This window comes from uncultured Psychromonas sp. (assembly GCF_947489755.1).
Classification (GTDB): Bacteria; Pseudomonadota; Gammaproteobacteria; order Enterobacterales; family Psychromonadaceae; genus Psychromonas.
The window spans coordinates 1-184817 of sequence record NZ_CANLFB010000004.1 but is presented as its reverse complement, the minus strand read 5'-3'; the positions used below and the strand labels follow the sequence as shown (position 1 = coordinate 184817).

Here is a 184817-nt window from a genome sequence, read left to right as displayed (position 1 = left end):
TTTCAAATCGTTCTTGGTCGAAAGATCTGATCGCTAGGTGGGCATTTAGTTCAATTCCTTAAGCAGAATTGAGGTTATTTACTAATAAATGAGAAGCATTTGCTTAGTTTTTATACCTATTATTGGCTATAGTGTTAATTAGTTATTTGTTGTTTTTGTTTCTTATTACTATTAAACATAAATTCCAATCTACTCTTCGACACTTTTAATGGCTGGTAAGTCATTATAATAGCTATGTTTAGTTGTTCTATAAAAGTGAAACGTTTGAATCTAAGTATTAACAAGGTGCACAATGAACAGCTCAAATTACAATGCTTCTCGTACTTTTAAGCTTTACATTCTCGCTGCTATTTTATTTGGTATTTATGGTGGAAGGGTTTGTCCCTTTTTAGCGACCTTGACCGTCAGTGAAGTTTTTGTTCATGTATCCATTACCTTTTCTATTTTATTGTTAGTCCGCCATTTTCTGTTACCTCACCACACATTGAATAAACAGATAAAACAAATCAAGCTGGATACACTTTGCTTCTTCATTGTCAGCCTTCCATTAGCCGTTTATTACAATGTTGTTTATGACTTTGGGTTAGATAGTAATGTGAAAATTGTTTTCGGGATGGCGTTATTTGGATTCTTCACAGGCTGCCTTTTACAGCTTTCAGCTAAACTCGCACAAATGGATGAAATGGAAAAAACGGATCAATTTGAGTTTGAGTTTTCAGGTCAACGCCACTCTTTAATTAATCAAATGATTTGGTTAGTGGTTCTTTTATTGGTGATTCTTACTGCTGCATTGTCTATGGTCGCAGTAAAAGATATTTTTTGGTTAAAGCATAACCCTGAACTGGTCATGGATGGCAGTGGTCAAATCAGCGTTATCAAAGAACTTATTTATATCGCGGCTTTGGTGACGGGGTATGCGATGGCCGTTATGTTCTTATGGAGTAAGGTTATCAAGCGTATTTTATTGAGCCAAGAATGTGCTTTAAAAAGAGTTAGTGAAGGTAGTATTGGTGCTCGTTTGCCTATTTTTAGTTACGATGAATTCGGTTCAACAGCATCGCTAACCAACAAAATGTTAGATAGCCTTGAGTTTGCTCAACATGAAGTTAAAACGACAAGGGATGTGGCGATTGTTAGTCTATCTGCGTTAGCTGAATCTCGTGATAATGAAACCGGTGCGCATATTTTACGCACACAAGAATATGTTAAAGCCTTGGCTGAAAACTTGAGTGAATCCTCTGCGTATGCTGCGTTATTAACCCCTAGCTATATCGAACTGTTATATAAGTCTGCGCCGTTGCATGATGTTGGTAAAGTAGGCATACCCGATAATATATTACTTAAACCTGGCAAGTTAACCGATGACGAGTTTGAAATAATGAAAGGCCATGCGCAAATTGGTGCTGATGCTTTATCGACAGCAGAAAAACAGTTAGGTAGTAGCTCTTTCTTAGAAATTGCAAAAGAAATTGCTTTATCACACCATGAGAAATGGAATGGCTCTGGCTATCCAAATCAACTCTCTGGCGAAAGCATTCCTTTGTCTGGACGTTTAATGGCTTTAGCTGATGTCTATGATGCGTTGATTTCTAAACGAGTTTATAAACCTGCTTTTTCACATCAAGAAGCGAAAGATATTATTATGAAAGGTGAGGGATCGCATTTTGACCCGGCAGTAGTGAAAGCATTTATTGCTATCGAAAATAAGTTTGTTGCTATTGCGGCTGATTTTCAAGATAAAGCTGAAGCCTAAAGTAGAGCAATAAAAAGGCCTATCAATATAAATATAAATTGATAGGCCTTTTTTGTTTGTCTTTGTACTAAGTGTGACCGTTATTTTACATTAGGTTACTTAATATATTGCTTATATACACGACGAGATAAACCACAAAGTAACGTGTAACCAATCGTATCTGCACATTTTGCAATGTCATTCACTGCGATATTATCACCCCAGAATTCAACGTCATATCCAACACAGTCTTGATCTTCAAACATTGATAAATCAACCATGATCATATCCATTGAAACACGACCTAATAATTGACTTTTTTGTCCATTAATGAAGACAGGTGTGCCTGACCCTGCGTGTCTTGGGTAACCATCAGCATAACCAATACAAACTGTACCTATCTTCGTGGTTTTGTCAGCTTTCCAAAGTGCGTTGTAACCAACACCTTCATCTTTATCAATGGTACGTTGAGAGATAACTTTTGCTTTAAATGTCATGGCAGGTATTAATTTTTTTGCAATGTCATTGCTATCAATTGGTGACGCACCGTAAAGCATAATGCCCGGGCGTACCCATTGCACTCTATCTGGCATTGAATTAGTTAATACGGCTGATGAGTTAGCAATACTCACATCACCAGGTAATTCACCAATAGTTTCTAGAAAAAGTGTTGATTGCTGTGCTGTTAATGGTGATTTAAGGTCATCAGCGGATGAAAAATGCGTAATATGCGCAAGCTCATTTACTTGCGGCATTTTATTGAGCTGCTGCCAAGCATTAGCATATTCGTTTGGTAAAAAACCTAAACGATGCATACCAGAGTCCATTTTTAACCAAACATTAATTGGCTTATCAAACGTCGCTTTTTGAATCGCGTCTATCTGATATTGGCTATGTACGACGCACCATAGATTATATTCGCTAATGTACGTTAATTCATCGTCGCTAAAAAAACCTTCCAATAACAAAATTGGCTGTTGAATGCCTGCATCACGTAATTCTTTCGCTTCTTCAATACAAGCGACGGCAAATGCATCTGCTACATCACTTAATTCATTAGCCACTTCAACTGCACCATGACCGTAAGCATTCGCTTTAATCGTCGCAATCGCATTAGCTGGTTTACCGAGAGATTTTGCATATAAATAATTTTGTTTTATTGCACTTAGTTTAATAACCGCTGTTGCTGGTCTAGACATTTTTCCTCCTAGCGCCCGTAGCGCGCTACAGATAAACCTGAGTCATCGATATCGGTTGCTTTGTCGTTGATAACGTCACTAACAAATTTTGCCGATCCTAAAGACATCGTCCAGCCTAGTGTACCGTGACCTGTATTTAAGAATAAGTTATCAATATTGGTTTTACCTAAAATAGGCGTGCCATCAGGGGTCATTGCTCTTAAACCGGTCCAGAATTCAGCTTTTGTTAAATCAGTTGCATGTGGGAATAAATCAGCAATTGAGAACTCTATATTTTTACGACGTTTTTCTAATAGTTCTAGGTTATATGAACTAATTTCTGCGGTGCCACCGACTCGAATTCGATCGCCTAAACGTGTGATTGCCACTTTGTACGTTTCGTCCATAATCGTAGATTCTGGTGCTGAAGCGTAGTCTTGAATTGGGATAGTCAGCGAGTAACCTTTAATAGGGTAAACAGGGACTCTTATACCGATATTAGCAAGCATGTGTGTAGAGAAAGAGCCTAGAGCCATTAAGTAAGTGTCAGCGGTCATTTCACCTTTATCAGTAGAAACGCTCACTATTTCATTACCTTGTTTGTTTATTTTTTCAATGTTGGTATCCATTACAAATTTAACACCGATGCCTTCACATGCTTTAGCTAATTCAGTAACGAACATGTGACAATCACCGGTTTCATCATTAGGTAAGTGAATACCGCCCACGATTTTATTAATCGTATGATGAAGCGCTGGCTCATACCCTAAACAATCTTCTGCAGTTAGAATTTTATGTTCAACACCACATTCTTTTAATACTTCAATATCTTTTTTAGAGCTTTTTACTTGGGTTTCAGTACGGAATACTTGTAACGTACCTTGTGTTCTATGATTATATTCAATATTGATTTCTTTTCTCAGCTCTTTTAAACAGTCACGGCTATATTCTGCAACTCTCATCATTCTAGCTTTATTGATGTGGTAGTCTTTGGTATTGCAATTTGCGACCATTTTGGTCATCCAAACTAGTGTTTCTGTGTCTAGATCCTTAATGCTAATCTTTAAAGGAGCAAGTTCTTGCATCAACCATTTCATTGCTTTAACGGGAATACCTGGCGCAGCCCAAGGAGCAGAGTACCCTGGTGATATTTGTCCTGCATTAGCAAAGCTCGTCTCATTAGCTACGCTCGATTGTCTGTCAACTACCGTGACATCATGTCCAGACTTAGCTAAATACCAAGCACTCGTTACGCCTATTACACCAGAACCTAATATTAAAACTTTCATTTTCATCCCAAAATAATCATCAATTCGAAAACACATCATAGATGATATTCAGAATTATTAATGATTGTATTTACAATTGTTTCAGCATAAAAAACTGTAATAAAAGAAAAATCAGTATTTTAATCTATAAAAGGCAGTAGAACTAGAATCTTAGACAATATTTAACCAATTTAAAGGGAAGTTTAAAGTGTTCAGTAACATTAAATAAACATATGTAATACGTTTGTGTAATTTGTGTTCTTTTAATACTTAAAGTGTTCTTTCTTAGTTGTAGTTTGCCATAAGCATTAAGTTTTATGTTTAGTGGATAAGGTTGAGAAAATAAAGTATCGGAGTGCTCATTTTATATGCGATTATTTAGTGCCCAATATAACGGATGTAAGAGGAAACTTTGTGATCACGTCTGACTTTAAAAACGAGCAAATTATTATTTCACTCAACTTTATAGTGACTGTTAAGCTGACCGGATACATTACCTTAACATAGTATCTATTGGCTGAAGGGTGTAGATTTTTAAGTAAATTTTTATAATTGATAGCGTTAAGCTTCATTTACCCACAACTAAAGTGATCTAAAAATAACAATAATTTAAGGAGAACGTTAAATGGCTTTTCAAGTGCTCAATAATTCTATTGTTTTAATCACCGGTAGCTCTCGAGGTATTGGTGCGGCTACTGCAAAGCACCTTGCTAAGTTAGGTTATGCTGTTTGTGTTAATTTTATGTCAAACAAAATTGAAGCAACCAATGTAGTTACTCAAATAGAAAGAGAAGGGGGGAAAGCCATTGCAGTGCAAGCAGATGTTTCAAATGAGAATGATGTTATTCGCCTTTTTAATACGATTGATAGTGCTTTGGGACCAATAACTCACTTAGTTAACCTCAGTTCCGGATAAGAAAAGCGATACAACACCACTATTTGAGCGAATTTCGTCGTTAAATTATTTCCCAATAACCAGTTATTGCTTCAACAATTTGCCTTGAACTACGCACAACTAGCAGTATTGTATAATAAATTATTATAACTATATGATTTCAAATAACCTTTCGCTTTCGTTAACCAGAATTGAGGTTAGTTAATAATGCAGGTATTCTTTTACCACAGATGCGTGTTTCTGATATGTCAGCTGAACGAATTAACAAAGTGCTAATGACAAATGTAACCAGTTATTTTTTATGTTGCAGAGAAGCGATTAAACGAATGAAAAATGGTGGGGTAATTGTTAATGTTTCTTCCGCAGCATCAAGGTTAGGTTCTCCTTTTGAATATGTGGATTATGCTGCATCTAAAGGGGCAATCGACACCTTAACAACAGGGTTGTCGCTTGAAGTGGCAAAAGATAATATTCGCGTTAATGGTGTACGTCCAGGATTTATTGATACGACAATGCACGCTGATGGTGGAGAAGTCGATCGTATCGAACGTGTTAAACATTTAATACCACTTCAACGAGGTGGTCGGCCTGAAGAGGTTGCTGCATCGATTGCATTTCTGTTATCAAATGACGCGTCTTATATTACTGGAACTTTTATTGATTTAGCCGGTGGTAAGTAGTCAATTAATATTTAAGAGGAAATAGAGTTAACATCGGGGTTTTTAAATAAAAAATCCGATGTGTTAACGACATCGGATTTATATTTTAAACATTAAATAAGATATTTAATGAATGATTACTCAGACTCTTTTTTACTTTCAACTTCCGTTTTTTCTTTATCTTTTGGTAGATATTTATAGATGTAAATACCACTCAATAACGTGAACACTAACGTTGCGCCCATTAATCCAAAGACTTTAAAGTTTACCCAAACTTCTTGAGGCAAACTAAATGCAACATAAATGTTAAGTAAGCTAAGTGCAATAAAGAAGAGGGCCCAAGCAATATTTAGATTGCTCCATACTTTATCTGGCAAGGTGATTTCTTTACCTAGCATCTGTTTAATAATCGACTTTTTAAAGATGAACTGGCTTGCTAAAAGTACAATCGCAAACAGCGCATAGATGAAGGTGACTTTCCATTTAATAAAGACATCATCGTGCAATATCAATGTTAATGTGCCGAATACAAAGACCATGATAAAAGTAATCACTTGCATTTTTTCAACTTTACGATGCTTATAGTAGTTATAAGCAAGTAATAAACCTGTGGTTACAATTAATGACCCCGTTGCCGCATAAATGTCGACCATTTTATAAACGGCAAAAAAGATAATTAATGGTATAAATTCAAGCAATTGTTTCATGAAACTCTCTTCTTTAAAGTGAATAGATTATTTAATTGTTGCTGCTTTCATTGCACTGATAAATTCAGCCATTTCTGTTTTCATTTTCTCAGGGTTACCAAGGTTACGTTCAATTACTTTAACCACAGCTGATCCTGAAATTGCTCCGGCAGCACCAGATTTAATGGCATTGGCAACTTGTTCTGGTTGTGAAATACCAAAGCCTAACAATGACGGTGGTGCATTATACTCACCTAATGTTTCAAGCATATGTTCAACCGGCATACCAGCTTTAGCATCTGCACCAGTTACACCAGCACGGCTTAATAGATAGGTATAACCTTGTCCGTATTCTGCAACTTGTTGCAATGTCGCTTTATCGCCGTTAGGCGGTGCAATAAAAATTTGCTGTAAGCCAAACTTTTCAGCGGCTGCGCGATATGGAGCACTTTCGTGTAAAGGCACATCTGCGATTAAAATAGAATCAACACCGGCTTCTTGACAACGTTGGTAAAAGTTTTCAATACCGTTACGAAATACGAGGTTTACATATAATAATAAACCAATCGGTACTTCAGGATACGCAGCACGTACTTCTTTAATTATTTCAAAACAAACTTGTGGTGTTGTACCGGCTTCTAGGGCACGAATTGAAGCATCTTGAATAACTGTACCATCTGCTACTGGATCAGAAAATGGAATACCTAATTCTAAAGCATCTGCACCTGCATCAACCAAGGTATTAATAATGTTTAGAGATTGTTCACGGTTTGGGTCACCTATCGTCACGAAAGGAACAAAAGCACCTTCATTTTTAGCTGCTAAACGTTCGAATAGTTGTGCATAACGCTGTGTCTGATGTGTCATTAGATTAGACCTCTTTCTTCGAAAATATCGGCAACAGTAAAGATATCTTTATCACCACGTCCAGATAAGTTAACAATAATCACTTGTTCTTTATCATCTTCTTCTATGATTTTTAATGCGTGTGCTAAGGCATGTGCAGATTCTAGTGCGGGGATGATCCCTTCTTGTTCTGCTAGTGCTTTAAATGCCATTAATGCTTCGTCATCAGTCGCGTTGACATACTGTGCTCGACCCGTTTTGGCTAAGTGAGCATGCTGTGGACCAACAGATGGGAAGTCAAGGCCTGCTGAAATAGAGTATGACTCTTGGATTTGCCCTTGTTGATCTTGCATCATTAATGACTTCATTCCAAAGAAAATACCATCAGTACCACACGCGATAGGGCAGCCATGCTCACCGGTTTCAATACCGTGACCACCTGGCTCAACACCAATAAGCTCTACGTTCTCATCATCAATAAAATCAGAGAATATACCGATTGCATTTGAACCACCACCAACACAGGCAATTACTTTATTAGGTAAAATACCTTCTTTACGTAAACATTGTACTTTTGCTTCTTCGCCAATCACTTTTTGATATTCACGAACAATGGTAGGGAATGGATGTGGACCTGCCGCAGTACCTAGTAAATAATGTGATGTATCGTAGCTACCAGCCCAGTCACGCAATGCTTCATTACAAGCGTCTTTTAAGGTGGCAGACCCTGATGTTACAGGAATCACTTCTGCGCCCATTAAACGCATTCTAAACATGTTAGGTTTTTGGCGTTCGCAATCAACTGCACCCATGTATACACGACATTTAAGCCCTAATAACGCACAAGCCAAGGCAGTAGCGACACCATGTTGGCCTGCCCCTGTTTCAGCAATAATTTCAGTTTTGCCCATACGTTTTGCTAATAGGGCTTGTCCTAGTACTTGGTTAGTTTTGTGTGCACCACCGTGTAATAAGTCCTCACGTTTAAGATATAACTTAGTCTTTTTACCTTTGGTTAAATTACGACACAATGTTAACGGAGTAGGGCGTCCAGCATACTCTGTTAATAGGTCTTGTAATTCAGCGTTAAAAGACTCATCCGTTTGTGCTTTTAAGAATTCTGCTTCAAGCTGCTTTAATGCTGGGACTAATATTTGTGGTACATACATACCACCAAAGTCACCAAAATATGCGTCTAACGTTTTCATGTTTTTTTACCTTATAATGCGTTTATTACTGTCTGTTTCTTGTCATGAGCCATGTTTATTACTACATGACTATCGCTTCATGGTTATCGTTGCATGTCTATCTTTTCATGTACTGACGTATTGCTGAGAAACTACGGTTTAATTTGTCTGCGTCTTTTTTACCTGGGGCAGATTCAACACCTGAATTGAAGTCTAACCCAGCACAGCCAACTAATGCGGCTTGTTGTGCATTTTCTGGAGTAAGACCACCCGCTAATAAAATAGTGCTTTTATCAATATTTTTATTTTGTGAATTCAATAGTGACCAATCAAAGACTTGTCCTGTACCGCCACTTTGCGTACCAACACGTGTATCTAATATATGTTTACTGACATTGTATTTTTCAAATGCAGGTAAGCTATCACTGATGCCATGGGCTTTCCAAATTTCACAGCTTTTAGGTAAGACTGTTAATAACTCTTTAATGTATTTTGGTGTCTCATCACCATGTAACTGTACCGCACTGAGCCCCAAGCTTTTGACTGTGTAGGCAATTAGCTCAATATCTTCATTTTGGAAAACACCTACGTACAAAAGAGGTGCACCTAGCATCACTAAACGAGCTTGTTCTAGTGCAACCAAACGAGGTGATTGTTCAACAAAAATTAAGCCACCATAGACGGCACCCGCTTTATGAACATCTGCAGCATCACGTGCATGAGTTAATCCACACACTTTGTTTTCGCCTAAAATAAGTTGTCTACAAGCTCGGTCAATATTGGGTTGAGACATAATAGAACTGCCGACTAAAAATCCGTTCGCATATTGACTTAATTCTTTTACTTGTTGATGGTTGTAAATACCAGATTCTGAAATAACGATGCGGTCTGCTGGTATTTTTACGGCCAGCTCTTTAGTACGGTTTAAATCGATACTAAGATCACGTAAGTCTCTATTGTTAATACCAATAACTTTAGCATTGAGTGCAATAGCACGGACTAATTCATGCTCGTTACTGACTTCGGTTAATACACCCATATTCAAGCTATGCGCAGTATCTCGGTAAGCTTGGTAAGCATCATCATCTAACACTGACAACATCAGCAAAATAGCATCGGCTTTGTAATAGCGCGCTAAGTAAATTTGGTAAGGATCAACAATAAAGTCTTTACAAATAACCGGCTGTGTTACTTGTTCTCGCACTTTATTAATGTATTCCATATCACCTTGAAAATACTTTTCTTCAGTCAGTACTGAAATCGCAGAGGCATAGTTTTTATAAACGCTAGCGATTAAGTCTAAATCGAAGTCTTCACGTATCAAGCCTTTTGACGGGGAGGCTTTTTTGCATTCAAGAATGAACACACTATCTTGTTGATCTAGTGCTTCATAAAAGTGACGGTCGCTTTCTACTAATTCGTCTTTGAATTTAATTAAAGGTTGTTGTTGTTTTCTTTCTTCAACCCATAGCAACTTGTCATCAACAATTTTGCCTAAAATAGTTTCTTGTAAACTTTGATCATTAAGCATTGCTTTGCTCCGCAAGTTGTTTTAATAGTGATAGTGGTTGACCTGATTGCATGCTTGTTATAGCCATTTCTGTGCCTTGTTTAAAGTTATCTGCCTTACCGTTTAACACTAATAGAGCTGATACATTAATCGCGACAGCGGCTTGTTGAGCAGCCGTGCCTTTACCTTGTAGAATGTCTTCGATGATGTCTTTATTTTCTTCTGGTGTACCACCAAAAATGCTTTCAACAGGGTAGTAATCAACACCGAAATCTTCCGGTGTTAATGTGTATTCTGTTATTTCACCGTTATGTAATTCAGCGACCTGAGTACTACCATGTAAAGCGACTTCATCTAAACCACTGCCATACACAACCATGACACGTTTCATGCCTAATTGCTGATGTACTTTTGCAATGGGTAATAATAACTCTGGTGCATAAACACCCATTAATTCAAAGTCTGGGCGGGCTGGATTGACTAATGGGCCGAGTACATTGAATATTGAACGTGTTTTTAATGCTGCACGAACGGGCGCTGCAAAACGCATGCCTGCGTGATAGCTTGGTGCAAAAATGAAACACACATTTAAATTATCTAAGCATTGGCGTGCTATTTCTGGTGACATATCTAAGTTAATACCAAACGCAGCTAGTAAGTCCGATGAACCTGATTTGCTAGAAACACTACGACTGCCATGTTTACACACTTTGACACCACAGGCCGCAGCAACAAATGCGCTTGCTGTTGATATATTAATAGTACCAAGACCATCGCCACCGGTGCCAACGATATCTGTAAAAGGGTAATCAGGGCGAGGAAACTTTTTAGCTTGTGCTAAGAGTGCTTTCGCTGCTCCAGTAATTTCAGTGGGTGTTTCACCTTTTATTTTTAATGCGGTTAATACTGACGATAAGACGATTGGGTCCATATCACCAGAGACAACTTGTTCAAAAAATGCCTGACTTTGTTGCTCACTGAGCCCTTCACCTTGATAAAGCTTTTCTAAGGTCGGTTGCACATCATATTGGCTCATTATTTATTCTCCTTTGCAGTCAGTAAGTTGAGACTGTTTTCTAAAAGCTGGGCACCTTCGCAAGTTAAAATAGACTCAGGATGAAATTGAAAACCGATCACCTTATCATGCTCATGATAAATCGACATGCACATGCCGTTATATTGTGCCACGATTTCTAGCGAAGCGGGAACCGATGTACCCACTAAAGAGTGATAACGTGCCACAGAAAGTGGTTGTGATAATCCAGTGAACATTTTGTCAGCACAATGTGCAATTAAAGATGATTTACCGTGCTGTATTTCATCTGCTTGACCAACAACTCCACCATATTGTTCGATTAATGCTTGATGGCCTAAGCATATTCCTAAAATAGGCACTTGGCCTTTACATAAAGTGATTAAATCGATCATACAACCTGCTGCACTTGGTGTGCCTGGACCTGGTGATAACACTAAAACAACTTCACCTTCACAAGCATCAATGTGTGCTTTAATTTGTTCTGCGCTCTGATTATTACGATAAATTTTAACGGGATAACCGGCTGTTTTAAATTGGTCCACTAAGTTGTAAGTAAATGAATCAAAGTTATCAAGAAAAAATAAGGTCGCTTTATTTGCTTGGTTGATATTAGGCGCTTGGTTAATATTAGGTGCTTGATTGATATTATTAGTTTGCATTGTCATGACCTTATTCTCCTTGCTTAGCGGCAGTGTCGTTAACTGCTGACGTTACGTTAGCCAATGTAGTTCCGTGAGCTAATGCGATAGCGTTTAATACAGCAGCGGCTTTACTACGTGTTTCGTCGGCCTCAAGCTGAGGAACTGAATCATAAACAACCCCTGCACCAGCTTGTGCTTGTGCAATACCATCTTTAACAAATGCAGAACGAATAACAATACAACTATCCATATCACCATTGCCGTTAATGTAACCAACAGCGCCGCCGTAACTACCACGGCGTTTCTTTTCTACTTTACGCACTAGGTTAGAAGCACTTATTTTCGGTGCGCCGACAAGGGTACCCATGTTCATACAAGCTTGATAAGCGTGTAACGCATCTAAATCACTGCGTAATTTACCTACAACACGCGACACTAAGTGCATAACATGACTGTAACGATCAACTTGTAAGAGTTCAGCCACATGGCGTGTACCAGGCTCACTAATGCGCGCAACATCATTACGTGCTAAATCAACTAGCATAAGATGCTCAGAGGTTTCTTTTTTATCTAGACGTAGCTCTAGTTCTAAGCGGCCATCCAAATCTTTATTGATAGTGCCATCTTTATTAAAACCACGACGACGTGTGCCTGCGATAGGATAAATTTCAACGTCTTGTGTTTCTTGTGTGAATTTAATCGCACTCTCTGGTGATGCACCAAACAAAATAAAGTCGCTGTCTTTTAAATAAAACATATAAGGACTTGGGTTGGTTTCTTTCAGTTTTTGATAAGCTGAAATTGGGTCTGGGCAAGGTAAAGAGAAACTACGAGAAGGCACTACTTGGAAAATATCACCTTTTACGATATTCGTTTTGAGTTGTTCTACAATGGCGCAATATTCTGCATCGGAGACATCGACTGAGACTTTTGCGTCAATGGTCATTTGCTGATTAATAGGGGCGATGAAGTTATCACATAGGCCTTGTAGCTCAGTAATACGCTGGGTAATTCTTAGTTCGCTTTCATCTGAATATAAGCCACCAAAAATACTGCCTAATATTTCACTTTGTTGAGTTTGGTGGTCGTGAATCATTAATGTTTCTGCCACATAGAAAACATAATCAGGAGTGGTGTTTTCGCCGTCAGGCACTTCTATTAATTGTTCAAAAGTTGCAATGAAATCATAAGCAAATACACCGCCTAGAAATAAAGCTTCTGAATGTGTTGAACGTTTTTTTATACGGTCAACTAAACAACGAATGGCATCCATCGGAGACGCTGATTTTAAACGCTGGTCTTCATCACCACTGGTATCAGATTGTGGGAAAGTGAGTTGTAGTCGACTAGGTGTTTGGCCGGTAATTAATTGTGTTGAGAATTTGGGCGCAATGAAGGTAAGAAGATCTTTACCATTATCGGTCAATGCTTCTAGTGTGACGACTAAGCCTTGGCAAGTCAGCTTCAAACAAGCATCAACAAGTAGTAAACTTTTTAAGTGTTCTTTACTTTCAATTTCTGCTGAATCAAACAGTAAGTGATGGTCGCTTTTAGCACTTATTTGTTGAAATAACCCTAGGGAATCTAGGATGTAACTGCAGGGTGCTTCAATGGTTTTTAATACGCCAATAGGGTGTAGAGTATTCATGTTTAAGTCCTTAATAATATTATGAGCAAATGGTTTTTATTGTTGTTTTATTTGCCATCGCCAATTAAAGACTGTGTATAAAATGGTCATTGTCGCCTACCTGTTTATTTTTTGTTTGTTCCAAATATGAAAAAAGCCCGCAATATGCGAGCTTTAAAATTGGTTTTCTGGGAAAATTAAATATACAAAAACCTCATTGCTCGCTTATGAGAATGAGTGCCACCAAGAATCTTTAAGAGTAATTGTATTAAAAATCATATATTATACGTCCCGTATTAATTAGGACTTATTTTTTTGCATTCTGCTCCTAATGTCAAGGTTATTTTTAGGATATTCATGTTAATCGATCTTCATTCTCATACTAAAGCCTCAGATGGACAACTCACACCCAGCGAATTAGTACAACGTGCTGAAAATAGACAAGTTCATTTTTTAGCGATTACTGATCACGACACTGTCGATGGATTAGTTGAAGCCACACAGTATATTCAGGATAACGAGTTAAAACTGCAACTCATCAATGGCATTGAAGTCACTACCAATTGGTTGAATCACGAAATTCATGTGGTTGGGTTAAATATCGACCCTACACATCCTGCATTAGTTGAGTTAATTGAAATCCAGAAAGAGAAACGTGAGCAACGTGCCATTGAAATGGGCAGACGTTTAGCCAAAGCCAATATAGAGAATGTCTATGAAGGCGCAAAAGCCTTAGCAGGCGATGGTGCTATTACCCGCGCTCATTTTGCTCGTTATCTTGTTGAAATTGGTGTTGCGCCTACTTTCCCTAAAGTGTTTGATAAATACTTAAGTCGTGGAAATACTGGCTATGTACCACATGATTGGGTTGATTTAGCTAATGCGATTGAGGTTATTCAAGCGGCTGGTGGTCAAGCAGTATTGGCACACCCTGATGCGTATAGCTTATCGAATAAATGGTTAAGAAAATTATTGATTACATTCAAAGCCGCTGGTGGCGATGCAATGGAAGTTGCGATCGGACAGCAATCTCCACAAATGCGTTTGCAACTCGGCATGTGGAGTAAAGAATATGACTTAATGGCTTCACAGGGCAGCGACTTCCACTTTGTTGGGCGCTGGCGTGATTTAGGAAAAAGTTTATTTTTACCTGATATTTGCCTGCCAATTTGGCATAATTGGCCTGCTTGCAAACGGCTTGATTAAGTCACCTTTTTTATAAAATATTAAGCACAACCAACATTAACAGTAGAAGAGAATTATGAGTCAGTTTTTTTATGTTCACCCTGAAAACCCACAAAAGCGTTTGATGAAACAGGCTGCTGAAATAATCGAGAAAGGGGGAGTTATTATTTACCCTACTGATTCCGGTTATGCATTAGGTTGTGCAATCGATGATAAACACGCATTAGAACGCATGTGTCACATTAGAAAAATAGATAAAAAGCATAATTTCACACTTGTATGTAAAGACCTTGCTGAAATAGCAGTCTACGCTCGTGTTGATAATAGCGCTTATCGTATGTTGAAAAATAATACACCCGGCGCATATACATTTATTTTCAAATCGACTAAAGATTTACCTAAACGTTTAATGAACCCAAGCAAACGTACGATTGGTATTCGTATTCCAGATAATGCAATTGCATTAGCGTTATTAGAAGAATTAACAACACCATTAATGACAACTAGTCTTATTTTACCGGGTAAAACCAGTACTGAGTTTGATCCAGAAGAGATTAGAGACCTATTAGAAAATCAAGTAGATTTGATTCTTAATGGTGGATATCTCGGAGAGTCACCAACAACCGTGATTGATTTGTCGGATGATGAAGTTGTTATTGTAAGAGAAGGGGCGGGTGATTTAAGCCCATTCCAATAAAAATTGAAAAAGACGGTTTAGTTTAAATCTGAATAGTTTTTTGTATAAACAGTTAAAAAATAATTCGTAAAATAGTTAAAAAATGAAATGTATGCACAGTCGCTTTTATGTTTAGCGCAATAAAAAGTGCAGTTGGCATAATGTGAATTACCCAAAGGAAAAGAAAATGAGTGAAAAATTACAAAAAGTATTAGCCCGTGCTGGATTAGGTTCTCGTCGTAAAATGGAAACAGTGATTGCAGAAGGGCGTGTTAGCCTTGATGGTAAAATTGTTGAATTAGGCGAACGAGTTACACAAGAGCAAGTGATTAGACTTGATGGCCATGTTGTTAAATACCAAGCTGCAGAGAGTGTTGTCTGTCGTATTTTGGCTTACAACAAACCTGAAGGTGAAGTTTGTACCCGTAGTGACGAGGAAGGCCGTAAAACAGTATTTGACCGCTTACCTGTATTAAAAGGTTCGCGTTGGATTTCTATTGGTCGATTAGATATTAATACATCAGGTTTATTGTTGTTTACAACAGATGGTGAATTCGCTAATAAAATGATGCACCCAAGTCAACAAATAGAACGTGAATACGCTGTACGTGTTTTTGGTGATGTTACTGAAGCTATTTTAAACCGTTTACGCATGGGGGTTCAGCTTGAAGATGGTGAAGCTAAATTCTTAGATATTAAAGAACATGGTGGTGAAGGTATTAACCGTTGGTTCCATGTTGTATTAACGGAAGGCCGTACTCGTGAAGTTCGTCGTTTATGGGAAAGCCAAGGTCTACAAGTTAGCCGTTTAATGCGTGTTCGTTACGGTAATATTATTCTAAATAATCAATTACCGCAGGGCGGTTGGCAAGAACTAACACTGAAAGAAGTAAATTATTTACGAAAATTAGTGAACATGCCGCGTGAAACGGAGACTAAAGTCCGTGTTGAAACGAATAAAGTAACTAATCCGCAAGCGAGAATTCGCCGAGCGGTTAAAAAGCATAATCAACATCGTAAAGCCGGCGAACGTCGTCGTGTTACTCGTACAAGAAGCTAGATTTTTAAATTATCACTCTATTATGTTAGGTGTTTTATGCATAAAAGAGTGATAAAGTAGATTTAAATCAAGTAAATGTATTAATTAAGTGAGGGATTATGATTAAAAAATGTTTATTTCCAGCCGCAGGTTATGGCACACGTTTTCTACCTGCAACTAAGTCAATGCCGAAAGAAATGATGCCATTGGTTAACAAACCTTTGATTGAATTTGGGGTTGATGAAGCCATCGAAGCTGGCATGACTGGTATGGGAATTGTGGTAGGCCGAGGCAAGCATTCTATCTCAGATCATTTTGATCATAATTATGAATTAGAAAAAGAAATCAGTGGCACACCAAAAGAAGAAAAATTAAAAGATATCCGTAAAATTATGGATACCGCGACTTTTTCTTTCATTCGTCAACGTCAAATGAAAGGTCTTGGCCATGCTATATTGGTAGGACAAGAGTTGATCGGTGATCAACCTTTTGCCGTGGTATTAGCTGATGACTTATGTATTAATCAAGAAGGTGATGGCGTATTAAAGCAGATGGTTGCTTTATATGAACAGTTCCGTTGTTCAATTGTTGCAGTTGAAGAAGTACCTGAAGACGAAATACATAAATATGGTGTCATTAAAGGTTCAGTTATCAGAGATGATATTTACCGCGTTGATGATATGGTTGAAAAACCAGCTCCTGGTACAGCGCCAAGTAACCTTGCTATTATCGGTCGCTACATTTTAACGCCTGATATTTTTGAAATATTGAAGAACACTAAACCAGGTAAAGCAGGTGAAATTCAAATCACTGATGCATTATTAGCGCAAGCTAAATCAGGTTGTGTTTTAGCTTATAAATTCAAAGGTAAGCGTTTTGATTGCGGTAGTGTACCTGGTTACATTGAAGCGACAAATTTTGTTTATGAAAATTTATATGAAGAATAAGCATTAACTAAATCGCTTATTTATTGAAAAACCGTTCACTAATCTGAGCGGTTTTTTTTGCCTTTTATATATTAACGGGGGGTAGTAGTTACTTACTATTTTGAAAACCCCTTTACAATAACAAACCGGATCAATCACGAAACTTCGAAGGGTAAAGAAGGTTAGATAAAAAGCATTTATTGTTTAATAGTCTTGTTGTTTTACTTGTCTTCCTTCGTGTTCTTCGTGCAGCGTAGCGGCTTCGTGGTCATTTATTATTTTTAAAATTTTCTAAAATATAAAACCACATTAATCACGAAGGACAAAGAGGGGTAGATAAAACGTGTTTATTGTTTAATAGCCTTGTTTTTTACTTGTATTCCTTCGTGTTCTTTGTGCAGCATAGCCGCTTCCTGTCTTTATTATTAAGTGAAGACTAAGGGGCGACAACTAGTCTGACACAGGGGGATTTTTAAACTTTTTAAAATACAAAATCATACTACCCACGAAGACAGAGAGGGAGAATAAGATTAGGTAAAGGATTATTATTACTAAATGTCACTAAATCGAGTGGCAAATAATATTGTTGTTAAATGCATTGTCTTATAAAGCCTTGATGTTGTTTTAAACTGTTTTTAGCTTGGTTAACATCTAAGCCCGTTAGCACCATTACGATTGCTGTTTTACAATGATTACTTGACTCTTTTAATGCCACTTCTGCAATTTCTCGTGAACAGTCTGTTGCTTCCATTATTATTTTCTTTTGGCGCTCTATTAGCTTGGCATTCGTTGCCTGCACATCAACCATTAGGTTACCAAATACTTTACCATTTTTTATCATAGAGCCAGTAGTAAGCATGTTCAGTACCATTTTTTGCGCAGTGCCTGCTTTCATTCTTGAGGATCCCGTGACGACTTCAGGACCAACAATCACGTCTAATTTTATATCTGCAATATGAGCCATTTCACTCTCGTTGTTACAACAAAGGCTGATAACTGTACAGCCTTGAGCTTTTGCATATTGCATCGCACCTATGACATAAGGCGTTCGTCCGCTCGCTGCAATGCCGACAATAATGTCCTTATTAGTTAATTGTATATTCTGCAAATCTTGCTGGCCTGCTTGAATATTATCTTCGGCGTTTTCAACGGCTTTTAAAATAGCAGGTTTACCACCTGCAATTAAACCAATCACTTGCTCGGCTGAGCTGCCAAAAGTAGGAGGGCACTCACTGGCATCTAATATACCTAATCGACCAGAAGTCCCCGCTCCACAATAGAGCAAACGACCACCTTTAGTGAACGCTTGTTGAATTGCATCAACGGCTTGAGCAATATTGGGGAGGATCTTTTGCACGGCTAACGCTACTTTTTTATCTTCATTATTAATAATAGTCAGCATGTCTAATGTTGAGACAGTATCAATATTTGCACTGGTTTGATTGCGACTTTCGGTCGTAAATTGTTGTAAAGATAAACTCATAATAGTCACTTAGTTATAATAGCTTTTAACACTGAGGGCGTAACTTGCTATAATAACAGCTCACTTAATCGAGTTGAATTGATATCATGAAACAGCCTTCGAAAATACCTAAGAAACAAGAGCAAAAAACAGCTAATCATAAAAGTGTCAACATAAAAAATGATGAGGGTAAGCCAGAAGTTAAAAATGAAGATTATGCGAGCAATACAGAGAATGAAAGTAATACAGATAGCATCGCGTTTACCAAAAGGCAGCAACTAGCGACATTAGTAAAAAACACTTTACAACTCGTATTAGGTTTACTCATTATTATGATGTTCTTATCTATCGCTAAAATGATTGTTAGCTATTTTGAAGTTACTTTTCCGGCTTCTATACTGGGGATGTTGATGCTATTTGTAGCGCTTTCTCTTGGTATTATTAAATTAAGCTGGATTGAATTTACTGGTAATTTATTCTTAAAATATTTAGCGTTATTATTTATACCTATTGGTGTTGGCTTAGTTAACTATTTTGAATTAATTGCGACACATTGGCTAGTGATTATATTCTCTTTGTTCTTTACTACATTATTTACGTTATTCATGGTCGGCCATTGTTATCAATGGTTAAGCAGAGAGGAAAGGTAATGTTTGTTTATATTGCAGCGCCATTTACTTTATTGTTATTTTATTTGGCAAAAAAGTTATATCGCTTAAAACCAAGTGGGTTATTAAACCCTGTTTTGTTAACCATCTTTGTTTTAATCTTAACGTTACTCATCTTTGATATTCCTTTTGTTGATTATCAGCAAGGGACTTCCATCATAACCGCCTTTTTAGAACCCGCTATTGTTGCGTTAGCCGTGCCACTTTATTTACAACTAAAAGTTATTAGATCACGTTTGAAATTCATTCTTATCAGTTGTTTATTAGCTGTTTTTGTTGCTTTCTTCTGTGCCTTTTACATTATGCCCTTGTTAGGTGCAGATTTAATTACGGCTGCTTCTTTTGCTGGACAATCGGTGACTACGCCTATTGCGATGGAAATTAGTTCGAAGTTAAACGGTATTGTGTCTTTGACTGCTGCTATGGTTATCTTCGCTGGAATTATCGGGGCGAGTATTGGTTTGCCTTTTTTAACCTTGTGTAAAGTAAAGGATCAACAAGCGATTGGCGTTGCAATTGGTTGTGCGTCACATGCTTTAGGTACGGCTAAAATTTTAGAAGATAATGAAGAGGCTGGGGCTTTTTCTTCTATTGCTTTGATTGTATGCGCAATATTATCAGCGTTGATTATGCCTATACTGTATCAGTGGCTCATTGCTTAAGATTACTTAAAGCCAGATTTATAGTTAACAATAGACAATAAAAAACCGAAGCAAGCTTCGGTTTTTTTGAAATTACACTCATTACAGTTTAATAAACCTGATAAGTACTTGCTAATTAATCAGCTGCGTAACCAAACTCATCTAATTGCTTATCATCTAAATAGGCATACTGACCTTGCATATTCAAACGACCACCCACAAACCAAGAGGCAGCGAGGGCATATATTTGATGCTCTTGCGTTAATACTCGTTCTGCTAAGTCTTGCGCACTATCTTCAGAGAAAATAGGCACTTTAGCTTGTAATACTGTTGGACCACTATCAAGCTCTGGTGTAACAAAATGGACGGTTGCACCATGCTCTTTATCACCAGCATCAATAGCACGTTGATGTGTATTAACGCCTGGATATTTTGGTAGCAAAGATGGGTGAATATTAAGCATTTTACCTTGATATTGATTAACAAAATCAGAAGTTAAAATACGCATAAACCCTGCTAATAAAATAAGATCCGGTTGTAACTTATCTAATTCAGCTGCTAATAAAACATCGTATTGCTCACGCGATCCGACACCTTTACTTTCAACTAAGATAGCAGGGATATTTGCTTCACTAGCACGTTGTAATCCAAACGCGTCTGCTTTATTGCTGATCACAGCAACAATTTCGACTTGTTGATCATTTATTTGCTGTTTATGTAACTTATCCATTAATGCTTGCAGGTTACTGCCGCTTCCTGAAATAAGTACAACTACCTTTTTAGTCGCCATTGTATTATTTGATCTCTACTTGAGATTCACCTTCAGCTGCGTCTTCGATATGACCTAATACCCAAGCGTTTTCGCCTTGTGCATTTAAGATCTCAACTGCTTTTTCTTTTTCAGCAGCAGGAACAACAATCATCAGGCCAACACCACAGTTAAATGTACGGTACATTTCTTCTGTTTCAACGTTACCATTTTCTTGTAACCAGTTGAAAATAGCAGGCCATTCCCAGCTCTTACCATCAACAACTGCTTTACTGCCAGCGGGTAATACACGAGGAATATTTTCCCAGAAACCGCCGCCAGTAATATGTGAAATAGCATGTACTGGACAGTTTTTGATTAACTCTAAAGTAGACTTAACGTAGATTTTAGTTGGCGTTAATAAAGTATCGCCTAATGTTGAGTCACCGAATGGTGCACTAGTATCTGCTTTTGATACTTCTAAAATTTTACGTACTAGTGAGTAACCGTTTGAGTGAGGACCACTTGAGCCAACTGCAATTAGTGCATCGCCTGCCGCTACTTTAGTACCGTCAATAACACCTTCTTTTTCTACAACACCAACACAGAAACCAGCGATATCGTAATCTTCACCTTCATACATGCCTGGCATTTCAGCAGTTTCGCCACCGATTAATGAACAGTTTGATTGTAAACAACCTTCACCAATGCCCGTTACAACGTCTGCTGCTACATCAACATCTAATTTACCTGTTGCGTAATAGTCTAAGAAAAATAGTGGCTCTGCACCTTGAACGATTAAGTCGTTCACACACATAGCAACAAGATCAATACCAACCGTGTCATGCTTTTTAAGGTCAATTGCTAAACGTAATTTTGTGCCTACACCATCAGTACCTGCAACTAATAATGGCTCTTTATAACCTGTTGGTAGTTGACATAAAGCGCCAAAACCACCAAGTCCGCCCATTACTTCAGGACGTTTAGTGCGTTTTGCTACACCTTTAATACGTTCAACTAATGCTGTACCTGCGTCAATATCAACACCAGCGTCTTTATAGCTTAAAGAGGTTTTTTGGTTGCTCACTTGCATTCCCCACAAATAGAAGTTAAAAGCGAATATCGCTTTAAAAAGTTTAGAAGATTAAAATTGCCCGCATTTTAGCATTTATAGGACTAGGGTCGAATTATTTCTGAAAAGAATTGTCTATTTTGCTGAATATTTTCGTAATACTCGTGCTAAGTGATTAAAATACATATAATAGTCAGGCCTTTTAAGATATTTATTACCTGAAACTTGCATTAGTATAGGATCTGCTTATGATCTCCCTCATATTGATTAATTTAATGGTTGTGTAAATAAATGAAAAGTCATCATTTAGTTCGTTTTTTTGCTGTAATAAGTCTGTTTTTCTCGCTACACAGCATTGCTTTGCCGCAGATCAGTCCTTATCAAGGGTTAGTACCTGCAGAAGACAGCAATGAAACTAAATTAAGAGAAGCAGCGCTTGAACAAGTTTTAATTAAAGTCTCGGGTAATGTAGATATTGTTAATTTAGATGGCAGTAAAACGTTGGCTAAAAGCATACCGGATATGCTGGCTCAATTTGGTTACCAAGATATTGACGATAAACGTTTTTATTCTGCACTTTTTGAGAAAGGTGCAATCAATAATGCACTTATTGCTATGCAACAGCCTATTTGGGGCGAAACACGACCTAGTCCATTAATTTGGTTAGTGAATGAAGACAGACAATTAGCATCTGAAAACATGATTGATAGTAGCCAAGATGGTGCAATATCATGGGGCTTGAATAAGTCGCAAATAGAACGTGGGATCACAGGGAAATTTCCGCTTGTTGATTTGGATGATCTCTTAACGGTATCAGTTGCTGATGTCAGTGGACGTTTTTATCAAACTGTTGCTGAAGCCTCTAAACGTTATGATGCAGAATATTTTGTGTTAGCCAATTTAACGAGTATCAACGCGCAGCAATGGCAGTTAAAATGGGAACTAGTAAAGTATAATGCGCAAAGTAAAAAAAATCAGGTGTTGATTAAACAAATAAGTAATGGCGATAAAGCAGGTGTGATGTCTACCATGCTAGGTGAAATCGCTGATTACTATGCTAAGCAATTTGCCATTTTAGAAAATAATGGTAAGAGAAGTGCTCAGTTATTACATATTAATAATATTAACTCTCTTGAAAAGTTAATGAGTATTAACGATATTCTTAATAACTTAAATTCTGTAGAGAGTTTTGAAGTTGTTAGTTTAGATGATAAAAGATTAGAAGTATTAGTGACATTAAAAGGTAGCTTAGCAAGTTTGGAAAATGCATTGAACGCACAACCAAAATTGCAAAAAGATTTAATATCGACCGCTCCTTTTTACTATAATTGGCAACCATAGAGTATTTAATGCCTCAAGATGAATTAAGATTTCAATACCCTTTACTTGCTTTAAAGTTTCCAGACGATGAAACGTTTGCTAGCTTTTATCCAGGTCAAAATGCAGAACTATTAACGTTACTTAAAAATAACGTAGTAGGTATCGGCGAACCCATATTATATATGTGGGGAGAGTCCGGCAGTGGTCGCTCTCATCTACTACATGCATTATGTTCCGAAGTCGATGAAATAGGCGAAACGGTTGCTTATATTCCTTTGCATCATTACCGCAGCATGACCTTAGATATTTTCGAGAACATGGAAAATATTACGCTTGTTTGTATTGATAATGTCGATGCTATTGCGGGTGATAAAAAATGGGAAAAAGCCCTGTTTGATTTTTATAATCGCTGGTTAGATAATAAAGATAACCGAGTGCCTGGTGCCAATTTAGTTATTTCTGCTAGTGACTTACCTAAAAAAATAGGAATTGAGTTAGTTGATTTAGTTTCGCGTTTAGAGTGGGGGGCTTGCCATCATTTACAACCGCTTAATGATGAAGAAAAATTAGGTGCTTTACAATTACGTGCTCAATTAAAGGGCATGCGTTTACCGATTGATGTTGGACGTTTTCTGTTAAATCGTCTTTCTCGTGAAATGTGCATGCTGCTTAATACATTAGATCAACTTGATAATGCATCATTAGAGGCGAAGCGAAAACTCACAATTCCCTTCGTTAAGGAAGTCTTACGTTTATAACTCAAAACAGTTAGCCTAAGGCCTCAAATAAAATCCAATAAAAAGCCACTTACTCTGAAATGGCTTTTTTGTTTTTAGAGGCGCTTTAATTGATTATTTCTTTTTTTTACGAATACTTAACCCAAGCTCTATCCCTCGGTATTTCGCAAAGTAAATGTTACCCGCTAAAAATAAACTCGCTAATATAAATTCAATAATCGCTAACCAAAGTTCCTGATCGTTGCCCATGATAATGACACTGCCGTGCATGATGTAAATAAGTGATATAAAACCACTCCATGCATAGGTATAAGGATTACCTTGAACAATCCCTTTTAATGGGCATAGCAATGGTATTAACCAGATTAGCGTTATTAATACAGGACTAATACCCAAAGGAGGCGGTGATAAATAAAGGTGCCATAAAGGAACCAATATTAATAAGCCAAAATATCCACATTGTGCAATACGTTGAAAATGTAAGGTGTTCATTTAATCCCTTTATCGTTAATGCTATTAATAAAAAACGAAGTTTACACTAAAGTATCGCGAGTACTGATTCAGGCGGGCGGCCAATAGCCGCTTTTCCATTTGCCACTACAATCGGACGTTCAATGAGTTTCGGGTTTGCTTGTAAAATGGTTACTAAAGCCGACTCATCATGCTCTGAAGCAAGACTTAGTTCTTTATATAACGTTTCTTTTGTGCGCATTAGTTGTCGTGCAGAGTCAAAACCTAATTGTGAAATAAGTGTTTTAATTGTGTCCACTGACGGTGGGGTTTCTAAGTACTTTATTATATCAACGGTATTTTTATCATTATCGACTAGCGCTAATGTCTCACGGCTTTTAGAGCAACGTGGATTGTGGTAAAAAGTAATATCTGTCATAACAACCTCGTATTATATTAAGTCTTTATTCAGCAGGCCAAATAGCAATGTAATCTTCTAAATTATCTGGGTCAACTTGCGTTTCTGAAACAATCTTACCTCTAATTGAATGACCTCCTTTATGCATAGCTGACTGGCTGCCTGTTATTAAAGGGTGCCATTCAGGTAATGGTTTTTCTTCAATTAATCGTTTATAAGCACAACTTGCTGGCAACCAATGAAATTGTTCAACATCATCCAATGATATTTTGACGCAGTCAGGCACTATTTTTAATCGATTTTCATACTTTTTACATCGACAAGTTTTTGTATGCAAAAGATGACAAGCTACATTGGTAAAATGTAATTCTTCTGTTTCATCATCAATTATTTTATTAAGACAGCATTTACCACAACCATCACAAAGTGATTCCCATTCATTTTGAGACATTTGTGATAGTGTTTTAGTTTCCCAGAAATTATTCATTTATTACTCTTTTCTCTTACTTAACTACGATTACTTTATAACTATTACTTAACTACAATTGTCGGTGATGCAATGCGTTCAGATAAGTAAGTTACTGCTGTCGCAAAATAATAAGAACGGTTCCAATGCATCAATACTTTATAATTATTATAGACAAGATAAACCCGCCCATTTCTGTCATCGGGAATAACAATAGAAGCTTGTAATTCTACGTTAGGTAAGTCTTGCCCTTCATATCGACGAACGCCTAAAGCTTGCCACTCTACTAATGATTTTTGCTGTTTAATACCTGCTAGTTCAATATCGAAATTATCAGGTAATCTAACCTGACGTCCCCATATATGGCTATCGTCCCAACCTTCGGTTTTAAGGTAGTTGGCCGCTGATGCAAAAACGTCACCAGGCGTATTCCAGATATCTTTTTTACCATCACCATCGTAGTCAACGGCATAATTTAAGTATGACGTTGGCATAAATTGTACTTGTCCCATTGCACCAGCCCATGAACCAATAAATTTATCTTGGGTAATATGGCCTTGTTCTAGGATAGTCAGTGCTGCAAATAATTGTTTTTTGAATAACGTTTCACGACGACCTTCATAAGCCATCGTTGTTAAAGATGAAATAACATAGTGACGTCCTGTTAAACGACCAAAGTTAGTTTCGATACCCCATAAAGCAACAATAAAGCGCGGTTGTACTCCGTATTCTTTACCGATTTTTTGTAGCAAGTGATAATGCTTTTTGTAAGCGGCTCTTGCTTGTTTAATTTTCCAATCAGGTACAGCTCTAGGAATATAAGTATCTAATGTCATTTTAAATTCAGGTTGTTGCTTATCTGAAGAAACACTACGTTGTAAAAACTTAACTTCTTTAAAAGCATTATTGACTGTATTTTCATCAATACCTGACTCGATTGCTTCTTTTTTAAGATCGTCTACATATTTAGTAAATGAAATGTCACGCTCGGTGTTTGCAAAACTACTTGTAGAAAAACTACATAAAGTGATAATAGATAAACTTTTTAGAATAAAGTTGATGTTTTTGGAAAATAAATTAATTGTTTTCATGACTCTGATTCCAATTGCTGTAATTTGCGATTTTTATGGTCTTTTAAATAATCAATAGGTGGTGGTGGTAACTGTAAATAAAACCCTGAGTCAGTGACTTCTTTTATCACTCTAGAGGCCTCTGCTATCGCCATTTTTGTGGTTTCTTTGATATTTAATATAGAAACTAATTGTGGTGGCCCAAATTGTTCTAGCAAAGGAGTAGGGACTTGAGAAAAGTCATCTCGTTTTGCAACAAAAATATAGGTTTGTGGTTTACGGATACTTTTATATACAGCACATAACATAATACTTATCTAGCCCTTTGCTTGCCTAATGTTGATGCAAACTATAACATGCATAAGCATTTATTTTTTATAGAAATTGACTGAATTTTATGTCAAATAATAAAGATTTAATTAGAAAGGACAATTATGACGTTAAAATCGTTAAATTTTACCTTGTTAGTAGTAAACCTGGAGAGTGAATCACTTTCAGAGTTAGCCGATGAATTAAATAAAAGACGGTTAATGGCCCCTGAATTTTTTGCTCAAACACCGATGGTTGTTAATATTGTAGAATCTTCATTAAATATTGATTTTTCACAACTACAACAAACCGTTGAAGAGCATGGTTTTATTTTGACAGGTATTACAGGCAAAGTGTCAGAACAGCAAAAACAACAAGCAAGTCAATATTCGATTGCTGTATTGCATGGTTCGAAAAGACAAATCGTTAAAACTGCACCTACTGAGCAAAAATCAGAACAGGATGCAGATTCAACAAAAGACATTAAAGAAAGCACTGAAGCGACGCCAGAAGAATCTTTTGTTCCAGGTGAAGTGAAAACGAAAGTGCATAGTGGCCGAGTTCGCTCAGGCCAGCAGATTTATGCTAAAGAATGTGATTTGGTTATTAGTGGTGATGTAGGCGCAGGTGCCGAAGTGATTGCAGATGGCAATATTCACATTTACGGAACGCTGAGAGGTAAAGCATTAGCGGGTGCCATGGGTAACACTGGTGCGGCTATTTTCTGTACTGTATTAGAGCCTGAATTAGTATCAATCGCGGGTGTTTATAAATTAAGTGAAACATTACCAGAGGATATGTGGTCAACCTCTTGCTCTGTTTCTTTAGAAGATCAGAATATGGTCTTTTCAAGTTTAAATAAAATTTAAAATACAAAGGAAAGTTATATGGCAAAGGTAATTGTTGTCACGTCTGGTAAAGGTGGTGTTGGTAAAACAACAAGTAGTGCAGCTATTGGTACTGGTTTAGCTAAAACAGGTGCTAAAACCGTGATCATCGATTTTGATATCGGTTTAAGAAATTTAGATTTGATCATGGGCTGTGAACGCCGTGTTGTTTACGATTTGATTAACGTTATTAACGGTGAAGCAAATTTACAACAAGCATTAGTAAAAGATAAACGTGTCGACACACTTTATATTTTACCTGCATCGCAAACACGAAATAAAGATGCTTTATCGCAAGAAGGTGTTGCTGAAGTTATTGAAGCGTTAAAAGCGGATGGGTTTGAATACATTATTTGTGATTCACCAGCAGGTATTGAGCAAGGTGCAATGATGGCATTGTATTTTGCAGATGAAGCGATTGTAACCACTAATCCTGAAGTATCATCTGTTCGAGATTCAGATCGTATTACAGGTATGTTATCAAGCAAGTCGTACCGTTCAGAAAAACAAATGGACCCAGTTAAAGTACATTTGTTAATCACACGTTATAGCCCTGAACGTGTTGAACGTGAAGAAATGTTGAGCATTGAAGATATTGATGAGTTATTAGGTATTGATTTGTTAGGTGTTATTCCTGAATCTAAAGATGTATTAAGCGCATCTAACTTAGGTGAACCAGTAATATTGAATCAAGAAAGTGATGCCGGTAAAGCTTATCAAGATGCAGTAGATAGACTGTTAGGTCACCAACGTGATTTACGTTTTGTTACTGTTGAAAAGAAAGGCTTTTTAAGCCGTATATTTGGAGGGTAAGATGGGATTATTACAATATTTTAGAAAGGACAAACCTAAAAAAGGTACAGCGAAGTTAGCAAAAGATCGTTTACAAATTATTGTTGCTCATGAGCACTCTAGTTTTGATGTCCCTTCATACATGCCTGAGCTACAAAAAGAGTTAGTCGCTGTTATTCGTAAATATATGGATATTTCGTCTGAAGATGTTAAATGTGAATTTAATGATAAAGCAGATGATGACATGTCAGTATTAGAAGTTAATGTAACATTGCCTAAACTAAAGTAAGTTATCAATCATGCTTATTGATGCTTGATAGCTCTTATTGATAGTGCTATCGATAGCTTAATTACTTTATTCAGCGTTAAGTGATTAATCTAAAGACCTTACAGCTTTTAATTTTACTATAAAAAATGCGACTATTTGTCGCATTTTTTATATTTGTAATGTTATTTATTAACGCGTTATTTATCGGTGTTTTTCACTAATGTAATGCTGTTAATAATAACCGGTTGGACGGGTTTATCTTGTGCTGCCGTTTTAACTTTAGCGATTTTATCAACCACCTCTAAGCCCATTGTTACTTTACCGAATACTGCATAACCCCACTTATTAGCGCCCGCATCCAAAAATGAATTATCTTTTTGATTAATAAAAAACTGACGTGAAGCTGAATGAGGGTTGCCAGTACGTGCCATTGAAATAGTACCTCGTTCATTGCTTAATCCATTTTTAGACTCGTTCTGAATAGGCGCTAACGTTTCTAAACGTTGACCTGATGCTAAGAAGCCACCCCCTTGGATCATAAAGCCTTCAATAACACGGTGAAAGGTTGTTTCCTTGAACTCATCTCTTTTAATGTAAGCTAAAAAGTTAGCCACCGTTTTAGGCGCTTTTTCAGGATATAACTCGACCGTTATCTGTCCTTGGTTAGTGTCAATCACCATACTTGGATTGGCTGCTAGTGCTAACTGACTTGTTAATAATAAAATGAATGCCGTAATGTATTTCATGGTGATTCCTTGTTTTTTGTCTTTATATTTAAGTATTTTTTTAAATGGTTTTTTTAAAATCCTAGTGATACTAATTTGTTGTTAGGAAAGTTTCTAACATAATCGCTAATTAAAACGCTTGCATTTGTTCATTGAGCTCTTGATCTTCAACTATTTGAGTCAATAAAAGTGATAATTGCTTGTTCATGCGCTTAGTAATATTGGCAACATTCGCTGAGAAAGCGGCATCCCATTGTTTATTTGAACGAAATAATTTGATGAAGGACTTACCTTGGTGCGTTAATGCTACTTTAATCATCATTTGTGATGATACATCGTAGCTAGCTGTATTTTCTGTCACGGTAGCAAGTGCTTTAACTAATTTAATGTCAACCTTGTAATCACTGATATGATCGATCTTTAATTGATTATCTGACCAAGCTTTAGTTAAACTTTTTTCAATTAATAAACGTAATGATTGTTGTTCATTAATGAGTTGTGCAACATTATCGCCATCAACTATTTCGATCAAATGTCGTGCTACTCGTTCATCTTGGCTATTAATCACCCAAGGCTGTGGATTTGTATAGGTATAAGCTCCTTTTTCAATATTAAGTTCAGGCATTATATTGGTATAAGAAGGGGTCGAAGTACAACTGATTAATGTTAATAAACTGGTGATGACTAATAATGATTTGAAAAAAGCGTTAAACATTTTAAGATCCTAATAAGAGAATTAAAAACACATCATAACAAACCTATTATTGAAGCGAATTAATAAATCTATCTGTTGTGATTAATTGCTTTAATTTTCATCCCCAATAATTTTAAAAGTGACATTTAGCATAAAATAAGCTGTTTTTTCTCATTAATACCTATTATTTTCCACTTTCAATAAATAAATGTGTCTATGAGTTTATAAAAACATTTTATGTAAAATATGATCAATATTACTGGTTTTTTATAAGATGAGATCTCCGTCATATTAACTTAATCTTTCTGTAACACTGATGAAATCTAGGCTAGCGATGGTTATCCACTTTTTCAATGGTGTTAGTGCAGGCTTTCCTGTGAATTAAGAAACCTATAAAAGTTATCTGAAAAATAGTATATAGCAGTATGTGGTTTTATAAATCGTAATACGTATCATTTGTTAATTTGAATTTTTCTGTCTAAATAGTGAACTCTAGTTGTTCAATAAAAGAATGTTAATACTAAAAGCTTATTATATATTTGAAGGTAAGATAGGTTTAACTTTAGACGATCTACTATGCAATTCTTTTTAATCTCACTGCACCACTACACAGCATGTACGAGCGCCTAAACCACCCCCTGACAGTAACCTAATGGTTAGCAATGGATGAGGATGCCTAATGAATGATTTCATTCCTTAACACATAAAAACGGTATTCATGTAGAAGTTGCTTATAATTTCCTTATAAATAGCGGATATGGTAGCGAAGATTTAGAAACTATTGGTATGTATTCGCCTCTGATATCGTTAAGTAGTCCAATTACTATTGATACATTACTAACGTTTATAAGTGACCAATAGTCCCCCGTATCAGTGTTTTTCAATGAATATGGTAAGGATGGATTGTTGTTAGTGTTACAGGAATTTGTTGAATATATTGCTAAAGAGTTTGAGCACAACACTTTATATGATGATGACATTACTCAAAAACAATTAATAGCAGGGTGGAAATATGTTAAAGCTCGAACTATTCCTCAGTTAGTGCAACATCCTATGACAACGTTTTATTACCAAAATATAGTTTAATTAAAGCCCTGTACTCTGACGCTTCAGTGTATGATGATCTTTCTTATCAGAAGTAACTTTTAATCTTTTCCCATATCTTTCAATTACTATATCTAAATTTTCTACTCTACTTTTAACCATATTTAGTACTAATGCCGTTATAAAACTGAATTTGTTACTTTCAGTAGATGAATAAATTGAAAAGATATTCAGTGTATTAGTAATTATTTTATCGACAGTATTAAATTTGCGCATAACTGGTATATAACCTTTTGCAGTACCACCACGCACACCATCACAATTATGTTGAGTTTTAAAGTGATAAAGAATACCCGAGAATAATTTCTCGGGTATTCAATAGTTACATAACTAACAATGCAATAATCATATAAGTAATCTGCATTACTTTGATGAGAACTAATCGGTCGATCTCTAAATTAATTGAAAGTTTCATTCATTATTTTCCTTTAAAATATTAAGAAGGAAGCTTGGCGAGGTATTGAATGAAAATTACAAAAGTGTATTATATGCATCAGTTATTGATATAATTAATCTGTAATTGGCTCTGGCCTTCTACTCAGATTCCTTTAATTTTCGTCCTACCGAAAATTAATATCATTCAAAAATAAAGCTCACTATGTGGGCTTTTTTTTTGCTTAAGAAAACTATACATTTGTTTAAATAGTACAAGATGTAGTGTTACTCTTTAACAATGGACACAAGATAACGTTTATTAGAATAATTTCAAGGGATAACTTTTACTAGGTTAGTGGATAAAATTGTGGACAAATTGGCATGCTTTATTACGGTTAGTGGTTACTAACAAAATGCTGTAAGTGAGGTCTGTTTTATGCAAATTGCAATAACTATTTTTCTTTTTCTTCCTACCTCTAAATTGCATTTATTGTCTTAATAATAATTGTAATTTATTTTTTGTTTTTTTACTAAATAGCCGCCAGCATCTGTAAATGCTGACTTTTAATCTTAAATTATGATTTATTTGGGATGAGTTGAATCACTTTATCCAACTCTCTTAAATCAATATTCATTACATCAATATACTGATCTTTCGTGGAAGTTTGCTTGTGGCCAACAACACTGTTAATAATCGTATCAGCCGCACATTACTAACTAAGCTCGTCATAAATACATGCATTAGGCTATAAAAGCTTAATAGGTGTCTTTTCTCGGTTTTATAAAGATAGCTGTCGTTATGGACTTATATTTATCCAAAGCTTGTCTATAGGTTAAACCTTTGCTTTTAAGCTCGGTAGTAGGCGTTTCCTTAATAGAAGACACATACTTATTTAATAAAGTAATCAAGGTTGATTGTTCTACTAAATCTTTTTCATATACCCCTCATCAATTAACCACTGCTTAATATCATGTCTTAACCCTATTGGTTTAATATCGTCTTTAATCCAGTCATCAAAATCTAAAACAGGTTGCTCTTTAATACCGCAGTCGATAGGTGATTGTTGTAAATTATGGTTATGAAAACTGTTAGGTGAGAAGTGCTGACTAAAATACTTATCAAAGCTGTGGTTCTATCAATTACACGGTTAATTTCTTCTTCAATGATCAACTTTAAAACTTTAATACACACACGCGATCCCTCAATTTTATCAATTACAATATTGAATAATATTATTAGCAACTAGACGTCTCTTTGTGCGTAGTGCCATCCTGAACAATTTACCTTCAATTCTTTTACTAAAGTAAAAACAATCATTTCTTTTTATGATGTATATCATTGTGTATACCTTAAAATATACCACTTAGTGATTGGAAAGACTGAAAGTACCTCATTGCACATTTTGTGAAAAAATATTTAACCAACTGCGAACTGAGATCTCCGTCATATTAACTTAATCTTTCTGTAACACTGATGAAATCTAGGCTAGCGATGGTTATCCACTTTTTCTGTGGATAACTCTGTGGGAAGTTAATGAAGATCGTTCTGAAACCCTTGATATGACTTGGCTCTGGTTAAATAGAGTTATTTTTAACCGTAAAAAATAACCTTTGTTTTTCAAGTGGTTATAATCGTCAAGTAGTTTTTTTTAGCCTTTTAACTATACCTTCAATATCCCTTTTGTTTTTTAGCTTGTCAATAGATTTCTGTGAATATATCAGGAATAAATCTATTTATTTATATTGACAAAGCTTTCCTTTAAGGAATCTTGATTGCTTATTTATTGAACGGTATATTTGATGAATATATTCAATTTATACACTATGCCTGTTAGGCGACTGAACATTTTTTATTAACATTAAAGGCATTTTATGACTATTTTGTAGCATTTTTGTTAATAGAAAGGGTAGGTTCGGCATTGGATACTGCTATAAGCTCTATTTTCCTTAGTTTCCTAAATGAGCTTTCTCAATGAGTTTAATTTTTATGAATATATTATTTTAAAAAATCAGCCTACTGTTGCTCATTAGTAATGGTAAGATTAAGGACTAAACTAAGAGATATAATGAGGATCTATGAGTAAACCGTTTGAGTTAGTTTGTCCTTTCTCTCCCGCTGGAGATCAACCACAAGCGATTGAAAAACTAGTTGAAGGCATAGAGTCAGGTCTTGCGTTTCAAACGTTGCTAGGGGTAACAGGGTCCGGTAAAACATTTACCTTGGCGAATACGATTGCTAAATTAAATAAACCGACTTTAATTCTTGCACCCAATAAAACACTGGCTGCGCAATTGTATGGTGAGATGAAAGCTTTTTTTCCTCACAATGCAGTGGAATATTTTGTTTCTTATTATGACTATTACCAACCAGAAGCCTATGTTCCTAGTTCAGATTCCTTTATAGAAAAAGATGCTGCTGTAAATGCTCATATAGAACAGATGCGCTTATCGGCAACCAAAGCATTATTAGAGCGCGATGATGTGGTGTTAGTCGCCTCTGTGTCTGCTATTTATGGTTTAGGTGACCCACAGTCTTATTTAAAGATGATGTTGCATATTAGCGTGGGTGAAATCATTTCTAGTAGAGAAATTTTACAACGTTTAGTCGATATTCAATACACTCGTAATGAAACAGAGTTAAGCCGTGGTACCTTCCGTGTGCGTGGCGAAGTGGTTGATATTTTCCCTGCAGATTCAGAAAAACAAGCGATTCGAATTGAGTTATTTGATGACGAAGTTGAAAATATTAGTGTGTTTGATCCATTAACAGGTCAACAAATCGAGCAACTGTCCCGCACTACCATTTTTCCTAAAACGCACTATGTAACGCCTAAAGAGCAAATTCTTAAAGCGATAGAGGGTATTAAAGAAGAGTTACAAGATCGTAAGAAAACTTTCTTAGCTGAAAATAAGCTGATAGAAGAACAACGTATTTCACAACGTACTTTGTATGATTTAGAGATGATGAATGAATTAGGTTACTGCTCGGGTATTGAAAATTACTCTCGCTATTTATCTAGTCGTGGAATAGGGGAAGCGCCCCCGACTTTATTTGATTACTTGCCTAGCAATGGATTATTGGTCATTGATGAAAGTCATGTCACTGTGCCACAAATTGGCGCGATGTATAAAGGTGACCGATCTCGTAAAGAAAACTTAGTAAATTATGGTTTTCGCTTACCTTCTGCGTTGGATAATCGTCCATTAAAATTTGAAGAGTTTGAAAAATTAGCGCCGCAAACGATTTACGTCTCTGCCACCCCGAGTGATTATGAAATCAATAAATCACAGGGGGATATTATTAGACAGGTCATTCGTCCAACCGGTTTATTAGACCCGATTATCGAAGTGCGTCCAGTGGCCACCCAGGTCGATGATTTACTCTCTGAAATTAATATTCGTGTTCCAAAAAATGAACGTGTTTTAGTGACAACATTGACTAAGCGTATGGCAGAAGATTTAACAGAATACTTAAGTGAACATGGTATTAAAGTACGTTATTTACATTCTGATGTTGATACGGTCGAGCGAGTTGAGATTATCCGAGACTTACGCTTAGGGATATTTGATGTACTGATCGGTATTAACTTATTAAGAGAAGGGTTAGATATTCCTGAAGTCTCTTTAGTGACTATTTTGGATGCAGATAAAGAAGGATTTTTACGTTCAGAACGTTCTCTTATTCAAACCATGGGGAGAGCGGCACGTAATTTAGAAGGTAAAGCGATTCTTTATGCCGATAGAATTACTGATTCCATGCGTAAAGCCATTAAAGTCACGGAAGATAGGCGAATACTGCAAGATGACTTTAATAAAGCCAATGGTATTGAGCCTAAGGGGTTATCGAAAGAAGTCACTGATGTCATGCAGTTAGGGCAAAAACCTCAACCGAAAAGTAATATTACCCCTATTAATGTAGCTGAAAACGGTGGTTCATATAATGCTAAGAAACCATTACGTACAGAGCAAGATATCTTAAAAGAGATCGCAAAAATTGAAAAACAGATGTTTGCTTTTGCTAAAGATTTGGAGTTTGAAAAAGCGGCACAATTACGTGACCAAGTGACAAAGTTACATGAGCGGCTTTTATCGGTAGGATAATTCGAGAGACCTTGGTATAGAAAACACTATTATAAAAAATGTTGTTATAAAAAATGTTGTTATAGAAAGCATTCCTTACCACAAAGCTATTTACTAGAGCATTATTCATTGCACTGGTGTTCATTATAGTAAGGACTAAAACAGTGTCTTTATTGTAACGATTTATTAGTGAGGAATTGTTAATAGTATTGTGGAGACTTTTACTCGATAGTGTCATTTAAATCTTATGTTTGTTTTGATGAGCAAAATAAACATAAGATTAATTCTTATCGAATGATACTTTAAATTTTCAGCGTTAACTCGTTATGCACTTTAAGGTTGAATCTGCCTTAATTAAAGATTTAAGCTGAAATATTTATTAATAACATTTATTGCGATATAAAGTTAACAATATCACTCGATTCGTATAACCATTGCGTTTCACCATTGCTATGTTCAATACGTAAACAAGGCACTTGTTTTTTACCACCGCCTTGAATCAAATCGCTTCGATGTTGATTATTTTGTTGAATATTTCTTGGCTCAATACTAACCCCTAACTTTTGGATTGCTTTACGGGTCATTGCACAAAAAGGGCAAGCGTCATAATAGTAAAGTGACATCGATTTTGGTTGTGTTTGTGATAACGTCATGTTGTTCCTTAATGTTTATTAGTCTATTTTTTATTTTAAAGCTAAGTAATTGATAGATATGGGTGAAATACTCTGTTCCATTTAATTTAATCATTTCATAACGAAGTTAAAACCAAGTTAATGTCTACAATCAGTCGATAGCTATAAAGCTGAATTTATTAAATGTGCAGTATTTATGGCATTAATATAAGGTATCGATCAGTGATAAAGGCAACCAAATGTCTAAATGTTGCCCCCATATGTCCAAATGATTGTTTTAAGCAATAAATGTTAGTGATTATTTATTATGGTATTCATTCTCTATGACAATATAATCGTCAGTTGGCGGATTATATTAAGGCAAGTGAAAAAGAGAGGATATTGAATGAGTCTGTTTACTTTGGTTATTATTCGGATTTTGCCTACCTATTAGCAAATAGAGTAGAGGTAGCAACTAAAAGGCTAACCTAATGGCCTTAAAGCATGTTTTTTAGCAATGCTATTAGTGACTTGAATTAAACGTTTTTTAATTTCAGATTCGATATTGGTTTTTGTTTTGATTAAATCAGTAACGGCAATATATGCTGTGGTGGTTAAGTTTTTTTGTTGATAACAATAGGCTACATTGTTATCAATAATGCAATCCTCTTTATTGGCTTCTAGACTCACTTCATTATTTATAAATGGTAGGTCCTCTGTAAGTGATCTCACTAATGTAAAATGAAAAGATAAAATACACGCGTTATCGCCATACCAATTTGCTTTTAATGCTTGAAAGTTAATCCACATTTCTAATTTATTTAATAAAGGTGTCAGTGCGCTGGAAAAGCTTTGATCGGCAACGATTTTAATGGGAAGTGTTTCTTGTGTCATAGTAGTTAACCTCAGTTCTGGATAAGAAAAGCGATACAACACCACTATTTGAGCGAGTTTCTTCGTTAAATTATTTCCCAATAACCAGTTATTGCTTCAATAATTTGCCTTGAACTACGCACAACTAGCAGTATTGTATAATAAATTTTTATAACGATATGATTTAAAATAACCTTTCGCTTCCGTTAACCAGAATTGAGGTTAGTTAACTTAATTTGATGAGTAGAAAGAGGCGAATCTATACTTTATATAATTCATACCTAATGCTACTCATTGTCTATTGGTTACTCTCATTTAATCTAATGAGCCATATTATCTAGCGTAATTAAAGTACAGCTAAACCTTCTTTTTCTAGCAATTCAATTAAAGAGATAAGGGGAAGACCAATTAAGCTATTAGGATCTTTTCCTTCGAAGCGACTAAATAAACTAATACCAAACCCTTCGCTTTTAAAACTGCCTGCACAATTATAAGGTTGTTCTTTATTAAGGTAGTTAGTGATCATTTGATCTGATAATTCACGGAAATACACATCAAAGGGTTCAACTAAAGAGTGCACTTGACCTGTTTGACTATTAACAACAGCAAGTCCCGTATAAAAAGTAACATGTTGGCCACTGGCTGCTTTTAATTGCTTAAAGGCATTTTCAAAATTACCGGGTTTCCCTAATATTTTACCGTTATTTAAACAAACTTGGTCTGATCCTATGATTAAGGCATCCGGAAAGTCTTTAACGACTGCTTGTGCTTTTGCAATGGCTAGCCTTTCTACTAATTGAACGGCCGTTTCCCCAGGCAATTCATCTTCGTTAACCTGTGGGTTAGCTGTGGAAAAGTCTAAATGGAGTTTTTCTAACAGCTGTTTTCTAAACGGTGAAGTCGATGCTAACACTAGCTTTTGTGGCATAATGAACCTTACTTAAGTATAAAAATAAGTTTATTTTAAGGACAACCAAAGAATAAAGCGATAGCTGAATAAAAACTTAATAAAAATAACGCTTTTTCTTTGACTATATTGAACTCTATCTATATTATTCGCCACCATGCAAAAGGTTAAACTACCGATTAGCGTTGATTCTGTTCGCGCTGCTAATAACAGATTAGAGATACTAGCTAGCCTAGACAAATCTTTATTAAGCAGATTAATAGAGTCAACAATCAGTATTCAATCTGATATCGATACTTATTTTGCCTTTGATGTTGATCAGCAAAAACTGAAAATATTCAATGGTAAAGCAAGCGTCGCAGTAGAACTCACTTGTCAACGGTGCAATGAGCCTATGATTTATCAGTGTGAAGCTGAATTTACGTATTGTCCCGTTCTTAATAAAGAACAGGAAAATAATTTACCAGACGTTTATGAACCCATTTATTACGATGAAAATGGGGAGGTAAATCTTCACCAAATAGTTGAAGACGAACTGTTATTAACTCTTCCACAGATTGCGATGCATGCAATTGAGGATTGTAAATACAGTGACTACGAAAGTAGCTTTGGCGAAATTGAAGAAGAACAAGAACGTCCTAACCCATTTGATGCGCTAGCTCAGCTAAAGCTCAAGTAACAAGCAGGAATTTTTAAAATGGCAGTACAAAAAAGTCGTAAGACTCCTTCAAAACGCGGTATGCGTCGTTCACATGATGCACTAAGTGCACCAACTTTAACTGTTGACAGTACTTCTGGTGAAACTCACCGTCGTCATCACGTTACTGCTGACGGCTTCTACAAAGGCAAAAAAGTCATCGAAAAGTAAGTTATTACTTTGCGTAACTTTACCATTGCGCTTGATGCCATGGGGGGAGATTTTGGCCCCCATATTTCTTTACCTGCCAGTTTTAAATCCTTACAATTACACCCCAACTTATACATCACTATCGTCGGTGATAACCAAATAATATCCCCTTTATTAAAGCAATATCAGTTACTTGAACACCCTCGAGTTAAATTTATGCACGCGCCAGAAAACATATCAATGGAAGATGATCCAGTTTCTGTGTTACGTCATCGCATTCAGTCTTCAATGCTCGTTGCGTTACAATTAGTGGCTAATGGTGACGCCGATGCTTGTGTTAGTGCCGGCAATACAGGCGCGCTTATGCTATTAGCTAAGCACACTTTAAAAACACTAGACGGTATTTCGCGTCCTGCATTAGTCTCTGCGCTACCTAATAACCGAGGTGGACATAGTTACTTAATGGATTTGGGGGCTAACCTTCAATGTGGGTGTGATACATTGTTTAACTTTGCATTAATGGGCAGTGTATTGTGTGAAAAAGTTGAGCAATTAAGTTCTCCAAGCGTGTCATTGCTAAATGTGGGTCGTGAGATCAATAAAGGTAATGAGACGATAAAACATTGTGCAAATTTGTTGTCTAATACTGAATATATAAACTATATCGGTTATATAGAGGCTAACGAGTTGTTCGATGGTCGTGCGGATGTCGTCGTCACCGATGGCTTTAGTGGTAATATCGCACTGAAAAGTTATGAAGGAATGGGGCGGGTATTCTTGGATCAATTACAAAAAGCGATGAATGCAACTTGGTATAGTCGTTTTCTTAGTAAGTTATTGAATCCAATAATAAAAAACCAATTAAAACATTTGCATCCAGATCTGTATAATGGTGCCAGTTTGATTGGGTTGCGCGGCATTGTTGTAAAAAGTCATGGTAGTGCAAATGTAGAAGCATTTACTTATGCAATAGAACAAGCGATTAAAGAAATTCAATGGCAGATACCTGCTTGCATTAGCGCAAGGTTGGAATCTGTCTTAGCAGAGCGAGATTGTTTATCACATGAATAGCAAAATTATAGGTACGGGTAGTTATTTACCAACAGCAGTACGCACCAACCAAGACTTGGAAAAGATGGTTGATACAAGTGACGAATGGATCACTGTACGTACTGGTATAAAAGAGCGTCGTATTGCTAATGAACAAGAAACGATCGCGTTCATGGGCAAACAAGCTGGAGAGCAAGCTTTACAAGCGGCGAACTTGGAAGCAAGTGACTTAGATTTAATTATTGTGGCAACCACAAGTAACCATAATGCTTTTCCTTCAGCTGCTTGTGAAGTACAAGATTTGTTAGGTATATATGATATTCCTGCTTTTGATGTGTCAGCTGCTTGTGCGGGTTTCACTTATGCACTAAGTATCGCAGATAATTTCATTAAAGCAGGCGGTGCAAAAAATATATTAGTGATTGGTGCTGATGCATTAGCGAATACTTGTGATCCTACAGATAGAAGTACTATTATTTTATTTGGTGATGGTGCAGGGGCCGTTGTCTTAACTGCAACAGAAGAACCAGGTATCTTATCTACTCATATCAACTCTGATGGTCGATTTGGAGAGTTACTCAAATTACCTAATGTTGAGAGAGGTAAACCAGATACGTTGACTAATTCATATTTATCAATGGCGGGTAATGAAGTCTTTAAAGTCGCTGTTAAAAAATTAAGCCAAGTTGTCGTTGATACATTAGCAGCTAACAATATTGAAAAAGATCAATTGGATTGGTTAGTGCCACATCAAGCTAACCAACGTATTATTGCTGCAACGGCTAAAAAGCTAGGTATGTCTATGGATCAGGTTATTTTAACACTTGATAAACATGGGAATACTTCTGCTGCATCAGTCCCACTTGCTCTTGATGAGGGAGTAAGAAGTGGACAAATTAAACCGGGCCAATTAGTGCTATTAGAAGCATTTGGTGGTGGTTTTACTTGGGGCAGCGCGCTGGTCGTAATGTAGCTGATAAATTTGGCTTATAGAACTTAGTATTTATATAAGTTTATTTTAAAAATATTACAGAGCCATTACAAAAATATTAATAGAAAATTTAGGAATTAAAAATGACAAACTTTACATTTGCCTTTCCTGGCCAAGGTTCACAAAGCTTAGGTATGTTAGCTGATCTAGCATCTACTTATCCTGTTGTTATTGATACATTTAAAGAAGCAAGTGATGCGCTAGGTTATGATCTTTGGGCATTATGCCAAGATGGTCCTGTAGAAGCTTTAAACCAAACAGATAAAACTCAACCTGCATTATTAGCGGCATCTGTCGCTGTTTGGCGTGTTTGGGCTGAAGTCGGTGGTGAACAACCAACGACGATTGCCGGGCATAGCCTAGGTGAATACTCTGCGTTAGTTTGTGCTGGTGTTATCGACTTTAAAGACGCATTAAAATTAGTAGAGCTTCGTGGTCAATTAATGCAACAAGCAGTGCCTGCTGGTGTTGGTGCAATGTACGCTATCATTGGTTTAGGTGATGCTGAAATCAAAGCTGCCTGTGAACAAGCTGCACAAGGTGAAGTTGTTTCTCCTGTTAACTTTAACTCGCCTGGCCAAGTGGTTATTGCAGGTAATAAAGATGCAGTAGAACGTGCTGGTGTTTTATGTAAAGAAGCGGGTGCAAAACGTGCTTTACCTTTACCTGTTTCAGTGCCTTCTCATTGTGCATTAATGAAACCAGCTGCAGATGAATTAGCCATTGCATTGCAAACAGTAAAATTTAATACACCAACAATATCTGTTATTAATAATGTTGATGTAGCCATTGAAACAGATGCTGACAAAATTAAAGATGCCTTAGTGCGTCAATTATACTGCCCAGTTCGCTGGACAGATATTATCGTTAAAATCGCAGAGCAAGGTATCAACTTACAAGTTGAAGCTGGCCCAGGTAAAGTATTAAGTGGCTTAGTTCGCCGCATTGATAAAAGTTTTACGGCACAAGCAATTAATGACACAGCAAGTTTAGCGGCTGCATTAGCTGCTGTTAAAGGAGAATAATAATGAGTATGCAAGATCAAGTAGTATTAATAACAGGTGCAAGTCGTGGTATTGGACGTGCAATTGCAGAAAATTTTGTTGCATTAGGTGCAACGGTACTAGGTACAGCAACTAGCGAAAGTGGCGCTGCTGCTATTAGTGAATATTTAGGTGATGCAGGTAAAGGTTTTGTATTAAACGTAACTGAAACAGAATCAATAGATGGACTATTTGCTGAGATTAAGAAAGAATTCGGTAGTGTTGACGTATTAGTTAACAATGCTGGTATCACACGTGACAACCTATTAATGCGCATGAAAGATGCAGAATGGGATGACATTATCGGTACTAACTTAACGCCTATTTTTAAATTGAGTAAAGCGGCACTTCGTCCTATGATGAAGAAGCGTGCTGGTCGAATTATTAATATTGGTTCAGTAGTGGGTACAATGGGTAATGCTGGTCAAGCTAACTATGCTGCAGCAAAAGCAGGTGTAATTGGTTTTACTAAATCATTAGCGCGTGAAGTTGCAAGTCGTGGTATTACTGTGAATACAGTTGCGCCAGGTTTCATTGAAACTGATATGACAAAAGCATTGAATGAAGAACAACGTGCTGCAACATTAACAAATGTACCTGCTGGTCGTTTAGGCGACCCGAAAGAAATCGCTGCTACAGTTGTGTTTTTAGCTTCTGAAAGTGCTGCTTATATCACCGGTGAAACAATTCACGTTAACGGTGGTATGTACATGGTCTAGTTGTTGACAAACTCTGTTAAGCAACTAAGCTAAAAAAAGATAGATATTCTACTAATTTATTGATTAAAATCTTAAAATACTGGTCTAACCAGTGATAGAATACTTGAATATTAAACGCGATAGAATAAACTACCGCAACTTAACGCAAAAGCGTAATTACAAAGGAAGATAAAAAATGAGCAATATCGAAGAACGCGTAAAAAACATCATCGTTGAACAGTTAGGTGTTCAACTTGACGAAGTTAAAAACGAAGCTTCTTTCGTTGACGATCTTGGTGCTGATTCACTAGACACAGTTGAGCTTGTAATGGCTCTTGAAGAAGAATTCGATACAGAGATCCCAGATGACGAAGCAGAGAAAATCACTACTGTTCAGTCTGCTATTGATTACGTTGTTAACAACGGTTAATTCTTCACTTTAATGTGTAGAAAATTTCTAAAAGGCGGTCTTCTGACCGCCTTTTGTTTTTTAATAATAAAGTTTTTTAACAATAAAATTTTTTAATAAAAATTTCTAACGATAAAAGTTTTCTAGTCATCATTTTTTAACGCAATATAATTAAGTGAAATAATATCTAAGTATTTTATAGAAAGTGTTTAGTTATTGTTTTTAAAGCTTCATTTAGGAGAGTCTAGTGTCAAAGCGTCGAGTTGTAGTAACCGGTTTAGGTATGATATCGCCAGTTGGCAATACGGTAGAGCAATCATGGCAGGCAGTACAAGCAGGTAAAAGTGGGATTTCAAATATCGAACATTTTGATACTGAAAAATTCTCTACTAAGTTTGCTGGCCTAATCAAAGACTTTAATGTCGAAGAATATATGCCAAAGAAAGAAGCGCGTAAAATGGATTTATTTATCCAATACGGCGTTGCAGCCGCTGAACAAGCATTTCAAGATTCAGGTTTAGAAGTGACTGATGAAAATGCTGAGCGCATCGGTGTTGCGATTGGTTCTGGTATTGGTGGTTTAGGTATTATCGAAGCGAACAAAGATAACTTTGCAAAAAGTGGTCCTCGCAAAATCAGCCCATTCTTTGTACCAGCAACGATTATTAATATGATTTCTGGTCATGTTTCTATCAACAAAGGCCTAAAAGGTCCTAATATCGCAGTAACAACAGCCTGCACAACGGGTACGCATAGTATCGGTTTAGGCGCTCGTATGATCCAACACGGTGATGCTGATGTGATGTTTGTTGGTGGTGCTGAAAAAGCATCAACAGAAATGGGCATGGGTGGTTTTGGTGCTGCACGTGCTTTATCTACACGTAATGATTCTCCAGAAACAGCGAGTCGTCCATGGGACGAATCACGTGATGGTTTTGTATTAGGTGATGGTGCAGGCGTATTAGTGATTGAAGAATACGAACATGCAAAAGCACGTGGCGCAAAAATCTATGCTGAGTTTGTTGGTTTTGGTATGAGTGGTGATGCTTACCACATGACGTCACCACCAGAAAGTGGTGCTGGTGCAGCATTATCAATGAAAAACGCAATTAGAGATGCAGGTATCGAAGCAACTGATATTCAATATATCAATGCACACGGTACTTCTACTCCAGCTGGTGATATTGCTGAAACACAAGCTGTTAAAGGTATTTGGGGTGATGCAGCAAATTCTGTGATGATGAGCTCAACTAAGTCAATGACTGGTCACTTATTGGGTGCAGCTGGTGCAATTGAAGCAATCTTCAGTGTATTAGCGATTAAAGATCAAGTGGCTCCGCCAACGATCAACCTTAAAAACCCAAGTGAAGGCTGTGATTTAGATTATGTTACTGATGGTAAGGCTCGTCCTTCACACATTGAATATGCATTATCAAACTCATTTGGTTTTGGTGGAACAAACGGTACGTTAATCTTTAAACGTATCTAGTTTTTCTAATACTGTAGAAAATTAAAAACCTGATTTAATCCATCGGGTTTTTTTATATCTAAATTTTATAAACGTTAGCGATGTTATAAATAAAGTAGGATCGGTATACTCAACTTCATCAATGAAATTATAAAGATTAGTGATAAGTAGATGTTAATTAACGGACTAGAAAATAATAAAATTAATGCCACAGATCGAGGGCTCGCTTACGGTGATGGTTTATTCTCTACTATCAAAGTCGAGTTTGGCGACGTCATTGATTGGCCACTTCATTTAAAGCGTTTACAACATGGTGTCACACGCCTGTTTTTTCCTGAAATTGATTGGCAACAACTTGAACAAGAAGTCTTTACTGCTGCTAAGACAGTGTCCAGCGAACCTCATTATGTATTAAAGTTAATACTCACCAGAGGGAGTGGTGGACGAGGTTATAGTGCAGACGGTTGCAAAGATATTCAACGGATTATTAGCCTTTCTAAGTTTCCTGATGCTTATTTACAATGGCAACAACAAGGCATTAATATCGCTCAATGCTCAAGCCAACTGGGCCGTAATAAGCAACTTGCAGGTTTAAAATCATTAGCAAGATTAGAACAAGTTTTCATTAAACAAGAATTAGCGACGTTAAATGCGGTTGAAGGATTGGTTTGTGATGAGTTTGGAAACGTGATTGAAGCCTGTAGCGCTAATGTATTTATTTACCTTAATGGTCAATGGATAACACCAAAATTAGACTTTTGCGGTGTGGCGGGGGTGATGCGTGAACGTATCTTGCAACATAGTGCCATTAACGTTGTCGTAAAAGAAATCTCTTTAGAAGAGGTAAACCAAGCCTCTTGTCTTTTTCTCTCTAATGCTTTGATGGGCATTGTGCCTGTGAAACAATACCAAGAAAAAAGTTATAGTGAGCAACAGTTACAACGAATAACTGAATTACAAGCAATACTTAAGCAAGGAAGTTCGCAACAATGATGAAGAAAATAGGGTTCGTTTTATTATTAATCTGTGTAGTAATCGCCGCAGCACTACTGTGGTCAAAGCAACAAATAGACGCTTACTTAGGTTCCCCGAGAGTACAAGAAGCACAATTATTTACCTTAGCTGACGGTAGTTATTTCTCCCATTTAGCACCACAGTTAATTGATCAAGGTTTATTGGATAATCAACGTTGGTGGAAGGTCGTCTCAAAATTGAGACCTGAGTTAACAAAAATAAAATCAGGTACTTATGAATTACCAAAAGGGGCTTCTTTAGAACAAATTTTGGTTATATTAACCAGTGGACATGAGCACCAGTTTAAATTGACCTTTGTCGAAGGCAGCACTTATAAAGACTGGCAAGCAATCTTTACTAATGCAGAGCATATTCAGCCGTTACAAAAAACAGAACAAGAATTGCTGACTGCCTTGGAAAGCTCTTCAACTAAATTAGAGGGTTTATTGTTTCCTGAAACTTATCATTACACTGCTGATATGAGCGCCTTTAGCATTGTCAAAAAAGCCTATCTTCATCAACAACGTGTATTAGAAAAATTATGGGCGGAAAGAGACAAAAACTTACCTTATAAAAATCCTTATGAGGCGTTAATCATGGCGTCAATTATTGAAAAAGAAAGTGGTTTAGCCAATGACCGAGATAAGATTTCATCGGTATTTGTAAACCGTTTAAAAATCGGAATGCGTTTACAGACAGATCCAACTGTTATTTATGGAATGGGCGATCGTTATAATGGGCGTATTCGCAGTAAAGATTTAAGAGAAAAAACAGCTTATAACACTTACACTATGGCAGGTTTGCCACCAACACCAATTGCAATGCCAAGTGAAGAAGCCTTGTTTGCTGCTTTGCATCCTGCTGATACTAAATATTTGTACTTTGTGAGCAAAGGAGATGGCACTTCTTACTTCTCTAAAAACTTAAGAGAACATAACAATGCCGTTAATAAATATATCCGAGGAATGTAATATGTCAGTACAACAAAAACTAGCGGGTAAATTTATTGTTATTGAAGGGTTAGAAGGCGCAGGGAAAAGTACTGCGATTCAATATATTCAAGATTGGTTAATCAGCAAAGGACTCTCTGAACAGAAAATTGAACTGACGCGTGAACCTGGCGGCACCGTATTAGCTGAAAAAATGCGTGATATCGTTAAAATGGATGTCGATGACGAGCAACTAGATGATAAAGCTGAGTTGTTAATTATGTATGCGGCACGCGTTCAGTTAGTAGAGCATAAAATAAAACCTGCTTTGGCTGACAATAAGGTGGTTATTGGTGACCGTCATAACTGGTCTTCTTTAGCCTATCAAGGAGGCGGTCGCGGGATTGATTTAAATCTCATTCGCGATATTAAACAGGTCGCATTAGGTGATTTCAAAGCGGACTTTACGTTGTTTTTAGACATCGAACCTGAACTAGGGTTAAGTAGAGCACGTGGTCGTGGAGAGTTAGACCGCATTGAACGGTTAGCCATCGATTTCTTTAATCGCTCTCGCGCCGTATTTCAGCAATTAGTTGCAGATGAACCGAGCGCGGTGTGTATTGATGCAAGTCAGTCATTTTCCGAGGTTGAAACCGCCATTAAGCAACAACTTGATACTTGGTTAGCGAGTTTATAAATGCCGAACAATGAAATGCCAGATACAGATAATGCTGAGGTGATTTTTGATAATGTCACCACACCTTGGTTAACGCCTTTTTATCAGAAGTTACAAAATACTTACCATGAAGGGCGTTTTGCGCATGGTTTATTATTCACTGGCAGTGCAGGGATTGGTAAATATAAGTTAGCAAAACAATTAGCTCAGTTTTTATTATGTACAAATAAACAAGAAAATGATGCATGTTTTGAATGCCATTCTTGCCGTTTAATCAGTGCGAATAATCATCTTGACTTGAATTTATTAGAAGCAGAGATGAATAAATCAATTGGTATTGACCAAGTACGTCTCTTAACTGAGAAGCTCAATGAACGTCCACAGTTAGGTAATAATAAAGTGGTCATCATCAAAGGGGTTGAACAGTTAACAGAAGCTGCTGCGAATGCATTGTTAAAAACACTTGAAGAACCGCAGGGTGATAGCTACCTTATTTTATTGGCGCGTACACACCATCAATTAATGCCAACGTTATTAAGTCGTTTACAACAAACGCATATACACAGTCCCGATGATCAAACGCTAATCGATTGGTTGTATGCGCTTGGGTATCAAGTGAGCGATTATGGCGTGTTACGATGGTTTCAAAATAGTCCATTAGCATTACTTAACCATTTAAAAGCCTTGCAGGAAGATGCTTCAATTGACACGCGTCGTCAGTGCGTTGAAGGTTTGTTTAATTTGTTGTATCAACCTATTCATCTTTTTTCATTTTCGCAGTTATTGACGAAAGATGTAGAACAAAACCTATTATTGGTCTTTCATTTATTACACGATATTCATAAATTAAAATTAAATAATAATCAGCTTAATGAAGATGCTATTTATTATTTTGCATTGCCACAATTACAACTTTGGCAAGCGCAGCTCTCTTACAAAAGTTTACGTGTATTAAGTACTGAAATATTAAAGACACGCAGTTTGTTAACCAGTCATTCATCGCTAAAAAAAGAACTGTTGATTAACGCATTATTGATAAAAATTAAAAACGAATTTAAGGAAAATACAGCATGTTAGTAGATTCTCATTGCCATCTTGACCGCTTAGATTATAAAGAAAAACATAAGAACATTGCAGACGTTATCGACAAAGCTCGAGTACAGGGTATTACACATTTATTAAGTGTTTGCGTGACGTTAGATGATTATCCGGCCATGGCTGAAATGATTGCCCCTTATAAACAAGTATCTAGTACGTGTGGTATCCATCCATTGTACAAAGAGGCTGTGATGGATGAGGCCTTATTACTTGAATATGCTAGTTCAGACAAAGTGGTCGCAATAGGTGAAACAGGGTTAGATTTCTTTTATTCACCAGAGACAAAAGAATGGCAAATGGATGCATTTCGTAGACAAATTAGAGTTGCTAAACAGCTTAATAAGCCTTTAATTATCCATACTCGCGGCGCACGTCAAGAAACGTTAGATATTCTTCATGAAGAAGGTGCAGAGCAAGTTGGCGGCGTATTACATTGTTTTACTGAGTCTATTGAAATGGCGGAAGAAGCGATGAAAATGGGCTTTTATATCTCAGTGTCAGGTATTGTCACTTTTAAAAATGCCAAAGAGCTGCAAGAAGTGATCAAAGCCGTGCCATTAGATCGTTTATTAGTTGAAACCGATTCACCTTACCTCGCACCTGTCCCACATCGCGGCCAAGAAAATGAGCCAGCCTATACGCATGATGTTGCTAAATTTGTGGCAGATTTAAAAGGGGTGTCTTTTGAAGAATTAGCTGAAGTGACCACTAATAACTACTTCACTTTATTTAAAGGCGCCGTTACGGTCAACTAGCTACATTGTTATTACTGGTGTAATGAGCCTTCTGATTTTTTTAGGTACAATATTGTTAATTTCGGCTTGTTAATGTCAATCTGCAGTTAATCAATAGAAAGATGCAAATGCAGATGGAAAGACCAGAAGAAAAATATGCGAAAAGGAAACTAATATGCAAACCGTTTTATTAAATGGACAACAAATCACACCTTCAAAAGTCGTGTGTATTGGCCGTAACTATGTTGAACATATCGCGGAGTTAAATAATGAAACGCCGACGGAACCTGTTATTTTTGTAAAGCCAAACTCTGCTATTTCAACTGAAATTAAAACCCATCCTGTTGATGCGATTCATTATGAAGCAGAGCTATCTTTGATTATAGAAAACAACCAATTTATTGGTGCAGGCATCGGCTTAGATTTAACAAAACGTGAAGTACAAAGTGTATTAAAAAGCAAAAGCTTACCTTGGGAAAGGGCGAAAGCGTTTGACGCATCAGCGGTATTTTCTGAGTTTGTCGCTATTGACAATAAAGTGGAATCATTAAGTTTAGTTTTATTAATTAATGGTGACGTTATTCAACAAGCTAATTATGAGCTAATGATTTATAAACCTGCACAAATTGTCGCTGCTGTTAATGAGTTTATGTCTTTTGAAAAACACGATATATTAATGACGGGGACACCCAAAGGCGTTGGTAAAGTGAATAAAGGCGATCAGTTTACCGGTCAACTTTATGATCAAGAGACGTTATTAGTGACTCAAACGTGGACCGTATTATAACGCTATATTTCACCTGTCTTTTACGAGCGCTGGCTTGAACAAGAAATAATTGTTCAATTCCAGCATTTTATCGCCTGCAAACCGTCCTCAGCACTAGCCATATCACTTTGATCTGCGTAAAATTACACCCATATTTTTTATCACTTGTCTAAAGTAGAGTAATCAAATGCAGCATCTAGATGAAATCGTTGCTAATGCGCAACAACAGATCGAAAACGCCGCGGATACCAATGAATTAGAAGAAATTCGTTTACAGTATCTTGGCAAAAAAGGTTTAATGACTGAACAAATGAAAGGCTTAGGCAAATTACCGCCTGCTGAAAAACCAGCTGCTGGACAAATGATCAATCAAGCTAAACAAGCCATTCAAGCTGTTTTAGTTGAACGTAAAAAAGGCATGGAAGAGGCTATTTTAAATGAAAAATTAGCGTCAGAAACTATCGATGTTACTTTACCTGGTCGCGGTTCAAAGCAAGGTAATATTCATCCAGTAACACGTACAACAGATCGTATTGTTGAGTTCTTTAGTGAATTAGGTTTTGAAGTTAAAGACGGTCCTGAAGTTGAAGATGGTTACCATAACTTTGATGCGTTAAATATTCCCCCTGAGCATCCAGCACGTGCTGATCACGATACGTTCTATTTCAATCCTGATTTAGTACTACGTACACAAACATCTGGTGTACAGATTCGTACTATGGAAAATCAAGAGCCGCCTGTGCGTATTATTTCTCCAGGGCGTGTTTACCGTAACGATTACGATCAAACACACACACCAATGTTCCATCAGGTTGAAGGGTTGATGATTGCTGAAAACGTCAGCTTTGCACAGCTTAAAGGTATTTTGAACGATTTCTTACATAACTTCTTCGAAGAAGATTTAGAAATCCGTTTCCGTCCATCTTATTTCCCATTTACAGAACCTTCTGCTGAAGTAGATGTAAAAGGTAAGAACGGTTGGTTAGAAGTATTAGGTTGTGGAATGGTACACCCAAGCGTTTTAAAATCGATGGGTGTTGATCCAGAGAAATACTCAGGTTTTGCTTTTGGTATGGGTATCGAGCGTTTAACAATGCTGCGTTATGGCGTAAATGATTTACGTTCTTTCTTTGAGAACGATCTTCGTTTCCTCAAGCAATTCAAATAAGGGTTATTAATAATGAAATTCAGTGAAGCTTGGTTACGCGAATGGGTTAACCCAGAAATCAGTTCTGAAGCACTACAACATCAAATTACAATGGCCGGTCTTGAAGTTGATGACGTAGAGCCTGTTGCTGGCGAGTTCAGTAAAGTACTTGTTGGTGAAGTAGTTGAATGTGGCCCACATCCTGATGCAGATAAATTACAAGTTACTAAAATCAATATCGGTGAAGATGAATTAATCGATATCGTTTGTGGCGCTAAAAACTGTCGTTTAGGATTAAAAGTAGCTGTTGCCGTTGTCGGTGCAGTCTTACCGGGCGACTTTAAAATTAAAAAAGCAAAACTACGCGGTCAACCATCATTTGGTATGTTGTGTAGTGAGTCTGAGTTAGGCATGGCAGACAGTGCAGAAGGTATTATCGAATTACCTTTAGATGCGCCAATCGGTCAATGTGTCCGTGAATATCTACAACTTAATGACGTGATCATTGATGTTGATTTAACAGCAAACCGTGCTGATTGTTTAGGGGTTGCCGGTCTTGCTCGTGAAGTCGCCGTATTAAATGGCATTGAAGCAACGCCAGTCACTTGGAACAATGTTGATGTTACTATTGATGACCAAGTTGCTATTAACTTACAAGCACCTGAAGCATGTCCTCGTTATCTTGGCCGTGTGATTAAAGGGATTAATCAAAATGCAACAACACCACTTTGGATGGTTGAAAAACTACGCCGTTGTGGTGTACGTAGTGTTGATGCCGTTGTCGATATCACGCAATACGTATTGCTTGAGTTGGGTCATCCAATGCATGCATTTGATTTAACTAAACTAGAAGGTGGTATTGAAGTTCGTCTTGCTGAGCAAGATGAAAAACTAACGCTACTAGACGGTAAAGAAGTTAAATTAAACGCTGATACATTAGTGATTGCAGACCAATCTAAAGCGCTTGCAATGGCAGGTATCTTCGGTGGTCAAGATTCTGGTGTACAAGAAGGTTCAACAGATATCTTCTTAGAAAGTGCATTCTTTGCACCTTTAGCGATTGCTGGTCGTGCACGTAGTTACGGTTTACATACTGACGCTTCACATCGTTACGAACGTGGTGTGGATCCTGTATTACAAGCAACTGCAATGGAACGTGCTACACAGCTGTTAGTTGACATCTGTGGTGGTCAAGTTGGTCCAATTACTGAAGCAGTCAACGAAGCGACTTTACCAAAACAAGCAACCATTGAGTTACGCCGTAGTAAACTAGATCGTTTAATCGGTATTTCAATTGATTCAGACCGTGTTCAAAAAATATTAACGCAACTAGGTTGTGTTGTTTCTGAAACAGCTGAAGGTTGGTCTGCTATTGCACCGACTTACCGTTTTGACATGGAAATTGAAGAAGACTTAGTTGAAGAAGTGGCACGTGTATTTGGTTATAACAACATTCCAAATATTGCCCCTCACGCAGCTTTAACCATGCCAGCACACAATGAGTCGCGTTTAAAACTGTCTAAAATTCGTGATGTATTAGTGAATCGTGAATATCAAGAAGCGATTACTTATAGTTTTGTTGACCCTGACAAGCAACTTAAATTACACCCTGAATCTGACGCGTTAATCTTGCCTAATCCTATCTCTAAAGATATGTCAGCAATGCGTGTTAGTTTGTGGTCTGGTTTATTAGAAAGTGTCTCTAAAAACCAAAAACGTCAACAAAATCGTGTTCGTTTATTTGAAACAGGCCTACGTTTCATTAAAGATGAGCAAGCTGAAAATGGTATTCGTCAACAAGCAATGTTATCAGGCGTTATTATTGGTAATGTGAATGATGAACATTGGTCTATCGAAACGCGAGCTGCTGATTTCTTTGACTTAAAAGCAGATTTAGAAGCGGTATTAGACTTAACCGTTGATGATGCAAGCTTTGAGTTCAGAGCAGAGAAGCACAGTGCGCTTCATCCTGGCCAATCTGCTGGTATTTATCGTAACGGCGTTAATGTTGGTTTTATTGGTAGTTTGCACCCAAGCTTGAAAAAACCATTTTCATTAAATGGCCAAGCTATTGTTTTTGAAATAGAAATTGATGCTGTGCTCACTCGTCAATTACCACAAGCGGGTGACATCTCTAAGTTCCCTGCGAACAGCCGAGATCTTGCATTTGTGGTCGATGATCAAGTAAATGCAGGTAACGTCTTAAAATTTATAGAAAAAATTGGCGGTTCTCAACTAGTTAGCATAAACTTGTTTGACGTATACAAAGGACAAGGTGTTGAAGAAGGTAAGAAAAGTTTAGCAATAGGCTTGATCTTACAAGATGCAACACGTACTTTGGAAGAACAGGAGATTGCTGATAGCGTTAGTTTAATAGTTGAAGCGGTTTCTACGGAATTTCATGCATCGTTGAGAGATTAATTTATGGCACTGACAAAAGCTGAGATAGCAGCACATTTATCGGAAGAAATCGGATTAAGCAAGCGAGAAGCAAAAGAGTTTGTAGAATCTTTTTTCGAAGAAATTAAATCTACACTTGAAGCTGGTTCTCCAGTTAAAATTTCAGGTTTTGGTGGATTTGAACTTAAAGATAAAGGAGAACGGCCTGGTCGTAATCCGAAAACTGGCGAAGATATTCCTATTGAAGCCCGACGAGTTGTTACTTTTAAAGCTGGTCAGAAACTGAAAGAGTTAGTGGAAACTAGCCTATCAGATAAGCCTAATAAATAATTAATACTAAGTTTGATAATTAGGTCATTATTCAATTTGGCATTACATCTCCTTAAAAAAGTCGCTTAGCGGCTTTTTTTTTGCCTGAAATTTATAGTCCATCTTTGTTAATGTATAAGACAGTGATTAAACAACTGACTAGTTGAATCAATATATTATGAACTTAGACACAAACTTTTTTTTATATAACACTACAATTAATAGTGCTATTTTCTGATGGTTTAATAAGTCAACGGAATAGAGCGCTAGAATAATGAGAAGACAAGAGAATAGAGAAGTACGCTTTCAAATAAACAAATAAAAAGTCGATGAGGTTTATTGCCGTGAATAAGTATAAGAAAATTGTGATCTTAACAGGCGCTGGTATTTCAGCTGAGTCAGGCATTAGTACTTTTCGCGCAAAAGATGGTCTATGGGAAAAGTATAAACTTGAAGACGTCGCGACCTTAGATGGGTATAAACGCGATCCGGAATTAGTGTTAGATTTTTATAATAAACGTCGTCAGAGTTTTTGTTTAGGCACCAGTAAGCCTAATGCTGCACATTATGCATTAGCAGAACTCGAAGAAAAATTCGAAGGTGAATTCTTACTCGTCACACAAAACATAGATAATTTGCATGAACAAGCCGGCTCTAAAAATGTGATTCATATGCATGGCGAGTTATTAAAAGTACGTTGTGCCAAAACAAACCAAGTTATTCCATGGACAACTGATCTTACCAGCGATGATTTTTGTACCTGTTGCCAATACCCATTGCCACTTCGCCCGCATATTGTTTGGTTTGGAGAAATGCCACTAGGGTTAGATATTATTTATCATCATCTTGCACAAGCTGATTTGTTCATCGCTATTGGTACTTCTGGAACGGTTTACCCTGCTGCAGGTTTTGTTGAAGAGGCCAAAAGCGTTGGCGCAGAATCAATGGAAGTCAATCTCGAACCCAATGAGGTCGATAATCATTTTGATATTATTTTAAAAGGAAAAGCGTCGAAATTAGTGCCAGAGTTAGTTAAAACACTATTAGCTTAAAGAGATTAAAAAATAACGTGAAGTATCCTATACAGTTGATTTTTAAATAATACGCATAAGCGCCTAATCTACTTGAAAAGCTAACAGAACCCCCTACAATGATTCGCTGCTGAACCGCTGTTATTTAGCCGTTATTTAGCTTTTATTTAGCTCTTATTTATTTTAGTAGGGAAGTTAGCTTGTTATGAACTCAAAATATTTTGTATTAGGTGGTGATATTAAAAAATCACTGGCTGAAGGATACCGATTCGATTTAAAGAAATTGTTATTAGATTCCCTTAAAGTGACCCGTAAACACTTTTTACCGCTCCTCACTTCCTGTATTTTTATTATGCTTATTTCCTTTGCTTTATTAAGTCTCTTCATTGATGGTAGTGCCTCTTTGAGCGACCCTAAAGTCATTGGTGCTTTTTTTGTTTTTGCCTTATTAATTGCTCCGCCCTTAATGACGGGGTTAGTGATGATGGGCGTACATCACTCGGTTGGTTTAAAAACTAACTCCTTGCATTTATTTAATTATTTCAAAATGTTATTGAAACTATCATTAGCCGCAATGATGGTTAATTTGATGACAAATGCGGCAAGTATTGCGCTTGGACAAGTCTTTGGCAGTGCTGGCTTTGTATTGTCTATTATCGTTTTATTATATTTAAAAATGTCTTTCTGTTTGGTTTATCCTTTAATTGCCGAAAAGAAAGTCTCTCCTGTTGTCGCTTTAAAACTGTCTTTTAAATTAGTACATAAAAATATCGGGCAATTCACTCAATTGCTTATTATTTTTTGTGCATTATTCCTTGTTGGTATTTTAACGTCTGGTATTGGTTTGTTATTTGTCATCCCATTTTGCATTAATGTCATTGGCCTTGTTTATCGAGACATTTGTGGCGTGAGCATCGCTGTGACAGAAGCACCTGAATCAAATGATAATGATACTAATGGATCAGATGATCACCATTCAGGCCCTAAAAGCGGCGGCTTTGAAGCTTAATATCATTCATAAGTAATAAAGTAAGGAATAAAGCATGCGCCTATTATTTGTAGTTACGCTAATGTTGTTTGCTTCATTTAGCCAAGCATCAACCATCAAGCTTAATTATTCGGTTTTCTTTAGTTACATGAAAACCATGTATAAATTAGATTACCCTTATGTAACCACTGCTTTTTATTTAGTAGACAGTGATAACCAACGTTTATGCCATATTAATAATGCAGAGATCGTTGTTGAAGAGGTTAATGAGCCGATTCTTTTCCAACCGGAAGGGCGCTTATTACCCTTTTATTCAGATCAGCACCGTCAAGATGGCGCGGTATTAGTCGTCGATCTCGACGATGGAAAAACACTCTCTAGCTGTAACTTACAAATCACCGTCATGGCAAAAGAACGCGAGCTTGCGAATTTGAATGAACAAAAGCTAGACGCCATTGCAGAGCAACTCGAAGGTGTCTTAAAGAAAAATGCAGGCATGATTGGTAAATACTTTTTGCCTGAGTTTGCAGGCGTTCGGTTAACACCCACTTCTACATTAACTGAATCACAGTTAAAGGCCTTAGGCGACCAAGTTAGTATGGCAAGTAATGGCGATCTTTTACTGAAAAAAGATGCTTTCAACATAATAAATAAAATAAATGAACTTAACCTTTTACTTAAACGTATAACTCCATGGATGGTAAATAATAACCCTAATTAAATTAAAGGTTTAATAGAGGTTATTAACGTCATACATTTTGATAGTATGATCATATTGCAAGTAAAAAGTTATAAGCACAAAATGATAAGTACAAGCACTTAGGAGTTATTCTTGAAATTTACAGATAAAAAAGCAGTTTTATTTGATTTAGACGGTACCTTAATTGATAGCGCACCCGATTTAGCATTAGCTATTAACCACATGTTAACGAGCATTGGTCGTGAAGAAATCTCTCCGGCTATTATTCGTTCTTGGGTAGGTAATGGTGCAAGTATTTTAGTACAAAGAGGCCTATCTGGTCAGACCGACATTGATGAGAACTTAGACCCTGAACTACTAGAAAAATCACTGGCTATCTTCCTTGATTTTTATGCTAACAATTTATGTGTTGATACGGTTACTTACCCTCACGTACGCTCATCACTTAAAATATTGAAAGCCAAAGGTTACCAATTAGCGATTGTGACCAATAAACCGTATGACTTTATTCAGCCTATTCTGGATGGATTAGAGTTGAATGGATTGTTTGAGCTGTTAGTGGGTGGCGATACATTAGAAAAACGCAAACCAGATCCTCTCCCATTACATTACGCGTGTGAAAAGTTAGGTGTCACGGTAGAACAATGTGTGATGGTCGGTGACTCTAAAAATGATGTACTGGCTGCGAATGCTGCAAATATGCAGAGCATTGGTTTAACTTACGGTTATAACTACGGCGAAGACATTAACGAACATAATCCAGATATTAGTTTTGATGATTTTGCTGACATTATTGCGACGCTTTCTGATATTAATGAATATGAATTAAGCGAGTAATTACAGTCTTTTAACATAGATATAAATGGTTTCATAATGACTAACAGTAACATGTCAGATAAAAAAATTGCAGTTATAGGTGGCGGTATAGCAGGGGCGTCAATTGCCCTGTACTTAAGCGAAATAGGGCTAAAAGTTGACTTGTTTGAAAAAGGCACCAGTTTAGTAAATGGACCTCCTATCTGTCATCTACATGCTGGTGGTAACTTATATAGAGAAATACCAGACGAACAATGCGTCACTCTATTACATGAGTCTATCGAAGCATTAAGACTTTATCCTGATTCAGTTGATTACCGCCCAACTGTAATAGCAATACCCGCTCAAGATGCTGGACAGCCTTTAGATTTGTTACCGCGTCTGTCTTTATTACAAGACGAGTATCAAAAGCTAATCGATAAAGATACTAATAATAAAGTGCTTGGTGAAGTGACCGATTATTATCGTTTATTTGAGCAAAAAGAACTACAAGCATTGGCTTTATTAGATGAACACAAAATACCTAAAACGGCCGAGCAATGGATGATCCCATTTGCCAAACATACCGACCTTTCGTTAGTTAAATTTCCTGTTGTACTCGTACAGGAGTTTGGTTGGAATGTGTTTCGTTTAGGGGCAACGGCTGCACTTTCTCTAGAGAAAAATGCACTGTGCAATATACATCTAAACAGCAAGGTTACTAAGCTACAACAAAATCAACAAGCGCAATGGCAACTTCATTGTATCGAAGAGGATGTCGAAAGTGACTATCACTTTGATTACATCATCAATGCGGCCGGTTTTAAAACCGGTGATATAGATGATTTAGCGGGGTTCCATCGTGATCGCTTAGTTGAATTTAAAGCTGCTTATGTGACGCAATGGCAAGGCACAGAAGGCTTGTGGCCAGAAGTCATCTTCCATGGGACGCGAGGCACACCACAAGGGATGGCACAATTTACCCCTTATGCAGATAACCTTGTGCAGTTACATGGCATGACCGATAAAATTACTTTATTTGAAGACGGTTTAGTAGAGAGCTCAAAATTCAGTTCTCAACCCAAGCTTGATGCTAGTTTTCTGCGTAAAATAGATAAAGGCTGGTTAGAGAAAGAGATAACGATACGTGGGCAACGTGCCATTGATCATTTGTCTCAATATATTCCAGCGTTTAAAAATGCCCATGTCGCGGGAAAACCTTTGTTTGGCGCGCAACAAATACCGGGTGATGATGCTAGTTTACGCACGGCAGGGATCTCTTTTGAAGGGAATAACTATGCGCGTTGTGAAATAGTGAAAGCCTCTTCGGTATTAACCTGTGCTGATGCATTAACTGAAAAGTTAGCTGAGCTTGGTTTTGTTGATCAACATAAAGTAGGGGCGCGTTTATTCCCGATCACCGATTCAATTGAGGATGAGGCGATTACTGAACGCTCTGAGCTTTACACACAACAACGTGGCTACCCGATAGCATTAGCGTATCGTAATATTAAGCAATCATAAGTAATTAAATATTTATAATTAATTAAACCTTAAATGATGTAATCAAAAGCAAATCCCATGACTCAACAGGTTATGGGATTTTTTGTTTCTGCATTCATATCCTTGAATTAATGTTCTCTTGGCACCATTATTAACGTTCAACGCCTAATTCTTAGTTAATGATATAAATAACACTCCCTAACATATTGAGTATATTGTGAATAATACTTCAACCGACGATGCCACTTTAAAAAACAAGTCTACTCCAAAAGACAAACTCAAAGCCTTCAATCGCTTATTACCTATATTTTCCTTTATAAAACCTTACAAATTAATGCTGTCATTGGCACTGCTTGCTTTATTAGTGACGGCTGCTATTAACTTGTCCTTAGGGCAAGCGGTGAAATCGGTTATCGACAATGGGTTTATTGCAGGCTCAGCGGAGCAATTACAAGCCACTATTTTAGGACTCGTTTTTCTGGTGGGGTTATTGGCGGTAGGCACGTTTAGTCGCTTTTACTTAATGTCGTGGTTAGGCGAACGGGTGAGTGCCGATATAAGAAAGGCGGTGTTTAATCGTATCGTCACGTTGCATCCCAGTTACTTTGAAGAAAATAGAAGTGGCGAATTAATGTCGCGGTTAACCACTGACACTGCGTTATTGCAATCCATTATCGGATCTTCCTTTTCCATGTCGTTACGTAGTTTGTTTATGTTGATTGGTGGATTGGTTATGTTATTTGTCACCAACTTGAAACTGTCTTTAGTCGTGATTGTCGCTGTGCCTTTTATTTTAATACCGATGTTGGTTTACGGTCGAAAAGTGAGAGCCTTAGCTGAAACGTCACAGGGTGCGATTGCGGATATTGGCACTTATGCTGGTGAAATCATTCAAAACATTAAAGTCGTGCAAAGTTATACGCATGAAGCCAGAGAGCAAATCGCTTTTGGTCATGAAGTTGAGAAAGCCTTTGTGGTCGCTAAAAGCCGAGTGAAACAACGTTCGTTTTTAATTGCCATTGTCATCTTCCTAACCTTCGCGGCAATTAGCAGCATGTTATGGATTGGTGGAATGGATGTGCTCTCAGGTAACATGACCGGTGGTGAATTAGGCGCGTTTGTTTTTTACGCCATTATCGTCGCGACGTCGGTGGCGACCATCGCAGAAGTGTATGGAGAACTCCAACGTGCAGCAGGGTCAGCCACGCGCTTGCTCGACTTATTAAAAGTAGAAAGCGATATAAAACAACCTAATCAACCAAGCATCATGAAAGCACAATCATCATCAGCGATTACCTTTGAACACATTAATTTCTCTTATCCTTCTCGTCCAGATATCCCCGCATTACATGATATTAATTTAGTGATCCCAACAGGAAAAACCGTCGCGTTAGTAGGACCGTCGGGCGCAGGGAAAACAACACTATTTGAATTGCTACAACGATTTTATGACCCGCAACAAGGTCACATCAAGTTTAACGACACTGATATTACCCAACTTTCATTAACTGACTTACGTAATGCAATGGGAATGGTGCCGCAACAGCCGATCTTATTTAGTTCTGATGTTTGGCACAATATTCGTTACGGCAATCCACAAGCGACCGATGCACAAGTCATTGAAGCCGCAAAGCGTGCTCATGCCGATGAATTTATTAATGAGCTACCACAAGGTTACGCGAGTTTCTTAGGTGAGCAGGGCGTGCGGCTATCAGGCGGACAAAAACAACGTATTGCATTAGCAAGAGCGATTTTAAAAGACCCTCATGTTTTATTATTAGATGAAGCCACCAGCGCCTTAGATGCGCAGAGTGAAAGCCACGTTCAAGCTGCACTGAATGAGCTAATGGCCAATAGAACCACGCTAATTATCGCCCATCGCTTATCGACAGTGATAGATGCAGACTTAATTGTAGTCATGGACAAAGGCAGAATCGTTGATACAGGTAATCATCACTCGTTATTAACCAGTTCAGCTTTATATAAAAAGTTATGCGACCTACAGTTTGATAAAAGCAATTTGAATAAATAATAGGGTTGTCGGAAGCTTTAACGAAAGCGTTAAATAATAAAGTGAGACAAGCTTATTTATAAGGACTATTTGTAAAAACTATTTTAAGGGCTATTTATAAGCACTATTTACAAAGTCTATTTACAGGTGCTACTCGCAATCATCAATAAGGTTATCTGCTTTTGCTCTCTATTTTTTATTATCAGTAGAAGTACCTGATGCTTGCTCACCGCGAAGTGCTTTTTGTGCGCGTTCATCAAGTGGGATACAGCAACGTTTATTTTCAGGCGTTAAGCCCATTTCATCTAACCAATCGCAATAGGTTTTCCACACTTTTTTTATTATGTTCATAAAACCTTCATTTCTATTAATAATTTAGTTATTAGCAGTGCATATAATACAGCGTTATTACATTCAAAAAATGAATAAATAGTGATTTTATGCTTTGTTGTGTGCTGGGTCCGTTTGTTGTGGCGGAATTATACTGGTGGCTCATTTGTCGCTTCTAAGACTTAATTTTATATATTTTAGCCAAATAGGACATCTAATTATTAAAATAGTATACAGAACTATTAAGAAGCACTGCCTATTTATTAGGGGTGCTTTACTGTGGGTAAATGACTTCCAAAATAGCCGATTGCAACTTTTTTAGAGGTGAAATCAACAAATATATGCATTCTTTTTCCAGATTCAAAATTTTTTACATGTTGCTCAAACATTATATTTCCTAAATCAGGGTGCTCAAACTCTCGTTGCCTAGCATATTTCGGTCTTTCCATTGTAGTCTTACTTTCACCTGAAATACTTAAATCTAAGCCTAACTTAAGCTCCTCTAAATTATTAGAAAGTAGTATCGCTTGATTAAGTTTCTTTAATACGTAGTTTATTTTAAAGAAGTCATTGGCACTTATTGCAGATGAAGAAAAATTTTTTAATACATTTTTACAAAAAATAAGATTTGGAAAATCTTGATTTTCTTTGATCTCTAAAGAGGTCAGATAGTCTTTATTAGACTGTCTTACATTTTTTATTTTAATAATATAATTTTCTAAATGCTCAAGAGAACAAATATTTGGGACATCGATTAAATCTTCTTTCCATATGTTGTTATCATCCCAGTTTTTAATGATTTTTATTGGGTTTTGTAACCAGTATTCTTGTGATGGAAAGCTTAATGCGCAAGATCCTATAGTTGCAGCTAGACCTAAACTAGATACTTCGATGTCTCGGCTACAAGACAACGAAAACATCAATTCATCAAGAGAATCACGTAATTTATCTTCTAAAATAACTATAGGGCAACTGACTTTACTCAATACATTTTTAACAAGCTTTGAGCTATCATTGTCAAGTTTGTTAATCCATTCCGAAAAAACAAAATCATCTGCGTAATGCAAGCTATTCCAATTCCCCAAGGGGTCATCGTTATGGTTAAAACCAATACCTTCATAATCTGCCAAATGAATGAGTTTGAAGAGTGTTTTTAATTCACTAATACATTTTTCTTTTGTTGAAAATGGAAGTGAAGCTTCGTTAATAATTAAGTTCATACTAATTACTTTCGATTAGAAAATTTAGAGTTTTTTCCCATTCATCAAAAAAGCCTTTAGGCCAAAAATTAATGCGCCCTGAAGATTCAATCCTTACTTTTTCTATTAAAGCTGAATGTTCAGAACTTTCGATATTTCTTGATAAAAAATATGCACACACATTTTCAAAATCAATTAAGTTTGATTTCACAGCCATTCGAATACCATTTAAAAAGTGGTCACTATGAGTTTCAATAATGATTTGAACTTCGTTCTGTGCAGCAATAGCAATAAGCTTTGCAACTAGCGATTGCCCAGCGGGGTGTAAATGAGATTCTGGGTTCTCAATAAGTAAAAGATCGCCTGGACGAGCGCTAAGAATAGCGGTTACAACAGGCAGAACATAAGTTAAACCAAAGCCTGTATTTTCAGGGCGGAAAGTTCCGGTCAACTCATTGCCGCTGGAAAATTTATAATGCAGACTAGCTTTATTAATTTCTGGAATTAATTTGGCTATAACTTTTGTTCCTGGAGTTATTTCAGACATCCATGCATTAAGATGATCAATTAAATATTCTGTTTTAGCTGAGGGGTGTTTATATCCCTTAATAGTAATAGGATCATTTCCGTGTTCAGCTAGAAAGTGAGCTGTATATTCTCCTTTCGACCCGACAGATCTATGTTGATTTACCGCATAATCTGATACGTCATAAATTGTTTTCGGGCTTATTCGCTCAGCTGACAAATATTGAAATGAAGAAGAGAATAATGATTCTTCAAAAGGAGTCCCTGTAAGGTTGTCATCATGCATCCGGATAGGCTGCATATCGGATGTTTTACGATATTCAAAATGTAAATCAAGACTAGAATTAGGCCAGAATAGACTTATATCAATACACTCCTCTTCAGCATCATTAAAAAGAAGATCGCTACCAATTCCTATATTTATGTATTCGCCAGTTAAAGATAGCCCAGTATTTGGTAACATGTGCTTTTCAAATGATTGTCTTAATAATAACATTGATTGAAGGACTGTCGATTTACCCATGCCATTTAAGCCAGAAAATAATGTTAGTGGTTCTAAATCAAATACTTCATCCTTTATAGACTTGAAGTTTTTTAACGTTAATCGTTCTATCATGTTATTTCTCAATTAATATATTGTTAATTAGGCTTTGTACCATTTCAAATCTTATTAAAACGTTTTCAGTATTCGCCGTAGATAAAGTAATAGAGTCTATGAATTCAGAATCTTGTAACAATGCTCTTAGGCCACTTCTAAACTCTATTTTATTATTCACCAGAGTCTCTCTTTCTGCTAAATTTAATCGAGCAAGTGAGACTGAAACAGCCTCAAACAGTGGCTTATTTACAACTTTGTTCGTATGCTGATCTGCTAATGAACGTTTAAATGCATCTTCATCAAAAATCTTATAGGCCATTTTTATGGTATCGATAAAATTTTTACCTAATTCATTTAGTTTATCAATGCTTAGCTCACCAAGTTCGATCATTGCTAAATCTAAAAATTTAGGTAGAGAAGACTTATACCCTTGTGTGCCAAATAGAGTAAATGCCATATGTCTAAGGACTAATTCCTGATGTGCTTGCCTATTACTTTTGTTTCTCACTACTAGCTTAAATGAATCTTTATGAACAATCTTTGTGAGGAATTTAGATGCTACACCATCTCTAACAGATTGACTCATTGCATGCCTGATTTCTTGAGGTGTTAATTTCAATCCTCCAGTATTAATTCGATTAAATAGAGCATATTTAATTAACGTTGGTGTTCCTGGCTTTATTAGGTATACAGATGTTTGGAATTCATCAATTCTTCGTGTTAATGAACGAGGAAGCTCATCAAATTTTTTACCTTCATAATCGGTAAGGAATTCGAGGTTTGTCAGAACTAATGTTTTCTTAATTACAAAGTTGTTTATTGCGGATAATCTTTGTAATCCATCAACGACTTGCCATTTTTCATCTTCATATGCGTCAAAATAGAATGCGGGAATTGGTAGCCTGATGAGAATTGATTCAATTAATCTGCTTTGGGCTTGCTTACTCCATAAATCAGGAGATCTTTGAAATTCAGGCATTAAATCAATTTCATCATTCTTAAGTCTAGAAATCAGAGCTCCTAAATTTGGAGTTGAGATGTTGACATCTACCTTATTTGGGTCAAAAGGCTTCGCAATACCATCTTGGTCACCAAGATCTTCATACTCAAATTCTTCTCCATTAAATTGTTCATATTTATCTATTTCAATTGGATTTGACATTAATTTAACCTTTTTAACATTTTACTATTAGTTTGATTACTCTAGATATTAATAACGTAAATCGTTACATCAGGATTTTGTAAATATTTTACTTTTCTTTGAATTCATACCCAGTTCGCGTTATGCAGAAGTAAGACGCGCGTTTCTGAGTAATCATATTATTTATAAAAGCGACCGTCATAGAAGCTGCTTCAGATACTTTCTTTCTATCGGTACCATAGTAATCATTTATCATATTTTCTATAGATATTTTTATTTAATGTAACCTTAAATATTTATTTATAACATAATCATTATATATCAAGCTGTTCAATTAATTGACAATAATCCAATATAACACTGCTTGTTAAGGTATATTTTTTTGTCTGAGGCTACAACAAAAAAAGAGTCTGGTATTTGATTGTTCATTTATAAAAAAGATCTGGACAGCCATCTATTTGAATAATTGCCATCGTTAAATTATCTTTTATAAATGCGTATTTTTGCATTTAGGAGGTAGTTTATTATGACTCAATCTCGCCAATCACAAGTATCATTATCCTACACCTTATTACCACTGTATTTCGCGTTGTGTTCGCAGAACTTACTTGTGTGGTGCAGTTAAATATAGTGACAAGTCATTTGAGCATCGATGCCAGTGGATGATTGAACGAATGCGTTATTTTCCTCTATCAATAATCCAACCTAATTAACCTCATAAACACTCTTACAACTCAATTTAATCAATCATTTATTGAAAAGTGAATAATCTATTTGAATCTCAAGTAAATATAAAATACTGTGTTTTTATAATTAAAATTCGGACTGAGAATGATAAATTCTACAGCTTCGTTATAAGTACAAGGAGTTCACGTGACCGTTAATCTATATGCAGTTCTCTTATTCATTCCTTTTTGTTTAGCTGCGAATGAAACTACAGCTCATCTCCCTGAAGACGTTTCTAATTTCGTGGAGCAGAGAGATGGTTGTGATCATTTTCGAGGTGAATCTCCATATGACGAAGAAAGACGAAAGTTCCTTAATCAAATGGTAACGGAATTATGTGTTGGAACGGACGAGCAACTTAATGCATTAAAAATTAAATATGAAAAAAATAGTGAAGTTATTAACTCTCTAGCAAAATATGATGTTGATATTGAGCTGTAAAGTGCATACAACAGGGACTTAAAATCAGAATAAAACTATATATGACCAGTCATTTCACTTCAGTAATTTATCCAGTTTTTTCTCATCGTCACTTATGAAACGAACCCCCAGTGTCGTAAAAAACACAATAATACCTACTGTAATTAGATCAAAAAGAACCGTGGTCAACTTGGCGATACGTTTCTTTAAACTATTATTGAATGGGCAGGGGGAACGACCTTAGAGGTTGTGACTGATAAACTTGCTAGTTACTCTGCGGCAAAAAAGAATTAATGCCAAGTGTGAAGCACTCAACTATTTAGTATGAAAATAACTTAGTATGAAAATAACGGATGTGAATTATCGTATCAACCTACTTGGTAGCAATAAAGGCTGATGCGACGATTCAAATTAAAGGGGAAAGCCTAGCGTTTTTAAGATGCTAGGGTGGTAAATAACCTGTTTCGTTTTGGCCGTCATTTAATGCAGTAAAACCTTATTGATCATGTCGTTATCGCTACCTTTCGAAATGGAAGCGGGTTAGTTGCGTCATAAACTTAAACTAGGGCTGCTTGGATCACCTTTAGCCGATCCAAGCAGATAAGTGACGGTATCGACCGGAAATCCGACTCGAAACCTGATTCGAAACCCGACACAAAATAAATAAGTTAAAGGATGACGGACTTTATCAACATAGCCACAATACCTAGCGCTAGAACACTAGCAATCCAAATGCCAACGAACCAAGCTAGTTTCTTATATTTTTTCCAAGCCATTAGTGGTACCCATCTTCAGGTCTTACTTTACCCCTGAATACCCAATATGCATAAGCGGTATAGATTAAAATAAGCGGTACTAAAACTATCGTCCCCATTAGTGCGAATTTTAAACTTGAATCAGGCGCGGCTGCTTCAGCGATGGTTAAACTTGGCGGTACAATATTAGGGTAAAAACTAATAAGAATACCGATGAAGCTGAGTACAAATAAGCCAAGTGAGGCAAGAAATGGCTGCGCTTCTTTATCATGCTTTAATCCCTTAAATAGTAACCATGTGCACAGTGCTAACAAAGCTGGCACTAACACACTAAACACACTACCAGGCAACGCGAACCAACGATGGAAATAAGCGGGATCTTGGAAAGGGGTGGCAATACTAACAACGCCTATAAAGCCTAGGGTCGCAATGCCTAACCATTTTGCATAACCGCGCATTCTAGTTTGTAGTTCACCTTCTGTTTTCATGATTAACCAGGTAGAGCCCAATAAGCCATAGCCAATGACCACTGCACATCCAGTGAATAATGAAAATGGGGTCAGCCAATCCCACCAACCGCCAGCGTAGGCACGGTTTGACACTTCAATGCCTTGTACTAATGCACCAAGCGAAATACCTTGAGTAAAGGCGGCTATCACTGAGCCCGCGAAGAAAGAAAAGTCCCAAACAGGCTTCCAACGCACGGTTCTCCAGCGATATTCAAAGGCAACGCCTCGGAAAATTAGCGCTAGCAACATGAGTATAATAGGCATGTACAAGGCTGGCATAATAACGGCATAAGCTAGCGGGAAAACAGCAAATAAACCGCCGCCTGCCATTACTAGCCACGTTTCATTACCGTCCCAAACGGGAGCAATAGTATTCATCATCACGGACTTGTCTTGTTCTGATTTAGCCGACGGAAACAAAATACCGATGCCTAGATCAAAGCCATCTAAAATGACATAACATAGTACGGCGAATGTGATAATGATGGCCCAGATAAATGATAATTAAAATTCCACGATCTTCTCCTTGGTCATCTGATTTATGTTCTACATGAATTGTTTCAATAATTTGTTTTTCTGCAGTTCTGATAGGACCGTCATTCATATCAACGCCTGATGTAGTTGGTAATTTATTCATCAATCTTAAGATATAGTAAGTACCTGCTCCAAAGACAAAGAAATAAACGATGATAAATGCGATTAGGGATACCGCAACTGCAGGTGCAGCAATCGGAGCAAGACTATCGGAGGTTCGCAATAACCCGTAGACGGTGAAAGGTTGACGACCGACTTCAGTAGTAACCCAACCTGCGAGTACGGCAACAAACCCCATTGGCCCCATCACAATCGCTGCTCGTTTTAACCAATCATCATCATAAAGCTTGCCACGCATGCGTCTCCAAAAACTCCATATCGCCAAGCCTAGCATCGCAAAGCCCAGGGAAATCATAATTCGGAAACTCCAGAACACAATGGCAACAGGTGGCTCATCTTCATCTGCAATCGTATCTAGACCAGCAAGCGGCGCATTTAAGTCATGCTTTAAAATTAAGCTAGACATTTTAGGTATCTGAATAGCGTAATCAATTCGCTTTTCTTCTGGATTAGGGATACCAAATAAAATCAGTGGTGCACCTTCTGGGTGACTATCATAGTGTCCTTCCATCGCCATCACTTTGGCTGGTTGGTGCTCTAAAGTGTTTAAGCCGTGAAAGTCTCCCACAAGAATTTGCAAAGGCGCTGCAATTATTAACATTCCCATCGCCATTGAAAACATGCGACGAGCAGCAACATCTGCCTTTCTTCTTAGTAGGTGTAAAGCGCCGACAGCACCAACAACGAGCGCCGTTGTCAGGAATGCCGCTACTACCATGTGTACTAAACGATAAGGGAATGATGGGTTAAACACTATCTGCCACCAATCTTCTGGAACAAATTGTCCTACCTCATTAATACTATAGCCAGCGGGTGTTTGCATCCACGAATTAACGGATAAAATCCAAGTGGCTGACATTAAAGTACCAAAGGCAACCATAGAAACTGCGAACATGTGTAGTTTATTACCCACTCGCTCACGTCCAAATAAAGCGATGCCTAAAAAGCCCGCCTCGAGGAAGAACGCAGAGAGTACTTCATAGGCCATAAGTGGCCCGAGTACTGGCCCTGTTTTGTCTGAAAATACCGACCAGTTAGTGCCAAATTGATAGGACATAACAATACCGGAAACGACCCCCATACCAAAGGCAACTGCGAAAATTTTCTTCCAGTAGTTAAACAAAAATAGATAGGTTTCATCATGAGTTTTTAGCCACATACCATTCAATACGGCTAGAAAACTGGCGAGTCCAATCGAAAAAACTGGAAATATAATATGAAAGGAGATAGTGAATGCAAACTGAATTCTGGCAAGTGTCTCCGCGGTGAAGTTTTCAAACATAACCATAGACCTCATATAAGTTAGATTTTAAATTCTGTTAAACTCATGTAGCAATCAAATTAGTATTGAAACAAAAGCAACATTAGATATTACTTTTAAATGAAAAATGACCTTGGTTAAACTTATTGTCATCACTTTAGTCATTGATGGTTTTGATACACTGTATGCGTCGCAAACATTATCAACTTCTAATTTTTTACATTTATGAATACTAATACGTAAAAGGGCTGTTCAAGGTTCAATTAAGAGGGCTATTTTTGTCTGATGACTTCCTCATCGGAATAGACCCAGTAAAAGGTAATTAAGTGATCAGAGCCTTAAATTACTTTCATTATTTTATACAAAGATTCAGATTATCTACATTGAGAAGGGGACTCCTTAATAATCTAAACCCACGATGTATAGACGCTCGTTAACGTTATCTTCTGATTGGTTCTTCTGATTGGTAAATGGGATCAATCTCTTCAAATCTGAAACAAACAGCGTAATGCTGGTATTTCTTTAAAACTTCATTATTACAATCAAAAACTATCCGCAACGTTACTTTTAAAAATATCTATAACACCTATGCAGGATAATAATCTGCAAAAACCTTGAACTGTAGTTAGGATGCTTAACGAAGAGCTGATTAATCAATGTTGAAGAAAAAGAAGGGGATCGTTTTGTATTTGTTGATTATTTAAGTTAGGTTTATATTGTTTACTCTTAATTTATAAGAGCATTGATGAATTGTCGGTTACGTTGAGAGTTAATTCATACATTCCAGTTTGGTCCTATATTTTTACAAAACTTAAATTTGATTCTGATATTTTTTTAAACGAAAAGGTAAGAAGAACTCCTGAAAATATGCGTCAATTAAATAATAAAGGTATACATAATTATGGTTGATTTTAGTCGACTGGCCTATGTCGATCTTGAAACTACAGGCGGTAAGCCAACCCGCGACAGTATTACAGAGATTGCCATCGTACAAACCCTAGATGGGGTGATAACAGAAAAGTGGCAATCGCTGGTGTGCCCTGATACTTCTATTCCGTTGATGATTCAAAAACTGACCGGTATTACGCCGGAAATGGTTGCTGATGCTCTGACTATAGATGAGCTGATTCCGACGATTCTTGACTTGTTTGAAGGGCATGTTGTTGTCGCGCATAATGCCCGATTTGACGTAAGCTTTTTACGTAATGCCTTCAAACAAAATGGGGTTGAGTTTAAGTACCCAGTAGTCTGCACTGTTAAGCTTTCACGGAAAATGTACCCTCAATTTAAAGTGCATAACCTTGATAGTATCATTAAGCGATTTGATTTAACTTGTGAGGCTCGCCATAGGGCAATGGGTGATGCAGCTGCCTTACCTCAATTAGTGTCACGTATGGTCGATGACTTTAATGAGGAAAATGTATTCGCTGCGATGCAATTACAGCAAAAACTTTCTAGTATCCCACCTCATTTAAATCCTGAACTATTCGATAAGATGCCAAACGAACCTGGGGTTTATTTATTCTATGGTGAAAGTGGTGACTTATTATACGTAGGTAAAAGTGTACAAATTAGAGCCCGTGTTATTTCTCACTTTTCTAGTGATCATCGTCATGATCGAGAAATGCGTATGGCGCAACAAGTGCATAATATTGAATGGATTGTCACTGCAGGTGAGTTTAGTGCTTTGATTTTAGAGTCAGAATTAGTGAAGTCGCGTTCTCCATTATTTAACAGACAGCTACGTAAACAAAAAACGCTGTTTACTCTGTATTGGGAAAATGATTTAAAAGAGAATGTTTTAGCGCCCCAAATTATTGATATAAACAGCTTAAGCACCGAGTCAAAAAAAGCGTCATTGAAAAATACCTATGGGCTTTATAAAGGGCGAAGAGGGGCAAATGAATCACTGCGTAAATTGAAAGACGAACATAATTTATGTGCGATTCAACTGGGTTTAGAGAAAGGCAAAGGACCTTGTTTTGCCTACCAACTTAAAAAATGTAAAGGGATATGTTGTGGTAAAGAAAACCCACTTATCTATCAAATGCGGATGCAGCAGGCCTTAGCACCAATCAAACTTAAAGGTTGGCCATACCAAGGTGCAATTGGCATTAAAGAATACAATCAAGAAAGCGATATCAGTTGTATTCATATTATTTCGCATTGGTTGTATTTGGGCAATGTTAGTAATGAAAGTGAGTTGGAAAGTTTTGACTTTGATACGACGGTTAAACTCGATACTGATTTTTATAAAATATGTATCTCTCAACTACAAAAAAATCATACGCTCATCACCTTAGAAAATGTTGATAGTACTATTGATACGACTACAGATAACACTCTCAATAGCGCTATTGAGAACTAAGTGCTGATTAATTCATGTTGATAAAAAAGCACAAATTTACATTAACAATATTTGCTATGTAACTTTGTGCTTCAAAGGTCTTTGTTGTTTGTGGCGAGTATTTTAGATTATACAATCTAGACATAAAATAAAGCATTTGGCTGTCTAGCTTTTTTGCTCACTAAGTCGCAATGGGACACTTAGCGAGATAATAATTATTATTTTTTATATGCATTAAAGTACAAAAAATACTGCTCTACAATCTCATGAGTATAACGGTGAAATAAGTTCTAATAAGACAGAAATTTTGTATTGGTATGACTATAAATCTGTGACCAGCTTTAATTGACCACGACAGTCTTAGCTATTAGTAAGTACCCTGTATACCTACAATTATGAACGCAGTGCGTTAAAAATCACCCCTAGCCTTAAAGTTATTTATTCGTATCACTCTATTGCCTCCACGTAAAAATACCAATGATGAATGCACTCATTAACTCATTTAAAGTATATCTATTATCCCCTTTATTAAACTTAACACTTGTCTAATTTACTTGATCTATATTAAACACTTGTTTAGCATAGTGATTCGAGACTTGAGGTATAGAGAAAATAAACATGGAAAAAAATACTAAAAAACGCTCTGAGCAAGAACGCTCACATGAGACAAAATTAAAAATTCTTAATATTGCCCTTAATGAGTTCGCTTCTTCAGGTTTTGAGGGTGTTTCTATCCGAGTTATTGCAACGCGAGCTGGCGTAAATCACACACTTATCTCTCATCACTTTGGTAACAAAGAGGCACTCTGGAAAGCAACAGCTGAATGGGCTTTTGGGATTTACGATAAAAAATTTATGGAACGTCGAGAAGCGCTTAAGAAAGTAGAAACATATGAAATGATCCGTGTACTTATAAAAGATTTCGTAGAGTTTTGTGCAAAATATCCTGATTTTCATAGATTTATGCTACAGGCGAACCAAAGTGATACTAAGCGACTTAATTGGCTTACCGATCGTTTCCTACGTTCAGGAGCTGACGCCGAGTTAGGGGTTTTGCAACAAGCCCAGGAATTAGGGCTAATGCCTCAAGGAGATAGCTTACACATACGGTATCTCTTCATTGGTGCCGCAACATCAATCTTTATTTTTGCCCCTGAATTTTCACGACTTTCAGGCACAGACCCTTTTTCGGAAGATATCATGGAACAACATGTTAAATACCTTTTAAGCCTATTTAGTGACAAAACAACTTTAAACACTAAATAGAAAACATAGTGCATCTTCAATTAACACGAAGGACTACCAAACTTATGTGCTTTAGCCACTTACTAAAAGAGATATAAATGATGAATAACACGACTAATTATATTAAAGCAGATGCAACGCATATAGATTTCCCTGTTACCAATAGAGAGGAGCATTTTGAATGGTGGTATTTTGATGCTCATCTTGATAATGGCGACTACCTTGTTGTTATGTATTCATTAAACGACACTAGGTTAAAACCAAGACAGCCCTCTGTTCGATTTAATATATACGAAAAGGGACAACCTGAAATATCAAGAATTAAAATATATACTGAAGACGAAGTATCAACAAACTATGATAAATGTGATGTTAAATTAGGCGAAGAATATTGCCGAGATTGTGGAGATCATTACGAACTATATACATTAATAGAAGGTTATGGGGCTAAATTAAAATTAAACAAAAAGAACCATCCTTATACCTCTGAAGGCACACCATCTCCTATGCCGTGGACTGTAGCTGTTCCTTCTGGTGATATCGAAGGTGAGGTTTATAAAAAGGGTGTAACAACCCAAGTAAAAGGCACGGGCTACCATGACCATAATTGGGGTGATAAGACATTAGCAGGCATGGCTAAAAACTGGTACTGGGGAAAAGTACACTCTGCTGATATTTCGGTTGATTATGCAGTAGTAATTGATTTTGATGACAATATAATGATGGCGACCGCATTGGTTACCGATAGTGAAAACCTAATAATGTCACCAACAGATTCTCTTACATCCCCAGATACTGTTTCATTAACGGCTGTTATTAATGAGAAAATGACTGAAGCGTCTATGGGCTATACATTTTCAAAAGACTTAACGATAAAAGGCGTAAAAGATGATTTGAGCTTTATTGCAAATATCAAGCTTGATGAGGTTGTAATGATTGATAAAAGCCCACAAGTACCAGGAGAAGATGCTTACCGATACACAGCAAAAGAAGAATTAATTGTAACTCACGGTGGAATAACAAAAACTTATCATTCAAACGGATTACATGAAATAGTCTATCCAAAAACATAATCGGTCAATTTAAAGCTTAATTTATCTCTTTATGCTGTGGTATATGCCGCCGTTAGTAAGAGATAGCAACAGATAGGAAATTAAAATATGCAAAAGAAACTTCTGATAGTGGGCGGTGGTTACTTAGGTGCTGAACTTGCGAAGGCTTTAGAAAATGATTTAGAGGTGACGCTTGTCGAGCAACGACGCACATTTGTTCATGCTCCGGCGATGATCCGTGCAGTTGTAAAGCCTGCATTGTTAGATAGCGCATTATTACCATATGACAAGCTTCTTTCAAAGGGGAGTGTTGTGTTAGGAAAGGCAGATAGCGTGGATGAATATGGTGCAACTCTTGTAGATGGTAGACGGGTTAATGCTGACTATATCGTGATTGCAACAGGCTCTTCTAACGGTGTAGCTTTCAAGCCAGAAAGCGATAATATTGATGATTTTCGCACCGTCATCACTGGGCTACATGCCCAATTGAAAGCAGCCAAATCGATTGCTATTGTTGGCGCGGGCACGGTAGGAACTGAGATGGCGGGTGAAATAAACGATGCGATGTCAGAAAAAAAGATAACATTAATATCGAGCGAATCAAGCCTATTTCCGACAATGCCCACTAAGTTTGGTGCTTCACTTACATCAAAGCTCAAGAAATCGGGTGTTGAAATTAGGTTTGGCGTAAAAGTAGATAACCTTAAGAGCTTAACAAAACCATATTCAGGATCTCTGCATTTATCCGATGGTACATTGATAGAAGCAGACCTTATTATTCCTGCTATTGGTTCGCGTGCGGAATCAAGTTTATTAGAGAGTTTACCGAATATAAATAAAGAAAAGAACGGCCGCGTTAAAGTTGATAGCTATTTACGCCCATCAACATACCCTAACGTTTTTGCTGCAGGCGATGTGGCAAGTAATGGTGACGCGATGACTATTGTAGCCATTGGTCGCCAAATACCTTGGCTCACTAAAATGCTAAAAGCGTCAGCTTCAGGAAAAAAACTGGATCAACTAAAACCATATGTCCCTTGGAAAAAAGCACCTCTATTTTTACCTTTAGGACCGAATAAAGGAAACTCATACTTGATCATTGCTACCTTTGGCAATTGGGTGACGAGCAAAATTAAAGGCAAAGATCTCTTTATCACTAAGTATCGTAAACTGTTTGGTTTAAAAGTCTGAGTTTTATAAAGTGTGCTTAACAAGATTAAAACGATAATTATTTCATTAATAATTACCGTTTTAATTTAAGGATTATCGGTTTTATTGGGCTTAAATATCTAGCCTATTACGTGTTTTCTTCTGTATGAATACAATAATAAAAGTTCCTAAATAAACGGAAAAACTAATGTATATCACCATTGTAATGGTTGAGTTATTTGGTGACTTAAGGCGAAAAGGGACATATAGCGAATTAGTTTACTAGAATATTTTAATGCTAGTAGGATATCGTTCTGGCTCAGTAATACATGAACACTTTCTTCTTTTAAAGCACTATTGGTGCGATTGGTTTATGAGCGGGGGTTATACAAGCTTAAAACAGTACTACCTTTAATACTAAGTACTTAACATCACTCAATGTAACTAGCTCACTAAAAAATACATTAGCTCTGTAAAAGTATAAAGGGTAACCATATCAAGGTACTGCATTATATAAAGCAAGGGTCGGCGCTACAATATAGTTAAAATATAATGGGTAATTAGTTAAATCAGCGGTTTGGTTTTCTTCTAAATAACGTCGAGTTAAGCTTGCTGCGTGAGTCTATTTTTTTGCTGCTACTTTATTTTCAGGTTTTGATTGGTGTATGAAATTTGATGGTAAGGTTAAAACAGCTCAGCTCAGCTTAGTTCAGCTCAATGTAGTGGTATAATTATTATCATTATTGACAACTTCATCTGATAAATTAATGGTCTACAGACTATATGGCTTATAGCCTGTAGAGCACATTATTCTTTTATCTTATACGTTGAGCTGAATATATCGCTCTTAATATTTGTTCTTTTTAGGTAGGCTCCAAGGGAATAACCAGGCTTGAATCCAGTGAATAGACTTAAATAATAATAAGCTAATACCTGCTAAGAAAAATAACCCTGCGAAAGCTTGCGGTATTTTAAAGAAAGACGTTGAGAATTGAATAAAGTAACCAAGTCCTTCTTCAGCTGCAACAAACTCTGCGACAACCGCCCCCTATAATTGCCAACGTAATCGATACTCGAAGACCAGTAAAAATATGTGGAATCGCATAGGGAATGCGTATTTGCCAAGTTTCTCGATATTGTGGAGCACGTAATGACTTGCTTAATTCTATCATTTCTTCCGGTGTTTCCGACATGCTTGTTGTTGCAGAGACGACAATAGGAAAGAAGGTAATTAAACACGTGATGAGAATTCGAGAAGGGTCATCTGTTCCCAATATAACAATGATCAACGGCGCCCACTGGCGTTGATTGAATCACAACCAATACTGGGTATAACGTTCTACTCAATAGCTCAGAGCGCACCATACAAATAGCTAAAGGAATTGCGATCAAAATAGACAGTGCAAACCCTATTAGTGCCACTCTTAATGTTGCACCAAGGTGCGTCATCCAACGAGAAAACTCGACGTTAAAAAATGCTGAAACAATCGAAGAAGGAGAAGGTAAAATATAGTTTGGTACTTCAGCTAATTGACAAATTAACTCCCAAATTGCGATAAAACAGATAAAGAAAATAACCGATGCAAAGCGATAGCATTGTTGTTTTAGCCACGATTTAGGCTTGTGCTTGGGGTTCATAAATATGGCCTCTAATTAGGTTCGTTAATTGTGTAAAGCGAGGTTCGTTAATTGTGTCACTGGTTCTTGGCCTAGGAATATCTACTTCGATTAAGTCCAACACAGTCCCTGGACGTTCACTCATCACCAAAATACGGTCGGATAACAAGACTGCTTCACTAATTGAATGCGTAATAAACAGAACTGTTTTTGGTGCAGCTTCCCATATTTTCAAAAGCTCAAAGCCCATTTGCTCTCGTGTTAATGCATCTAATGCTGAAAAAGGCTCATCCATTAATAAGATATCTGGGTTTAGCAATAGTGCACGCGCTATCCCTAAGCGTTGCTGCATTCCTCCAGATAGTTGATCAGGCATTTTATCCGCAAATTGCTCAAGACCAACCATCTGAAGTAATTCGTCAGCTCGCTGTTCATCTTTCTTCGAGTAACTTCCATATTTATGTTTTAAAGGAAACAAAATATTTTGCTTTACTGTTAGCCAAGGTAGCAGGTTGGCTTTTTGAAAAACGATGCCAACATCATCACGTGGCTCCGTCACAGGAAGGTTAAAAACTGAAACCACCCCGTGAGATGGAATCAGTAGGCCTGAAACCATACGAAGTAATGTAGATTTACCACAACCCGATGGCCCTACAACTGCAACAAATTCATGACGATGTATATCTAAATCAATGTTTTGCACAGCCATCGGAGCATCTGGTGATGGGTCATAACGATGCCCTACAGATTTCATGCTCACATAAGCTTTCGAGTTGTTTGATTTCATTATTTTACTCCGGTAAATATTCGAAACTAACTGTTGTTATTGGGTCTAGCGTTTCGTTATCTAGTCCATTTGCTAAAGCAACGTATTTCCAAGTTTGCGCAATTCTTTCTGCTGTAAAGACACCAAAACCATCGTGCTCAGTGATGTCGTTGTATACTAAGTTAGTCACACTTTTTACTTGAGCGCTAACAGATTCAGCACTCACTTCAGGCACAATAGCGTTTATGTCTGCTCCTGCTTTTTCTGGATTCGCATAAGTGAATTCGATAGATTTTTTGAATGCTTTCACAAAACGTTTTGCAACGTCAGGGCGCTCTTTTAGGAAGTCTTCAGATGCGAGTAGTGAATAACTGTAAAGTGATAAACCTTCGTTTGACCAAGGCATACTCACAATTTCTTTACCGGCACTGGCAGCTTGCTCTTTAAATAGTTCTGAATTCGTCGTCCAACCAATCACTGTATCTGTTCTACCAGTAATCATCATTGGACCTAATGTGCCCGGATCAGTTTTGACTAATTTGATATCGTCTTCTGTTAAATCATGTCCTTTTAGGACTAAAGGTAAGAATCCATTAGACGAAGAAAAAGGTGAAGTCGCGACTTTTTTGCCCTTTAAGTCTTTGATGCTAGTGATACATGAACCTTTTAAAGTAAAGAAGGTATGAGGGGCTTGAGTAAAATAGGGAAGTACTGCAACAACTGGCACATTCTCTTGCGCTCTTGCAGCCATCAGTGCGCCAATATCTGCATTACCAACATCAGAGATTCCAGTCGCAAGTTTAGTGATTGCATCTGTTGAACCTCGACCACTTGAAATGGAAACTTCTAGGTCTTCTGCTTCAAAAAAGCCTTCTTTAATGCCAACATAAACAGGAGAGCTATCTGCGCCTGGCAACCAGTCTAGCTGAAAAGTCACTTTATCAGATGCCATTGCTAGAGAGCTTGTCATCATACTTGCGATAACTGTGTATTTAAATCATTTGTTCATAAATCATATCCTTATTAATATTAACAAAATTAGAAATATTCATTGCTACCGTTATGACGGTAGCGTATCCCTTGGACTTACTCGGTGTTGATTACCAAAAACCGATATGGTCAGCTGCGATTTCATCTTCTAGTTCAGCGTATGGGCCGCGTACTTTCACTTTTCGTTGCCCAGCTTCGAATACATCGCGACAAGCAAGATCAAGTGTTAGATTTTCTGGGTTATCTCCCGTCATTACGGCTAATCTTTTTTCAGTTAAACCAAAAACTACATGGCCGATACCCGCCCAATAAATAGTACCTGCGCACATGCAGCAAGGCTCTACAGAAGTGACTAAAGTACATTCTTCAAGAAATTCTGGAGTATATTGACGTGAAGCAGCACGTGCTACATTTGCTTCTGCATGGCCAACACCTTTATCTTCTTGGAAGGTATTGCCTGACGTTAGGAGAGTTTCTCCTTTTGGACCAATTAAAACTGCACCAAAAGGGTGGTTGCCGCTGTCTACGCTTTCTTTAGCTAGCTTGATAGAAAGCTTCAAATTAATAATATCATTGTTCATAAATATTCTCTTTTGTGGATTTAGTTAATTAATTTATTTTTCATCTGGTTCTACTATAAGAGAGTAATTTTGCTTTAGAAACTAGAACGTTTAGCACCCCGCGTGCTAAAATTTAGAACAGTGTTTTTTATTAGCGAGAATCTATGTCAGCTTTAACGAAAGAAATTAGATCATTTGTTGTTATTGCACATGAAAAGTCGGTGCGTAAAGCGGCGGAAAAGTTGCATATTGCGGCATCTGCTCTAAGCCGACAAGTGAAAATTCTTGAGGAAGATTTCGGCAGGAAATTACTACTTCGGCTTCCTAAAGGTATCGAACTGACGGAACAAGGACAAGCACTCTATAAACAAGCCCAGAAATGGATTGCAGAAGAGAACCGTTTTCGTAGGAGTATAGAGGAAGGTCAGAAACCCAAAATATTGCAGCTGCGTATTGGTGCGGTCGGATGTTTAAGCCATAGTTTTTTGCCTCGGTTTTATAAGAAAGTATTGTCTGATTTAGGCCAAGTCCGTATCCACTTTAAAATTGGCGATACTCAAACGCTGACCGACTTGCTGTTAAAAAACGAGTTAGATTTCATTATTGCATTTAACGTCGCGAGAAATGAAAAGATTCATTTTGCGGGGCAATATATGAGTAAAATTGGTTTGGTTCACCTTCCTGGATTATTAGAGGAAGGTAAACAGTCGATAGATCTCTATGACTGCTTAAAGTGGCCGCTTTGCTTTCCGGACGTAAACCTATCGGTGCATACGCGTTTATATTCAGAAATTGTAAGACAAAAAAGCAGCTTCGATATTGCAGCGACCAGTAACTCCTTTAACTTACTTGCAAATTTAGTGCTAAATGGTGTTGGCGTGAGTTTTATGACGTGGTACGACATTGAAAAACAAGTGCAAGATGGAGACTTAGTCTTCACGCCTTTGACGGACAAGCAACTAGAGGAAGAGTTGTGTGTTTGCTTGCCATCCACAGTGACAATCGATGAGCAAACTCAGATAGTGCTGGACAGTATTCACGAAGTCATCCAGTTATATCATATCCCAGTAGCACCATAGTGATTATTATGAGTAAAATTTTTTGATACCTTTTCATTTTTTCTGTAACAAATCACTCATATTTCACTATCAAATATCCTTTTAATTGACCTGCTCAAGTAGAGAAAGAAGTAACTATCGCGCTCTATAGCTTTCAATACTTGAGCATGAAAAAATAACATTTAGACTCCGATAACATTATTCAATTTGCTATTAGCAATATTTACTACGTTGGGTAAGGAAAGAAACAGGTTCTTCTATTTATAAATATATAAATTATTTTTCATGCTAAAATTAACTCATAGGTGTTAGTTTTTTTGTCGACTTGTGAGTATTATATGAAAAATTTATTAAAAACCCTGCTTGTATTAACCTTCTCGACACCACTTCATGCAGAAGAAGTTAAAATTTTTGTGTGGGAACATTTTATTTCAGACAGTATTATCGATCAATTTACTAAAAAAACAGGGCATACTGTAAAACAGTATTTTTTTGATAATGAAGTTGAACGAAACTCTTTACTCGTGAATGGACAGGGAGCCAGATACGATCTTGTTCTTGTCGATAATGCGACGACAGTTACATACGGTAAAGAAGGGGTATTAGCTTCGTTATCTTCTTTAAAGATAGATAATATCGAGAATAACAGCATACAATCGATTGAAGCATGTAACCAATATGGGGTTCCTTATTCTACAGGTACAATGGGCATCGCACATCGATCTTCTATTTCTAAGGAAGAAATTAATTCATGGAAACAAATTCTAACGCCATCTAAAGAGCATATTGGTACGACCATGATGCTCAAAGATGATGTCGATACTATTGCGATTGCATTACTTTCTCAAGGTGCTGATCCTTTTTCAAATAATAAATCTGAATTAGTATCCGCTTATTCTTTACTAAAAAATCAATCGCAATACCTTCTTAGATACGGCTATCCACTCGTTTATGTTGATGAATATGAAAGTGCATCTAAGTTAACACTTGCAGTCATTTACTCGGGCGATATATTTAACCTTAAAGAAGCTACTGGTCAAAATGATTGGGAATATGTTGTCCCTAAAGAAGGCTCATTACTTTTTGTTGATTGTTTTACAACGCCTTCTGGCAACGTCGTAAAAGAGGCAACTAAAGCATTTCTTTCATTTATAAATGAACCTAATATTGCTTATGCGAATGCCTCTGAAATGTGGTTTTCAACGACCAATGAAGCAGCACAATTACTTGCAGATGATGATTATAAAAAGGATAGCGAAATATCACCTGGTGTAGATATTCTAAATAGAAGTTATCGCTATCAACCTATGTCAAATGAAAATCGAGTCATTCGTAATCGAATGGTATCGATACTAAGGGTTGAGGAGTAGTGGTGCTGTGAAGCTTGGTAAAAAAATAAGATACATTATTTTACCTATTATAATGCTAGTTTCTGTCATCGTTACTAGTATTTATTATGGTATTTATAAAACACAAATTATAGAAAATAAAGTACATTCGCTTAATGAGTATCTTAAAAATGCAGTAACAAAAACAGAATACAATCTCATATATACGCAAAGTTATCTTCAACACAAGATTGATAGTAAAGAAGCGTCGCTCATATTTACGCAGAATGAGCGAGGAGTACAGTTAACTGCACCTTATATTAGCCAGTTTTTAAAACAGTTCGTTAATAATCGTCATCACTCGAATAAAATGTTAAATGTTGTTAATGACTTTAATATTTATGATGCTAATGAACAGCTTATCGTCCATATTAATACTCAAGATCCTTTCGCTGAACCCATTTTAAGAACACAAACAAAAATATTATTGGATGATATTAAAAATAAATCTAATAATAAAATATCGCAATACTATTATTTTATCGATAATACAGAGCATAAACTATTTAATATAATCCAAGTTTTCTCTCCTTATCATCTAACATCTCAACAGTTTTATGACCCCGATGATGACTTATATATAGTGCAAGCTCAACTTGGCTTAGGGTTAATGCGAGGCGCTGTTGACGATCTTATAAAGGAACATAACAGTAGTATTAAATCAGATATTATTATTTATCAAAATACGATAGTTGATAAATTATCAATTAAGTTTTCCTCGTTCAATCTAATTAATAGTGGTAACTATCAAGCAACGATTGAAACTGAATTATTTAAAATGACGATTACATTAGGGCAAGAATACTTTACAGATAATTTAAATCTTGTGCTTATTAAGCTGTTGTTTTTAAGTTTTATACTGATGGGAATAAGTTATCTTATTGTGGTTAAGCTGATTGATAACCAAATTATATTTCCCGTCACCAAACTCGCTCAAAGTATAAAAGAGGTTGAAGCTTCCTCAACTATTGAGTTAAAACCGTTAAATACTGATGATGAAGTTTCTGAACTGAATGAAAGTTATATATCACTCATTAAGAAAATAAATAACCTTGCTAATAATGATCCACTTACAGGCCTTTCAAATAGAAGAAGTTTTAATGAGTCTTTATCTGATGCATTTTATTTTAACAATAAAAATAATAATAAAAACTATATCGCCTTATTTTTTATAGATTTAGATAATTTTAAATATGTTAATGATACCTATGGGCATGAGATAGGTGACCTTTTACTCGCAACTTTTAGTCAGCGGTTAAAAACGATGTTAACTGATGACAATGACTGCGCGATTAAGAGTCAAAATATCAAAAGTATTGCAAGATTGGGAGGTGATGAGTTTGTCATTTTAATTAATGAGTTACCTTCCATAATGGCGATAGAAAATCTGGGTAAAAGAGTGTGTGCTCTTTTCCATGATAGCTTCGATATAGGCGTTAATAAGTTTAATATTCACGCAAGTGTTGGGGTTGCTTATACTATAGACAAAATAAAAAATGGAGAAATATTATTAAATCAAGCTGATAGCGCAATGTATTTAGCCAAAAAATTAGGGAAAAATAATTACAAATTATTTACTTCTGACATAGAAGACAAAATAAACAATGAGTTGAAAATTGAGAATCAATTAATTGATTCACTCAATAACAACCAATTTGTATTGGTGTTTATGCCTGCTTATATAGCTGATAGCATGAAATTAAAGGGCTATGAAGTTTTATTAAGATGTACGGCCTTAACAGACATCGATATTGGACCAGACACATTTATCCCTATTGCTGAAAAAACAGATTTGATTCTAATGATCGACTTATGGGTGGCTGAAAATGCATTCATTAAACTAAATGAGCTTATTAATAAAACCGGATTTAAAGGTTTTTTTGCAATCAATGTTTCATCTAAATCGTTAAGAAATGATGATTTTTATATTCGCTTAAAAGCCCTTATTAAACACTACGAGATAAATGTTAAACAGATAGAACTCGAAATAACCGAAACCTGTTTAATGCCTGACGATCATCAAGCTATTTCATGCCTTAAACAACTAAAATCGTTAGGGGTTCGTATTGCGATAGATGATTTTGGCACTGGTTATACCTCATTTAATCAGTTAGTTAATTATCCTTTAGATACACTCAAAATAGATCGTTCTTTTGTACAAAGTCTGAGTGATACTGCTACTGGTAAAAAACCAACGTTAGATATTATTTATGAACTTGCAAAAATTTATGAGCTTGAAGTCATTATCGAAGGTATTGAAACTGAATCTGATCTTAAACATGTCCAAAAACTACCAGATGCAATTGTACAAGGGTTTTACTTTACTAAACCATGTCAATGGGAAGAGGTGATTACAGAGTGCAACGGCAACTAGCTCATTAAATGAATAAAAATATGAAGGTGCGAAAGTATAAAAGCATTAAGTTATAAAAGTATTACTTATTTTATTGTTCGACAGTAAAGTAACTTAACGCCTGCGCTTCAATTTTTATAAATTATTTTTAATGAGCGATTTATCGTAATATGCTTTTATTTATTGGTGCTGGTTTATATCGTTTTTTACTCGCTTTAGGTTCGAGTTAAACTCATTATATTAAATAAGTGAGCTAAATTTGCACAGAGTAATGATTTAGTTTAATGCGTAAGTTGAGCCCTTTCGTAGATTAACTTCACTCATCGTCTGTCGGAGAATTAACCAAAAGATATTAATTCTTTAATGGTTTTTTTAGGAGCTGATAACGAAAAAATAAGTTATTTTAACAAGTAAAATAGACCTGCTGATTAGTGTGATTGCGCTTATCGTTATTAAAGCAGTTATATTTACTTATATTAAGCAATTTACTTTGCTAGTTTGACTCGCACAAGGATTAAATGATGAATATAGACAAAGCAAAGAAACGTATCGCAAAGCAAGTTAAGAAAGGGTTTAATGGTTATCCTCTGATTTCACTAGAGTATTTTGGTAAAATATCGGATTGTGCAACTCAAGTCATCATTTCGTTTACTTCGGATGAGAAGGCCAAACCACAAGAGCAAACATTTTCGAGTGAAAGTGATGTCCGAGAAGATGAAGCTATTCAATCGGCGTTAGTGAAAATAATTGAACGCACTAATGCTAATACTGTAAATGAAATTGATTGTATTTCGATCCTTAAGTGAAAATAGTGCAAACAGGATTTACCTTTTGCAGATCCTGTAAATAATTAAGTATTACTTCCTACTTTCCATTTCCTAATGAAGAAGAAAGTAGGTTAGCGCCTTAACGCCTCAAAAACGGTCAAGAAAGCATACATAGATGGTTTTGTTTTTTTACTCAGTTTTATTGTTTAACTGGGCGCTAAGTTGAACCTGCACTGCTGAGCTAGCTTTCATTCGTCCAGTGGTAATATCGTTGGGATCAATTGGCTCAATTTATTGGCTAGTTTTATATGCTCTTCAGGAAGCCAATGTATTCCTTCTTTTTTGCAAGGTTTGATGAACTTCGCGGCATCTAAAAAGTGACAACCCAATTCCGTTGCGCGTAATTTATAATAGTGAGCAAACTGTTCGGATTTAGCTTGCGCACCATCCCAGCCTTCTTTGCCATTATCTAGTTCCAATACCTGTGCAGGGGAAATCAATAACACGTCAGGCGATTTGTTCATAAAGCCAGGATTGAAATTTTTAGCAACCTCAACTAATCGTGCTGCTCCTTTAGAGATATCACTTGCGGTGACATTAAATCTGGATTTTAAATCGTTTGTCCCCAGCATAATGATTATCAAGTCTGGATGGTGGCTTCCTAAACAAGGAAGTAGATAATCTAATCCTTTTTTACCAGCTTCAAATGGGTCTTCAAATACAGTAGTACGGCTATTTAACCCTTCTTCAATGATTCTATATTCATTCGGTAATTGGGATTGCAGTAACAAGGTCCATCGTTCAGATTCATTATAGCGTCGCGCTAGGGAAGGAGAATATCCCCACGTGTTGGAGTCGCCAAAGCACAGAATGGTTTTCATTGTTCAATATCCTTTCATAAAAGGGATTAAGTTATTGTAGGGTATCCAATAACTTACAATAAAACAATGACGATAAAACGACTTATTAAAAGTAAACGAATTAAGCAAAAAACGACGCTATTAAGCGCCGTTTTTTATAGCTAAACCACTCTATTAAAAAGCATGTTCACCAATCATAGGTGATGTTTGGTTACTGCTAAATAGGCTAGCGTGTAATCGTAACGCATGATTATCGGTTAGGCTTGAAATATAATCTGCAATCACACGTTGTTGACGAGAAACATCGCCGCTATGTGCTGTCCATAAGGCTTTTGCTCGCTCTGGCAGAAAGCGTAACGGGCCAGACTCAAAGGCTTCAAATAACTCCATCACAATTTGTTGTCCGCGATACTCTAAAATCTGTAAGTCAGGGCTTTGAATGACGTACTTCAATACAAAACTTTTTAGAATTTCTAATGCTTGATACATAGACGGCTCTAAATAAGCGTTATAAGCTAATAATGGCTCTTTAAATTGTTTATTAACACGTTGAATGGTAATAGAAGTAATCAATGCATTAACTAAAGAGCCAATCGCATCCTTTCGCTTAAAGTGTTGTGAAGAAAAAAGGTTATCTGTTAATTCTGATAATTGTTCTTTTAGGCAAAAACCTTCAATATCGGCTAATTGAGGGACTACTTTTTCTTCCCATAATGCTTTGTTGATAATGCCCATGGCAATCGCATCTTCCAGGTCATGCACTCCGTAAGCAATATCATCAGCAATTTCCATGATTGAGCAATCAAAAGACTTATATTTTGATTTTAAATGTTGTTTGATATTTGCATCAGGTGTTCTGGTGCTGGCAAATAACTTACGATCACTTTCACATAACGGTGATAGCACTGACTCAAGTAATGCTTTGTCATGATCATAAATACCTTTTGCAGGCATCCATTCATCGGTTTTTAATTGGCGAAAATTCCGTACTGTTTGATCAGGGTAATCTGTGCTTAATTCGCTTAAACATAAAGGGTACTTCAATATCCCTAATAGGCTACGGCGTGTTAAGTTCATGCCATTATGCTCCGTGTATTGTTCAAGCTGCGTTAATATTCTAAATGTTTGCCCATTACCTTCGAAACCGCCATGTTTAATCATCATGTAATTAAGCGCTGTTTCACCACCATGCCCAAAAGGTGGGTGGCCAATATCATGACTTAAGCAAATAGTTTCAATCAAATTATAACCCGGTAATAAAGGTTTAAATTCAGGTTGTATCTGTTTTAAATTCGCAATAATACCCGACCCAATTTGAGCGACTTCTAAAGAATGCGTTAACCGAGTACGATAAAAATCACTTAAGCCATTATTATGAATTTGTGTTTTTGACTGTAATCGTCTGAAGGCGGCTGAATGTAACACACGCGCTTTATCTCGTTGAAAGACACTACGCTGGTCAAGTCGTCTATTTTTATTAGGCTCAGCGGTTAAACGCTCCAGCCATTTGTCTGAAACAAATAGAGGTGATGTATTGTGATTGTTATGCTCTGTTGCATCATTGATGCCATCGATAGTATTAACGGTATCTGTGCTTTTCTCTAAATTCATATAGTCACCCTAGTTTGCTAATCACATAAAAAGTGTAACGTGTTTTTAGGTTGAAAAATACAGCTAAGTTGTTGTCGTTACTGTAATAGGAAATCTAAAAGGGCTGGAAAGGCTATTTTTTCATTCAGCTTTGATAACTAAACTGAAAACTAAATTGGATAGTTAATAAGGCGGATTTGGTCACGAGTGCCAACTGTCTTGAAAAACACCGGTGTAGCGAATTTGGGATAAATTAAATAAGTATTTTTGTTGTAATAATGTACCTATAAAAAAGCAACAACAGAACACTTTCAGTTGCTGCTTTCATTATGTCATTGAATCTATTTTAGATTACTGACGAATACCTTCTAATACGATGTCTAAATCAGCGTAAGTTGATGCGCCTTTAACATTCATACCGAAATCAGCTAATTCTAGGCGCATTGTACCTTCTAAGCCTGTACGGTAATTACCCCATGGATCATCACCTTGGCCAATCACTTTAGCATCAACCACTACTGGTTTAGTCATACCATGGAATGTCATATTACCAGTAATTGTTAAACCACCATCTGCTTTCTCTGCAACACCGGTACTAACAAATTTAGCGGTAGAGAATTTACCTGCATCAATGTAATTATCACCTTTAAGGTGTTTGTCACGTTCAGCATGGTTTGAATCTAAACTGGTTGTATCAACGTTTATTGTTACTGAAGATGCCGCTACATTTTTTTCATCGTAACTGAATTTGCCATCGAATGTATTAAAACGGCCTTGGATAAAGCTATAGCCTAAGTGACTAACTTTGAAGTTAACAAAAGCATGTGTTGTATCAACTTTATAGTCTGCTGCAGTTGCGGTCATTGGTAATGCTATTGCTGCGCTTAAAGCTGACGCGAAGAGTACTTTTTTCATGGTATTTTCCTTGTTGAGTAAAGTTAACGTAGAGCATGGTTTGAAATAATTTAAAGCATTTTTTTAAGCGTATTATCTTTATTGATAAAATGATGTTTCAACGCTGCAAGCGCATGTAAGCTTGATAATCCGATTAATACATAAGCGGCATACTCGTGAACTTGTCCTGCAAGATCTTCTTGGTTTTCAATAAAAGAACCTAACCCAGGTACTTCAAACCAATTAAAGACTTCAATGCCGCGGCCATCCGCCGTTGATATTAAATAACCAGATAAAAACATAGTAAATAGCAAAATATAGATAAAATAATGTGCATAACTAGCTGCTTTCTTTTCAAAAGCAGCGCCTTCTATCGGTGGTGCCGTTGATAGAAGTTTCCATATCAACCTTGCTAGTGTGATCGCTACAAAGCATAACCCCACTGACTTATGCCAGTACGGTGCAGTTTGATACCATTCACTATAATAACTAAGATCGACCATCCAATATCCGGCTGCAAATAACCCAATAACTAAAATGGCTGATAACCAATGAAATGATTTTGCTGTTGAATTATATTTAGTCATTATTTCTTCCATGATTAAAACTTATTAATGATTACTTTTTAGCGTTCGATTTAATAACATAATGAAATTAAAGTTAACATTTGGTTAAGGGAATAAAATGTCTTCGCCTGACTCAAGCCAGGTTGGATATTTCTTCATACAGTTTATAAACAGGTCACCATTGACTAATTCCGTTAACCATTCTTGGACTCGTAAATAGGGACTTTGTTCAAACCACTTTTTATCTACACTAGCAAATTGTCGAATAAAAGGGAAAATAGCCGTATCCGCTAAAGTGATATGATTTGCAAATAAATAAGTTTGTTTTTGTAAACGAGATTCCAATATCATTAAGAAATCTTCTGCTTGATCTCGATAATAGGCTTGATCATATTCTGGAAATCTATCAGCGTACTTATATTTATCCAACCAAGATTTAAATTCATAATCATTATTGTCGATAAGAGACAACATCTCTGGTAACGAATCGTTAAGCCAATATTGTGGATCATTCTTGCTTAAAGCCCATACCATTATTTCTAAACTTTCATCTAATACATCTTGATTATTTATTTGTAGTACTGGAATGGTTTTATTTGGTGAAATGGCTAATAGTTCAGCCGGCTTGTGCTTTAATACTATTTCTCTTAATCGCACTTCTTGTTCACTAATGGCAATCGCGAGTCTTGCACGCATTGCATAAGGACAACGTCGAAATGAATATAAAATAGGTAACATAAATAAGCCTTTCAAAAAAAGATAATTGATTGTGGCAAATTAAGATAATAAGTGCATGTTAATTTTTTGTAAACTTATGTTTTAATTAGCTGTTTGAATTCAGTGATCTGGTTATAAATTCATGCATAAATGAGGATCCCTATTCAATGAATGCACTCTGAATAGGGAGTAAATAGTGAGTGGTTAATAATTGAAGTAGGGTGGATAGACCTGCATCAACTTAATATTATTGATGATCGTGCTCTTTCGATTTTACAGCACAGCTATCATTGTGTGGTTCATGTTCATGTTCATGTTCATGTGATGCTTGTAATTTCTTTTCTTGATTCGCTTGCTGAATAATCTGTTTTGCAGAGCTTAAGAAAAGTGTGGCTAAAAATGCCGCTACAATTAAGTCAGGTAACGCACTGTCGGTAACCCATACCCCGGAAGCCGCAATCAACACCACTAAGTTACCAATGGCATCATTACGACTGCATAGCCACACTGAACGTACATTGGCATCTCCATCTTTATATTTCATTAACAGTAGTACACTCACTACATTGGCAGCAAAAGCTAATATTGCAATGCTACCCATGATCCCAGCATCAGGCGTTGCTATAAACCAGAACTTATATAAGGTCGAGGATAAAACATATATTGCCATTAGCAGTAAGCTATAGCCTTTAAATAAAGCGACGTTACTACGTAATGTTAATGATTTGCCAATTGCCCAAAAGCTAATACCGTAGGTGAGTGTATCGCCTAGGAAATCTAATGCATCAGCTTGCAAAGCTTGTGAGTTTGACTTCACACCTGCAATCATTTCAACAAAAAACATAATGGCATTAATCAGTAAAACGATAATTAAAATACGTTTATACATTGGGTCCATACCGGTGAAATCTGCTTCGTGGTTACAACAACCTGCCATAAAATACCTCTTTTCTATTGAATAATTACTTTATAGTGACAATATACAAGCTCTAGTAACTAGAGGTTCAAGCATTTTTTGAAAATAATCGAGGATAAGTAGTCAATGGTGTATTCAATTGGTCAATTAAGTAAAGAAACGCAATGTAAAGTACCGACTATTCGCTATTATGAAGAGATTGGTTTATTAGATAAAGCACAACGCAGTGCAGGTAATCAGCGTCGTTATACCAGCCAACAATGCCAACGCTTACATTTTATAAGACATAGTCGTGCATTAGGTTTTAGCCTTGATGAAATCAAACAATTGATTCATTTACAAGATTGCCAGCATCACGATGCGCATCAGGCACACGACGTCGCTCAGCATCATTTAGCTGATGTCAGAAATAAGATAGAGCAATTAAAAACGCTAGAACAACAACTACTAACAATGATAGATAGTTGTGATGTTGATGAAACTGAGGATTGCCTCGTTTTAAAAAGTTTGAACGAAGTTAGTTAAATATTTTGAATGAAGACAATTAAAAATATAATTAACGTAGAGATAGCTAAAGCCTTTTTTACTCTTTCAAAATGTTTATTAATCGAAAAATTACCTCACTAAATTTAACCTAACATTCTTCTCTCTGCCTATAACGAAGCTACTCCCTATTAAATAATCCATCTTTCATTAAAGAATAGATATTATTGCTTGATCAGACATTAACCTTTAAAGTACCACTTTATGGTTAATTTTGGGTTTGTGTCTCAACGCTACAGTTCACAACAGTGCAGAATAGATTTTGTTTAAAGGATAAATCTTAATCTATTAAATAAGCATTTAGTAAATCGATAACTAGATTGACAGTATCGATTTTACTTATCTCTATACCGCTCTATATTTAAAGTCTTATATTGAGAAATATTCATCAAAAGGAAGTGTATGAATTACATCAAATGTTTAGCTCTCTCGTTAACGTTGCTCCCATTTTATAGCTATGCTGATAATAGTGAACAAGATTTTACGGATATTGATTTTGATGAGTTAATGAAAATCGAAGTCACTTCAGTTAGTAAGAAAAATGAAAAACTGTCAGAAGCAGCAGCGGCGATTTATGTTGTTACAGAAGAAGAGATTCGTCGAACTGGTGCGACTAGTATTCCTGAAGCATTATTTTTAGTACCTGGCGTTGATGTTGCAAAAATCGATTCGAATAAATGGGCAGTCAGCATTAGAGGGTTCAACGGACGATTTGCCAATAAACTCTTAGTTATGATTGATGGTCGCAGTATTTATACGCCTACCTCATCAGGTGTTTACTGGGAAAGTTTGAACTACTTAATGTCTGATATTAAGCGTATTGAAGTGATTCGAGGACCTGGTGCAACATTATGGGGGACTAATGCTGTTAATGGAGTCATTAATATCATTACTAAAGAAGCCACCGGTAAAAAAGCAGGAGAACTTTCTGTCACTTTGGGTAATGAGTCTCAGGGAATAGGCGCTAGTCAAGGAGGAGAGTTGAGTGAAAAGACTAAGTTCCGTGCTTATGTTAATGCGAGGAAGTTAGAAGAATCAAAAGACCTGTCAGGCCATGATCAAGATAATGAAGGAAAGTATCTACAAACGGGATTACGGTTTGATCTCGCACTAGATCATGACCAATGGTTAACGCTACAAGGTGATATTTACAAACACGATCTTCGACAACAATTCTCTGTATCGGATTTTGAAGACCCTTATATAGCAGAAATTCAGAGTCGTGACGTTGATCTCATAGGCGGTAATATTGGCGCTCGTTGGGGAATGAAAACCAGTATTGACTCAGAGTTAAATATTCGTACCAGTTATGATTTCTATGAGCACAACGATCTCCAGCTTAAAGAAACGCGTAATACTTTAAATATCGAAATAGAACACCAATTTACTCCCTTTAAAAACCATCAGTTAATTTGGGGCGGTGGGTATCGTTGGAGTCAGAGTGATATAGAAAGTTCTGCTGACTTCTCAACCTCATCTTCAATTGAGAACCTTGATATATGGAATTTATTTATTCAGGATACTTGGGAGCTGCCAGAACAAAATATGTCATTAACATTTGGTACTAAAATTGAAGGCAATACAAATAGTAGTACAGAAATTCAACCTAATATAAGACTAAGCTGGGTACCATCGAATAGAGTCACATTATGGGGGGCTATCTCACGTGCCGTTAGAATTCCTTCTCAAGTAGAAAGTGATTCAACAATTAATATACAAGTTATTCCGCCTAGTGCATTTGATCCCACAGCGACACCTGGTTTACTACAAATTGTGGGTAATAATGATTTCCAATCTGAAGAACTAAATGCCTATGAACTTGGTTTTCGTTGGCTTCCTACCTCTACTTTATCCTTTGATATAACTACCTTTTACAACGTTTATAATAATTTACTAAGTTATGACATTGGCGATGTAGAAATAAAAAATGTGAATGGATCTACTTTTTATGTTATCCCCATTAACCTTGATAATAACTTAGAAGGATACAGTTACGGTACTGAATGGTTAGCGACTTGGCAAATGACTCGTCATGCTCGTTTACGTTTTTCATATAGTTTTATAGACATTAAATTAAAAGATAACGCTGAAAATTCATTTAGTAATGAGGTTATTTCTTTAGTGGCAGATCGTTCACTTGAACACCAAGCTTCTATTTGGGGGAGTGTTGATTTAAGTGATTCCGTAGAGTTAGATTTACGCCTTTATTACACATCAGAACGTAAATGGGATAGCACCAGTGGCAACTATTCAATCTCTGATGGTGTTGACAGTGATCTGCGCATTGGTTGGCAGGCAACTAAAGCGTTAGGTTTCTCTGTTATTGGTCGTCATTTATTACATGATGAAAAACAACAGTTTATTACAGAATCATCAAGTACTGACTCTATTATTGAACGAAGTATTGCGATTAATGCTCGCTATCATTGGTAATGGTCAGTAGAGATAGCTGAATATGATAAGTCGATTCTCTATTAAATATTACGCCATCCTGCTTCTTGTGCTGAGCGCCGTAACACCCGCTTGGTCTGAAGATAATAACCCTAGTGCTGTAAAGGTCGCTTATATTTACAATATCGCTAAATTTACACGTTGGCCAGAGTCAACTTGGAAAGGGGACAAGGACCCCTTTATATTATGTTCTTATGGTGAAGACAGCGTGAGTAAAGAGTTAAAAAGATTAGAAAACAAAAAGATAATTGATCATCCAATTACTGTTATTGAAGTCAAAAAGGATCAAGATTTTCAATATTGTCATGCGTTGTATATTAGTACTGAAGATAGTCGGGTTTATCGTTATCTACTCTCCCAGATAGATCAACAAACAGTACTGACTATTACTGATGAAAGTCCTTTTTTCGATTCAGGTGGATTTGTTAATTTAGTGCGGGAAAATAAACGCTTACGCTTCCAAATTTCTAATCAACAGCTTTCTAACACTAAACTGATATTAAGCTCCAAATTACTCAAGCTTTCAATGTTAGTAGACTAACTTAAGGTAACTTTGTGAATAAAATTAAACACTTTTCTTTACGGACTCAATTGATTGCCATTGGTTTTTTACCTGGAGTATTAGCCACTGTTGTCATTATTGTTTTTATGAATTTTGCTCAACATCATTATAGTCACCTTGATTCTGAAAATGAGCTGAAAACTTTAGCTACATTGATGGCATCACTCAATACAGCAACAGCTTTATTTAAAGATCAAGAGGCGGCTACAGAGAGTCTAGAAAGTCTTAATGCAAAAAAACAAATTGTGTTAGCTAGAATTTATGACGAAGATAAACAAATAATATCAGAATATATTCAGCCTTCTTTTCAAAAATCAGCATCAACGGCATCCTTACAAATGTCTTTAGCTGAGTTACAGAAAGAGGGGATGAATGGCATGCTTATTCAGCTTGAACCTATAAACTATGAAGGTAAAACATTAGGTTACATATTCTTAGTTGATGATTATAGTTTGTTAAATGAACGTCTATTGCATCAATTTGTTATTGCTCCTTTTATTTTTGTGTTGGGAACACTATTGGCTTTGTTGATTGCCATTCGTATGCAACGAATTATTTCTCGTCCGTTATTAGAAATAACAAAAGTGATTGATTCAGTCTCTGAGCATAAAAACTATCAATTACGTATACCTGGGGAGCGCGCCGATGAAATAGGGGCATTAATGAATGGTTTTAATTTAATGCTTGAGCAAGTTGAGAAAAGAGATAAATCACTTCAAGAGCATCAGGATTCGTTAGAAGATAAAATTACGTTTCGAACCGCAGAATTAGTGGCCGCTAAGGAAAGTGCGGAAGCCGCGAGTAAAGCAAAAAGTGAGTTTTTAGCAACAATGAGCCATGAAATTCGTACTCCGATGAATGGTATTTTGGGTATGACTGAGTTATTACAGACAACCCAGCTTGATGATCGTCAAAAACGTTTCACCGAGACAGCCCATCAATCTGGTATTAATTTATTGGGTATTATTAATGACATTTTAGACTTTTCTAAAATTGAATCTGGGAAAATGCAGCTTGAACTCATAGAGTTCAATTTACGTTCGCTGATAGAAGAGTTTGGCAATTTGTATGGAGAAACGGCATACAAAAAAAATATCGAATTAATATTGTCTATTCCGCCAAACTTTAATGATTTTTATATTGGAGACCCGCTTAAAATTAGACAAATATTAGCTAACTTATTGAGTAATGCCCTAAAATTCACCGAGCACGGGCAAGTTATCTTGCGGGTCACTGAAATAGATAATGGTCAATTAAACTTTACGGTGACCGATACAGGTATCGGTATTGAGCATAGTAAAATGAATTATATTTTTGAATCATTTGCACAGGAAGATAGCTCAACAACCAGAAAATATGGTGGTTCAGGTTTAGGTTTACCTATCGCTAAACAGTTAGTAAATTTAATGGGAGGGAAGTTATCGGTTAAATCTGAAAAGTCACACGGTAGTATTTTCTCTTTTGATATTTCATTGAAACCTGCGATTAATGAAAATGTTTTATTAAATGGAAACGCTGAAACACTTCATCCAGAATTTTCAGTGCTACAAAATAAACGATTAATGGTGGTTGACGATAATGCAACTAACCGAATCATTATTAAAGAGCAGTTAAATGAAGTTAAGGCTAACTGTGATTTAGCGAATAGTGGCCATATCGCATTAAACTTATTACAAGATGCTCACGATAATAACTATCCGTATGATTTACTTATTTTAGATATGCATATGCCTGAAATGGATGGGATTGAATTAGCAAGAAAAATCCGTCAAAACCCACATTGGCAACAGCCCGTTATTATTATGCTTAGTTCAGTAACTGCTGATAGTGAGTTATTGAAAGAAAATCAAATTAGTTGTTTTCTGAATAAACCTGTTTTACAAAAAGAGCTGTATCAATCGCTGACAAAATCGATAACAGGGTTAACAGTGAATACATCGCGTTCAGAGGAACACTCAAAAAATAACACACAACATCACCATTTTAATTATCCATATCGCATTCTTGTTGCAGAAGATAACCCTGTCAATCAAGAGGTGGCAGTTATTATTCTTGAGTCGTTTGGGTTACACGTTGACATTGCTGACAATGGTTTAATCGCAGTCGAATTAGTGAAAAAAAATAACTATGATGTGGTTTTAATGGACATGCAAATGCCTGAAATGGATGGGTTAGAAGCAACGCGTACTATTCGACGCTTGGAATTGCAAAATATCATCCCTAAAGGTAATACCATCATTGCTTTAACTGCCAATGCCATTGATGGTGATATGCAACGTTGTTTGCAATCAGGAATGGACGGTTACTTAAGCAAACCTTTTTCAGTTGTTCAACTTTATGACCAGTTAACACCTTGGTTAAGTATTCCTCGTCAACACGATACAAATAGCAAAAATGAAGTTATTAACCCGGTGGAGGAGCAGGTGAGTGAAAAACCAGCCTCCGTTGACCCTGATGCATTGAATAAAATCGCCTCATTACAACCTGGCCATTCAGATGCGTTAGTGAATAAAGTAATTACACTTTATTTGAATACGTTAAAGGACAGTTTATCTGTTTTTAAGGGCATAGCATCAGACCATGAAAGCATTAGAAAAGCAGCACATACTTTAAAATCTAGCAGTGCAAATGTGGGCGCTTTTCAACTAGCCAAATTATCTAATAATTTAGAGCAAGCGATCATTTCTCAAGCTGATTCATTAATATCCGCGTTGATTGATGAGATTGAAACTGAATCTCAACGTGTCATCTCATATTTTAAAGATAAAAATAATGAACAATAATAATGAACAACAATTCAATGACTTATAAGCACATATTAGTCTTAGTATTGAGGACTCTATGAATAAGAAATTAATATTAGTGATCGATGATGATGAAATGACTCGATTATTAATTAACCAAGTCTTATCTCCAGACACCTATGATGTTGTTGAAGCTAAAGATGGCGCTGAAGGTGTTGTCTTATTTAATCAGCATACACCAGACTTGATTTTATTAGATGTTGATCTGCCCAAATTAAATGGTTTTGAAGTATGTCAATTAATTCGTGAATCAGAGGAAGGGCAAAGAGTACCAATTATCATGATTACCGGTATGGATGATACAAAATCAATAGAGTATGCATACCGTCTAGGTGCTACTGATTTTATGATAAAACCTATTAATTGGTCTTTATTTGGTCATCACTTACGTTATATTTTACGCAATAGTCATTATTTCAAATCATTAAAGAAGAGTGAATCTCGACTTGAACATGCCCAAACAATTGCACGGTTAGGGTATTGGGAGTTAGAAGATAATAAAGGGTACCTGTTGTTGTCTAAGCAACTCTCTAAAATGCTTTCTTTATCGTCTTATAAATTTGAAAATGGTAAAGCATTTTTACTTGATTTGATTCATCCTTCTGAAAAATTTCATATCAAAAATGTTTTATTACAAGCATTTAATGATGGTTTAGCATTTAATTTAGATGTAAGAATTAAGCTACCGACAAATGAATTTTTACATCTAAAACTGCAAGGTAAGTTGCTAGAAGATAATAAAACCGGCACACCCATTATTTCCGGGATCATGCAGGATATTAGTGAACTTAAAGAGTCACAGAAAAAACTGGTGCATATTGCTCATCACGATGCATTAACCAATCTTCCGAATAGAGTGTTATTTAATAAAAGATTAGAAGGGGCAATACAACGAGCTGATCGACTCAAGTGTAAAGTTGCACTTTTATTTATTGATTTAAACCGTTTTAAACAAGTTAACGATTCTCTCGGGCATGAAGTCGGCGACCTACTATTACAAGAAGTTGCATTACGTTTCAGTACGGTTATACGTAAATTTGATATCGTGGCTCGGTTTGGTGGCGATGAATTTGCGATACTGCTTGATTCAATCGATGACTTAGAGCAAATACCCTTATTTATTAAACGTTTTCAAAAGCTTTTTGAAGACCCATTTTTTATTAATGATGAATGCCTTTATATTGGAGCCAGTGTTGGAATTAGCATTTACCCTGATAACGGCAGAGAGGTAAGTGAATTATTAAGAAATGCTGACGCGGCAATGTATCAAGCTAAAAAATTAGAACAAGATAATGTCTACTTTTATTCTAATGACCTAACAGAAAGCACCGTTAAGCGCTGGTCTATAGAGAATCAATTACGGGAAGCTATTGAAGAAGATAACTTCATTCTTTTATATCAACCTAAGGTATGCAGTAAGACTGAATTAATAACAGGCGTAGAAGCCTTGATTCGGTTACCTATGAAAAATGAGACACCTGTTTGTCCTTCTGAATTTATTCCAATTGCAGAGGAAACAGGTCTTATTATCGCATTAGGAAAGTGGGTTATTGGAGAGGCTATTCGCCAATTAAAGGCATGGCAGAATACCGCTTGTGGGCATTTATCGATTGCAGTAAATGTCTCTATCCGACAGTTATACAGTAAAGAGTTTACTGAATTCGTTGTTGACACTTTAAACAGTGCTGCCGTAGATGCTAGCCAATTAGAAATGGAAATCACCGAAGAGCATTTAATACCCACGAACCAAGAAAATACAATTAAAGAAACATTAGCGGATTTAACCAATATTGGTATTAAATTATCAATTGATGATTTTGGAACCGGTTATTCTTCATTGTCACAACTAAAGAGTATGCCTATTTCCACTTTAAAGATTGATAAGTCATTCATTGATCATATCCCAAATAATAAACAAGATACTGCGATGATTAAATCTATTATCAGCTTAGCTAAAAACCTAGAATTACAGGTAGTCGCAGAAGGGGTTGAAACCATAGAGCAATTGATTTATTTACGTGATAACCATTGTGAAGTTATACAGGGCTATTATTACTCCAAACCTGTTTCCTACGTTGAAATACAAAGCTTAATAGAAAAGAAAACATGGGAATAAATCTAAAAAGGTTTAGAATCTTTACTTAATTTTCGAGTGTACGGCAAACTCTTAATGGATAACGGTTTTTGTATTTGTTGTTCATTAATACTAACGGTCATATCGAGTGTTAACTACTTAGAGTGCTCTATCTATAAAGTCGCACTATAACTTGTCATATATGACTGATTACCCTTTAACAAAAAATTAATTATTTGCTAACTTATTGTTAAACAGATAAATTTACTAACCATACTGAATTTAGAGAAATAATATGAAAAAACCGCAACGTGACATAACCCTTAGATTTTTAGCTGAAACTCAAGACGTAAATTTTGGCGGTAAGGTTCACGGCGGCGCTGTGATGAAATGGATAGATCTTGCTGCCTATGCTTGTGCAGCTGGTTGGAGTGGTCGTTATTGTGTTACTGCTTATGCTGGTGGCATACGTTTTGTAGCACCTATTCATGTGGGTAGTTTGGTAGAAGTACTAGCAAAAGTCATTTATACCGGTAAATCGTCAATGCATATTGCATTAGAAGTGAATGCTTGTGATCCTAAATCGCTGAACAAACGCACCACAACACATTGTATTGTTATCATGGTAGCAGTTGACCAAAATGGTCAGTCAGAGTTGGTTCCACAATGGATACCTGAAACAGAAGCAGATATTAAACAACATGATACTGCAATGAAGCTGATGGAAATGCGTAAGAAAATTGGCGAAGAAATGGAAATATTTGTAGATTAATTTCTTTAAAATCATTGTTAGTTAACTCACTATTTTGAAGGCTAACAATGATTAATAATTTGATTTTTTATACGCCATCAAATCAAATAACGTTTAGTATTCAAGCTTGACCTCATAACATTACTTTTAGCAATACCATATTAACTCCCTTAATATCTGTGTTAAAACATAAATAGTTGTGTAAGTATAAAATGTTGAATTGTTAATGAATAATCTGTTAATGAATAAACTGTTAATCAATAACCTATTAATGAACAAAGAATCGGAAGGTCATGATGAAATTAGTTTATACACATGAAAATCACTTTATTGTCGGTAACATAAAGAACCTCATCGAAGCACAAGATATTAGTGTGTTTATTAAAAATGAGTTTTCACAAGGTGCGATGGGAGAAACGTCGGCGTTTGATTGTTGGCCTGAAATCTGGGTTTTTGATGACAACGATTTAGATGCCGCTACTGCGATAGTAAAGCAATCTCAACAATCAACAAATGCAGCTGATTGGGTTTGTACTCATTGTAATGAGAAAAATGATCCCGCTTTTGAAGTTTGCTGGCATTGTAATAATGAAGCTCCGTAGCATGCAATTTGCATCCTTAATGAATGCCTAATATTTCTTAATCATCAGATTAAAATAAGTGCACAAGTCTTGAATTCAAATAATAAGTCGATAGGTTTCTTTTGAATGTAGTAGAAATAAAATGGCAAGATACCATTCCAGTTCGTCATCAAGTTTTATGGCCACATAAAGCGCCTGAGTTCTGTCTAGTGGAAGGTGATGAGCAAGCTTTACATTTTGCTGTACTGAATAACCAAAACATAGTGTGCGTTGCCTCCCTTTATATCGATAATCATACCGCTCGATTAAGAAAATTCGCTACGCTAGATGCTTTTCAAGGCAAAGGCATTGGTTCTACTATGATCAACCATCTCATTAATAACTTAAAGCAACAGGGGATTAATTACTTATGGTTTGATGCAAGAGAGTCTGCGTTAGGTTTCTATCAACGTTTTGGTTTTGAAACGACAGGGCAGTTATTTTATAAGAGTGATGTTGCCTATTATAAAATGTGTAAAAGCTTATAAATTTATAAGCTTTTATTAAACTCGTTTAATGGCTTAATCACTAAATCCTTGGTGGATAAATTGATGTCTTAGCTGCACAAAATCTCCTTCTTTACATGCTAGAAACTTCATTGCAAATTCATAACCTTCTTCTTTAAACTTATCCAGTTTAGCTAATTCATACTCATTCATAATAATGTGCATGGCTTCTTGGACCAGTTCTTCTTCATCTTCGCCAATCAATGTTTCAGGTGGATCAAAATGAGTGACCATCCAATCTTGTAATTGTGCGTTATCAATTTTCTTTTGATTCCACTGAGTCAGGGTATCAACAAGTTGCTTTTTAGTGATAATAGGTTGAGTCATTGTTTTTCTCATTTAGTTACTTTAATTGCGATCATAACTGATAGTGTTGTCTATAACTACCCGGAGATCTTACTAATTCGATTGAGAGCATACTGACGTTATGTGTTACTTATTCTTAGTGGCATTTTGATCATCAAATGATTGAAACTCTAAATGGGTTATTGTAAGTTTGAAAGTACAATTTTCATTGCAGCCTCGAGGTTATTGAAAAGTGTTCTCTTTAATGGTCATCACATCAACACTATTAAAAGATTCATCACGTGATCCTTTTAAATAGCGGTATTTTATTCTGCACTTATGATCTGAATCGAAGACATCTTTATTTAATGAAATAATCATAAATACAATCTTCACTTTTTATACTATATTAAGTGCTTGTTATGTGAATTTAAGAATGATGAATACCGTATGGGGTCATGGGTTATCTATTCAGTAGGTTATTTAGTTTCAAATACGCATATGTATTTATATCGGTCAAATTATTAAAACTTATCCTATTTAAGCCATACCACCTTATTAATAAGCGATCACATATCACTGGCGTATAAATAAAAGTTGGAGAGTTCGAGAGATGGAAGTGTCAAAGATAGACAATCGAGAACTTACTCGTTTAAATCAAGTCAATTGCGGTGAAATCATACATCTACAAATCATTACCGCTACTAAGCCAATTCGCTTGAAAACACGTTTAATTGGTGTCGATCCAAATATGTCAGTGATTTTAGCGTTTGGCAATGATCCAAGCTGGATAAAAGCGTTACCGCACATTAAAGAAACTAATGATGTCATTGTACGTTTTATGAATAATGACCAACAACAAGCTAGCGTTGTTGCTTTTCGATCTTCAATACAAAAAATTATGACGATCATGGGGCGTTGGTTAGTATTAGACTATCCGAAAACGATTGAGTCAGCGACATTACGACAACATCGACGAGTTGATGTGAGTGTTGAAGCTTCAATGGTTGATTCAGAAACGAAGGCGGTTATAGCGAATGGTGTGTTGATTGATTTATCTATTCAAGGATGTGCTTTTGTCAGTAAAAAAGAAAAGAGTTTAACCGTAGGCACTGTCTATGAACTGTGTATTGATCTTGAAGAAGGGAGCAAAAAGATTTGTCTTTCAGTGGCATTGAAAAATATAAATAACTTAAACGTTAATGATGAAGTGCAATGCGGTCTTGTTTTTATGACCCCAGAAACAGAAGCTAAAGCAAGTATTCAAGAATTGTTATTACATCATTTACAAAAATAAGGTTTACCTGTCGGCAAATAAAATACCCATCAACAGATAACCTTATCTCATTTCGCTAATACACTAATTTAAAAGCAGTTTAATGCCCCTTTGTTAATGTTCCTCAATAGTATTTCTAATAACCTACACTTAATGCAGAGGGCCTACGTGGATCAGATGCACCGTATAAACCCGTCTCAGATTTCATGATGCTTTGTGTGCTTCCCATAGCAGACTGTACTTTTAACTCATGGCCTTTTTCTTCTAATATTTTAATTGTATCGGCACTTAAACCTGATTCAATACGAATATAATCCGGCAACCACTGATGATGGATACGTGTTGCAGAGCTTGCTTCTGCAATGTTCATATCATAATCAATTACATTAGAAATAACTTGTAATGTGGTGGTGATAATACGAGAACCACCTGGTGTACCCGTTACCATAAACAACGCATTATCTTTTAAAATAACAGTAGGGCTCATTGAACTAAGAGGGCGTTTACCAGGGGCGATAGCATTAGCTTCTCCGCCAATTAATCCATAACCATTAGCGTGACCAGGTTTAGATGAAAAGTCATCCATTTCATTGTTTAATAGTACGCCAGTCCCTTTAGCAACAATCCCTGATCCATAGCTATAATTTAGTGTATACGTATTGCTTGCTGCATTACCCCATTTATCCACGACACTAAAATGTGTTGTTTGGTCACTTTCATAAGGCAAGTTAGCATCAGGTTGAATATCTTTGCTTGATGTCGCTTTGTTTGGGTCAATGGTTTCCACTAATTGTTTTGCATATTTTTTACTGGTCAGTGTTTTCACCGGGACTTTTACAAAATCACTATCACCTAAATGTAAGCTACGGTCTGCATAAGCACGGCGCATACTTTCAACCATGGTATGGATATGTTGTGCACTGTTATGCCCCATGGCAGCTAAGTCATAGTTTTCGAGCATATTTAATATTTGCACTATATGTACGCCACCTGAAGACGGTGGCGGCATAGAAAACACTTCATAACCTCGGTAGGTTCCTTTAATCGCTTCACGATCGACAACGTTGTAGTTTTTCAAATCTTTTTCTGTTACCACACCATTGGCTTCTTGAATACTACTCGCGATTGCTTTTGCAATATCACCTTCATAAAAGCCTTTTTCGCCCTCTTTACTGATGATCGACAGTGTCTTCGCTAAGTCTTCTTGTTTAAGAATATCGCCAGGTTGATAGTTTGAACCATCTTCTTTAAAGAATATTTCACGAGTCGTTGGCCATTTGCTTAATCGTTCTTTTAAGGCATTAAGTGAGGTTGCTAAATCAGCGGTGACGACAATCCCTTCTTTCGCTAACTTAATAGAAGGGGCAATTAACTGTTCTCTAGACATCGTACCGAAGGTTTTTCGTGCATGTTCTAAGCCCATTACGGTACCCGGAGTACCGATAGCTAAACCGTGAAAAGTCGACAAATTAGGAATAACATCACCATTTTCGTCAAGATACATATCTCGAGAAGCATCCGCTGGTGCTTTTTCTCTGTAATCGATAGCAACAACTTGTTCTTTGTCAGCTAGATACACCAACATAAAGCCACCACCACCTAGATTACCCGCTCTTGGCAGCGTAACGGCTAATGCATACCCAACCGCAACGGCTGCATCAATGGCATTACCACCTTGCTTTAAAATATCTAACCCGATATTAGTCGCAATCGCTTCCTGTGAAGCCACCATACCACTTTTCGCCCATACAGGATGATGGATGGCCATTTGACTGTAGATTGCTGTCTGTGGCGCAGCGGTTGTAGTGGTTGCTGCAAATGCAGATGGGGTAATCGCAAGTAGCGAAAAGGATAAAACAGCGAAGTTGAGAGGGTGAGATATTTTATTTTTAATCAGAGCTAACATAGTGATGTTCCTTATTTAAAAGTAAAGTTTCCGTTTCTTCTTATTGTTATATTGCTATGGTTATGCGTTTAAAGCTAGGTGTAACAGTGTTGTTCTTTTATGTAAGTGCAAACAGATTGTGGGGTTAAAAAGTTAATGCTTCGCTTTGCGGCTAGTAGATTACGAATTTGAGAAGACGAAATAGCTAATTGGCTGGTGCTTTGAAAGTAGATAAATCCAGCTAAAGCGTCATGTAATAATGCAGGATTTTGTATTTGATGTTTGCTTAAAAGCTCACTGACAACATCATTGAATGTAGGATCCCAACCAGGTCTATGGCTAACCACTATATGGCAATAATTTAATATTTCTTGATATTGATACCAGCTATTAAAGTGAATTAATGAATCCATCCCCATAATAAAGCAGATCGGGGTATCTGGATATTGCTGTCGTATTAACTTCAACGTATCAATCGTATAGCTGGGAGTTGAGCGAAGAAGCTCTTGCGTATTGAGTTGTAACTCTGGTGTTTCTTTAATCGCAAGCTTAACCATTTCAATGCGTTGTTCTGTACTGGCTAAGGTTTTTTCTTTATGTGGGGCGATATAATTTGGCAGTAAATATAATGACTGTAAATTCAGTGCTTGTTGAATTTCTAATGCTGGGCGTAAATGGCCAAAATGGATGGGGTCAAATGTCCCCCCTAAAAAACCTATTGCTGTACAGCCATTAATTTTCATTTACTTCCTTTATTTTAAAAATTGATAACAAATAGCATTCAATTGTAACCAAGTATCTGTTTTATTTTCAACTTTGACTGAAACCTCTAATTGAGCACACTCAATAAGCATTTTTTCTAATTGTAGTGTGCTTAAACGATTTAGTGCATTGGTTAATAAAGCTTGTTTAGCTGGCCACAATTTAGGTTTTTGTTGTGCAAATAGTGATGGTAATGGTTGTGTTTGCATCTGATACGAATATGAAAGCAGTTTCTGAATTTCACTGGCTAATGTCGCGCTCAGTAACAACAACTCTGTGCCTTCAGCCTGTAATTGCTTAATAATCCGCGCATTTCGTGCTTTTTCACCGGCTAATAAACTATCTACCCATTGGAATAAGCTAAAATGGTTATGCGTTGTAATACTTTGTTCTACTTGGGTTAAATGTAAATGTTGTTTTGGAAAAAGGATAGATAATTTTTCAATTTCTTGCTTTGCTGCTAATAAGTTACCTTCAAAATGTAACGTTAAAAAATCAATAACTTCATTGTCAGCCGTCAACTCAACAAATCGTAATCGTTGAAATAACCATTGTGGGAAACGTTGTGGCATTAATGCATTAGTTGCAACAAAGATCCCCTGTTGCTCTAGTTTATTGAACCAAACGCTTTTTAATTGTTGCGCATTGAGTTTGGGACCTTTGAGTACCAATAAAATATCAGGATTTAAAAGGGGTGTGATCTCCCTAATGAAGTCAGTATTTTCTTTGGTGGTTTTACTGAGCGTTAACTCAATAATTTGACGTTCAGAAAACAATGATAGGGTATTGAATTGGCTGAATATTTGGTCTTTATCAAAATTACCGTCCAAGCTATAACTAAAGCGTTCTAGAAAGCCTAGTGCTTTTGCTTTAGCTTGAATTTGTTCAAAGGCCTCAATGGTTAATAATGCTTCATCACCAAATATCAAACAGCAGCTAGGCAGTTTTTGTTGGATCTGTTGTGCCAGCTGCTCAGGATAAACTCTCATAAAAAATTACTCAGCCGTTTGGTTTTCTATACTCAACATCGTAGCAAGAATATGATCTGCTGCAACGCCTCGTAATTCTTTAATTAATAGTTCTTGTTCACGTGATTTTGCTAATGCTTGTGAAGAGTCATAGAGAAAATCTCGGTATAAGTTTACGTCAAAATCTTTTGCTGTGTAGTTAGGCATTTTTAGAGAATATTTCATCACATAACCAATCTCTTTTTCTGCATTTTGTGCCGTTGCATATAACGAGATAGTACGTTCACTTTGACTTTCTGATTTGAGCCTTAACACTGCCGCATCCGCTTTCGGTTCAGTTAATATTTTAATACTTGCGCCACGCAAACGTAATTTAACAAGGCGTGTTAAATCACCTTTAGGATTATTTGTTTGTAAGTATATTTCAGGGAATTTTTCCACTAAACCATTATTGTGCTTAAGGTGAAAGCCACAACCACTTAATAATAAGGTCATTGCGATAGTTATTAATAGCATTGCGCGACGATAAAAAGCTCGAGAGTAAATTGAATGCATAAAAAGCCTTTTGTAATGTTTAATAGAATAAAATAAGTCGGTTATCTAGCTATTTAGTTATTTAGCTATTGAAAATCAGGTTATAGACTTCGTTTGTTTTGAGTTTATCTCACCAGTGTTTTGTATGGTATGAGACATTACAAAACAACAGACATAAAAATTAAAGGTCATCAATAATATTAACAAGCCTGATTAATAATAAACCTCTTATTACTAATAATAAGAGGTTTATTAAATCATTAAAAACTAATCGCTTGTATCAGTTTTAGACCAGTAAATTGAATATCTAGCTTAATTAATTAGCCACAATATTCAATAATTTACCCGGTACATAAATTACTTTACGAACCGTTTTATCAGTCGTGAATTTACTCACGTTGTCATCTTCATTCGCAAGTGCTTCTACTTCTTCTTGTGTAGCATCAGCTGCAACCGTTAATTTTGCACGTAATTTGCCATTAACTTGTACGATGATCAGTTTTGAATCTTCTACTAATGCTGACTCATCAACCGTCGGCCAAGGCGCAGATAAAATATCATCTTCAGAACCTAATAAAGTAAATAGTTCTGCACAAATATGCGGTGTGATTGGAGATAACAATTTAGTCACTGCTAACAAAGCTTCCTGTAAAATAGCGCGATCTTGTGCTGCTTCAGTTGGCGCTTTAGTCAGTTTATTCATTAACTCCATGACCGCAGCAATCGCAGTATTAAAGGTTTGACGACGACCAACATCATCACTCACTTTAGCAATTGTTTTGTGTAATTCACGGCGTAATGTTTTTTGTTCATTATTAAATGCTTTAATATCTAATGGCGCAACGTCACCTAATGAAACATGGTCAAATGCTAATTTCCATAAACGCTTAAGGAAACGTAATGAACCTTCTAACGCAGAGTCAGACCACTCTAACGTTTGCTCAGCCGGTGCAGCAAACATCATAAATAAACGCACGCTGTCTGCGCCGTATTTATCAATCATCACTTGCGGGTCGATACCGTTATTTTTTGATTTAGACATCTTACTCATACCGTCATAAATCAATACTTGGCCATCGGCTGTTTTAGCTGAAATGACTTTACCTTTCGCATCTGTCTCAGTAATGGCTTCTGTTGGAGATACCCAGACTTTACCGCCTTTTGCATCTTCATAGTAATAAGCATCTGCTAATACCATGCCTTGCGTTAATAGCTTCTTATAAGGTTCATCGCTGTTAACTAATCCAAAATCACGTAATAATTTATGGAAGAAGCGAGAATATAAAAGATGTAAAATAGCGTGCTCAATACCACCAATGTACTGATCAACCGGTAACCAATAGTTAGCTTTAGCAGGATCTAACATTTTATCGTCACTTTGTGGTGAACAATAACGTGCGTAATACCAGCTTGATTCCATAAAGGTATCAAAGGTATCAGTTTCATGCGTAGCAGGTTGACCGTTATAAGTTGTTTTAGCCCACTCGAGGTCAGCTTTAATCGGTGAAACAATGCCATTCATGGTGACATCTTCAGGCAAGATAACCGGCAATTGATCTTCAGGTACAGGTACAACGGTACCATCTTCAAGTGTTAACGTTGGGATTGGTGCACCCCAGTAACGTTGACGAGAAACACCCCAATCACGAAGACGGAAGTTAACTTGACGTTTACCTTTGTTCTCAGCTGCTAATCGCGCTTCTACTGCGTCAAATGCCGCATCAAACGCTAAACCTTCTAGTGCAGTAAAATCACCAGAGTTGAAACACACGCCTTTTTCAGTAAACGCTTCAATTGACACATCAACGTCTGCATCAGCAGGTTTGATCACAGCTTTAATATCTAAACCGTATTCTTTAGCAAATTCATAATCACGTTGGTCATGTGCAGGAACAGACATAACTGCACCAGAGCCGTAACCCATCAATACAAAGTTAGCTGTCCAAATTGGCACTTCTAAACCGGTAATAGGGTGGATAGCTTTAAGGCCAGTATCAACACCGACTTTAGCCATTGTTGCTAATTCAGCTTCGGCTAATTTAACATTTTTACAGCTTTCACAGAATGCCGCTAATGTTGGGTTAGATTTTGCTGCTTCTAACGCTAAAGGATGTTGTGCTGCTACAGCAACATAAGTGACACCCATTACCGTATCAGGACGTGTTGTGTAAACAGAGAAAGTTTCATCGCTGTTTGCCACTTTAAAGTCCATCTCGATACCTTCAGAGCGACCAATCCAGTTGCGTTGCATGGTACGTACTTGCTCAGGCCATTCTTCTAACTGGTCTAAATCATCTAATAATTCTTGAGCGTAAGCGGTAATTTTAATAAACCACTGTGGAATTTCTTTTTGCTCGACAATGGCACCTGAACGCCAACCGCGACCATCGATAACTTGTTCATTGGCTAATACTGTTTGGTCAACAGGATCCCAGTTTACCGTTGCCATTTTTTTGTAAACTAAATCTTTTTCTAATAGCTTAGTGAAGAACCATTGTTCCCAACGGTAGTACTCTGGCTGACAAGTCGCTAATTCACGGCTCCAGTCATAACCAAAACCTAACTGTTTAAGCTGTGTTTTCATATAAGCTATGTTTTCATAAGTCCAACCTGCTGGTGCAGTATTGTTCTTAAGTGCTGCATTTTCTGCTGGTAAGCCAAATGCATCCCAACCCATAGGTTGCATAACATTTTTACCCTGCATACGTTGGAAACGAGACACAACATCGCCAATCGTATAATTACGCACATGACCCATGTGTAATTTGCCACTTGGGTAAGGAAACATCGAGAGGCAGTAATATTTTTCTTTAGATGGGTCTTCAGTCGCTTTAAATGATTGATTGTCATCCCAATGTTTTTGGAATTTAGCTTCAATCTCTTTAGGGTTGTATAACTCTTGCATATTAAGTCTGCCTGCAATGAAAATAAATTAATAAGGGCTGTAGGATACAGGAGCAGTTGCTTAGCAACAATATTTATGAGAAATGAAGCCTGATTTTTTAAAAAAGTTGAATTTTTGCGAAAGAAAACAGATTAAAAAGTGATTTTTTAGATATAAATTGATGAAATTGTCGTAAAATAAAAGGGATAAGGACTTTCTAAAAAATAATAAGGTGGAGACCAATGACTAAATCAGATAAAGAATTATTAATAAATGATCAGGAATTCGAGTTATTGTCTGAAATGTTATTGGATACAGAGATTAGCGATAACAAAGAGCTAAATTATGATATCTCATCAACATCAGGAAAAGATGCTTTACTGTTTCAGCTTGGTCTAGCAGATGACTTACAACTTGTTGCTAATTACGGAAGTCACCATCTTATTTTTCCAGTACAAATGAAAATGGGTGACTTCACTAATTTTAGCATGACCCTCAAGTCTCCTAAAATTTATGAAACGGGTGATAAATTACGTTCTTGGCGTTTATCGGCAGATAAAACCATGAGAATCGTTAATGAAAAAGGCGAGCTTTTACCTTACCGCGTTAAGGACCTCTCAGCATCTGGTATCTCTCTATTAATTGATGATCCTGAAAACGAATCATTGCCACTAACCCTAAGCAATATTTATTTACAATTACCTGACCGTCAAAGATTGGCTATTTGTGGATCACAAATACGCCGTATTGATAAATACACCGTGGCTTATTCATTAGGTAAAGAGAGCGATGACGAAATGCTTTCTGCTTTAACTGAATATCTATTTGAGTGTCATGCGGAACAACATCCAGATGCGCACATCAACAGATTCAAGTAAACAGTTAGTATAATAACTATACAGAGTGATTTTTATTTAAACGGTTTGTTTGATTATTCGCCAAACGATTTTTTTTTACAAAAAGTTCCTTTACAAACAAGGCTTAAACTCTGTATTATTCGTCTCGTTCTGCGGAGGGGTGGCAGAGCGGCTGAATGCACTGGTCTTGAAAACCAGCGAGGGTTAATAGCTCTCCGAGAGTTCAAATCTCTCCTCCTCCGCCACATTAAGAAAAAGGGCTTCTCATTTGAGAAGCCCTTTTTCGTTTCAGTAACATTAGAAAAGGCTCATGACTGAAAAGTAATGAGCCTTTTTACTTTCTCGGTTTTGATTGTTCTTCAGTGTTAACTTTTCCCTTCTTATAAACTACCCTACATTGATATACCAGATGGATGGCATATCAAATTTCCGTTGTTAATACAGGCTAATTCAATACATCTATATGATGAGTATTTTCTGGATTCAAATGATAACTGCATTTCTTAGTGTTTAGACGTTATATACTTTAATGTTGAGGTTACCAAGTAGTTTGATGGTGCTATATTTTAATTGATCAGTGCTTTAATTTATTTTTTGGGGTAAAAGAGTATTTACATAACTTCTTTTGCTGAATCAATACTCACCTTCTTTGTCGCTTTTTAGGGATAGCCCATGAATATCGATATGTTAATAATATACGTCTTCGTTGCCTTTTTTTATATCATCAGTCCTGGCCCTGCCATTTTACTCGCTATTTATAATGGTGCTGTTAACGGCAATAAAGTCGTGATGGTCTCTGCCCTTGGCAATATTATTGGCTTAATGATGTTGTCAATATTGTCAATATTGTCGATCAGTGGTCTTAGTGCGATCCTTTTATCCTCTTCGACTTTATTTCTTATGGTTAAAATAGTGGGTGCTTTTTATCTTATTTATTTAGGGTGTCGACAGTTATTTTCAAACAATAAACGCTCAAAAGAAATATCAGTTATCAACAATAACCGACCTTTAATCTCTTACTTCAAAGAAGGGTTTTTAGTCGCAGCGACAAACCCTAAACCAATATTGTTCTTTGTTGCATTGTTCCCTCAGTTTTTAGATACAACTTATTCAATTATGCCTCAATTTATCATTATGACGGCTATATTCATGGTCTTTTCATTTCTATCATTATCTTGTTATGGCTATTTAGCGCAAAGAGCAAAGGGAGCGCTATCAAATATCAATAACATGAAATGGTTCCACAGAATCAGTGGTGGTTTATTTGTTGGTATGGGGACAAGTGTTTTATTTATTAAACATTAAAATACCTGAGCATCTGTACTTTATGATTGGCGATACTTTAAATCATTTTCAAATGACCTCATTAAGCTAATTAATCTATTAATTCAATATGTATTGCCTACATGAAGACTAACATTCAAATAGCCTAGGGGCAGGGGAAGATAGATACTGGTCATAGTAAACTAACATCATCAATATTTTTCTAATTAGATTTAGTTTTAATAACAAACATATCTAACAACACGCTTTAACAACACATCTCACAAAAAAACAACACATCTCACAAAAAAACAACACACTGGTGCGATTATCAAATCTCTTCTTAACGTTAAATAAGTTTAATCACTTAAACTTTGTAAATCTCATATTAAACGCAGTTTATTTTATACACCTTCTCTCCTTTCAAATGACCTGTTTTTATAAATAATATTGACGAAGTAGAGTGATTGCTCTACTAAGGGTTTCATTTATGCTTAAAGAGAAAATCACTGCGTCTCTGGAAAAAGAGTTCAGCCAATATGGATTTGCAGAGCCAAGCGTTGCCCAATTAAAAACAGCGTGTAATGTCAGTTTACGAACGTTATACAAATATTACCCATCCAAAGAGATGATGATAGTTGCTGCTTTGAACTACAGGCATCAACGATATATTACTTTTCTACAAGATGACTCAACCTCTGACGGCGTTGAATCCATTCTTAATATTTTTAATAAGCTCGAACAATGGATGGAGGAATTTGCTCCCCATGGTTGCTTATCGATCAATGCAATTGCTGCTTTTCCTGATAATGCTGATATAGCAAGTGCCGTAAAATCTCATAAACAAGCGGTACGTATTTTTATTGCTCAGAAAAGCCAGCGAGAAGATCTTGCAACAGCACTTTTTCTGCTACATGAAGGGGGTTCTAATGCATGGCCTGTATTGGGCGCTGAAACAATAACATCAGCTAAACAAACAATTTCACAACTTATGGAGACAAATAAATAATGACTAATATTCCTAAAACAATGAAAGGCATCGAACTTACCGGATATGGTGACATTGATATGCAACAATACAGCTGTGACGTAGCGGTTCCTACACCGAAAAACAACGAAGTATTGATCAAGGTGTCTGCTGCTGGCGTTAATAATACTGATATTAATACGCGTATTGGTTGGTATTCAAAGGGGGATGAAAATGATTTAAATTCGAGCTGGTCTGGAAATCAACTGAACTTCCCTCGTATTCAAGGTGCAGATGTTTGTGGAACGATTGTTAGTGTTGGTGAAGGCATTAGTGAAGAGCGTATTGGCGAGCGAGCATTGATTGAACCTTGTCTTAAAGAAGCGGGTGGTCAAACACTTCATTCACCTTGGTACTTTGGATCTGAGTGCGATGGTGGGTTTTCAGAATATACTGTGGTGGCCTCAAAACATGCTTACGACATAAACAGTACATTATCTGATATTGAATTAGCGTCTTTTCCTTGTTCATATTCTACAGCTGAAAACATGATGGTGCGCTCTCAAGTAACATCAAAAGATAAAGTGCTGATTACTGGTGCGTCAGGTGGTGTTGGCTCTGCTGCTATTCAACTTGCAAAAGCACGTGGGGCTTACGTCATTGCCGTCACTAGCCCAAGTAAAAATCAACAATTATTAGATTTAGGCGTCGATCAAGTTATCGCTAGAGACGCTAATTTATCTGACGTATTAGGTGAAAGTAGTGTTGATGTAGTGATTGATCTCGTTGCTGGAAAGCAGTGGTCGCAATTGTTAGACGTGTTAAAACCTAAAGGTCGATATGCTGTATCTGGTGCGATTGGTGGGGCGCTAGTTGAATTAGATGTTAGAACTCTGTATTTAAAAGATTTAAGCTTTTTTGGATGTACCGTACTCGAACCCAAGGTCTTTAAAAGTTTAATAAATTGGATTGAACAAGGCAAAATTAAGCCAATCGTCGCGGCTACTTTTCCACTGGAAGAGATAAATAAAGCGCAAGATACGTTTTTGAAAAAGGCACATGTAGGTAAAATTGTGCTTAAGGTCTCTGAGTAAAATCGAGTCGTGGATATGTCTCTATCAAGACTATTTGTGATGGCTTATTATAAATGAACCATCACATACAAAGAGTTGCTAAAGTGCTTTTTGTTGCTCGTTTATTATGGTGGATTTAATGGCTCATTTATAGAGGTTCACTATGTCTGTTTGTCCTTACAGTCATGATATTCTTGCTGTTTAATACCATTATCTCGCACTATAGCGTCCTGGTTTATGGTTTATAACCAGTATCAGGTTATAAGAAATGGCACCGACAATGGATAAAACGATAGCATTCCAATCCACAATAAAAATGGCGAGAATGAGGACAATGCAATCTACTGCCATTTGAAATTTACCAATGGATATAGAATATTTTTGTGCTAAGTATTGGGCGAGAATAGTCAGTCCGCCTAAGCTTGCTTGGTGTCTAAATAATCCGAGTAAACCAGAGCCAACTAATAACCCTCCAATAAAAGCCGCATATATTGGGTCTAAAAATTTAAATTGCATAAAAGCAGGCGCATATTCGACAAAAATAGACAGTAGAAAAACAGAGATGAATGTTTTTAGTGTAAACGCTAACCCAAGCTGTCGATATGATAAATAATAAAAGGGTAGGTTGATAACAAAAAACACATCACTGAATGAATATGAAGAGGCATATTGTCCTAAAAATGCTAACCCTGCAGTGCCCCCAATAAGCAATCCTGTTGATTTAAAAAACGTAATGCCAAGTGCAGCGAGAAGCGTGCCAATTAATATGCCTTGAGCATCTTCAAATAATGAGTGTTGAGCTGATTTAGTAGACATAACAAGCCTAATTATACGTTCAGTAATAAAAGTAAGTATAAATTCATTTGTGTTGAATGTATGAAAGGTTGTGAAAAATGAGTCTTTATCATCAGTGCTTTCAATACTTGAATTAAAGTAATAAACCTTTAGTCGTTAATAATGACTAAAGGTAATGATTAAATATTAAGGAGCAATAATTAGACCAATAATTAATAGACGTTACCTTACTAGCAACGCCGCTAATTTAGTTCTGTTTAGGTGATATAACAAGCTCATTCATACACTAAATTGCATTAATATGGTGCAGTAATTACACATATTTGCATTGAAATCGAACACTTTATTTAAGTCAAATTGCACTTTCATTAACCAGAATTGAGGTTAAATGAGTAATTATTCTTTCATTTTTGATGCTCTAATTTGAGCGGTTACTTTTTTAATAAATTCGGGCATATTTGTTAAACGATCGACTTGAATTTTTTGTGCAATGCTCGATTGACCCATCGTCTCATTCCACTCTTCCATGCCTGGTATTTCTGCCAGTACATCCCATTCAAGTTGGCTAGGAGCAAATTTACTAACAATGCTATTAACGTAATATACGTAAATATCAGCCATCGTAAATTGCTCACCTGCAATCCATGGTGAAAATTGAGATAAATGACTTAATGCAGTAATACCACGTTTTAATACTTGGCGTACTTCTATCTTAACCGACTCTGGTGCTTCAGTACCGGAAAAGGCATAAGGTATAAAGCGTCTACTTGGCAATTCAAAATAAAGCTCTGCTATTTTCATTATTTGACGGACAACAGCACGTTCGCCACTGTTTTCAGGATAGAGTTGAATGTCAGGATAGGTCTCTTCCAGAAAGTCACAAATAACACTCGATTCTGAAATGTTAAGCCCATCAGGCGTTGTGATTGCGGGTACTTTGCCTACTGGACTAATAGCTAATAGTTCTTTGCTGCCCGCGTAAAGGAGATTTTCTTGAAATGGTAATTGTTTATAGAGAAGTACATGTTTCACTATATTGTAATAGTTACTAGCGGCAAAACCGTGCAAAATTATCATAACTCTCTCTTCTATTGTTAAGGTGAAATATTTTTATAAAACATGCACATTAAGGCACTTCAACTGTAATCGGGTGTAATTTTTACGTTTAAAACATTATTACTGGTCTTAATGTGATCATATATAAGCTTACTGTGAATCAGTATTGCTTTTAAAACAACAACTTTTAAAACAACATAATTGATCTTAAAACAACCGCAATGCGAACACTCGCAGATCTAAATTCAGGTCTGAATATAATGTGTTGCTTTTAGTGATCGCCTTAGGCAAAGCTAATAATCACTAATGGCGTTATTTTGTATTAGGTGTAAAAAATGAACTTATGATATATTTTAAAAATAACAAATAAAAATCATTTTTCTTTAAGTCTATTATGCAAGAAATTGAAACATCTAGTTTAAAAGCAAAAACTAACGACAATACGGAATTAGAGTTTACTCAAAAAAAGTACCTTTAAATGTCTCTGGTGCAGTGCTTGAGAAGCAATATATATTAGATGATGGAGGCTTTCTCTTATTGTCGACGGATAACTGTGCGTTTGAAGAACAGTTACATTTAACTTTTGTTAGTAGGGATTTTAGGCTTCTAGATAGTATTGACCTTGGTTTCGAGTATCTATCTGGGATCCTAGAGAATGTCCGCGTCATAAATAATCGCACTATCGAATTTGATTTCTTTCCAAAAACGCGATATCGAGTTGTTATTAATAACTCGGGCAAGTTTATTTTTACGCATTCACTATCAGAAGTTCATTATTCTAAATCCATTTTTTCAAAGAAATATTTAACAATCTCTAAATTACCTTGCGAGGTTATTTGATGGTCTTTGTTGTATTGGGTACTAGAACGGCAAAAATAATAGTTAACCGACTATCGACGACTTAATCTACTCATTAATAAGAGGCTTTAATGAAAAAATTTATTTTCTTAATATACGTAATTTACTCAAGTTTTGCAGTGAGTGATGAAATTGATTGTAATAATATAATTAGCACGCTTGATATCAATTACTGTGCAGGTATTGAGTTAAACAAAGCAGAACTCCAAATGACGACCTACTTAGCTAAAAGTAAAGAAAAAAATAGCTACGATAAAGAGTTGATTACGGCTATTGATAAAGCTCAACAGGCATGGAAAGTCTATATTAAAGCGCATTGTGATTCTATTTATACTATGTGGAGAGAGGGCAGTATTAGAGGTGTTATGTCTTTAAATTGTAAAACTAAATTGACCAAGCAACGAACACATGAAATCTGGTCAAACTTTCTCACTTATATGGACAGTACACCCGCGGTATTGCCTGAACCAAAAACTTAAAGTAAACGTTTAATAAACCATTAAATTGGAGAACTAAAGTTATTAGTTCAGCATTTATGGAATATGACTTATTTGACATCTTTATTGTGATTTTTAAGTTTTATAGATAAGTTATTTAATAATTCATTCGCCCTGTATTTTCTTTTTATTTAAACGTTAATTGCTTAGATATTCTGTGTAATATAGGGCGACTTATAATAATAGTTTTAGAAAAGGGTGGTTATGATTCAGTTGTTTATTGGTGGTGTACGAAGTGGGAAGAGCGCTGCTGCAGAAACATTGTTAATAGAGCGTGTTAAATCCGACTGTTTAAAACCTGCCTATATTGCAACAAGTGTTGCTTTTGGTGACGAAACCATTGAGCGTATTGAGAAACATAAGCAAAGTCGTCAATCACAGTTTGATTTACCCATTGCTACGCACGAGTTAGATTACCAACAAGTTGACCTATTATCTGTTTTACAATCACTGAACTCACCAGACAATATCGTATTAATTGAATGCCTTTCTACTTGGGTAGGTTGGTATTTATGTTTAGACAATCCCTTAACGCAGAATTTAATCATACTTGAACAACAACAAGCTTTGTTACTGTCTTTTTTAGCGGCAGCTAAGTGTGATGTGATTATTGTGACAGGGGAAGTTGGTTGTGGCCTGATTGGTGAAACCCCTTTGCAACGACGGTATGCGGACAAATTAGGCGAGTTAAATCAAAAGGTTGCTGCTTTATCTGAGCATGTGTTTTTGGTGACTGCTGGTATTAAGCAAACACTTAAGTAGTTATTTATTTCTATTAGAACACTTCGATAACAATAACTTATAAAGGAAAACTGTTACAAAAATTATGTATCAATGCTTACGTAAATATTCTTAGCTTAGTGTTCTTATTTAAAAAACATTTATTCAATGTTTTCTTTTAAAGGCTGTTTAATTCGATGTCGCCGTTACACCGAATTATTGACAGGGTCTAAAACAATCGTGAGAGTTAGGTGGATATAGACCTAAATTTTGTATTGTTTTAAATAAAATTTAATTTTTTATATATTTCCCCTTTAAATCTTATTTTTGCTCCCCATATTATTATTTAACCTAGATGGGGAAACCCAAAAATTCTTAAAAAGAGAGAAAATATATGTCTGATTATACGACTCAAGAGCAACAAGCAAGTTACGGTATTGGTTTACAAATGGGTGAGCAACTTGCTTCTAATCCTTTTGACGGTCTAGAAATTTCAGCGGTTTCTGCAGGTATTGCTGATGCATTTGCTGGCGCAGAAAGTAAAGTTTCTCAACAAGATCTACAAGCGGCATTCCAAGTTATCTCTGAGCGTATGCAAGCAGCTGCTGCTGAGCAAGCTAAAGTATTAGGCGCGGCTGGTGAAGCATTCCTAGCTGAGAACGCTCAAAAAGAAGGCGTTACTGTTACTGCATCTGGTCTTCAATATGAAGTTATTGCAGAAGGCGAAGGCGAAAAGCCAACTGCTGAATCTACAGTAAGCGTTCATTACCACGGTTCTTTAATCGACGGTACAGTATTTGACAGTTCAGTTGAACGTGGTCAACCTGCTGAGTTCCCTGTAGGCGGTGTTATTGCTGGTTGGACTGAAGCATTACAATTAATGTCTCCAGGCGGAAAAATGAAATTAGCTATCCCTGCAGATCTTGCATACGGTGAGCGTGGCGCAGGTGCTGCAATCGGCCCACACGCAACATTAGTATTTGAAGTTGAATTATTAGCAATTAAATAATTTAATACTAGCGACATTAAGTTTTATGACTTAATGAGCTAAAAAGCCCTTATCTGGTGACAGATAAGGGCTTTTTTATTACCATCTTTTAGGCTATTGGCACATTATATTATTAGCTGACTTTTAACACTTAGGCCAAGAATATAAGTTCATGACTAAGTCATCCACCATTATCCATGAAGGTTGATTCGTTATTTTTAATATGACTCACTTGCCCATTTGAGAATGGCCTGCCTATCAGAACAATTTAAAAGTACATTTCTCTTGCAAGATAAGTACTTAATAACTGCCATTAAAATAAGCCACAATCTGCGGGAAGAATTCGTAGAGACTAATACAAATTAACCAGAACCAGGCGCTTAACCCTAACCGTTGAATGGCTAAACTGACTTTATCTGCCGTTGGTTGGTTATTAATACCGATGCTGGCATAAGTAACTTTCTCTGAGGCATATAAACGGACACCACCGAGTTGTGTTTGAATACTTAACGCAAAACTACTTAACAATAAGCCAGAAGAAAAATGGTGCCAATCAACACTTTGCTTGAATTTTTTAAAGATATGCTTGATCGGTTTATCATACAAAGAAAATGTAAAGCTCACGAGTATATGTACAGGTAATTGAAGTAGTCTGGTAATGAAAGAGGGTATTTGACCAAAAACCTTATACAGCGCTAATTTACAATTCCATTGTTGTGTACAAATATGCATGAGTTGATAAAACAAAGCCCCGTAAATACCGCTGACTAAATACCAAAAAATAACGGCAAACCATCCATTGGTTAAATGCAACACGAGAGATTCAATAGTGGCTTTATTGGTGCCTAATAAAGACAACGGTTTTGTTTCACGTAATGTTAGCGGCGACAGAAATAACTTTGCCGTAGCCAAACTATTATGTCGTAGGTCGCTGTCAATCTGCTTATAAACATGCATTTTATCGTGCCAAGATAACAAGCTATACATCACCACGACATCAATCATAAAAGGTTTAAACGCCACGACATATAATTGGCTGATGATTAAGACGATGGGAAAGTATATTAATGAAAAAGCAAGTAAACTAGCTAATCGCTTATACCCATCACTGCGTTCTGGTAAGTTAACTTTGACTGCTATTTGCTTGAAGATAAGTGAAAAAGCAGAAAGGGGATTAAGATCTTTAGGTAATGAGAAACAAAACGAACACAGCGCAGCAAACATAAAGCTGAAATAAACGCTGTGTTGTTCCATTAATGCTAATGTGTCCTGCATTAATTGATTCTATCTACAATCGCTTCCACTAAAATAGAGGCATTTTTAGCGGCTACAGGTAAGAACTCTTCAAAAGAAAGCTCTGATTTTTTACCGGCAATATCAGACAGTGAACGAATGATCACGAAAGGTACTGAAAACTGAAAGCAAACTTGTGCAATTGCAGCGGCTTCCATTTCACAAGCAGCCATCGTTGGGAAGTTTGTACGTGCTACTTCTGCTTTTACTGGATCTGCCATGAAGATGTCACCAGTACAAATTAACCCTTTGATAATGTTTAGCCCTGGTAATGTTTGTGCTGCTTGTTCTGCAATTTCAATTAATGAAGGTGTAGCTTCAAATGCGGGTGGTAATTGTGCCATTTGGCCTATTTCATAACCAAAAGCGGTTAAATCTACATCGTGAAATCTTACTTCTGTTGAAATGACAATGTCACCTACATTTAAATTTTTATCATAACCACCGGCTGAGCCCGTATTAATGACAGTGTCTGGTGAGAATTTTTCTAACAATAAAGTCGTTGCAACCGCCGCTGCTACTTTACCAATGCCTGATTTTGTTAAAATAACTTGTTTGCCGTTAAGGTCACCTTGGTAAAACTCACAACCTGCAATGCTAGTTGTTGTTACGTTGTTCATTGCTGATTTAAGGATGCTAACTTCTTCATCCATTGCGCCAATAATGCCTATTTTCATGTAATTTTCTCTTTGTTATATCAATAAAGGTCTAATGCTACCATATTGTTTGCTATATCTTCACTCTAAGGTTTTTTTGTGGCAAATAACTGTGTAAAATCGCGTGTAATTAATATGCTAGCAAACTAGGAAAAAGCAAATGAATGCCTTACTCGAAGATTTAAAAGCGCGTGGTCTAATTGCCCAAACAACCGCCGATGAAGAACTACATGAACATTTATCTAGTGCGAGCCGTACCTTATATTGTGGTTTTGATCCTACTGCTGATAGTTTACACATTGGTAGCTTAGTGCCTTTATTGATTCTTAAGCGTTTTCAAGAAGCTGGCCACAAGCCGTTAGCATTAGTAGGTGGCGCAACTGGCTTAATCGGTGACCCAAGTTTTAAAGCGGCAGAGCGTAAATTAAACAGTGATGATATTGTTGCCAATTGGGTAGACTCAATTAAAAAACAAGTGAGTGCATTCATTGAGTTTGGTGAAAAAGACAATGCCGCTGAAGTGGTTAATAATTTAGATTGGATCCAGAAAATGGATAGCATCTCTTTTTTACGTGATGTGGGTAAACACTTTAGTGTGAATGCCATGATTCAAAAAGAATCTGTTAAACAGCGTATTGACCGTGAAGGCGCTGGGATTTCGTTTACTGAATTCAGTTACATGTTATTACAATCTTATGATTTTGCTGCATTAAATAAAGAGAAAGCCTGTACGTTACAAATTGGTGGTTCTGACCAATGGGGTAACATTACCGGTGGTATCGATTTAACACGCCGTATGAACCAAGAAAAAGTATTTGGTATTACTATGCCGTTAGTCACTAAAGCTGATGGCACTAAATTTGGTAAGACTGAATCAGGTACCATTTGGTTAGACCCGACTAAAACATCGCCGTATGCATTCTTCCAATTCTGGATCACAACATTAGATGCCGATGTTTATAAATTCTTACGTTACTTCACTTTCTTGTCTATTGAAGAAATTGCAGAGATTGAAGAAAAAGATAAAACCATTAAAGGACGTCCACAAGGACAAGCTATTTTAGCACGTGAAGTAACACGCTTAGTACACGGTGAAGAAGGATTAGCATCAGCAGAACGTATTACTGAAGCATTATTTTCGGGGAACTTAAGTAGTTTGAGCGAGTCTGATTTAGCTCAGTTAGCGCAAGATGGACTTCCTGCTACCGATGTTGATACTGAAAGTGCCTCTATTGTAGAGTTATTAACGAGTTGCGAATTAGCCGCGTCGAATAAAATGGCACGAGAATTTGTAAACAATGGTGCAGTGATGGTGAATGGAGACAAAATTACTGATACCGAAGCAACTATTCAAAAAGTAGATGCTTTATTCTCACGTTACACATTAATTAAACGTGGTAAGCGTTTATTTAATCTATTTATCTGGAAATAAAAGAGAATCTATATGATCTTAAAAAACTACACCTTAAAGAGTAATGCTTTAAAAAATATTATGTTAAAAGCATCTGTTGGTACGTTGGTCGGTTTATCTTCTTTTGCAGCATTAGCGGCAGATGAAACGGAAGAAACATGGGTGGATATGAGCGATCCTACTGCTGTTTATTCTAGTGCTACGATTGGTGGTGGTACTGAAGGTATTGATTTGTCTGCTAGTTATGGTGGTTATTTAAGCGGCGTGTACAAACAACGTTTTACTGTTGCAGCAAAGCATGACTTAGATTTTTATGAAGTAAATTATTTATTATTAAATGCGAGGTCTAACTCTGGTGTAACTTTTGATAGTAGCTGGAGTAAAGATATTCGCGCCGATGGTAAAGATTATGATGATGTCAACGATACTTCTGTTGGTGTTTTTGCCAAGCTTGCTTTTATGGATGATCACATTAACTTTTATCCTAAAGTCAGTGTTGGGTATTTATGGGCAGATGAGATCGAAGATACTACTTATGTGAAATTTGATGCAACGACTCGTTATAAGTTTAATCGTATGTATTGGGTTGGTATTACGCCAAGCTACGCTTATGGTTTTAAAGGTGCCGACCTTAATGAATGGGCTGCAACGATAGACGCAGGTGTTCAATTATCAGATGTATTTGGCTTTAGTGTTAGTGCAAATGACGACGAAGAGTTTACTGCAAATATTACTTTTGCATTCTAGTATTTCGTATTGATCTCAATGACTAGCTGAAACCGTTGTTTTAAGCGAATAAAAAGCCTGATTATTATCAGGCTTTTTTGTGTTTATTTTAAAGGTAAATCAGACTCTTAATTAAGAAAAGGGTCTGACTGTGATTGATTAAAACACTTATTTTCTTAAAGAAGATGACACGATTGATAAGAATTCATCTTTAGTTTTCTTGTTAGATTTAAACAAACCTCTCAATGCAGAAGTGACTGTTGTTGAACAGATTTTCTGAACACCACGCATCTCCATACACATGTGTCTTGCATCAATCATCACGGCAACGCCTTTCGGTTGAAGGTGTTCGTTTAATGCATCACAAATCTGTTCTGTTAATTGTTCTTGAATTTGTAAGCGTCTTGCGAATACATCTATTACTCTAGGGATTTTAGATAGGCCAACAACCTTACCATTAGGAATATAAGCAACGTGTACTTTGCCAATAATTGGCAACATGTGATGCTCACATTGTGAATAAAACTCGATGTCTTTAATTACAACCATTTCATCATTGGTAGAAGTGAACAGTGCTTTTTGAAGAATTTCTTTTGGATCTTGAGTATAACCGCCACACATAAATTCAAAGGCTTTTCTTACTCGAGAAGGGGTGTCTACTAGACCTTCTCTCGTTGGATCTTCACCTACATGTTCAAGCATTTTTTTAACCGAATTCTCGAACTCTATATTTTTGTCCATGAAATATTTCCTTTAACTTTTATTATATTTTTATATGTGAATCTAAGAGATGAAACGGAGAATGTATCCATTGAATTAGGCTTGTTATAACCATTCAATTACCGCTATTAATAAGCTTAATTTAAATAAAAATCATGGTGGCAATGTTTATAAATATCAGCTTTTATTTCAATGACTGCCATTCATCTTATTGAGACCAGACACTTAACTTTATTAATTTTGCGTATGTTATCAGTATTCATGACCAGCAAGAAACAAAAAAGCTCGAATTAAAGTTAGGGTTTTCATGTTTAATCATATTATTTGACAGACAAGTGATAGAGAGAATTCGATATTAATTCGAAAGACAATTCAAATTGAAGATAACTAGATAACTAGATAACTAGATAACTAGATAACTACATAACGATATAAACGCTTTAACAGATTTATATTGAACTTATCATCCCGTTTAGCCGTACGCTTTTTTTACAAAAAAAAAGTGTAGGCAAAAAGCTGGCAAAAAAGCAGGTAAATAAATAAGTTTTTAGGTAACTATTTTGACAAAAAATGACTCTTTATTTAAAGGTTGGTTAAATAAGTATAATTATTGCAAATAGTAATGATTGTTATTATTGCTTATGATGTTTTATTACTTTATGATCTGTAATGTTAATAAAAATAACGAAGTTGAGGAGTGCGCCTCACTTTTATAAACAAATATTTGGATATTTTCAATGAAATTTTTTCGTCATATTTTTCTTTTTTCTTTTGTCGCTGTGATGGCGGTTAATTCTTTCGTTATAGCAAGCGAAGCCCCGAGGACTTCACCATTAGATGCTGATGGTTTTAGTGTTGAAATGAACGACCCTCGTTACACTAAATTAAAAACCTATCTTGTTGAAATGAAAGATGGTGTTTTAACGCCTGCTGAATTAGTAGTACCAGAAAAAACTAAATTCCGTTTAGTAGTACGTAATCTTGGTAATAAACCTGCTGAATTCGAAAGTAATCAGCTGCGCCAAGAGAAAGTGTTATTTATGAATGCTGAAACGACACTAGTGATTATTCCATTAGACGCTGGTACTTATGATTATTTTGATGATTTTGCACCAACAACACACGGTAAAATAATAGTTAAAGCTAAGGATTAAAAGATGGGACAAACAATTTTTGTTGTCTGTAGAGAGAGCATTGAAGCACTCTTAGTGATCGGAATTCTTTATGCTTGGATGGATGGAAGAGCGGATGCAGCAACAGGTAAAAAATGGTTGTTTGCAGGCGTCGTGGCAGGATTTGGTTTAGCAGCGTTATTAACATTAACGTTAATTGGTGTCTCAGATTTATTAGGTGGTGACAGCCGAGCTTGGTTTGAAATCGGCATGTTAGCACTTGCAAGCGCGTTGATTGTACAAATGGTGCTGTGGATGCGAGTCCATGGACGTACATTGAAGAAAGATCTGGAAGCTGGATTAGAAAAAAGCCTACAGGGCAAAAAAAGCTGGTGGGGAGTATTCTTCTTATCAATGATTGCGGTAGGGCGTGAAGGCTCTGAAACGGTCATGTTCCTATACGGTTCACTTTTACAGTTGGGGACACTGGCGTCTTATATTAGTTTCTTCAGTGCGGTAGCAATCGGTCTTGCTCTAGCGATGGTGATGTTTTATGCCTTGCAGTTAGGTGGGAAATTTATTTCTTGGAAATGGTTCTTTAAAGTGACAGAGATTATGTTGCTTTTCCTTGGCTCTGCATTGTTTTTGGCAGCTTCTGAAAAATTATTAGGTGGCCCGTTAGCCGCGACAGATTTACCAGGTTGGTTATATAGCAACATCTGGGATATGAGTAGTGTGCTAAGTGATAGTTCTGTATTTGGTAATTTATTAGCTTCACTATTTGCTTACCGCTCACAACCGATTGGTTGGGATTTAGCTGTATTAGGCACTTATTGGATTGGTGTGATGGTTATTCTTAAATGGCAGTTTCATAAGAAGCATGAGCCAATAGTGCAAGTCACAGCAGAACAAGCTTAATGCATTTAGCATCAAACAGTTAGCGTCAAAAATGAATTAGAAAATTTATATACACAAATTGCAGAACACAATTTACACAGTTGCAGGAAGCAATTAACACAATGCGTTTTATTGATAACAATAAAGCTCACTAACGTTTTTAATGTACATCTAGGAGTATAAAAGTGAAAAAGACAATGTTAAGCACGATGATCGCAGGCGCTCTATTAGTTTCAGCTTGTAACTCAGAACCAGAAAAACCAGTCGTACCGGAAACTGCAGCGCCAGCTGTTGAAGCCGTTGCTAAGACTGAAGCTGTTACAGCTACAACAGGTTTATCAAATGCTGATAAATTAGCGACGTTATCAACTTATGCAAACATTGCTTCTGCTAACTACTCAGATGCTGTGACAGATGCAAAAACATTACAAACAGCAATCAGCGCTTTTGTAGCAGAACCAACAGAAGCAACATTACAAGCAGCTAAAGATGCTTGGTTAGTGTCTCGTGAAAGTTACGGCACAACAGAAATCTTCCGTCTTTCAAATGGTCCTATCGATGCTGAAGACGGTTGGGTAGCTGAAACTTACGGTGGTGTTGAAGGCGAGCTTAACTCTTGGCCTTTAGATGAAAACATGATCGATTACACTATTGATGCTAACAATGAGCGTACTACTGGTAACATTATTGATACTGTAGGTCTGTTTACACCAGGCGGTGAAGATGTAACAGCGGTTGACGTAACAACATTAACACCTGAAGTATTAGGTGAATTGAATACTAACGGTGGCGATGCAAACGTAGCTGCTGGTTACCATGCCATTGAATTTATGCTTTGGGGTCAAGATCAAGATTACAACAACATGATTGAAGACACTATCAGCAATGGCGCAATGACTGCTGGTCAACGTCCATTAACTGACTTCACAATAGATAAACTAGCTAAACGTCGTCTTGCTTACCTTGGTTCTGTTGCAGAAAAAATGGTTGATGATTTATCAGTTGTAGCAAGTGCTTGGGAAGATAAAGTAAGTGGTGATAAAGGCCTTTACCGCGCTGCTTTATTAGAGCAATTAACGGGAGATCAAGCGTCTAAAAATATCGAGCTATCTACTGCATTAAAACAAATCTTTGCAGGTGTGGGTGTCTTCTCTAAATCAGAACTCGCTAACGAACGTATTGCTGTTGCAGTACTAACACCAAGTGAAGAAGACGAGCATTCATGTTTCTCTGATAATACGCATCGTGATATTGCATTGAACTATCAAGGCATTAAGAACGTATTACTAGGTGAATACAAAGGCGAGAAAGTAGGTCCAGCTTTCATTGATAACTTATCAACTGAAGAGCAAGCTGAAATTGCTACATTAATGGCTGATATTGAAACGCGTATTGCTACCATCAACACATTAGCGACAACAACAATGCATTTTGATTACCAGATTCGTCCAGAAAACGAAGAAAGTGTACAAAACATTGTTACGCTTAAAAACCAATTACGTCGTCTAGGTGACCAAATGGTGACAGTGTCTAAAGCATACGGAATTTCATTAACAACTAATGATGTTACTGATGCTGAAGAAACACAACTTTAAAGCGATGTAACGGATGATACTGTAGTCAATGTTATTGTAATAAATAACATACAGTTAAGTTATTAGTTTAAACGCCACTATCCGGAATCGGTTGGTGGCGTTTCTCGTTACCTATAGGTGTAATTTATTTTGAAAGTGAAGCATGAAAATCAATTCTAATAAGGCAGTAAAAAACACACTCAACGGCATTTTTTTGTTTATTGCATCGAGTCATTTTGTGCATAGTGAAACGAGCGTCAGTACAAATAATACGACTAGCAAGACTGCTAGCAATATCAATGCAGATGAATTTACCAATGCACGCGGCAGTAAGCCTTTTTCTCATCAGATTAAGATGAACGATACAGAATTTGATCAGTATATTCTTGGCCGTTCTTTTTTTACTATCCCATGGGTAGAAGCACCCAGTGCAACAACTGCACGCGATGGGCTTGGCCCACATTTCAGTTCGAATACTTGTGTGAGTTGTCATGTCAATAATGGCAGTGCGCCAACCATTAGTGACGAAAACCAACCATTACGTAGTTTAGTGTTTAAGTTAACACAGCCCAACAAACATGCATCCCGTTGGTTAGTGAATAATCTTGATACGCCAATGCATGATAGTGTGCCTGATCCTGTTTACGGTGCCCAAGTGTCAATTAGAGGCAACGGCAAGGTAAAACCAGAAGCACAAACAAGATTAAAGACTGAATCTCATCCTTTTATCTATCCTGATGGGCAATCTCTGACACTCACTACTTTTATCCCGTATTTAGATAAATTAGCCTACGGACCGTTAGCGAAAGACACTGTGATTGCACTAAGACAACCGCCGACATTAGCGGGTCTAAGATTAATAGAACAAGTGTCAAATGAAGATATCCTGACATGGGAAGATCCACTTGATGCGAATAAAGACGGCATTAGTGGCCGTGCAAATTGGTTAAACGCACCAGACCAAGCTGAAAAAATATTAGGGCGAATGAATTGGAAAGCCAGTGCCCCGAATATTGCTGGACAAACGGCCAATGCCGCTGCACATGATTTAGGTTTAACTAACCCCTTTTTCCCTGAAGAACTTTGCCAACCAGCACAAGCTGATTGCATTGCTGCACCGCGAGGGGATAAAACAAGGTTAGGTAGTTTAGATTTACCTATGTTGCGTTTACAAGCGATTGCGTCTTTCATTCGCGACCATAAAGCACCTAAAACGGTCAACTTGGATAAAAAAGGACGTGACGGAAAAGCATTATTTGAAGACGTCGGTTGCGGCGAGTGCCATCGCTCAACATTAACGACCGCTAAAGGTGTTGAATTTCACCCTTATTCTGATTTACTCTTGCACGATATGGGGGAGGCACTACAAGATGGACGCCCAGAGTTTCTCGCCACTGAACGAGAATTTAGAACTGCGCCTTTATGGGGAGTAGGGGCACGTGTTCGTGCACAACATCGTTTTTTACATGATGCACGAGCAAAAACACCGGAAGAAGCGATTCTTTGGCACGGTGGAGAAGCCGAAAAGGCAAAATTAAAATTTACTAAATTAGATCAAGCAGAGCGCTTGGCCTTGTTACACTTTCTGGAGCAATTATGAAAATTTTTATCCCCCTGTCAGCTATTTTTTTACTTAGCGTACCTCTGACTAGCTATGCTCAGCTGAGTAATGCACAGGAAAAAGACCCTTATGCTTCAATCTATGACCATGTTATCCAGCAAAATGCAGATAACGCAGTGCAATATTGTGCAGATTTACAAACGTCTTTAGAAAGCAAGTCAAGTGATGTTCGCCACCAAGCATTTGTAAAAATGGCTGAAGGGTGGGGACGAGTACAAGCAAGTTACATACTTGGCGATTATGATATGAATGCAATGGATTACCCACTAATGGTGGATTACTTCCATAGCGGTAATGAAGATATTCATGCCAGCATCGAGCGTTTAGTTGGTCGTGATTCAAAACCTGCTACGGCATTGTATAAAAACTCCTATAAAACCATGGGCGCTATCGATTCTGTTATGTTCAGTGGCGAATGGTCTGAGCGTAGAAAAGCATTTGCAGAAGTGATGGTGGCGAACGTGTGTAAACGATTTACACAGATAAGTGACGGATATAAAGCCAATCGCGATGCGTTCCTTTTCGATGTAGATAGAGGTTTGTCATTGGTCGTCAATGCTGAAATTGAACATATCTATAAAACACGAGATTGGCGTATTGCACAAGTGAGTGGATTAACAAAGGCCAACCTGGGTGAAACTAAACCAGAGCATCAACAATATCCTTATAGCCAAGCATCGTGGGCTTTTATTGGTGGGATTTTAGAAACTAACAAACAACTTTTAGGTGAAGATCAACAACCGAATGTAGCAACGATTGCTTATGATAAGCACGGTAAAGAGGGCATTAATGCAGTGCAAGTCGCATTAGAAAACTCGTTAACTGCTTACAAAAATACACCCGTTGATCATAACTTTAATTTAAATGACATGATCCCAATTTTTCAGGGATTGTTAGATGTTCAAAAAGCCTTTTACAGACATTTAGTGAGTCAAATTGGCGTATCAGCGAATCTAATCGATGCAGATGGCGATTGATACACCCTTATCGGTATTTCTGAACGGTGGCCAACGGATTTTTTGGGGGTACCTTGTCGTTAGTGCTGTCATTGCGATTGGTTGGTATGTCTTTAAAGTGGGGGCTATTTCAGCGCCCAAGTTAAAGGCTTATTGGCTGAATGCTGATTCAAAACTAGATTATCGTTATTTTATATTCAATTGGATATTCAAGGCATTATTTATTGTGCCTGTTCTCTTGTCAGCGAACACCGTTGCCCTGTGGACTCTGAATTGGTTGAATTCAGAATTCGAGCCTTTATTTTTGTCATGGTATTATCGCGATATTATTGTGGCGTATACGTTAACTTTGTTTGTACTCGGAGATTTTAGCCGCTATTGGTTACATCGTTGGTTGCATACTAATCGTTGGTTATGGAAATTTCATCAGGTGCATCATAGTCCTGAATCGTTGAATCCATTGACATTTTATCGCTTACATCCAGTAGAAATTATGCTGTATGCATTACGTAATGCATTGGTTGCTGGCGTGGTCACAGGGATATTTGTCTTTTGCTTTGGCGCGCGAATTAACCTTTATTCGGTATTAGGTGGGAATGCCTTTGTGGTCATTCTCTTTTCTTTTACGGGAAACTTGAGGCATAGCCATATTCGCTTGAGTTATGGGCGTTGGTTGGAACGTTTATTAATATCGCCAGCGCAGCATCAAGTGCATCATCAACAAGAAAGTATGCGTAAAAACTATGGTAGTGTATTGGCGTTATGGGATTGGTTATTTGGCTCATTACGATTAACAAAAGATGCACCAGTAACAAACAAATTTGGTTTAGGAGAAGGGAGAAGGCAAGATTTTGATAGCGTATTCAAAATTATGGTTCGCCCCTTTTTTAATATATTAACAAGTATCAAACGGACATTTCAGTGAAAAAATTTCTTTATCTATTAGTGATTGGCTTGGCGAGTACTCAGCTGAATGCTGCACCGCAAATGACAGAGGCGCAAATAGGGCAACTACTGTTTTTAGATCCCTCTTTTTCTAAAAATAGAACCATGTCTTGTGCAACCTGTCATGAGCCTAACAATAGCTTTACAGATCAACGCCAAAATACCAGTGGTCAAATGGTCTCAATCGGCGATGATATAAAATTATTAGGCTCTCGAAACACACCTATGGCCGCTTATGCGAGTACTTCACCGGCATTTCACTTCGATGAAAAGCTACAAGAGTACGTCGGTGGTCAGTTCTTAGATGGCCGCGCAGATACATTAGCGATTCAAGCGATGGGGCCACCTGTAAACCCAGTGGAAATGGGACTGCCGAATGGGCAGACTGTCGTGCAACGCATCCAAGAGAATCCTTTCTACGTTGAAAACTTTAAACGCTTATATGGTAAAGGGGTGTTTGATATGGTTGACGGTAAGGAAATGTCACCTGCATTTGAAGCCTTTGGTAATGCGTTACAAGCATTCCAACAAACCGATGAGTTTGCTACCTATGACAGTAAATACGATCGCTTCTTAAAAGGTGAGTATGAATTAACGGTATTAGAAGATTTAGGGCGCACCTTATTCTTTTCAAACAACAATGTCAGCTGCAATACCTGTCACATGCTAAAAGTAGAAGATAGTAAAAAAGAACCCTTTACTAATCATCAATACCGTAATATTGGTGTGCCAACCAATGCGCAACTGCTGGCGTTCGGCCATTTAAAAGCAGACTTTATTGACCATGGTTTATTAGAAAATCCTGCCGTAGACGATCCTAAGTACGATGGTAAATTCAAAAACCCATCATTGCGTAATGTCGCTGTGACAGGACCTTATATGCACAATGGTGTATTTAAGGATTTACGTACCGTGATGGAGTTTTATGATCATTTTAATAATCCCAAACGCACTATTAACCCTGAAACAGGTAAACCTTGGCGAGCGCCTGAAGTGCCTAACACAGTTGATTTAGCAGACTTAAAAGCACAAGTACTCACGGACCGTAAGATTGATGCATTAATTGCTTTCATGAAAACCTTAACCGATAAGCGCTTTGAACCGCTATTAGAAGCGAAAGACAAACTGGAAAAAGAGAAAAAAGCTGCTAAGTAACTCATTTACATTTAACGTGTTTAACACACATTAATAGAGAACAAGGATTGTATAGCATTCGTTTATTCAATCGTTGTTTTCTTACCGTTTAATCTTCCCTTTAAAGTGTCGGATTTATTAACACTTTAGCAAGTTTATTTTTCTATAATAATCTTATTCCTTTATAATCAATGCTTTTTTGTTTTGGCATGATTAGTGCTTTATCTGCTCGTTATAGGTAGTTTTGCCTAATTTAATTTTTACAGGAATAGATTAATGAGAAAAATCATCTCAATATTAGTACCATTGTTATTTTCAATGGCAGCACAAGCAACAGTGATGAGTTATAAAACAAGTGGACACCATACTTCTGGCACTAATACCATTGGAACAGTAAAAACATATCAAGATAGTTTATATATATATTCAATTGACGGTAAGGGTGATAGTAAAGTGAGCACTTTTGCTGGAGTAGAGCAGGGGGCTTTTGACAGCATTTCAACAGGAAACGCACTATCGGGCTCTGCATATCAAAATAGTGTAACAGTGGATACAGGGTCAATTTTTTCATTTGATTGGTTGTGGTATAGCGTTGAAATATCAAATTCATTCTATAATGATTTTGCGTTTGTTAACTTGAGTCTGGGCGACCTCAATTGGCTTGCAGATACATCGACACCTGATTGGGAAACTGGCACTTTTGAATGGGCTGCTACCGAGTCAGGTTTATTAACCTATACCGTCGGGGTATTCAATGTTAATGATGATACTGTTAAATCAAAATTAATCGTTAATAATTTTTCAGTGTCAGATCCTGTTTCAGTACCTGCTCCTGCTATGTTAGGACTGTTTGCTTTAGCTGTACTAGGTTTTTCTATTAACCGCCGTAAAAAGTTAGTTAGTCTCTAGATAGATAAAAGCTTAGCGCATAAAAAAACCATTCAATTTGAATGGTTTTTTTGTTTTAGGCTTATCACTTTCAGCTTAGTTAATACGTTTGTACTTAACACGTTTAGGCTCTAATGCCGCTGCACCTAATGTTTTCTTCATCCACGCTTCGTATTCACTGTAGTTACCTTCATAGAAGTTAACTTGGCCTTCATCACGGTAATCGATGATGTGCGTTGCAATACGGTCTAAGAACCAACGGTCATGTGAAATCACCATGGCACAACCTGCAAACCCTAATAGTGCATCTTCCAGTGCTCGCAATGTTTCGATATCTAAATCATTGGTTGGCTCATCGAGTAACAATAAGTTACCGCCAGACTTAAGCAATTTAGCTAAGTGTAAACGACCACGTTCACCACCGGATAAATCACCTACGATTTTAGATTGGTCAGAACCTTTAAAGTTGAAACGACCTAAATAAGCACGACTCGGAATTTCAATATTACCCACTTGAATAATGTCACTACCGCCAGACACTTCTTCAAATACAGACAGTTTGTCATCCATATGATCACGGAACTGGTCAACACTCGCCATTTGTACTGACTCACCGACAATGATTTCACCAGAATCAGGTTTTTCAGTGCCGTCTAACATTTTAAATAACGTTGATTTACCTGCACCATTGGCACCGATAATACCGACGATCGCACCTTTAGGAATACTGAAGCTTAAATCGTCAATTAACACACGACCATCAAATGATTTAGTTAAGTTATTAACATCGATAACTTGATCACCCAAACGTTGGCCTGTTGGAATAAATAGCTCGTTTGTTTCATTACGTTTTTGGAAGTCTTGATTATTAAGCTCTTCAAAACGAGATAAACGCGCTTTGCTTTTAGATTGACGTCCTTTTGCGTTTGAACGAACCCATTCCAGCTCTTGTTCAATTTGGCGTTGACGTGCCTTCTCTTGTCCTGCTTCTTGTTTTAAACGCTCATCTTTTTGCTCTAACCAAGATGAGTAGTTACCTTCCCAAGGGATCCCGTAACCACGGTCTAACTCTAAGATCCAACCGGCTACATTATCAAGGAAGTAACGGTCATGGGTAATGGCCACAACAGTCCCTTCATAGTCATGTAGGAAACGCTCTAACCATGCAACAGATTCAGCATCCAAGTGATTGGTTGGTTCGTCTAGTAATAACATGTCTGGTTTTTCAAGTAATAAACGACATAACGCAACACGGCGACGCTCACCACCAGACAGTACTTTTATCGGTTGATCCCACGGAGGTAAACGCAGGGCATCAGCAGCACGTTCTAATTGGTTATCAAGGTTATGACCATCGTGTGCTTGAATAATATCTTCAAGTTGACCTTGGCGTTTTGCTAAGGCATCAAAATCGGCATCTTCTTCAGCGTAAGCTGCATAAACTGCATCTAACTCTGTTAATGCAGACTTCACTTCTGAAACAGCTTCTTCGATTATTTCACGAACATTTTTTTCAAGATCTAATACTGGCTCTTGCGGTAAGTAACCGATTTTTGTACCCGTTAACGCGCGCGCTTCACCATCAAACTCTTGGTCAACGCCAGCCATAATACGTAATAGAGTCGATTTACCTGAACCATTCAGACCTAACACGCCAATTTTAGCGCCAGGGAAAAAACTTAATGAAATATCTTTTAGAATCGTACGTTTAGGTGGAACCACCTTAGAAACGCGCGACATAGAATAAATGAACTTATCAGGCAATGCTTGAGCCATGGGGAATCCTTTATAATGAATAGAATAATTGCCATCTATTGTAAGTATCTACTAATCAACAAGCAACAGAAGGGGATCGCTTAGATAATTAAAATTGCTAAAAGTAGATTAATGATCCAAGCAATTGTGTAAATGCTTTTATATTTGATCTTTAACTAAGTCTGATACTTTATTTTCTCCTTTCTCAAATAATCCTTTTACAACGCCAAATTTGTTTATCTCAGGTTGGTTTTGACTTAACTTCCATTGTCCTTCGATTGAATCAATTGAAATTTCGATACCTACAATAGCTGGAAGCATTTTATTTATATAGGTCTCTGGAGCATCTGTGATGGACCATGGTGTTGCTTGATTTGATTCATGTTCATTGGTCAACGTATTAATCATGTTATAGACCCATTGTTGATCGTGGATAAATGAAATGTTGCCTTTTACATGAACGACGACATAGTTCCAAGTAGGCACTGCTTTTCCTGACTCTTTTTTTGTTGGGTAATAATTCGGAGAAATATAACAATTTGGTCCATTAAAAATAATAAGGACTTCTGTACCGTTTTCGACAGATTCCCATATTTTATTAATTTTAGCGATATGAGCCTGAATGACATCCTTACCGTTAACCTTAGTCAGAATAACCGGCAAATGATTAACCTCAATACCTGATTTAGAATGTGTTATTAATGTTGCAAAAGGGTACTCTCGTATGACGTTCTTTAACTGAGTTTCTTCTTCTTGCTTGAATTTTTGTGGTATATGCATATTCATCCTTGTATGCCAGCGTGCTATTGAGTTAACTAAAATAATTTGCCTAATTGCACAGAGAATAGGCGTTTTTGGTGGACTAACATTTCTTTTATAGGCAAAACATAAGCTCTGATTTCTATTTTAGGACTGCCTGATTCTGTGCTTTTTATATTTTTATTCTATTTTTACTACTTCATTATAAAAATTATTAAGGCCCTCACTTAATTTAGCCTCAAAATGACTGGCTTCACTGATTTCACCATCTACTAAAACACTGCCTAGTAATGGAATTGAAACATAAGCATTTTCGATGATATTTCCAGACATTGTTTTCAATACTTCTTTTAATACATCCAAACCATGATGAGCACGTGGCGCTGTATTTATTATCATAATTGGGCTATCAGGAAATTCAAAACTACTCACTAGCCAATCTAATACATTCTTCATGGGAGCACTGATTCCATGTGCATATTCTGGACTAGATATGATTAAACCAGAGGATGCATTAAGTTCTAATTTAATTTTATCAAGTGCAGGAATAATACCGGGCTCTAAATCAGGGTTAAACAAAGGTAGCTTACTTATGTCACCAATAATAATTTCAATATGTTCTGGAGAAATATTTGAAATCATTTTCAAGGCGGCTGAATTATAAGAATTTTTTCGTAGGCTACCAGATATGGCGAGCAATTTTATTTTTTTCATATAATTCCTCCGCTATGATGAAATATCAACGTCCAGTTTAGTTGCTGTTATATTTTTACAAGCTTAGAAAGTAATTATAAACACCCGTTTCTTTTTCATAACCAAGTGATTCATATAATGCTTGAGCAGTGACGTTATCTTCACATGTTTCAAGAGCAATACCTTTCGAATTTTGTTTATTAGCAAATTCTCTGGCTGCTTCCATTAAAGTTTTACCTATTCCTAAACGTCTCGCATTTGACGATACGTACAGATCATTTAATACCCAGCTAGAGCGAGCAGAAACAGATGAAAATATTGGATACAACTGAGTAAAACCTAAAGCATGCCCATTTTTATCATAAGCATAAAAAATAATAGAGTCTTTGTTTTTTAAACGTTCAGAAATAAAGTTAACAGCCAATGGTAAGTTGCTTTCTTGTTTATAAAAAACACGATAAGCATTAAACAGTTCACTAACTTCATTTAGGTTTTCTAATACTGCACGTTTTACACTAATATTCATTATTACTCCTTGAGGTTTAACGAGATGATAGAATTTTTTCAGGGGAAATACATTTTTCTGTTTTTGTTTTTTAAAATAATGGCTTATAAGTTTTCATTGGTTTATGACAATAGCACTATTATACAGTCTTAATGCCCGTATAATATGCGGAACATGTCGGATGCTTTTGTACGTATTTATTCTTATGCAAAAATAGGACAATGTGAAATGTCAGGTTTTATGGACTTGTTATTAAGTTTGCTTATCAGCAGGATGATTTACACCATCATTTGTAACTACTTCACCTAGCTCAAAAGGATTTACTCCCTCAAGGCAGCCAATATTAAACCCATATTCATTTGGGCTCGAACGACGTTGATGATGAGTATAAATTCCGCATTTAGAACAGAAGTAATGCTTAGCAGTGTTAGTATTAAACTGGTAAAGTTTTAAAACATCGGCGCCTGAGATTATACGAATTCCATCTAAAGCAACAGATCCTACAATTGCACCTTTTCGTTTACAAATAGAACAATCACAACGCCTAGGTTTCTCAATTCCATTTGGAAGTGACAATTCTAGTGTAACGGAACCACAATGGCAGCTTGCCAAATGCTTCGCTTGTATTTTCTTGTCTCCGATATATTTGATCATTGATGCTATTCCTTTGTTTCATAAAAATATTATTAGGCTTGGATTCAGATCATAAGTGCATAACTTCAATAGGTAGAAAAAGTGGTCAGCTGAATAGTTGCTTATCGCTTTTTCTCCGGCAAGAGATGCAACAATGAAAACATATAAAACAACTGACCTATGCGCAACGATGCCAGGTTTATGCTCTAAAGAAAATAGGCATGAGTCAAAATAAAATAGCTAAACAATTGAATGAGAGTCAATCGACGCTTAGTAGAGAGTTTGCTCGCAATACAGGCAGCGAGGTTACCGTATTAATCAAGCTCAACAAGCAACAGTTAAACGCTGTATTGAAGCCCGTAAAGCAAGAAAAATGACATCTACTTTGATTGCATTAATAAATGTAAAACTAGGTGAAAAATGGAGCCCTGACCAAATTTCAGGATGGCTTAAGAAAGAGCATGATATCAGTATTAGCTATGAAACTATTTATCAACATATTTGGTCCGATAAGCGGAGTGGTGGTCAATTATTCCAACATCTGCGTCGAAAAGGTAAGGCTTACCAAGCCCGCAATAAAGATAAACAAGCTGGTCGAGGTTTTATCAAGAACCGCGTCAGTATCGATGAGCGACCTAATATCGTCGAGACACGTAGCCGAGTTGGTGATTGGGAAATAGATTTAGTCATTGGTAAAGGACACAGCGGCGCATTAGTGACGATTGTTGAGCGTAAAACGCGTTTTACAGTATCGACACGTATTGATAATAAATCAGCAAACACGGTCACTGCGGCGACACTTGCATTATTAAGACCATTTGAAGATGCAGTCTTAACCATCACCGCTGATAACGGTAAAGAGTTCGCTTACCACGAAGAGTTAACCAAAAATCTAAAGTGTACAGTCTATTTTGCAGATCCCTACTGTTCATGGCAGCGAGGATAAATGAAAATACGAATGGCTTATTACGACAATATTGGCCAAAATCTACCGACTTCAAAGAAGTATCGAATTCGATAGTGAAAGAGGTAATAGTGAAGCTCAATGACAGACCAAGAAAGAAATTAGATTACAATACGCCAGCCAAATTAATGGCTGAACATATGGCAGCTATAGCTGCTTAGTTGTTATGCACTTCAGAGTTGAACCTGCCACAGTTAATAATTCAACTCTTATTTTTTATAGGGACTAGTTGAATTTAATTTTGTATAAATAGGTTATATAAAACTTATTAAATATTTTTTTGCCGATTCAATCGTCGATAAAATGGTCTTGGAGTTTTCGGGAGTCCATATTGGTAGACACCATTGAGGATCCTTATTTTTCACACAAGAATAAGGTTGATAATTTCCATCGACTCTTTCATATATTATTTGTAGTTTATCAATATCAGGTAAATACTCTTCAAAGACAATCTTTGTTGAATTTTTTTGTTCGATCTTTATCCAAATAGCACCATATTTTTCAATCATAGTTTTGGGTACAAAATAAAGTGATAATATTTCTCATTTTTATCCTTAATTATATTTTTTGTTCGACAATATTTATTGTGATTATTTCCGCAATTTCTTTTGCAGAATTTTTACAACTGATGAGTTCCTTTTCTTGAAATTCTCCAAGATAAATATCTACCTGACCTCGATCAGAATGAAGAGTAAATTGAACATCGTTATTCGATATTATCGCAGCCCAGCCCATACCGGCTAATTGATAGTCAATAATTGACCATTGAGCACCTAATAATTTCAAAACATTTATTAATTTAACGTCATAATCAGTCACTTTATTTAGTCCTTGTTCAATGTTTCAAGTATCGTTTTTTTGATAGAGAATAGCAATTTCATCCAAATAAACAATCGTTTAAAATCATCATTATACGGAATAGGTAAAATAATTGTGCTCTAAGTACTGTAATAGCGAATGATATTACTTTTCTTGATGGAGGCATTTTTGGTGAAGTGATTTTTGTTCATAATGAAAGATTATAAAGCGACTATTTATGCTGCTAGTTAACTGTCATAAATATTTTTTAGTAAATTGATCATTTCCTCTAAAAATTTTGTAAATAATATGTTATAAATCTGAATTCTACGAGTCATCCTCCTATTTGTTTTCTAAATAAATATCAGCCTGAATCATTTTTATTAAAAAATAATTTATCAAGGGTTAATAATGAGTTCAAAGTCCTATCAGTTTGTTAATCGACAACGTTATCGATTAACTCCAGAAGGAACGGTTGATCTGCGCTTGAGCGAAGATATTGTAATAAGTGAAGAACCACTCAATATTGTATTGCATTGGAACTGCCCAAAGACGGGCAAGCAACTTGAAAAACCATTGATGGTAACAATGAGAACACCGGGGCAAGATGCCTTTTTGGTGACTGGGTTATTACTTTCTTATGCGATAATTCATCATGCAGCAGATATCAAAAAAATCAGTTGTGAAGAGCAAAATCAATGTGATGTTTATCTCGATAAGCATGTTCAATTCGATTGGAAAAGTTTAAGCCGTCAGTTTGTGAGCCATTCCGGTTGCGGTATCTGTGGTGCAAACGATGTTAAAAAGTTAGCGCACACCTTTGAGCATGATGTTGATGAACAAGCTCATTGGTTATCGATTAACAATCTCCTGACATTTTCTACGCAACTTAGAAAGCAACAAACTTTATTCAGTGCAACAGGTGGCGTGCATAGTGCAGGGATTTTTACCGTCAATAGTTGCTTATCCGTTCAAGAAGATGTCGGCCGCCATAATGCAGTAGACAAAGTTATTGGTGACTTACTACAGCAAAATTTGTTGGGTAATCAACATATCTTAATGCTAAGCGGGCGCGTTAGTTTTGAGTTGATGCAAAAAGCGGTAGCGGCAAATATACCTGTAGTTGTTGCCATTGGTGCACCTTCAAGCTTAGCCGTTTCAGTCGCAAAACAATTTAATATCACCTTAATAGGTTTTGTGAGTGAACAGACTTTTAATGTTTATCACGGTGATTTCCGTTTAATTAAAGCACAGTGTTAATCATTATATTTTTAATAATTAACTTTTAACTATTTAACTATTTAACTTTTAACAATAACCATTAATCTAATTATCATAGGTAGGCCTTAATGACCGTTAAAAAATATACTGGTGCAGCTGGTGGCTGGGATTCACTCGCCAGTACTGCAAAACACTTGTTTCACAGTGAAAATGTCGCTAAAAACATATTGAATTTAATGAAAACCAATCAAGACCATGGTTTTGATTGTCCTGGTTGTGCATGGGGTGAAGAGACTAAAAAAGATCGCTTCAAGTTTTGTGAAAATGGCGCAAAAGCGGTTAATTGGGAAGCGACTTCTCGCCGTTTAAGCCCCGCATTTTTTGCTGAGTTTTCTGTCTCTGCATTACGTAAACAAACAGATTATTTTCTCGAAGACCAAGGTCGTTTATCTGACCCTATGTTATATAAAGCGGAAACAGATAAATATGAACCGATTAGTTGGGATGATGCTTTTACATTAATTGCAAAACATCTCAATGAATTAGAAAGTCCGAATCAAGCGGAATTTTATACGTCTGGTCGCGCAAGTAACGAAGCTGCATTCTTATATCAGTTGTTTGTTAGAAAATTTGGTACCAATAACTTTCCTGACTGCTCTAATATGTGTCATGAAGCCAGTGGTATTGCACTTAAGCAAGCTATTGGTAGTGGTAAAGGGACTGTTACGCTAGATGATTTTGAACATGCAGATGCTATTTTTGTATTTGGTCAAAACCCCGGTACAAACCATCCTCGTATGTTGCATACATTAAATCATGCGGTACACCGTGGTGCGAAAATTGTGACCTTTAATACCTTAAAAGAACGTGGTTTAGAACGTTTTGCTAATCCACAATCACCTGTTGACATGGTATTTGGTAGTTCCACTAAACTGACTAGTTTGTATTTCACGCCTAATTTAGGTGGCGATATGGCGGCGGTTCGCGGCATGGTTAAAGTATTATTGAAACGTCATGAACAAGCTGCTGATAGTGGTGACCGCGTATTTAATCTAAAATTTATTGAAAAACAGACCAGCGGCTTAACTGCGTATTTAGCAGAAGTCAAAGCAACACCTTGGTCATTAATCACTGAGCAATCTGGTTTATCTAAAAAGGAGATAAAATCGGCTGCTGATGTGTATCAAAACTCAAAACGCGTGATCATTACGTGGGCGATGGGGATCACACAGCACAAACACTCAGTTGCGACGGTCAATGAGCTGGCTAATTTACAATTGTTATTCGGTCAAATAGGTAAAAAGGGCGCTGGTTTATGCCCTGTGCGTGGTCACTCAAATGTGCAAGGCGATCGCACGATGGGGATTGATGAAAAACCAAGCCAAGCACTATTAGACAACATAGAAAGAGCATTCGGTTTCACACCACCACAAGCCCATGGTCATAATGCCGTACAAGCCGTTGAAGCAATGCTACGTGGTGACAGTAAGGTATTTATTGGATTAGGCGGAAACTTTGTGGCTGCAATGCCTGATTCTGAGGTCACGCGTCAAGCCATGAGCCGTTGTGATTTAACGGTCAATATTGCCACTAAACTTAATAGAACACATTTATATCCTGGTAAATCAGCCTTAATCTTGCCTTGTTTAGGGCGAACAGATATCGATTTACAACAGGGGAAACCTCAAAAAATCACCGTAGAAGATTCTTTCTCAATGGTGCATAGCTCGCAAGGTGTGGTAAAAAGTGACATCAGACAAATGCGCTCAGAGCCTGCTATTCTTGCAGGTATCGCTCAAGCAACGCTAGGCAGTTCATCAATCGATTGGTTAGACTTGGTCACTGATTACGACAAAATTCGTGACTTAATCGATAAAACGATTCCTGGTTTTACTGACATGAACAAACGCTTACAGACACCTGGTGGTTTTTACTTAGGTAATTCAGCAGCGGAACACAAGTGGAATACCAGCGATCAAAAAGCACAATTCCATCATGTCCCTTTACCTGAATCAGTCGTGTCAGCATCACAGCGTGCATTAACCAATAACAAAATATTTGTGTTACAAACATTACGGTCACATGACCAATACAACACCACTATTTACGGATTTAATGACCGGTACCGAGGCTTGAGTGGCGACAGACATATTATTATGCTTAATGAAAATGACATTAGTGCAATCGGGCTAGCGTCTGGCGATAAAGTCGATATTGAAGCGCTGTGGGGTGATGAAGTGATCCGTAAAGTGACTAACTTTACTATCGTTGCTTATGATATTCCTGCGGGGAATGCTGCTGCTTATTATCCAGAAACAAATCCATTAGTTGCATTAGCGAATCACGGTGATTTTACCTTCACACCGAATTCAAAGTCGATTGCGATTATGATCACCGCCGCTAAAAAACCATCACCTGAACGTATTATGTAAGATAGTTTTTAGGTCGGTTGTGAATGGTTAATTATTTTATTAAAATAGCCATTCACAATCGCTAATGTGTGACTTTATAATCATGAAACATGACAACCCATCCTTTAGCGTTATTCTCGCACTATTACAAAGGGCAGATTCAACTCTGAAGTGCATAACGACTAAGCAGCTATAGCTGCCATATGTTCAGCCATTAATTTGGCTGGTGTATTGTATTGTAATCTAATTTCTTTCTTGGTCTGTCATTGAGTTTCAATATTACCTCTTTCACTATCGAATTCGATACTTTTTTAAAGTCGGTAGATTTGGGCCAATATTGTCTTAACAAACCATTTGTATTTTCATTTAAACCGCGTTGCCATGAACAGTATGGGTCTGCAAAATAGACGACACACTTTAATTTTTTGGTTAACTCTTCGTGATAAGCAAACTCTTTACCGTTATCAGCGGTGATGGTTAATACAGCATCTTCAAATGGTTTTAATAATGCAAATGTGGCCGCAGTGACCGTCTTTGCTGACTTATCATCAATACGTGTCGATACTGTAAAGCGCGTTTTACGCTCAACAATAGTCACTAATGCGCCGCTGTGTCCTTTACCAATCACTAAATCTATTTCCCAATCACCAACTCGGCTACGTGTGTCAACGATATTAGGGCGGTCATCGATGCTGACGCGGTTCTTGATAAAACCTCCACCAACTTGTTTATCTTTATTGCGCGCTTGGTAAACCTTACCTTTTCGACGCAGATGTTGGAATAATTGACTACCACTCCGCTTATCAGACCAAATATGTTGGTAAATATTTTCATAGCTAATATTGATGCCGCACTCTTTCTTAAGCCATCCTGAAATTTGGTCAGGACTCCATTTTTCACCTAGTTTTACATTTATTAATGCTATCAGATTTGATGTCATTTTTATTACTTTACGGGCTTCAATACGGCGTTTAACCGTTGCTTGTTGAGCTTGATTAATACGGTAACCTCACTTGCCTGTATTACGAGCAAACTCTCTACTAAGCGTCGATTGATTTACATTCAATTGTTTGGCTATTTTATTTTGACTCATATCTATTTTCTTTAAGGCATAAATCTGGCATGGTTGCGCGTAGGTCAGTTGTTTATATGTTTTCATTGTTGCATCTTTTACCGGAGAAAAAGCGATAAGCAACTATTCAGCGGACCACTTTTTCTACCTATTCAAGTTATGCACTTATGATCTGAATCCAAGAAATTAAATATTATTCTCATTATGATTAATAAGTTAGTGATTGTTGTACATTTATTTACGTTCAACATTTATTGATTTTAGTTTGTTTTTTAATTTAATTTGATAATCAAAACGAGGCACGTTAATAATGAAAATTAGGTAGATTAATAATAAAGATAGGCTATATTTATGATATAAATGACGCTGGTTATAATAGAAAAGGCAGAACATGCAGCAGAAAGGTTTCACTCTAATTGAATTAATGATCACAATCGCTATTTTAGGCATTTTATATGCGATTGCTTTACCTGCTTATAATCAATTTATACAAGACGGCAGAAGAGCTGATGTTCAACAAAGTTTATTACAAGATGTTGCTGTTTTAGAACGTAAATATACAAGAGTTGGTGGCTATCCTGATACTTATACCAGTAATTCCAGTGACTATTATACTTTTACTTATTCAGCTGCAGCCTCAACTTCTTTTACTCTTAAAGCTACACCTATCGCAACAAGCTCTCAAAGTGACGATATATGCGGAGAGTTAAGTATTAACCATCAAGGAACAAAGTTACCTGTTAAAACGGGTTGCTGGGGTAAATAATGCCTAAAAAAATATTGAAAATGAATGGTTATACACTCGTTGAACTTATTGTTGTGTTAGCGATGGTAGGTGTTTTAGCCGCTATTGCTGTGCCTTCATTTTCACAATTAATAAAACAAAATCGTTTAACCAGTACTGCTAATCAACTTCATAGTGTGTTTAAGTTTGCACGTAGTGAGGCAGCTAAACGGGAAAAGAAAATTAATTTGGTTGCTTCTGGTAGTCAGTGGTCAGTAGAATTGGGTTCAGAGGTGCTTAGTGTTTTTAAGCCCGATTATGATCTAATTATTATTACAGACGGATTAACTAATTTAGATATATCGAATACAGGCTCGACTACCTCCAGTAAGTTTCAAATTACAGACAGTGATACTTCAACAAATGATTATTGTTTATACATATATATTAGTGGGCAAAGTAAACTAGTGAAAGAAGCGACATGTTCATGAGGGAAATTAAGTGTTCGAGTGTAAATAAAAGCACGCAAAATGGATTCTCTTTGTTAGAAGTATTGATAACATTAATCGTTTCTAGCATTGCTTTATTAGGGTTAGCTGCTGGGCAATTAAAATCATTACAATATGCTTATAATAGTTATCAATATACAGTGTCATTAATTCAAGCAAATAACGTTGTAGAGCGTATTTTAAATGATGTTTGTATATTAACCAATGGCTCTCAAGAGTTTGATACTGCTTATGTTGAAAGTACATTAACCGTTAAAGCAGGGTATAAGCTAAATTGGGATTCAATTACAACACCGATCGGAGGTTTTATTACAAGCTTTCCGGTTTATATTAGCTGGGACGATCATCGCATGATCGATTCCTCGGATAATGAAGTAAAAGTGATGGCAAATTTACCAATAGCATCGAGTAGTTGTAGTGTCTAAATTAATTGTTCAAAGAGGTTATAGCTTAATTGAGTTATTGATTGCTTTATTAATTAGTACGGTATTGATACTTAGTGTTTCTACTGTGTACTCATCAATTACAGGCTTAGTTAATACAAGTAAAAATCTTGAAAATGCCCAAGAGGTACTTCGTTATTCTTCTGAGGTTTTTACTCGTAGTTTAAAACAAACCTCTTTAAATCCAACCGTAACATCAACTCAGTTAAACGTTGAACAAACTGAAAACAATATTGCTTGTGATGGCTCTATTCCTGTTAATGATTACACTGAAGTATTTACTCTGAATAGTAATAATTTACTTTGTGACATAGGTGATGGCCCGAAAGTTATATTAACTGGAATTGAAAGTATCAACTTTAGTAGCTTAGAAAAAATTATTTCAATTACTGTTCAGCCACAAGCATTATATGGAGAAAGTTCTGGCAGTGGACCTGCACAAGCTATACAAATTGATATCGCATTAAGCCAAATAATTTTAATCAATGCAATGGGGTTATAAGTTGAGACAAAATAATAGAAATAAGCAAGAAGGCTTTATTCTGATTACTGTGATGGTATTAACCATGATGGCAGGGACTCTTGTATTAACCTCATTAGAAGATAGTGTTGTACAGGAAAGATTAAGTGGAAATTTTCAAAAGAAAATAAACTCTCGTTTAATGGCTGAAAAAGGCGTGTATGTAGCTTTAAATGAGATGAATACTCAACTTGCCAGAGATGACTCGATGTCTATAGACGATCTTGTTACTCAAACTGAGGTAATGAATGGCCACGATGGTGATATGTTATACGATGTGAAGGTCGAGTCACACGATACAGATGGTGATGGTATTGATGATGAAGTCAGTGTTTATAGTAAAGGGCAGGCCTATGAAGGTCAGGTTCAAATAAAAGCTATTTATGAAATAGCTTCAGCTGGAAGTAATTCCTTTAATACCGTTTTTGACTTTGGTAGTGGTGTTACTGGTTGTGAATCTGTCAGTGTAATCGGTTCAGGCTTTATTGATAGTTATGACTCATCTGAAGGTGATTACAGTGAAATAAAAGATGACGGAGAAGTAAATAAAGGAACTGACGTCGATATTCAAACTATTTATGCGGATTCTGGTGATATAACCTCGGTTGGCGCTAATACGACTTTTCAGGGGGGGATTTTCGCAACTGGTAATGTTTATATCCAGGGAACCAGTAGTGTAACCGGTAGCATCCATGCTAACGGTACTGTGACATTAAAAGGTATCCCTGTTGACGGAAATATTATATCTCGTAAATCTGTTACTTTATCTGATCATCGGGGGGATGTTGATGGGTATATTTTAGCGAAGGGGGACGTTTCTTTAGATCAAATAGAAGTTGCTCAAGGGGTGAGTACTCATGGAGATTATGAACAAACCTCAGATTACGAGGTAGATGGAGAGGTTCGTGTAGTTGGGGATGTGAAATTAAATAATTGGGGGGGGACCGAACTCCTAGATTCTGGAGCTCTTATATACGGTGGTACTGCTTCAAATGTATTAGAAAAGTACATCAGTTCATTATCATACACAGCTGAAGAAATTGCTACATTGATTGGTGACGTGCCTGAGGTTCCATCTGATGACTCGACTTCTGATGTTTCAACTTTAACCTGCGACCCTTATGATATAGCAAGTGAAGTAAATTTAGTGGATCCGGGAAAGGAGACTCAACTTCCTGATTTAACTATTACTACTAATGGTGATGGCTATGAAATGAATGAAACTGAAGCCGATGTGACTAATAGTGTTTCTGGATCCAGCCCTAAAGACACACTTAAGCCAATCCTTTCTTCTTTTTTATCTGAATCTGTTTATATTTTTAAATATGAGGATGTCTCGATAGATGGTGATGTAGTTATCGAAGAAAATTCTGATATTACCATCTACGTACGTGGCAATTTTATCTTGGCTAATTCTGGCTCAATTACTATCCCTGAAACTAGTAGCCTAACAATAATCATTGAAGGTACATTCGAAGTAAATGGTAGTGGGACAATTTATACACTTGCTGATGGTTTAACTCCTGATTTGAAGCCTTCTTTCGCAATTTACAGTTCATATGATTCTACTTCTAATGAGACTCCTAGTATTACCTATGCGGGTGGGGGAGATGATATTTATGCAGTAATTTATGCACCATTAGCAGATATTTCTATTGATTCTGGTATTTCATTTAAAGGTGCTATTCTGGGTAACGAAGTATCCATTGCAGGCCGGGGGAGCATTCATTACGATACTGCACTTAGTAATGTAATTTACAGTGGAGGGGATAGTGATCCTACTACTGGAACAGGACAACAATTAATTTTTAAAGGCTGGAAATATGTGACCGATGACTCAAGTGTGTCAGAAGAGACAGATGATACTTCTGACTCAGAAGAAACAGAATCTGCTGATGATTCAACGACCTCAGGTTAATGATGTATTTATTAACTGCGTAAAAACTAAAGCCCTTTATTGATAAAACCAATAAAGGGCTTTAGTTTTTAAAGGGTGATCACTGAAATTCATATAAAAATGTATCGTTAATAGAGATCACTAAAGCATATTAAGCTTTATAAATATTCAGTTGAAAACTAAGCGATTAATTAATTTAATCTTTTTATTATCTTCTATTAGGGCGTGTTGATCTTTCAATAGCGCTTTTTGAATCACATGGTGGAAATGTATAATGGTTTAGCCAAAAATCAACATACAAGAATACCACCATGCCAAGAATAACGTTAACAGGTGCACGGTGGTTAAAGCTATTACAGTTAATGCAACACAGTGGAAGAATTTATAATAAATCCGAACATAGAATGACCTTTGAGGGGATTCTTTTAGGGTTGTCCATGGCAAGGTTTACCAACTTAATTTGTGGTCAAAAAAAGGCGTTTTCGGGTACTTAATTTATTCAATTGGTTATCAAAAGAGCCAAGTTCAGAATGGTTGTTTATTTATGGTAGTATAGACCGTACTCATCAGCATGGAACAGGTGCTGCCACAAATGATGATGAAGCAATAGGTAAAAGCAGAGGCGGTAACTCAACAAATATTCACTTAGCATTGGATAGTTACGTGCTACCCGTTTGTTTTTCATTATATGAAGGTCAAGTACACGATATTGTCCATGCCGAAGGGCTGATAAATCAATCTCCTAAATCATCTTATATTGTTGCAGATAAAGGTTATGACAGTGAAAATCTTAGAGAGCATATACATGAAAAAGGTGCCATTTCAGTCATTCCTAGACGAAAAAATAATAAAACAGGAAACCATGACATGGATTGGTGTCTGTATAAATATCGACATTTAGTTGAAAATGCATATGGAAGAATTAAAATTTCCGTGCAAGAGCAACGAGATAGGATAAATTAGAGCAAAATTATGCAAGCATGGTTGCTTTAGCATTCACTATTATATGTCTCCCTATGCATGCAGAGTAATTATTGAGCACCAAAGATCAACACGCCCTAGTTTCCTTTAGATATATTTCACATCATTTGCTCTATGCAATAGGGGAAAGATTGCGTAAAATGCGCATCATAAATTGACTTACACTTTAATTCCTACCAGGAGATGCACATGTTTAACCGAGATATGAATATTGCTGATTACGATCCAGAACTATGGAAATCAATGACTGATGAAGTTCAACGCCAAGAAGATCACATCGAGCTTATCGCGTCAGAAAACTACACTAGTCCACGTGTTATGGAAGCGCAAGGTAGTCAATTAACAAATAAATACGCAGAAGGTTACCCAGGTAAGCGTTACTACGGCGGTTGTGAATATGTTGATGTTGCTGAGTCTCTAGCTATTGAACGTGCTAAATCTTTATTTGGTGCAGACTACGCAAACGTACAGCCACATGCTGGTTCTCAAGCAAATAGTGCTGTTTACGCTGCATTATGTGCACCTGGCGATACTGTTTTAGGTATGAGTCTTGCTCACGGTGGTCACTTAACGCATGGTGCATCTGTTAGCTTCTCTGGTAAAGTTTACAATGCTGTTCAATACGGTATCAACCCAGATACAGGTGTTTTAGATTACGCTGAAGTTGAGCGTCTAGCGATTGAACATAAACCAACAATGATTGTTGCTGGTTTCTCTGCATACTCAGGTATCGTAGATTGGGCTAAATTCCGTGAAATTGCTGACAAAGTAGGTGCTTACCTGTTTGTTGACATGGCACACGTTGCTGGTCTTGTGGCTGCGGGTCTTTACCCTAACCCTGTACCATTTGCTGACGTTGTAACAACAACTACGCATAAAACATTAGGCGGCCCACGTGGTGGTCTTATCCTTGCTAAAGCGAATCCAGCACTTGAGAAAAAATTAAACTCAGCTGTATTCCCAGGCGGTCAAGGTGGTCCATTAATGCACGTTATCGCTGCTAAAGCGGTAGCATTTAAAGAATGTGCTGAACCTGCGTTTAAAGTGTACCAACAAAACGTGTTAGACAACGCTAAATCAATGGTTAAAGTCTTCCAAGATCGCGGTTACAAAATCGTATCTAACGGGACTGAAAATCACCTTTTCCTAGTTGACTTGATTGCTCAAGACATCACAGGTAAAGAAGCTGATGCTGCGCTAGGTCTTGCTCACATCACTGTAAACATGAATTCTGTACCAAACGATCCACGTTCTCCATTTGTTACATCTGGCCTACGTATCGGTACACCAGCATTCACTCGTCGCGGTGCAAACACTGCTGATGCTGCTGAACTAGCTGTTTGGATTTGTGACGTGCTTGATGCAATTAAAGATGAAGAAAAACTAGCTGCAACAATTGAAGCAGTTAAAGTTAAAGTTGCTAAATTCTGTGGTGAACACCCAGTTTACGCTTAAGTCTTAAATGACTCTCAATAGTCGGATAAGTTAAGCTTGTTATAAAAACTTATTCAAACTATTTTAAGGCCGTAGTTAACTGCTTTAAATCCGTACTTGTTTAACAAGTGCGGATTTTTTTTGCCTAAAATTTACGTTCTATTTTAGTTACATTTAACTGTGTTTATGTCTGGATGTATTTATATTTCTGTATGAGTGTATTTAAGAATGTCGTTAACAATGTCTTTGGTTAATAAATACGTACTTGGTTAATAGATACGTCCTTGGTTAATAAATACGTACTTGGTTAATAGATACGTACTTGGTTAATAGATACGTACTTGATTAATAAACATATAGTCGCTAATAAATAATTATGGTTATCTTCTATCTTTGCATAATTTTTGCACAATCTTATTGTAGAGTAGGCAATAGCGTTAAATTTATTGGAGTACTTTATGAAAAAACTGATCCAAAAAGGTATGAAAAAAGCAACATTATTGATGGCAACTGTGGTTCTTTTGGCAACAACCGGATGTGCTCCTTTTTTCCACGATGGTCCTGGTGGCGGTGGTGGTCCTCGATTTGCTGAACAGCAGTCGTATCTTTATGAAGGCAAAAATGAAGATGTACACCAAGTTATAAACGAAATGATCAGCCAGCATAAAGCGAATCAAGAAAAAGAAACTCAACTTGTTACGTCGTTAAACTAATCAAATTTTTAATGCCTCTTATTTATAAGCACTATTTAAGAGGCATTATCTTATCAATATAATGCTAACTACTTATTCAATTTTTCACCCCTAACGGTTCATTTTCAGCTGTTCATATCTAACTACTTTTATCTACTATTCATCCCTACTCTTTATAGTAAACAGTTTATTGCCCACCGTTTATTACAAACTATTTATAGATAATTATTTATAGCTAATAATAGCTAACACTTATTTGCTCACCTTGACTGACGTTATTAATACACTTGCAAGGATTAACGCACCGCCAAACATCTGTAACAACGTAAGTGATTCATTAAGCCAAACAACAGCAAATAAAGCGCCAAATAAAGGCTCACTGCCCATCAATAAAGATACTTTCGTCGGTGATATCTTTCTTATTGCATAGTTTTGAATATAAAAAGCAAACAAAGTACAACACAACACGAGATAAACCATTATCAACCAAAAATGACTGTTAGCTGGTAATGTGACCGCTTCAAAAGGTTGCGTGATAAAACATAATATAAGGGCGCTTACAGCAACAATAAATGCCTGGATAGCGGTTAGGGTAGACGTGGTAATATCTTTTCCCTCAGACAAACGTTTCGTGACCGTCACCATAACCGCACGTAAAACAGCGGCGGACAATATGAAGTAATCACCAGTATTAAGTGACAAGGTTGATTGACCTGAATTGGTTAAACAATAAACGCCTACAATAGAGGTGACTGCTAACAGTAACAACGATGATGGAATCTTGGTTCTATTAATTAAAGGCTCAAAAAATGCGGTTAATATAATCGATAAGCTAATCAAAAAAGCCGCATTTGAAGCCGATGTTTGCGATACCCCATAGACCTCACACAAGAAAATAGTGGATAAAATAATGCCGCTCGGTATCGCCACTTTCCAATCCTTATTTTTACCTTCTCGGTATTCTTTAAACACGATAGGTGCCATGCAAAGACTGGTTAATGAGAATCGAACTGCTATAAACAATAAAACGCTGGTAAAAATAAGTGCTTCTTTTGTTAAGCCATAACTTGTTCCCCAAAAAATGGCGACCAATAACAGGAGTATTTCGGTTATTGGTAACCTTTGCAAATTGCTCATTAGCCCTGAATTTGAAGGTAAAGCTTTAGTTAAAGTATTATTTAGTGTGTTCATATCAGCTCTTCTTAATCATTATTTTTGACAAGATGAGTATTAATAATTAACTTGTATGAAACAATACTCATAAATGGCAAGGATAATTGCGCTGTGGACATTAATAAACTTATTCCTCTTCTTTCAGAAATGGCTGTTTTTGTCAAAGTCGTTGAGTCGGGCAGCTTATCTCAAGCCGCTCAAGCACTAGGTGTTTCACCATCCTCAATCAGCCGCAGCCTTGCTCGTTTAGAGTTGGCCATTGAAGAAAAACTGCTAGAAAGAACCACCAGAAAAATGCGCTTAACGTCAACAGGAGAGCAAGTCTTTATACAATGTCGAGACATGCTGACTTCTGCTAAAATGGCCGTTTCCGCGGCGCAATCTAATGAAACTGACATCACAGGAGCGTTACGTATTGCTGCCCCTAAAGCACTGTCACGGCAAGTGCTGATGCCGATGGTGATGGATTTCGTAAAGCTTTACCCAAAAGTGTCTTTTCACTTTAAAGTGGCTGACCACCTCATAGATCCCATTGGCGATGAAGTCGATCTTGTTATTCGTATTACCGATAGCCCAATAGAAGGATTAGTCGCTAAAAAGCTATCTAGCTGTAAGCAACTATTATGTGCAACACCCGCCTATTTAAAACAGCATGGCACACCCACACACCCCAACGAATTGATTCAACATAATTGCATCGTACTCGGGGAAATCCCAAAAGATCGTGAATGGAAGTTTCAAGCTGTACCGTCATTATCGTTAAGTTCAAAACAAAGTCTCAATGAGATTGTGGAAGTCAATGTACAAGGTACATTCATTGTTAATCACAGTGAAATCCGTAGAGAAGCGGTGTTACAAGGCATTGGTATTGCTCTTTTCCCTGATTTCTCAGTACAAAATGAGATCAAATCAAAGACCTTGATACCCTTACTGTCTGATTGGAAAGTATTAGGGAATTATCAAGGGGATATCGTTGCGGAATATCCTCAATCTAAGTTTATTCCTAGCCAGTTAAAAGCATTTGTGAGTTTTTTAGAGGAAGCACTTAAGGATAAATAAACTGCACTTAGTCAGCTTAATACTCATGCTTATTGTTACCTTGGAAGTTAAGATTCGACCTACATTTATAATATTGCTTATTAATATTAGGAAATACAATTCCTTTTCGAAAGTTGCAATGCAGAGTTGCTTTTCAAGCTAACGACGAGAGGGCAAGCTGTGAAATAAAAGTCTTCGTTGTTAGAAAGTGTCGATTTAACCCGTTAGATCTTCTTTTTTCTGCCTAGCATCTTTTCAGTTCATCGCTTTCTGAATTTTGCACCTTGAATGGTAACGGGTATATATAAGTAGCATGTATTCGCTTTTAGGCTGCCTGCACTTTAATTATTATTTATTCTGATTTAAGCCATTGCCGACGCTTCTTTTTCTTAATTACTTTATTAATCATAACTTCCATAAAAACCCTCTTAAATTAGCCCTATTCACTTCATTGATGCAAGTCAATAGGTCCTCTGTTGCTCATAAATTAAGCTTGATTGTTTCAATAATTAGGCGCTAAATGATTTATGTTTGATGTTAGTGTGAATAGTTAAATTAGCAGGAGTAAATATGTTAAATAACGATGATCGATATATCAGTAGTTTAAGTAAAGATACCTATGCAATTATTTTAGCCGGAGGTCGTGGGAGTCGTTTATTCGAGTTGACAGACCGTCGTGCTAAACCTGCCGTCTACTTTGGCGGTACATTTCGTATTATTGATTTTCCTCTCTCTAATTGTTTAAACTCAGGCATCGGTCGGGTGGGCGTTGCAACACAATATAAATCACATTCTTTAATTAGCCATATTCACCGTGGGTGGGGCACTTTTAAGGCTGATTTATCAGAGTTTGTGGAAGTACTGCCTGCATCACCGCATAAACAAAACGATTGGTATACAGGAACGGCTGATGCGGTTTATCAAAATATAGACATTATTCGCAACCATAAACCAAAGTACATATTAATTTTATCTGGCGACCATGTTTACCGTATGGATTACGGTAAGTTACTGATACAGCATGTTGAGAATAAAGCGGATATGACAGTATGTTGTATTGAGGCAAGCGTCGAAGAGGCTGCAGGCAGTTTTGGTGTGATGTCGGTAGATGAAACCAATAAAGTGATCGCATTTAATGAAAAACCAAGCAACCCTAAAGAAACGCCCAATAAACCAGGTGTGTGTTTAGCATCGATGGGGAATTATGTTTTTAATACCGAGTTTCTATTTGATCAGTTAAATAAAGATGCAATCAATCCGACTTCAAACCATGATTTTGGTTTAGATATTATTCCCTCTATCATTAAACAGCATAATATCTTTGCTTATCCAATCCAAGATCCTGACGCAAGTAAACCACCTTATTGGCGTGACGTAGGTACCATTGATGCATTATGGGAAGCTAATATGGAATTAATAGAACCTAGGCCTCAATTTGATCTCTACGATCAATCATGGCCAATTTTTACTTACCAAAGTCAGTTACCGCCCGCTAAGTTTATATTTGATAATGCGACTCGCAGAGGAACTGCATTGGACTCAACGGTTGCGAGTGGGTGCATTGTTTCAGGCTCTACTATTCGTAAGTCGATATTATATTCGAGCGTACATACGCACTCTCACAGTGTCATCGAGCAATCGGTGTTAATGCCTGAGTGTGATATTGGTAAACACTGTAAATTATATAAAGTCATTGTTGATGCGAATTGTCGCATTCCTGCCGAGTTAACGATTGGCTACGATAGAGATAAAGACATTGCGAGAGGGTTTCGCGTATCTGACAAAGGTATTACCTTGGTCACTAGCGCCATGATTGAGGCATTAAAACATTAATGCCACTATGCTTTGCTTGTGTTTTTTTAATGTTAGTGGGCAAGCTTTAGCCTGCTTGTTTTCAGGTTTTAGTCTTGAGAACTAGAGAATGGGGTCCATTAAAATTCAGCTGATGATACTAAATATTATTTACAGGGGGGCTTTAATTTAGGGCGCATGCTTTAGCCTGCTTGTTTTCATCTTTTAATCTGGTGAACTAAAGAATGGGTCCATTAAAATTGAGCTGATGATATCAAATATTATTTACAAGTGTTTCTTTTGATTTGGGGCGCAAGCTTTAGCCTGCTTGCTTTCATCTTTTAATCTGGTGAACTAAAGAATGGGTCCATTAAAATTGAGCTGATGATACTAAATATTATTTACAAGTGTTTCTTTTGATTTGGGGCGCATGCTTTAGCCTGCTTGTTTTCAGGTTATAATCTGGTGAACTAGAGAATGGGTTCCATTAAAATTCAGCTGATGATACTAAATATTATTTACAGGGGGTCTTTTAATTTGGGGCGCATGCTTTAGCCTGCTTGTTTTAAGGTTTTAATCTGGGGAACTAGATAATGGGTTCCATTAAAATTCAGCTGATGATACTAAATATTATTTACAGGGGGTCTTTTAATTTGGGGCGCATGCTTTAGCCTGCTTGTTTTCAGGTTTTAATCTGGTGAACTAGAGAATGGGTCCATTAAAATTGAGCTGATGATACCAGGTATTATTTACAGGAGATCTTTTAATTTGGGGCGCATGCTTTAGCCTGCTTGTTTATCTTTAACCTAGTAAAGATGCAAGTTTATTAACAAAACTTATTAAAAAAAGTAACGAGAAGTTAAAAGCTCCTCGTTTACTATTCTCACATCATCAATACTCTGTAAATCGACTCAATTGTTGTTGAAAAAATGCATTTTCTTTTTGTAATGCATCTCTCTGCTGAATGAGATCGATCAGTAATGCAACTGCCAGCCAATCAATTTCTAAATCTTGGTGCAATCGTACTGCCTTTTTTATCCAGTAAACACTTGAGGTTTCAAACTCCCAATCAGACTTCTCGTTGTTATCGGTAGCATCAGTGTTGTTAGTCTTAGTAATAGGTTTAACAATACCGTTCTCAACGATTTCAATAATATGATGACTTTCAATTCGTTCTAATTGGCATAATTCACTGAGTGAAATGACTGTTAATCTTCGCATCATAAATATTCTCCCCATGAAACTCTAGGGTCAAAAGCTGAATTTTTCGCAAGCTCTTGCCATAATTGGTTTGCTTTATCGTTGCTGAGAGGCGGTATAATCACATTAATGATGACATAGAGATCGCCCAACTTATCTTTTCTTTTTAAGCCTTTACCTTTAACACGCAATTTTGTACCTGATTGCGTATTCGCCGCGATGGTCAACGTTACTTTGCCATCGAGTGTCGGAACGGTAACCTTCGTTCCCAGTACCGCCTCCCAAGGTGTAAGTGGCAACGTTAATATTAAATCCTGTTTTTTTACATCAAAAAGAGGGTGGCTGTTTACATGAATATGTAGATAAAGATCGCCTGGTTCGCCTCCGCCATAACCTGGCTTTCCTTGCCCTTTAAGACGAATACGTTCCCCATCAATGACACCTTGCGGTATTTTTATATTTAACTGTTTTTTAATCTGACGTACTTTTCCACCTTCGGAAACAGGCAACTGATAGTGAACTGTTTTAATATGTTGATGCAGAGTTTCTTGCAATGAAACAGCTAATTCTGTTTCAACATCTTGTCCTTTTGCATGATGCTGTTGACCATTTCCATTAAAATGCGATTGATCAAATCCGCCACTGAATATGGAATTAAAAAAGTCAGAAAAGTGGGCATCAGCACGCGGGTCACCTTGATAAGCATGATTATTTTGTTGTGACCCAGGTGGTGGCTGAAATCCTTGATTGGATTGATCGCCATATTCAAGGATCTCATCAAACTTTGCTCTTCTCCCCGCGTCTTTTAATACTTCATAAGCTTCAGCGATTTCTTTAAATTTGTCACCTCCACCTTCTTCAGGGTGTAAGTCAGGGTGGTATTGTCTGGCAAGTTTTCGGTAAGCTGTTTTAATATCTTTAACATCAGCATTTTTGCTGACACCGAGTATTTTATAATAATCTTTGAATTCCATAAAATAACCTAAAAATAAAATCACAAACGTGTGAAACGTGTTTTAAGTTTACGCCTTAATTGAATTTTGACTATCGGTTTATTACACAAACCAATCTATTTAAAAAAATTAAAAGTGTGGGGAACACAAGAACTATTTTTAAACCAAAGGTCCTGTGTTTTTACTGAAAGAAATTTATTATCAGAGAAAACTTAACAATAAATTTTCGTAGTTGGGTGAGTAACTGAATCAATGATGAAACAAAAAAAGCTTTAAACTCATGTTTTTTGTCTAAAGTGTCGGTATTATTTACATTTATAGTTTAATTTGAGGTTTAAAAAATAAAAAACAATTACCAATCAATCAACTACCTAATTGGTATGGTAATTGCTGATGTGTAATATTGAAAATAAAACATTAATAGGATAGTAAGATGAAACAGATACTAAAACACATACTCGCAGTGGCAACAATCTCGATTATTTTTGCCGGAAGCGCCAATGCATCACCAATTTATATTGATTTTGATCTTAGCGGAACTGGCTTTACTCAAGATAGCCCTGTCGCAACTAATCACTTTGCAAGTCAAGATTTGATACTCAATGCGGGTGTTGTTACAGCATGTAACGGCACTTGCATCTCAACTCCAGCAGCTAAATATAATGGTGTATTAACGGGGAACTTTCTCAATAATGTCTACCAATATCTATTATTTGATGCTGTTCTTAATGAAACTTCAATCAGCTTGTTCGACAGCTCTAGTAATTTGATCAGCACTTTAGGCGCTGGAAGTGGATATTTGTATTCTGGAACGACAGGGGTTGCTTCATTTACTGCTAATTTAAACTATGATGGTTTGTACTCGTTAACGCTTGATAATCAAACATCAGCTGCAGTTCCTGAACCTGGTAGTCTAGCTCTCTTCGTATTAGCATTAGCTGGCCTCACTTTATTTAAACGTAAGAAAGTGTAAATAGAACTATTTATTGCTGAAGCCTGCAGTAGTGGAAAGCGAAGTTGATCTCACAATGACATTTGAACAATATTCATAATAAATCTATCTTTTAGTGATGTAGCTTTACATACTAAGAGGTAGTTTTTTATGGCTTACCCTTGACAATCTCAAATATGACTTACAGATAGAATCCTCTTAGTGTTATTAACAATTTACTATTACAACATTTTAGTAATGACTACCATTCACTCATTCTTTTAAATTTTATAAAGCTGATTAATCTGCTATTCATATTTAATAGTCACTGCTTTCTGTTTTAGCTCGTCTGTACTTGTCTAGTCTGCTTGATGTTTATTGAGAGTGTTTTCGCCCTGTCGGCGACTTTACTTTCTCTCTACCAGAAGAGACGCTATACCTACAAATAACTCAAAAATACTGGCCACGAATCACTTTCTGCTCCAAATAGTCAAAGTCAATTGCTTTTATTACGCACCAGTTCATATAGCATATCCATGTGCTGAATGAACTTAAGTAAAACGTCCCGTTTGGATTTGATACAGTAATGAAGAATTTGCGAAAGTTCAACGGTGGGGGAGTTACAGCCATATTGAGTAAGGTTTTTAGTATTATGAATTAATATTGCTTAGTTTAATTTTCGTCTGCGCTCATCCAGTCATTTAGTAGATTATTTACATTGTTTTCGCCCTGTCGGCGACCATCTTTTCCTTGCCAGAAGAAAAAGGTAGCAAAAAGACTGGCCACCGAATCACTTTTTATTCCAAATAATCAATTGCTTTTATAACGCACCGGCTCTTGCTAGCCATTAATGGCCAGAACGAGCCTAAGGCAAACATCCTGTTTGGATTTACTAAAAGCAATGAATGATTCGGTAAAACTTAACGGTGGGAGGGTTGTAGTCATATTGAGCAATGTTCTCATATTCGATTTTTTATTTTGGGGCGCTGGCTTTAGCCTGCTTATTTCTTATTCTTAGTGATTTTTGATTGTCAAAGTTAATAGGTGTCTAGCACTTTTTTATACTATTTGATATTGCTTACTTCAATGAGTAAATTTTCAGTACTTTAGTCCATTTTATGTTGCTTGCTTTAATAATTTGGGGCTGCATTTTCAAGTTGCAGGGCAGATTTTTTATCTTGAAATATGATTCAAAATGAAAGGCCCGACCCCATTAGTTTGTGTTTGATCAAGCTATAATATCAAGGCCTTTTTTTTCAGCGAGTGATAGCATTTTTAAGGCCGCACCTCTTGGTTTACTGTCTCCCTGTTCCCATTTCTTTACTAACTTATCACTCACATTAAAATAACGAGCAAATACGGGTTGAGAAAGTTTATTTTTAAGTCTGAGTGCTCGAACCTGATCTGGTGTAAACTCATGCACACTAGTTAAACAAAGTGCATCAAACTTGCGCATAGTGGTTTTATCTATCGAACCAGATTTCTGTAAGCCTTTAGCTGTTTTATGTACCGCTTTTAAAATATCACTCATCATTTTCTACCTTAATAAGTTCGCCATCATTGACAAGTTTTTTTAGAGCATTCTTATCAAATCCCAGAAATTCTTTAGCTAACTCTTTTAGTGCTAATTTCTCTTTAGAGTTAATATTCGCTTTATCACTCTTGGCAAAGACGTATAAGAAAAAATATTTATCGTTGATAACAGCCCCAATAATGGTTCGGTAGCCGGCACTTTTTCCTTTATTACCAGCAGCAATACGTTTTTTATAAACACTACCACCTAAGTCTGCATCAAAAAGCCCTTGGCTCATTTCTTTACAGGCATTAATAAGATCGTTATCAGATAAAGCTTCTTTTTTTGTTAAAGAAGCAAAAACCTTGGTTTTATAGATCAAAGTATACTCCAGTAGGGTATGTTTTCAATGTAAATAAACTTATATAAAAATTGAATTCAATAAGAGTAAAAATAAGGTGGTAACAGAGTTGATTAAAGACTTATCTTCATTTATTACCGCTCTTGAATTCTTGAATTTAAGTAATATGTGCATTGCGATATAAATAATACTAGTTGAAATATATTTTATTGTTTTTGATAACTTAAAGTGGCAGAGATTTTAGTTTTTTGCTTTTAAATAATTAGGAAAAATCGTTTTAAAATTACTTCCCAGAGTACTTATTCAATTTTGGCAAATTATATCCCTTCGTAGAGTGAGCATTTTAACCCTAATAAAGTAGACCAATTTGTATGATAAAGTTGTGTTTTTTAGCTATCAAAATTAATAGGTGTCTTGTACTTTTTTGTGCAGGAATACAGGCAATGATATTGACTAAAAATGTATTGATGACTGTTTGCTGAAAGGTTTTGATTTTTGAGAGGCTCAACGGTGGGGGAGTTGTAGCCGATTTTTTCTTTTAGCTCGTCTGCGCTCGTTCGGACATTGTAGTAGATTCTTTACTGAGGTTTCGCCCTGTCGGCGAGTTCATTTTCTTTATACGAACAAAGAAAACAGAACCAAAAGAAACTCGCCCCAACTCGTTTTTTAATCTGAATAAATAACTACCTTCTTAACGCACCGCTCATACGCCACGTCCATGTGGCGAACTGAGCTAGCAACGGCATCCATGCCTTAGCTTGCTAAAGGCACTCATTCATTCAGAAAAACTCAACGGGGAGAGGGGATGTAGCCATATTGAGCAAGGTTTTTATTGTAACTATTTGATATATTTAATTTAAATAAGTAGCTTTCTAGTGCTTTTTCACTGTCCTTTTACGTTCTCTACCCAGCTAAATTAAATGATCAAGACATGAAATATTTTGATAAATAATCCGTTAAATTCTGACAATATAATCCATCAATTGTATGTGGTGATTTCATTGGTAAAAGTTGACTTTGAAAACGAGTTAGATAATAGCCTTCTTCTTCAAAATAGCATGGGATTATTGCATTTATCCAAATCAAATGTACTTTGGCTTTACTAGTTTTGATATTTTTTTTTGCCTGTTCAATAAAACTTGTTTGAACAAATGATCTAAAATACTCTCTTATCTTTTCAGTAGAATCATGATAATTTTTAAACGTATTTACTTCTGCATAATTAAACATAAATTCATACGGGTCGATAGCTATTATGCCGAAAGCTTTAGAATTATCGGAGTGTAAAGAATGTTTATGTATTTGTGATTTAGCCTCGATTATTCTACTTTTCACTTTTTTAAGTGATGAGACTCTTTTTGCCTCAACAACGATTTTTCGTTCAAGGTACTCAGCAGAAATATCCCAAGGACTCTCAACATCGGAAAATATGCTTGCTCTAGCAAAATATCCAGCCATCCTCAAATGAAAAGATGTATTTCTACCATGACTATTAGATTTATCATCTCTGCGAAAGTCTGACCCTGTAACCAATTTTTTTAATAATAGTTTTATGTCATTAGTTACTTCAATTTGAGAAAAAGATTCATAAATCCAATTAAGTTCATCTATTTCTCTTAAAGAGTTGAAATAATCTGCATTCGCTTCCTCATGTGAATCGAAAGTAAATATTCTTTTTTCAACATCCATAGATTTAAAGTAATGCTCATATCTAGTATTGGTTAACCTGATGCCTAACGACTTAAGCCAGTGAATCGATTTGGGATATTCAATAAATCTATTTTCATAATCACCTCCACTTTTTTGAATTGAAAAAGGGTTAAATGAATTTGGAAAATATTGCTCATTAGGTATATATAAATCCTTACTTGGTATGAATATCTTGTTTTTATTCATGGTAATCCTCCTCACAATTATCTGCTTTAAACCTTTATAGTGCCTTTTTTAGGTAATTTATATGTAACTTTTTCTCCACTTTTTGCTATAACTTTTCTTTTTAATAGTTCATTTAAAACTTCATTTAATTCCTTCTCATTTAAGGTTTTAGAAAATAAAGATATAATTGTATTTATTAAAGATTTAGCTGTTCTAGGTTTTGCATTTCCTCTAGATATTAAGTGGTGAATAATTGAATCCGCTCTTTCATTAACTGAGATTGCATGTGTTAATTTAAGAGAAGGAATCTCAGTTATTTCGATTTCTCTTTGAGCCAATATGTTGTTTGATTTTAAATGGTTAATTAGAGGATCAAATCCAGTATCTTTTGAAATTATATGGAAAAAGCAGTTTGGATCTGTTGCCGAAATATTTCCAATATAATAGGCAATGTGAAAATCTAAAGCATTAGGGCCATTCCCATTAATTTTTATGTATTTGGCATTACCACCTAGACTCTGCATTGCATCGACTAGTTCAAAAGATAGCTTTGATTGTTTTTCACCAACGAAAACAATTACTTTAAAGTCTCGTCCTTTTAAGATGGCTAAATTTTTCGGATGTACATTTTCAAGATCTATTAGAATATAATTAGTTCGCAAAACGGCTCCTTGTTTTTGTTCTAATACGATATTTAATACTGTAATTTTAATGATATTTTATTTTTAAGATTACTGTTAATTAGCTCTCTGATTTTCGCCAGCCTTGTTTTCTAGCTTCTTTTTCAGAGCAAAAATATTTCTCTCCTTTATTCACATTTATTTTTGTTCTTTCATAATATTTCTGACCTTTTACATGATAAATTTTCTCTCCAGTATTATAGGAAATATTCCCTTTTATATTACATTCTCTATTTTCATTTGCGTTTGTACTTATTGAAAATAAAAATAATGTAGTTGCAATAATTGTTTTTGTATTTTTGGTTTTAAGATCAATGGTTTGCATTGAGTAAGAATTCCTTTTACTGGTATAAATCTGAATTTTTATAAAGATAAAATTAATTGTTTTATTTAAATTTGATATCTAGTATGAAATTTAGCAAATTAATCAATCTATTAGTATCATTACTAAAACCTTTATCATTAGATAAGGGGCTGATTTCACATTTATAAAAAACAGTTTAAGGTAGGTGACGCTGTATTTTTAAGAAACAATTTCATTTTTGAATTAAATTACAAGCAACGGTTAAAGAAGATTATTAATTCACCCCAAACCAATGATTAAATTTACTTTATTCTTCACTCTATTGATTACTCTAATCATAGTTATGTTATTTTAGGGCTAGTATAATAAACAGCTAAAAAAAACAATAAAAAACAACTCTCTTAAAAGGTGGTGCGTGTGTTTCAAGTTTATCACTCTAATCAAATCAGTTTGCTTAAAGACTTATTGCTGGCGCTGATCAATCAATCACCCTTAAGTAATCCCTTTGAAAATGAAACGGTATTAGTACAGAGCCCGGGGATGGCGCAATGGTTGCAATTAGAGATTGCACAATCCACTGGTATTGCGGCGAATATTGATTTCCCATTGCCAGCGAGTTTTATTTGGCAGCAGTTTAAACATGTTTTGCAAGATGTGCCGGATAACAGCCCGTTTAATAAACAGTCGATGACCTGGCAGATAATGAAGTTGTTGCCTGATTGTTTAGAAGATGAAGATTTCAGTGCCTTAAAAGATTATCTGCAGGATGACACACACCTGCGTAAGCGTTTTCAGTTAAGCGGTAAAATTGCCGATATTTTTGACCAATATTTAGTGTATCGCCCTGAATGGATTGATAACTGGGAAACCCTGCAAGACAGCCAAGTGAGTTTAGAACATTTAAAACCTGAATGGTTGAATACCCACCTTTGGCAAGCGAAGTTGTGGCGTTTATTGGTGGAGAGTATTAAACAAGGTTTTCAATCTCAAGGTAAGGCGTATCACCGTGCGGGTTTATACCAAGACTTTTTAAGTACGTTATCGACTAAAACCACTGATCAACTCACGCATCTGCCTAAACGTATTTTTGTGTTTGGTATTTCTTCATTGCCTGAGTCTTATTTACAGGCGTTACTGGGATTAGGCGAACACTGTGATGTGCATTTTCTATTAACCAATCCTTGTCGTTTTTATTGGGGCGATATTGTTGACCCTAAATTATTAGCGAAGCGTTTTGCGCAGTCTCGCCCTAAGGTGAATGTGCAAGCGGGTGAGGTGAATGCCTTAACGGATACTAGTTGGCAGAAGGATGAACAACATTTAGCGTGGGCGAGTAGTGGCGATGTGGAAAGTGAAGTCGGTAATCCATTGCTTGCGTCTATGGGTAAAATGGGACGTGACTTTTTATACCAATTATACAGTTTAGAGCAGCAAGAGATTGATGCCTTTGTGGATATCGACCGTGATAGTTTATTACATAATATTCAGGCGGATATTTTAGAGTTAAGTGATAGCTCATTAACCACGCTAAATGATGTATCAAAACGCATTGAAGTGGCCGATGATGACAACTCAATCAGCCTACATGTGTGCCACAGTGTGATGCGTGAAGTGGAAGTGTTGCACGATAGTTTGTTGGCAATGTTTGAACAAGATTCAAGCTTAACGCCTAAAGATATTATTGTGATGGTACCGAATATTGATGCTTATGCACCTTATGTTGAAGCGGTGTTTAGTCGTTCTGGCAGTAGTGTGTCGATTCCGTTCTCAATCTCCGATGTCAGTGCACAACAAGAAAATCCGATTTTAGCGAGCTTTTTACAACTATTAAATCTACAACAAAGTCGTTATACCCGTGAAGATATCCTAGCGCTGTTAGAAGTGCCGGCGATTTTAAATCGTTTTGGTATTAAGCAAGCTGAGTTTGATTTATTACAACATTGGATCACTGAAAGTGGTATTCGTTGGGGATTAAATAATGAGTCGGCGACGCAATGGGAATTACCCGCGTTAACGCAGAATAATTGGTTGTTTGGTTTAAAACGTATGTTGCTCGGTTATGCCATGAGTGATGAGTTGTTTGAAGGTATTGCGCCTTACGATGAAGTGCAAGGTTTACAAGGGGACTTGTTAGGCCGCTTTATTGAGTTTGTTGATACCTTAATTGTTTTAGAGTCGAGCTTAAACCAAGAAGTCAGTTGTGCTGAATGGCAGCTGTTTATTAATCAGTTGATTGATGACTTCTATTTAGAAGACGAAGATAACAGTGTGTTGTTCAGTCAAATTCGTCAACAAATGCAAACGCTGGTGGAACAAACGGCACAGGCTAAGTTTGATCAACCTTTATCGTTAATGGTGTTGGTGGAATATTTACAAGAGCATTTATCGAATCAATCTAATAGCCAACGTTTTTTAGCCGGACAAGTGAACTTTTGTACGTTAATGCCGATGCGATCTATTCCGTTTAAAGTGGTGTGTTTGTTGGGCATGAATGATGGATTATATCCGCGTTCATTGTTACCGATGGGCTTTGATTTAATGGTCGGACATCGACAACGTGGTGACCGTTCGCGCCGAGATGAAGATCGTTACCTGTTTTTAGAAGCAATGTTATCGGCACAATCGCAGTTTTATATTAGTTACATTGGTAAAGATATCAGTGATAACAGTGAAAAAATGCCGAGTGTATTAGTCAGTGAGTTACTTAACTATATTCAACAAAGTTTTAGGTTAAGCAGCCAAGTTGATTTAAACATGGAGAATGGCGCGTTAGAGAAACAGTTGTTGTCTGCTTTTACGCATCATTATCCAATGCAAAGTTTCAGTGAGCAATATTTTCAAGGTAAACAAGTCACTTATCAGCAGGGCTTGTGGGAAGCGATTTCTCAACCGTCAGCGGATCAAGATGACATAAATCAGCCGTTGCCTTTACTGCAAAATGAAGTGGTTGAGTTAACGTCATTAATTCGGTTTTTACAAAATCCTTGTCGGGCGTTTTTTAACCAAGGTTTAAATGTTTATTTTGAGATTGACGATATTGATCAAGAAAATGATGAACCCTTTGCTTTGGATAATTTGCAGCAATACATGCTCAAAAAACAACAGTTTGAGAATGGACTTGATGACCAAGCCTTGAATGATTTATATGTTGGTTTACAAGCACAAGGTAAATTACCTGTCGGTGAGTTTGCGACGCTAATTTTTAATAAAGACTTACAAGTCATGATGGATTTAGCGGGCGTTTACCATGGTTATTTTATAGGAGATATTGAGCAGATAAATGTCGATATTCCCTTTGATCAAAAACGCTTAGTCGGTGCGCTTGATGACCATTGCGAAAATGGCCTAGTGCGTATCAAGCCGGGCAATATTAAAGGTAAAGATTTGTTGAAGTTATGGGTTGAGCATTTAAGTTATTGCATCGTCCATGGTCAACACCTTAATGCGACTTTGTTTGGTCAGACTAAAGGTCATTATTTTGAAGAGATCCCTGCGGATTATGCACATCAACGTTTAACTGAATTATTGGCGTTATATCAACAAGGGTTACAGCAAGCGCTCCCTTTCTTTGTTGAAAGTGCTTATCAGTGGTGTGAAGCCGTGTGTAAATTACAACCGAATGTGTTTGTGGTGGATGAGTTGAGTTTTGAAACACGTGGCGCTGGCCAACAAGCGGCGTTAAAAGTGTTTAATAATAGTCGTGGTTATGCGGAAGCAAATGACCCTTATATTAATCGCGTGTTTGAAAATATTGACGATCATTGGCAACAGTTTGAGTCGATAGCGTTACAGGTATTTATGCCATTATTATGCAATTTAAATGATTTAATTTACGAACAATGGGGTGGAGAATAATCATGGCAGAAGAAAATCTAAACCTCGACCTTAGCCTTGATGCTGTTAATCTCGAAAGCAAAAGTGAAAGTACGGATGTTGATGCTAGCAGTCATATTTCAGTTACGCCTTTAGATGCGCTAACGTTCCCATTGTTTGGCCGTCGTTTAATTGAAGCATCCGCGGGAACAGGGAAAACCTATACTATTGCCAGCTTGTTTATTCGGCTCCTATTAGGCCATGGTAAACAAGCGTTAGGGCACGGCAAACAAGAGCATGGTGAACAAACTGACAGCACTTCAGATTTAACGACACAAACTGCGCATCATTGTCCCTTAACTGTTGATAAAATATTAGTGGTGACTTTTACAGAAGCAGCCACCGCGGAATTACGAAGCCGTATTCGTGAGCGTATTCGTGAAACACGTTTGGCGTTTATCGCAGGGTCGAGCAAAGATGCTTATTGTCAGCAATTGATTGAAGACAGCATTAATATTGAACATGATACTCGTTTGTTACGTTTTGCTGAATTACAAATGGATGAAGCATCTATCTTCACCATTCACGGTTTTTGTCAGCGTATGTTGCAACAAAATGCCTTTGAATCGGGCAGTTTATTTCAACAAACGTTATTAGAAGACGACTCTGATATTTTAAGCCAGGCTTGTAATGATTTTTGGCGCGCGCATTTCTATCAATTATCTACACCATTAACGAAAGTGATTTACAGTTATTGGGCGAACCCTGCGGCATTAAAATCTGAATTACAGCAATGGTTATCACGTAATGATTTAACGTTTATTCCTGCGATTACTGATTTTGATTTCCAAAGTAAATATGAAAAAAGTTTAAATGCGATTGCAGAAGTTAAACACGCTTGGAACGCGGATAAAGATGATTACCAAGATATCATTACGCATTCCGGTGTTGATAAACGCAGTTACAGCAAAAAGAATTTACCGAATTGGTTTGATCAAGTCAGTGATTGGGCTTCGTCGGATAGTTTGGATTTAACTTTGCCTAAAAACTTAGTTAAATTTTCACAGGAAGAGTTACATACTAAAACCAAAAAAGGTGAAGCACCCACACATACGACCTTTGTGTTAATTGAAGATCTGCTTAAGCAAGATATCTCAATCAAAAATACCTTGTTAATTAAAGCAACGCATTGGATAAGAGATAATTTACAAACCACTAAACAACAGCACATGTTATTAGGGTTTGATGATTTATTAACGCGTTTAGACCATGCATTGCAAGTGTCTGCAGAAGGGCATTTAGGTCAACAAATAAAACAACAATATCCGATTGCCTTGATAGACGAGTTCCAAGATACGGACCCAGTACAATATCGTATTTTTGATACGATCTATGCTGATCAAGCCGCTAATTCAGAAAGCGATGCTGATGATACTGGCGAGACTGACGTTGCTGATAATGACCAAATACAAATCACGCAATTTAATCAGTCGGGTCTATTCATGATTGGCGACCCGAAACAGGCTATTTACAGTTTCCGTGGTGCTGATATTTTCACTTACATGAAAGCGCGTAACGCCGTAACCGCCCATTACAGCTTGGATAATAACTACCGTTCTAGCGCTGAAATGATTGATGCTGTGAATGGTTTCTTTGAACATAAAATTGCGCCTTTTATCTATGATCAAGACATTCCTTTTCATCCTGTAAAAGCACCGCCAATAAAACGTAAGAAATTAGTGGTTAATAATCCTGATGATGATCAACAAACGGCATTACAGTTTTTACATATTAATGGCGGTTTAAGCAGTGATGCCTTTCGATATGCAAGCGCACAAGCCGCAGTGAATGAGATTAAAGCTTTATTGTTATTAGCGCAGCAAGATCAAGCTTATCTAGAAGACATTGAAGGTAATAAATCGCCTATTTTGGCCAATAATATTTCAGTGTTAGTGCGTACGGGTAATGAAGCGAATATTATTCGTAAAGCACTGTTAGAAGAACATATTAACAGTGTTTATTTGTCACTTAAAGAAAGTGTGTTTGCCAGTACCTTAGCGCAGGATTTGTTACGCTTATTGAGTGCCTGTTTACACCCAAGTAACGAACGTTATTTGCGTTCTGCTATCGCGTGTAAGTTATTTTCACTAACGCCTTATCAAATCCATACTACTTTTTCTGATACCGCGAGTTGGGAAGCGAAAATTGCTGACTTTGCGCGTTATAAAACCGTGTGGGAAGACAGCGGCATATTAGTGATGTTACAGCTGTGTTTTCATGAGCAGGGTATTAGCGCTAAATTATTAGCCCAAAATCAAGGTGAGCGTGCCTTAACGGATTTATTACATCTTGCTGAATTACTGCAAAAAAATAGCATGGTGTATGAAGGTTCCTTTGCTTTGTTACGTTGGTTTAGCGAGCAAATTAGCAATGCTAAAAACGAGCAAGGCGAACAGAAACAACGCTTAGAAAGTGAAAAAGAACTCGTGCAGGTGAGCACCTTACATAAATCTAAAGGGTTGGAATACGACATTGTATTTATTCCGTTCAGTGGTTTATATCGTGAGCCTAAAGAATGTTTATTTCACGATAGCCAACAACGTTTAGTGTTTGATTTAGAAGCGGACGAGGCGAATAAAGAGCTGACTGCGAAAGAGTTATTAGCAGAAGACATTCGTCTGTTATACGTTGGGTTAACACGCAGTGTGTATCGTTGTTATTTAGGGATTGGCCCGTATAAAAAAGGGCGCTCTAAAGCAACGCCATTAACCAAAAGCGCGTTGGGTTATTTATCGATTAAAGCAGGTGAAGAGCTACAAGCGGGCGATGACCAAAACTTAAAACGCTTATTACAAGGTGTATGCGATATGTCTGAGAATATCGGGTTGCGTCATACACCTGCCTTATTGACTGAAACCTATCAAGCCTTGAGTCAGTCACCTGAACAGTTAATTGCCCCTAAACAGTTTACGGGTGCGATTGAGAAAAATTGGTGGGTAACCAGTTACTCTGCTTTATCTCGATTTCATACTGCCCCTACGATTGAAGATAAAAATACGAAGAAAATTCCACAGGAAAGTGTGAAAGCAACAGATGAATTATTGATTCAGTCTTCTTTAACAACGCTGCCATTAGATCCTTTAGCACCTGTGCATAATGTGTTTAGTTTTCCACGTGGCGCAAAACACGGTACGTTTTTACATGAACTGTTCGAAGAGATCGACTTTCAAGATAGTCCTGCGGATAAACTTATTCCGTGGCTAACAGAACGCTTAACGATTAATAATTATGAACCAGTAGAAGTGTGGGCACCGATTGTTAGCGACTGGATATCTCATATTTTAGATCATCGTTTAGTGGCGAGTGAATACCCTGAATTATCGTTGTCTAAGTTAAGTGAACAACAAAAGAAAGTAGAGATGCAGTTCTTTATTCCGATGCAACCGATTGAAGCGTCCTCGGTTAATAAGCTGATTATGCATTATGATCCTTTATCTGCACGTGCTGGTTTATTACAGTTCAACCAAGTGCAGGGTATGTTGAAAGGGTTTATCGATTTAACCTTTGAGTACCAAGGGCAATATTTTGTATTGGATTATAAATCAAATTATTTAGGTGATAGCTTGCAAAATTACAGTGATGTTGCGATGGAAGAGGCGATTATTGAGCATCGTTATGATTTCCAATATCAGCTTTACACATTGGCATTGCATCGTTTATTAAGATCACGTTTAGATGATTACGATTATGAAACACATATTGGTGGCGTGTTCTATACATTCTTGCGAGGGATGCAAGGCGAAGAAAACGCGGGGTCTTATTTTATTAAACCGGCTTTTGAATTAATTGATAAATTAGATAAGTTATTAAGTGGCGAATTAAGTGCACAACAATTGTTAGAGGATTTGTCATGAGTGATACTAAAAATAGTCTTGATTCGGTAATAAGCAGTCATGAGCTTGATGCTGCAAAAACAGGTGACATGCTCACTCTGTTAAAACAATGGCAGACAAATCAACAAATTCGTCCTATTGATTTTCACTTTGCAAAATTTATGGCGCAGTTAGGTGCTGATAATTTAATGCAATTAGCATCGGCATTGGTCAGTCAACAACTTGGTGGCGGGCATATTTGTTTACCCATCGATAAAATAGGTAATTTATTTCATCAACATTGTTTGCAATTAGGTTTAGATTCTCAAGCTGAAAGCGAACGTTTGCATATATCTTGTATTTTCCATGAGCTTCAACAAACACATGCTTTATTAAATGACAGCCTGTGTTGCGGTGACGATGCGCCTTTACGATTGCAATATGACGCTTTATTTATGGCGCGTTATGCTGAATTTGAACAGCTTATTTCAGACAAATTATTACAACCTATCGCAGTGCATGTAAGTGATGAAAGTAAAGATTATTTAGAGCTGCTATTCAAACCGCAATACCAATATTTATGGCAAGCATGGCAAAATGAGACGACTCAATCTGTACAAGGTTTGTGTGAAAAGTACTTAGATGTTATCGATAATGCCGGCGTAAATTGGCCATCGGTACAAACCGTGTTTAACAAGGCAACATCAGCAGATGACTTAGCGCCATTAGCCTCTTTGATTGCTAACCATGTACGGTGTGATTGGCAAAAAATAAGTGCGGCTTTGGCATTAACGTCTGCCCGTTGTGTTATTTCTGGTGGTCCAGGTACCGGTAAAACCACCACCGTTGTTAAGTTATTGGCGCTCTTGTTACATGCACAGCCTGACTTGATTATAAAAATGGTTGCCCCAACCGGCAAAGCGGCGGCACGTTTAACGGAGTCGATTACCAATGCGTTATCTGATTTGTCTTTGGATAACGTCGTCGCACAACATATTCCTACCGATGCGAGTACCATTCATCGGTTATTAGGTGTACGGAATAACAGTGCGCATTTTCGTCACAATGAACATAATAAGTTAGTGCTAGACCTGCTGCTGGTGGATGAAGCGTCAATGGTTGATTTACCGCTAATGGCAAAATTGCTCAGTGCATTGCCTGATCACGCGCGTTTAATTTTGCTAGGCGATAAAGATCAATTAGCTTCCGTTGAAGCGGGTGCAGTATTAGGCGATATCTGCTCGTTTATTGAATCTGGTTATAGCCAACAAAAGGCGCAGCAATTAGTCGATTTAACAGGGTTTGATTGCTTATTAGAACAAGTAAAGCATACGCAAGTAAGTATGTCTGATAATTTATGTTTATTGCAAAAAAGTTATCGTTTTGATCAGTTCTCAGGCATTGGTTATCTCGCTTCAGCAATCAATAAAGGTGGCGTAACCGCGGCTAAATTAGCGACCTTATGCGCTAAATATGATGATTTGAATCATTATTTAAATGATGCAGACAGTGAGGCTATCTTTGAACAATTAGTGATTGAAGGTTACGGGCCTTATTTATCGGATCTACCGACGATCAATGAAGATAACCGAGAGCATGCAAAACAGCTGTTACAACGTTTTAATGATTTTAAAATATTATGTGCAACACGAGAGCAAGAGTGGGGCGTTGATAGCTTAAATTTACGTTGTGAAAAGATATTGCAAAAAGCCGGTTTGCTAGCTCGACGATTTGACCAAACACAAACATGGTACCTTGGACGTCCCGTAATGGTGACTGAAAATAGTTATCACCTTGGATTGTTTAATGGTGATATTGGTTTGTGTTTGCAAGATCAAACCGGTCAATTAAGAGTGTATTTTGTGATGCCTGATGGCTCAGTGGCAGACTTCCAACCAAGTCGACTACCTGCAAACCAAACGGTGTTTGCGATGACCGTGCATAAAAGCCAAGGGTCTGAGTTTAAGCATACGTTGTTAGCATTACCTGATTACGCCTTACCAGTGATGAATAGAGAGTTAATTTATACTGGCATTACCCGTGCTAAAAAGCAGTTAACATTAATCGCTGATTTATCATTAGTGGCAAGCTCTGTGAGAAACAGAGCAAGTCGAAATAGCCGTTTAACAGAGCGCCTGACGTTGCAGTAAGCGACTCAAATGAAACTGTTTTTTGATAAGCATTAAACAGTCTTTTGTTAGGTAAGTGAAAGTAGATTTAATAAATAAAGGTAAATACAGATTATGACTCCTGCGATTAAAGTAGCTGAAAAGCATAAAATCACATTTGAGGTTCACCAGTATAAACATGATAAAAAGCATGCTTCTTACGGTTTAGAAGCGGCTGAAAAAATGAATGTTGATGCACAGCAAGTGTTTAAAACCTTAGTAGTAGACGTCGACAAACAACTGGTCGTTGCGGTTTTACCTGTCACTCAGCAGTTAAATTTAAAAGCAGTCGCGACTGCCTTGAAAGGTAAAAAAGGACAGATGGCAGATAAAAACGATGTACTCCGTTCTTCTGGCTACGTGTTAGGCGGTGTTAGCCCATTAGGACAGAAAAAGCAGTTAACGACCTTGATTGATGTGACAGCCACTGAACATCAAACTATTTATGTCAGTGCAGGTAAAAGAGGATTAGAGATTCAATTAGCCGCAAAGGATCTGGCCTCAATATTGTCGGCTAATTTTGTATCATTAACGTAACCATTAACATAACCATTAAACGTTTCTTTACTTGAATGTAAGGCATGTGATTTTTACGTTTTTGATTTTTATCATACAAAGAATGACTTTCTATTAAATAGATCAGATCTTCTAAATCACTCTGTGTTAGCATCGCGCTGAAAATTTCTAGTCCTTAATTTAAACCACTTTTAAACTGTTAATGAGATTGTAAATGGAACACTTTTTTACCCTGTATTTAAAACTATTCTTTATGATGACGCCTTTTTTTGTGTTGTCTGTTTTCTTGATTTTAGGCAAAAAACTAAGCTCATCTGAAAAGAAGAAGGTGATTTTAAAATTGAGCGTGACAGTGGTGATTATTAGCTTAGTGTTTCTTATTTTTGGACAGTACATTTTTAGCTTATTTGGCATAACCTTAGATGCATTTAAAATCGGTGCGGGGACGGTGTTGTTTTTAAGCGCACTAGAGATGATTAAAGGCGGTACTGAAGTACCAGAAGGGCCAGAAAATGCGATTAAACGGAGTGCTGACTTTGCGATAGTGCCGTTGGCGATTCCTGTTACTGTTGGCCCAGGCCTAATTGGTATACTAATGGTGATGGGAGCTGAATTAAATGGCGTAATGGATACAGTGATTGTTTGTTTATCATTGTTTGCTGCTGTGGCTTCAGTTGCAATTGTTTTACTGTTTTCAAGTAAAATTCAGCGTTTATTGGGGCAGCAAGGGTTAGAAGTGTTACCAAAAATAACAGGATTATTTGTATCCGCTATTGGTGCTCAAATTGTCTTTTCAGGTATTCAAGGCTTTTTTATAGAGTCGCTATTAGTTCGTTAATCGATTAAATGCGTTGTTATTAGAATGATTATTCGACTCATCATTAAACCTATCACTAGATAGAGCCTCACTAGATTAATCACTAGCGTTATCAAAAGATGCTAGTGATTAGCTGTTTTGTGATTAGCTGTTTTGTGAATGCTGTATTTTTATAAGTTATTTTTTCTTGGCACATTTAAAATTGCACTGCCTTTATTCGATTTTATGCGCTTTTTTATTGTTTATTCTTCAATAAGTCATTACTTCCTTTTACTTTGTCATGTCATCGTTAAATAAAAAATCGTTTAATTATCAAGCAATACATTCATCGTGAATAAAATGAGGTGGTTTGTTTTTGTTAAAAATTAGACATAAATTGTACGAAATAGAGACGGATCTACAAAAATAGAGCTTGCATGTCATTTTTCCTATGGACTGCCTATCGACTAACGCTATAACAGTGTCTATAATGGCGCGTCTTAAATTTCACCATAGAAATTACAAACTAATTTTTAATTAAGGTGTCATTTTTATAATGCGGTAGTCCAAGCAAATACACCTTAGTGATGAAAGTGAATAAAAAATACAACACTTTTTATCAGTAAAAACAATTTTTAACGTAAAAGATAAAGGAAATAAAATGCAAGTTTCTGTTGAATCTACACAAGGTCTAGAGCGCGTATTAACAATTACTGTTGCCGCTGAAGCATTCGATAAAGAATTTGATGGTCGTCTACGTCATCTATCTAAAACACAACGTGTTGATGGCTTCCGTCCTGGTAAAGTACCTGCATCAGTTATCGCTAAGCGTTTTGGTGCTGCTGTTGAGCAAGAAGTTGGCGGCGAACTAATGCAACGCAACTTTTACGAAGCAATCGTAGCTGAAAAATTAAACCCAGCTGGCGCACCTGCTGTTGCACCTCTTGCTCGCAAGAAAGGTGAAGATTTCGTTTTCACTGCAACATTTGAAGTTTACCCAGAAGTTGCATTAACAGCATTAGATTCATTAGCAGTAGAAACAACTGCAACAGTTATTGAAGATGCTGACTTAGATAACATGTTAGTGACACTTCAAAAGCAACACGCTGAATGGAACGACGTTGAACGTAACTCTCAAAATGATGACCAAGTAACGGTTGATTTTGAAGGTTCTATCGACGGTGAAGTTTTCGAAGGCGGTAAAGCTGAAGGTTTCCAAATCGTACTAGGTAGTGAGCGTATGATTCCTGGTTTTGAAACAGGTATTGTTGGTAAAAAAGCAGGTGAAGAGTTCAACATCGATGTAACTTTCCCTGAAGATTACCATGCAGAAGAATTGAAAGGTAAAGTTGCACAGTTTAAAATCAACTTAACAAAAGTTGAAGAGCAAATCTTACCTGAGTTAACTGAAGAATTTGTTAAAAAATTCGGCGTTGAAAGCGGTGATTTAGAAGCGCTTAAAGAAGACGTTAAGAAAAACATGCAACGTGAACTTGATCAAGTATTAAAAAATACTGCTAAAGACAACGTATTAACTGCATTAGTTGAAAATAACGAAATCGAAGTGCCTAAAGCATTAGTAGATGGCGAAGTAAACGTTTTACGTAAGCAAGCTATGGAACGTTACGGTAAGCAAATGGATCCAAACAACTTACCTGAACTACCTGCTGAATTATTTACTGAACAAGCTGAAAAGCGCGTTAAAGTAGGTCTTCTATTAGGTGAAGTGATCAAAGTTAACGAATTAAAAGTTGACGAAGATAAAGTAACTTCATTAATTGAAAATGCAGCTTCTGCTTACGAAAACCCTGCTGAAGTTGTTGAGTACTACAAAAACAACAAAGAGCTAATGCAAAACATGGAAAATGTTGCATTAGAAGAGCAAGCAGTTGATTTTATCATTGAAAAAGCTAAAGTAACTGAAGTGAAGAAATCTTTCGACGAAGTGATGAATAAACCTGCTGCTTAATAGTTTATTAAACTATTAATTCAATTGGTTATGCATTTTGATGGCTCGAGTGATTTCACTCGGGCCATTTTCATTTTTAGTACATATAATAAAAACAAATAATTAGGATGGAATATGACCAACCCATTTGCTGGAAATACGGAACAAATCAGTAACGCGCTTATCCCTATGGTTGTTGAACAAACAGCAAAAGGTGAGCGTTCATATGATATCTATTCTCGACTACTAAAAGAGCGTGTTATCTTTTTAACGGGTCCTGTTGAAGATCACATGGCGAATCTGATATCGGCGCAATTATTGTTCTTAGAGTCAGAAAGCACAGAAAAAGATATTTATATTTATATTAATTCTCCAGGTGGTTCAATTAGTGCTGGTATGGCAATTTACGATACTATGCAGTTTATTAAACCTGATGTAAGCACTATCTGTATGGGAATGGCGGCAAGTATGGGCGCATTCTTATTAGCAAGTGGTGCGGAAGGTAAGCGTCACGTTTTACCTAATGCTAAGGTTATGATTCACCAACCATTAGGTGGTTTCCAAGGTCAAGCGTCTGATTTTGAAATCCATGCTAAAGAAATTATTGCAACAAAACAGCGTATGAATGAATTATTAGCATTCCATACGGGTAAAGATATTGAAGTTATTGCACGTGATACAGACCGTGATAACTTTATGCGTGCTCAAGAAGCGGTTGATTACGGTATTGTCGACTCAGTATTGACGCGTAGAATATAATTAAGGATATCGATAATTATGTCGGATAAAAACAACAATGATGCTGATAACAGCCTATTGTATTGTTCGTTCTGTGGTAAAAGTCAGCATGAAGTTAAAAAGCTAATTGCAGGGCCTTCTGTCTATATTTGTAACGAGTGTGTTGATCTTTGTGATGACATCATTAAAGAAGAAATTGCAGAGCTTACAAGTACTGTTGAAACGAATAACAGCAAGAAAAAATTACCTACGCCACATGAGATTCGTGCTTCATTAGATGATTATGTTATCGGCCAAGATTTAGCGAAAAAAGTGCTATCTGTGGCTGTTTATAATCACTATAAACGTTTGAAGCATGGTGATGTTGCAGATGGTGTTGAATTAAGTAAATCTAACATTTTGTTAATTGGTCCAACGGGTAGTGGTAAAACATTACTTGCTGAAACCATGGCAAGATTATTAGATGTACCTTTCACGATGGCTGATGCAACAACACTGACTGAAGCGGGTTATGTTGGTGAAGATGTTGAAAATATCATTCAGAAACTATTACAGAAATGTGATTACGATCCTGAGAAAGCGCAACGCGGTATCATCTATATTGATGAAATCGATAAAATTACGCGTAAATCTGAGAATCCATCAATCACTCGTGATGTATCTGGTGAAGGTGTTCAACAAGCTTTACTAAAACTCATTGAAGGTACTGTTGCTTCTATTCCGCCACAAGGTGGACGTAAGCATCCAAATCAAGAGTTTATTCAAGTTGATACGTCTAAGATATTATTTATCTGTGGTGGCGCATTCTCTGGTTTAGATAGCATTATCGAGCAACGTATTGATACGGGTGCTGGTATTGGTTTCGGTGCAACGGTTAAAGATAAAGATAACAAAGAATCATTGAGTGAAACGTTCAAAAAAGTAGAACCTCAAGACTTAACCAAGTACGGTTTAATTCCTGAATTTATTGGTCGTTTACCAGTGATTGCAACATTAACTGAATTAGATGAAGAAGCATTAGTTGAAATATTAACGGCGCCTAAAAATGCCATTACTAAACAATATGCCGCTTTATTTGGCTTAGAAGATGTTGAACTTGAGTTCCGCCCAGAAGCATTAACAGCAATGGCTAAGAAAGCAATGAGTCGTAAAACCGGTGCGCGTGGTTTACGTTCTATTGTTGAAGCGGTATTACTTGATACTATGTATGACTTACCTTCTGTTGAAAATGTAAGCAAAGTAGTGGTTGATGAAAACGTTATTTTAGGTGACGCATCGCCATTATTGATTTATTCAGAAGAAGAAAATAAGCTCGTATCGTCTGATAAATAAGCAATTAACTGCTATATAATAAAAAAAGAGAGCATTATGCTCTCTTTTTTTGTTTAAATGCTTGAAAAAAAACAAAGCATCCCCAGTATTAAGCTAACTTAAAATATTTTTATCATCAGTTAAAATAATAAACTTTATAAACTGGTGATTATTGATGAATTAATTTTCAATTCTTTTCCGGAGACAATATGAAATTAGAAACAGATCAGCTGTTGACGTTACCTGTCTTACCACTTCGTGATGTTGTCGTTTATCCGCATATGGTTATTCCATTATTTGTTGGCAGAAAAAAATCAATTAGCTGCCTAGAAGCTGCGATGGAGCAGGGTAAAAAAGTATTATTAGTAGCTCAAACTGAGGCCTCTTTAGACGATCCTAAAATAGAAGATTTATACACGGTGGGTACCGTGGCTAATATTTTACAATTATTAAAGCTACCTGATGGTACAGTGAAAGTATTAGTTGAAGGTGTTCAACGTGCGAACATTATTCGCAATATAGAAAACGAAGAGTACTTCTTTTCAGAGATTGAGCTGTTAGACAGTGAAGGCGTTGATGAAAAAGAAGAAGAAGCACTTATTCGCAGTGTGCTTGGACAATTTGAATCTTATATTAAATTAAATAAAAAGATTCCACCTGAAGTGCTTGCATCAGTTAATGGTATCGATGAACCAGAACGTCTTGCGGATACCATTGCTGCACACATGCCATTAAGTTTAGAAGATAAACAAACCGCATTAGAACTGACGAATGTCACAGAGCGTTTCGAATACTTAATGGGCATGATGGAAAATGAAGAAGATATTCTAAAAGTTGAAAAGCGCATTCGTAGCCGCGTTAAGAAACAGATGGAACGCAGTCAACGTGAGTATTACCTTAACGAGCAAATGAAAGCGATTCAAAAAGAGTTAGGTGATAGCGAAGAAGGGCAAAGCGATCTTGACCAATTAGCGGATAAGATCGAAGCTGCTGGTATGTCTGAAGAAGCGAAAGAAAAAGCACTATCAGAGCTTAAGAAATTAAAAATGATGTCGCCTATGTCATCAGAAGCAAGTGTGATTCGTACTTATATTGAAAGTTTAGTCAATGTGCCTTGGAAGAAGCGTAGTCCTGTTAAGAAGAACTTAGCAAAAGCACAAGAAATATTAGACGAAGATCATTACGGTCTTGAAAAAGTGAAAGAACGTATCTTAGAGTATTTAGCCGTTCAAACGCGTATTAATAAACTAAAAGGGCCTATCTTATGTTTAGTCGGTCCTCCTGGTGTAGGTAAAACGTCTTTAGGGCAATCTATCGCGCGTTCTACTGGCCGTAAATATGTTCGTATGGCATTGGGTGGCGTTCGTGATGAAGCTGAAATTCGTGGGCATCGTCGTACTTACATTGGTTCATTACCGGGTAAATTGATTCAGAAAATGACTAAAGTTGGCGTTAAAAACCCGTTATTCCTATTAGATGAAATTGATAAAATGGCATCTGATATGCGTGGTGATCCCGCTTCTGCTTTATTAGAAGTATTAGATCCAGAACAAAATAACAGTTTTAATGACCATTATCTTGAAGTTGATTATGACTTGTCTGACGTGATGTTTGTTGCAACGTCAAACTCAATGAATATTCCTGGTCCATTATTAGACCGTATGGAAGTGATTCATTTATCGGGTTATACAGAAGATGAAAAACTTAACATTGCTAATGGCCATTTATTAAGTAAACAAATTAAGCGTAATGGTTTAAAAGAATCTGAAATATCAATTGATGACAGTGCGATTATTGGTATTGTGCGTTACTACACGCGTGAAGCTGGCGTTCGTGCTTTAGAGCGTGAGATTTCTAAAATTTGTCGTAAGGTAGTGAAAGATATCTTGCTAGACAAAAAACTGAAAAAAATTAACGTGACTATCGATAATTTAAAAGATTATTTAGGTGTACGTCGTTATGACTTTGGTAAAGCAGATTCAGCAAATCAAGTGGGTCAAGTAACAGGACTTGCTTGGACATCAGTTGGTGGTGATTTACTCACTATTGAAGCAACCTCTGTACCCGGTAAAGGTAAGTTGACTTATACGGGGTCATTGGGTGATGTAATGAAAGAGTCTATTCAAGCTGCAATGACGGTCGTACGTGCAAAAGCAGAAGAATGGCGTATTAATAGCGATTTTCATGAAAAGCGTGATATTCATGTACACGTTCCTGAAGGCGCTACACCTAAAGATGGTCCAAGTGCTGGTGCTGCGATGTGTACTGTGCTTATATCGAGCTTAACAGGCATTCCTGTGCGTGCTGATGTGGCTATGACGGGTGAAATTACATTACGTGGTGAAGTGTTACCTATTGGCGGTTTAAAAGAGAAATTATTGGCTGCTCGTCGTGGTGGTATTAAAACGGTATTAATTCCATTTGAAAATACACGTGACTTAGAGGAAATCCCTGATAACATTAAAGACCAACTCGAAATTAAACCAGTACGTTGGATAGACGAAGTATTAGAAATTGCCTTACAAGATAGTATTAAAGGTTTTTCTGTTGGAAAAACCGACAAATAGGTGATTAATCGCATACAATATGGGCTAGCTACCTAATTTTATTGAAATTTACTTGCTTGAATTTGAATACCGCAGTAGCCTAGCTCAAGTTTTTTACTATGTGCCATTCAAAATTTAAATAGCACCAATTTATTATAGACAGGGGATTTACAAATGAATAAAGGACAATTAATCGATAACATCGCAGAAAGCGCAGATATCTCTAAAGCTGCTGCTGGTCGTGCATTAGATGCATTCATCGATAGCGTAACTACTGCTTTAGTTGAAGGCGACAGCGTATCTCTAATCGGTTTTGGTGCTTTCTCAGTTAAAGAACGTGCTGCTCGTACAGGTCGTAACCCACAAACTAATGAACCGATTCAAATTGCAGCTGCTAAAGTACCTGCGTTTAAAGCTGGTAAATCATTAAAAGATGCTATCAACGTTTAATCGTTTTTTGTAGCACCGTTATGCATTAAGCGCGTCCTATGATGCGCTTTTTTGTTTTTAGTCTTAAAGAGTAAATATTATGTTAGAAAGATTACGCGAAGGCTCTCAAGGAGTCGTTGCTAAAAGTATTTTGATTGTCATCATACTTTCTTTTGCGTTAGCAGGGGTGAGTGGTTATTTAGGGACTACATCTGAAAATGCTGCGGTTACTGTTAACGGTGAAGCTATTTCACAACAAAGTGTTGAACAAGCTTATCAAAATGAAAGAGCACGCTTACAACAGCAATATGGCGAGCAATTCGATTTAATTGCATCAAGTCCTAATTTTGCACAGCAAGTTCGTTCTCAAGCAACACAAACATTGGTTACTGAACGTTTAATAGCGCAAGCCGTTGCAGAAATGGGCTTACGTGTTGGCGACGAACAAGTAAAAGATGCGATTCGTAATATGCCTGAGTTCCAAGTTGATGGTAAATTTGATAATAATTTATATCTATCATTATTACGCAATAATAATTTATCTCCATCGCAATTTAGTGAAAACTTTAAAACTGATTTAGTACGTATTCAGTTATTAGAAACATTAGTTGGCAGTGAGTTTGTATTGCCATCAGAAGTCGAGCAAGCAAGCCAATTACAAGGTCAGAAACGTGTTGCACGTATCTTGAACATAAAAAGTGATGACTTTCTTATTAGTGAAGCTGTAACGCCTGAAGAAGTTCAAGCTTTCTATGCCGATAACAGTGAGTTATATCAAGATGAAGAACAAGTTAACCTTGAGTATGTTCTACTTGATGCTGCATCATTAACCTCGGAAGTAACAGTAAGCGATGCTGATGTTCAGGCTTATTACGAACAACATGAAGGTGACTACCAACGCCAAGAACGTCGTAAAGTAGCGCATATCTTTATTAAAGGTGATTCTACTGAAGCAAAAGAAAAAGCAGAAGCTATTTTAACAGAAGTTAAAGCAGGTGCTGATTTTGCTGAACTAGCAAAAACTAAATCAGAAGATACTTTCTCAGCTAAAAATGACGGTGAGCTAGATTGGTTTGAACGTGGTGTGCTAGATCCAGCATTTGATGAAAGTGCATTTGCATTAACTTCAGAACAGCCGATTTCTGATGTTGTTAAATCTGAATTTGGTTTTCACATCATTAAATTAATTGAAGCGCAAGAAACTGAAACATTGCCTTTAAGTGATGTAAAACCACAAATTGAAGTTGCATTAAAAGCTGAAAAAACTAAAGAGCTTTATGACAACTTGTATCAACGTTTAAGTGAAGTTGCATTTGAGTCTCCGGATAGCTTAGAAGAAGCTTCTGCTGAAGTTGCTGTTGATATCCAAACGAGTGGTTTATTTTCAGTTAACGATGCGCCAGATGTGTTAAATGACAGTAAAGTGCTCAATCAAGTGTTTGATGAGAACTTCCGTAGTGAAGGCTTAAATTCTGAAGTGATTGAATTAAGTAATTCTCAAGCGATTGTTGTTCATATTAAAGAGCATAAAGAGGCAGCAACTAAACCATTAGCGGATGTTTCTGAACAAATTACATTGCAACTTGAAGAGCAAAAATCAGCAGCAGCTGCAAAACTGTTTGTTGAATCTTTAATGGATAAATTGAATGCAGGTGAGTCAATTGATAGTGAATTAGCGGACAAAGGTATCTCGTTTACATCTCCACTGACACTTGCACGTTACAGCCGTGATTACGATACACAAGTCATTCAACGTTTATTCCAATTAGCAAAACCTGATACTGATAAAGTAACACGTGATTATGTTGGGACTGCACAAGGTGATTTTGCATTGATTGAATTGTCTAAGGTTATTGAACTTGATACAAGCACAGCCAATGAGCAAACTAAAACGCAATTAACAACTATGTTAGAGCGCAGTACCTCTGAAGCAATTTATCAAGCATTGGTGACTAATCTATTAAAGAATGCTGATATCGACTATACAGCCGGTAATTAATTTAAATAGATAAGTAATAGAAATTATTAAGCGGCTCATTGAGCCGCTTTTTTTATGTTTATTTTTTGCTGTTTTTAAGCAGACTTGTTTAGATTAATTAACTAACTTAAATTGGTTTAAGTTAGTTAGTTAGTTAGTAATGTTCTGTTTCGTTTTTATTCAGTATCCCAGAATACTTTACGAAAGTGTTTGCGACACACGGACACATAGGTTTCATTGCCACCAATCTCCACTTGTGCACCTTCCTGTATCGCTTGACCATTTTCATCCATACGCAATATCATATTTGCTTTACGTCCACAGTGACAAATCGTTTTTAGTTCTACTAATTTATCGGCCCAAGCAAGTAAATATTGGCTTCCAGGGAAAAGTTCGCCTTGGAAATCGGTTTTAATGCCGTAACACAAAACTGGAATATCGAGGATATCAACTACGTAAGTTAACTGCCTAACTTGTTGCTTACTTAAGAATTGTGATTCATCAATTAAGATACAATGTTGTTTTTGTTGTTGATGAATGTTGCTAATCATTTCAGCTAGATCATCGGTGTCTGAGAAAATATGAGCATCACTTTCAATACCAATACGTGATGACACTTTACCTACACCTGAGCGATTATCAATTGCGGCTGTAAGCACAAATGTATTCATTCCGCGTTCACGATAGTTATAAGAGGATTGTAAAAGAGAGGTCGATTTACCTGCATTCATTGCTGAATAATAAAAATAGAGTTGTGCCAAAATGTGATCCTATAATCAATATCATTAATAACCCTATGTATTCATTGAAAATAATTTTTATGGATAGTAGGGCGTATAGCTTATAATAGCATTACCAAATGGCATTTTATGTTAATCCTTGCCCATAGATAGTTTTTATATCAATTTAATTTAATGGGAAGGTCTTGTTTGTAGTGGTAGAGTTTTAAACATAAGATTAATACTTAAGGAATAAGTGATGAGCAAACCTATATTATATTACGTATATGATCCTATGTGCAGCTGGTGTTGGGGATACCGAGATAGTTGGCTGAAGTTATCCGCGAAACTAGCTGAACTATCATCAGAGCTATCACCAGAACACTCACTGGAAATTCGTTATCAACTTGGCGGGTTAGCACCAGACTCTGATGTTGTGATGCCAACTGATATGCAACAAACATTACAAAATATCTGGCGTAACATCCATAATCAATTAGGGACTCAATTTAACTTTGATTTTTGGACTGAATGTAAACCACAACGTTCGACTTATCCAGCTTGTCGTGCTTGTTTGATTGCAAGAACTGAGGGTAAAGAAAAAGAAATGCTGTTTGCTATTCAGCAAGGGTATTACTTACAGGCAAAAAATCCTTCTTTAACGGATGTGTTAGCTGAGTTAGCTGAAGGGATTGGATTTGATAAAGCCTGGTTTAAACAGCAATTACATGATGATGCGGTTAATAAACAGTTGTTCGAAGAAATTAATACAAGTCGACAATTACCTATTCAAGGCTTTCCATCATTAGTGTTGTCAATTGATGGGAAAAATATTCCATTAGCATTGGAGTATTTAGATTGGCAGAAAACCTATTCTAAAATTACTGAAATGCTTCAGTCTGCCTCAAGGTAAGAACGAACAGATTAGCAATTAAATCTATAACTCAGATTTAATAAGCCTGTAGTTCAAGAATGTAGTTCAAGAATGTAAATCAGGCATGTAAATACAAAAAAGCCCAGTATGAGTCGAATCTAGATTCTTTTCATACTGGGCTTTTTAATTAACATTATTTAGTTGTGTCGTTTAGTTATACCGTTTGGTGGTATCGCTAAATAGCGGAACCTCACCAAAGAATGTCACTTATGCTGCATTTTCACGCGCTTCGATAAATTCAATAGCACGATAGATGCGTTGTACGCTGCGTTCTTTACCAATTAATGCCAGTGTGACATCTAGAGAAGGAGATTGTCCTGCGCCTGTAATAGCAACACGTAGCGGCATACCTACTTTGCCCATGCCTACTTCTAGCTCTGTCGCTGTATCTTCAATCACTTGATGTAAGTTTTCAATTGACCAATCATCAGTTGCTTGCAGTTTACTTTGCACTAAAACTAGTGCTTCTTTTGCTACTGGACGTAAATGTTTTTTCGCTGCTGTTGCATCAAATTCATCGTATTCTTCATAGAAGTAACGGCTAGAACTTGCTAACTCTACTAATGTTTTAGCGCGTTCAGCTAAAGCAGTAATGACTTCAGTTAAAGCGGGACCATTTGATGTGTCGATATTTTGTTGATCCATATGCCATTGTAAATAGCCGGCAACATATTCTGGCTCAGATGTTTTGATGTAATGATTATTTAGCCATAATAGTTTTTCAGTATTAAATGCTGATGCAGATTTACTGACATTTTCTAATTTGAATAGGTCAATCATTTCTTGCTCTGAAAATACTTCTTGGTCGCCATGTGACCAACCTAAACGTACTAAATAGTTATTCAATGCGTTTGGTAAGTAACCTTCATCACGATATTGCATTACTGAAACGGCGCCGTGACGTTTAGATAGTTTTGCACCATCATCACCCAAGATCATTGAACAATGAGCAAATGAAGGAACTGGAGCTCCTAATGCTTCGTAGATATTGATTTGACGAGGGGTATTGTTGATGTGATCTTCACCGCGTACCACATTAGTAATGCCCATATCCCAGTCATCAACAACAACACAGAAGTTGTAAGTAGGGGAGCCGTCACTACGACGGATGATAAGGTCATCTAATTGTTCGTTAGCTATTTCGATTTTTCCGCGGATCTCATCAACAAAAACAACGCTACCTTGTTTTGGGTTACGGAAACGAATTACGCAAGCTTGAGCTTCTGTTGCTGCTTCATTAACGGCAACAATTTTAGGATGGTTTGCATCGTAACGTGCCATCTCTTTGTTTGCTTCTTGCTCAGCACGAATTTCATCAAGTAACGTTTTTGGTGCGTAACATTTGTAAGCTTTATCTTCTACTAATAGCTTATCAACCATTTCATTATAACGATCGAAACGTTTAGTTTGGTAATATGGACCTTCATCCCAATCTAACCCTAACCATTTCATGCCTTCTAATATCGCATCAACGGCTTCTTGAGTAGAACGTTCGATATCGGTATCTTCAATACGTAAAACGAATTGACCACCTTTACTTTTAGCATGTAACCATGAATATAGTGCAGTACGTGCACCACCAACGTGTAAATAGCCAGTTGGGCTAGGGGCAAAACGTGTTTTAACTGTCATTAAATAGCTTCCTTATAATACGGCTTGAAGAATAGTGACCGTATTTTAACGAAACCCCATCTAATTACATTAACTATTTGTCGAGAAGCCATATTTGCTTAAGAAAAGGTAGTAAATATTAAATATTAAGCATTTATTGTTTACCCTTTGAGCAGTTAAACAAAAAACAGTAATTTTATTCAAAAATGGCTTGACTGAAAAAAGGCGATCCCTATAATACGCCCCACAAACAAGGCATTGAGTTTAATGTTTTTGTTAGTAAAGAGTAATATGGGCGATTAGCTCAGTTGGGAGAGCATCGCCCTTACAAGGCGAGGGTCACTGGTTCGAACCCAGTATCGCCCACC

Annotated in this window: 169 protein-coding genes, 2 tRNA genes and 2 pseudogenes; 103 read left to right on the top strand and 70 right to left on the bottom strand. The window is 36.7% G+C overall.

What is annotated here, in order from left to right; all coding sequences use genetic code 11:
* Positions 1–292: 292 nt before the first annotated feature.
* A complete protein-coding gene (locus Q0794_RS03915) occupies positions 293–1753 on the top strand; it encodes an HD domain-containing phosphohydrolase (protein WP_298940259.1) in 1461 nt (486 codons plus the stop codon).
* A 95-nt stretch (positions 1754–1848) separates the two neighbouring features.
* Here the strand turns inward: Q0794_RS03915 and alr are convergent, their stop codons facing one another.
* Together alr and Q0794_RS03905 are read right to left on the bottom strand one after the other, a co-directional pair.
* Complete coding sequence (gene alr / locus Q0794_RS03910) at positions 1849–2931, bottom strand: alanine racemase (protein WP_298940258.1); 1083 nt, start codon at positions 2929–2931, stop codon at positions 1849–1851.
* Positions 2932–2939: 8 nt separating this feature from the next.
* On the bottom strand, positions 2940–4199 hold the full coding sequence (locus Q0794_RS03905) for a D-amino acid dehydrogenase (protein ID WP_298940257.1): 1260 nt from the start codon (positions 4197–4199) through the stop codon (positions 2940–2942).
* A 604-nt stretch (positions 4200–4803) separates the two neighbouring features.
* On the opposite strand from Q0794_RS03905, the gene Q0794_RS03900 reads away from it, so the two are divergent.
* Together Q0794_RS03900 and Q0794_RS03895 are read left to right on the top strand one after the other, a co-directional pair.
* On the top strand, positions 4804–5094 hold the full coding sequence (locus Q0794_RS03900; protein ID WP_298940256.1) for an SDR family NAD(P)-dependent oxidoreductase: 291 nt from the start codon (positions 4804–4806) through the stop codon (positions 5092–5094).
* A gap of 176 nt (positions 5095–5270) precedes the next feature.
* Positions 5271–5753, top strand: a pseudogene (locus tag Q0794_RS03895) (SDR family oxidoreductase); the annotation flags it as partial.
* A 116-nt stretch (positions 5754–5869) separates the two neighbouring features.
* Here the strand turns inward: Q0794_RS03895 and Q0794_RS03890 are convergent.
* The 7 genes from Q0794_RS03890 to Q0794_RS03860 all read right to left on the bottom strand — a co-directional run bounded on the left by Q0794_RS03890 (position 5870) and on the right by Q0794_RS03860 (position 13286).
* Positions 5870–6439, bottom strand: a complete 570-nt coding sequence (locus tag Q0794_RS03890) for a septation protein A (protein ID WP_298940255.1) — start codon at positions 6437–6439, stop codon at positions 5870–5872.
* 27 nt (positions 6440–6466) lie between these two features.
* On the bottom strand, positions 6467–7285 hold the full coding sequence (gene trpA, locus Q0794_RS03885; RefSeq protein ID WP_298940254.1) for a tryptophan synthase subunit alpha: 819 nt from the start codon (positions 7283–7285) through the stop codon (positions 6467–6469).
* On the bottom strand, positions 7285–8472 hold the full coding sequence (gene trpB, locus Q0794_RS03880; RefSeq protein WP_298940253.1) for a tryptophan synthase subunit beta: 1188 nt from the start codon (positions 8470–8472) through the stop codon (positions 7285–7287). Before trpB ends, trpA begins: the two co-directional genes overlap by 1 nt.
* Before the next feature lie 97 nt (positions 8473–8569).
* Entirely contained in the window at positions 8570–9982 is a 1413-nt protein-coding gene (gene trpCF / locus Q0794_RS03875) for a bifunctional indole-3-glycerol-phosphate synthase TrpC/phosphoribosylanthranilate isomerase TrpF (protein WP_298940252.1), read from the bottom strand.
* On the bottom strand, positions 9975–10997 hold the full coding sequence (gene trpD / locus Q0794_RS03870; protein ID WP_298940251.1) for an anthranilate phosphoribosyltransferase: 1023 nt from the start codon (positions 10995–10997) through the stop codon (positions 9975–9977). Before trpD ends, trpCF begins: the two co-directional genes overlap by 8 nt.
* Positions 10997–11662: an aminodeoxychorismate/anthranilate synthase component II gene (locus Q0794_RS03865; RefSeq protein ID WP_298940250.1), complete on the bottom strand. Its 666-nt coding sequence runs from the start codon at positions 11660–11662 to the stop codon at positions 10997–10999. The genes trpD and Q0794_RS03865 overlap by 1 nt, the downstream gene beginning before the upstream one ends.
* Before the next feature lie 4 nt (positions 11663–11666).
* Positions 11667–13286: an anthranilate synthase component 1 gene (locus tag Q0794_RS03860; RefSeq protein ID WP_298940249.1), complete on the bottom strand. Its 1620-nt coding sequence runs from the start codon at positions 13284–13286 to the stop codon at positions 11667–11669.
* A 336-nt stretch (positions 13287–13622) separates the two neighbouring features.
* Here Q0794_RS03860 and Q0794_RS03855 point away from each other — a divergent pair, with 336 nt between their 5' ends.
* The 4 genes from Q0794_RS03855 (at position 13623) to galU (ending at position 17112) form a co-directional block, all read left to right on the top strand.
* Entirely contained in the window at positions 13623–14471 is an 849-nt protein-coding gene (locus Q0794_RS03855; RefSeq protein ID WP_298940248.1) for a PHP domain-containing protein, read from the top strand.
* A gap of 55 nt (positions 14472–14526) precedes the next feature.
* A complete protein-coding gene (locus Q0794_RS03850; RefSeq protein WP_298940247.1) occupies positions 14527–15147 on the top strand; it encodes an L-threonylcarbamoyladenylate synthase in 621 nt (206 codons plus the stop codon).
* A gap of 166 nt (positions 15148–15313) precedes the next feature.
* Positions 15314–16186: a 23S rRNA pseudouridine(2605) synthase RluB gene (gene rluB, locus Q0794_RS03845; protein WP_298940245.1), complete on the top strand. Its 873-nt coding sequence runs from the start codon at positions 15314–15316 to the stop codon at positions 16184–16186.
* Positions 16187–16284: 98 nt separating this feature from the next.
* On the top strand, positions 16285–17112 hold the full coding sequence (galU, locus tag Q0794_RS03840) for a UTP--glucose-1-phosphate uridylyltransferase GalU (RefSeq protein WP_298940242.1): 828 nt from the start codon (positions 16285–16287) through the stop codon (positions 17110–17112).
* Positions 17113–17680: 568 nt separating this feature from the next.
* Here galU and murQ read toward each other — a convergent pair.
* On the bottom strand, positions 17681–18574 hold the full coding sequence (murQ, locus tag Q0794_RS03835; RefSeq protein WP_298940240.1) for an N-acetylmuramic acid 6-phosphate etherase: 894 nt from the start codon (positions 18572–18574) through the stop codon (positions 17681–17683).
* Positions 18575–18660: 86 nt separating this feature from the next.
* Here murQ and Q0794_RS03830 point away from each other — a divergent pair, with 86 nt between their 5' ends.
* Together Q0794_RS03830 and Q0794_RS03825 are read left to right on the top strand one after the other, a co-directional pair.
* Entirely contained in the window at positions 18661–19203 is a 543-nt protein-coding gene (locus Q0794_RS03830) for a CidA/LrgA family protein (protein WP_298940238.1), read from the top strand.
* Positions 19203–19883: an LrgB family protein gene (locus Q0794_RS03825; RefSeq protein WP_298940236.1), complete on the top strand. Its 681-nt coding sequence runs from the start codon at positions 19203–19205 to the stop codon at positions 19881–19883. Before Q0794_RS03830 ends, Q0794_RS03825 begins: the two co-directional genes overlap by 1 nt.
* A gap of 115 nt (positions 19884–19998) precedes the next feature.
* On the opposite strand, the gene purN is transcribed toward Q0794_RS03825, so the two are convergent.
* Both purN and purM read right to left on the bottom strand, forming a co-directional pair.
* Positions 19999–20652, bottom strand: a complete 654-nt coding sequence (purN, locus tag Q0794_RS03820) for a phosphoribosylglycinamide formyltransferase (protein WP_298940234.1) — start codon at positions 20650–20652, stop codon at positions 19999–20001.
* Positions 20653–20656: 4 nt separating this feature from the next.
* Entirely contained in the window at positions 20657–21697 is a 1041-nt protein-coding gene (gene purM, locus Q0794_RS03815; RefSeq protein WP_298940233.1) for a phosphoribosylformylglycinamidine cyclo-ligase, read from the bottom strand.
* A gap of 276 nt (positions 21698–21973) precedes the next feature.
* Here purM and Q0794_RS03810 point away from each other — a divergent pair, with 276 nt between their 5' ends.
* Positions 21974–23023: a DUF2066 domain-containing protein gene (locus tag Q0794_RS03810; protein WP_298940232.1), complete on the top strand. Its 1050-nt coding sequence runs from the start codon at positions 21974–21976 to the stop codon at positions 23021–23023.
* 8 nt (positions 23024–23031) lie between these two features.
* On the top strand, positions 23032–23760 hold the full coding sequence (gene hda, locus Q0794_RS03805) for a DnaA inactivator Hda (RefSeq protein WP_298940230.1): 729 nt from the start codon (positions 23032–23034) through the stop codon (positions 23758–23760).
* Positions 23761–23853: 93 nt separating this feature from the next.
* Here hda and Q0794_RS03800 read toward each other — a convergent pair whose 3' ends face one another.
* From Q0794_RS03800 to Q0794_RS03780, 5 genes are read right to left on the bottom strand one after another with little or no spacing between them, the layout of a single operon-like run.
* Positions 23854–24231, bottom strand: a complete 378-nt coding sequence (locus Q0794_RS03800; protein ID WP_298940228.1) for a DUF2069 domain-containing protein — start codon at positions 24229–24231, stop codon at positions 23854–23856.
* Positions 24232–24277: 46 nt separating this feature from the next.
* Positions 24278–24628: an arsenate reductase (glutaredoxin) gene (gene arsC / locus Q0794_RS03795; RefSeq protein ID WP_298940226.1), complete on the bottom strand. Its 351-nt coding sequence runs from the start codon at positions 24626–24628 to the stop codon at positions 24278–24280.
* Positions 24629–24653: 25 nt separating this feature from the next.
* Positions 24654–25094, bottom strand: coding sequence for a YcgN family cysteine cluster protein (locus tag Q0794_RS03790; protein ID WP_298940224.1), 441 nt, complete (start codon positions 25092–25094; stop codon positions 24654–24656).
* Positions 25095–25138: 44 nt separating this feature from the next.
* Complete coding sequence (locus Q0794_RS03785) at positions 25139–26164, bottom strand: lytic transglycosylase domain-containing protein (RefSeq protein WP_298940222.1); 1026 nt, start codon at positions 26162–26164, stop codon at positions 25139–25141.
* Positions 26161–26451: a YcgL domain-containing protein gene (locus tag Q0794_RS03780; protein WP_298940219.1), complete on the bottom strand. Its 291-nt coding sequence runs from the start codon at positions 26449–26451 to the stop codon at positions 26161–26163. The genes Q0794_RS03785 and Q0794_RS03780 overlap by 4 nt, the downstream gene beginning before the upstream one ends.
* A gap of 126 nt (positions 26452–26577) precedes the next feature.
* On the opposite strand from Q0794_RS03780, the gene minC reads away from it, so the two are divergent.
* The 3 genes from minC to minE are packed head-to-tail and all read left to right on the top strand — an operon-like array spanning position 26578 to position 28420.
* Positions 26578–27321, top strand: coding sequence for a septum site-determining protein MinC (gene minC / locus Q0794_RS03775; protein ID WP_298940217.1), 744 nt, complete (start codon positions 26578–26580; stop codon positions 27319–27321).
* A gap of 18 nt (positions 27322–27339) precedes the next feature.
* A complete protein-coding gene (gene minD, locus Q0794_RS03770; protein ID WP_298940216.1) occupies positions 27340–28152 on the top strand; it encodes a septum site-determining protein MinD in 813 nt (270 codons plus the stop codon).
* A 1-nt stretch (position 28153) separates the two neighbouring features.
* Positions 28154–28420, top strand: a complete 267-nt coding sequence (minE, locus tag Q0794_RS03765) for a cell division topological specificity factor MinE (RefSeq protein WP_160062789.1) — start codon at positions 28154–28156, stop codon at positions 28418–28420.
* Positions 28421–28596: 176 nt separating this feature from the next.
* Here the strand turns inward: minE and Q0794_RS03760 are convergent, their stop codons facing one another.
* Together Q0794_RS03760 and Q0794_RS03755 are read right to left on the bottom strand one after the other, a co-directional pair.
* Positions 28597–29145, bottom strand: a complete 549-nt coding sequence (locus Q0794_RS03760) for a peptidylprolyl isomerase (RefSeq protein WP_298940209.1) — start codon at positions 29143–29145, stop codon at positions 28597–28599.
* A gap of 109 nt (positions 29146–29254) precedes the next feature.
* Positions 29255–29839, bottom strand: coding sequence for a YajG family lipoprotein (locus Q0794_RS03755; RefSeq protein ID WP_298940207.1), 585 nt, complete (start codon positions 29837–29839; stop codon positions 29255–29257).
* An 885-nt stretch (positions 29840–30724) separates the two neighbouring features.
* Between Q0794_RS03755 and Q0794_RS03750 the strand changes: the two genes are divergently transcribed.
* The gene (locus Q0794_RS03750; RefSeq protein WP_298940205.1) at positions 30725–30904 is read left to right on the top strand and encodes a hypothetical protein; all 180 of its coding nucleotides are present in this window, start codon (positions 30725–30727) and stop codon (positions 30902–30904) included.
* On the opposite strand, the gene Q0794_RS03745 is transcribed toward Q0794_RS03750, so the two are convergent.
* Positions 30905–31174 (bottom strand): hypothetical protein, encoded by a 270-nt coding sequence (locus Q0794_RS03745; protein WP_298940204.1) that lies wholly within the window; start codon positions 31172–31174, stop codon positions 30905–30907.
* A 2199-nt stretch (positions 31175–33373) separates the two neighbouring features.
* On the opposite strand from Q0794_RS03745, the gene uvrB reads away from it, so the two are divergent.
* Positions 33374–35398: an excinuclease ABC subunit UvrB gene (uvrB, locus tag Q0794_RS03740; protein WP_298940203.1), complete on the top strand. Its 2025-nt coding sequence runs from the start codon at positions 33374–33376 to the stop codon at positions 35396–35398.
* Positions 35399–35766: 368 nt separating this feature from the next.
* On the opposite strand, the gene Q0794_RS03735 is transcribed toward uvrB, so the two are convergent.
* From Q0794_RS03735 to Q0794_RS03725, 3 genes are all read right to left on the bottom strand, one after another.
* Positions 35767–36030 carry a glutaredoxin gene (locus tag Q0794_RS03735; RefSeq protein ID WP_298940201.1) on the bottom strand — a complete coding sequence of 88 codons (264 nt, stop codon included), beginning with the start codon at positions 36028–36030 and terminating at the stop codon, positions 35767–35769.
* A gap of 441 nt (positions 36031–36471) precedes the next feature.
* Positions 36472–36882: a hypothetical protein gene (locus Q0794_RS03730; protein WP_298940199.1), complete on the bottom strand. Its 411-nt coding sequence runs from the start codon at positions 36880–36882 to the stop codon at positions 36472–36474.
* Positions 36883–37207: 325 nt separating this feature from the next.
* Positions 37208–37789, bottom strand: a complete 582-nt coding sequence (locus tag Q0794_RS03725) for a Maf family protein (protein ID WP_298940198.1) — start codon at positions 37787–37789, stop codon at positions 37208–37210.
* Between the two features lie 136 nt (positions 37790–37925).
* On the opposite strand from Q0794_RS03725, the gene yceD reads away from it, so the two are divergent.
* From yceD to Q0794_RS03610, 23 genes are all read left to right on the top strand, one after another.
* Positions 37926–38447, top strand: a complete 522-nt coding sequence (gene yceD, locus Q0794_RS03720) for a 23S rRNA accumulation protein YceD (protein WP_298940197.1) — start codon at positions 37926–37928, stop codon at positions 38445–38447.
* 18 nt (positions 38448–38465) lie between these two features.
* Positions 38466–38636 (top strand): 50S ribosomal protein L32, encoded by a 171-nt coding sequence (gene rpmF, locus Q0794_RS03715; RefSeq protein ID WP_025562454.1) that lies wholly within the window; start codon positions 38466–38468, stop codon positions 38634–38636.
* A 9-nt stretch (positions 38637–38645) separates the two neighbouring features.
* Positions 38646–39686, top strand: a complete 1041-nt coding sequence (gene plsX / locus Q0794_RS03710) for a phosphate acyltransferase PlsX (protein ID WP_298940196.1) — start codon at positions 38646–38648, stop codon at positions 39684–39686.
* Positions 39679–40638, top strand: coding sequence for a beta-ketoacyl-ACP synthase III (locus tag Q0794_RS03705; protein ID WP_298940195.1), 960 nt, complete (start codon positions 39679–39681; stop codon positions 40636–40638). Before plsX ends, Q0794_RS03705 begins: the two co-directional genes overlap by 8 nt.
* Positions 40639–40739: 101 nt before the next feature.
* On the top strand, positions 40740–41681 hold the full coding sequence (fabD, locus tag Q0794_RS03700) for an ACP S-malonyltransferase (RefSeq protein WP_298940194.1): 942 nt from the start codon (positions 40740–40742) through the stop codon (positions 41679–41681).
* A 2-nt stretch (positions 41682–41683) separates the two neighbouring features.
* A complete protein-coding gene (gene fabG, locus Q0794_RS03695) occupies positions 41684–42418 on the top strand; it encodes a 3-oxoacyl-ACP reductase FabG (protein WP_298940193.1) in 735 nt (244 codons plus the stop codon).
* A gap of 175 nt (positions 42419–42593) precedes the next feature.
* Entirely contained in the window at positions 42594–42827 is a 234-nt protein-coding gene (gene acpP, locus Q0794_RS03690; protein WP_025562459.1) for an acyl carrier protein, read from the top strand.
* Between the two features lie 226 nt (positions 42828–43053).
* Positions 43054–44295: a beta-ketoacyl-ACP synthase II gene (fabF, locus tag Q0794_RS03685; protein ID WP_298940192.1), complete on the top strand. Its 1242-nt coding sequence runs from the start codon at positions 43054–43056 to the stop codon at positions 44293–44295.
* 150 nt (positions 44296–44445) lie between these two features.
* Entirely contained in the window at positions 44446–45267 is an 822-nt protein-coding gene (gene pabC / locus Q0794_RS03680) for an aminodeoxychorismate lyase (protein ID WP_298940190.1), read from the top strand.
* The gene (gene mltG, locus Q0794_RS03675) at positions 45264–46259 is read left to right on the top strand and encodes an endolytic transglycosylase MltG (RefSeq protein WP_298940188.1); all 996 of its coding nucleotides are present in this window, start codon (positions 45264–45266) and stop codon (positions 46257–46259) included. Before pabC ends, mltG begins: the two co-directional genes overlap by 4 nt.
* 1 nt (position 46260) lies before the next feature.
* A complete protein-coding gene (gene tmk, locus Q0794_RS03670) occupies positions 46261–46914 on the top strand; it encodes a dTMP kinase (protein ID WP_298940185.1) in 654 nt (217 codons plus the stop codon).
* Complete coding sequence (gene holB, locus Q0794_RS03665) at positions 46915–47970, top strand: DNA polymerase III subunit delta' (RefSeq protein ID WP_298940184.1); 1056 nt, start codon at positions 46915–46917, stop codon at positions 47968–47970. It begins immediately after the preceding gene.
* On the top strand, positions 47964–48746 hold the full coding sequence (locus Q0794_RS03660) for a YchF/TatD family DNA exonuclease (RefSeq protein ID WP_298940183.1): 783 nt from the start codon (positions 47964–47966) through the stop codon (positions 48744–48746). Before holB ends, Q0794_RS03660 begins: the two co-directional genes overlap by 7 nt.
* Positions 48747–48900: 154 nt before the next feature.
* Positions 48901–49512, top strand: a complete 612-nt coding sequence (locus Q0794_RS03655; protein WP_298940181.1) for a fumarylacetoacetate hydrolase family protein — start codon at positions 48901–48903, stop codon at positions 49510–49512.
* Positions 49513–49678: 166 nt separating this feature from the next.
* Positions 49679–50659 carry a phenylalanine--tRNA ligase subunit alpha gene (gene pheS / locus Q0794_RS03650; protein ID WP_298940180.1) on the top strand — a complete coding sequence of 327 codons (981 nt, stop codon included), beginning with the start codon at positions 49679–49681 and terminating at the stop codon, positions 50657–50659.
* Positions 50660–50671: 12 nt separating this feature from the next.
* On the top strand, positions 50672–53059 hold the full coding sequence (gene pheT / locus Q0794_RS03645; RefSeq protein ID WP_298940179.1) for a phenylalanine--tRNA ligase subunit beta: 2388 nt from the start codon (positions 50672–50674) through the stop codon (positions 53057–53059).
* Between the two features lie 3 nt (positions 53060–53062).
* Positions 53063–53368, top strand: coding sequence for an integration host factor subunit alpha (locus Q0794_RS03640; protein ID WP_025562469.1), 306 nt, complete (start codon positions 53063–53065; stop codon positions 53366–53368).
* A 308-nt stretch (positions 53369–53676) separates the two neighbouring features.
* Positions 53677–54399 carry a Sir2 family NAD+-dependent deacetylase gene (cobB, locus tag Q0794_RS03635; RefSeq protein ID WP_298940177.1) on the top strand — a complete coding sequence of 241 codons (723 nt, stop codon included), beginning with the start codon at positions 53677–53679 and terminating at the stop codon, positions 54397–54399.
* 184 nt (positions 54400–54583) lie between these two features.
* Complete coding sequence (locus Q0794_RS03630) at positions 54584–55387, top strand: hypothetical protein (protein WP_298940176.1); 804 nt, start codon at positions 54584–54586, stop codon at positions 55385–55387.
* Between the two features lie 34 nt (positions 55388–55421).
* Complete coding sequence (locus Q0794_RS03625; protein ID WP_298940175.1) at positions 55422–56087, top strand: DUF2987 domain-containing protein; 666 nt, start codon at positions 55422–55424, stop codon at positions 56085–56087.
* A gap of 111 nt (positions 56088–56198) precedes the next feature.
* Positions 56199–56903, top strand: a complete 705-nt coding sequence (locus Q0794_RS03620) for a phosphoglycolate phosphatase (RefSeq protein WP_298940174.1) — start codon at positions 56199–56201, stop codon at positions 56901–56903.
* Positions 56904–56939: 36 nt separating this feature from the next.
* Positions 56940–58385 (top strand): FAD-dependent oxidoreductase, encoded by a 1446-nt coding sequence (locus Q0794_RS03615; protein ID WP_298940173.1) that lies wholly within the window; start codon positions 56940–56942, stop codon positions 58383–58385.
* 196 nt (positions 58386–58581) lie between these two features.
* On the top strand, positions 58582–60396 hold the full coding sequence (locus Q0794_RS03610) for an ABC transporter transmembrane domain-containing protein (protein WP_298940172.1): 1815 nt from the start codon (positions 58582–58584) through the stop codon (positions 60394–60396).
* Between the two features lie 168 nt (positions 60397–60564).
* Here Q0794_RS03610 and Q0794_RS03605 read toward each other — a convergent pair whose 3' ends face one another.
* The 4 genes from Q0794_RS03605 to Q0794_RS03590 all read right to left on the bottom strand — a co-directional run bounded on the left by Q0794_RS03605 (position 60565) and on the right by Q0794_RS03590 (position 64189).
* Positions 60565–60726 carry a hypothetical protein gene (locus Q0794_RS03605; RefSeq protein WP_298940170.1) on the bottom strand — a complete coding sequence of 54 codons (162 nt, stop codon included), beginning with the start codon at positions 60724–60726 and terminating at the stop codon, positions 60565–60567.
* 242 nt (positions 60727–60968) lie between these two features.
* Positions 60969–61925 (bottom strand): hypothetical protein, encoded by a 957-nt coding sequence (locus Q0794_RS03600; protein ID WP_298940169.1) that lies wholly within the window; start codon positions 61923–61925, stop codon positions 60969–60971.
* Position 61926: 1 nt separating this feature from the next.
* Entirely contained in the window at positions 61927–63045 is a 1119-nt protein-coding gene (locus tag Q0794_RS03595) for a DUF3696 domain-containing protein (protein WP_298940168.1), read from the bottom strand.
* 1 nt (position 63046) lies between these two features.
* Positions 63047–64189 (bottom strand): DUF262 domain-containing protein, encoded by a 1143-nt coding sequence (locus tag Q0794_RS03590; RefSeq protein WP_298940166.1) that lies wholly within the window; start codon positions 64187–64189, stop codon positions 63047–63049.
* A gap of 852 nt (positions 64190–65041) precedes the next feature.
* Here Q0794_RS03590 and Q0794_RS03585 point away from each other — a divergent pair.
* Positions 65042–65335 (top strand): hypothetical protein, encoded by a 294-nt coding sequence (locus Q0794_RS03585; protein ID WP_298940165.1) that lies wholly within the window; start codon positions 65042–65044, stop codon positions 65333–65335.
* 647 nt (positions 65336–65982) lie between these two features.
* Here Q0794_RS03585 and Q0794_RS03580 read toward each other — a convergent pair.
* From Q0794_RS03580 to Q0794_RS03570, 3 genes are read right to left on the bottom strand one after another with little or no spacing between them, the layout of a single operon-like run.
* The gene (locus Q0794_RS03580; protein ID WP_298940164.1) at positions 65983–66090 is read right to left on the bottom strand and encodes a DUF2474 family protein; all 108 of its coding nucleotides are present in this window, start codon (positions 66088–66090) and stop codon (positions 65983–65985) included.
* Positions 66090–67073, bottom strand: a complete 984-nt coding sequence (gene cydB / locus Q0794_RS03575) for a cytochrome d ubiquinol oxidase subunit II (protein WP_366522500.1) — start codon at positions 67071–67073, stop codon at positions 66090–66092. The genes Q0794_RS03580 and cydB overlap by 1 nt, the downstream gene beginning before the upstream one ends.
* The gene (locus tag Q0794_RS03570) at positions 67015–68514 is read right to left on the bottom strand and encodes a cytochrome ubiquinol oxidase subunit I (RefSeq protein WP_298940163.1); all 1500 of its coding nucleotides are present in this window, start codon (positions 68512–68514) and stop codon (positions 67015–67017) included. The genes cydB and Q0794_RS03570 overlap by 59 nt, the downstream gene beginning before the upstream one ends.
* A gap of 880 nt (positions 68515–69394) precedes the next feature.
* Between Q0794_RS03570 and Q0794_RS03565 the strand changes: the two genes are divergently transcribed.
* The 4 genes from Q0794_RS03565 (at position 69395) to Q0794_RS03550 (ending at position 74328) form a co-directional block, all read left to right on the top strand.
* Positions 69395–70861: an exonuclease domain-containing protein gene (locus tag Q0794_RS03565; protein WP_298940162.1), complete on the top strand. Its 1467-nt coding sequence runs from the start codon at positions 69395–69397 to the stop codon at positions 70859–70861.
* Between the two features lie 597 nt (positions 70862–71458).
* Positions 71459–72106, top strand: coding sequence for a TetR/AcrR family transcriptional regulator (locus tag Q0794_RS03560; RefSeq protein ID WP_298940161.1), 648 nt, complete (start codon positions 71459–71461; stop codon positions 72104–72106).
* Between the two features lie 77 nt (positions 72107–72183).
* Positions 72184–73158 carry a hypothetical protein gene (locus tag Q0794_RS03555; protein WP_298940160.1) on the top strand — a complete coding sequence of 325 codons (975 nt, stop codon included), beginning with the start codon at positions 72184–72186 and terminating at the stop codon, positions 73156–73158.
* A gap of 87 nt (positions 73159–73245) precedes the next feature.
* Positions 73246–74328, top strand: a complete 1083-nt coding sequence (locus Q0794_RS03550) for an FAD-dependent oxidoreductase (protein ID WP_298940159.1) — start codon at positions 73246–73248, stop codon at positions 74326–74328.
* 974 nt (positions 74329–75302) lie between these two features.
* Here the strand turns inward: Q0794_RS03550 and Q0794_RS03545 are convergent.
* From Q0794_RS03545 to Q0794_RS03525, 5 genes are all read right to left on the bottom strand, one after another.
* The gene (locus Q0794_RS03545) at positions 75303–75575 is read right to left on the bottom strand and encodes an ABC transporter permease subunit (RefSeq protein WP_298940158.1); all 273 of its coding nucleotides are present in this window, start codon (positions 75573–75575) and stop codon (positions 75303–75305) included.
* Positions 75547–75924 (bottom strand): hypothetical protein, encoded by a 378-nt coding sequence (locus tag Q0794_RS03540; protein WP_298940157.1) that lies wholly within the window; start codon positions 75922–75924, stop codon positions 75547–75549. Before Q0794_RS03540 ends, Q0794_RS03545 begins: the two co-directional genes overlap by 29 nt.
* Positions 75902–76690: an ABC transporter ATP-binding protein gene (locus Q0794_RS03535; RefSeq protein WP_298940156.1), complete on the bottom strand. Its 789-nt coding sequence runs from the start codon at positions 76688–76690 to the stop codon at positions 75902–75904. The genes Q0794_RS03540 and Q0794_RS03535 overlap by 23 nt, the downstream gene beginning before the upstream one ends.
* Before the next feature lie 4 nt (positions 76691–76694).
* Positions 76695–77642, bottom strand: coding sequence for an ABC transporter substrate-binding protein (locus tag Q0794_RS03530; RefSeq protein ID WP_298940155.1), 948 nt, complete (start codon positions 77640–77642; stop codon positions 76695–76697).
* 127 nt (positions 77643–77769) lie between these two features.
* Positions 77770–78240: a nucleoside deaminase gene (locus Q0794_RS03525; protein ID WP_298940154.1), complete on the bottom strand. Its 471-nt coding sequence runs from the start codon at positions 78238–78240 to the stop codon at positions 77770–77772.
* 143 nt (positions 78241–78383) lie between these two features.
* On the opposite strand from Q0794_RS03525, the gene Q0794_RS03520 reads away from it, so the two are divergent.
* The 4 genes from Q0794_RS03520 to Q0794_RS03505 all read left to right on the top strand — a co-directional run bounded on the left by Q0794_RS03520 (position 78384) and on the right by Q0794_RS03505 (position 83824).
* Entirely contained in the window at positions 78384–79298 is a 915-nt protein-coding gene (locus Q0794_RS03520; protein WP_298940153.1) for a LysR family transcriptional regulator, read from the top strand.
* Between the two features lie 317 nt (positions 79299–79615).
* On the top strand, positions 79616–80647 hold the full coding sequence (locus Q0794_RS03515; protein WP_298940152.1) for a spermidine/putrescine ABC transporter substrate-binding protein: 1032 nt from the start codon (positions 79616–79618) through the stop codon (positions 80645–80647).
* 7 nt (positions 80648–80654) lie between these two features.
* Positions 80655–83039: a GGDEF domain-containing phosphodiesterase gene (locus tag Q0794_RS03510; RefSeq protein ID WP_298940151.1), complete on the top strand. Its 2385-nt coding sequence runs from the start codon at positions 80655–80657 to the stop codon at positions 83037–83039.
* Positions 83040–83539: 500 nt separating this feature from the next.
* Complete coding sequence (locus tag Q0794_RS03505) at positions 83540–83824, top strand: hypothetical protein (RefSeq protein ID WP_298940150.1); 285 nt, start codon at positions 83540–83542, stop codon at positions 83822–83824.
* A gap of 209 nt (positions 83825–84033) precedes the next feature.
* Here Q0794_RS03505 and Q0794_RS03500 read toward each other — a convergent pair whose 3' ends face one another.
* The 6 genes from Q0794_RS03500 to Q0794_RS03475 all read right to left on the bottom strand — a co-directional run bounded on the left by Q0794_RS03500 (position 84034) and on the right by Q0794_RS03475 (position 89349).
* Positions 84034–84666, bottom strand: a complete 633-nt coding sequence (locus tag Q0794_RS03500; RefSeq protein ID WP_298940149.1) for an SGNH/GDSL hydrolase family protein — start codon at positions 84664–84666, stop codon at positions 84034–84036.
* 153 nt (positions 84667–84819) lie between these two features.
* Positions 84820–86256 (bottom strand): anti-phage deoxyguanosine triphosphatase, encoded by a 1437-nt coding sequence (locus Q0794_RS03495; RefSeq protein ID WP_298940147.1) that lies wholly within the window; start codon positions 86254–86256, stop codon positions 84820–84822.
* A 330-nt stretch (positions 86257–86586) separates the two neighbouring features.
* The gene (locus tag Q0794_RS03490) at positions 86587–87150 is read right to left on the bottom strand and encodes a YceI family protein (protein ID WP_298940146.1); all 564 of its coding nucleotides are present in this window, start codon (positions 87148–87150) and stop codon (positions 86587–86589) included.
* A gap of 50 nt (positions 87151–87200) precedes the next feature.
* Entirely contained in the window at positions 87201–87716 is a 516-nt protein-coding gene (locus Q0794_RS03485) for a cytochrome b (RefSeq protein WP_298940145.1), read from the bottom strand.
* 84 nt (positions 87717–87800) lie between these two features.
* Positions 87801–88433, bottom strand: a complete 633-nt coding sequence (locus tag Q0794_RS03480) for a glutathione S-transferase (RefSeq protein ID WP_298940144.1) — start codon at positions 88431–88433, stop codon at positions 87801–87803.
* A 226-nt stretch (positions 88434–88659) separates the two neighbouring features.
* The gene (locus Q0794_RS03475) at positions 88660–89349 is read right to left on the bottom strand and encodes a cation diffusion facilitator family transporter (protein WP_298940143.1); all 690 of its coding nucleotides are present in this window, start codon (positions 89347–89349) and stop codon (positions 88660–88662) included.
* A 105-nt stretch (positions 89350–89454) separates the two neighbouring features.
* On the opposite strand from Q0794_RS03475, the gene Q0794_RS03470 reads away from it, so the two are divergent.
* The 8 genes from Q0794_RS03470 (at position 89455) to Q0794_RS03435 (ending at position 99621) form a co-directional block, all read left to right on the top strand.
* Positions 89455–89853, top strand: coding sequence for a helix-turn-helix domain-containing protein (locus Q0794_RS03470; protein WP_298940142.1), 399 nt, complete (start codon positions 89455–89457; stop codon positions 89851–89853).
* 420 nt (positions 89854–90273) lie between these two features.
* Entirely contained in the window at positions 90274–92304 is a 2031-nt protein-coding gene (locus Q0794_RS03465) for a TonB-dependent receptor (protein WP_298940141.1), read from the top strand.
* Between the two features lie 22 nt (positions 92305–92326).
* Positions 92327–92863 carry a YfiR family protein gene (locus Q0794_RS03460; protein ID WP_298940140.1) on the top strand — a complete coding sequence of 179 codons (537 nt, stop codon included), beginning with the start codon at positions 92327–92329 and terminating at the stop codon, positions 92861–92863.
* A gap of 14 nt (positions 92864–92877) precedes the next feature.
* On the top strand, positions 92878–95667 hold the full coding sequence (locus Q0794_RS03455; RefSeq protein ID WP_298940139.1) for a response regulator: 2790 nt from the start codon (positions 92878–92880) through the stop codon (positions 95665–95667).
* A 58-nt stretch (positions 95668–95725) separates the two neighbouring features.
* Positions 95726–97804 (top strand): EAL domain-containing protein, encoded by a 2079-nt coding sequence (locus Q0794_RS03450; RefSeq protein ID WP_298940138.1) that lies wholly within the window; start codon positions 95726–95728, stop codon positions 97802–97804.
* Positions 97805–98057: 253 nt separating this feature from the next.
* Complete coding sequence (locus Q0794_RS03445) at positions 98058–98534, top strand: acyl-CoA thioesterase (protein WP_025562681.1); 477 nt, start codon at positions 98058–98060, stop codon at positions 98532–98534.
* A gap of 272 nt (positions 98535–98806) precedes the next feature.
* On the top strand, positions 98807–99115 hold the full coding sequence (locus tag Q0794_RS03440; protein WP_366522496.1) for a DUF2007 domain-containing protein: 309 nt from the start codon (positions 98807–98809) through the stop codon (positions 99113–99115).
* Positions 99116–99216: 101 nt separating this feature from the next.
* Entirely contained in the window at positions 99217–99621 is a 405-nt protein-coding gene (locus Q0794_RS03435; RefSeq protein ID WP_298940137.1) for a GNAT family N-acetyltransferase, read from the top strand.
* Between the two features lie 33 nt (positions 99622–99654).
* Here Q0794_RS03435 and Q0794_RS03430 read toward each other — a convergent pair whose 3' ends face one another.
* Positions 99655–99966: a hypothetical protein gene (locus tag Q0794_RS03430; RefSeq protein ID WP_298940136.1), complete on the bottom strand. Its 312-nt coding sequence runs from the start codon at positions 99964–99966 to the stop codon at positions 99655–99657.
* A 571-nt stretch (positions 99967–100537) separates the two neighbouring features.
* Between Q0794_RS03430 and Q0794_RS03425 the strand changes: the two genes are divergently transcribed.
* On the top strand, positions 100538–101221 hold the full coding sequence (locus Q0794_RS03425) for a PilZ domain-containing protein (RefSeq protein WP_298940135.1): 684 nt from the start codon (positions 100538–100540) through the stop codon (positions 101219–101221).
* A 115-nt stretch (positions 101222–101336) separates the two neighbouring features.
* Here the strand turns inward: Q0794_RS03425 and ggt are convergent, their stop codons facing one another.
* The 5 genes from ggt to leuS all read right to left on the bottom strand — a co-directional run bounded on the left by ggt (position 101337) and on the right by leuS (position 108254).
* Positions 101337–103106 carry a gamma-glutamyltransferase gene (ggt, locus tag Q0794_RS03420; RefSeq protein ID WP_298940133.1) on the bottom strand — a complete coding sequence of 590 codons (1770 nt, stop codon included), beginning with the start codon at positions 103104–103106 and terminating at the stop codon, positions 101337–101339.
* A 74-nt stretch (positions 103107–103180) separates the two neighbouring features.
* Positions 103181–103828 (bottom strand): nicotinate-nucleotide adenylyltransferase, encoded by a 648-nt coding sequence (nadD, locus tag Q0794_RS03415; RefSeq protein ID WP_298940132.1) that lies wholly within the window; start codon positions 103826–103828, stop codon positions 103181–103183.
* 9 nt (positions 103829–103837) lie between these two features.
* Positions 103838–104836, bottom strand: coding sequence for a DNA polymerase III subunit delta (holA, locus tag Q0794_RS03410; RefSeq protein WP_298940131.1), 999 nt, complete (start codon positions 104834–104836; stop codon positions 103838–103840).
* A gap of 6 nt (positions 104837–104842) precedes the next feature.
* Positions 104843–105370, bottom strand: a complete 528-nt coding sequence (gene lptE, locus Q0794_RS03405; protein ID WP_298940129.1) for an LPS assembly lipoprotein LptE — start codon at positions 105368–105370, stop codon at positions 104843–104845.
* A 295-nt stretch (positions 105371–105665) separates the two neighbouring features.
* Positions 105666–108254: a leucine--tRNA ligase gene (gene leuS, locus Q0794_RS03400; protein WP_298940128.1), complete on the bottom strand. Its 2589-nt coding sequence runs from the start codon at positions 108252–108254 to the stop codon at positions 105666–105668.
* Between the two features lie 221 nt (positions 108255–108475).
* On the opposite strand from leuS, the gene Q0794_RS03395 reads away from it, so the two are divergent.
* From Q0794_RS03395 to Q0794_RS03375, 5 genes are all read left to right on the top strand, one after another.
* Positions 108476–109111 (top strand): PilZ domain-containing protein, encoded by a 636-nt coding sequence (locus Q0794_RS03395; protein ID WP_298940127.1) that lies wholly within the window; start codon positions 108476–108478, stop codon positions 109109–109111.
* A gap of 133 nt (positions 109112–109244) precedes the next feature.
* Positions 109245–109335, top strand: a tRNA-Ser gene (locus tag Q0794_RS03390).
* Positions 109336–109762: 427 nt separating this feature from the next.
* The gene (locus Q0794_RS03385; RefSeq protein ID WP_298940126.1) at positions 109763–110395 is read left to right on the top strand and encodes a LysE family translocator; all 633 of its coding nucleotides are present in this window, start codon (positions 109763–109765) and stop codon (positions 110393–110395) included.
* Between the two features lie 448 nt (positions 110396–110843).
* Entirely contained in the window at positions 110844–111362 is a 519-nt protein-coding gene (locus Q0794_RS03380) for a TetR/AcrR family transcriptional regulator (RefSeq protein ID WP_298940266.1), read from the top strand.
* Positions 111362–112414: an alcohol dehydrogenase family protein gene (locus tag Q0794_RS03375; RefSeq protein WP_298940125.1), complete on the top strand. Its 1053-nt coding sequence runs from the start codon at positions 111362–111364 to the stop codon at positions 112412–112414. Before Q0794_RS03380 ends, Q0794_RS03375 begins: the two co-directional genes overlap by 1 nt.
* A 189-nt stretch (positions 112415–112603) precedes the next feature.
* Here Q0794_RS03375 and Q0794_RS03370 read toward each other — a convergent pair whose 3' ends face one another.
* Together Q0794_RS03370 and Q0794_RS03365 are read right to left on the bottom strand one after the other, a co-directional pair.
* Entirely contained in the window at positions 112604–113209 is a 606-nt protein-coding gene (locus Q0794_RS03370; protein WP_298940123.1) for a YitT family protein, read from the bottom strand.
* A gap of 375 nt (positions 113210–113584) precedes the next feature.
* Positions 113585–114265, bottom strand: coding sequence for a glutathione S-transferase family protein (locus tag Q0794_RS03365; protein WP_298940122.1), 681 nt, complete (start codon positions 114263–114265; stop codon positions 113585–113587).
* 908 nt (positions 114266–115173) lie between these two features.
* On the opposite strand from Q0794_RS03365, the gene Q0794_RS03360 reads away from it, so the two are divergent.
* From Q0794_RS03360 to Q0794_RS03350, 3 genes are all read left to right on the top strand, one after another.
* Entirely contained in the window at positions 115174–115581 is a 408-nt protein-coding gene (locus Q0794_RS03360; RefSeq protein ID WP_298940121.1) for a lysozyme inhibitor LprI family protein, read from the top strand.
* Positions 115582–115803: 222 nt separating this feature from the next.
* Complete coding sequence (locus tag Q0794_RS03355) at positions 115804–116361, top strand: bifunctional adenosylcobinamide kinase/adenosylcobinamide-phosphate guanylyltransferase (protein WP_298940120.1); 558 nt, start codon at positions 115804–115806, stop codon at positions 116359–116361.
* 352 nt (positions 116362–116713) lie between these two features.
* Complete coding sequence (locus Q0794_RS03350) at positions 116714–117328, top strand: FKBP-type peptidyl-prolyl cis-trans isomerase (RefSeq protein ID WP_298940119.1); 615 nt, start codon at positions 116714–116716, stop codon at positions 117326–117328.
* A 279-nt stretch (positions 117329–117607) separates the two neighbouring features.
* On the opposite strand, the gene Q0794_RS03345 is transcribed toward Q0794_RS03350, so the two are convergent.
* Together Q0794_RS03345 and mtnN are read right to left on the bottom strand one after the other, a co-directional pair.
* Complete coding sequence (locus Q0794_RS03345) at positions 117608–118582, bottom strand: cobalamin biosynthesis protein (protein ID WP_298940118.1); 975 nt, start codon at positions 118580–118582, stop codon at positions 117608–117610.
* Positions 118582–119277 carry a 5'-methylthioadenosine/S-adenosylhomocysteine nucleosidase gene (gene mtnN / locus Q0794_RS03340; protein ID WP_298940117.1) on the bottom strand — a complete coding sequence of 232 codons (696 nt, stop codon included), beginning with the start codon at positions 119275–119277 and terminating at the stop codon, positions 118582–118584. The genes Q0794_RS03345 and mtnN overlap by 1 nt, the downstream gene beginning before the upstream one ends.
* A 139-nt stretch (positions 119278–119416) precedes the next feature.
* On the opposite strand from mtnN, the gene tyrS reads away from it, so the two are divergent.
* Entirely contained in the window at positions 119417–120688 is a 1272-nt protein-coding gene (gene tyrS / locus Q0794_RS03335; RefSeq protein WP_298940116.1) for a tyrosine--tRNA ligase, read from the top strand.
* A gap of 12 nt (positions 120689–120700) precedes the next feature.
* Positions 120701–121414, top strand: coding sequence for a hypothetical protein (locus tag Q0794_RS03330; RefSeq protein ID WP_298940115.1), 714 nt, complete (start codon positions 120701–120703; stop codon positions 121412–121414).
* A 147-nt stretch (positions 121415–121561) separates the two neighbouring features.
* Here Q0794_RS03330 and folE read toward each other — a convergent pair whose 3' ends face one another.
* Positions 121562–122134 carry a GTP cyclohydrolase I FolE gene (gene folE / locus Q0794_RS03325; RefSeq protein ID WP_298940114.1) on the bottom strand — a complete coding sequence of 191 codons (573 nt, stop codon included), beginning with the start codon at positions 122132–122134 and terminating at the stop codon, positions 121562–121564.
* A 716-nt stretch (positions 122135–122850) separates the two neighbouring features.
* On the opposite strand from folE, the gene Q0794_RS03320 reads away from it, so the two are divergent.
* The 8 genes from Q0794_RS03320 to Q0794_RS03285 all read left to right on the top strand — a co-directional run bounded on the left by Q0794_RS03320 (position 122851) and on the right by Q0794_RS03285 (position 131261).
* Entirely contained in the window at positions 122851–123267 is a 417-nt protein-coding gene (locus tag Q0794_RS03320) for a cupredoxin domain-containing protein (protein WP_298940113.1), read from the top strand.
* A gap of 3 nt (positions 123268–123270) precedes the next feature.
* The gene (locus Q0794_RS03315; protein ID WP_298940112.1) at positions 123271–124143 is read left to right on the top strand and encodes an FTR1 family protein; all 873 of its coding nucleotides are present in this window, start codon (positions 123271–123273) and stop codon (positions 124141–124143) included.
* Positions 124144–124307: 164 nt separating this feature from the next.
* Positions 124308–125717, top strand: a complete 1410-nt coding sequence (locus Q0794_RS03310) for an imelysin family protein (protein WP_298940111.1) — start codon at positions 124308–124310, stop codon at positions 125715–125717.
* A 142-nt stretch (positions 125718–125859) separates the two neighbouring features.
* Positions 125860–127296 carry a di-heme oxidoredictase family protein gene (locus tag Q0794_RS03305; protein ID WP_298940110.1) on the top strand — a complete coding sequence of 479 codons (1437 nt, stop codon included), beginning with the start codon at positions 125860–125862 and terminating at the stop codon, positions 127294–127296.
* Complete coding sequence (locus Q0794_RS03300) at positions 127293–128294, top strand: imelysin family protein (protein WP_298940109.1); 1002 nt, start codon at positions 127293–127295, stop codon at positions 128292–128294. Before Q0794_RS03305 ends, Q0794_RS03300 begins: the two co-directional genes overlap by 4 nt.
* Positions 128284–129198, top strand: coding sequence for a sterol desaturase family protein (locus Q0794_RS03295; RefSeq protein ID WP_298940108.1), 915 nt, complete (start codon positions 128284–128286; stop codon positions 129196–129198). The genes Q0794_RS03300 and Q0794_RS03295 overlap by 11 nt, the downstream gene beginning before the upstream one ends.
* The gene (locus tag Q0794_RS03290; protein WP_298940107.1) at positions 129195–130373 is read left to right on the top strand and encodes a cytochrome c peroxidase; all 1179 of its coding nucleotides are present in this window, start codon (positions 129195–129197) and stop codon (positions 130371–130373) included. The genes Q0794_RS03295 and Q0794_RS03290 overlap by 4 nt, the downstream gene beginning before the upstream one ends.
* Positions 130374–130628: 255 nt before the next feature.
* Positions 130629–131261 (top strand): PEP-CTERM sorting domain-containing protein, encoded by a 633-nt coding sequence (locus Q0794_RS03285; protein WP_298940106.1) that lies wholly within the window; start codon positions 130629–130631, stop codon positions 131259–131261.
* 75 nt (positions 131262–131336) lie between these two features.
* On the opposite strand, the gene ettA is transcribed toward Q0794_RS03285, so the two are convergent.
* The 5 genes from ettA to Q0794_RS03260 form a co-directional block, all read right to left on the bottom strand.
* A complete protein-coding gene (gene ettA, locus Q0794_RS03280) occupies positions 131337–133016 on the bottom strand; it encodes an energy-dependent translational throttle protein EttA (RefSeq protein ID WP_298940105.1) in 1680 nt (559 codons plus the stop codon).
* A 138-nt stretch (positions 133017–133154) separates the two neighbouring features.
* A complete protein-coding gene (locus Q0794_RS03275) occupies positions 133155–133775 on the bottom strand; it encodes an FMN-binding negative transcriptional regulator (protein WP_298940104.1) in 621 nt (206 codons plus the stop codon).
* 159 nt (positions 133776–133934) lie between these two features.
* Positions 133935–134468 carry an NADPH-dependent FMN reductase gene (locus tag Q0794_RS03270; RefSeq protein WP_298940103.1) on the bottom strand — a complete coding sequence of 178 codons (534 nt, stop codon included), beginning with the start codon at positions 134466–134468 and terminating at the stop codon, positions 133935–133937.
* 55 nt (positions 134469–134523) lie between these two features.
* Positions 134524–134973 carry a GNAT family N-acetyltransferase gene (locus Q0794_RS03265; protein ID WP_298940102.1) on the bottom strand — a complete coding sequence of 150 codons (450 nt, stop codon included), beginning with the start codon at positions 134971–134973 and terminating at the stop codon, positions 134524–134526.
* A gap of 231 nt (positions 134974–135204) precedes the next feature.
* Positions 135205–135606 carry a GFA family protein gene (locus Q0794_RS03260; protein WP_298940101.1) on the bottom strand — a complete coding sequence of 134 codons (402 nt, stop codon included), beginning with the start codon at positions 135604–135606 and terminating at the stop codon, positions 135205–135207.
* A gap of 200 nt (positions 135607–135806) precedes the next feature.
* On the opposite strand from Q0794_RS03260, the gene Q0794_RS03255 reads away from it, so the two are divergent.
* A complete protein-coding gene (locus tag Q0794_RS03255) occupies positions 135807–135962 on the top strand; it encodes a hypothetical protein (RefSeq protein WP_298940100.1) in 156 nt (51 codons plus the stop codon).
* Entirely contained in the window at positions 135899–136531 is a 633-nt protein-coding gene (locus tag Q0794_RS03250; RefSeq protein WP_366522499.1) for an IS30 family transposase, read from the top strand. Before Q0794_RS03255 ends, Q0794_RS03250 begins: the two co-directional genes overlap by 64 nt.
* Positions 136532–137107: 576 nt before the next feature.
* Here the strand turns inward: Q0794_RS03250 and Q0794_RS03245 are convergent.
* Positions 137108–137368: a hypothetical protein gene (locus tag Q0794_RS03245; RefSeq protein ID WP_298940099.1), complete on the bottom strand. Its 261-nt coding sequence runs from the start codon at positions 137366–137368 to the stop codon at positions 137108–137110.
* Positions 137369–137758: 390 nt separating this feature from the next.
* Between Q0794_RS03245 and fdhD the strand changes: the two genes are divergently transcribed.
* The gene (fdhD, locus tag Q0794_RS03240) at positions 137759–138607 is read left to right on the top strand and encodes a formate dehydrogenase accessory sulfurtransferase FdhD (protein ID WP_298940098.1); all 849 of its coding nucleotides are present in this window, start codon (positions 137759–137761) and stop codon (positions 138605–138607) included.
* Positions 138608–138696: 89 nt separating this feature from the next.
* Positions 138697–141000 (top strand): FdhF/YdeP family oxidoreductase, encoded by a 2304-nt coding sequence (locus tag Q0794_RS03235; protein WP_298940097.1) that lies wholly within the window; start codon positions 138697–138699, stop codon positions 140998–141000.
* Positions 141001–141193: 193 nt separating this feature from the next.
* Here the strand turns inward: Q0794_RS03235 and Q0794_RS03230 are convergent, their stop codons facing one another.
* Positions 141194–141925: an IS30 family transposase gene (locus tag Q0794_RS03230; protein WP_298940262.1), complete on the bottom strand. Its 732-nt coding sequence runs from the start codon at positions 141923–141925 to the stop codon at positions 141194–141196.
* A gap of 63 nt (positions 141926–141988) precedes the next feature.
* Positions 141989–142072 carry a helix-turn-helix domain-containing protein gene (locus Q0794_RS03225; protein WP_298940260.1) on the bottom strand — a complete coding sequence of 28 codons (84 nt, stop codon included), beginning with the start codon at positions 142070–142072 and terminating at the stop codon, positions 141989–141991.
* A gap of 370 nt (positions 142073–142442) precedes the next feature.
* Between Q0794_RS03225 and Q0794_RS03220 the strand changes: the two genes are divergently transcribed.
* The 8 genes and pseudogenes from Q0794_RS03220 (at position 142443) to Q0794_RS03185 (ending at position 149272) form a co-directional block, all read left to right on the top strand.
* On the top strand, positions 142443–142817 hold the full coding sequence (locus Q0794_RS03220; protein WP_298940096.1) for a type IV pilin protein: 375 nt from the start codon (positions 142443–142445) through the stop codon (positions 142815–142817).
* Positions 142817–143266 carry a GspH/FimT family pseudopilin gene (locus Q0794_RS03215; protein WP_298940095.1) on the top strand — a complete coding sequence of 150 codons (450 nt, stop codon included), beginning with the start codon at positions 142817–142819 and terminating at the stop codon, positions 143264–143266. Before Q0794_RS03220 ends, Q0794_RS03215 begins: the two co-directional genes overlap by 1 nt.
* Positions 143257–143709 (top strand): prepilin-type N-terminal cleavage/methylation domain-containing protein, encoded by a 453-nt coding sequence (locus tag Q0794_RS03210; protein WP_366522493.1) that lies wholly within the window; start codon positions 143257–143259, stop codon positions 143707–143709. Before Q0794_RS03215 ends, Q0794_RS03210 begins: the two co-directional genes overlap by 10 nt.
* Positions 143702–144229 (top strand): prepilin-type N-terminal cleavage/methylation domain-containing protein, encoded by a 528-nt coding sequence (locus Q0794_RS03205; RefSeq protein ID WP_298940093.1) that lies wholly within the window; start codon positions 143702–143704, stop codon positions 144227–144229. Before Q0794_RS03210 ends, Q0794_RS03205 begins: the two co-directional genes overlap by 8 nt.
* Position 144230: 1 nt before the next feature.
* Positions 144231–146165: a polymer-forming cytoskeletal protein gene (locus Q0794_RS03200; RefSeq protein WP_298940092.1), complete on the top strand. Its 1935-nt coding sequence runs from the start codon at positions 144231–144233 to the stop codon at positions 146163–146165.
* 290 nt (positions 146166–146455) lie between these two features.
* Positions 146456–147175: pseudogene (locus tag Q0794_RS03195) on the top strand (IS5 family transposase).
* A gap of 139 nt (positions 147176–147314) precedes the next feature.
* Positions 147315–148580, top strand: coding sequence for a serine hydroxymethyltransferase (glyA, locus tag Q0794_RS03190; RefSeq protein WP_298940091.1), 1266 nt, complete (start codon positions 147315–147317; stop codon positions 148578–148580).
* Positions 148581–149017: 437 nt separating this feature from the next.
* Positions 149018–149272, top strand: a complete 255-nt coding sequence (locus tag Q0794_RS03185; RefSeq protein ID WP_298940088.1) for a hypothetical protein — start codon at positions 149018–149020, stop codon at positions 149270–149272.
* 231 nt (positions 149273–149503) lie between these two features.
* Here the strand turns inward: Q0794_RS03185 and Q0794_RS03180 are convergent, their stop codons facing one another.
* Positions 149504–150442 carry an EamA family transporter gene (locus Q0794_RS03180; protein ID WP_298940086.1) on the bottom strand — a complete coding sequence of 313 codons (939 nt, stop codon included), beginning with the start codon at positions 150440–150442 and terminating at the stop codon, positions 149504–149506.
* 93 nt (positions 150443–150535) lie between these two features.
* Here Q0794_RS03180 and Q0794_RS03175 point away from each other — a divergent pair, with 93 nt between their 5' ends.
* Positions 150536–151483, top strand: a complete 948-nt coding sequence (locus Q0794_RS03175) for a LysR family transcriptional regulator (protein ID WP_298940085.1) — start codon at positions 150536–150538, stop codon at positions 151481–151483.
* A gap of 549 nt (positions 151484–152032) precedes the next feature.
* Entirely contained in the window at positions 152033–153295 is a 1263-nt protein-coding gene (gene glgC / locus Q0794_RS03170; RefSeq protein ID WP_298940083.1) for a glucose-1-phosphate adenylyltransferase, read from the top strand.
* Between the two features lie 849 nt (positions 153296–154144).
* Here glgC and Q0794_RS03165 read toward each other — a convergent pair.
* A complete protein-coding gene (locus Q0794_RS03165) occupies positions 154145–154477 on the bottom strand; it encodes a chaperone modulator CbpM (RefSeq protein WP_298940081.1) in 333 nt (110 codons plus the stop codon).
* A complete protein-coding gene (locus Q0794_RS03160) occupies positions 154474–155427 on the bottom strand; it encodes a DnaJ C-terminal domain-containing protein (protein ID WP_298940079.1) in 954 nt (317 codons plus the stop codon). The genes Q0794_RS03165 and Q0794_RS03160 overlap by 4 nt, the downstream gene beginning before the upstream one ends.
* A 412-nt stretch (positions 155428–155839) precedes the next feature.
* Here Q0794_RS03160 and Q0794_RS03155 point away from each other — a divergent pair, with 412 nt between their 5' ends.
* Positions 155840–156379, top strand: coding sequence for a PEP-CTERM sorting domain-containing protein (locus tag Q0794_RS03155; protein ID WP_298940077.1), 540 nt, complete (start codon positions 155840–155842; stop codon positions 156377–156379).
* 1186 nt (positions 156380–157565) lie between these two features.
* Here the strand turns inward: Q0794_RS03155 and Q0794_RS03150 are convergent.
* The 5 genes from Q0794_RS03150 to Q0794_RS03130 all read right to left on the bottom strand — a co-directional run bounded on the left by Q0794_RS03150 (position 157566) and on the right by Q0794_RS03130 (position 161091).
* On the bottom strand, positions 157566–157871 hold the full coding sequence (locus Q0794_RS03150) for a DNA-binding transcriptional regulator (RefSeq protein ID WP_298940075.1): 306 nt from the start codon (positions 157869–157871) through the stop codon (positions 157566–157568).
* Positions 157861–158232 (bottom strand): type II toxin-antitoxin system RelE/ParE family toxin, encoded by a 372-nt coding sequence (locus Q0794_RS03145; RefSeq protein ID WP_298940073.1) that lies wholly within the window; start codon positions 158230–158232, stop codon positions 157861–157863. The genes Q0794_RS03150 and Q0794_RS03145 overlap by 11 nt, the downstream gene beginning before the upstream one ends.
* A 903-nt stretch (positions 158233–159135) precedes the next feature.
* Positions 159136–160107 (bottom strand): hypothetical protein, encoded by a 972-nt coding sequence (locus Q0794_RS03140; protein WP_298940071.1) that lies wholly within the window; start codon positions 160105–160107, stop codon positions 159136–159138.
* Between the two features lie 26 nt (positions 160108–160133).
* Positions 160134–160748 carry a PIN domain-containing protein gene (locus tag Q0794_RS03135; protein ID WP_298940069.1) on the bottom strand — a complete coding sequence of 205 codons (615 nt, stop codon included), beginning with the start codon at positions 160746–160748 and terminating at the stop codon, positions 160134–160136.
* Between the two features lie 79 nt (positions 160749–160827).
* Positions 160828–161091, bottom strand: a complete 264-nt coding sequence (locus tag Q0794_RS03130) for a hypothetical protein (RefSeq protein WP_298940067.1) — start codon at positions 161089–161091, stop codon at positions 160828–160830.
* A 396-nt stretch (positions 161092–161487) separates the two neighbouring features.
* On the opposite strand from Q0794_RS03130, the gene recC reads away from it, so the two are divergent.
* The 11 genes from recC to Q0794_RS03075 all read left to right on the top strand — a co-directional run bounded on the left by recC (position 161488) and on the right by Q0794_RS03075 (position 181206).
* The gene (gene recC, locus Q0794_RS03125) at positions 161488–164925 is read left to right on the top strand and encodes an exodeoxyribonuclease V subunit gamma (protein ID WP_298940065.1); all 3438 of its coding nucleotides are present in this window, start codon (positions 161488–161490) and stop codon (positions 164923–164925) included.
* A 2-nt stretch (positions 164926–164927) separates the two neighbouring features.
* Positions 164928–168797: an exodeoxyribonuclease V subunit beta gene (gene recB, locus Q0794_RS03120; RefSeq protein ID WP_298940063.1), complete on the top strand. Its 3870-nt coding sequence runs from the start codon at positions 164928–164930 to the stop codon at positions 168795–168797.
* Positions 168794–170905: an exodeoxyribonuclease V subunit alpha gene (recD, locus tag Q0794_RS03115; RefSeq protein ID WP_298940061.1), complete on the top strand. Its 2112-nt coding sequence runs from the start codon at positions 168794–168796 to the stop codon at positions 170903–170905. Before recB ends, recD begins: the two co-directional genes overlap by 4 nt.
* A gap of 93 nt (positions 170906–170998) precedes the next feature.
* Complete coding sequence (gene ybaK, locus Q0794_RS03110; RefSeq protein WP_298940059.1) at positions 170999–171460, top strand: Cys-tRNA(Pro) deacylase; 462 nt, start codon at positions 170999–171001, stop codon at positions 171458–171460.
* 193 nt (positions 171461–171653) lie between these two features.
* Positions 171654–172277, top strand: a complete 624-nt coding sequence (locus tag Q0794_RS03105; RefSeq protein WP_298940057.1) for a MarC family protein — start codon at positions 171654–171656, stop codon at positions 172275–172277.
* Positions 172278–172896: 619 nt separating this feature from the next.
* Positions 172897–174204, top strand: coding sequence for a trigger factor (gene tig / locus Q0794_RS03100; protein WP_298940055.1), 1308 nt, complete (start codon positions 172897–172899; stop codon positions 174202–174204).
* A 114-nt stretch (positions 174205–174318) separates the two neighbouring features.
* Positions 174319–174942: an ATP-dependent Clp endopeptidase proteolytic subunit ClpP gene (gene clpP / locus Q0794_RS03095; RefSeq protein WP_298940054.1), complete on the top strand. Its 624-nt coding sequence runs from the start codon at positions 174319–174321 to the stop codon at positions 174940–174942.
* Between the two features lie 18 nt (positions 174943–174960).
* Positions 174961–176253: an ATP-dependent protease ATP-binding subunit ClpX gene (gene clpX, locus Q0794_RS03090; RefSeq protein ID WP_298940053.1), complete on the top strand. Its 1293-nt coding sequence runs from the start codon at positions 174961–174963 to the stop codon at positions 176251–176253.
* A gap of 188 nt (positions 176254–176441) precedes the next feature.
* Positions 176442–178799, top strand: coding sequence for an endopeptidase La (gene lon, locus Q0794_RS03085; RefSeq protein WP_298940051.1), 2358 nt, complete (start codon positions 176442–176444; stop codon positions 178797–178799).
* A gap of 153 nt (positions 178800–178952) precedes the next feature.
* Entirely contained in the window at positions 178953–179228 is a 276-nt protein-coding gene (locus Q0794_RS03080; RefSeq protein WP_025565236.1) for an HU family DNA-binding protein, read from the top strand.
* A gap of 79 nt (positions 179229–179307) precedes the next feature.
* On the top strand, positions 179308–181206 hold the full coding sequence (locus Q0794_RS03075; RefSeq protein WP_298940050.1) for a SurA N-terminal domain-containing protein: 1899 nt from the start codon (positions 179308–179310) through the stop codon (positions 181204–181206).
* 155 nt (positions 181207–181361) lie between these two features.
* On the opposite strand, the gene Q0794_RS03070 is transcribed toward Q0794_RS03075, so the two are convergent.
* Positions 181362–181946 carry a thymidine kinase gene (locus Q0794_RS03070; RefSeq protein ID WP_298940049.1) on the bottom strand — a complete coding sequence of 195 codons (585 nt, stop codon included), beginning with the start codon at positions 181944–181946 and terminating at the stop codon, positions 181362–181364.
* A 217-nt stretch (positions 181947–182163) separates the two neighbouring features.
* On the opposite strand from Q0794_RS03070, the gene Q0794_RS03065 reads away from it, so the two are divergent.
* The gene (locus tag Q0794_RS03065; RefSeq protein ID WP_298940048.1) at positions 182164–182817 is read left to right on the top strand and encodes a DsbA family protein; all 654 of its coding nucleotides are present in this window, start codon (positions 182164–182166) and stop codon (positions 182815–182817) included.
* A gap of 228 nt (positions 182818–183045) precedes the next feature.
* Here Q0794_RS03065 and gltX read toward each other — a convergent pair whose 3' ends face one another.
* Positions 183046–184470, bottom strand: coding sequence for a glutamate--tRNA ligase (gene gltX, locus Q0794_RS03060; RefSeq protein WP_298940046.1), 1425 nt, complete (start codon positions 184468–184470; stop codon positions 183046–183048).
* Between the two features lie 272 nt (positions 184471–184742).
* On the opposite strand from gltX, the gene Q0794_RS03055 reads away from it, so the two are divergent.
* Positions 184743–184815, top strand: a tRNA-Val gene (locus Q0794_RS03055).
* Positions 184816–184817: the final 2 nt, after the last annotated feature.

Excerpts from the sequence above, each read along its gene's own strand:
- Q0794_RS03570 (WP_298940163.1), bottom strand. The coding sequence starts at position 68,514 with ATGTTTGAAAACTTCACCGCGGAGACACTTGCCAGAATTCAGTTTGCA.
- pheS (WP_298940180.1), top strand. The coding sequence starts at position 49,679 with ATGCAGCATCTAGATGAAATCGTTGCTAATGCGCAACAACAGATCGAA.
- Q0794_RS03210 (WP_366522493.1), top strand. The coding sequence starts at position 143,257 with ATGTTCATGAGGGAAATTAAGTGTTCGAGTGTAAATAAAAGCACGCAA.
- Q0794_RS03345 (WP_298940118.1), bottom strand. The coding sequence starts at position 118,582 with ATGCAGGACACATTAGCATTAATGGAACAACACAGCGTTTATTTCAGC.
- Q0794_RS03555 (WP_298940160.1), top strand. The coding sequence starts at position 72,184 with ATGATGAATAACACGACTAATTATATTAAAGCAGATGCAACGCATATA.
- Q0794_RS03485 (WP_298940145.1), bottom strand. The coding sequence starts at position 87,716 with ATGACTAAATATAATTCAACAGCAAAATCATTTCATTGGTTATCAGCC.
- mtnN (WP_298940117.1), bottom strand. The coding sequence starts at position 119,277 with ATGAAAATAGGCATTATTGGCGCAATGGATGAAGAAGTTAGCATCCTT.
- Q0794_RS03810 (WP_298940232.1), top strand. The coding sequence starts at position 21,974 with ATGAAAAGTCATCATTTAGTTCGTTTTTTTGCTGTAATAAGTCTGTTT.
- trpB (WP_298940253.1), bottom strand. The coding sequence starts at position 8,472 with ATGAAAACGTTAGACGCATATTTTGGTGACTTTGGTGGTATGTATGTA.
- lon (WP_298940051.1), top strand. The coding sequence starts at position 176,442 with ATGAAATTAGAAACAGATCAGCTGTTGACGTTACCTGTCTTACCACTT.
- Q0794_RS03825 (WP_298940236.1), top strand. The coding sequence starts at position 19,203 with ATGTTTGTTTATATTGCAGCGCCATTTACTTTATTGTTATTTTATTTG.
- Q0794_RS03855 (WP_298940248.1), top strand. The coding sequence starts at position 13,623 with ATGTTAATCGATCTTCATTCTCATACTAAAGCCTCAGATGGACAACTC.
- Q0794_RS03380 (WP_298940266.1), top strand. The coding sequence starts at position 110,844 with ATGCTTAAAGAGAAAATCACTGCGTCTCTGGAAAAAGAGTTCAGCCAA.
- Q0794_RS03355 (WP_298940120.1), top strand. The coding sequence starts at position 115,804 with ATGATTCAGTTGTTTATTGGTGGTGTACGAAGTGGGAAGAGCGCTGCT.
- minD (WP_298940216.1), top strand. The coding sequence starts at position 27,340 with ATGGCAAAGGTAATTGTTGTCACGTCTGGTAAAGGTGGTGTTGGTAAA.
- arsC (WP_298940226.1), bottom strand. The coding sequence starts at position 24,628 with ATGACAGATATTACTTTTTACCACAATCCACGTTGCTCTAAAAGCCGT.
- rpmF (WP_025562454.1), top strand. The coding sequence starts at position 38,466 with ATGGCAGTACAAAAAAGTCGTAAGACTCCTTCAAAACGCGGTATGCGT.
- Q0794_RS03370 (WP_298940123.1), bottom strand. The coding sequence starts at position 113,209 with ATGTCTACTAAATCAGCTCAACACTCATTATTTGAAGATGCTCAAGGC.
- pheT (WP_298940179.1), top strand. The coding sequence starts at position 50,672 with ATGAAATTCAGTGAAGCTTGGTTACGCGAATGGGTTAACCCAGAAATC.
- Q0794_RS03580 (WP_298940164.1), bottom strand. The coding sequence starts at position 66,090 with ATGGCTTGGAAAAAATATAAGAAACTAGCTTGGTTCGTTGGCATTTGG.
- Q0794_RS03065 (WP_298940048.1), top strand. The coding sequence starts at position 182,164 with ATGAGCAAACCTATATTATATTACGTATATGATCCTATGTGCAGCTGG.
- Q0794_RS03860 (WP_298940249.1), bottom strand. The coding sequence starts at position 13,286 with ATGAATACTCTACACCCTATTGGCGTATTAAAAACCATTGAAGCACCC.
- Q0794_RS03490 (WP_298940146.1), bottom strand. The coding sequence starts at position 87,150 with ATGAAAAAAGTACTCTTCGCGTCAGCTTTAAGCGCAGCAATAGCATTA.
- Q0794_RS03375 (WP_298940125.1), top strand. The coding sequence starts at position 111,362 with ATGACTAATATTCCTAAAACAATGAAAGGCATCGAACTTACCGGATAT.
- trpD (WP_298940251.1), bottom strand. The coding sequence starts at position 10,997 with ATGAGCCAATATGATGTGCAACCGACCTTAGAAAAGCTTTATCAAGGT.
- alr (WP_298940258.1), bottom strand. The coding sequence starts at position 2,931 with ATGTCTAGACCAGCAACAGCGGTTATTAAACTAAGTGCAATAAAACAA.
- tyrS (WP_298940116.1), top strand. The coding sequence starts at position 119,417 with ATGAATGCCTTACTCGAAGATTTAAAAGCGCGTGGTCTAATTGCCCAA.
- Q0794_RS03655 (WP_298940181.1), top strand. The coding sequence starts at position 48,901 with ATGCAAACCGTTTTATTAAATGGACAACAAATCACACCTTCAAAAGTC.
- Q0794_RS03155 (WP_298940077.1), top strand. The coding sequence starts at position 155,840 with ATGAAACAGATACTAAAACACATACTCGCAGTGGCAACAATCTCGATT.
- Q0794_RS03730 (WP_298940199.1), bottom strand. The coding sequence starts at position 36,882 with ATGACACAAGAAACACTTCCCATTAAAATCGTTGCCGATCAAAGCTTT.
- Q0794_RS03560 (WP_298940161.1), top strand. The coding sequence starts at position 71,459 with ATGGAAAAAAATACTAAAAAACGCTCTGAGCAAGAACGCTCACATGAG.
- Q0794_RS03295 (WP_298940108.1), top strand. The coding sequence starts at position 128,284 with ATGGCGATTGATACACCCTTATCGGTATTTCTGAACGGTGGCCAACGG.
- Q0794_RS03180 (WP_298940086.1), bottom strand. The coding sequence starts at position 150,442 with ATGAACACACTAAATAATACTTTAACTAAAGCTTTACCTTCAAATTCA.
- glgC (WP_298940083.1), top strand. The coding sequence starts at position 152,033 with ATGTTAAATAACGATGATCGATATATCAGTAGTTTAAGTAAAGATACC.
- ettA (WP_298940105.1), bottom strand. The coding sequence starts at position 133,016 with ATGGCTCAAGCATTGCCTGATAAGTTCATTTATTCTATGTCGCGCGTT.
- hda (WP_298940230.1), top strand. The coding sequence starts at position 23,032 with ATGCCTCAAGATGAATTAAGATTTCAATACCCTTTACTTGCTTTAAAG.
- minC (WP_298940217.1), top strand. The coding sequence starts at position 26,578 with ATGACGTTAAAATCGTTAAATTTTACCTTGTTAGTAGTAAACCTGGAG.
- minE (WP_160062789.1), top strand. The coding sequence starts at position 28,154 with ATGGGATTATTACAATATTTTAGAAAGGACAAACCTAAAAAAGGTACA.
- Q0794_RS03465 (WP_298940141.1), top strand. The coding sequence starts at position 90,274 with ATGAATTACATCAAATGTTTAGCTCTCTCGTTAACGTTGCTCCCATTT.
- trpA (WP_298940254.1), bottom strand. The coding sequence starts at position 7,285 with ATGACACATCAGACACAGCGTTATGCACAACTATTCGAACGTTTAGCA.
- Q0794_RS03260 (WP_298940101.1), bottom strand. The coding sequence starts at position 135,606 with ATGATCAAATATATCGGAGACAAGAAAATACAAGCGAAGCATTTGGCA.
- Q0794_RS03275 (WP_298940104.1), bottom strand. The coding sequence starts at position 133,775 with ATGCATATACCACAAAAATTCAAGCAAGAAGAAGAAACTCAGTTAAAG.
- Q0794_RS03865 (WP_298940250.1), bottom strand. The coding sequence starts at position 11,662 with ATGACAATGCAAACTAATAATATCAATCAAGCACCTAATATTAACCAA.
- Q0794_RS03755 (WP_298940207.1), bottom strand. The coding sequence starts at position 29,839 with ATGTTTAACGCTTTTTTCAAATCATTATTAGTCATCACCAGTTTATTA.
- Q0794_RS03450 (WP_298940138.1), top strand. The coding sequence starts at position 95,726 with ATGAATAAGAAATTAATATTAGTGATCGATGATGATGAAATGACTCGA.
- Q0794_RS03385 (WP_298940126.1), top strand. The coding sequence starts at position 109,763 with ATGAATATCGATATGTTAATAATATACGTCTTCGTTGCCTTTTTTTAT.
- Q0794_RS03600 (WP_298940169.1), bottom strand. The coding sequence starts at position 61,925 with ATGAACTTAATTATTAACGAAGCTTCACTTCCATTTTCAACAAAAGAA.
- glyA (WP_298940091.1), top strand. The coding sequence starts at position 147,315 with ATGTTTAACCGAGATATGAATATTGCTGATTACGATCCAGAACTATGG.
- Q0794_RS03535 (WP_298940156.1), bottom strand. The coding sequence starts at position 76,690 with ATGAAATCAAACAACTCGAAAGCTTATGTGAGCATGAAATCTGTAGGG.
- rluB (WP_298940245.1), top strand. The coding sequence starts at position 15,314 with ATGAGTGAAAAATTACAAAAAGTATTAGCCCGTGCTGGATTAGGTTCT.
- Q0794_RS03790 (WP_298940224.1), bottom strand. The coding sequence starts at position 25,094 with ATGAATAATTTCTGGGAAACTAAAACACTATCACAAATGTCTCAAAAT.
- yceD (WP_298940197.1), top strand. The coding sequence starts at position 37,926 with ATGCAAAAGGTTAAACTACCGATTAGCGTTGATTCTGTTCGCGCTGCT.
- Q0794_RS03785 (WP_298940222.1), bottom strand. The coding sequence starts at position 26,164 with ATGAAAACAATTAATTTATTTTCCAAAAACATCAACTTTATTCTAAAA.
- Q0794_RS03905 (WP_298940257.1), bottom strand. The coding sequence starts at position 4,199 with ATGAAAGTTTTAATATTAGGTTCTGGTGTAATAGGCGTAACGAGTGCT.
- recB (WP_298940063.1), top strand. The coding sequence starts at position 164,928 with ATGGCAGAAGAAAATCTAAACCTCGACCTTAGCCTTGATGCTGTTAAT.
- Q0794_RS03360 (WP_298940121.1), top strand. The coding sequence starts at position 115,174 with ATGAAAAAATTTATTTTCTTAATATACGTAATTTACTCAAGTTTTGCA.
- Q0794_RS03285 (WP_298940106.1), top strand. The coding sequence starts at position 130,629 with ATGAGAAAAATCATCTCAATATTAGTACCATTGTTATTTTCAATGGCA.
- Q0794_RS03305 (WP_298940110.1), top strand. The coding sequence starts at position 125,860 with ATGAAAATCAATTCTAATAAGGCAGTAAAAAACACACTCAACGGCATT.
- mltG (WP_298940188.1), top strand. The coding sequence starts at position 45,264 with ATGATGAAGAAAATAGGGTTCGTTTTATTATTAATCTGTGTAGTAATC.
- Q0794_RS03915 (WP_298940259.1), top strand. The coding sequence starts at position 293 with ATGAACAGCTCAAATTACAATGCTTCTCGTACTTTTAAGCTTTACATT.
- uvrB (WP_298940203.1), top strand. The coding sequence starts at position 33,374 with ATGAGTAAACCGTTTGAGTTAGTTTGTCCTTTCTCTCCCGCTGGAGAT.
- Q0794_RS03320 (WP_298940113.1), top strand. The coding sequence starts at position 122,851 with ATGAAATTTTTTCGTCATATTTTTCTTTTTTCTTTTGTCGCTGTGATG.
- Q0794_RS03235 (WP_298940097.1), top strand. The coding sequence starts at position 138,697 with ATGACCGTTAAAAAATATACTGGTGCAGCTGGTGGCTGGGATTCACTC.
- Q0794_RS03760 (WP_298940209.1), bottom strand. The coding sequence starts at position 29,145 with ATGAAATACATTACGGCATTCATTTTATTATTAACAAGTCAGTTAGCA.
- Q0794_RS03350 (WP_298940119.1), top strand. The coding sequence starts at position 116,714 with ATGTCTGATTATACGACTCAAGAGCAACAAGCAAGTTACGGTATTGGT.
- Q0794_RS03550 (WP_298940159.1), top strand. The coding sequence starts at position 73,246 with ATGCAAAAGAAACTTCTGATAGTGGGCGGTGGTTACTTAGGTGCTGAA.
- Q0794_RS03165 (WP_298940081.1), bottom strand. The coding sequence starts at position 154,477 with ATGATGCGAAGATTAACAGTCATTTCACTCAGTGAATTATGCCAATTA.
- fabD (WP_298940194.1), top strand. The coding sequence starts at position 40,740 with ATGACAAACTTTACATTTGCCTTTCCTGGCCAAGGTTCACAAAGCTTA.
- Q0794_RS03075 (WP_298940050.1), top strand. The coding sequence starts at position 179,308 with ATGTTAGAAAGATTACGCGAAGGCTCTCAAGGAGTCGTTGCTAAAAGT.
- Q0794_RS03780 (WP_298940219.1), bottom strand. The coding sequence starts at position 26,451 with ATGTTATGTGCTGTATATAAAAGTATCCGTAAACCACAAACCTATATT.
- Q0794_RS03530 (WP_298940155.1), bottom strand. The coding sequence starts at position 77,642 with ATGATGACAAGCTCTCTAGCAATGGCATCTGATAAAGTGACTTTTCAG.
- Q0794_RS03605 (WP_298940170.1), bottom strand. The coding sequence starts at position 60,726 with ATGAACATAATAAAAAAAGTGTGGAAAACCTATTGCGATTGGTTAGAT.
- Q0794_RS03425 (WP_298940135.1), top strand. The coding sequence starts at position 100,538 with ATGGAAGTGTCAAAGATAGACAATCGAGAACTTACTCGTTTAAATCAA.
- leuS (WP_298940128.1), bottom strand. The coding sequence starts at position 108,254 with ATGCAAGAGTTATACAACCCTAAAGAGATTGAAGCTAAATTCCAAAAA.
- Q0794_RS03395 (WP_298940127.1), top strand. The coding sequence starts at position 108,476 with ATGACTAAATCAGATAAAGAATTATTAATAAATGATCAGGAATTCGAG.
- Q0794_RS03520 (WP_298940153.1), top strand. The coding sequence starts at position 78,384 with ATGTCAGCTTTAACGAAAGAAATTAGATCATTTGTTGTTATTGCACAT.
- gltX (WP_298940046.1), bottom strand. The coding sequence starts at position 184,470 with ATGACAGTTAAAACACGTTTTGCCCCTAGCCCAACTGGCTATTTACAC.
- Q0794_RS03725 (WP_298940198.1), bottom strand. The coding sequence starts at position 37,789 with ATGCCACAAAAGCTAGTGTTAGCATCGACTTCACCGTTTAGAAAACAG.
- Q0794_RS03430 (WP_298940136.1), bottom strand. The coding sequence starts at position 99,966 with ATGACTCAACCTATTATCACTAAAAAGCAACTTGTTGATACCCTGACT.
- Q0794_RS03500 (WP_298940149.1), bottom strand. The coding sequence starts at position 84,666 with ATGAAAACCATTCTGTGCTTTGGCGACTCCAACACGTGGGGATATTCT.
- murQ (WP_298940240.1), bottom strand. The coding sequence starts at position 18,574 with ATGAGTTTATCTTTACAACAATTTACGACCGAAAGTCGCAATCAAACC.
- Q0794_RS03080 (WP_025565236.1), top strand. The coding sequence starts at position 178,953 with ATGAATAAAGGACAATTAATCGATAACATCGCAGAAAGCGCAGATATC.
- Q0794_RS03150 (WP_298940075.1), bottom strand. The coding sequence starts at position 157,871 with ATGATGAGTGATATTTTAAAAGCGGTACATAAAACAGCTAAAGGCTTA.
- Q0794_RS03615 (WP_298940173.1), top strand. The coding sequence starts at position 56,940 with ATGACTAACAGTAACATGTCAGATAAAAAAATTGCAGTTATAGGTGGC.
- Q0794_RS03105 (WP_298940057.1), top strand. The coding sequence starts at position 171,654 with ATGGAACACTTTTTTACCCTGTATTTAAAACTATTCTTTATGATGACG.
- fdhD (WP_298940098.1), top strand. The coding sequence starts at position 137,759 with ATGAGTTCAAAGTCCTATCAGTTTGTTAATCGACAACGTTATCGATTA.
- Q0794_RS03330 (WP_298940115.1), top strand. The coding sequence starts at position 120,701 with ATGATCTTAAAAAACTACACCTTAAAGAGTAATGCTTTAAAAAATATT.
- lptE (WP_298940129.1), bottom strand. The coding sequence starts at position 105,370 with ATGCATTCAATTTACTCTCGAGCTTTTTATCGTCGCGCAATGCTATTA.
- Q0794_RS03315 (WP_298940112.1), top strand. The coding sequence starts at position 123,271 with ATGGGACAAACAATTTTTGTTGTCTGTAGAGAGAGCATTGAAGCACTC.
- Q0794_RS03850 (WP_298940247.1), top strand. The coding sequence starts at position 14,527 with ATGAGTCAGTTTTTTTATGTTCACCCTGAAAACCCACAAAAGCGTTTG.
- Q0794_RS03445 (WP_025562681.1), top strand. The coding sequence starts at position 98,058 with ATGAAAAAACCGCAACGTGACATAACCCTTAGATTTTTAGCTGAAACT.
- Q0794_RS03130 (WP_298940067.1), bottom strand. The coding sequence starts at position 161,091 with ATGCAAACCATTGATCTTAAAACCAAAAATACAAAAACAATTATTGCA.
- Q0794_RS03830 (WP_298940238.1), top strand. The coding sequence starts at position 18,661 with ATGAAACAGCCTTCGAAAATACCTAAGAAACAAGAGCAAAAAACAGCT.
- Q0794_RS03470 (WP_298940142.1), top strand. The coding sequence starts at position 89,455 with ATGGTGTATTCAATTGGTCAATTAAGTAAAGAAACGCAATGTAAAGTA.
- Q0794_RS03300 (WP_298940109.1), top strand. The coding sequence starts at position 127,293 with ATGAAAATTTTTATCCCCCTGTCAGCTATTTTTTTACTTAGCGTACCT.
- nadD (WP_298940132.1), bottom strand. The coding sequence starts at position 103,828 with ATGAAAATTAATGGCTGTACAGCAATAGGTTTTTTAGGGGGGACATTT.
- Q0794_RS03640 (WP_025562469.1), top strand. The coding sequence starts at position 53,063 with ATGGCACTGACAAAAGCTGAGATAGCAGCACATTTATCGGAAGAAATC.
- Q0794_RS03515 (WP_298940152.1), top strand. The coding sequence starts at position 79,616 with ATGAAAAATTTATTAAAAACCCTGCTTGTATTAACCTTCTCGACACCA.
- pabC (WP_298940190.1), top strand. The coding sequence starts at position 44,446 with ATGTTAATTAACGGACTAGAAAATAATAAAATTAATGCCACAGATCGA.
- Q0794_RS03215 (WP_298940095.1), top strand. The coding sequence starts at position 142,817 with ATGCCTAAAAAAATATTGAAAATGAATGGTTATACACTCGTTGAACTT.
- tmk (WP_298940185.1), top strand. The coding sequence starts at position 46,261 with ATGTCAGTACAACAAAAACTAGCGGGTAAATTTATTGTTATTGAAGGG.
- Q0794_RS03140 (WP_298940071.1), bottom strand. The coding sequence starts at position 160,107 with ATGAATAAAAACAAGATATTCATACCAAGTAAGGATTTATATATACCT.
- galU (WP_298940242.1), top strand. The coding sequence starts at position 16,285 with ATGATTAAAAAATGTTTATTTCCAGCCGCAGGTTATGGCACACGTTTT.
- Q0794_RS03440 (WP_366522496.1), top strand. The coding sequence starts at position 98,807 with ATGATGAAATTAGTTTATACACATGAAAATCACTTTATTGTCGGTAAC.
- Q0794_RS03630 (WP_298940176.1), top strand. The coding sequence starts at position 54,584 with ATGAACTCAAAATATTTTGTATTAGGTGGTGATATTAAAAAATCACTG.
- fabG (WP_298940193.1), top strand. The coding sequence starts at position 41,684 with ATGAGTATGCAAGATCAAGTAGTATTAATAACAGGTGCAAGTCGTGGT.
- Q0794_RS03625 (WP_298940175.1), top strand. The coding sequence starts at position 55,422 with ATGCGCCTATTATTTGTAGTTACGCTAATGTTGTTTGCTTCATTTAGC.
- ybaK (WP_298940059.1), top strand. The coding sequence starts at position 170,999 with ATGACTCCTGCGATTAAAGTAGCTGAAAAGCATAAAATCACATTTGAG.
- Q0794_RS03220 (WP_298940096.1), top strand. The coding sequence starts at position 142,443 with ATGCAGCAGAAAGGTTTCACTCTAATTGAATTAATGATCACAATCGCT.
- Q0794_RS03225 (WP_298940260.1), bottom strand. The coding sequence starts at position 142,072 with ATGAGTCAAAATAAAATAGCCAAACAATTGAATGTAAATCAATCGACG.
- Q0794_RS03365 (WP_298940122.1), bottom strand. The coding sequence starts at position 114,265 with ATGATAATTTTGCACGGTTTTGCCGCTAGTAACTATTACAATATAGTG.
- Q0794_RS03265 (WP_298940102.1), bottom strand. The coding sequence starts at position 134,973 with ATGAATATTAGTGTAAAACGTGCAGTATTAGAAAACCTAAATGAAGTT.
- Q0794_RS03900 (WP_298940256.1), top strand. The coding sequence starts at position 4,804 with ATGGCTTTTCAAGTGCTCAATAATTCTATTGTTTTAATCACCGGTAGC.
- clpP (WP_298940054.1), top strand. The coding sequence starts at position 174,319 with ATGACCAACCCATTTGCTGGAAATACGGAACAAATCAGTAACGCGCTT.
- Q0794_RS03660 (WP_298940183.1), top strand. The coding sequence starts at position 47,964 with ATGTTAGTAGATTCTCATTGCCATCTTGACCGCTTAGATTATAAAGAA.
- Q0794_RS03480 (WP_298940144.1), bottom strand. The coding sequence starts at position 88,433 with ATGTTACCTATTTTATATTCATTTCGACGTTGTCCTTATGCAATGCGT.
- Q0794_RS03890 (WP_298940255.1), bottom strand. The coding sequence starts at position 6,439 with ATGAAACAATTGCTTGAATTTATACCATTAATTATCTTTTTTGCCGTT.
- Q0794_RS03505 (WP_298940150.1), top strand. The coding sequence starts at position 83,540 with ATGAATATAGACAAAGCAAAGAAACGTATCGCAAAGCAAGTTAAGAAA.
- Q0794_RS03590 (WP_298940166.1), bottom strand. The coding sequence starts at position 64,189 with ATGTCAAATCCAATTGAAATAGATAAATATGAACAATTTAATGGAGAA.
- Q0794_RS03255 (WP_298940100.1), top strand. The coding sequence starts at position 135,807 with ATGAGTCAAAATAAAATAGCTAAACAATTGAATGAGAGTCAATCGACG.
- Q0794_RS03800 (WP_298940228.1), bottom strand. The coding sequence starts at position 24,231 with ATGAACACCTTACATTTTCAACGTATTGCACAATGTGGATATTTTGGC.
- tig (WP_298940055.1), top strand. The coding sequence starts at position 172,897 with ATGCAAGTTTCTGTTGAATCTACACAAGGTCTAGAGCGCGTATTAACA.
- Q0794_RS03160 (WP_298940079.1), bottom strand. The coding sequence starts at position 155,427 with ATGGAATTCAAAGATTATTATAAAATACTCGGTGTCAGCAAAAATGCT.
- clpX (WP_298940053.1), top strand. The coding sequence starts at position 174,961 with ATGTCGGATAAAAACAACAATGATGCTGATAACAGCCTATTGTATTGT.
- acpP (WP_025562459.1), top strand. The coding sequence starts at position 42,594 with ATGAGCAATATCGAAGAACGCGTAAAAAACATCATCGTTGAACAGTTA.
- Q0794_RS03735 (WP_298940201.1), bottom strand. The coding sequence starts at position 36,030 with ATGACGTTATCACAAACACAACCAAAATCGATGTCACTTTACTATTAT.
- Q0794_RS03705 (WP_298940195.1), top strand. The coding sequence starts at position 39,679 with ATGAATAGCAAAATTATAGGTACGGGTAGTTATTTACCAACAGCAGTA.
- Q0794_RS03460 (WP_298940140.1), top strand. The coding sequence starts at position 92,327 with ATGATAAGTCGATTCTCTATTAAATATTACGCCATCCTGCTTCTTGTG.
- Q0794_RS03565 (WP_298940162.1), top strand. The coding sequence starts at position 69,395 with ATGGTTGATTTTAGTCGACTGGCCTATGTCGATCTTGAAACTACAGGC.
- holA (WP_298940131.1), bottom strand. The coding sequence starts at position 104,836 with ATGAGAGTTTATCCTGAGCAGCTGGCACAACAGATCCAACAAAAACTG.
- ggt (WP_298940133.1), bottom strand. The coding sequence starts at position 103,106 with ATGTTAGCTCTGATTAAAAATAAAATATCTCACCCTCTCAACTTCGCT.
- trpCF (WP_298940252.1), bottom strand. The coding sequence starts at position 9,982 with ATGCTTAATGATCAAAGTTTACAAGAAACTATTTTAGGCAAAATTGTT.
- cobB (WP_298940177.1), top strand. The coding sequence starts at position 53,677 with ATGAGGTTTATTGCCGTGAATAAGTATAAGAAAATTGTGATCTTAACA.
- folE (WP_298940114.1), bottom strand. The coding sequence starts at position 122,134 with ATGGACAAAAATATAGAGTTCGAGAATTCGGTTAAAAAAATGCTTGAA.
- Q0794_RS03495 (WP_298940147.1), bottom strand. The coding sequence starts at position 86,256 with ATGAATTTAGAGAAAAGCACAGATACCGTTAATACTATCGATGGCATC.
- Q0794_RS03525 (WP_298940154.1), bottom strand. The coding sequence starts at position 78,240 with ATGAACAATGATATTATTAATTTGAAGCTTTCTATCAAGCTAGCTAAA.
- recD (WP_298940061.1), top strand. The coding sequence starts at position 168,794 with ATGAGTGATACTAAAAATAGTCTTGATTCGGTAATAAGCAGTCATGAG.
- Q0794_RS03185 (WP_298940088.1), top strand. The coding sequence starts at position 149,018 with ATGAAAAAACTGATCCAAAAAGGTATGAAAAAAGCAACATTATTGATG.
- purN (WP_298940234.1), bottom strand. The coding sequence starts at position 20,652 with ATGGCGACTAAAAAGGTAGTTGTACTTATTTCAGGAAGCGGCAGTAAC.
- Q0794_RS03475 (WP_298940143.1), bottom strand. The coding sequence starts at position 89,349 with ATGGCAGGTTGTTGTAACCACGAAGCAGATTTCACCGGTATGGACCCA.
- Q0794_RS03595 (WP_298940168.1), bottom strand. The coding sequence starts at position 63,045 with ATGATAGAACGATTAACGTTAAAAAACTTCAAGTCTATAAAGGATGAA.
- holB (WP_298940184.1), top strand. The coding sequence starts at position 46,915 with ATGCCGAACAATGAAATGCCAGATACAGATAATGCTGAGGTGATTTTT.
- Q0794_RS03540 (WP_298940157.1), bottom strand. The coding sequence starts at position 75,924 with ATGAACCCCAAGCACAAGCCTAAATCGTGGCTAAAACAACAATGCTAT.
- Q0794_RS03270 (WP_298940103.1), bottom strand. The coding sequence starts at position 134,468 with ATGAAAAAAATAAAATTGCTCGCCATATCTGGTAGCCTACGAAAAAAT.